Annotated in this window: 223 protein-coding genes and 1 tRNA gene (2 of these 224 only partly in view); 127 read left to right on the top strand and 97 right to left on the bottom strand. The window is 70.1% G+C overall.

Going from position 1 to position 225,065, the window contains the following annotated elements; genetic code table 11:
- The 11 genes from H4696_RS34350 (at window position 1) to H4696_RS34400 (ending at window position 10,633) form a co-directional block, all read left to right on the top strand.
- Window positions 1-480, top strand: a complete 480-nt coding sequence (locus H4696_RS34350; RefSeq protein WP_086856521.1) for a YqeB family protein — start codon at window positions 1-3, stop codon at window positions 478-480.
- On the top strand, window positions 477-1,091 hold the full coding sequence (locus tag H4696_RS34355) for a TetR/AcrR family transcriptional regulator (protein ID WP_086856522.1): 615 nt from the start codon (window positions 477-479) through the stop codon (window positions 1,089-1,091). The genes H4696_RS34350 and H4696_RS34355 overlap by 4 nt, the downstream gene beginning before the upstream one ends.
- An 18-nt stretch (window positions 1,092-1,109) precedes the next feature.
- Window positions 1,110-1,499 carry a nucleotide exchange factor GrpE gene (locus H4696_RS34360; RefSeq protein ID WP_169734823.1) on the top strand — a complete coding sequence of 130 codons (390 nt, stop codon included), beginning with the start codon at window positions 1,110-1,112 and terminating at the stop codon, window positions 1,497-1,499.
- Window positions 1,496-3,334: a dynamin family protein gene (locus H4696_RS34365; protein WP_086856524.1), complete on the top strand. Its 1,839-nt coding sequence runs from the start codon at window positions 1,496-1,498 to the stop codon at window positions 3,332-3,334. The genes H4696_RS34360 and H4696_RS34365 overlap by 4 nt, the downstream gene beginning before the upstream one ends.
- Before the next feature lie 103 nt (window positions 3,335-3,437).
- Window positions 3,438-4,139 (top strand): hypothetical protein, encoded by a 702-nt coding sequence (locus H4696_RS34370; RefSeq protein ID WP_086856525.1) that lies wholly within the window; start codon window positions 3,438-3,440, stop codon window positions 4,137-4,139.
- Window positions 4,140-4,487: 348 nt separating this feature from the next.
- On the top strand, window positions 4,488-6,308 hold the full coding sequence (locus tag H4696_RS34375; RefSeq protein WP_086856526.1) for a phosphoenolpyruvate carboxykinase (GTP): 1,821 nt from the start codon (window positions 4,488-4,490) through the stop codon (window positions 6,306-6,308).
- Window positions 6,309-6,388: 80 nt separating this feature from the next.
- On the top strand, window positions 6,389-7,258 hold the full coding sequence (locus H4696_RS34380) for a TIGR03621 family F420-dependent LLM class oxidoreductase (protein WP_086856527.1): 870 nt from the start codon (window positions 6,389-6,391) through the stop codon (window positions 7,256-7,258).
- 13 nt (window positions 7,259-7,271) lie between these two features.
- Entirely contained in the window at window positions 7,272-8,147 is an 876-nt protein-coding gene (locus H4696_RS34385; RefSeq protein WP_192782684.1) for an LLM class F420-dependent oxidoreductase, read from the top strand.
- The gene (locus H4696_RS34390) at window positions 8,144-8,749 is read left to right on the top strand and encodes an ABC transporter ATP-binding protein (RefSeq protein WP_086861378.1); all 606 of its coding nucleotides are present in this window, start codon (window positions 8,144-8,146) and stop codon (window positions 8,747-8,749) included. The genes H4696_RS34385 and H4696_RS34390 overlap by 4 nt, the downstream gene beginning before the upstream one ends.
- Complete coding sequence (locus tag H4696_RS34395; protein ID WP_086861377.1) at window positions 8,743-10,023, top strand: hypothetical protein; 1,281 nt, start codon at window positions 8,743-8,745, stop codon at window positions 10,021-10,023. The genes H4696_RS34390 and H4696_RS34395 overlap by 7 nt, the downstream gene beginning before the upstream one ends.
- Before the next feature lie 31 nt (window positions 10,024-10,054).
- On the top strand, window positions 10,055-10,633 hold the full coding sequence (locus H4696_RS34400; RefSeq protein WP_086861376.1) for an EndoU domain-containing protein: 579 nt from the start codon (window positions 10,055-10,057) through the stop codon (window positions 10,631-10,633).
- Here H4696_RS34400 and H4696_RS34405 read toward each other — a convergent pair.
- Both H4696_RS34405 and H4696_RS34410 read right to left on the bottom strand, forming a co-directional pair.
- Window positions 10,630-10,902 carry a helix-turn-helix domain-containing protein gene (locus H4696_RS34405; protein WP_086861375.1) on the bottom strand — a complete coding sequence of 91 codons (273 nt, stop codon included), beginning with the start codon at window positions 10,900-10,902 and terminating at the stop codon, window positions 10,630-10,632. The two genes, H4696_RS34400 and H4696_RS34405, sit on opposite strands and share 4 nt — an antisense overlap.
- Window positions 10,903-11,018: 116 nt before the next feature.
- Window positions 11,019-12,638 (bottom strand): alpha/beta hydrolase, encoded by a 1,620-nt coding sequence (locus H4696_RS34410; protein WP_086861374.1) that lies wholly within the window; start codon window positions 12,636-12,638, stop codon window positions 11,019-11,021.
- A gap of 188 nt (window positions 12,639-12,826) precedes the next feature.
- On the opposite strand from H4696_RS34410, the gene H4696_RS34415 reads away from it, so the two are divergent.
- Both H4696_RS34415 and mctP read left to right on the top strand, forming a co-directional pair.
- Window positions 12,827-13,105: a DUF3311 domain-containing protein gene (locus H4696_RS34415; RefSeq protein ID WP_086861373.1), complete on the top strand. Its 279-nt coding sequence runs from the start codon at window positions 12,827-12,829 to the stop codon at window positions 13,103-13,105.
- Window positions 13,102-14,745 carry a monocarboxylate uptake permease MctP gene (gene mctP, locus H4696_RS34420; RefSeq protein ID WP_086861372.1) on the top strand — a complete coding sequence of 548 codons (1,644 nt, stop codon included), beginning with the start codon at window positions 13,102-13,104 and terminating at the stop codon, window positions 14,743-14,745. Before H4696_RS34415 ends, mctP begins: the two co-directional genes overlap by 4 nt.
- Here the strand turns inward: mctP and H4696_RS34425 are convergent.
- On the bottom strand, window positions 14,742-15,344 hold the full coding sequence (locus H4696_RS34425) for a hypothetical protein (protein WP_086861380.1): 603 nt from the start codon (window positions 15,342-15,344) through the stop codon (window positions 14,742-14,744). The genes mctP and H4696_RS34425 overlap by 4 nt on opposite strands.
- Before the next feature lie 32 nt (window positions 15,345-15,376).
- Here H4696_RS34425 and H4696_RS34430 point away from each other — a divergent pair, with 32 nt between their 5' ends.
- Entirely contained in the window at window positions 15,377-15,949 is a 573-nt protein-coding gene (locus H4696_RS34430; RefSeq protein ID WP_086861371.1) for a peroxidase-related enzyme, read from the top strand.
- On the opposite strand, the gene H4696_RS34435 is transcribed toward H4696_RS34430, so the two are convergent.
- From H4696_RS34435 to H4696_RS34450, 4 genes are all read right to left on the bottom strand, one after another.
- Window positions 15,946-16,863, bottom strand: a complete 918-nt coding sequence (locus tag H4696_RS34435) for a bifunctional helix-turn-helix transcriptional regulator/GNAT family N-acetyltransferase (RefSeq protein ID WP_086861370.1) — start codon at window positions 16,861-16,863, stop codon at window positions 15,946-15,948. The genes H4696_RS34430 and H4696_RS34435 overlap by 4 nt on opposite strands.
- Window positions 16,864-17,053: 190 nt before the next feature.
- On the bottom strand, window positions 17,054-17,203 hold the full coding sequence (locus tag H4696_RS34440; RefSeq protein ID WP_163046719.1) for a hypothetical protein: 150 nt from the start codon (window positions 17,201-17,203) through the stop codon (window positions 17,054-17,056).
- A 237-nt stretch (window positions 17,204-17,440) separates the two neighbouring features.
- Window positions 17,441-18,631: an ATP-binding protein gene (locus H4696_RS34445; RefSeq protein WP_086861369.1), complete on the bottom strand. Its 1,191-nt coding sequence runs from the start codon at window positions 18,629-18,631 to the stop codon at window positions 17,441-17,443.
- Window positions 18,632-18,787: 156 nt separating this feature from the next.
- Window positions 18,788-19,522, bottom strand: a complete 735-nt coding sequence (locus H4696_RS34450) for a MerR family transcriptional regulator (protein ID WP_086861368.1) — start codon at window positions 19,520-19,522, stop codon at window positions 18,788-18,790.
- A 170-nt stretch (window positions 19,523-19,692) separates the two neighbouring features.
- On the opposite strand from H4696_RS34450, the gene H4696_RS34455 reads away from it, so the two are divergent.
- Complete coding sequence (locus tag H4696_RS34455) at window positions 19,693-20,238, top strand: DoxX family membrane protein (protein WP_086861367.1); 546 nt, start codon at window positions 19,693-19,695, stop codon at window positions 20,236-20,238.
- 59 nt (window positions 20,239-20,297) lie between these two features.
- Here H4696_RS34455 and H4696_RS34460 read toward each other — a convergent pair whose 3' ends face one another.
- The gene (locus H4696_RS34460; protein ID WP_086861366.1) at window positions 20,298-21,602 is read right to left on the bottom strand and encodes an acetyl-CoA C-acetyltransferase; all 1,305 of its coding nucleotides are present in this window, start codon (window positions 21,600-21,602) and stop codon (window positions 20,298-20,300) included.
- Window positions 21,603-21,694: 92 nt separating this feature from the next.
- Between H4696_RS34460 and H4696_RS34465 the strand changes: the two genes are divergently transcribed.
- Together H4696_RS34465 and H4696_RS34470 are read left to right on the top strand one after the other, a co-directional pair.
- Window positions 21,695-23,029 carry a 3-oxoacyl-ACP reductase gene (locus H4696_RS34465; RefSeq protein ID WP_192782685.1) on the top strand — a complete coding sequence of 445 codons (1,335 nt, stop codon included), beginning with the start codon at window positions 21,695-21,697 and terminating at the stop codon, window positions 23,027-23,029.
- Window position 23,030: 1 nt separating this feature from the next.
- Window positions 23,031-23,873 (top strand): MaoC family dehydratase, encoded by an 843-nt coding sequence (locus H4696_RS34470; protein ID WP_086856901.1) that lies wholly within the window; start codon window positions 23,031-23,033, stop codon window positions 23,871-23,873.
- On the opposite strand, the gene H4696_RS34475 is transcribed toward H4696_RS34470, so the two are convergent.
- Window positions 23,865-24,413, bottom strand: a complete 549-nt coding sequence (locus H4696_RS34475; protein WP_086856900.1) for a plasmid pRiA4b ORF-3 family protein — start codon at window positions 24,411-24,413, stop codon at window positions 23,865-23,867. The two genes, H4696_RS34470 and H4696_RS34475, sit on opposite strands and share 9 nt — an antisense overlap.
- A gap of 3 nt (window positions 24,414-24,416) precedes the next feature.
- Complete coding sequence (locus H4696_RS34480) at window positions 24,417-25,073, bottom strand: TetR/AcrR family transcriptional regulator (protein ID WP_086670992.1); 657 nt, start codon at window positions 25,071-25,073, stop codon at window positions 24,417-24,419.
- 127 nt (window positions 25,074-25,200) lie between these two features.
- Between H4696_RS34480 and H4696_RS34485 the strand changes: the two genes are divergently transcribed.
- Window positions 25,201-25,863: an SCP2 sterol-binding domain-containing protein gene (locus tag H4696_RS34485; RefSeq protein WP_192782686.1), complete on the top strand. Its 663-nt coding sequence runs from the start codon at window positions 25,201-25,203 to the stop codon at window positions 25,861-25,863.
- 69 nt (window positions 25,864-25,932) lie between these two features.
- Window positions 25,933-26,484: an SCP2 sterol-binding domain-containing protein gene (locus H4696_RS34490; protein WP_086856905.1), complete on the top strand. Its 552-nt coding sequence runs from the start codon at window positions 25,933-25,935 to the stop codon at window positions 26,482-26,484.
- Between the two features lie 60 nt (window positions 26,485-26,544).
- Here H4696_RS34490 and drmB read toward each other — a convergent pair whose 3' ends face one another.
- From drmB to H4696_RS34510, 4 genes are read right to left on the bottom strand one after another with little or no spacing between them, the layout of a single operon-like run.
- The gene (gene drmB / locus H4696_RS34495) at window positions 26,545-28,353 is read right to left on the bottom strand and encodes a DUF1998 domain-containing protein (protein ID WP_086856898.1); all 1,809 of its coding nucleotides are present in this window, start codon (window positions 28,351-28,353) and stop codon (window positions 26,545-26,547) included.
- Window positions 28,334-31,462: a helicase-related protein gene (locus tag H4696_RS34500; protein ID WP_211299612.1), complete on the bottom strand. Its 3,129-nt coding sequence runs from the start codon at window positions 31,460-31,462 to the stop codon at window positions 28,334-28,336. The genes drmB and H4696_RS34500 overlap by 20 nt, the downstream gene beginning before the upstream one ends.
- Window positions 31,463-31,503: 41 nt before the next feature.
- Window positions 31,504-33,024, bottom strand: a complete 1,521-nt coding sequence (locus tag H4696_RS34505) for a nuclease-related domain-containing DEAD/DEAH box helicase (RefSeq protein ID WP_086856896.1) — start codon at window positions 33,022-33,024, stop codon at window positions 31,504-31,506.
- Window positions 33,021-37,724 carry a DEAD/DEAH box helicase gene (locus H4696_RS34510; protein WP_086856904.1) on the bottom strand — a complete coding sequence of 1,568 codons (4,704 nt, stop codon included), beginning with the start codon at window positions 37,722-37,724 and terminating at the stop codon, window positions 33,021-33,023. Before H4696_RS34510 ends, H4696_RS34505 begins: the two co-directional genes overlap by 4 nt.
- A gap of 610 nt (window positions 37,725-38,334) precedes the next feature.
- Between H4696_RS34510 and H4696_RS34515 the strand changes: the two genes are divergently transcribed.
- Window positions 38,335-39,462 (top strand): DNA cytosine methyltransferase, encoded by a 1,128-nt coding sequence (locus H4696_RS34515; RefSeq protein WP_086856895.1) that lies wholly within the window; start codon window positions 38,335-38,337, stop codon window positions 39,460-39,462.
- A gap of 3 nt (window positions 39,463-39,465) precedes the next feature.
- Here the strand turns inward: H4696_RS34515 and H4696_RS34520 are convergent, their stop codons facing one another.
- Both H4696_RS34520 and H4696_RS34525 read right to left on the bottom strand, forming a co-directional pair.
- Window positions 39,466-39,840: a very short patch repair endonuclease gene (locus H4696_RS34520; protein WP_192783102.1), complete on the bottom strand. Its 375-nt coding sequence runs from the start codon at window positions 39,838-39,840 to the stop codon at window positions 39,466-39,468.
- 95 nt (window positions 39,841-39,935) lie between these two features.
- Window positions 39,936-40,400 (bottom strand): FxsA family protein, encoded by a 465-nt coding sequence (locus tag H4696_RS34525; RefSeq protein ID WP_086856893.1) that lies wholly within the window; start codon window positions 40,398-40,400, stop codon window positions 39,936-39,938.
- 68 nt (window positions 40,401-40,468) lie between these two features.
- Here H4696_RS34525 and H4696_RS34530 point away from each other — a divergent pair, with 68 nt between their 5' ends.
- Window positions 40,469-41,800 (top strand): pentapeptide repeat-containing protein, encoded by a 1,332-nt coding sequence (locus H4696_RS34530; protein WP_086856892.1) that lies wholly within the window; start codon window positions 40,469-40,471, stop codon window positions 41,798-41,800.
- Here H4696_RS34530 and H4696_RS34535 read toward each other — a convergent pair.
- The 5 genes from H4696_RS34535 to pdhA all read right to left on the bottom strand — a co-directional run bounded on the left by H4696_RS34535 (window position 41,757) and on the right by pdhA (window position 47,983).
- The gene (locus tag H4696_RS34535) at window positions 41,757-43,703 is read right to left on the bottom strand and encodes an ABC transporter ATP-binding protein (RefSeq protein ID WP_086856891.1); all 1,947 of its coding nucleotides are present in this window, start codon (window positions 43,701-43,703) and stop codon (window positions 41,757-41,759) included. The genes H4696_RS34530 and H4696_RS34535 overlap by 44 nt on opposite strands.
- A 20-nt stretch (window positions 43,704-43,723) precedes the next feature.
- Window positions 43,724-44,311, bottom strand: a complete 588-nt coding sequence (locus H4696_RS34540) for a TetR/AcrR family transcriptional regulator (RefSeq protein ID WP_086856890.1) — start codon at window positions 44,309-44,311, stop codon at window positions 43,724-43,726.
- A 123-nt stretch (window positions 44,312-44,434) separates the two neighbouring features.
- A complete protein-coding gene (locus H4696_RS34545; RefSeq protein ID WP_086856889.1) occupies window positions 44,435-45,769 on the bottom strand; it encodes a dihydrolipoamide acetyltransferase family protein in 1,335 nt (444 codons plus the stop codon).
- Window positions 45,770-45,785: 16 nt separating this feature from the next.
- Window positions 45,786-46,778, bottom strand: coding sequence for an alpha-ketoacid dehydrogenase subunit beta (locus H4696_RS34550; protein ID WP_086856888.1), 993 nt, complete (start codon window positions 46,776-46,778; stop codon window positions 45,786-45,788).
- Window positions 46,778-47,983: a pyruvate dehydrogenase (acetyl-transferring) E1 component subunit alpha gene (pdhA, locus tag H4696_RS34555; RefSeq protein ID WP_086856887.1), complete on the bottom strand. Its 1,206-nt coding sequence runs from the start codon at window positions 47,981-47,983 to the stop codon at window positions 46,778-46,780. Before pdhA ends, H4696_RS34550 begins: the two co-directional genes overlap by 1 nt.
- A 368-nt stretch (window positions 47,984-48,351) precedes the next feature.
- Here pdhA and H4696_RS34560 point away from each other — a divergent pair, with 368 nt between their 5' ends.
- A complete protein-coding gene (locus H4696_RS34560) occupies window positions 48,352-49,773 on the top strand; it encodes a M20/M25/M40 family metallo-hydrolase (protein WP_169734840.1) in 1,422 nt (473 codons plus the stop codon).
- Here H4696_RS34560 and H4696_RS34565 read toward each other — a convergent pair.
- Complete coding sequence (locus tag H4696_RS34565) at window positions 49,770-50,330, bottom strand: TetR/AcrR family transcriptional regulator (protein WP_086856885.1); 561 nt, start codon at window positions 50,328-50,330, stop codon at window positions 49,770-49,772. The genes H4696_RS34560 and H4696_RS34565 overlap by 4 nt on opposite strands.
- Before the next feature lie 85 nt (window positions 50,331-50,415).
- Here H4696_RS34565 and H4696_RS34570 point away from each other — a divergent pair, with 85 nt between their 5' ends.
- From H4696_RS34570 to H4696_RS34580, 3 genes are all read left to right on the top strand, one after another.
- Complete coding sequence (locus H4696_RS34570) at window positions 50,416-51,453, top strand: saccharopine dehydrogenase family protein (RefSeq protein ID WP_086856884.1); 1,038 nt, start codon at window positions 50,416-50,418, stop codon at window positions 51,451-51,453.
- A 68-nt stretch (window positions 51,454-51,521) separates the two neighbouring features.
- On the top strand, window positions 51,522-51,785 hold the full coding sequence (locus tag H4696_RS34575; RefSeq protein WP_086856883.1) for a hypothetical protein: 264 nt from the start codon (window positions 51,522-51,524) through the stop codon (window positions 51,783-51,785).
- Window positions 51,785-52,105 (top strand): hypothetical protein, encoded by a 321-nt coding sequence (locus H4696_RS34580; RefSeq protein ID WP_086856882.1) that lies wholly within the window; start codon window positions 51,785-51,787, stop codon window positions 52,103-52,105. The genes H4696_RS34575 and H4696_RS34580 overlap by 1 nt, the downstream gene beginning before the upstream one ends.
- Window positions 52,106-52,108: 3 nt before the next feature.
- Here H4696_RS34580 and H4696_RS34585 read toward each other — a convergent pair whose 3' ends face one another.
- Genes H4696_RS34585 through H4696_RS34595 form a run of 3 tightly spaced genes read right to left on the bottom strand, consistent with a single transcriptional unit; the run spans window position 52,109 to window position 55,564 of the window.
- Window positions 52,109-52,951, bottom strand: coding sequence for a transglutaminase family protein (locus H4696_RS34585; RefSeq protein ID WP_086856881.1), 843 nt, complete (start codon window positions 52,949-52,951; stop codon window positions 52,109-52,111).
- A complete protein-coding gene (locus tag H4696_RS34590; RefSeq protein ID WP_086856880.1) occupies window positions 52,948-53,895 on the bottom strand; it encodes an alpha-E domain-containing protein in 948 nt (315 codons plus the stop codon). The genes H4696_RS34585 and H4696_RS34590 overlap by 4 nt, the downstream gene beginning before the upstream one ends.
- 10 nt (window positions 53,896-53,905) lie before the next feature.
- Complete coding sequence (locus tag H4696_RS34595) at window positions 53,906-55,564, bottom strand: circularly permuted type 2 ATP-grasp protein (protein WP_086856879.1); 1,659 nt, start codon at window positions 55,562-55,564, stop codon at window positions 53,906-53,908.
- A gap of 148 nt (window positions 55,565-55,712) precedes the next feature.
- Between H4696_RS34595 and H4696_RS34600 the strand changes: the two genes are divergently transcribed.
- The 5 genes from H4696_RS34600 to H4696_RS34620 all read left to right on the top strand — a co-directional run bounded on the left by H4696_RS34600 (window position 55,713) and on the right by H4696_RS34620 (window position 61,470).
- On the top strand, window positions 55,713-56,645 hold the full coding sequence (locus H4696_RS34600; RefSeq protein WP_192782687.1) for an ABC transporter substrate-binding protein: 933 nt from the start codon (window positions 55,713-55,715) through the stop codon (window positions 56,643-56,645).
- 16 nt (window positions 56,646-56,661) lie between these two features.
- Window positions 56,662-57,615 carry an amino acid ABC transporter permease gene (locus H4696_RS34605; RefSeq protein WP_086856878.1) on the top strand — a complete coding sequence of 318 codons (954 nt, stop codon included), beginning with the start codon at window positions 56,662-56,664 and terminating at the stop codon, window positions 57,613-57,615.
- The gene (locus H4696_RS34610; RefSeq protein ID WP_086856877.1) at window positions 57,615-58,388 is read left to right on the top strand and encodes an amino acid ABC transporter ATP-binding protein; all 774 of its coding nucleotides are present in this window, start codon (window positions 57,615-57,617) and stop codon (window positions 58,386-58,388) included. The genes H4696_RS34605 and H4696_RS34610 overlap by 1 nt, the downstream gene beginning before the upstream one ends.
- A gap of 54 nt (window positions 58,389-58,442) precedes the next feature.
- A complete protein-coding gene (locus H4696_RS34615) occupies window positions 58,443-60,758 on the top strand; it encodes a translocation/assembly module TamB domain-containing protein (RefSeq protein WP_086856876.1) in 2,316 nt (771 codons plus the stop codon).
- A 241-nt stretch (window positions 60,759-60,999) separates the two neighbouring features.
- Window positions 61,000-61,470, top strand: coding sequence for an SRPBCC family protein (locus H4696_RS34620; RefSeq protein WP_225955877.1), 471 nt, complete (start codon window positions 61,000-61,002; stop codon window positions 61,468-61,470).
- On the opposite strand, the gene H4696_RS34625 is transcribed toward H4696_RS34620, so the two are convergent.
- Window positions 61,460-62,035 (bottom strand): hypothetical protein, encoded by a 576-nt coding sequence (locus H4696_RS34625; protein ID WP_086856874.1) that lies wholly within the window; start codon window positions 62,033-62,035, stop codon window positions 61,460-61,462. The two genes, H4696_RS34620 and H4696_RS34625, sit on opposite strands and share 11 nt — an antisense overlap.
- Before the next feature lie 163 nt (window positions 62,036-62,198).
- On the opposite strand from H4696_RS34625, the gene H4696_RS34630 reads away from it, so the two are divergent.
- The 3 genes from H4696_RS34630 to H4696_RS34640 are packed head-to-tail and all read left to right on the top strand — an operon-like array spanning window position 62,199 to window position 66,646.
- On the top strand, window positions 62,199-64,016 hold the full coding sequence (locus tag H4696_RS34630; RefSeq protein ID WP_086856873.1) for an NHL domain-containing thioredoxin family protein: 1,818 nt from the start codon (window positions 62,199-62,201) through the stop codon (window positions 64,014-64,016).
- A 1-nt stretch (window position 64,017) separates the two neighbouring features.
- Complete coding sequence (locus tag H4696_RS34635) at window positions 64,018-64,350, top strand: GroES family chaperonin (protein WP_086856872.1); 333 nt, start codon at window positions 64,018-64,020, stop codon at window positions 64,348-64,350.
- 43 nt (window positions 64,351-64,393) lie between these two features.
- Window positions 64,394-66,646 carry a VanW family protein gene (locus tag H4696_RS34640; protein WP_420831522.1) on the top strand — a complete coding sequence of 751 codons (2,253 nt, stop codon included), beginning with the start codon at window positions 64,394-64,396 and terminating at the stop codon, window positions 66,644-66,646.
- A 4-nt stretch (window positions 66,647-66,650) separates the two neighbouring features.
- On the opposite strand, the gene H4696_RS34645 is transcribed toward H4696_RS34640, so the two are convergent.
- Window positions 66,651-67,358 carry a leucine-rich repeat domain-containing protein gene (locus tag H4696_RS34645; RefSeq protein ID WP_086865545.1) on the bottom strand — a complete coding sequence of 236 codons (708 nt, stop codon included), beginning with the start codon at window positions 67,356-67,358 and terminating at the stop codon, window positions 66,651-66,653.
- On the bottom strand, window positions 67,355-68,194 hold the full coding sequence (locus H4696_RS34650; RefSeq protein WP_192782688.1) for a helix-turn-helix transcriptional regulator: 840 nt from the start codon (window positions 68,192-68,194) through the stop codon (window positions 67,355-67,357). Before H4696_RS34650 ends, H4696_RS34645 begins: the two co-directional genes overlap by 4 nt.
- Window positions 68,195-68,305: 111 nt before the next feature.
- Here H4696_RS34650 and H4696_RS34655 point away from each other — a divergent pair, with 111 nt between their 5' ends.
- Window positions 68,306-69,685: an MFS transporter gene (locus H4696_RS34655; protein WP_086864129.1), complete on the top strand. Its 1,380-nt coding sequence runs from the start codon at window positions 68,306-68,308 to the stop codon at window positions 69,683-69,685.
- Here H4696_RS34655 and H4696_RS34660 read toward each other — a convergent pair.
- From H4696_RS34660 to mug, 5 genes are all read right to left on the bottom strand, one after another.
- Complete coding sequence (locus H4696_RS34660; RefSeq protein ID WP_086864128.1) at window positions 69,675-69,968, bottom strand: GlsB/YeaQ/YmgE family stress response membrane protein; 294 nt, start codon at window positions 69,966-69,968, stop codon at window positions 69,675-69,677. The genes H4696_RS34655 and H4696_RS34660 overlap by 11 nt on opposite strands.
- A gap of 147 nt (window positions 69,969-70,115) precedes the next feature.
- Window positions 70,116-70,391 carry a GlsB/YeaQ/YmgE family stress response membrane protein gene (locus tag H4696_RS34665; RefSeq protein ID WP_086864127.1) on the bottom strand — a complete coding sequence of 92 codons (276 nt, stop codon included), beginning with the start codon at window positions 70,389-70,391 and terminating at the stop codon, window positions 70,116-70,118.
- Between the two features lie 127 nt (window positions 70,392-70,518).
- Window positions 70,519-72,354 carry an acyl-CoA dehydrogenase gene (locus H4696_RS34670; RefSeq protein WP_086864126.1) on the bottom strand — a complete coding sequence of 612 codons (1,836 nt, stop codon included), beginning with the start codon at window positions 72,352-72,354 and terminating at the stop codon, window positions 70,519-70,521.
- Window positions 72,355-72,512: 158 nt separating this feature from the next.
- Window positions 72,513-73,298: a response regulator transcription factor gene (locus tag H4696_RS34675; RefSeq protein ID WP_086864125.1), complete on the bottom strand. Its 786-nt coding sequence runs from the start codon at window positions 73,296-73,298 to the stop codon at window positions 72,513-72,515.
- Between the two features lie 263 nt (window positions 73,299-73,561).
- On the bottom strand, window positions 73,562-74,122 hold the full coding sequence (mug, locus tag H4696_RS34680; RefSeq protein WP_086864124.1) for a G/U mismatch-specific DNA glycosylase: 561 nt from the start codon (window positions 74,120-74,122) through the stop codon (window positions 73,562-73,564).
- 27 nt (window positions 74,123-74,149) lie between these two features.
- Between mug and H4696_RS34685 the strand changes: the two genes are divergently transcribed.
- Window positions 74,150-74,794, top strand: coding sequence for a class I SAM-dependent methyltransferase (locus H4696_RS34685; protein ID WP_086864123.1), 645 nt, complete (start codon window positions 74,150-74,152; stop codon window positions 74,792-74,794).
- 66 nt (window positions 74,795-74,860) lie between these two features.
- Window positions 74,861-75,037 (top strand): hypothetical protein, encoded by a 177-nt coding sequence (locus H4696_RS34690; RefSeq protein WP_166640279.1) that lies wholly within the window; start codon window positions 74,861-74,863, stop codon window positions 75,035-75,037.
- Here the strand turns inward: H4696_RS34690 and H4696_RS34695 are convergent.
- Entirely contained in the window at window positions 74,978-75,622 is a 645-nt protein-coding gene (locus H4696_RS34695; protein WP_086864131.1) for a VanZ family protein, read from the bottom strand. The genes H4696_RS34690 and H4696_RS34695 overlap by 60 nt on opposite strands.
- A 223-nt stretch (window positions 75,623-75,845) precedes the next feature.
- Here H4696_RS34695 and H4696_RS34700 point away from each other — a divergent pair, with 223 nt between their 5' ends.
- The 4 genes from H4696_RS34700 to H4696_RS34715 all read left to right on the top strand — a co-directional run bounded on the left by H4696_RS34700 (window position 75,846) and on the right by H4696_RS34715 (window position 79,938).
- Window positions 75,846-76,925 carry a Gfo/Idh/MocA family protein gene (locus H4696_RS34700; RefSeq protein ID WP_086864122.1) on the top strand — a complete coding sequence of 360 codons (1,080 nt, stop codon included), beginning with the start codon at window positions 75,846-75,848 and terminating at the stop codon, window positions 76,923-76,925.
- A 51-nt stretch (window positions 76,926-76,976) separates the two neighbouring features.
- Entirely contained in the window at window positions 76,977-77,756 is a 780-nt protein-coding gene (locus H4696_RS34705) for an alpha/beta fold hydrolase (protein ID WP_086864121.1), read from the top strand.
- Window positions 77,757-77,872: 116 nt separating this feature from the next.
- Entirely contained in the window at window positions 77,873-79,564 is a 1,692-nt protein-coding gene (locus H4696_RS34710) for a bifunctional metallophosphatase/5'-nucleotidase (RefSeq protein WP_192782689.1), read from the top strand.
- Window positions 79,565-79,602: 38 nt separating this feature from the next.
- On the top strand, window positions 79,603-79,938 hold the full coding sequence (locus H4696_RS34715; protein ID WP_086863921.1) for an MmcQ/YjbR family DNA-binding protein: 336 nt from the start codon (window positions 79,603-79,605) through the stop codon (window positions 79,936-79,938).
- On the opposite strand, the gene H4696_RS34720 is transcribed toward H4696_RS34715, so the two are convergent.
- Both H4696_RS34720 and H4696_RS34725 read right to left on the bottom strand, forming a co-directional pair.
- Window positions 79,919-80,443, bottom strand: coding sequence for a GNAT family N-acetyltransferase (locus H4696_RS34720; protein WP_086863920.1), 525 nt, complete (start codon window positions 80,441-80,443; stop codon window positions 79,919-79,921). The genes H4696_RS34715 and H4696_RS34720 overlap by 20 nt on opposite strands.
- 8 nt (window positions 80,444-80,451) lie before the next feature.
- Entirely contained in the window at window positions 80,452-80,829 is a 378-nt protein-coding gene (locus H4696_RS34725) for a nitroreductase family deazaflavin-dependent oxidoreductase (RefSeq protein ID WP_086863919.1), read from the bottom strand.
- Between the two features lie 106 nt (window positions 80,830-80,935).
- Here H4696_RS34725 and H4696_RS34730 point away from each other — a divergent pair, with 106 nt between their 5' ends.
- From H4696_RS34730 to H4696_RS50945, 3 genes are all read left to right on the top strand, one after another.
- A complete protein-coding gene (locus tag H4696_RS34730) occupies window positions 80,936-81,586 on the top strand; it encodes a hypothetical protein (RefSeq protein ID WP_086863922.1) in 651 nt (216 codons plus the stop codon).
- Between the two features lie 82 nt (window positions 81,587-81,668).
- Window positions 81,669-82,019, top strand: coding sequence for a YciI family protein (locus tag H4696_RS34735; protein WP_086863918.1), 351 nt, complete (start codon window positions 81,669-81,671; stop codon window positions 82,017-82,019).
- Window positions 82,016-83,245 (top strand): sigma-70 family RNA polymerase sigma factor, encoded by a 1,230-nt coding sequence (locus H4696_RS50945; RefSeq protein ID WP_192782690.1) that lies wholly within the window; start codon window positions 82,016-82,018, stop codon window positions 83,243-83,245. Before H4696_RS34735 ends, H4696_RS50945 begins: the two co-directional genes overlap by 4 nt.
- On the opposite strand, the gene H4696_RS34745 is transcribed toward H4696_RS50945, so the two are convergent.
- A tRNA-Gly gene (locus H4696_RS34745) sits at window positions 83,237-83,307 on the bottom strand. The genes H4696_RS50945 and H4696_RS34745 overlap by 9 nt on opposite strands.
- Window positions 83,308-83,413: 106 nt before the next feature.
- Here H4696_RS34745 and H4696_RS34750 point away from each other — a divergent pair.
- Together H4696_RS34750 and dcd are read left to right on the top strand one after the other, a co-directional pair.
- Window positions 83,414-84,607 carry an oxygenase MpaB family protein gene (locus tag H4696_RS34750; protein ID WP_086865669.1) on the top strand — a complete coding sequence of 398 codons (1,194 nt, stop codon included), beginning with the start codon at window positions 83,414-83,416 and terminating at the stop codon, window positions 84,605-84,607.
- Window positions 84,608-84,630: 23 nt separating this feature from the next.
- Complete coding sequence (dcd, locus tag H4696_RS34755) at window positions 84,631-85,212, top strand: dCTP deaminase (protein ID WP_086865668.1); 582 nt, start codon at window positions 84,631-84,633, stop codon at window positions 85,210-85,212.
- Here dcd and H4696_RS34760 read toward each other — a convergent pair.
- A complete protein-coding gene (locus H4696_RS34760; protein ID WP_086865667.1) occupies window positions 85,209-86,402 on the bottom strand; it encodes an FAD-dependent oxidoreductase in 1,194 nt (397 codons plus the stop codon). The two genes, dcd and H4696_RS34760, sit on opposite strands and share 4 nt — an antisense overlap.
- 73 nt (window positions 86,403-86,475) lie before the next feature.
- On the opposite strand from H4696_RS34760, the gene H4696_RS34765 reads away from it, so the two are divergent.
- From H4696_RS34765 to H4696_RS34775, 3 genes are all read left to right on the top strand, one after another.
- Window positions 86,476-86,946 (top strand): MarR family winged helix-turn-helix transcriptional regulator, encoded by a 471-nt coding sequence (locus tag H4696_RS34765; protein WP_086865666.1) that lies wholly within the window; start codon window positions 86,476-86,478, stop codon window positions 86,944-86,946.
- A gap of 69 nt (window positions 86,947-87,015) precedes the next feature.
- Window positions 87,016-91,419, top strand: a complete 4,404-nt coding sequence (locus H4696_RS34770) for a DUF7507 domain-containing protein (protein WP_338078708.1) — start codon at window positions 87,016-87,018, stop codon at window positions 91,417-91,419.
- A 155-nt stretch (window positions 91,420-91,574) separates the two neighbouring features.
- Entirely contained in the window at window positions 91,575-92,267 is a 693-nt protein-coding gene (locus tag H4696_RS34775; RefSeq protein WP_192782691.1) for a CAP domain-containing protein, read from the top strand.
- Between the two features lie 4 nt (window positions 92,268-92,271).
- Here H4696_RS34775 and H4696_RS34780 read toward each other — a convergent pair whose 3' ends face one another.
- The 3 genes from H4696_RS34780 to H4696_RS34790 all read right to left on the bottom strand — a co-directional run bounded on the left by H4696_RS34780 (window position 92,272) and on the right by H4696_RS34790 (window position 96,257).
- Window positions 92,272-93,279 (bottom strand): cation diffusion facilitator family transporter, encoded by a 1,008-nt coding sequence (locus H4696_RS34780; protein WP_086864343.1) that lies wholly within the window; start codon window positions 93,277-93,279, stop codon window positions 92,272-92,274.
- A 16-nt stretch (window positions 93,280-93,295) separates the two neighbouring features.
- Window positions 93,296-93,742 (bottom strand): DUF742 domain-containing protein, encoded by a 447-nt coding sequence (locus H4696_RS34785; protein ID WP_086864342.1) that lies wholly within the window; start codon window positions 93,740-93,742, stop codon window positions 93,296-93,298.
- Between the two features lie 301 nt (window positions 93,743-94,043).
- A complete protein-coding gene (locus H4696_RS34790; RefSeq protein WP_086864341.1) occupies window positions 94,044-96,257 on the bottom strand; it encodes a (Fe-S)-binding protein in 2,214 nt (737 codons plus the stop codon).
- A 154-nt stretch (window positions 96,258-96,411) separates the two neighbouring features.
- Here H4696_RS34790 and H4696_RS34795 point away from each other — a divergent pair, with 154 nt between their 5' ends.
- Genes H4696_RS34795 through H4696_RS34805 form a run of 3 tightly spaced genes read left to right on the top strand, consistent with a single transcriptional unit; the run spans window position 96,412 to window position 97,754 of the window.
- Window positions 96,412-96,741, top strand: coding sequence for a DMT family transporter (locus tag H4696_RS34795; RefSeq protein ID WP_086864340.1), 330 nt, complete (start codon window positions 96,412-96,414; stop codon window positions 96,739-96,741).
- Window positions 96,738-97,298 (top strand): TetR/AcrR family transcriptional regulator, encoded by a 561-nt coding sequence (locus tag H4696_RS34800; protein ID WP_086864339.1) that lies wholly within the window; start codon window positions 96,738-96,740, stop codon window positions 97,296-97,298. The genes H4696_RS34795 and H4696_RS34800 overlap by 4 nt, the downstream gene beginning before the upstream one ends.
- A gap of 21 nt (window positions 97,299-97,319) precedes the next feature.
- Window positions 97,320-97,754, top strand: a complete 435-nt coding sequence (locus H4696_RS34805; RefSeq protein ID WP_086864338.1) for a GNAT family N-acetyltransferase — start codon at window positions 97,320-97,322, stop codon at window positions 97,752-97,754.
- Between the two features lie 32 nt (window positions 97,755-97,786).
- Here H4696_RS34805 and H4696_RS34810 read toward each other — a convergent pair whose 3' ends face one another.
- Window positions 97,787-98,320, bottom strand: a complete 534-nt coding sequence (locus tag H4696_RS34810; protein ID WP_192782692.1) for a YbhB/YbcL family Raf kinase inhibitor-like protein — start codon at window positions 98,318-98,320, stop codon at window positions 97,787-97,789.
- A 173-nt stretch (window positions 98,321-98,493) separates the two neighbouring features.
- Between H4696_RS34810 and H4696_RS34815 the strand changes: the two genes are divergently transcribed.
- From H4696_RS34815 to H4696_RS34845, 7 genes are all read left to right on the top strand, one after another.
- Window positions 98,494-99,264, top strand: coding sequence for a DUF4097 family beta strand repeat-containing protein (locus H4696_RS34815; protein WP_086861919.1), 771 nt, complete (start codon window positions 98,494-98,496; stop codon window positions 99,262-99,264).
- A 28-nt stretch (window positions 99,265-99,292) separates the two neighbouring features.
- Window positions 99,293-99,526, top strand: coding sequence for a hypothetical protein (locus H4696_RS34820; protein ID WP_086861920.1), 234 nt, complete (start codon window positions 99,293-99,295; stop codon window positions 99,524-99,526).
- Between the two features lie 68 nt (window positions 99,527-99,594).
- Window positions 99,595-101,034, top strand: a complete 1,440-nt coding sequence (locus H4696_RS34825) for an alpha/beta hydrolase (RefSeq protein WP_086861921.1) — start codon at window positions 99,595-99,597, stop codon at window positions 101,032-101,034.
- A gap of 178 nt (window positions 101,035-101,212) precedes the next feature.
- Window positions 101,213-103,081: a molecular chaperone DnaK gene (gene dnaK / locus H4696_RS34830; RefSeq protein WP_086861922.1), complete on the top strand. Its 1,869-nt coding sequence runs from the start codon at window positions 101,213-101,215 to the stop codon at window positions 103,079-103,081.
- On the top strand, window positions 103,078-103,785 hold the full coding sequence (grpE, locus tag H4696_RS34835) for a nucleotide exchange factor GrpE (protein WP_086861923.1): 708 nt from the start codon (window positions 103,078-103,080) through the stop codon (window positions 103,783-103,785). The genes dnaK and grpE overlap by 4 nt, the downstream gene beginning before the upstream one ends.
- 36 nt (window positions 103,786-103,821) lie before the next feature.
- Complete coding sequence (gene dnaJ, locus H4696_RS34840) at window positions 103,822-104,991, top strand: molecular chaperone DnaJ (protein ID WP_086861924.1); 1,170 nt, start codon at window positions 103,822-103,824, stop codon at window positions 104,989-104,991.
- A gap of 5 nt (window positions 104,992-104,996) precedes the next feature.
- Entirely contained in the window at window positions 104,997-105,422 is a 426-nt protein-coding gene (locus H4696_RS34845; protein WP_086861925.1) for a heat shock protein transcriptional repressor HspR, read from the top strand.
- A gap of 50 nt (window positions 105,423-105,472) precedes the next feature.
- Here H4696_RS34845 and H4696_RS34850 read toward each other — a convergent pair whose 3' ends face one another.
- From H4696_RS34850 to H4696_RS34875, 6 genes are all read right to left on the bottom strand, one after another.
- Window positions 105,473-107,047: an ABC-F family ATP-binding cassette domain-containing protein gene (locus H4696_RS34850; RefSeq protein WP_086861926.1), complete on the bottom strand. Its 1,575-nt coding sequence runs from the start codon at window positions 107,045-107,047 to the stop codon at window positions 105,473-105,475.
- Window positions 107,048-107,281: 234 nt separating this feature from the next.
- The gene (locus tag H4696_RS34855) at window positions 107,282-107,821 is read right to left on the bottom strand and encodes a DUF305 domain-containing protein (RefSeq protein ID WP_249027060.1); all 540 of its coding nucleotides are present in this window, start codon (window positions 107,819-107,821) and stop codon (window positions 107,282-107,284) included.
- Window positions 107,818-108,576: a lytic polysaccharide monooxygenase gene (locus H4696_RS34860; protein WP_192782693.1), complete on the bottom strand. Its 759-nt coding sequence runs from the start codon at window positions 108,574-108,576 to the stop codon at window positions 107,818-107,820. Before H4696_RS34860 ends, H4696_RS34855 begins: the two co-directional genes overlap by 4 nt.
- Window positions 108,577-108,721: 145 nt before the next feature.
- Window positions 108,722-109,438: a dienelactone hydrolase family protein gene (locus tag H4696_RS34865; protein ID WP_086862913.1), complete on the bottom strand. Its 717-nt coding sequence runs from the start codon at window positions 109,436-109,438 to the stop codon at window positions 108,722-108,724.
- Window positions 109,439-109,457: 19 nt separating this feature from the next.
- On the bottom strand, window positions 109,458-110,633 hold the full coding sequence (locus tag H4696_RS34870; protein ID WP_420831523.1) for a globin domain-containing protein: 1,176 nt from the start codon (window positions 110,631-110,633) through the stop codon (window positions 109,458-109,460).
- A gap of 247 nt (window positions 110,634-110,880) precedes the next feature.
- Window positions 110,881-112,056: a globin domain-containing protein gene (locus H4696_RS34875; protein ID WP_192782694.1), complete on the bottom strand. Its 1,176-nt coding sequence runs from the start codon at window positions 112,054-112,056 to the stop codon at window positions 110,881-110,883.
- A gap of 254 nt (window positions 112,057-112,310) precedes the next feature.
- Here H4696_RS34875 and H4696_RS34880 point away from each other — a divergent pair, with 254 nt between their 5' ends.
- From H4696_RS34880 to H4696_RS34895, 4 genes are all read left to right on the top strand, one after another.
- Window positions 112,311-112,796 (top strand): MarR family winged helix-turn-helix transcriptional regulator, encoded by a 486-nt coding sequence (locus H4696_RS34880; protein WP_086862912.1) that lies wholly within the window; start codon window positions 112,311-112,313, stop codon window positions 112,794-112,796.
- 100 nt (window positions 112,797-112,896) lie between these two features.
- The gene (locus H4696_RS34885; RefSeq protein ID WP_086862911.1) at window positions 112,897-114,084 is read left to right on the top strand and encodes an MFS transporter; all 1,188 of its coding nucleotides are present in this window, start codon (window positions 112,897-112,899) and stop codon (window positions 114,082-114,084) included.
- A 97-nt stretch (window positions 114,085-114,181) separates the two neighbouring features.
- A complete protein-coding gene (gene clpB, locus H4696_RS34890) occupies window positions 114,182-116,776 on the top strand; it encodes an ATP-dependent chaperone ClpB (protein WP_192782695.1) in 2,595 nt (864 codons plus the stop codon).
- Window positions 116,777-116,953: 177 nt separating this feature from the next.
- The gene (locus H4696_RS34895; protein ID WP_086856472.1) at window positions 116,954-117,709 is read left to right on the top strand and encodes a type III secretion system chaperone family protein; all 756 of its coding nucleotides are present in this window, start codon (window positions 116,954-116,956) and stop codon (window positions 117,707-117,709) included.
- Window positions 117,710-117,713: 4 nt separating this feature from the next.
- Here H4696_RS34895 and H4696_RS34900 read toward each other — a convergent pair whose 3' ends face one another.
- Window positions 117,714-118,535 (bottom strand): hypothetical protein, encoded by an 822-nt coding sequence (locus H4696_RS34900; RefSeq protein WP_086856473.1) that lies wholly within the window; start codon window positions 118,533-118,535, stop codon window positions 117,714-117,716.
- A gap of 70 nt (window positions 118,536-118,605) precedes the next feature.
- Between H4696_RS34900 and H4696_RS34905 the strand changes: the two genes are divergently transcribed.
- The 4 genes from H4696_RS34905 (at window position 118,606) to pyrE (ending at window position 123,212) form a co-directional block, all read left to right on the top strand.
- Window positions 118,606-119,364, top strand: coding sequence for an SDR family NAD(P)-dependent oxidoreductase (locus H4696_RS34905; RefSeq protein ID WP_086856474.1), 759 nt, complete (start codon window positions 118,606-118,608; stop codon window positions 119,362-119,364).
- Between the two features lie 75 nt (window positions 119,365-119,439).
- Window positions 119,440-120,174 (top strand): ABC transporter ATP-binding protein, encoded by a 735-nt coding sequence (locus H4696_RS34910; RefSeq protein ID WP_169734817.1) that lies wholly within the window; start codon window positions 119,440-119,442, stop codon window positions 120,172-120,174.
- Window positions 120,174-122,621: an ABC transporter permease gene (locus H4696_RS34915; RefSeq protein ID WP_086856486.1), complete on the top strand. Its 2,448-nt coding sequence runs from the start codon at window positions 120,174-120,176 to the stop codon at window positions 122,619-122,621. Before H4696_RS34910 ends, H4696_RS34915 begins: the two co-directional genes overlap by 1 nt.
- A 27-nt stretch (window positions 122,622-122,648) precedes the next feature.
- The gene (gene pyrE / locus H4696_RS34920; RefSeq protein ID WP_086856475.1) at window positions 122,649-123,212 is read left to right on the top strand and encodes an orotate phosphoribosyltransferase; all 564 of its coding nucleotides are present in this window, start codon (window positions 122,649-122,651) and stop codon (window positions 123,210-123,212) included.
- Between the two features lie 42 nt (window positions 123,213-123,254).
- On the opposite strand, the gene H4696_RS34925 is transcribed toward pyrE, so the two are convergent.
- Window positions 123,255-123,440 (bottom strand): CsbD family protein, encoded by a 186-nt coding sequence (locus H4696_RS34925; RefSeq protein ID WP_086856476.1) that lies wholly within the window; start codon window positions 123,438-123,440, stop codon window positions 123,255-123,257.
- Window positions 123,441-123,600: 160 nt separating this feature from the next.
- Between H4696_RS34925 and H4696_RS34930 the strand changes: the two genes are divergently transcribed.
- The 11 genes from H4696_RS34930 (at window position 123,601) to H4696_RS34980 (ending at window position 129,003) form a co-directional block, all read left to right on the top strand.
- Window positions 123,601-124,167: an RNA polymerase sigma factor gene (locus tag H4696_RS34930; protein ID WP_086856477.1), complete on the top strand. Its 567-nt coding sequence runs from the start codon at window positions 123,601-123,603 to the stop codon at window positions 124,165-124,167.
- Window positions 124,158-124,745 carry a hypothetical protein gene (locus H4696_RS34935; protein ID WP_086856478.1) on the top strand — a complete coding sequence of 196 codons (588 nt, stop codon included), beginning with the start codon at window positions 124,158-124,160 and terminating at the stop codon, window positions 124,743-124,745. The genes H4696_RS34930 and H4696_RS34935 overlap by 10 nt, the downstream gene beginning before the upstream one ends.
- Complete coding sequence (locus tag H4696_RS34940; protein ID WP_086856479.1) at window positions 124,742-125,104, top strand: Asp23/Gls24 family envelope stress response protein; 363 nt, start codon at window positions 124,742-124,744, stop codon at window positions 125,102-125,104. Before H4696_RS34935 ends, H4696_RS34940 begins: the two co-directional genes overlap by 4 nt.
- Entirely contained in the window at window positions 125,101-125,421 is a 321-nt protein-coding gene (locus tag H4696_RS34945) for a hypothetical protein (protein WP_086856480.1), read from the top strand. Before H4696_RS34940 ends, H4696_RS34945 begins: the two co-directional genes overlap by 4 nt.
- An 81-nt stretch (window positions 125,422-125,502) precedes the next feature.
- Window positions 125,503-125,946 (top strand): Asp23/Gls24 family envelope stress response protein, encoded by a 444-nt coding sequence (locus tag H4696_RS34950; protein ID WP_086856481.1) that lies wholly within the window; start codon window positions 125,503-125,505, stop codon window positions 125,944-125,946.
- Between the two features lie 2 nt (window positions 125,947-125,948).
- A complete protein-coding gene (locus tag H4696_RS34955) occupies window positions 125,949-126,131 on the top strand; it encodes a hypothetical protein (protein ID WP_086856482.1) in 183 nt (60 codons plus the stop codon).
- A gap of 2 nt (window positions 126,132-126,133) precedes the next feature.
- On the top strand, window positions 126,134-126,433 hold the full coding sequence (locus H4696_RS34960; RefSeq protein ID WP_169734818.1) for an Asp23/Gls24 family envelope stress response protein: 300 nt from the start codon (window positions 126,134-126,136) through the stop codon (window positions 126,431-126,433).
- A 26-nt stretch (window positions 126,434-126,459) separates the two neighbouring features.
- Window positions 126,460-126,954, top strand: a complete 495-nt coding sequence (locus H4696_RS34965; RefSeq protein WP_249026846.1) for a DUF6286 domain-containing protein — start codon at window positions 126,460-126,462, stop codon at window positions 126,952-126,954.
- 142 nt (window positions 126,955-127,096) lie between these two features.
- Window positions 127,097-127,654: an alkaline shock response membrane anchor protein AmaP gene (locus H4696_RS34970; protein WP_086862393.1), complete on the top strand. Its 558-nt coding sequence runs from the start codon at window positions 127,097-127,099 to the stop codon at window positions 127,652-127,654.
- 285 nt (window positions 127,655-127,939) lie between these two features.
- On the top strand, window positions 127,940-128,332 hold the full coding sequence (locus H4696_RS34975; protein WP_086862394.1) for a DUF2784 domain-containing protein: 393 nt from the start codon (window positions 127,940-127,942) through the stop codon (window positions 128,330-128,332).
- 14 nt (window positions 128,333-128,346) lie between these two features.
- Window positions 128,347-129,003, top strand: coding sequence for a TrmH family RNA methyltransferase (locus tag H4696_RS34980; RefSeq protein WP_086862395.1), 657 nt, complete (start codon window positions 128,347-128,349; stop codon window positions 129,001-129,003).
- On the opposite strand, the gene H4696_RS34985 is transcribed toward H4696_RS34980, so the two are convergent.
- Together H4696_RS34985 and H4696_RS34990 are read right to left on the bottom strand one after the other, a co-directional pair.
- Window positions 129,004-129,972 carry a cellulase family glycosylhydrolase gene (locus tag H4696_RS34985; protein ID WP_225955880.1) on the bottom strand — a complete coding sequence of 323 codons (969 nt, stop codon included), beginning with the start codon at window positions 129,970-129,972 and terminating at the stop codon, window positions 129,004-129,006.
- Between the two features lie 68 nt (window positions 129,973-130,040).
- On the bottom strand, window positions 130,041-132,179 hold the full coding sequence (locus H4696_RS34990) for a molybdopterin-dependent oxidoreductase (RefSeq protein WP_169735065.1): 2,139 nt from the start codon (window positions 132,177-132,179) through the stop codon (window positions 130,041-130,043).
- Between the two features lie 51 nt (window positions 132,180-132,230).
- Between H4696_RS34990 and H4696_RS34995 the strand changes: the two genes are divergently transcribed.
- Window positions 132,231-133,229: a glycoside hydrolase family 76 protein gene (locus H4696_RS34995; protein ID WP_086862397.1), complete on the top strand. Its 999-nt coding sequence runs from the start codon at window positions 132,231-132,233 to the stop codon at window positions 133,227-133,229.
- Between the two features lie 6 nt (window positions 133,230-133,235).
- Here H4696_RS34995 and H4696_RS35000 read toward each other — a convergent pair whose 3' ends face one another.
- Window positions 133,236-134,102 (bottom strand): LacI family DNA-binding transcriptional regulator, encoded by an 867-nt coding sequence (locus H4696_RS35000; RefSeq protein WP_086862398.1) that lies wholly within the window; start codon window positions 134,100-134,102, stop codon window positions 133,236-133,238.
- A 69-nt stretch (window positions 134,103-134,171) separates the two neighbouring features.
- Window positions 134,172-135,209 (bottom strand): LacI family DNA-binding transcriptional regulator, encoded by a 1,038-nt coding sequence (locus H4696_RS35005; RefSeq protein WP_086862399.1) that lies wholly within the window; start codon window positions 135,207-135,209, stop codon window positions 134,172-134,174.
- A 108-nt stretch (window positions 135,210-135,317) separates the two neighbouring features.
- Here H4696_RS35005 and H4696_RS35010 point away from each other — a divergent pair, with 108 nt between their 5' ends.
- The 7 genes from H4696_RS35010 to H4696_RS35040 all read left to right on the top strand — a co-directional run bounded on the left by H4696_RS35010 (window position 135,318) and on the right by H4696_RS35040 (window position 140,920).
- Window positions 135,318-136,334 carry a substrate-binding domain-containing protein gene (locus H4696_RS35010; protein WP_086862400.1) on the top strand — a complete coding sequence of 339 codons (1,017 nt, stop codon included), beginning with the start codon at window positions 135,318-135,320 and terminating at the stop codon, window positions 136,332-136,334.
- The gene (locus H4696_RS35015) at window positions 136,331-137,326 is read left to right on the top strand and encodes an ABC transporter permease (protein WP_192782696.1); all 996 of its coding nucleotides are present in this window, start codon (window positions 136,331-136,333) and stop codon (window positions 137,324-137,326) included. The genes H4696_RS35010 and H4696_RS35015 overlap by 4 nt, the downstream gene beginning before the upstream one ends.
- On the top strand, window positions 137,323-138,132 hold the full coding sequence (locus tag H4696_RS35020) for an ATP-binding cassette domain-containing protein (protein ID WP_086862401.1): 810 nt from the start codon (window positions 137,323-137,325) through the stop codon (window positions 138,130-138,132). The genes H4696_RS35015 and H4696_RS35020 overlap by 4 nt, the downstream gene beginning before the upstream one ends.
- A gap of 2 nt (window positions 138,133-138,134) precedes the next feature.
- Window positions 138,135-138,962 (top strand): PfkB family carbohydrate kinase, encoded by an 828-nt coding sequence (locus tag H4696_RS35025; protein WP_086862418.1) that lies wholly within the window; start codon window positions 138,135-138,137, stop codon window positions 138,960-138,962.
- On the top strand, window positions 138,959-139,594 hold the full coding sequence (locus tag H4696_RS35030) for a nucleoside/nucleotide kinase family protein (RefSeq protein WP_086862402.1): 636 nt from the start codon (window positions 138,959-138,961) through the stop codon (window positions 139,592-139,594). The genes H4696_RS35025 and H4696_RS35030 overlap by 4 nt, the downstream gene beginning before the upstream one ends.
- A complete protein-coding gene (locus H4696_RS35035) occupies window positions 139,591-140,331 on the top strand; it encodes an SDR family oxidoreductase (RefSeq protein ID WP_086862403.1) in 741 nt (246 codons plus the stop codon). Before H4696_RS35030 ends, H4696_RS35035 begins: the two co-directional genes overlap by 4 nt.
- Window positions 140,332-140,506: 175 nt before the next feature.
- Window positions 140,507-140,920: a VOC family protein gene (locus H4696_RS35040; protein ID WP_086862404.1), complete on the top strand. Its 414-nt coding sequence runs from the start codon at window positions 140,507-140,509 to the stop codon at window positions 140,918-140,920.
- Window positions 140,921-140,924: 4 nt separating this feature from the next.
- Here the strand turns inward: H4696_RS35040 and H4696_RS35045 are convergent, their stop codons facing one another.
- From H4696_RS35045 to H4696_RS35060, 4 genes are all read right to left on the bottom strand, one after another.
- On the bottom strand, window positions 140,925-141,593 hold the full coding sequence (locus tag H4696_RS35045; protein ID WP_086862405.1) for a DedA family protein: 669 nt from the start codon (window positions 141,591-141,593) through the stop codon (window positions 140,925-140,927).
- Window positions 141,594-141,759: 166 nt separating this feature from the next.
- On the bottom strand, window positions 141,760-142,581 hold the full coding sequence (locus H4696_RS35050) for a YceI family protein (protein ID WP_086862406.1): 822 nt from the start codon (window positions 142,579-142,581) through the stop codon (window positions 141,760-141,762).
- Window positions 142,578-145,163 (bottom strand): MFS transporter, encoded by a 2,586-nt coding sequence (locus H4696_RS35055; RefSeq protein WP_086862407.1) that lies wholly within the window; start codon window positions 145,161-145,163, stop codon window positions 142,578-142,580. Before H4696_RS35055 ends, H4696_RS35050 begins: the two co-directional genes overlap by 4 nt.
- Window positions 145,160-145,693 (bottom strand): MarR family winged helix-turn-helix transcriptional regulator, encoded by a 534-nt coding sequence (locus H4696_RS35060; RefSeq protein WP_086862408.1) that lies wholly within the window; start codon window positions 145,691-145,693, stop codon window positions 145,160-145,162. Before H4696_RS35060 ends, H4696_RS35055 begins: the two co-directional genes overlap by 4 nt.
- Before the next feature lie 187 nt (window positions 145,694-145,880).
- Here H4696_RS35060 and H4696_RS35065 point away from each other — a divergent pair, with 187 nt between their 5' ends.
- Entirely contained in the window at window positions 145,881-146,306 is a 426-nt protein-coding gene (locus H4696_RS35065; protein ID WP_086862409.1) for a PPOX class F420-dependent oxidoreductase, read from the top strand.
- 70 nt (window positions 146,307-146,376) lie between these two features.
- Window positions 146,377-147,768, top strand: a complete 1,392-nt coding sequence (locus tag H4696_RS35070; RefSeq protein ID WP_169735067.1) for an FAD-binding oxidoreductase — start codon at window positions 146,377-146,379, stop codon at window positions 147,766-147,768.
- Between the two features lie 238 nt (window positions 147,769-148,006).
- Here H4696_RS35070 and H4696_RS35075 read toward each other — a convergent pair whose 3' ends face one another.
- From H4696_RS35075 to H4696_RS35090, 4 genes are all read right to left on the bottom strand, one after another.
- Entirely contained in the window at window positions 148,007-148,711 is a 705-nt protein-coding gene (locus tag H4696_RS35075; protein WP_086862411.1) for a DedA family protein, read from the bottom strand.
- Between the two features lie 44 nt (window positions 148,712-148,755).
- Window positions 148,756-149,106 carry a hypothetical protein gene (locus H4696_RS35080; protein WP_086862412.1) on the bottom strand — a complete coding sequence of 117 codons (351 nt, stop codon included), beginning with the start codon at window positions 149,104-149,106 and terminating at the stop codon, window positions 148,756-148,758.
- A gap of 25 nt (window positions 149,107-149,131) precedes the next feature.
- A complete protein-coding gene (gene nagA / locus H4696_RS35085; RefSeq protein ID WP_086862413.1) occupies window positions 149,132-150,283 on the bottom strand; it encodes an N-acetylglucosamine-6-phosphate deacetylase in 1,152 nt (383 codons plus the stop codon).
- 91 nt (window positions 150,284-150,374) lie between these two features.
- Window positions 150,375-150,947, bottom strand: coding sequence for an RNA polymerase sigma factor (locus tag H4696_RS35090; protein ID WP_169735068.1), 573 nt, complete (start codon window positions 150,945-150,947; stop codon window positions 150,375-150,377).
- Window positions 150,948-151,148: 201 nt separating this feature from the next.
- On the opposite strand from H4696_RS35090, the gene H4696_RS35095 reads away from it, so the two are divergent.
- On the top strand, window positions 151,149-151,433 hold the full coding sequence (locus H4696_RS35095; protein ID WP_086862415.1) for a YciI family protein: 285 nt from the start codon (window positions 151,149-151,151) through the stop codon (window positions 151,431-151,433).
- Here H4696_RS35095 and H4696_RS35100 read toward each other — a convergent pair.
- From H4696_RS35100 to H4696_RS35125, 6 genes are all read right to left on the bottom strand, one after another.
- A complete protein-coding gene (locus H4696_RS35100) occupies window positions 151,428-152,393 on the bottom strand; it encodes a PDR/VanB family oxidoreductase (protein WP_143265212.1) in 966 nt (321 codons plus the stop codon). The genes H4696_RS35095 and H4696_RS35100 overlap by 6 nt on opposite strands.
- Window positions 152,394-152,497: 104 nt before the next feature.
- Window positions 152,498-153,355, bottom strand: a complete 858-nt coding sequence (locus H4696_RS35105; RefSeq protein WP_086857582.1) for a metal-dependent hydrolase — start codon at window positions 153,353-153,355, stop codon at window positions 152,498-152,500.
- On the bottom strand, window positions 153,352-154,824 hold the full coding sequence (locus tag H4696_RS35110; protein ID WP_086857581.1) for a flavin-containing monooxygenase: 1,473 nt from the start codon (window positions 154,822-154,824) through the stop codon (window positions 153,352-153,354). The genes H4696_RS35105 and H4696_RS35110 overlap by 4 nt, the downstream gene beginning before the upstream one ends.
- Before the next feature lie 81 nt (window positions 154,825-154,905).
- Complete coding sequence (locus tag H4696_RS35115; RefSeq protein WP_086857580.1) at window positions 154,906-155,379, bottom strand: pyridoxamine 5'-phosphate oxidase family protein; 474 nt, start codon at window positions 155,377-155,379, stop codon at window positions 154,906-154,908.
- A 2-nt stretch (window positions 155,380-155,381) separates the two neighbouring features.
- Window positions 155,382-156,293 carry an SDR family oxidoreductase gene (locus tag H4696_RS35120; protein ID WP_086857579.1) on the bottom strand — a complete coding sequence of 304 codons (912 nt, stop codon included), beginning with the start codon at window positions 156,291-156,293 and terminating at the stop codon, window positions 155,382-155,384.
- An 81-nt stretch (window positions 156,294-156,374) separates the two neighbouring features.
- Window positions 156,375-157,277, bottom strand: coding sequence for an aldo/keto reductase (locus H4696_RS35125; RefSeq protein WP_086857578.1), 903 nt, complete (start codon window positions 157,275-157,277; stop codon window positions 156,375-156,377).
- 63 nt (window positions 157,278-157,340) lie between these two features.
- Between H4696_RS35125 and H4696_RS35130 the strand changes: the two genes are divergently transcribed.
- The 3 genes from H4696_RS35130 to fbaA all read left to right on the top strand — a co-directional run bounded on the left by H4696_RS35130 (window position 157,341) and on the right by fbaA (window position 159,850).
- Window positions 157,341-158,162 (top strand): LLM class F420-dependent oxidoreductase, encoded by an 822-nt coding sequence (locus H4696_RS35130; protein ID WP_086857577.1) that lies wholly within the window; start codon window positions 157,341-157,343, stop codon window positions 158,160-158,162.
- A gap of 102 nt (window positions 158,163-158,264) precedes the next feature.
- The gene (locus H4696_RS35135; RefSeq protein WP_086857576.1) at window positions 158,265-158,459 is read left to right on the top strand and encodes a hypothetical protein; all 195 of its coding nucleotides are present in this window, start codon (window positions 158,265-158,267) and stop codon (window positions 158,457-158,459) included.
- A 359-nt stretch (window positions 158,460-158,818) separates the two neighbouring features.
- On the top strand, window positions 158,819-159,850 hold the full coding sequence (gene fbaA, locus H4696_RS35140) for a class II fructose-bisphosphate aldolase (RefSeq protein ID WP_086857575.1): 1,032 nt from the start codon (window positions 158,819-158,821) through the stop codon (window positions 159,848-159,850).
- Between the two features lie 54 nt (window positions 159,851-159,904).
- On the opposite strand, the gene H4696_RS35145 is transcribed toward fbaA, so the two are convergent.
- The 3 genes from H4696_RS35145 to H4696_RS35155 are packed head-to-tail and all read right to left on the bottom strand — an operon-like array spanning window position 159,905 to window position 161,775.
- Window positions 159,905-160,309 (bottom strand): type II toxin-antitoxin system VapC family toxin, encoded by a 405-nt coding sequence (locus H4696_RS35145; RefSeq protein WP_086857574.1) that lies wholly within the window; start codon window positions 160,307-160,309, stop codon window positions 159,905-159,907.
- Entirely contained in the window at window positions 160,302-160,580 is a 279-nt protein-coding gene (locus tag H4696_RS35150) for a type II toxin-antitoxin system Phd/YefM family antitoxin (RefSeq protein ID WP_086857573.1), read from the bottom strand. The genes H4696_RS35145 and H4696_RS35150 overlap by 8 nt, the downstream gene beginning before the upstream one ends.
- A 22-nt stretch (window positions 160,581-160,602) precedes the next feature.
- The gene (locus H4696_RS35155) at window positions 160,603-161,775 is read right to left on the bottom strand and encodes a hypothetical protein (RefSeq protein WP_192782697.1); all 1,173 of its coding nucleotides are present in this window, start codon (window positions 161,773-161,775) and stop codon (window positions 160,603-160,605) included.
- A 220-nt stretch (window positions 161,776-161,995) separates the two neighbouring features.
- Between H4696_RS35155 and H4696_RS35160 the strand changes: the two genes are divergently transcribed.
- Entirely contained in the window at window positions 161,996-162,406 is a 411-nt protein-coding gene (locus tag H4696_RS35160; protein ID WP_086857585.1) for a DUF3151 domain-containing protein, read from the top strand.
- A 69-nt stretch (window positions 162,407-162,475) separates the two neighbouring features.
- Here the strand turns inward: H4696_RS35160 and H4696_RS35165 are convergent, their stop codons facing one another.
- A complete protein-coding gene (locus H4696_RS35165) occupies window positions 162,476-163,690 on the bottom strand; it encodes a lipase family protein (protein ID WP_086857571.1) in 1,215 nt (404 codons plus the stop codon).
- Between the two features lie 88 nt (window positions 163,691-163,778).
- On the opposite strand from H4696_RS35165, the gene H4696_RS35170 reads away from it, so the two are divergent.
- Window positions 163,779-164,423, top strand: coding sequence for a TetR/AcrR family transcriptional regulator (locus H4696_RS35170; protein ID WP_086857570.1), 645 nt, complete (start codon window positions 163,779-163,781; stop codon window positions 164,421-164,423).
- A gap of 12 nt (window positions 164,424-164,435) precedes the next feature.
- Here H4696_RS35170 and H4696_RS35175 read toward each other — a convergent pair whose 3' ends face one another.
- From H4696_RS35175 to H4696_RS35190, 4 genes are all read right to left on the bottom strand, one after another.
- A complete protein-coding gene (locus tag H4696_RS35175; RefSeq protein WP_086857584.1) occupies window positions 164,436-165,602 on the bottom strand; it encodes a GGDEF domain-containing protein in 1,167 nt (388 codons plus the stop codon).
- 321 nt (window positions 165,603-165,923) lie between these two features.
- Window positions 165,924-167,183, bottom strand: a complete 1,260-nt coding sequence (locus H4696_RS35180; RefSeq protein ID WP_086857569.1) for an MFS transporter — start codon at window positions 167,181-167,183, stop codon at window positions 165,924-165,926.
- 320 nt (window positions 167,184-167,503) lie between these two features.
- Window positions 167,504-168,649 (bottom strand): LLM class flavin-dependent oxidoreductase, encoded by a 1,146-nt coding sequence (locus tag H4696_RS35185; protein ID WP_086857568.1) that lies wholly within the window; start codon window positions 168,647-168,649, stop codon window positions 167,504-167,506.
- A gap of 85 nt (window positions 168,650-168,734) precedes the next feature.
- A complete protein-coding gene (locus tag H4696_RS35190; RefSeq protein WP_086857567.1) occupies window positions 168,735-169,016 on the bottom strand; it encodes a hypothetical protein in 282 nt (93 codons plus the stop codon).
- A 170-nt stretch (window positions 169,017-169,186) separates the two neighbouring features.
- Here H4696_RS35190 and H4696_RS35195 point away from each other — a divergent pair, with 170 nt between their 5' ends.
- Complete coding sequence (locus tag H4696_RS35195) at window positions 169,187-171,073, top strand: FAD/NAD(P)-binding protein (protein WP_086857566.1); 1,887 nt, start codon at window positions 169,187-169,189, stop codon at window positions 171,071-171,073.
- On the opposite strand, the gene H4696_RS35200 is transcribed toward H4696_RS35195, so the two are convergent.
- From H4696_RS35200 to H4696_RS35235, 8 genes are all read right to left on the bottom strand, one after another.
- Window positions 171,057-172,163, bottom strand: coding sequence for a glycosyltransferase (locus H4696_RS35200; protein WP_086857565.1), 1,107 nt, complete (start codon window positions 172,161-172,163; stop codon window positions 171,057-171,059). The two genes, H4696_RS35195 and H4696_RS35200, sit on opposite strands and share 17 nt — an antisense overlap.
- Before the next feature lie 17 nt (window positions 172,164-172,180).
- Window positions 172,181-173,074, bottom strand: a complete 894-nt coding sequence (locus H4696_RS35205) for a glycosyl hydrolase family 18 protein (protein ID WP_086857583.1) — start codon at window positions 173,072-173,074, stop codon at window positions 172,181-172,183.
- A 69-nt stretch (window positions 173,075-173,143) separates the two neighbouring features.
- Entirely contained in the window at window positions 173,144-174,694 is a 1,551-nt protein-coding gene (locus H4696_RS35210; RefSeq protein ID WP_192782698.1) for a dipeptide ABC transporter ATP-binding protein, read from the bottom strand.
- Entirely contained in the window at window positions 174,691-175,485 is a 795-nt protein-coding gene (locus H4696_RS35215; RefSeq protein ID WP_086860270.1) for an ABC transporter permease, read from the bottom strand. Before H4696_RS35215 ends, H4696_RS35210 begins: the two co-directional genes overlap by 4 nt.
- 28 nt (window positions 175,486-175,513) lie before the next feature.
- Window positions 175,514-176,470, bottom strand: coding sequence for an ABC transporter permease (locus H4696_RS35220; RefSeq protein ID WP_086860268.1), 957 nt, complete (start codon window positions 176,468-176,470; stop codon window positions 175,514-175,516).
- Window positions 176,467-178,074, bottom strand: a complete 1,608-nt coding sequence (locus tag H4696_RS35225; protein ID WP_249026998.1) for an ABC transporter substrate-binding protein — start codon at window positions 178,072-178,074, stop codon at window positions 176,467-176,469. Before H4696_RS35225 ends, H4696_RS35220 begins: the two co-directional genes overlap by 4 nt.
- A 126-nt stretch (window positions 178,075-178,200) precedes the next feature.
- Window positions 178,201-178,839: an HNH endonuclease family protein gene (locus H4696_RS35230; RefSeq protein ID WP_192782700.1), complete on the bottom strand. Its 639-nt coding sequence runs from the start codon at window positions 178,837-178,839 to the stop codon at window positions 178,201-178,203.
- Between the two features lie 140 nt (window positions 178,840-178,979).
- A complete protein-coding gene (locus H4696_RS35235) occupies window positions 178,980-179,624 on the bottom strand; it encodes a hypothetical protein (RefSeq protein ID WP_086860276.1) in 645 nt (214 codons plus the stop codon).
- Between the two features lie 112 nt (window positions 179,625-179,736).
- Here H4696_RS35235 and H4696_RS35240 point away from each other — a divergent pair, with 112 nt between their 5' ends.
- The gene (locus tag H4696_RS35240; RefSeq protein ID WP_086860266.1) at window positions 179,737-181,023 is read left to right on the top strand and encodes an adenylosuccinate synthase; all 1,287 of its coding nucleotides are present in this window, start codon (window positions 179,737-179,739) and stop codon (window positions 181,021-181,023) included.
- On the opposite strand, the gene H4696_RS35245 is transcribed toward H4696_RS35240, so the two are convergent.
- Complete coding sequence (locus H4696_RS35245; RefSeq protein WP_086860264.1) at window positions 181,020-181,517, bottom strand: OsmC family protein; 498 nt, start codon at window positions 181,515-181,517, stop codon at window positions 181,020-181,022. The two genes, H4696_RS35240 and H4696_RS35245, sit on opposite strands and share 4 nt — an antisense overlap.
- A 119-nt stretch (window positions 181,518-181,636) precedes the next feature.
- On the opposite strand from H4696_RS35245, the gene H4696_RS35250 reads away from it, so the two are divergent.
- A complete protein-coding gene (locus H4696_RS35250; protein WP_086860263.1) occupies window positions 181,637-182,539 on the top strand; it encodes a TIGR03564 family F420-dependent LLM class oxidoreductase in 903 nt (300 codons plus the stop codon).
- Here H4696_RS35250 and H4696_RS35255 read toward each other — a convergent pair.
- Entirely contained in the window at window positions 182,520-184,154 is a 1,635-nt protein-coding gene (locus H4696_RS35255; RefSeq protein WP_086860261.1) for a Na+/H+ antiporter, read from the bottom strand. The two genes, H4696_RS35250 and H4696_RS35255, sit on opposite strands and share 20 nt — an antisense overlap.
- 150 nt (window positions 184,155-184,304) lie before the next feature.
- On the opposite strand from H4696_RS35255, the gene H4696_RS35260 reads away from it, so the two are divergent.
- Complete coding sequence (locus tag H4696_RS35260) at window positions 184,305-185,534, top strand: MFS transporter (protein ID WP_086860259.1); 1,230 nt, start codon at window positions 184,305-184,307, stop codon at window positions 185,532-185,534.
- Here the strand turns inward: H4696_RS35260 and H4696_RS35265 are convergent.
- The 3 genes from H4696_RS35265 to H4696_RS35275 form a co-directional block, all read right to left on the bottom strand.
- Window positions 185,518-187,062, bottom strand: coding sequence for an amino acid permease (locus H4696_RS35265; RefSeq protein WP_086860257.1), 1,545 nt, complete (start codon window positions 187,060-187,062; stop codon window positions 185,518-185,520). The genes H4696_RS35260 and H4696_RS35265 overlap by 17 nt on opposite strands.
- 70 nt (window positions 187,063-187,132) lie before the next feature.
- Window positions 187,133-188,056: a serine hydrolase domain-containing protein gene (locus tag H4696_RS35270; RefSeq protein WP_086860255.1), complete on the bottom strand. Its 924-nt coding sequence runs from the start codon at window positions 188,054-188,056 to the stop codon at window positions 187,133-187,135.
- Between the two features lie 40 nt (window positions 188,057-188,096).
- The gene (locus H4696_RS35275) at window positions 188,097-189,248 is read right to left on the bottom strand and encodes a glycerophosphodiester phosphodiesterase (protein WP_086860254.1); all 1,152 of its coding nucleotides are present in this window, start codon (window positions 189,246-189,248) and stop codon (window positions 188,097-188,099) included.
- Window positions 189,249-189,657: 409 nt separating this feature from the next.
- Between H4696_RS35275 and purD the strand changes: the two genes are divergently transcribed.
- The 9 genes from purD (at window position 189,658) to H4696_RS35320 (ending at window position 197,466) form a co-directional block, all read left to right on the top strand.
- Window positions 189,658-190,932 carry a phosphoribosylamine--glycine ligase gene (gene purD / locus H4696_RS35280; protein ID WP_086860253.1) on the top strand — a complete coding sequence of 425 codons (1,275 nt, stop codon included), beginning with the start codon at window positions 189,658-189,660 and terminating at the stop codon, window positions 190,930-190,932.
- A gap of 124 nt (window positions 190,933-191,056) precedes the next feature.
- Window positions 191,057-191,437, top strand: coding sequence for a hypothetical protein (locus H4696_RS35285; RefSeq protein WP_192782701.1), 381 nt, complete (start codon window positions 191,057-191,059; stop codon window positions 191,435-191,437).
- On the top strand, window positions 191,412-192,029 hold the full coding sequence (locus H4696_RS35290; protein WP_249026997.1) for a DUF3558 domain-containing protein: 618 nt from the start codon (window positions 191,412-191,414) through the stop codon (window positions 192,027-192,029). The genes H4696_RS35285 and H4696_RS35290 overlap by 26 nt, the downstream gene beginning before the upstream one ends.
- A 9-nt stretch (window positions 192,030-192,038) precedes the next feature.
- Window positions 192,039-193,613, top strand: coding sequence for a hypothetical protein (locus tag H4696_RS35295; protein ID WP_086860252.1), 1,575 nt, complete (start codon window positions 192,039-192,041; stop codon window positions 193,611-193,613).
- A 2-nt stretch (window positions 193,614-193,615) separates the two neighbouring features.
- Window positions 193,616-194,374, top strand: coding sequence for an ESX secretion-associated protein EspG (locus H4696_RS35300; RefSeq protein ID WP_086860250.1), 759 nt, complete (start codon window positions 193,616-193,618; stop codon window positions 194,372-194,374).
- Between the two features lie 134 nt (window positions 194,375-194,508).
- Window positions 194,509-194,820 carry a hypothetical protein gene (locus H4696_RS35305; protein ID WP_192782702.1) on the top strand — a complete coding sequence of 104 codons (312 nt, stop codon included), beginning with the start codon at window positions 194,509-194,511 and terminating at the stop codon, window positions 194,818-194,820.
- Window positions 194,821-194,840: 20 nt separating this feature from the next.
- A complete protein-coding gene (locus H4696_RS35310; protein WP_192782703.1) occupies window positions 194,841-195,983 on the top strand; it encodes a transglycosylase SLT domain-containing protein in 1,143 nt (380 codons plus the stop codon).
- Window positions 195,984-195,998: 15 nt separating this feature from the next.
- On the top strand, window positions 195,999-197,177 hold the full coding sequence (locus tag H4696_RS35315; protein WP_192782704.1) for a pyridoxal phosphate-dependent aminotransferase: 1,179 nt from the start codon (window positions 195,999-196,001) through the stop codon (window positions 197,175-197,177).
- 100 nt (window positions 197,178-197,277) lie between these two features.
- A complete protein-coding gene (locus tag H4696_RS35320) occupies window positions 197,278-197,466 on the top strand; it encodes a hypothetical protein (RefSeq protein WP_086856441.1) in 189 nt (62 codons plus the stop codon).
- 4 nt (window positions 197,467-197,470) lie between these two features.
- Here H4696_RS35320 and H4696_RS35325 read toward each other — a convergent pair whose 3' ends face one another.
- The 3 genes from H4696_RS35325 to H4696_RS35335 all read right to left on the bottom strand — a co-directional run bounded on the left by H4696_RS35325 (window position 197,471) and on the right by H4696_RS35335 (window position 199,997).
- The gene (locus H4696_RS35325; protein WP_086856442.1) at window positions 197,471-198,286 is read right to left on the bottom strand and encodes an SAM-dependent methyltransferase; all 816 of its coding nucleotides are present in this window, start codon (window positions 198,284-198,286) and stop codon (window positions 197,471-197,473) included.
- Between the two features lie 94 nt (window positions 198,287-198,380).
- Window positions 198,381-198,959, bottom strand: coding sequence for an HAD-IA family hydrolase (locus H4696_RS35330; protein ID WP_086856443.1), 579 nt, complete (start codon window positions 198,957-198,959; stop codon window positions 198,381-198,383).
- A gap of 15 nt (window positions 198,960-198,974) precedes the next feature.
- A complete protein-coding gene (locus H4696_RS35335) occupies window positions 198,975-199,997 on the bottom strand; it encodes a threonine aldolase family protein (protein ID WP_086856444.1) in 1,023 nt (340 codons plus the stop codon).
- A 136-nt stretch (window positions 199,998-200,133) separates the two neighbouring features.
- On the opposite strand from H4696_RS35335, the gene H4696_RS35340 reads away from it, so the two are divergent.
- Genes H4696_RS35340 through H4696_RS35350 form a run of 3 tightly spaced genes read left to right on the top strand, consistent with a single transcriptional unit; the run spans window position 200,134 to window position 201,977 of the window.
- A complete protein-coding gene (locus H4696_RS35340; RefSeq protein ID WP_086856445.1) occupies window positions 200,134-200,643 on the top strand; it encodes a SigE family RNA polymerase sigma factor in 510 nt (169 codons plus the stop codon).
- On the top strand, window positions 200,636-201,352 hold the full coding sequence (locus tag H4696_RS35345; protein WP_086856446.1) for a hypothetical protein: 717 nt from the start codon (window positions 200,636-200,638) through the stop codon (window positions 201,350-201,352). The genes H4696_RS35340 and H4696_RS35345 overlap by 8 nt, the downstream gene beginning before the upstream one ends.
- A gap of 34 nt (window positions 201,353-201,386) precedes the next feature.
- Complete coding sequence (locus H4696_RS35350) at window positions 201,387-201,977, top strand: TetR/AcrR family transcriptional regulator (RefSeq protein ID WP_086856447.1); 591 nt, start codon at window positions 201,387-201,389, stop codon at window positions 201,975-201,977.
- Window positions 201,978-201,981: 4 nt separating this feature from the next.
- Here H4696_RS35350 and H4696_RS35355 read toward each other — a convergent pair whose 3' ends face one another.
- Entirely contained in the window at window positions 201,982-202,683 is a 702-nt protein-coding gene (locus H4696_RS35355; protein ID WP_086856448.1) for a FadR/GntR family transcriptional regulator, read from the bottom strand.
- 147 nt (window positions 202,684-202,830) lie between these two features.
- Here H4696_RS35355 and H4696_RS35360 point away from each other — a divergent pair, with 147 nt between their 5' ends.
- Genes H4696_RS35360 through H4696_RS35375 form a run of 4 tightly spaced genes read left to right on the top strand, consistent with a single transcriptional unit; the run spans window position 202,831 to window position 207,929 of the window.
- Window positions 202,831-204,129: an ABC transporter substrate-binding protein gene (locus tag H4696_RS35360; protein ID WP_086856449.1), complete on the top strand. Its 1,299-nt coding sequence runs from the start codon at window positions 202,831-202,833 to the stop codon at window positions 204,127-204,129.
- Window position 204,130: 1 nt separating this feature from the next.
- On the top strand, window positions 204,131-205,048 hold the full coding sequence (locus tag H4696_RS35365) for a carbohydrate ABC transporter permease (RefSeq protein ID WP_086856450.1): 918 nt from the start codon (window positions 204,131-204,133) through the stop codon (window positions 205,046-205,048).
- Window positions 205,045-205,863, top strand: a complete 819-nt coding sequence (locus H4696_RS35370; protein ID WP_086856451.1) for a carbohydrate ABC transporter permease — start codon at window positions 205,045-205,047, stop codon at window positions 205,861-205,863. The genes H4696_RS35365 and H4696_RS35370 overlap by 4 nt, the downstream gene beginning before the upstream one ends.
- 14 nt (window positions 205,864-205,877) lie before the next feature.
- Window positions 205,878-207,929, top strand: coding sequence for an alpha-galactosidase (locus H4696_RS35375; protein ID WP_086856469.1), 2,052 nt, complete (start codon window positions 205,878-205,880; stop codon window positions 207,927-207,929).
- On the opposite strand, the gene H4696_RS35380 is transcribed toward H4696_RS35375, so the two are convergent.
- Entirely contained in the window at window positions 207,881-208,882 is a 1,002-nt protein-coding gene (locus tag H4696_RS35380) for a lactonase family protein (RefSeq protein ID WP_086856452.1), read from the bottom strand. The two genes, H4696_RS35375 and H4696_RS35380, sit on opposite strands and share 49 nt — an antisense overlap.
- Complete coding sequence (locus H4696_RS35385) at window positions 208,875-209,492, bottom strand: bifunctional 4-hydroxy-2-oxoglutarate aldolase/2-dehydro-3-deoxy-phosphogluconate aldolase (RefSeq protein ID WP_086856453.1); 618 nt, start codon at window positions 209,490-209,492, stop codon at window positions 208,875-208,877. Before H4696_RS35385 ends, H4696_RS35380 begins: the two co-directional genes overlap by 8 nt.
- Before the next feature lie 112 nt (window positions 209,493-209,604).
- Here H4696_RS35385 and H4696_RS35390 point away from each other — a divergent pair, with 112 nt between their 5' ends.
- The 11 genes from H4696_RS35390 to H4696_RS35440 all read left to right on the top strand — a co-directional run bounded on the left by H4696_RS35390 (window position 209,605) and on the right by H4696_RS35440 (window position 221,126).
- Window positions 209,605-211,644 carry a DUF8189 domain-containing protein gene (locus H4696_RS35390; protein ID WP_086856454.1) on the top strand — a complete coding sequence of 680 codons (2,040 nt, stop codon included), beginning with the start codon at window positions 209,605-209,607 and terminating at the stop codon, window positions 211,642-211,644.
- A gap of 15 nt (window positions 211,645-211,659) precedes the next feature.
- Window positions 211,660-212,343, top strand: coding sequence for an SDR family NAD(P)-dependent oxidoreductase (locus H4696_RS35395; RefSeq protein WP_086856455.1), 684 nt, complete (start codon window positions 211,660-211,662; stop codon window positions 212,341-212,343).
- 13 nt (window positions 212,344-212,356) lie between these two features.
- Complete coding sequence (gene dgoD / locus H4696_RS35400; RefSeq protein ID WP_086856456.1) at window positions 212,357-213,502, top strand: galactonate dehydratase; 1,146 nt, start codon at window positions 212,357-212,359, stop codon at window positions 213,500-213,502.
- Window positions 213,496-214,347 (top strand): DUF4380 domain-containing protein, encoded by an 852-nt coding sequence (locus tag H4696_RS35405; RefSeq protein WP_086856457.1) that lies wholly within the window; start codon window positions 213,496-213,498, stop codon window positions 214,345-214,347. The genes dgoD and H4696_RS35405 overlap by 7 nt, the downstream gene beginning before the upstream one ends.
- Window positions 214,344-215,675 (top strand): N-acetylmuramoyl-L-alanine amidase, encoded by a 1,332-nt coding sequence (locus tag H4696_RS35410; RefSeq protein WP_249026843.1) that lies wholly within the window; start codon window positions 214,344-214,346, stop codon window positions 215,673-215,675. Before H4696_RS35405 ends, H4696_RS35410 begins: the two co-directional genes overlap by 4 nt.
- A 22-nt stretch (window positions 215,676-215,697) precedes the next feature.
- Window positions 215,698-217,125, top strand: a complete 1,428-nt coding sequence (gene purB, locus H4696_RS35415) for an adenylosuccinate lyase (RefSeq protein ID WP_086856458.1) — start codon at window positions 215,698-215,700, stop codon at window positions 217,123-217,125.
- A gap of 115 nt (window positions 217,126-217,240) precedes the next feature.
- On the top strand, window positions 217,241-218,059 hold the full coding sequence (locus H4696_RS35420; protein ID WP_086856471.1) for a substrate-binding periplasmic protein: 819 nt from the start codon (window positions 217,241-217,243) through the stop codon (window positions 218,057-218,059).
- Window position 218,060: 1 nt separating this feature from the next.
- The gene (locus H4696_RS35425; RefSeq protein ID WP_086856459.1) at window positions 218,061-218,828 is read left to right on the top strand and encodes an ABC transporter substrate-binding protein; all 768 of its coding nucleotides are present in this window, start codon (window positions 218,061-218,063) and stop codon (window positions 218,826-218,828) included.
- 7 nt (window positions 218,829-218,835) lie between these two features.
- Window positions 218,836-219,615: an ABC transporter substrate-binding protein gene (locus H4696_RS35430; protein ID WP_086856460.1), complete on the top strand. Its 780-nt coding sequence runs from the start codon at window positions 218,836-218,838 to the stop codon at window positions 219,613-219,615.
- A gap of 6 nt (window positions 219,616-219,621) precedes the next feature.
- Window positions 219,622-220,389 carry an amino acid ABC transporter permease gene (locus H4696_RS35435; protein ID WP_086856461.1) on the top strand — a complete coding sequence of 256 codons (768 nt, stop codon included), beginning with the start codon at window positions 219,622-219,624 and terminating at the stop codon, window positions 220,387-220,389.
- Window positions 220,386-221,126 (top strand): amino acid ABC transporter ATP-binding protein, encoded by a 741-nt coding sequence (locus H4696_RS35440; protein ID WP_169734816.1) that lies wholly within the window; start codon window positions 220,386-220,388, stop codon window positions 221,124-221,126. The genes H4696_RS35435 and H4696_RS35440 overlap by 4 nt, the downstream gene beginning before the upstream one ends.
- Window positions 221,127-221,136: 10 nt before the next feature.
- On the opposite strand, the gene H4696_RS35445 is transcribed toward H4696_RS35440, so the two are convergent.
- Window positions 221,137-222,330, bottom strand: coding sequence for a glycosyltransferase (locus H4696_RS35445; RefSeq protein ID WP_249026844.1), 1,194 nt, complete (start codon window positions 222,328-222,330; stop codon window positions 221,137-221,139).
- A gap of 150 nt (window positions 222,331-222,480) precedes the next feature.
- Here H4696_RS35445 and H4696_RS35450 point away from each other — a divergent pair, with 150 nt between their 5' ends.
- The gene (locus H4696_RS35450; RefSeq protein WP_192782705.1) at window positions 222,481-223,362 is read left to right on the top strand and encodes an MOSC domain-containing protein; all 882 of its coding nucleotides are present in this window, start codon (window positions 222,481-222,483) and stop codon (window positions 223,360-223,362) included.
- Here H4696_RS35450 and H4696_RS35455 read toward each other — a convergent pair.
- Window positions 223,245-224,051 (bottom strand): SAM hydrolase/SAM-dependent halogenase family protein, encoded by an 807-nt coding sequence (locus tag H4696_RS35455; protein ID WP_086856464.1) that lies wholly within the window; start codon window positions 224,049-224,051, stop codon window positions 223,245-223,247. The genes H4696_RS35450 and H4696_RS35455 overlap by 118 nt on opposite strands.
- 47 nt (window positions 224,052-224,098) lie before the next feature.
- Between H4696_RS35455 and H4696_RS35460 the strand changes: the two genes are divergently transcribed.
- A protein-coding gene (locus tag H4696_RS35460; RefSeq protein WP_086856465.1) for a phosphoribosylaminoimidazolesuccinocarboxamide synthase crosses the window boundary here: on the top strand, window positions 224,099-225,065 show its 5' portion. The gene runs 29 nt beyond the window's last position; the window shows 967 of its 996 coding nt (coding positions 1-967); its start codon is at window positions 224,099-224,101; the stop codon falls past the right edge of the window.
- Window positions 225,015-225,065 carry the 5' end (the start) of an NADPH-dependent FMN reductase gene (locus H4696_RS35465; protein WP_086856466.1) on the top strand. The gene runs 414 nt beyond the window's last position, so only the first 51 of its 465 coding nucleotides appear in the window; it begins with the start codon at window positions 225,015-225,017; the stop codon falls past the right edge of the window. The genes H4696_RS35460 and H4696_RS35465 overlap by 80 nt, the downstream gene beginning before the upstream one ends.

The following is a 225,065-nucleotide window of genomic DNA, read 5'->3' on the forward strand; positions in this document are numbered from 1 at the left end:
ATGGAGACGACCGTCGACGAGCCGTCGTGGCTGCGCACCGGGTCCTGGGTCGGCTGCCCGCTGCTCGGGGCCGCGCTCGGTGTGGGCGGGTGGGCCGTCGCCGCCTGGGTCAGCGAGCTGCCCGCGTTCCCGTTCCAAGGCGTGTTCAAGGTGCTCACGAAGCTGCCGCAGCCGTGGGCGACGCTGGCCGCGGTCGCCGGCGGGCTGGTGCTCGGCCTGGTGTTCGCCGTCGTCTGGGCCCGCGATCGCCTGGTCGTCACGGTCTCGCCGACCCGTGTCACGCTGGTCCGTGACGACAAGACCCGCCGCATCGAGGCCGACCTCGACGCCGTCTACCTCGACGGCAAGGAGCTCGTCCTGCGCACCACCGACGGCCGGGAGATCGCGCGGGAGAAGACCGACCTCTCGGGGCGCGAGCTGGCCCCCGCCTTCGCCGAACACGGCTACCCCTGGCGCGACGACCCGCCGGTCGAGCGATGAGGACTGTCGACCCGGCCAAGCACGCGGCCAAGCGCCGCGCGATCGTCGACGCCGCGGCCGGCTGCTTCGCCGAGAAGGGCTTCGAGCGGACGACGACCGCGGACATCTGCCGCGCGGCGGGCATCAGCTCCGGCAGCCTCTTCCACTACTTCCCCAGCAAGCGCGCGGTGTTCACGGCGATCTTCACCGACGACGCCGTCGAGACGGCCGAACGCCTCGAGGTCGCGGCGAGTGCGGACGACCCGTGGACCGCGCTGCTCGACGTCGTCGCGGAGCTGGCCGGGCAGCTCGCGCACCCCGCGGTCGGCCGGCTGGTCCTGGAGGCCGCCGCGCAGGCCGCCCGCGACGACGAGTTCGCCGAGCTGATCCACCGCAACGACAGCGCCCTGCGTGACGGGCTGGCCGTCCTGGTCGACCGGGCGGTCGACGCCGGCCTGATCGACCCCGGCCTCCCTTCGCACGCGGCCGCGGGGTGGGTCGCGGGGCTGCTCGACGCCGTCATTTCGCGGGCGAGCCTGGACCCGGACCTCGATCTGGCCGCCGAACAAGCCATCCTCCGGACGATCCTGATCCGGTTCCTTCGCCCGGTTCCGCCCCCGGCCGGTGGCTGAATCCGCCAGACTGTGGTCATGGCGTGGTTTCGCAAGGACGGAACCGACCGCGGTTCCGTCGCGTCGGACACCGATGTGCACCCCTTGCAGCAGCAAGTAAGCGATCTCGAGCGCGCGCTCGCCGATCGCCAGGCACTGATCCAGATGTGCCTGTACGCCCTGGACCGCGCCCGCAGCGGCGGCGTCGTCGAACGCCTCGAAGAAGGGCTGGCCGCGATCGGCGTCCAAGCGCTTCGGCCCGATGGCGAGCGCTTCGACCCGGCTCGCCACGAAGCCGGCGGCGCGGTCCCGACCGAGGACCCGGCGCTCGAGGGTCTCGTCGCGGAAACCGAGGTCACCGGGTTCGCCGACCACGACCGCCTGCTGCGTGCCCCGATCGTCACCGTCTACGCGAAGAAGACCCCGTGAGCGCACCCACCGCGCCGAGCCTGCCCACGCAGGTCGCGGCGGCGCGAGACCAGCTGCTGACCGTCGTCCGCGACGCCGACCCGGCCGCCGCCAAGTGGGTCGAGGACATCCGGAAGGCCCGGCCGAAGAAGCCGGCCGTCGTGGTCGTCGGCGAGACCAACCGCGGCAAGAGCTCGCTGGTCAACGCGCTGCTCGCGCGGCCGGGACTGTCCCCTGTGGACGCCGACGTCGCCACCGCGACCTACCTGGTGTTCGACCACGCCGACGCGTGGGGCGCGCAGGCCTGCTACCCCGGCCAGCTCGCGCCGGTGCCGATCGACCTCGGCCAGCTGATCCACTGGGTCTCCGCCGCGCACGAGCTGCCGCCGGGCCAGATCCCGCCGCGGTACGTCGAGGTCACCGGGCCGGTGCCACTGCTCGAACGGCTTTCGCTGGTCGACACCCCGGGCGTCGGCGGGCTCGACTCGCTGCACGGCGAACTCGCCAAGGAAGCCGCCGCGGGCGCGACCGCGCTGCTGTTCGTCGTGGACGCCTCGGCGCCGTTCACCTCGACCGAGCTGCAGTTCCTGCGCGACGTCGGCGAGCGCGTCGAGACCGTCGTGTTCGCGCTGACCAAGGTGGACATGTTCCGCGGCTGGCGCGAGGTCATGGAGGCCGACCGGCAGCTGCTGCGCGAGCACGCGCCCCGGTTCGCCGACGCGGTGTTCCACCCGGTGTCGGCGCGGATGTTCGAGACGGCGGCGAAGGCGCCCAACGAGCAGATGGCCGCGATGCTGCGGGAGAAGTCCGGCGTCGCCGCGATCCAGACGGCGTTGCAGGAACTGCTCGTCGGCCGCTCGGCGATGCTCGGCGAGGCCAACACGCTGCGCGCGCTCTCCAGCGCGCTGGGTGAGCTCAAGGCGAAGCTGCAGGCCGAGAGCCGCGCGCTGTCCGCCGGCGAAGCCGAGGCCGAGCAGCTGCGCGAACGCCGTGACCAGCTGCAGGCCGAGCGCCGGTCGTCGACCCGCGGCTGGCAGCTCAAGCTGCGTGGCGAGGTGCAGCGCACCCGCGTCGAGGTCGGGCACGAGAGCAGCAGGCAGATGCGGGACGCGCAGACCCACTTCCGCCAGCTGATCGACGCGGCCAAGCGCGACGAGCTGGCCGCGCTGCCGCAGCAGGTCGACATCGCGCTGCAGACGACGTCGCAGCGCATTTCGATGCTGCTCTCCCAGCGCCTCAACCAGGTCACCAACGTCTCGCTGTCGGAGCTGTTCTCGCCCGAAGAGCTCGACGTCATCCGCGCCCAGTTCGCCCGGGCCGGCGGCCCGCCGGTGGTGCTGCGGCCGCCGGACAAGAAGCCGCCGACGGCCGAGGACAAGCTGCTCGTCTTCATGGGCATCTCCGGTGGCGTCGGGGCCGGCAAGGTGGCCGCGCTGCCGCTGGCCGGCGTCGCGATCCTCAACCCCGTCGTGCTGCCCGCGACGATCATCATCGGCCTCGGCGCCGGCTGGTGGATGGCCCGCACGCGCAAGCACGCGGCCGACAAGCAGCACATGAAGCAGTGGCTGGTCGAGGCCATCGCGGACGCCCGCTCGACGCTCGATCAGCTGGTCGCCGAGCAGCTCATCGAGGCCGAGCAGCAGCTGTCGATGGCGTTGGACGAGGCGCTGGGCCGGCGCATCGACGCGATCGAGGCCGAGCTGAAGGAAGTCGACAAGACGATCAAGATGGGTGCCCAGGAGCGCGCCAAGAAGATCGCGATCGTGTCGAAGCGCCTCAAAGAGGTCAGCGACGGCCGTGAGCGCGCCGAAGCCTTCCTGACGAGGATCCGGGCCCTGCGGGACAAGACCGCTTGACGTCCGTCCGGTTGTGGAGCGGAACCGAACCGGCATACGGTGAGTCATACCCTCGGACAGCAGGTCAGAGACGGCGTTACCCGGTTAAAAGGGGGAAGTTCCCATGTGGGTCGACGAGAGTGGCGGCAGCGACACCGACGCCTCCAGCCCGGACGCGATGACCGTTCACGTCGACGGCCAGGAGTACCAGGCCGAGGTCAACTACGACGTGAACGAGGACGGCGTCAACGACACCGCGATCATCGAGCACGACGACGGCACCTCGCAGGCCTTCATCGACACGAACCACGACGGTGAAGCCGACCAGTACGCCGTGCTGGACGAAACCGGGCACGTCGTCGAGCAGGCCGTCTACGACGAGGCCAGCGGCGAGTGGGTGGAGTCGCACGGCGGCGGCCACGACGACTCCGACACCGGCGGCCGCGACGACAGCTCCGGCGGCCACATCCACGCCGACATGCCGGACGGCGAGGTCGACGCGGGGGTCGCGACCATCGACACCGACCACGACGGCCACAACGACACCGCCATCGTCGAGACGAAGAGCGGCGGCACCATCGCCTTCACCGACAAGGACGGCGACGGCGAAGCGGACATCGCGGTGCAGACCGACGCCGACGGCACGACCACGACGTTCGAGCACTCCGGCCCCGGCCAGTGGACCGAAGTCTCGAGTGGACTGATGGACTCCGGCAGCGACGGCGACCTGGCTTCCGACGCCGCCTGGGGCGAGGCCGGCACGCAGACGCTGGAAGGCGTCGCGCGCATCGACTCCGGCACGGGGCAGTGGATTTCCCCCAACTGAAGTGACCCAAGTCATAGTTTGAAAGCCCGGGGCTTCCACCCCGGGCTTTTTTCATGTCTTCAATGAAAACGACCAGGTCACGGGCGTGTCCCGGGTCACCGCAAGATTTACGCCGAATACACCGATCAAGTGACGTCTGAATCGATTCCCTTATCGTTCTTGTGAGAGAACCTACACGTCAGCTCTCGGTTACTTGCCGGTCATGCGGCTACTCTCGGGGAATCCCAAATCACGCACACCGGTTCGCCAGCCGGTGTGCGAAGCCATTCGGTCGCCGGCAATGACGCCCGCACCGGGACAGCGTCGTTCCGGTGCGGGCTTGTTTGTCGTCGGAAGTCAGGAGTAGAGATGACCGCAGTCGCCATCCCCGGACTGGACACCGCGCCGACGACGCACAGTGGCGTGCTGTCCTTCGTCCGGGAGGTCGCCGAGCTGACCACCCCGGACCGCGTGGTGTGGGTCGACGGGTCTGACGAAGAAGCCGCCCGGATCAACCAGGAGCTGGTCGACGCCGGCACGTTCGTGCAGCTCAAGTCGAAGCCGAACTCCTTCTGGGCCACTTCCGACCCGAACGACGTCGCCCGCGTCGAAGACCGGACCTTCATCTGTTCGCAGCGTCCCGAGGACGCCGGTCCGACCAACAACTGGATGGACCCGGCCGAGATGAAGGCCACCATGACCGAGCTGTTCCGTGGCTCGATGCGCGGCCGCACGATGTACGTCATCCCCTTCTGCATGGGTCCCCTCGCCGACGAGAATCCCAAGCTGGGTATCGAAATCACCGATTTCGCCTACGTTGTCGCTTCGATGCGCGTGATGACCCGCGCGGGCAAGGCGGCGCTCGAGAAGTTCGTCGCGCCGGATGGCAGCGAGCGCGAATTCGTGCCGGCTCTCCACTCCGTCGGTGCGCCGCTCGAGCCGGGCCAGAAGGACGTTTCCTGGCCCTGCAACGAAACGAAGTACATTTCGCACTTCCCCGAAGAGCGCGCGATCTGGAGCTACGGCTCCGGCTACGGCGGCAACTCGCTGCTGGGCAAGAAGTGCTACTCGCTGCGCATCGCTTCGGTGATGGCCCGCGACGAGGGCTGGCTCGCCGAGCACATGCTGATCCTTAAGCTGATCTCGCCCGAGGACAAGGTCCACTACGTCGCGGCGGCGTTCCCGAGCGCCTGCGGCAAGACCAACCTCGCCATGCTGCAGCCGACCATCCCGGGCTGGCGCGCCGAGACCCTCGGCGACGACATCGCGTGGATGCGCTTCGGCGAAGACGGCCGCCTGTACGCGGTCAACCCGGAGTTCGGCTTCTTCGGCGTCGCGCCGGGCACCGACTGGCACACCAACCCGAACGCCATGCGCACGATCGAGAAGGGCAACACGGTCTTCACGAACGTCGCCCTGACCGACGACGGCGACATCTGGTGGGAGGGCATGGAGAACAAGCCCGAGCACGCCACGTCGTGGAAGAGGCAGGACTGGACGCCCGACTCGGACGAGAAGGCCGCCCACCCGAACTCGCGCTACTGCACGCCGATGTCGCAGTGCCCGATCCTCGCGCCGGAGTGGGACGACCCGAAGGGCGTGCCGATCTCGGCGATCCTGTTCGGCGGCCGCCGCAAGACGACGGTGCCGCTGGTGAACGAGGCCCGCGACTGGCAGCACGGCGTCTTCATGGGCGCCACGATGTCGTCGGAGACCACGGCGGCCGCGGCCGGCGCGGTCGGCAACGTGCGCCGCGACCCGATGGCGATGCTGCCGTTCCTCGGCTACCACGCCGGTGACTACTTCAAGCACTGGCTGACCCTCGGCAAGAACGCCGACGCGAACAAGCTGCCGAAGATCTTCTACGTCAACTGGTTCCGCCGCGGCGACGACGGCCGCTTCCTGTGGCCGGGCTTCGGCGAGAACTCGCGGATCCTCAAGTGGGTCATCGAGCGCGTCGAGGGTCGCGGCAACGCCGTCGAGACGCCGGTCGGCTTCGTGCCGCGGGCCGAGGACCTCGACACCGAGGGCCTCACCGAGCCGCTCGAGGACATCCAGGCCGCCCTCGAGGTCAAGCCCGAGGAGTGGCGCGAGGAGCTGCCGCTGATCGAGGAGTGGTTCGAGAAGATCGGCGAGGTGCCCACCTCGCTGCGTGACGAGCTCGACGCTTTGGTCCAGCGCCTGAGCTGAACACCCTGAACGAGAAGGGGACGCCTCCCGGCCGCATCCGGGAGGCGTCCCCTTCTTCCTTTCCCGGTAGTTTCGCGACCATGAGACCGTTCCGGTTCGGCGTGGATCTGGTGGTGCCCGGCTCGCGGGCCGAGTGGGTGGCGAAGTGCCGGAAGGCCGAGGACCTCGGCTACGACGTCGTCGGCGCGGCCGACCACGTCGGGATGGCACCGCCGTTCCCCGCGCTCGTGCTCGCGGCCGAAGCGACCGAGCGGGTCCGGCTCAACACGTTCGTCATCAACGCCTGCTTCCACAACCCCGTGCTGCTCGCGCGGGACGTCACGGGCACCGACCAGTTCACCGACGGGCGCCTGGAGCTGGGCATCGGCGCGGGGTACGTCGAGGCGGAGTTCCACGCGGCCGGCATCGAGTGGGGCACGCCCGGGCAGCGGTTCGCGCGGCTCGAACGCGCGGTGCTGGAGCTGAAGCGGCTTTACGCGGACCCGTCGCACAAGCCGGAACCGGTGCAGAAACCCGGGCCGCCGCTGCTGCTCGGCGGCCGCGGCGACCGCGTGCTGAAGCTGGCCGCGAAGCACGCCGACATCGTCGGGTTCACCGGCACCGCCGCGACGAAGGTCGAAGGGCGGATGTCGCTGGCCGGGCTCGGCGAGCTCACCGAACGCGTCGAGTTCGCGCGCGCGGCGCTCGACGGCCGGGACGCCGAGCTGAACCTGCTGGTGCACGCCACCCGCGTGACCGACGACCGGCGCAGCACGCTGGAAGCCGTCCACCGGCGGGTGCCCGATCTGTCCGTCGACGAGCTGGGCGAGCTGCCGACCGTCCTGGTGGGATCCGCCGGCGCGGTCGCCGAGCAGCTCCTGCGCACCCGCGAGACGCTGGGGATCAGCTACTTCACGGTGATCGAAGACGACCTCGCGCGGCTGGCCCCGGTGATCGAAAAGCTCCGCTGAGTACCTTGTCGGTATGACTGGGGATTTCCGTTTCGGCGTCAACATGATCGTGCCCGACAGCCGCGCCGCGTGGGTCGAGAAGTGCCGCAAGGTCGAGGACCTGGGCTACGACGTCCTTTCGGCGGCCGACCACCTGGGCATGGCCCCGCCGTTCCCGGCGCTGGTGCTGGCCGGTGAGGTCACTTCGCGCGTCAAGCTGAACACCTTCGTGCTCAACACGCCGTTCTACAACCCGGTGCTGCTCGCCCGGGACGTCACGGGCACCGACCAGTTCACCGACGGACGCCTCGAGCTGGGGCTCGGCGCCGGGTACGTGAAGGCGGAGTTCGAGGCCGCCGGGATGCCGTTCCCGTCCGCTCGCGAGCGCGTCGACCACCTCGAACGGTCCATCCTCGAACTCAAGCGGCTGTACGCCGACCCGGAACACAAACCCGCGCCGACGCGGCCGGAAGGACCGCCGCTGCTGCTCGCCGGCCGCGGCGACCGGATCCTGACCCTCGCCGCCGAGCACGCCGACATCATCGGCTTCACCGGCACCGCCAAGACGCCGGACGGCACCGCGCCGGCCCCGGCGAGCGCCGAGGACATCGAGGAGCGCATCGAGTTCGTCCGGGCGAAGCTCGGCGGTCGTGCGGCCGAGTTCAACCTGCTCTGCCACTTCGTGAACATCACCGAAGACCGCGCCGGCGCGCTCGAGGAGCTGGCGAAGCGCACGCAGGGTGCCTTGAGCGCCGACCAGCTCGCCGAAGTCCCGACCGCGCTGATCGGCTCGCCCGCCCAGGTCGCGGAGCAGCTCCACGCGCACCGCGAGCGGTTCGGGCTGACCTACTACACCGTCCTGGAGCACAACCTGGAGCAGTTCGCCCCGGTGCTCGAAGCGCTCCGATGATCGACGCGACGGCGCTCGGCGTCCGGGCCGGCGAGCACTGGCTGTTCGACGACCTGGACTTCTCCGTCGACCCCGGCGAGTGCGCCGCGATCGTCGGGCCGAACGGAGTCGGCAAGTCGACCCTGATGCGGTGCCTCTACGGGATGCAGCAGCCGCAGCGGGGCCGCGTGCTGGTCGACCGCAAGGTGCCGGACGAGCGGGACGTCGAGTTCCGGCGCAAGGTGTCGGTGCTCTTCGACGACTCCGACTTCTTCGCGGAGCTGACGCCGTTGCAGCACCTCGAGCTCCAGGCCGGCTCGTTCGGCGCCGACCTCGGCGACCACGAGGAGCTGCTGCGCGACGCGGGGCTCGGGGAACGCATGCGCGTCACGGCCGGGCACTTCTCCGCGGGCCAGCGCCGTCGCCTGCTGCTGCTCGGCGTCACCGCGCGCCCGCACCGCGTGCTGCTGCTCGACGAGCCGGAACGCGCGCTGGACGCGGCGGGCAAGGACTGGCTGGTCGAGGTGATCGCCCGCTCGACGGCGGCCGGCGCCGCGGTCGTGGTGGCGACCCACCACCCGCCGCTGCTCGAAGCCGCGGACAGCGTCCTCGAACTGTGGTGACACTGGCACCCCGCCGGATGCGGATCCCGGGCCGCAAGCGGTTCGGCGGGATCTTCAGCGGCGACACCGCGAGCTTCGTCTTCCTGTTCGGCTTCGGGTTCCTGTTCACCGCGTTCTTCCACGTCGACGGCTGGCGCCCGGCGCTCTACGGCTCGTCCCACGTGGACTTCCCGGCCGTGCTCGGCCTGCTCACGCTCTGCTGCGCGGTCGGCTGGCGCGGCCTGCTGCGCCGCGGCTTCGCCTGGGTCGAGCCGGCGGAGCTGACCTGGCTCGACTTCGCCCCGGTGGACCGCGGCCGCGTCGTCACGCTGCGGCTGCTCGGCGCGTGGACCGGCGTGCTGGCAGTCACCGGTTACCTGGCCGCGCTGCTGCTCGCCGTCGGCGGGGCCGGGCTCGACCAGTGGCGCGCGGCCGTCGCGGTGGTCGTCGCGACCGCCGTCGCTGCGTTCGCTTCCGCCCGCCGGACGTCGCTGCGGCTGGACGCGCTGGGCCCGCTGGCCCTCGCCGTCGCCGGGCTGCTCATCGCCGCGCTGAGGCTCGGCCCGGTGATCGTGCAGTTCGTCGCCTCGGCCGTGCTGGTCGCGGCGCTGCCGCTGGCGTTCGGCGGCGAGCCGGTGAATCGCGCGGGCCGGGCGGCGCTGCTGGCCGGGTGGGACGGCCGGGTGCTGCGCTCGGTCGCCGTCACCTTCCTCGACCCGATGATGCTGCTGCCGCCGGCGACGCCGGTCGGGCGCTTCTCGCTGCGCCGCCCGACCGCGCTCCGGCTGGCCTTCGCGGGCACGCTCGGCCGCTCCCGGTACGCGGGCGCGGCGGCCCTGCTCGGCTTCGCGGTCGTCGTCGCCCACATCGCCCTGCCGACCGTGCCGGGCGCGGTCCTCGTCGGCATCGGCGCGTACGTCGCGCTGACGCCGTTCGCCGGCGGGCTCGGCGAGCTCTGGCGCAACCCGGGCCGCCGCCGGTGGCTCGGCTCCTCGAACCGCGAGCTCGTGCTGACCCACGGACTGGCGCTGGCGGGCGCCGGGATCTGCTGGGCGGCGCTGCTCGCCGTGGTCACCCTCGCGGGTGGGACGTCGTTCGGCCCGGGCGCCTGGCTCGCGGTGCCGCTGTCGGTGCTTTCGATCTTGCGCACGGTCACCCGGACCGCCGTCGACTACGGCAATCCGGCGTTCGTCGACACCCCGATGGGCCCGATGCCGGCCAACCTCGTCCGCCAGCTCTTCCGCGGTCTCGACCTCCAGCTCGTCGGGATCGTGCTGCTCGCCGCCGCCGTTTGACCTACGCTCGCTCCGACGAAGGGAGCAGCCAGTGGGCGGCGGACACGCACCGGGCGTCGGGCGGCGGGCGACCAGCGAGTTCCCGGCCGGCTGGAGCGACGAGCAGATCATCTCGGTCGTCAAGGACGTCGCGAACGACCCCAGCGAGGCCCGGCGGCGGCAGCAGAACGGCCGGTGGCGCTGTGCCGGGGAGCGGTTCAACGTCCACCTGATCGTCCTGGTCGAAGAGAACGGGCACGTGCACACCGCCTACCCGGTGGCAGGCCCCGGCGTGATCCGCAACCCGGACGCGGCCCGCGACCCGGCGAACCCGACGGTCGCCGACCTGCAGGGCAACCGCATCAGCTTCTTCTCCGACAGCATCCTGACCAGCCTCGCCGACCGGCTCTCCCCCGAGGACTACACGCACTACCGGACGCTGCTGTGGTCCGGCGAGTGGGAGGAACTGGCGGACGTGCTGGCCGCGCACGCGGTCAAGCTGGGCTTCGGCTTCTCGGCGGACGAGTTCTCCGACTTCGAGAAGCTGCTCAACAGCTACGACCTGCCGGTGGCGGGCTGCGCGTTCCTCAACGACCGCGAGCACATCCTGAACCAGCTGCGCCCGGTCTAACTCGCCTGGCTGAGCGACGGCGACCCGGCTGGTTCGACCGCCGCGCGCAGCTCGTCCAGCGGCAGGCCCACGGCGTCGGCGATGGCCGTGACCGTGAAGAACGCCGGCGTGGGGATCCGCCCGGTTTCGATCTTCCTGAGCGTCTCGACCGAGATCCCGGCTTCGGCGGCGACGTCCACCATGCTCCGGCCGGCCCGCGCCGTCCGCAGCGCCTGGCCGAGGCGTTCGCCCCGTTCGCGCTCGTCGTTTGTCAGCGGTACTCGAACCATGTCGCCAATACTAATACCACCCGAGTTGTCCACCGCCTGTGGACAACTCTGTGCACAGGTGTGGAAAAGCCCCGCCGAACCTCCGTTCGGCGGGGCTTCCACTACACCTTGTGGTGTCAGGCGCCCGCGGGCACCGGAAGTGGCATGCCGGGCAGGCTCTGGTCGTTCGGCACGACGCCGTCGACCAGGTAGGCCTCCACGACCTTGTCCACACCCGCGTTGCCGCCGGCGTAGATGCCGTGGTCACCCTCGCCGGTGATCGTCAGCATCCGCGAACCCTCGAACGCCTTGTGCGCGCGCCGCGCGCCTTCGATCGGCGTCGCCGGGTCGTGCTCCGACTCGACGATCAGCACCGGCGGGACACCCTTGCCGTCCAGCACCGGGAGCGGCGCCGGCGGCTTCTTCCAGAACAGGCACGGCTGGATGAACCAGCCGGCGCCCAGGAGCGGCAGCTGCTTGTCGATCAGCCGCTGCGAGTCCTTGATGGCGCTGTTGACCGTGCCGGTCCACGGGCCCTCGTTGCACGGGATGGTCCAGAAGCTGGCGTCGTAGGCGTCGCCGTCGGTCGGGACCATCAGCGGCTGGGCGCCGGAGGTGTCGGTGCTCTTGTCGGCGGCCTTGACCTTCTGCGCGGCCGACGTCTTGGCCTGCGCCGACGCGGTGCCCTGGGTCAGCGTGCGGACGCTGACCAGGTAGTCGGCCAGGCCCGGGAAGGACCGCTTCGAGTAGATGCTCGACGCGATGAAGGAGTCCAGTCCGTTGGCCGAGACGGTCGAGCCGTCGGGCAGGGTGACCGCGCCCTGGGTCAGGGCGTAGCGGACCTGCTCGTAGGTCTGGCGGGCGGCCTCGCCGGTGGTGCCGAAGTGGTAGAGCTTGTCGTACTTCGCCATCCACGGGAGGAAGTCCTGCCGCCAGCGGCGCTCGAAGCCGAGCGGCTGCCAGTCGAACGACTTCTGCCAGGTCGTGGTGAACTCCGTCGAGGAGTCGAGGACGAACCGGCCGGTGCGCGTCGGGTAGGCCTGCGCGTAGTGCGCGCCCATCCAGGTGCCCGCCGAGTAGCCGACCCAGTTGATCTTGTCGCGGCCGAGCAGCACGCGCAGCAGGTCGATGTCCTTGACCGTCTGGTCGGTGTTGATCAGCGGGCCCAGCTCGCCGGACTTCTGCTGGCAGGACAGCGCCGCGTACTTCGTCGCCGCGACGATCAGGTTCAGGTTCTGCCGGTCGCGGTCACGCGGGTCGAGGTCCGAGCCGGTGCCGATGGCGCCACCGCACGTGATGTTCGTGCTCTTGCCGGTGCCGCGCGGGTCGAACCCGACGATCTCCTGGTGCTCGCGCAGCTTCGGCTGGTTGCGCAGGCGGGCCGGGAAGTTCCGGCCGGGCGCGCCCGGGCCGCCGGGGTTGGTGACGACGCTGGCGGTCGCGTCCTTGGTCGCCTTCAGACGGCTGACGGCGATCGTCAGGTCGATCTGGGCGTTGGCCTGGTACCAGTTGCGCGGCGTCTTGTAGGTCGCGCACTCCATGTCCTCGGCGCCGGCGGGCGGGGCCGTCGGCAGCTCGGCGGGAACGGCGCACTTGTGCCAGTCGAGCTTCTGGTTCGCGTACTGCGGCGGGATGTTCGTGGAGTTCAGCGGCTGCTTGCCGGCCGCGGCCTCCTGGCCCGCGAAGGCCGGCGTGAACCCGGCCAGCAGGGTGCCGGCGATCGCCGGGATCACCACCGCGTAGCGGAGTCGTGTCATACGGTTGCCCCTTTTTGACTTTTCGCGTGCGGAGTCCGGCTATTGATATAGGGCTCACCGGAACGGGGCAACCGACGTTGGTCGGCAACGGGCACCGCGGCGATCAAATCGATATCGGACAGACGTGACTCGCTGTCACCCAGGTTCTAAGGTCAGGCGGTCGGTTACGGGAGTGTTAGGTGAGGTCGATGTCGACTGTGAAGCACGACGGAAAGGTGCGTGGGTCGCGGTTCAACCCGTGGCACCTGCTCCTGATCGTCCCGCTGCTCGTCCTGGTCACGCCACTGTTCAACGTGGACGGTCCGCGGCTGTTCGGGATGCCGTTCTTCTACTGGTTCCAGTTCCTGATGGTCGCGGTCGGGGTGCTGTCCACCTGGATCGTCTACCTGATGACGCGGGACAAGCCCACCACGGACGCCCCGGACCGGCTGAGCGTCGACGACCTGGACGAGGGGGACGCTCGATGAGCAACCTGCAGTGGCCCGAGCTGATCATCTTCACGGTCCTGTTCGCACTGGTCACCGTCCTGGGCTTCATGGCTTCGCGCTGGCAACGCGGCGGCGCGCTGGACCACCTCGACGAATGGGGTCTCGGCGGCCGCAAGTTCGGCTCGTGGATCACGTGGTTCCTGCTCGGCGGTGACCTCTACACGGCCTACACGTTCGTCGCGGTGCCCGCGCTGGTGTTCAGCGCCGGCGCGCTCGGCCTCTACGCGCTGCCGTACACGATCGTCGTCTACCCGATCGTGCTGCTGCCGGCGCTGCGGATGTGGTCGGTTTCGCGCGTCCGCGGCTACGTGACCCCGGCCGACTTCGTGCGCGGCCGCTTCGGCTCGCCGATCCTCGCGCTGCTGGTGGCGATCACCGGCATCGTCGCGACCATGCCGTACATCGCGCTGCAGCTGGTCGGCCTCGAAGCCGTGCTGCGGACGATGGGCATCAACGGCTCCGGCATCGTCGGCCACCTGCCGCTGCTGGTCGCCTTCGTGATCCTGGCCTTCTACACCTACCAGTCCGGCCTGCGGGCGCCCGCGCTGATCGCGTTCGTCAAGGACATCCTGATCTACATCGTGATCCTGGTGGCGATCATCTACCTGCCCTCGAAGCTGGGCGGCTGGTCGCACATCTTCGACACCGCGGTGGCGAAGTTCGACAAGACCCCGTCGAAGGCCGACGGCGTCCTGCTGAACGCCAACAACCAGCTCCAGTACGCGACGCTGGCACTGGGTTCGGCGCTGGCGCTGTTCCTCTACCCGCACTCGCTGACCAGCGTGCTGGCCTCGCGCGGCCGCAGCGTGATCAAGCGGAACATGGTCGCGCTCCCGGCGTACTCGCTGGTGCTCGGCCTGCTGGCGCTGCTGGGTTATGTGGCGATCACGGCGGGCGTCAAGCCGCTGACGAATGCGGCGACCGGCAAGGCGGACGGCAACACGATCGTCCCGGTGCTGTTCGACAGCACCTTCGCGTCCTGGTTCGCCGGCATCGCGTTCGCCGCGATCGGCATCGGCGCACTGGTGCCCGCCGCGATCATGTCGATCGCCGCGGCCAACCTGTGGACCCGCAACATCTACAAGGAGTACATCCGCAAGAACGCGACCCCGGCGGAGGAAGCGAAGCAGGCCAAGCTGGCTTCGCTGGTCGTCAAGCTCGGCGCGGTGGCCGTGATCATCCTGATCGACCCGCAGTTCTCGATCGACCTCCAGCTCATCGGCGGCGTGCTGATCCTGCAGACGCTCCCCGCCGTGGCGCTCGCGCTGTACACGCGCTGGTTCCACCGCTGGGGCCTGATCGCGGGCTGGGTCGTCGGCATCGGCTGGGGCCTGATCATGCTGTACGGCATCCCCAACCCGGCCAACGGCAAGCTCCACTTCGGCGGGTCGGCGCTGCCGCTGGGCAACATGTCGATCTTCGGCTGGCACCCGTTCTCGGGTTCCCAGGTCCAGATCTACGTCGGCTTCGTGGCCCTGATCGCCAACCTGGTGGTCGCGGCGATCGTCACGGTGGTCGCCCGGCGGGCGAAGGTGTTCAACGGCACGGACGACACCAACCCCGAGGACTACCTCGCCGACGAGCACGACAAGGACCTGCGCCCGATCGGCGTCCACTAAGTCCATTGAGGACGGATGGCCGCCCGTGAAACGAGGTAGAGCACCACGCCGTTGAGCAGGTGCCAGAGGAAGTGCGTGCCGGCCGGGACGTAGTCGCAGACGTCCCGGTCGAGCGCGCGCAAGCTCAGCGAGAGCGCGAAAACCGCGCCTGCGACGGCGAAGTGCGTCCAGGCGGTGTCGCGCTGGATGGCGAGCACCACGGCGAAGACGCCGAGTCCGATCAGGGCGGAGAGGTAAAGCCCGCCGCCCAGCAGCGCCGTGACCACGGTGAGCGCGAGGAACCCCGGCACGGCAACCCAGGCCCACCGCCGGCTCCAGCGCTCCCGCACGAACACCACGGCGTAAACCAGCACGAAGACGAGAATGGCTCCCGAGTCCGCGACGGCCGCCCAGCGCGTGGCGACCAAGTGGAACACCGTGCTGGCCACGAACACGAGCCCGATCAACGCGGCGAGCAGCCGCCCGGTCCGGTCCCCCTTGGCCAGCCGCCACACGAGCACCGCGGCGACGAGGAACGCCAGGTTGCTGAGACTGTTGAGCGGTTCTCCCCAGAGCCCGGGCGCGACGCGTTCGCAGTACCCGTCGACGTAGTCCGTCACGAGCACAGCCAACCACGGCTAGCGTGAAGCCCATGAGCGACGTGAGCCGGTTTCCGGTGGTGGAACTCGAAGACCTACCCGACGACCTGCGCGAGCGCGTCGGCGCGATCGCGGAGAAGTCGGGCTTCGTGCCCAACATCTTCCGCGCCCTCGGCCACCGCCCCGCCGAGCTGCGCGCGTTCCTCGACTACCACGACGCCCTGATGGAACGCTCCGACGGACTCACCAAGGCCGAGCGCGAACTGGTCGTCGTCGCCACCTCCGGCGCCAACCACTGCACGTACTGCGTCGTCGCCCACGGCGCCATCCTGCGCATCCGCGCGAAGGACCCCGAGCTGGCCGACCGCGTGTCGAGCAACCCCTGGCAGGTCGAACTCGACGAACGCGGCCGCGCGATCGTCGACCTGGCGCTGGCGCTCGCCCAGGACTCCGCGCTGTTCGGCGAAGGCGACCTCGAAGCAGCGCGCAACGCGGGCCTGACCGACGACGAGATCTGGGACGTCGGCGCGATCACGGCGTTGTTCGCGATGTCGAACCGCCTCGCCCACCTGACCGCGCTGCGCCCGAACCCCGAGTTCTTCCTGCTGGGCCGCGTGCCCCGCTAAAACTTCAGGCGCCAGGTCTCGTCGGTCAGCTTCGGGCCCCAGTCGTCGAAGTCTGCTTCGGCCACGAGTTCGAAGCCCGCCGCGCGGTAGATCGAGCGAGCCGCCGTCAGGATCGACACCGTGGACAGCTCCATCGCCCGGTAGCCGTGCGACCGCGCGAACTCGACGCACTCGGTGACCAGCCGCTTGCCGACGCCGTGGCCGCGGGCCGACGGCTCGAGCAGCAGCAGACGCAGCTTCGCCGTGTCCGCGTCCGCGCCGCGGGTGCACGCGATCCCGCCGACCCGCTGGCCGTCGAGCTCGGCGATCCAGTACGCCTGCCGCGGGTCGTCGCGGTTGTCCACGAAGTCCGCGACGATGCGGGCGACGAGTCCCTCGAACCGGTCGTCGAAGCCGTACTCCCGGCCGTAGAGCGCGCCGTGACGTTCCACCACCCAGCCGAGGTCACCCGGTCGTGGTGGACGCAGGACGAGCACCGGGTCCCGGCGGCGGTCGCCGACCAGGTCGCCGATCGTGCGCATCGCGGCCAGCAGGCGTTCCTGGTCTTCGTCGGCGAACCGGCGGAGCAGGCCGCCGATCTGCTCGGTGGACCGGCGGTTGAGGACGGCGTACGCGTCGCGGCCCGCCGCCGTCGGGCGCACGAGCTGGCGGCGGGCGTCCTCCGCGGAGCGTTCCCGCGCGATCAGCCCGCGCGACTCGAGGCGGGCGAGCAGCCTGCTCGCGTAGCCGGCGTCGAGGTCGAGCCGTTTCCGCAGGTCGGTGACCGGCATCGGGTCCTGGTGGGCGAGCTCGAAGAGCACCCGGGCCTCCGGCAGCGAGTACTCGGCGTCGGCCGGACCTTCGTCGAGCACGCCGATGACTCCGGTGTAGAGCCGGTTGAAGGCGCGGACCGCGGCCACTCGATCGTCGTTCATTGACCACCTCAACAAGTTCGTTGACGAAGTCAAAGATTACCGCAATGGGAAACCCCGCGATGCTGCCAGGTCGGGGGTCCGCCAGCATCACGGGGTCGTAGTGGGTATCGACGGCACTTAGCGCGTCGTTACACGTTGAGCACTATGTGGCATAGGTCACTCGAATGGGCGACCGCCACGGGGTGAGAGATCAGCGCATGTAGCCGGAGCGCGCCTGCGCGATCGCGATGAGTTCCTGACGGACCGTCGCGGTCGCGGCGGTGTCGATCGCCCGGTTCAGCGCCCGGCGAGTGCGAGTCTCGGCGCGACGGGCACGGAGCTTGGCGGCGATGTTGTTCATCGGTTTCTGCATCCCCTTCGGAGGGTCTCGGTGGTTGTGCCTCCAGTATGCGCCTTTTTTCACAAGGAAGCCAATGAATATCCGGTGATGTGGCGCACTTGCCGATGAATCATCGGCGAAGTTGGGTATGGGCCGGAGAGATCGAGGGTGGCCGCCGTCACGGCGAAGTAACCCGATACATGTCTCTAAAGCTCTCTAGCCCATGGCCTAGAAAGCTTGAGAAACGCGGATAGCGGGTCAGTCGCGCCCGAGGAGGTAGTGGCCGAAGTGCGGCACGGTGAAGGCGATCTGGCCCCGCTCGGCGGAGTAGACCAGGCCTTTCTTCATCAGGCTGTCGCGCGCGGGCGACAGTGAGGACGGCTTCCGCCCCAGGAAGACGGCGACGTCGGCGGTACCGGCCGGCTCGTCGCGCCCCTGCGTCAGTTCGGCCATCGCCTGCAGGTACTCCCGCTCGGCGGGCGTCGCGCGCTCGTAGCGCGAACCGAAGAAGCCGACCGCCAGCTCCGACTCGGCCTCGGGCGCCGCGACCTGGACGTCCTTGACGGTGATCGGGTCGGACGGCGCCGCGTCCCAGGCCGCCTTGCCGTAGGCCTGGATGAAGTAGGGGTAGCCGCCGGACGCGTCGAAGAGCGCGTCGAGCGCTTCCGGCTCGATGCCGGCGTCCTCGCGCTCGATCGGCGCCATCACGGCGAAGTCGGCGTCCTCGCGGCTGAGCCGGTCGATGCGGGCGTACCGGAAGAGGCGTTCGGAGTAGGACTTCGACGCGGACAGCACCGCGGGCACGTGCGGCAGCCCGGCGCCGACGACCACGAGCGGCGCCCCGGACTGCGAAAGCTCGTGGCAGGCCGCGCACAACGCCGAGACGTCGTCGGGCTGCAGGTCCTGGATCTCGTCGATGAGCAGCGCGACGCCGGTGCCGACGTCCGCGGCCAGCTCGGCGACGTCGGTGAACAGCTCGACGAGGTCGATCTCGATGTCCCCGGAGTCGGCTCGCCCCTGCGCGGCGGGCACGTCGATCCCCGGCTGCCACCGGTCGCGCAGCTTCGCGTCGGCCTTGTTGGCCCGCAAGGCGAACGCCTTGAGCACCCCGAGCACCTCTTCGACCCGATCCGGCGCCCGGTGCCGCACGGCGAGGTCCCGGATGGCCCGGTGCAAGGCGGCGGAAAGCGGCCGCCGCAGCTCGGCGTCCGGCCGCGCCTCGATCTTCCCGGCGCCCCACTTGTGCCGGACGGCCATCGCGCGCAACTCCCCGAGCAGCACGGTCTTGCCGACGCCCCGCAACCCGGTGAGCACCAGACTGCGTTCGGGTCTCCCCCGCGCGACGCGCTCCAGTACCACTTCGAACGCCTTGAGCTCACGCTCACGCCCGGCCAGCTCAGGCGGCCGCTGCCCGGCGCCCGGCGCGAAGGGGTTGCGGATGGGGTCCACTCTGCCAAGTTATCGGCGTATCTAGCGCGAGCCCGATATTCCGCCATAGACGGCTAGCGCGTGTCGCCGATGTTCGACCGGATGGCCGTACATAGAGACGAACAGGGTCTGCAGCCCCTGCTCGTCCCTACCCCCAGCGCGCACTACGACGTAGCGCTAGTCGCTGAGGTTCCGCTCCGCGTAGATCTTCATCGCGTCCCGGACGAACTCCGCCGTCGCGCCTTCCAGCCCGTACCGCGGGTCGTCCACGTACAGCTGCCCCAGGCCCGCGAAGTAGCCCGCGGACACCGACGAAACCGCCGGTCGCAGCCACGCGTGCAGCTGGCCCGTGATCGCCTGGACGTCGTCGGCGTCCGGCGCGAGCCCGGCTTCCCCGGCCGCGCCGAACGCGGTCCAGATGTCGCGCTGCTCCTGCTGGTGGGCCTGCTTCTCCGCCTCGGACAACGAACTCCACCACTGGTCGCCGCGGCGGTAGGCGTCGGCGCCCCAGCGGCGCGTGACCTCTTCCTCGTACTTCGTGTGGTCGAAGCCGTCGAAAACTTCTTCCGCCATCAGTCGTTCACCTCCCTTCAGTTTCCGGAGCGTCGTGCGGACGGACTCGATCTGCCGTCCGATCCGCCGCTGCTCCTGTTCGAGCAGGTCCAGGTGCGTCTCGAGCGCGGCCGCGCTGTCCCGCTGCCCGTCGAGCACTTCGGCGATGGCCGGCAGCCCGAGGCCGAGTTCGCGCAGCAACAGGATCCGCTGCAGCCGGACGAGCGCCTGCTCGTCGTAGTAGCGGTAGCCGTTGCTGCCGATCCGGCTGGGCGCCAGCAGGCCGGCCGCGCCGTAGTGGCGCAGCGTCCGGCTCGTCGTCCCTGCCGAGCGGGCGACGTCCTGGATCGACCACTCCATGGCTCGACGATAAAAGTTGACGCAGCGTCAAAGTCAAACCATCGGAGTCTCTAATGCTCTATAGCGTCAGACCGATACTTCCCCAGAAAGCCCGATGAGGATTCGAGCACGGGCCGAGCGGGCACCCACGCGGTAGGTTCGACCAGGCAGCGGCCCGTACGAGGAAGGCAATGACCGTGATACTCCGTCGAGTGGCTCGTCCCCTGCTCGCCACGATCTTCGTGACGGGCGGGATCAATGCGCTGAGGCAGGCCGAGGGCCACGCCAAGGCGGCGGAACCGTTCCTCGACAACGCCTTGGGCAAGTTCGGCGATGTCCTCCCGGAACAGATCCCGCGCGACCCGGTGACGCTCGTCCGCATCGACGCCGCCGTGAAGATCGGCGCCGGTCTCGCGCTCGCGTCCGGGAAGGCGCCGCGGCTCGCGGCCGGGCTGCTGCTCGGCAGCCTGGTGCCGACGACGCTCGCGACGCACAGCTTCTGGGCCATCAAGGACCCGGGTGAGCGCCAGCAGCAGCAGATCCAGTTCTTCAAGAACGCGAGCCTGGCCGGCGGCCTGCTGCTCGCGGTCGGCGACACACACGGCAAGCCGTCGGCGGCCTGGCGCGCGCGTCACGCCGCGAAGGACGTCGGCGCCGCGGCCGGGAAGCTGAGCCGCAAGGCCGAGAAGCGCGCCAACAAGCTCGCCAAGCGGGCCCAGAAGGCGCTCCCCAACTGACACTTTCACGTGAAAGTGCCGCCCCCGAACCTCCGGGGGCGGCACTTTCCCTATGAAAGCTACTTCTCCAGGATCGCGGTGACGCCCTGGCCGCCGGCCGCGCAGATCGAGATCAGGCCGCGGCCCGACCCCTTCTCGTGCAGCAGCTTCGCCAGCGTCGCGACGATCCGGCCGCCGGTCGCGGCGAACGGGTGCCCGGCCGCCAGCGACGAGCCGTTGACGTTCAGCTTCGCCCGGTCGATCGCGCCCAGCGGCGCGTCCAGGTCCAGCTTCTCCTTGGCGAACGCCGGGTCCTCCCACGCCTTGAGCGTGGTCAGCACCTGCGACGCGAACGCCTCGTGGATCTCGTAGAAGTCGAAGTCCTGCAGCGAAAGCCCGGCACGAGCGAGCATCCGCGGCACGGCGTACGCGGGCGCCATCAGCAGGCCCTCTTCGCCGTGGACGTAGTCGACGGCCGCGGTCTGCGAGAACGTCAGGTACGCCTGCACCGGCAGGTTGTGCGCCTTCGCCCACTCCTCGGTGGCGAGCAGGACCGTCGACGCGCCGTCGGTCAGCGGCGTCGAGTTGCCCGCCGTCATGGTGCCGTCCGGGCCGCCGAACGCCGGCTTGAGCTTGGCCAGCTTCTCCGCGGTCGAGTCCGGGCGCAGGTTCTGGTCGCGCGCGAGCTTGAGGAACGGCGTCACGAGGTCGTCGAAGAACCCGCGGTCGTAGGCCGCGGCGAGGTGCTGGTGGCTGGCCGCGGCCAGTTCGTCCTGCGCCTCGCGGGTGATCTCCCAGATCTTCGCGGTCAGGGCCGCGTGCTCGCCCATCGAGAGGCCGGTGCGCGGTTCGGAGTTGCGCGGGATGGCCGGGACGATGTGCCCGGGCCGGATCTTCGCGACGAGCTTGAGGCGGTCGCCGAGCGTCTTGGCGCTGTTGAGCTGGATGAGGATCTGCCGGAGGTCCTCGTTGACGGCCAGCGGCGCGTCGCTCGTGGTGTCGACGCCGCCCGCGATGGCCGAGTCGATCTGGCCGAGCGCGATCTTGTTGGCGACGTTGATGATCGCCTGCAGCCCGGTGCCGCACGCCATCTGGACGTCGGCGGCGGGCGTCGCGGGCGAAAGCTTGCTGCCCAGCACGCTCTCGCGGGCCAGGTTGAAGTCCTTCGAGTGCTTGAGTACCGCGCCCGCCGCGACCTCGCCGATCACCTCGCCCTGCAGGGAGAAGCGGCTGACCAGACCGTCGATGGCGGCGGTGAGCATGTCCTGGTTCGACGCCTTCGCGTACGGGCCGTTCGACCTCGCGAAGGGGATCCGGTTGCCCCCGATGATCGCGACCTTGCGCACGGCAGGCGCCTGCTTTGGTTGCTTCGGCTTCGGCGGCATGAACTCACCTCTCTGGTCGTGTCTCTCACACTGTAACCTACTGGGGAGTAGGTTAGACTGCGACGTGACGCAGACTGCACGGGAGGCAACCGATGGCTGACAGGTACCAGCAGTTCACGAAAACCCCGTTGGGGAAGTTCGTGGTGCCGAAGCTCGGCCTGCCCAACCCCGCCACGCTGCGCCGGTACAAGCCCGGGCAACCCGCCCTCGAGGGTCCCGCACTTCTCGGCGCCGCGCCCGGTGGACGGCTGGAGAAGACCCTGCGCGACCAGCTCGCCGACGCGGGCATCGAGGTCATCACGTCGGCGGCCGACCGGCACGCGGCGCTCGTCTTCGACGCCACCGGCGTCACCGAGCCTGCTCGCCTGCGCGAGGTCTACGACTTCTTCCACCCGGTGATCCGCAGCGTCGGACCGTCCGGCCGGGTCGTCGTCCTGGGCACGCCGCCGGAGCAGGTCGAAGGCCGCGAGCGGATCGCGCAGCGCGCGCTGGAAGGCTTCGTGCGCTCGGTCGGCAAGGAGCTGAAGCGCGGCGCGACCGCCCAGCTCGTGTACGTCGCGGAAGGCGCCGAAGAGGCGACGGAGTCGACGCTGCGCTTCCTGCTCTCGGCGAAGTCCGCGTTCGTCGACGCGCAGGTCATCCGGATCGGCGTCGAGGGCAAGACCGCCACCGCGCCGGCGAACTGGGAGAAGCCCCTCGACGGCAAGGTCGCGCTGGTCACGGGTGCGTCCCGTGGCATCGGCGCGGCGATCGCCGAGGTACTGGCCCGCGACGGCGCGCACGTCGTCGCGCTCGACATCCCCGCGCAGGGCAGCGACCTGTCGAAGGTCGCGAACAAGGTCGGCGGGTCGGCGCTGCAGCTCGACATCACCTCGCCGAGCGCGCCCGCGAAGCTCGCGGAGTACCTGAAGGAGCGCCACGGCGGTGTCGACATCGTCGTGCACAACGCGGGCATCACGCGCGACAAGACGCTCGGCAACATGAGCGAGAGCGCGTGGGACTCGGTGATCGCGGTGAACCTGGCCTCGCAGCTGGCGGTGAACGACAAGCTGCTCGCCGACAAGGTGCTGCGCGAGAACGGCCGCATCATCGGCGTCTCGTCGATCGCGGGCATCGCCGGCAACGTCGGCCAGACCAACTACGCGACGTCGAAGGCCGGCGTGATCGGCATGGTCAACGTCGGCGCGCCGCAGCTCGCGGCGTACGGCGGCACGATCAACGCCGTCGCGCCCGGCTTCATCGAGACCAAGATGACGGCCGCGGTGCCGCTGTTCATCCGCGAGGCCGGCCGCCGCCTGTCCAGCCTCGGCCAGGGCGGGCTCCCGGTCGACGTCGCCGAGACGATCGCCTGGTACGCCAACCCGGCGTCGGCCGCGGTGAACGGCAACGTGGTCCGCGTCTGCGGCCAGGCGCTGCTGGGGGCCTGACGTGGTGATCCGCGAACTCGACAGCACGCCGAGCCTGGCCACGCTCTACCCGAAGGCGCTGCTCGGCGGCGTCCTGCACAAGCCGTCCGGCGGCGACCTGCCGGACACGGAGCTGGTGCGGACGGGCATCGTCGTCGACCCGGCGCACCTCGCCGCGTACAACACGGTGTGCGGGTTCCGGCTGAGCGACGAGCTGCCGGCGACGTACCCGCACATGCTGGCGTTCCCGCTGCAGATGGCGCTGATGACCGAGCCGGGCTTCCCGTTCCCGCTGCTCGGCATGGTGCACGTGGCGAACCGGATCACCCAGCACCGCGCGCTGCGGCTGAGCGAGCCGCTGACCGTGCGCGTCCGGGCGGAGAACCTGCGCCCGCACGAGCGCGGCCGTCAGTTCGACGTCGTCAGCGAGGCCTGGGCCGGGGGCGACCTGGTCTGGACCGACGTCAGCACGTACCTGCGCCGCGGTTCGGGCTCCGGTTCCGGTGGCCGCCGGGAGCAGCTGGTGCCGCCGACCCCGGACGCGATCTGGCGGGTGCCGGGCGACATCGGCCGCCGCTACGCGGAGGTCTCGGGCGACCGCAACCCGATCCACCTGCACCCGCTGACGGCACGCCTGTTCGGCTTCCCGAAGGCGATCGCCCACGGGATGTGGACCAAGGCCCACGCGCTGGCGGCGTTCGAGGGCCGGTTGCCGTCGGCGTTCACGATCGACGTCCGCTTCAAGCAACCGGTGCTGCTGCCGGCCAAGGCGGGCTTCACGTCGTGGGCCACCCCGGAGGGCTGGGCGTTCGAGCTGTGGAGCAAGTCGAAGCCGCACCTGGACGGCACGATCACTTCACTCTGACGGGAAGCGGCCGGCGAGCGTCCGGTTGACCGCGGCGATGTCGAACGCCGCCGGGTCGAACTCGCCGGCCGCTTCCAGTCCGAGCCATTCCAGAGTTTCTTCGTGGTCCTCGTGGCCGGGGTCGGCGAGGACGTCGAGCAGCTCTTCGTATCCGCCGATGCCGCCGCAGTCCTCCGGCGGTCCGGCCCGGCGTCCGTCGATGCAGCGGGGACGGCCGCGCACTGGTTCACGGGCTTCGAGCGTCACTTCGTGCAGCCAGTCGTCCCCGAAGTCGTACTGGTAGCTCAGTGTGTCGGCGGGAGCGCGGAGCACTTCGCCGATTCGCTTGGACCGGGCATCGGCGTGGCCGAGTTCGGGATCCGGAAGCCCGCACGCGCCGTCCGCCGTCTCGAACACCCACAGGTGACTGCGCTCCCAGCCGAAGACGTCCTGGATCAGCTCGTGCACGTCGGCCAGTGAGAAGTCGTCGGGAACGGCCACTCGCCGCCAGATCGCCGGCTTGCTGCCGGCCAGGGTTATTTTCAGTGTGAGTGTGGCCATGCGTTACTCCGAAGGTTTCCAGACTTCGCCTTCGATGAGGTCGTTGAAGCCGAGCCAGACGAGGTTCATCAGCCACGACGCCAGGACGCCGTCGGAGATGTCGGGGTGGTCGAGGGCCCAGTCGGCCAGCGACTCGGCCGCCCCGACCAAGGCCGCGGACAGGCCCTCGCCGGAGAACTCGGCCTGCTCGCCGACGCCCTTGCGGGTGCCGGCGGACACGACGAGAGCGGCGACCAGCTGGATCGCGCGCGCCCGCATGTCGGTGATCTCGGCGGCGAAGGCCCCACCGACGGTCAGCGCCTGGCGGTGCAGGACCGTCCACGACTCGCGGTACTCGGCGACGAAGCGGTAGAAGGACCGAAGGCCGTGCCAGAGCTGCATGTCCGGCGGCAGGTCGGGCTGGACGCCGGCCTGGATGGCCTCGAGCAGCCGCGTCGCCTCGCGGCGGATGCACGCGCCGAAGAGGTCCTCTTTGGAGCCGAGGTAGGTGTAGATCATCGGCTTCGAGACACCGGCGACGTCGGAGATCTCGTCCATCGACGCCGCGTGGTAGCCGTGGCGCGAGAAGACCTGGACGGCCGCGTCCAGGATCTGCCGCTCGCGCACGGCACGCGGCAGCCGCCTGGCCCGTTCGGGCGGACGCTGATCATCCTCTGACACGCTGGACCTCCTCGTTGCTGCCCGGAGACGGTACCGGTCGTGACCACGGGAGGGTGATTTCGGCACGCTTGCCCGCCTACCTACTGGCGGGTAGCCTTACGCTTGGGTAACCGGAGAGGGAGTGACCATGGCCGACAACGCCGGGATGACCAGCGCCGATCGCGTCGCGGCCCTCCGTGGGGCACCGCTGCTCGACGCGCTGGAGCGCCTCGACCCGCTGAGCCCCGAGGCGCACGCCCTCGACGTCAACGCCCTGGCGGAGGCGGTCAACCCGCGCGATCTCGGCCGCGACGACTTCCGAAGACTCCTGAACGCGCTGCTTCGCCTGGCGGAGCGCGCCCCCGCGTTCGACCTGAGCAAGGTCGAGCCGGCGCGCTTCGCGACGTTGGTGTCGTCGGCGTCCCGCGCCCAGCTCGAAAGCGTGGTGGCGGAGCGTCCTCTGCGAGAGCGCGTGCTGGCGGAGATCTTCGCGCGCATGGGCTCCCACATCAGGCCGGAGCGCGCCCGCGACCTGCACGCGGTGGTCCACTGGCGCCTGTCGGGAGGCGTCGGCGAAGGCGGCTACGATCGCTACGAGACGGTGATTTCCCATGGCTCGTGCACGGTCAGCCGCCAGATGCGCGAGACCCCCCGCGTGACCATCTCGATCGCCCCGGCGGACTTCTTCCGGCTGATCACCCACCAGGCCACCCCGGCGGTGTTGTTCGTCACGGGAAGAATCAAGGTCAAGGGTGATTTGGCCTTCGCGGCGGGCCTCATCGGATTCTTCGATCTGCCACATCCCGTATAGTTCGCTTCCGTGCCCAGAAAAGCGAAGTGGCGCCTTTCCCGGCCCCGTGCCATCCGCGGCAGTCACGTGGTGAACGCGTTCGCGGAGAAGCTGGTCCTGGGCAACCTGACGGCTCCGCAGTTCGTCCAGGTCCTGGAAACCCTGCACATGCTGGGCGAAGCGGGAGCGGGCATCGAGCTGAGCTCCCTGTCGACGGACGTCCTGGTCGACGTCGTCCGCCGCGCCTCCAAAGACCAGCTGAAGGCGATCGCGGAACACCCCGAGCTGCGCCCGGTGTTTCTCGACGAGATATTCCGCCGGATGTCGGAGCATTTCTTGCCGCAGAAGGCACGCCACGTGGATTTCGTGGTTTCCTGGCGCTTTTCGGAGGGCGCCGGCGAGGATGGCTACGACCGCTTCCAGACGGTGATCGAGGACGGCGTGTGCGTCTCGTCGACGGACCTGTCCCGCTCCCCGGACACGACGATCACACTGTCGGTGGACGACTTCATCCGGATGGCGACCGGCAACGCCGCTGTAGCGGCGATGTTCGTGACGGGGAGGGTGAAGGTGAAGGGCGAGTACGCCCCGGCGGTGCGGTTCTCGAGTTACTTCGACATCCCCAAGCCGACGGTGGACTAGCCGGTATCCGCCGCTAGACGTCTTCATATCGGGAACCTGGCGGCGGATTCCGGCCCGTGGTTACCTTCCCACTGTGCTTCGCACCTCGTCGAGCAAGTGATCTAACAGCCCTGGCACGGTTCCCCCGCCGAGAACCAGTTGGCGATCGAGGAGACGATTTCCGGTCTCACACGAGGTCTCGCTGACGAGGGTGCAGCCGTGACAGGCGGACAGGTTGAGATGCGACGATCCTTGGTTATCACTCTCGATGCACACTGGATCGTTCGAGCACACGTCTGCGTCTCCCAAGGCGGCGAGCAGCAGTGGGACCAGTTTCTCGGGATGGCCGAGACGTACCAGTCCGCCGAGTGTTCCCTGCGCGTCGCCAGCCGCCGTGTAAATGAAGATACCGGCGGTGCGGTCAGGTCGGTCGGAGTGCGCGTAGATGCGCTCCTGAAGCGACGCCGACGAGTAGCCGCTCGCAAAGGCAAGACGGCGGATGAGCAGATGGGAAATAGTGTGCAAGGCGACAAAGCGTGGCTCGGGAACAGGTAAACGGTGGGCCCACGGGGTGGAATTTCTGCTTTTGAGCAGGATCTCGGCTCGCTTGCGAACTTCGGCAGTTTCCTCCCATGCGGAGATCTCAGCCTCGTCGAATCGAAGGAAAATCCCCTCGCCAAACAATTCAAGGGCGGGGTAAATCGGCTTTCGTTTGCTGTCGAGACCGAGATCGACCATGACATATTCTGCATCGGCGTTGTGTCGTTGAAACCTGCGAAGTGCCCGAACCTCGCGAACTCGGCGGACTTGCCCTACGCCTACCAATCTACTCGTCAGTGTCGATGGCCATGTAGCCTCGGCTGAAATGGAGAATCCGTCGACTACGAAGTCGCCATTGCTGTGGTCTCGACCACCGTCGAGCTTATTGACAAAAGCTGACCATTCGCCATCTTTGAGATCGAGAAGCGGGGTTTCTTCGGCGTCTTCGGCGCCGGAGGCAAGGGCAAGAACGTCTGCTGCCGTCGTCCCGAGTTCATCCGCGATCCAGCCGGCCACCATCTCAGCTTGTGGGCCGCCATTGTCGGTGACCACTTTCTCGAAGTAAACATGACTGCGGACCTTGTCCGCTATCTCGGCCGAATGTGAGATCTCTTCAGGAATATCGAGTGCGGACAGGCGATCGGCGATGTAGTTTCCGGTTGCGCCTCGTTGGACAGCATTGAGGCGGTGTTCGCAAATCCTCCCGCTCTCCGGTTCCTGCCAAGGCTGAATGCCGTCGCATCGGATCCCATCGCGATGAAGCGAATCTGTGCTGGTGAGTTCGGAAAGCGGGCGAGACCGCTTGCATCCTGTGCAGTGAACACTGAGCGAAGCAAGACCCTCGCCGCGTCGAGAAGAGCGGACGAATCGTAGTTCCTTGTAGGCGCGACAGAAGCGTACCGCGTCGGTGATGTCCGCACCGTTTCCGCGGTGGGCCCATTTGAACCATGGTATGTCTTGGATATGACTACCTTTTTCGCAAGTCGCGACATATCGCATCGGTACCAGTCCTCCGCCGCACTCGCACCTATTGGTCCATCGACCCTTGTTCTTTCCGGTAAGCTGGGAAAGCTTGGTGCATCGTTCGCAGAAGCGCCAGGCGGGAAAGCGCCAGTAAAGCAAATGGGGGGTTTCCTTGGCGGCCCGGCCTGCATGTGCAGGAGCTTGTCGAAGAATGCCAGGACCCAGCCTTGCGAGAAGACGATCACAAATGATTTCAGGTGCATACTTTCGATCCCACCACGAGGTGTCCGCAGCTATCAGGGACTCGCCCAGAATGTCAACAATGGCGCCTACTCCAAAAGGGGTTACTGTCTCGGAAAGTCGCAGGTCATGCACGATTCTTTCCACCGATGCCTCCTTCCAGTGGCTCGCGGACGTGAACAGCGACGTTCGGTTCGACGGACCTCATGGAATCGGCGACGAGCCATCCCTCGCCACTCTGGCCAAAACGCTTGAGTAATGCGTCGTTGTCGCTCTGTCGACGGTCGTAAACCAGTGCGGATCCGGCATCGCGAGCGAGCCTCGCGCGACGATCCCAGTTGCGTAGCAACGACCAAACCTCGTCCTCGGTTTCCTCGGATTCGATATTGTCGGAGCGGCTGACCAAATCCGAGAAACGTGCCACGAGTTTCTCAACTGCTTTCGACATGTGCTCGTTTTCGAGATCGAGACGTGAGGCGAAGTCGTTCGCGGCAAGGACAGGCAACGAGTGCCGCAGTAACGCTACGAGCGCCCCGCCCAAGGAACGGTTGCGTGACGACAACGACCACGGTGTCACGCTCGTCGGCTCGACGTTGCGGTAGAGAGCTTCGTGATACGAACGGAAGCTCTCGAAATGTGAACGATCACGTGCTCGATTCGACCTGAACAGCGTGGTCACGACCCCGTTGTTCAGGCCGCGCCCGACCCTGCTCGTCGCTTGGATGTATTCGGCGGTCGTCTTGGGTTGACCCACCATCAGCATCAGAGCGAGACGTGGTATGTCGATTCCGACTGACAACATGTTCGAGGAGAGCACCACATCGATGGCATCCGACGATTCATCGATGCTTCGACTCAGTTCGCGAAGGTCGTTGGGCAGTTCGTCCGGTCCGCGGCGGCTGGTGAGCTCCAGGACGTGTTCAGCCGTGACCTGCCGGAGAGGTAGGCCCAGTCTCTCCGATCGTGGTTCGAGCCGACCGTTGACGTCATCGATCACCAAAGTTCCGGTGCGGCCAAGCTCACGGAGGCTGTTGTGGTACATCACCAGCGTCCAATACGAGTCTCGCGACGTGTCCGGCCCCGAGCTCCCGGCGAGCACTTCCGGTACTTCGAGTAGGGGAGCCGTGGCAGCGATGACTGCTGACACCTGAGAGACCGACTGTGGCATCAGGCCGACGTAGAGGCGACCTTCGCCGCTCTTCACCGGACGGGAGAAGAAGGTCTGATCGCCGTCGAGTCCGGCCGGCGGGTATAACGCGACAGACCTGCCGTACAAGCCTCGGACCTGTTCGTCCGAGGCGCGGATCGTGGCTGTCGAGGCAACGATCTTGGGGATCGCGCCGTTGTGACTCAGGAGTAGTTGGATGACTGCGTCGAACACGGCGACTGTCGTACCGAGTGGGCCGGACAAGAGATGCAGCTCGTCTTGTATGAGCAGTGACGGCTGGCGGAACGGTGTGCCGAGGCCGAGCAGCTTGCCCGCTTCGGGCAGGAACTGCAGGCGGGCGAACTTGTCGACTGTCGCAAGGAGGATCGTCGGCGGCTCGTCGTAAAGGATGTCGTCGATCACGGAGACCGGCAGCTCATCGTGGAATTCGCAGGCCGTCCGGGTGCAGTGGATGACCACGTCGCGACCCACCTCGCGGAACCCGTAGCGGCTCCAGTCCTCGTATCTCATATCCGGCAGGAGCGCAGTACCACACCACGGACAGCTCTCGATCTGGAACTGGTTCGCTTCTTCGGGGCGGGCGGCCTTACGCAGGCGATCAAGTCCTGCCTTTGCCTCCTGGCGTGATCGAGGCGTGACCTCGTTCCCCACCCACAGGCCGATGGAGAACGGCGCCATTCGATTAGCTCGCGCGTCCTCGTTGCGAAGCAGGGTCATCGCGCAAATGAGCGAGGCGGCTCGCTGGAATTGCTGTGAGGTCAGCAGTCGGAGTGTGTACCGCGTGATCACGGCGGTTCCTCCGCCAGCGGTGCCGTGAACTATGCGTCGGTGGAAGATCTCCACGGCGGCCAGACCCAGGTAAGCTTCGGTCTTGCCGCCACCGGTCGGGAACCAGATCAGGTCGACCAGTTCTCGATCATCGTGTGTCCCGTCGATCGTCGATGCCAGGGCGACCAGTAGGAAGCCGAGTTGGAACGGGCGCCAGCGCGGCTCTTCGACGCGGGATGGTTCCGTACCATTTTTGATTGCGGTTTGGCGAATTTGGAGTCGCATCGCAGTCATGCCGAGGGCAAACGCGGTTCTCAGCGACCCTCGTTCTGGCTCGCGCAAGAGGTCAACGCCGGCTCGCATGCGGTCCAGAGCGGAGCGCGCCCGATCGGTGATGGCTTGCGCGACCGGTGTGTCGGCTCCGAAGCTTTCGACACGGCCGCTCTGTTCGGAGACCCAATGGGAATAGACATCGACAAACGCATCGAGGGTCGATATCACGCGTTCTGTGTCTGTGTCGATCCGCGATAGGTTGTGGAGCAGAAGTGCTCGGGCCTCGACGGAGTCGGAGTCGAGGCCCGTCGTTTCGATGGCAGGCACTACAAAGGCGGGCACCGGATCGAGGAAGACGCGCGTACAGACGCCGTCGATGAGGTTCCAGTCCGCCGCCGTACCGTGGCCGACCGCGTAGATCGTTTTGCTTCGGTAACGGAGCCGCAGCTCAGCGGCTTCGGGGTCGGAGTCGAACGCATTGGACCTGTCGTACTCTAGAAACCGACCGTCGAGCGCTGGGGTTACGCTGAGAGCTACTTGGAAGAGTGTTCGATCGATGTCGCTTCGGTCGTCGCCAGTCGACTTGGAGGACACACGCGCGTGCACGGTCACGAGGTGGGCGTCCCCGTAGGCCCGCCAGCGCGATCCGATCTCGATCGGCACTTCGCCTGCAGTGAGCACGTGTGGCGGACGGCCTCGCGTGAGTTCGAGACCCTCGAACCGGAACGGAGAACGCTGCCATCGTGGCGGCCCATCGTCTTTGATCGACCGGTAGGTACCCCCGGAGAAGTCGCACGAGACGCTCGGCCGATCGGTGACGAAGGAGATCGCGACCGAAGAGGGACGCCAGTCTTCGGCGATCGGGACGCTCGCGCCGGCCTCCTCGATCTCACCCGTGAGTACCTCCGCTTCGATGTGCTCGCTTTCCTCGGAGGATTCCGGCGGGGGCTCAGACATCGCGGGGAACAGCATGCCGACGGCATATTGGCGGTCAGGCAGGTTGAGGAGGGTCTCCGTGTCACCGCCATCGGGACCCACGTAAGCCATCCGAAGGTGGTGTAGCGCTACTTTCTGTGAGTGAGTGAGCGTCAATTCTTCTCCAACTGTCGTCGAACCAGTTGTTGGATCCGTCGCTTTTCCTTGTGGGAGAGCACGATGTCCAAGGAGACTCGTGCACGAGTGGTGGCGACATAGAAGGCGGCGATGCCGGCTTCATCGAAGGTCTCGGGGAGTTCACAGACGATCACGTGCTCTGCTTCCAAACCCTTGGCATACCTCGGGCTCGTTATGGTAATACCACGTTTCGACTTCTCTGGTGGAACATTCGTTGCGGCGCGAATAATCCAAATGTGTTCGGTGTTTACGCCGTCAGCGACCAGTTCCTCCGCGATGGATTCGGCCTCGGTAAAAGTGGATTCGGCGGCGGTCGTGGTCCAGCGAACGTTTTCGCCATTGACGATTCCTGGATCTCCTAGGTCTGCTCCGAGATATTCCTGGACCGTGTGAACGATTGCTCGAGTGTTGCGAACATTAAGACTCAGGTCGACCGAAGAGGCCTCCGCGGTGATGAGTTGCAAGACGTCCTGGTCGAAGTGTCCGTCGACGTGTGCTTGATTATTATGGTCGAGAAACATTCGCCAATTTCCGGCACTCCTTCCGCCGGTGATCACACCGTCGATCCGATCCATTCCTTCTGCCGTCATCAGATCTTGTGCCTCGTCGACGAATACAACGTCGTACGTTTTGGCGGAATCAAGTCGGTCGAATGAGAGCAGGTCGATGGCGCGATCAACCACGTATGGTTCGAAGAACTTCCTCAGGGCAGGCGAACGGAACGTGATCAGAACGGACCGTCCTTGGTCGGCCTCTTGCTTTGCTGCCTCTGCGAGTACCAAGGATTTTCCCGTGCCTGCCCCGCCGGATACCAGTACTCGGGGATTTCGTGCCAGTGATGCGAGAAACCTGGCCTGGTCGGCTGTGGCACGGTTCTGTTCCTCGATCACCGCGCCCCGCAGTGCATCGATAACCGGCATGCGGGCGAAGTGTCCGAACAGGCGTGTCCGCAATTCATCGATCCTTGCACGTTTTCGCCCTGCGGGAGGTTCCTGGGCGTTCGCTGCGACGGTGTCGAGCGCCCGCGTCAGCTCCGCAATGCTCATATCAGTCCGCGCCAGCCAGTGAGTCGGATGCCATTCGACCGAGTGTGGCGGGGTATCGATGTCTGGCGTCACCACAATGGCCTCTTGTGCGAACCAGCCGACCCCCTCTTTTCGGAGGATGTTGCGCAATGCGTACATTGCCGATTGTGCCTGTTCCATTGGTGACGTGGCAAGCTTGTGCCAGTCGCCCCGTCGGTCGATGCTGTACCAAACGCCGTCGTGTTTCTTGATGCCGCCACCTTTGGCTTCGACGACGATCAGGACTTTCTTCCATAATATGAGGAAGTCCGCTTCGGCTTGCTGCTTGTATGCATGTGACCGAAGTTTTACCGAATGAAAAGCTACCGCGTCGACGTCGCCTTCGACATCTCGTAGCAGACGGGCGATTCTGCGTTCCGCGTCACTGGTCGCGGTCTCTTCTATGTCAGCCAGGGTTGGTACAAGAATCATGCACGCTGCTCCTGCCAAAGGTCTTCGTACTCGCGGTACCCGAGCCACTCATTGAAGGCTCCGAAGTTGTCCGCCATATCCACGATCAGACACTCTTCCTTCCCGCCGTTTCTGGGGCCGCGGAGACCGCGACCGGCCATTTGGATATAGGCGTTCGGGCTGAAGGTGGGGCGAGCGATGTACAGGGCGCGGACACCGGGGGCGTCGAAACCCTGTGCCAGTAGATCGCAGTTTGCGAGTACGCGGATCTCATTTCGCTTGAACCGCTCGATGCTGTCGCGACGTTCTTGCCTTCCCGTCTGGCCGCTGACCGCTGCCGCTTCGACATCGCGATACCGCAGCGTTGCGGCGAGCACCTGAGCTGACAGGACGTTCGGTGTGAACACCAGCACTGGCCAGCTGTTGTCCAGGCCCATGATGTGGTCGACGAGGATTGACATGCGGGCCTGATCTGCGCCGACGCGATCCATCACCCGTGCGGGAACTCGGCGCTGCTGTTCGGCTTCGGCCTTCTCGTCCGGATCGAGGGTGACTTCGATGCCCGGGAGCACTTCGTGTTGTACCTTTGCCAGCACTCCGAGCTCGGCGAGCGGACGGTAGGCGTCGAGTGTGTCGAAGACGTCCAGCTTCCGATTGCCGAACCGGCTGGCGAGCGCGGCTGTTGCTGATGCCGACGTGCCCTTGAATGGGGTTGCGGTCAACCCGACGAGAGGTCGCTCCCAGCCGCGGCCCGCGACCCCCAACCAGTTCAAGATCCGCGTGTACCGCTCGGAACCACCGGCGCGGTGTCCTTCGTCGACGATCACTGCTGTCGAACTGGCCAGCCAGCTGTACTCGGGGTTCTCGAGGAGGGTGTCGAGCTTGGCGTCGGTTGCGACGACAACGGAGAAATCCGTGTCCGGTTCGTGGACGATGTTGTTCTCCCACAAGCGGCCGATCGTCAGGGAGCGCTCGTCGCCGAGGCCACGCCAAACAGTGCTCCAGGTTTGCACGGCCTGCTCGCAGAGTTCCTGAGACTGGGCGATCCACAGGACAGGTCCCCGAAGGTTCCCGTCGATGAAGAGTCGGAGCACGGTCTCGGCCGCAACTCGTGTCTTGCCTGCGCCAGTCGGCAACTCCACCATCGCCTTGAGGTGACGCCCGTTTGCCTCGCGGAGAGTGAGCACGTCCCTGAGCTGCCGGCTGATCTTCTGCTGGAACGAGTGAAGTGGATTGAGTTTCACAGCCCCGGGAATGACGAACTCGTCTTCCTGGTGTTGAGTGCGCCGCCCGGCGTATTCGCTGCCGAACCCCATCTTTCTCAGCCACGAGATGGTCGCCGCACCACCCGCCCACGTTGTCGGTACATCGACGAAACCGTCGTTCCGGAAGGGGTCTGCAAGCTGTTTGATCGAGTCGGATCCGTATACCTTGAGGACAAGGTCGGCGACCGACGTGGAGGCATTGACGAGGCCTTGTGCCTCGAGGGCTCGCCAAAGGCCTTTCGGCAACGCGTCGCGTAGATCGTCGGGACCGAAGTAGACGTCGAGTCGCTCGGCGTCGGTGGGGGCACGCTTGGCTTCTTGGCGAAGTGCCTGTAGCCGCTGATCGAGGCCGGCCTTGAGTACGCCCTCGAGTTCAGCGTTGGTGAGTCCCAGGGAAAAGGCTTCGTTCACGACACCGAGGAGGCGGCGCTCGTCCGTGTCGCTGCGTACCACCAGACTCAGCCCGTCGAGATGCCATTCGAGCGTTTGGTCTTCGACGCCGTCTTCGGTGCTCACCCGCTTGACCACGCGGAGTGCCCTCGCAACCGTCGCAGTCGTCAGCGTGTCTCCGACGGGAGTGCTTCGGAGTCCGCTGAAGATGTCGACGATACGCTCGCTCTCCTGTCGCCCTTCGATCTCCATGGAGAACGCGAAGCTGTCCTCGAACCGGCGGCAGCCCACCAAGGTCTCGAGTTCGGCTACCTGGTCGTCTGTCACCCGAAGGTACGGGCGCTGACGTGACGAGAGGAACTCCTCTTCCTCGTCCGTGGTAGCGAGATAGACCGAGTCCGGAGGTCGGGCCTCGATCGCTCGACCCACCTTCGCCGGAACTGTGGCGGGGCGGCCGTCGGCGTGGGCGATACGGCAGGCCGCGGTGATGAACTCGACGAGCACGGAGTTGTCGAGGGCAGAGGGGAAGAGCTTGGCCGAAAGCGCCTCGCGGAGTACGGAGGCTGGCACAGCGTCCAATTCGTCCGGGAGGCTCAGGGCCTCAGCGACCTGGCCGGGCCCTCGGAACAACGGCAGAAGGTTCTTGTACTTGAGCATCGACGGAGCGACGATCTCGCCAGGCGGGCGGTAGCCTCGATCGGATTCCAGGAGTCCGGCACGGTCCACTGCCCAACGAACGGGTGACTGCACGCTGTAGGACGTTCCGGTGTCCAAGTCTTCGCACGTCCACTCCGAGTCGCCGGTTCGAAGCAAGCCGGCGGTCCAGTTCGCGCGTAGTCGCTCGCTTGCTTCGGCGTCCCGAAGGAGGAACAGCATCGAGAATGGCCCGGGACCCTTGCCCGGGTAGAGGTCCACATGTTCAATCGCGCGTTCTCCCGGGCCCCGTCGGGAGTCGAGAGTAGCCAGAACCCATTCGCGATACTGCGGGAGAAGGGGTTCGTCCTCCGCTGAATAACTGCCGACAGGGCTGTGCACCACGCCGATCCGGTGCGCCACCTCAGGCATGCATCGTCGGCGGTCCAGCATCTTGGCCGCGAGGTGGTCACCCAGCGGCTCGGCGAGGTCGAAGACTTGCGTAGGCCATGCCCACCCACCGTCTTGTGTCGGCACCTTGACCGTGGAATTGTGGTCAGTCAGTGCTTTCACTGCCACGTGCACGGAGACTTCGAGGACTGCTTCCCAGAGCTTCTCCAGTTGATCATCATTCGGTACTGGCGAAAGCTTCGCGAGTCTGGCGTTGAGGATCGCTAGTGGGTCCAAGTCGCGGAAGCCGAACTCCCGTAAAACTTTATCGACGTTCGGCTGTGCAAGAAAATCGGGCTCGACGAAAATTGCGTGCTCGATCTCGACGTCATCTTCCTGGTTTAGAAAGATGATCTTCCTGTCGTGAAGGGATCGCATTCCGTCAGTCGTCGGAATGACTTTGGCTCGAAGAATGTCAGGAAGGTTGCGATGAGTCTGGATAAACTTCAGTGCGTCTGCGGAGGACGGGGGATGGTTTCCTTCGGACCACTCCCTGAGCCAGGAGAGAAGCCCGCGTTTGGGAACGGATTCCAGGGCGCGCTTGCCATCTCGGTCATTGTCGAGAAGATCTTTGGATGCCGTGGCTGCGAATAGTTGGCGAAGGCGGGTTATTCGCTGCTGAGATGTGTAGCAGCGCCAGTGTGGAGCATCGATTCCGGTGTTCGGGGAAGTGCTCCAGATGCGGTGGTCGCCAGAATCGACATTCTGGATCATGAAGTCCAGTGGGCGTAGTTCAGTGGCGCGCGTCAATGTGCCTTTCGCGTCGGGTACCAGGTCGAAATCCGTCGATATCCGGGGCACATGCGCACAGAGCAACTCGTCGCCGAAGGACAGAGGTTCTCGTCCTCGTGCGGGCATGTAGTCGAGGTGTGCTGCTGGATCGTCGCTGGTGCTCACCTTTGGCAACAAGCGTACGAACATCTCTGAGAGACTCTTGAGTATCTCGCGGTTGTAGTCGTTCTTGAGTAGTGTGGTCCGATCGTCGTTCACGCTCCAGGGAGCGTTGAACAATGCCGATGCCGAGGTCTGGTCCTGCAGGGGAAAGTACGACCAGAACTGCCCGATTTTCTGCTTTGCCTGGCGTTTCGGAACCGCGACGGTGATCTTGACCTCGTTGCGCGAGACGGCTTCGCCGACCTGTCGTCGCGCCTCGGTCGACGGAGCGTGCATCCGATTGCTGACGAGCCATTCGTCGCCGCTGCCGTCGGGACGCTCGATCTTGAGTGTCCCATCGCCGAAATCGCGAGATACGTGGGTCGTCTCGAACCGGTCGTTGCCGAGAACTCTGAGTCTGATTTCACGGACGTCGCCGACGAACAGCAGGAACTCTGAGGGGAACTGAATGATCTCACTGCGGAGCCGCGCGAGGCCCATCGCGCGGGGGAGCTTGACGATGGTGGTCGCCCACTCGGCAAGTTCGGCGAGGATGGGATCCTCGTCAAAGGCGGTCATGGCATCGATGACTGTTGCGGTGCGTAGTATCGGAAGACGCTTCGCGGTTGGCTTAATTTGATCTATGGCAGTGCGTGCGATGGGTGAGTTGAACTCGAACGAGACTGACCGGCTGAAAACCTGGGGGGCAGCTGAAACTGCCAGCACGGATTTGAAGCCGAGTCCGAAGCGTCCGATCTCGTCGCCGCGTTTGTCGCTGAGATGCGCGTGCATGATCGTCGTGAGTCCGGTCCGCGAGAACGGGCGCCCGGTATTGGCACAGTAGAGCGTTTGGCTCTCGGTGTCGAGCACGATTTCGACTCGGCCCACGCTGATCTCTTCATGCTCGGTGCCGGACATGGCGTCGGCGCCGTTCTGAACAAGTTCGAGCAGTGTTCGGTTCGAATACCCGCCGACGCGGATCGATTCCTCGTGGTTCGCGTGCTCTGAGATGAGGTGCTGGTTCGTCTTGTAAACGGCGACTGCGACGTCGAATTGGTCCTCGACGTCTCGAACCAAGCGGTCGTCCGGAGTCCAGGACGGCAGGTTCATCACCACTGGCACCTGCTCCCGTGGCTAGACCACATGTCTCGGATGCAGCTCGAGATTGCCAGATCCATCCGGTCCTGCGGTCGCGGCGCCTCGTCCAACTGCAGGCAGGCGCTCGCTCGTCGGAGGCATGCTTCGGAGCCTGCTTCTCCGACTCTCATCCGATCTTGCAACACAACTCCATGGTCGACATTCGTGCGAGTACGCGGGAGTGTTCTTCTCTATCACGTGAAACGCGTGCTGTGTGTGATTCTTGACGAAATGGGCTGATGGAGTGAACATTCGTCGCGACAGGTCGCCCGGAGTCGTCGGGAAGGAGGAAGGTCTCTGTGAGGTACCGCATGAGAGCAGAGTGACGGTGTTCCTCTGTTCCAGCGCTACCGACGGTCAGCTGCTATCTCGGTCGACGTTGCCCGGCCCCGCTCTCCTTCATCTGTGGTACGACGTGCTCGATGCACTTCGTGATCAAACACGTCGTCGAAGTGTCGGTCTTTGTTACTCGCGTGGTCACGAACATGTCACGCCCGAGAAAGCAGCAGGTAGAGCCCCTGGTCGGCGTGTCGAGTTCGGCAGGAGGCAGTTCCGCCGAGTCTGCCTTATAGACTCCTGTCCCATGACCGACGGACAGCCGCTCTCCCCTCTGCCTGGGCAGGTCGAGATGGTGGACCTCTTCGCCGGTCCGGGTGGACTCGACGTCGCCGCCCACTGGCTTGGTGTGTCCGTCGCCGGGATCGAATGGGATGAAGACGCTTGCCGTACCCGCATGAATGCCGGTCTGCAGACCAAACATGGTGACGTCCGCTTTTCCAAGCCTGCCGACTACCCCGAGGCTCGCATCCTGAGCGGAGGTCCGCCGTGTCAGACATTCACAGTCGCGGGACATGGCGCAGGCAGGCGAGCCTTGGACAAGGTGCTCTCGTTCGTCGATGTCATCGCTCCCGGTGATGAGGTCGGTGCAGGCGAGCAAAAGCCTGGCAGCGCGGAGATCGTCGAGGAACTGGCGCTACTCGATGACGAGCGCACTGGTTTGGTCCTGGAGCCTCTGCGATGGGCTGTCGATGCCGGCGTTCCGTACGACGCGATCGTCTTGGAGCAGGTTCCCGCTGTACTGCCGGTATGGGAGGCGTTTGCGGTAGCACTCGAGAAGCGCGGTTACAGTGTCGACTGTGGAATCCTCCACACCGAGGAATTCGGTGTTCCGCAGACGCGGCGTCGGGCTATTCTGATCGCCCGACGCGGTGGTGAGGCGAACCTTCCGAAACCCACTCATCGGCGGTATTATAAGGGCAAAGAACGCGGAGAAGGCGATCCCGACCTGCTGCCGTGGAAGACGATGGGGGAAGCGCTCGGCTTGTCGGAACGGTTCACCGTGGTGTCCAACTACGGCACCGGTGGCGATCCGAAGGCGCGTGGAGAGCGGCTCTCGACACAGCCCGCGTTCACCGTCACCGGCAAGGTTTCGCGCAACCGTCTGGTCGGGCGGCCCAAGGGGATGCCCGATCGCTTCACCGACTACGAGGCGGGCAAGTTGCAGACCTTCCCGCCCGACTACCCCTGGTCGGGGCGGGGCATTGCCCAGCAGATCGGGAATGCGATCCCGCCGCGGTTGGCTGCACACGTTCTCGCCGCGGCTTTGGGCAAGGAGCTCGACGTTGTTGCTCTGGACAAGTGCGTCGAGCAACGCTGGAAGGACACCCGCAACGGGGTCGATGGACTGTTGAAGGATGCAGCCAAGAGCTGAAGCTCACCGGCGTTCGCGGACCGCCTTGATGACTCGCGCTGCGGCGACGTCCACGGTTTCGTGCTCCCAAATGCGAACGGCCAGCCAGCCGGCCTCGTGAAGCCGCGTGTCAGTATCGACATCCCGTCTGCGGTTGGTTTCGATCTTGTCTCGCCAGAACTCGGCGTTGTTCTTGGGCCAAGTCGCGTGCTCGGGGCAGCCATGCCAGAAGCAGCCGTCCACGAAGACTGCGACGCGGGCCGGGCCGAACACCAGGTCAGCCTCGCGTCGTACGCCTCTGACCGGTCTGCGGTGTACCCGGTAGCGAAAGCCGGCTCGGTGCAGAGCCCTGCGCAACGCCATCTCGATCCCGGTATCCCGGGACTTCTGCTTGCTCATTCGGATGCGCACCGCGGATGTGGTCTTCAGAGGCTCCACCCGTACATTGTGGCAAGGCCACCCAGTTCTCGGCGAACCCGCGGCGAACGGGTGAATCAACCGTCGATGATTCGGCCTTCGATCACCGGGTGGTCGTCGCGCTTGTGAGGCTCGTTCACCACTTCGCTGTCCACCACCATCACCGGTCCCCGGCGCTGGTTCGCGAACCGCACAGCCCGCTTCTCCATCCGCTTCAACCACAACCGCCGGGCCACCGCGCGCGAAGGCGGCAGGATCAACAACAGACCGAGCACGTCGCTCACGAACCCCGGCACCAGGATCAGCACCCCGCCGAGCCCCACGAGCATCCCGTCGGTCAGCTCCTTCTCCGAAGGACGCCCGGCCCGGGCCGATTCGACGAACGCCCGCATCGCCTTCGCGCCCTCGCGGCGGGCGAGCCAGGAGCCGACGAAGGCGCCGGCCAGCAGGAGGCCCAGCGTGCCGAGCACGCCGACGGCCGAGCCCACCGCCCAGATCGCGGCGATCTCGGCGAAGACGTAGAGCAGGAACGCGACAGCCATATCGGGACAACGAACAACCTGTCCGTTTTGCTCCCGCGGCCGAAACCCACCGGCTAGTCTCACCCTTCGTGCCCGACTGGTTCCGCTGGCTCCTGATCGCGCTCGCGGTGCTCGGCGGCGTAGCGCTGGCCGGGCGTCGACGGCTGAAACTTCCGGCGTTTCCGCAGGTGAGAGCCGGGATCGCCGCGTCCGTGCTCGTCTGGTTGGCGATCGCGTTGATCGTCGCCAGCGGAACCGGGGGTGGGCTGCTCTGGTTCCTCGGCTGGCCGCGGCTGCCCACCACCGCCGCCTTCGACGTCACCCAGTTGCTCGACCTGCTGAAGATCGCCCTGTCCGTGGTCGCGGGGCTGGGCGGGGTGGTGCTGCTCGCCGTCAACTACCGGAAGCAGCGGGTCACCGAGAACGAGCACGCCCTCGCCGTCGAGAAGGCCGAGCGCGAGACCGTTCAAGGGTTCAACGAACGCCTGGGTGCCGCCGCCGAGCAGCTGGCCCACGACAGTCCCGCGGTGCGGTTGACCGGCGTCTACGCCCTCGCCGGGCTCGCCGACGACTGGGTGGACAAGCGCCAGGTCTGCGTCGACGTCCTCTGCGGCTACCTGCGGCTCCAGCCCGAAACCATGACGCCCGGCGAGTCCGCGGTGCGCGAGGCGATCCTCCGGATGTTCCGCGACCGGCTGTCCGGGAACCTGTGGTGGCGGCAGCCGGTCGACTTCGACTTCACCGAGGTCGTGTTCGAAAACGCCGACTTCTCCGGGCTCCGGTTCCGTGGCCGGCTGATCCTCGACCGGGCGGAGTTCACCGGGGAGCTGGCCTCGTTCGACCGCGCGCGCTTCAGCGGTGGCCTCAGCTGCCACGGCACCCGCTTCGCCGCCGAGCGCACCACCTTCGGCAGCACGACCTTCGACGGCGGCATCGAGTTCGTCGGCGCCGAGTTCGCCGGGCGGGAGCTCGGCTGGTCCGGTGCGACCGTCCGAGGGGGCGCGACCGACTTCTACCGCTGCCGGGTCGCGTGCGAACGCCTGGACTTCACGCACCTGAGCATCGAAGCCGGCGAAGTCCGCTTCGAGCAGATGCAACTGGCGGACACCGAGGTGGACTTCGAGAACCTCGACGCCGGCTGGCTCGGGTCCGAAGGCGGCTTCCCGCGGCTGGTCTTCGAAGACGTGCGGTTCGCCCGCGGCCGGTTGCGGCTCGAGCTGTGGAGCGACCGCGAGCGGATGATCTGGCTCCGGGACTGCGTGCTCGACACCGTGGCCGTCGAGATGCGCGGGCTCGACGACGCTGAACCCTGGCTGAACCTGCGGAACGTCGAACTCCGCGGGGACAGCGAAATCCCCGCGAAGTTCATCCGACGCCCTAGCTCGGAACCTCGTCCAAGTACGCCCGTGCCTGAAGCGTGAACAGCTCCGAGTACCCGGCCTTCGCCGCCATCAGCTCCTCGTGCGTGCCGTACTCCGCCACCTTCCCCCGGTCCAGCAGCAGGATCCGCTCCGCCTGCCGGACCGTCGAGAACCGGTGCGAGATGTACAACGTCGTCCGCCCCTCGGACAGCTGACGCAGCCGCGAGAACAAATCGTGCTCGGCCTGTGCGTCCAACGCCGACGTCGGCTCGTCCAGGATCAACAACGGCGCCTCCCGCTGGAACGCCCGGGCCAGCGCGATCTTCTGCCACTCGCCACCGGACAGCGAGACGCCCTGGTCGAACCACCGGCCCAGTGGGCTGTCGTAGCCGGATGGCAGGCGCTCGATGCGCTCGTCCGCGCCCGCCCGGCGGGCCGAAGCCTCGATGTGCGGCCGGTCCTCCAGCCGCGAGAGATCACCCAAGCCGATGTTCTCCGCCGCGGTTCCCTGGTACGTCACGTAGTCCTGGAACATCGCGCTGATCCGCGTGCGCAGCTCGACCGGGTCGTACTCGCGGATGTCCACGCCGTCCAGGAGGATCCGGCCGGCGGTCGGGTCGTACAACCGGCACAGGAGCTTGAACAGCGTCGACTTGCCCGCGCCGTTGCGGCCCACCACCGCCACCGTCTCGCCCGGCCGGATCTCGAAGCTGACGTCCTCCAAGGCCGGTTCCTCCGAGCCCGGGTAGGCGAACGTCACCGAGTCGAACTCGATGTGTCCGTCCACAGTGGACGGCATCGGGCGCGGCGCGGGAGGCGCCGTGATCTCCGGTTTCGTGTCCAGGAAGCGGTACAGCGTGTCCAGGTAGAGATTGTTCTCGTACATCCCCGAAAACGCCGTGAACAGCCCGGACACCGACGCCTGCACGGACGTCGCCGCCGCCGTGTACAGCGCGAGGTCGCCCAGGGTCAGCCGGCCGCCGACCGCCTCCAGTGCGATGTACAGCGCGATCGCCGAGCCCGCGAACGTGCTCAGCAGGCCCCAGGACGTCGAGCTGATGTTGCGGTTGATCGTCAGCTTGCGCTGCCGCTCGTACGACACGAGGCCGAGTCGGCGGAAGCGGTCGACGAAGTACGGGCCGAGGCCGAACAGCTTCGTCTCCTTGGCGTACGTGTCCGTCGTGACCAGCGAAGACAGGTAGTCCATCCGCCGCTTGATCGGCGACATCAGGAACGTCAGCCAGAACGCGCGCGAGCCGTACTTGGACTGCGAGATGAACGCCGGGATCGGCGCCAGCAGCGCCACCAGCGCCAGCAGCGGGCTGATCGAGACGAGCAGCGCGACCATGCTGCCGAACGTGATCAGCGTCCGGACGAGGCCCAGCGCGGAGTTCATCATCGACAGCGGGCGCGTCGGGGCTTCCTGCGCCGCCTGGCGAAGCATGTCGTAGGACGTCGAACCCTCGAAGTACGCCAGGTGCAGCTCGCTCGCGTGCGCCATCACCTGGTGGCGGATGGTCAGCGTCATGCGCTCCTGCAGCAGGGCCTGCGCGATCGACGTCATTGCGCTGCTGAGCGCCGTCGCGGCGAGCACCGCGAACTGGAACAGCGCGACGTTGACGATGTCGCCCGTGGTGCCCTTGCCCTGGATCGCCGCGACGACGGAGTCGAGCAGCAGCTTCGCGACGTACGCCGTCACCGTCGGCAGGAGGCCCGACAGCAGCGTGATCAGCGCCAGCACGATCGTCAGGGGCGGGCTCGCCTGCCACGTCAGCTTCGCGACCTTCGGCAGGCCGCGGACCGTGCCCGCCACGGACGTCTTCGCGCGTTTCAGCCGCGAGCGCAGGTCCTTGGGCTGGTCTTCCGGTTTCGGTTCCGGGATGTCGACCGGGCCCGTGAGCCCGCTCTCCGGCACGGTCGTCGCGTGCCGTCGACGGCCGCGGCGGGCCATCATGAACTCCATCCCGCCCCCACCGCCCGGGATCACTTGGCCTCCACGGCGCCGTGCAGGAAGACGTCGACCACCTGGCGCGTGGTGGCGGGGTCGTCGACCGGGGCCATCCGCCTGCCGCCGAACAGCAGCGTCAGGAACAACGCGGCCAGCTGTTCGGGGGACAGCCGTAGCCGGTCCTTCTCGGGTTCGAACAGTTCGGTGATCGCGCCGCGCATGGCGGCCATGGACTCGCTGCGGCCGCCCTTCAGCGTGCGGCGGTCCTTGAGGCGCTGCTCGGGATCGCGGTGCCGGACGCGGCCGGACGCGTGCAGGGCGCCCATCAGCGCGCCCATCCGCTCGAGGTGCGCGCCGAGCGCGTCGGCGGCCTCGACGAGCCGGTCTTCAAGGGGCTGGCCGACGGGGATCTCGGCGATCGCGTCGAGGACGTGGTCCGGCTTGAGCGCCTCCTCGGTGCAGGCGTCGAACAGCTCGTCCTTGTCCTTGAACGCGCGGAAGATGGTGCCTTCGCCGATGCCGGCGGCACGGGCGATCTGGCTGGTCGTGACGCCGGCGCCGTGCTCGATGAGGAGCGGCAGCACCGCGTGCACGATCATGGCGCGCCGGTCTTCGACGCTCATGCCCGGCGCTCTCCGCCGGGTTTCGGGTGCTGGTGTCATGGCACCAGTGTGCGGAGTGAGTACTCACTCCGTCAAATGAGTAAGAGTGAAGGCCGCCCGAAAGCGGCCTTCACCTGGGAAAACTCAGTACGTCATCGCCATCGCCGGGTCGGCCAGCAGCGCGCCGACGTCGGCCAGGAACTCCGAGCCCTGCTGGCCGTCGACCACGCGGTGGTCGAAGCTCAGCGACAGCTGGAGCACCTTGCGGACCTTGATCTCGCCGTCCACCACCCACGGCTGGTCCTTGATCGCGCCGAGGCACAGGATCGCGGACTCGCCCGGGTTGATGATCGGCGTGCCGGTGTCGACGCCGAACACACCAACGTTGGTGATCGTGATCGTGCCGTTCGCCATGTCCGCCGGCGACGTCTTGCCCTCGCGGGCGACCTCGGTCAACGTCGTGAGCGCCTGCGCCAGCTCCTTGAGCGACAGCGAGTCGGCGTCCCGGACCTTCGGCACGATCAGGCCGCGCGGCGTGGCGGCCGCGACGCCCAGGTGCACGTAGTCCTTGTAGACGATCTCCTGCGCCGCCTCGTCCCAGACCGCGTTGATGTCCGGGGTGCGCTTCGCCGCCAGGCACACGGCCTTCGCGGCGAACGTCAGCGGTGTGACCTTGACCCCGGCGAACTCCCGCGACTTCTTCAGCTTCTCGCGGAACTCCATCATCGGCGTGACGTCGATGGTCAGGAACTCCGTGACGTGCGGAGCGGTGTACGCGCTCTGCACCATCGCCGCCGCGGTCATCTTGCGGACGCCCTTGACCGGCACGCGCCGCTCGCGGGTGGCCGGGTCGTAGCCGGTGTCCACAGTGGACGCCACCGGGGCGGCCGCCGAGCCGTTGGCCGCGCGCTGGACGTCCTCGCGGGTGATCACGCCGCCGGACGCGGTGCCGGTCAGCGCGTGCAGGTCGACGCCGAGGTCCTTCGCCAGCTTCCGCACCGGGGGCTTCGCGAGCGGGACGTACCCGCCGCGCGGAGCGGCCGGAGCCACGGGAGCGGGTGCCGGCGGAGCCGCGACGGCGACCGGGGCGGCAGCCGGAGCGGGAGCTGCGCCCTTGCGGGCCCGCCGCTGCGTGACCACGGCCTTGGAGCCGTAGCCGACCAGCGGCTTCATCTCCTCTTCCTCGACCGGAGCCGCCCCGGCGGCCGCCGGGGCGGGGGCGGCGGCGCCACCGGGGTCGACGTCGATGGTGAGGATCGGCGTGCCGACCTCCACCGTCTGGCCCGGCTCGACGTGCAGCTGGGTGACGACGCCGGCCCACGGGATCGGCAGTTCCACGGCGGCCTTCGCGGTCTCGATCTCGACCACGATCTGGTTGACGGTCACCGTGTCGCCCGGCTTCACGTGCCAGTTCAGGATGTCGGCTTCGGTCAGCCCCTCGGCGGTGTCCGCCAAGGGGAACTCTTTGTACGTAGGCATTGCGCGGAGGTCCCCCTTACCAGGCGAGCGAGCGGTCGACGGCGTGCAGCACCCGGTCCAGGTCGGGGAGGTAGTGCTCCTCGAGCTTGGCCGGCGGGTACGGCGTGTCGAACCCGGTCACCCGGAGGACCGGCGCTTCCAGCGAGTAGAAGCACTCCTGCTGGACGCGCGCCGCGATCTCCGAGGTCAGCGACGACTCGGACGGCGCTTCCGACAGCGCGATCAGCCGTCCGGTCTTGCGCACCGACTCGAACACCGGGCCGAGGTCCAGCGGCGAGAGCGTGCGCAGGTCGATGACCTCGAGCGAGTGGCCTTCGTCCTCCGCCGCGGCGGCCGCGTCGAGGGCGACCTTCACCGAAGGGCCGTACGCGACGACCGTCGCGGTCGTGCCTTCGCGCACCACCTGCGAGGTGAACGCCGGGACCGGCGTGCCCGCGGTGTCGATCTCCGCGCGCAGCGCACCCGAGTGGTACAGCCGCTTGGGCTCGAAGAACAGGATCGGGTCGTCCGACTTGATCGCCTGCTGGATGCCCCAGTAGGCGTCGACGGCGTTCGAAATGGACACGACCTTGAGGCCCGGGATGTGCGCGAACAGCGACTCCGGCGACTCCGAGTGGTGCTCGACCGCGCCGATCCCGCCGCCGAAGGGCACCCGGATCACGACGGGCATCTTGACCTTGCCCTGCGTCCGGTAGTGCAGCTTCGCCAGCTGTGAGGAGATCTGGTCGAAGCCGGGGAAGATGAAGCCCTCGAACTGGATCTCGCACACCGGCCGGAACCCGCGCACGGCCAGGCCGACCGCGGTGCCGATGATGCCGGACTCCGCGAGCGGCGTGTCCAGCACGCGCTGCTCGCCGAAGTCCTTCTGCAGGCCGTCGGTGATCCGGAAGACGCCGCCGAGCTTGCCGACGTCCTCGCCCATGATCAGGACCTTGGGGTCTTCTTCCATCGCGCGGCGCAGGCCGAGGTTGAGCGCCTTGCCGATGGTGAGTTTCTGGAGGTCGGTCATCAGTGCTCACCCGCCGAGGCGAAACCGTCGAGGTAGGACAGGAACTCTTCGCGCTGCGCCTCCAGCACCGGGTTGCCCTCGGCGTAGACGTTGCTGAAGATCCGGTCCGGCGGCGGTTCCGGCATGTTGAACGTGTAGTCGCGCAGGTCGGCCGCGAACGCGTCGGCTTCGGCCTGGACCTCGTCGAAGAACGCCTGGTCGGCGCCGCCACCGCGGGCGAGGAACGCCCGGACGCGCTCGATCGGGTCCTTCAGCTTCCACTCCTCCAGCTCGTCGGAGAGCCGGTAGCGGGTCGGGTCGTCGGTCGTGGTGTGCGCGTCCATGCGGTAGGTGAACGCCTCGATCAGCACCGGGCCGTTGCCGTGGCGGCACTCGTCGAGCGCCCAGCGCGACACCGCGAGGCAGGCCAGGACGTCGTTGCCGTCGACGCGGATGCCGGGGAAGCCGTAGCCGCGGGCGCGCTGGTACAGCGGCAGGCGCGACTGGCGCTCGGTCGGCTCGGAGATCGCCCACTGGTTGTTCTGGCAGAAGAACACCAGCGGCGCGTCGTAGACCGCGGCCCAGACGAATCCTTCGTGGACGTCGCCCTGCGAGGTCGCGCCGTCTCCGAAGTAGACGATCGTCGCTTCGCCGTCGTCGTCGCCGACCTTGCCCTCGAACTTCTGGCCCATCGCGTAACCGGCGGCGTTGAGCACCTGGTTGCCGATCACGATCGTGTAAGGGTGGAAGCCGTGGCGCTGGTAGTCCCAGCCACTGTGGTCGGTGCACCGGAAGATGCCGAGCAGGTCCTTCATGTCGACCCCGCGCGCGAACGCGACGCCGTGCTCGCGGTAGCTGGGGAAGGCCATGTCGTTCGCCCGCAGGGCGCGGCCGGAGCCGATCTGCGCGGCTTCCTGGCCGAGCAGCGGGACCCAGATGCCGAGCTGGCCCTGGCGCTGCATGGCGTTGGCCTCGCGGTCGGCCCGCCGCACCAGCACCATGTCGCGGTACAGGCCGCGCAGGGCTTCGGCGTCGATGTCGTCGACGTACTTGTCGAACTGGGGCGAGGGCACCCGTTCGCCTTCGGGGGTGAGCAGCTGAGTCAGCTCAGCGCCACCTTCGCTGGTTGCTCGCAATCCGGCGATTACCTGCTCCGGGGAGGGCTGGGCCGCCACGGCGGCGGGCCCGTCCCCGGGTTCCGGGTGCGTCCACTGTTCGGACGGCATGCGCAGTACTCCTCGTGTCGGTGCCTCTGGCGGCCGCTTGTGGCGACCACAGCGACTGCACCGGCGGGGACCAGCGCATCGGGTCCGAAGCGCTCGGTCGCCGTCGGCGTTGACGGTTCACGCGGACATCCTGGCACGATGGTCCGCCCTTTGGTGAGTCACGGATACTTATTTGTTGCTGAGAAATAGGCGCTGAACAGGGCAAACGTTAGGAAGCCCGAGCATCGGACCTGCGAGAGTCGGGCATCGGTCCGGGCGTTCACCTGGGACGGCCGGGTGATCACTGCGCCGTCGGTGAGCGCTCCCGCACGGCCGGTGGCGACCTTGTGATGTGCCGCACGCCGGTAGCCCCGTGGCACGATGGCGGCGTGGAGCAGAAATCCGTTCGTGAATCCGTCGTGTCCGCTTGGACCGGCGAAGTCGTGCCCAGTTTGTCCGGGCTCGTGGCGATCCCCGCGCTGTCCCCGGCGTTCGACGCCGACTGGGCGAAGAGCGGCCACCTCGCCGCCGCCGTCGAGCACGTCCGCGCGTGGATCGCCGGGCGCGGCCTGCCCGGCGCCACCCTCGAGGTCGTGCAGCTCGAAGACCGCACGCCCCTGCTGCTCGTCGACGTCCCGGCGACCCCGGGCGCGACGGACAAGGGCACCGTCCTGATGTACGGCCACCTCGACAAGCAGCCCCCGGTCGGCGGCTGGTCCGAGGGCCTCGGCCCGTGGACACCGGTGATCCGCGACGGCCGGCTGTACGGCCGCGGGTCCGTCGACGACGGCTACTCCGGCTACGCGGCGACGACGGCGCTCGAAGCCGTGCACGCGGCCGGCGGCGAGCACGCCCGCACGGTCGTGCTGCTGGAGACCGGCGAGGAGTCCGGCAGCCCGGACCTGCCCGCCTACGTCGAGCACCTGGCGGAGCGGATCGGCGACGTCTCGCTGGTCGTCTGCCTGGACGCCGGCGGCAGCGACTACGAGCGGTTGTGGCTGGTCACGAGCCTGCGCGGGATGCTGCACCTCGACGTCACCGTGCAGCTGCTGGCCTCGGCGCAGCACTCCGGCGTCGCTTCGGGCGTGGTCGCCAGCTCGTTCCGGGTGCTGCGGCGCCTGATCGAGCGGCTCGAGGACAGCGAGACCGGCGAGCTGCTGCTCGACGAGCTCAAGGTCGACGTCCCGGCGGACCGGCTGGCCGAGCTCGAAGCCGTCTCGAAGGACTTCCCGGACGCGCTGGCGAAGGCGTTCCCGCTGGTCGAAGGCGGGCGCGTGATCACGGAAGACGCGCTGGAGCTGATGCTCAACAACGCGTGGCGCCCGACGCTGTCGGTGATCGGCGCCGACGGCTTCCCGAAGCCGGCCGACGCGGGGAACGTCCTGCGCGAGAGCACCACGCTCACCCTGAGCTTCCGGCTGCCGCCGACGGCCGACGCCGAGAAGGCGCTCGAAGCCGTGAAGCACGCCCTGACCACCGACGTCCCGTACGGCGCGAAGGTCACCTTCGGCGACAACCCGCAGTCCGAGAACGGCTGGAACGCCCCGAGCGAGGCGCCGTGGCTGACGGCGGCCCTGCGGACGGTCAGCGACGAGGTCTTCGGCCGCCCGCACCGCGCGACCGGCATGGGCGGGTCGATCCCGTTCATGGGCCTGCTCTCGCGGAAGTACCCGGAGGCGCAGTTCCTGGTCACCGGCGCCTGCGGGTCGGACTCGAACATCCACGTCCCGGACGAGTGGCTGCACCTGGACTACGCGCAGCAGGTCACCGAGGCCGTCGCGCACATCCTGGACGCACACGCGCGCGGCTAGCGGCAGGCTTCGCGCAAGGTCGCGGCGGCCGTCTCCAGGTACGCCGGGAAGTCCCGCTCCCCGGCCGCGTCGATCCACCGGTCGAACGCGTCACCGAAGACGATCGTCGCGACCTGCGCCGCCGCTTTCGCCTGGTCGGGCGGGGTACCCCGGCGTTCGAGGGCTTCGCGGAGCGCGGCGGTGATCGCGGCCCCCTTGGTCCGCTCGCGCTCCTGGAGCTCCGCGGTGGCCGCGATGACGGCCCGGCGCTCGGGTGACGGGTCGACCAGCCGCGTGACCTGCGTGCCGACGTCGGCGAGCGCCGCGAGAGCCGTGCGCAGCGGTGACCCGGCGTCCTCGGCGGCCAGGACGGCTTCGGCGATGGCGGGCGGAAGCTGCTCCGAGCCGGCGAAGAGGACTTCGCGCTTGTCGGGGAAGTAGCGGAAGTACGAGCGGCGGGTGATCCCGGCGCGCTCCGCGATCTGCGTGACGGTCACGGCGTCGTACCCGTGCTCGGCGTACAGCTCCAGCGCGGCTTTCCGCAGCCGGTCCGCGGTCCCGGGATCCCATCTGGCCACGAGCGCAGTCTAACTGGTGATGTCTCAGTGTGTCGTCACGTGCTAGCGTCAGTGATGACACACTGAGACATCACTGGAGGACGTCATGGAGATCTGGGTGCTCGGGGCCATGGGCCGGACCGGCCGCGGGATCACCGCCGAGCTGGCGGCCCGGGGACTGCCGGCGGTGCTGGTAGGGCGCGACCGCGAACGCCTGGCGGCGACCGGCGCGAAGTTCGTCGTCGCCGACGGCGTCGAGGCCATCGCGGCCGAGATCCGGCGGCAGCGGCCGGCGGTCGTGGTCAACACGATCGGCGGGTACGCCGCCACGGCCGGGACGATCGCGCGAGCCTGCCTGCCCGGCGGCCACTACGTCGACTTGGCCGCGGACCTGGTCGCCGTCCCGCGGCTGCTCGACCTGCACGAAGAGGCGCTCGCCGGCGGGAGCACCTTCGTGACCGGCGCCGGCTTCGGCGTCCTGGCCACGGAAGCCGTCGTCGCGAAGCTCTGCGAAGGGCGCCCGACGCCGAGCGCGGTGCGGGTCGACGCGGTGGCGTCGGTCGCCATCGAAGCAGGGGCGCTGGGTGTCGCGCTGGCCGCCAGCATCGTCGACGCGCTGACCACCGGCGCCCGCGAGTACCGGGGTGGCCGGTTGGTCCCCTCGCGGCTCGGCGCGAACGCGCAGACGCTCACGTTCCCGGACGGGGAGACGGCAAAGTCGGCGAGCGGCCCCTCGGGCGAGCTGGTGGCCGCCCAGCGGGCGAGTGGGGCACCGTCGGTCACCGCCACGTCGGGTCTCGTGCCCTCGTCACCGGTGGTCCGCGCGGTGCTCCCCCTGCTCGGCCGGGTGCTGTCGATCCCGGCCCTGCGCCGGTTCGCGATCCGGCGGCTCGCCGGCGTCCAGGCGAAGGCCGCCCCGCGACCGCGCACGCACTCGTGGGGCCACGCGATCGTCACCTGGCCCGACGGCACGACCCGCGAAGGCTGGCTCCGCGCCGGCGAGGGCATGGACTTCACGACGGCGGTGGTGGCCGAGGTCGCGGCCCGCCTGGCCCGCGGCGAGGGCAAGCCGGGCGCGCACACCCCGGCGTCGGCGCTGGGCGCGGAGGTGGCCGAAGCGGCGGGCGGGACCTTCGTGCTGTGAGCCGTGCGGCCACCGCGACGGTATTGCCTCGATCGGGAGGTCGTATTACGCTGTAATACGTTGGCGTCGTGGAAGGCGAGATCTACGACGGGATACCGCTCGAGCGCCTGCCGTTGGAGGAGGTGCACGTACCCGATGAGCTGCATCTCCGGCGGTCGCTGCGCTATCGAGGTGCGCTCGACATCGAGCCGGAGCACGCGGTGGAAGCGGTGTTCGACCCGCGACGGCTGATCGGCCGGGATCCGCCCGACGGGGTCTGGCACGTCGCGACTGCCTGGCCGGCTGACAAGCGGGTTCGACAGGCCTACCGAGGACTGCGGGGAGTGCGATGATGGCGGACAGGGAAATCGACAGCCGGATCGCGGCGGCGGCCGAAGCCGATCCCGATGCCGAGGTCGACTGGGTGCCGCACCGCGAGCCGTCGAAGCGGCCGAGCGCGGTCTACAGCGTTCGCATCCCGGTCGACCGGATCGAAGAGTTGCGTAGCCTCGCCGTCGAGCGGGGTGTGCAGCCGACCGCGTTGATCCGGACGTGGGTGCTCGCCCAGCTCGACGCCGCGCGGGGCGACGGCGAAACACGGCGATGGGAGAACGATGTCCGCGCCACCATCGACCACCTGAAGAGCCTGCTCGACGAGCGGACCGCGAGCTGAGCCCTACGCGAGCCGCGTCAGGTGGACTGACACGTCCAAAGTGGACTGCCCACCCCCGGTGAAGATGCCCTTCAACGGCGCCACATCCGCGTAGTCCCGCCCCATCGCCACCCAGACGTGCCGCGGTCCGACCGGGATCGCGTTCGTCGGGTCGTACGCCCACCACCCGCCGGTCCAGACGTCGACCCAGGCGTGGGACTCGCCTTCCACCACCTCGCCGAGCTTCGCGTCCGGTTTCGTGTGCAGGTACCCCGACACGTACCGGGCCGGGATGCCGATCGCGCGCAGCATCACCAGCGTCACGTGCGCGAAGTCCTGGCAGACGCCTTCGCGCGCCTGCCAGGCGTCGGTCGCCGTCGAGTGGACGCCCGTCGTGCCCGGCTGGTACTTGAGCTGCTTGTTCACCCACTCGCACACCGCCAGCACCGCGTCCGCCGGATCCAGCCCCGTCCGGAGCGCGCGGGCTTCGCGGGCCAGCGTGACGTCGCGCGGGGTGTAGTCGGTCGGCGTCAGGTACTCGGTGCGGTGGTCGACGACCGTGTCGGAACGCAGGTCCTTCCACGTCGCCGAGCGGATCGGCTCGGCCTCGTCCGCGGTCTCGACCACCGACGTCGCGAGGACTGTGAACTCGGTGTGCGGCGCGTGGAGGTCGAACGACGTCACGACCGTGCCCCAGTAGTCCGTGTACCGGTAGGCGCGGGTCGCCGGCGTGGTCTCGATGCGCGTCGCGACCGTCGTCTGGCGGCGGTCCGAACGCGGGGTGAGCCGGGCCTCGTTGTAGGACTGCGTCGCCGGGGTCGCGTACCGGTAGCCGGTCCGGTGCGCCACGCGCAGCTGCCACGTCACAGCGAAACCTCCGCACCGCTCCACGCCACCCACGGCGACGTGCTGAAGTACTGCAACGACACGGCTTCCCCGATCTCCCGGATCGACGTCTGCAACGCCCCGAGCCGCCGCGGCAGGTCGGTCAGCAGGTCCGATGGGCGGAGGAACTCCAGCTCACTGCGGGCCCGGCCGAGTTCGCGCAGTGCCTCGGACTTCTCGTTGCTGCGCGCGCCGCCGCCCGGGTCGAGCCGCCGGAGGCAGTCCTCGGCCTGGCGCAGCGCGTGGAACACCGAGCGCGGGAACAGCGTGTCCCGCAACAGGAACTGCACGACGCGGCCGGCGTCCAGCGCGCCCCGGTACGTCCGCAGGTACGTGTCCTGCGCGCCGGCCGAGCGGAGCACCGTGATCCAGCCCGGCGAGGACGCGCGGTCCGCGACCCGGGACAGCAGCAGTCGCACGACCATGTCGGCGCGTTCGATCGAGCGGCCGAGCACCATGAACAGCCAGCCGTCGTCGCGCGACATCGTCGAGTCGGCGAGGCCGGCGAACATCGCCGCGCGTTCCTCCACGAAGGACAGGAACGCGTGCGGCCCGGCGCGACGCGCGTAGCGCTGCCGGTCCGGCACCGCGTTCCACGTCGCGTTCAGGCATTCCCACAGCTCGGTCGAGACGACTTCGCGCGCGCCGCGGGTGTTCTCCCGCGCCGAGTTGATCGAGCCGACGATCGACGCGGGGTTGTCCTTCGCGTACGCCACCAGCTCGGTCAGCTTCCAGACGTCGAGGGCTTCCCCGTTCGGGGTGTCGATGCCCAGGACGGCCAGGAGCTGGCGGCTCGCGTGGTCCGGGTCGACGGTCGCGTCCTCCAGCAGCTGGTGGACCGAGACGTTGAGGATGCGGGAGGTGTCGTCGGCGCGTTCGACGTACCGGCCGATCCAGTACAGCGACTCCGCGTTGCGTGCCAGCATTCGAACCTCCCTAGCTCTGTTGCTGCTGTTGCTGTTGCTGGGACGAGGTCAGCTCCGGCCCCTGTTCGGCGACCATGCCGTCCACAGTGGACATCGCGCCGAGCGCGGGCTGCTCCAGCTCCCGCTCGGCCGTCGACGCGCGGGAGGCCAGCACCCACGTGTCCTTCGAGCCGCCGCCCTGGGAGGAGTTGACGACCAGGCTCCCCTCCGGCAGCGCCACCCGGGTCAGCCCGCCGGGCAGCACGAAGATCTCCTTGCCGTCGTTGACCGCGAACGGCCGCAGGTCGACGTGCCGCGGCGCGAGCCGGTCGTCCACCTTGGCCGGCACCGTCGAAAGCTGGACCACCGGCTGCGCGATCCAGCCGCGCCGGTGCGCGCGGACCTTGCGCCGCAGGGTGTCCAGTTCCTTTTTCGTCGCCTCCGGCCCGAACACGATCCCGTAGCCGCCGGAGCCCTCGACCGGCTTGACCACCAGTTCGTCGAGGTGCGCCATGACGTGGTCGAACTCGTCCGGCAGCCAGCACCGGAAGGTGTCCACGTTGGGCAGCAGCGGCTTCTCGTTCAGGTAGTACTTCACCATCTCCGGCACGTAGGTGTAGACGAGCTTGTCGTCGCCGACGCCGTTGCCGATGGCGTTCGCGACCACGACGTTGCCCGCGCGCGCCGCGTTCTGGATCCCGGCGACGCCGAGCACGGAGTCCGGCCGGTAGTGCACCGGATCGAGGAACTCGTCGTCGATCCGCCGGTAGATGACGTCGACCTGGCGCTCGCCCTCGGTGGTCCGCAGGTAGACGACGTTGTCACGGCAGAACATGTCCCGGCCTTCGACCAGCTCGACACCCATCAGCCGGGCCAGCAGCGAGTGCTCGAAGTACGCCGAGTTGTGCACGCCGGGGGTGAGCACGACGACCATCGGGTCGGCCACGTTCGCCGCGGACGCCGCGCGCAGCGCCCGCAGCAGGTGTGACGCGTAGTCACCGACCGGGCGCACCCGGTGCTGCGCGAACAGGTCCGGGAAGACCCGGGCCATCGTGCGCCGGTTCTCCATCACGTACGACACCCCGGACGGGTTGCGGAGGTTGTCCTCCAGCACCCGGAACGTGCCCTCTTCGTCGCGCACCAGGTCCACTCCGGACACGTGGATGCGCACGCCGTTCGGCGGGGTGATGCCGTAGGCCTCCCGGCGGAAGTGCTCGCACGACGTGATCAGCCGCCGCGGCAGCACGCCGTCCCGCAGGATCTGCCGGTCGCCGTAGACGTCGGCGAGGAACGCCTCGAGCGCGCGGACGCGCTGGGCCACGCCGCGCTCGAGCTTCGTCCACTCGGCGGCCTGGATCACCCGCGGCACCAGGTCCAGCGGGAACGGCCGCTCCTGCCCGGACAGCGAAAAGGTGATGCCCTGGTCGACCATCGCCCGGTCCAGCGCGGCCGAGCGAGAGTTCAGGTCGTGCGCGTCGAGCGCCGCGATCGACTCGTACAGCGCGCGGTACGGACCGCGGACCGTGCCGTCGCCGGCGAACATCTCGTCGTAGGCGCCGGCATGCGGCCGTTCCGGGCTGAGATAGCCCTCGAACCGTGCTCCCGGCCGGGTGATCCGGCTGGTCGCCGCCTTCCTCGCGCGTCGACCGGACGGGGGCAGCCGGGGCGGGGTGGCGTTCATGAACGACATCCTGACGCACGTGCCCCTTCGTGCGCGACACTCGCACAGCGGTGGGCGCGGTGCGAAACGTCGCTGTAACTCGACAGTGCTGTGCTTTGGTATGGATGAGTGGCAATATGCGTGCTCTCACGAACTGAGAACTACGAGGAGTGACGACGTGGCCCGAGGAACCCAACTCAAGGCGCTCGCCCTGTTGCCTGCGTTCGCCCTGGTCGGCCTGACCGTGGCCTGCGGTGCCGGTGGCAGCGGTGCGGGTGGCGTCGCGTCCAGCAGCGCGGCGCCCGGTGCTTCGTCGGGTGACACCGGCGCCGTCGCGAAGGACGACGCGCTCGCCGCGCTGGTGCCCGCCGCCGTGAAGAGCGACGGCAAGATCGTGGTCGGCCAGGACCAGAGCTACCCGCCGAACGAGTTCCAGGACGGCGGCAAGGCGACCGGCTTCGACGTCGACCTCGGCACCGCCATCGGCCAGGTGCTCGGGGTGCAGATGGAGTTCCAGAACTCCTCGTTCGACGGCATCATCCCCGGCATCAGCGCCAAGAAGTACGAGATGGGGATGTCGTCGTTCAGCATCAACGCCGACCGGCTGCAGTCGGTCGACATGATCTCGTACTACAGCGCGGGCACCTCGCTGGCCGTGCTGAAGGGCAACCCCGACGGCCTCAAGGTGGACGACCTCTGCGGCAAGAAGATCGCCGTCCAGAAGGGCACCACGCAGGTCGAGGACCTCGACAAGAAGAACGCCGCCTGCACCGGCGGCGGGAAGCCGGCCATCGAGGTCACGCAGCTGCAGGCCCAGACCGACGTGAACCTGGCCCTCACCGCCAAGCGCGTCCAGGGTGAGCTCGCCGACTCCCCGGTGATCGACTACGCGGTCAAGCAGACCAACGGCCAGCTCGAGTCGGTCGGCGCGCCCTACGACACGGCGCCGTACGGCATCGTGCTGCCGAAGGGCAGCGGCGACTACGGCAAGGCCGTCCAGGGCGCGATCCAGAAGCTGATCGACAACGGCACGTACAAGAAGATCCTGGACAAGTGGGGTCTGAACGCGACCGGCGCGGTCACCAAGTCGGAGATCAACCCGGCTTCCTGAGTTAAGGACTGAGTTCGTGAGCTCCTCCGAAGCGCCTCTCCCCGAGGCGCCGATCGACGCCGAGCCCATCAAGGCGGTCCCGGTGCGCCGCTACGGGCGCTGGGTGGCCGGCGTGATCATCCTGTTCGTGGCGTTCATCGTGGTCCGCAGCGTGATCACGAACGACGCGCTGCAGTGGCCGGTCGTCGGGGACTACCTCTTCGACGACCGGATCCTGCGCGGTCTGCAGAACACGTTGATCCTGACGGTGATCTCGATGCTGATCGGGATCGTCGGCGGCATCCTGCTGGCCGTCATGCGGCTTTCGCCGAACCCGCTGACCTCGGGCGCGGCGGCGGTGTACATCTGGCTGTTCCGCGGAACCCCGCTGATCACGCAGCTGATCATCTGGAACTTCCTAGCCCTGGCCTATCCCAGGCTCGGGCTCGGGGTGCCGTTCGGGCCCGAGTTCGTCAGCTGGGACACCAACCAGCTGATCACGCAGTTCACCGCGTCGCTGCTCGGCCTCGGACTCAACGAAGCCGCGTACATGGCGGAGATCGTGCGAGGCGGCATCCAGTCGGTCGACGACGGTCAGCTGGAAGCGGCGAGCGCGCTCGGCATGAGCCGGACGAAGACGCTCCGGCGGATCATCCTCCCGCAGGCCATGCGGGTGATCATCCCGCCGACCGGCAACGAGACGATCTCCATGCTGAAGACGACGGCGCTGGTCGTCGTCATCGGGTACTACGAACTGATGGTCGCGGTGCAGACGATCTACGCGCAGAACTACAAGACCGTGCCCCTGCTGCTCACCGCCGGGGCCTGGTACCTGTTCATGACGTCGGTGCTGACGCTGATCCAGATCCAGATCGAGAAGCGGTTCGCGCGCGGTACCTCGCGGGGTGAGGCGAACAAGACCAGGTGGGCGGGCCGGATGCTGGGCTTCCGGTTCGGCTCCGGGGCCAGCGGCGGAGGGGGGAAGGTCTGATGACTCCGGTCGTTTCCGCGCAGAAGATCTGCAAGAGCTTCGGCAGCGTCGACGTCCTCAAGGGCATCGACCTCGAGGTGCACGAGCGCGAGGTGCTCTGCCTGATCGGGCCGTCCGGCTCGGGCAAGTCGACGCTCCTGCGCTGCATCAACCACCTCGAGAAGATCGACGCCGGCCGGCTCTACGTCGACGGTGTGCTCGTCGGCTACCGGCAGCGCGGCGACAAGCTGCACGAGCTGCGGGAGAAGGAAGTCGCGTTCCAGCGCAAGGACATCGGCATGGTGTTCCAGCGCTTCAACCTCTTCCCGCACATGACGGCGCTCGAGAACATCATGGAGGCGCCGATCCAGGTTCGGCGCGAGCCGAAGGCCCAGGTGCGCCAGCGCGCGCTGGAGCTGCTGGACCGCGTAGGTCTCGGCGACAAGGCGAAAAACTACCCGGCACAGCTGTCCGGCGGGCAGCAGCAGCGCGTCGCGATCGCCCGGGCGCTGGCGATGCAGCCGAAGCTGATGCTGTTCGACGAGCCGACGTCCGCGCTGGACCCGGAGCTCGTCGGCGACGTCCTCGGCGTGATGAAGCAGCTCGCCAAGGACGGCATGACCATGGTCGTCGTCACGCACGAGATGCAGTTCGCGCGCGAGGTGGCGGACAAGGTCCTGTTCATGGACGGCGGCGTCGTCGTCGAAGAGGGCCCGCCCGACCAGGTCATCGGGAGTCCGCGCGAGGAGCGGACCAAATCGTTCCTCGCCCGGGTGCTCAACCCGAACGCCTGACTGAACCGTCCGGATTCGCTATTTTGAAAGCGGGTGACAGAGGGGGCTGCCATTTTGACGACCGAAAGCGCGCTGCCCCCTCTCGACCCGTTCGCCGGTATTCCCGATCGCCGCTATGAGGTCAAGGCCGCCGATCTACTGAAACCCGGCAACGCGGGCCTGATGCGGTGGCGGCGTCAGGCCACGAACGCGCCGATCGTCTACGTCGAGGACGCCTACATCACCGGCACGCTCGACCTGCGCGCCGCGGACCTCAAGTACCTCTTCCGGTTCGAGCGCTGCCGGTTCGAGCACCCGCCGGACGTGCGTGAAGCCAATTTGCTCGGGCTGGTGTTCCGCAAGTGCTGGCTGCCCGGGCTCAAGGCCCGCAACATGCGCAGCCGCAACGACGTCCGGCTGATCCGCAGCGTCGTCCAGGTCGACGGCGCCGACCGCGAGATCGAGGAGACGACCGTCCAGCGCGGCGACGACCGCGAACGCGGGATGCCGAACGCCGCCGTCAACTTCACCGACGCGGTGATCGAGGGGTCGATGGTGCTCACCCGCACCGTCATCTCGCACCCGCACGGGAAGGCGATCCACGCCGACCGGCTCGTGCTGACCGGCGCGCTGCTTGCGTACCGGATGGTCGCGAACGGCGAAGTCCGGCTCCCCGGCCTGCGGACCGGCGGTAACGTCAACTTTTCCGGCGCCACGCTGAACAACCCGGACGGCTTCGCGCTCAACGGCAACGGCCTGCACATCGGCGGCAGCCTGCTGTGCGAAGTCGACAACTACGGGCCCGCCAGCCAGCGCAAGCGCTTCTCCGCGACGGGGATCGTGTACCTGCCGAGCGCCACCGTCGACAGCGACATCGTCATGCGTGAAGCGAAGCTGACGGTGTCCCAGCACGGGCCGATCGCCGTCGACGCGTGGAAGTCGAACGACCCGTACCTGGACCCGCGGCCCGCGCTGGTCGCCGACCGCCTGCGCGTCGACGGCAACGTCGAGCTTTCGGACGGTCTTCAGGCGCTGGGGACGTTGCGCATGGTCAACGCCCGCATCGGCGGCTCGCTGCGGCTGGCCGGCGCCGAGGTGCGGGTCGAGCGCGGCAAGTCGCAGCCGTACTACGACCGCGCGCTGCACCTGGACGGCACCGAGATCGGCGGCGACATCGAGGCGACCAGCCTTCGGGTGCCCGCGGGGCAGCTGCGGCTGGCGGACGTCACGGTCGGCGGCAACTTCCTGGCGTGGAACTCGATGTTCCGCCACCCGGGCCGGGACGTGTTCTCGGCCCGCCGGTCCAAGATCGCGGGCAACTTCCAGCTGACGGACGCCACGATCCACGGCACCCTGCGCCTGCAAGGCGTCGAGGTCGGCGGTTCGATCAACCTGGCAGGCACGCGCCTGACGGAGCCGGGCCTGCGCGCGACCAGCAGTTTTTCGCTCGACGTCCGCACCGGCCGGATCGGCCGCGACCTGACGCTCCGCGACAACAACGGCCGCCCGTTCACCGCCGAGGGCGGCGTCAACCTGGACGGCGCCCAGGTCGCGCGGCGCTTGGACCTGCGGGGTTCGGAGCTGCGCTCGCTGCCGCCGTTCCACGTGGCCCTCGACGCGGGCGACGTCGCGGCGGACGAGTTCACGCTGACGCCCAACTTGCCGCCGGAAGGCCGGATCGTGCTGCGCCGCGCGCACTGCGGAACGCTGACCGACAACGACGAGTTCTGGGCCGCGTCCAGCGGCATCGAGCTGGAGGACTTCCGCTACGACGCGCTGGCCCGCGGCATCCCCCTCGACGACGACAAGGCCCTCGACCACCGCATCGAGCTGTTGCGCAAAGCGATGCGCGGTTACCGGCCGGGCCCGTACGACCAGCTGGCCCACATGCTGCGCGCGGCGGGCAACGAAGAGCACGCGTCGACGGTCGCCCTGCGCAAGCAGCAGTTCCGGTACGAGGCCCTGGCCCGCGGCTTCAAGTTCTTCGGCCCGGGCGTCCGGCTGTGGAGCTGGCTGCAGCGCTCGATGGTCGGCTACGGCTACCGCCCGGTCCGCGCCCTCGGCTGGCTGCTGATGCTGCTGGTGCTGGGCAGCCTGTGGTTCGGCTTGGGCACGGACGACTGCATCCACTGGGTGAACTCGGACCCGGCCCACCAGATCATCGCGAACGGCCGCCGCTGCGTGGTGAACCAGCAGGACACGGGCCTGCAGTGGAACCCGGTGATCTACACGGCGGACCTGCTGGTCCCGATCGTGGACTTCGGCAACAAGTCGAGGTGGTACATGCACGGCCCGGACAACTGGGTGGCGGCGGGCTTCACGGCGTCGGGCTGGATCCTGGCAACCACGGTGGCGGCGGGCGTGAGCCGCATGCTGCGGCGGGACAACTGAGGGAACCCAGCCCGACCCCGAGCAGCCCCCACCCTCTCCGGGGGGCGTCCCCAGTCCAGTCTATCGGCGGTGGACGACGATGCCGGTCGATCCGGGCGTTCCGGCCGAAGCCATCCACATCACCCGTTCGGCATCCACAGGCCCGCGACCGACGCCGGGCACCGACCGGCGAGCCCCATGGGAGTTCCCTAACACCGGTCGCTGACATACCCTCGGTATGTCCCTCAGCGCGGAGGTCCCCTTGAACGCACCCGACGCCACCGGCCGGATCGAGATCGGCGCGGCGCCCGAAACCGTGTACGACCTGGTCAGTGACCCCGGGAAGCTGGCGGAGGTCGCCGAGGAGTACGCCGGGCACCGGTGGGTCGGCGGCTCCTCCGAGCCCGCCGTCGGCGCGAAGTTCCGCGGGCGCAACCGGCGGGGCTTCCGGCGCTGGAGCACGCTCTCGACCATCACCGACGCCGAGCCCGGGCGGCGGTTCGGGTTCGAGGTGACCTCGGTCGCCGGGTTGCCCGTCGCGCGGTGGCAGTACGACTTCGAAGCCACGGACGACGGCTGCGTCGTCGTCGAAAGCATGTGGGAGCGGCGGCCGGCGTGGTTCAAGGTGCCGACGTCGACCGTCACCGGGGTGTGGCACCGCGGCGAGGCCAACGCGGCCAACATCGCCACCACCCTGGCCCGGCTGAAGCGGGCCGCCGAAGCTAGTCGATGAAGCGGGACCAGAACGGGATGTAGCGGGGGCCGTCCGGCGGTGCCGTCGAGATGCCGCCCGTCGCGAACTCGCGGTTCAGGTAATCACGCAGGTCGCTGCCGTAGACGATGATGTCCGTCTGGTACACCGACAGCACCGGATAACCGACCGTGCCCGCCAGGCCGGGCAAGTAGCGGTGCCCGCACACCGGCACCAGCTGCGGCACGTCGGCCAGGCGCCGCCGGGCTTCGCGGACCGCGTCCTCCGGGCCGACCGGGCGGGTGCCCCAGTCGGGGAGCCAGAAGCCGTTGTGCTCGACGTCGTACAGCACGCCGTCGACCGGCCATGCCAAACGTTTGCGCAGCTGCTCGGGGTTGCCGCAGCGCCAGTCGGGCCAGCGGTCGCCGATGGGGACGCCGGCGGACAGGAACGTGCGGTGGTCCGCGGCGAAGCGGAAGCCGAACCGGCGCTCGACGTCGTCGAGTTCGGCTTCGCTCAGCCCCGGGCGCACCGGTTCCCGGAGGTTCTCCTGCAGGTGCCGTGCCTCCTCGGGGGTGAGGGCGCCGGCCGGCTGGACGGGGGTCATGAGCCGAGCCTAAGCGGCGGCTCACCGGCTCGCGCGTCCTTTTTCGACCGGCCTGGGTGACCTCGGAGGGGTGAGTTTGTTCTCTCATCGGCCCGACCGTGGAACACAGCGTGAGCGCGTGTAGTTCACTCATGCCGTGACTTCCCCACGACCGCAGAGCCGCGTGCGTGCCCCCGAGCTGCGCGGCGACGTCTGGCTGAACACCGGCGGCCGCGCGCTGACCCTCGCCGAGCTGCGCGGGCGCATCGTGCTGCTGGACTTCTGGACCAGCGGCTGCATCAACTGCCTCCACGTGCTCGACGAGCTGCGCCCGCTCGAGGCCGAGTTCGCGGACGTGCTGGTCACGATCGGTGTCCACTCCCCGAAGTTCCTGCACGAGGGCGAGCGCGCGTCGATCGAAGCCGCCGTCCGGCGCTACGACGTGCACCACCCCGTGGTCAACGACCCGAAGATGGAGCTGTGGTCGCAGTACGCGGTCCGCGCGTGGCCGACGCTCGCGGTCGTCGACCCCGAGGGTTACGTCGTGCACGTCGCCGCCGGCGAAGGACACGAAGAAGCGCTGCGCCGGGTGATCACCGACCTCGTCGCGAAGCACGAAGCGAAGGGGACGCTCCGCCGCGGCGGCAGCCCGTACGTCCCGGTCGAAGAGCAGGTCAGCGAGCTGCGGTTCCCGAGCAAGGCCGTCGCCACCGCCGAGGGGCGGATCCTCGTCGCGGACACCGGGCACCACGCGATCGTCGAGTTCGCCTCGGACGGCGAGACCGTCATCCGCCGCTTCGGCAGCGGCGCCCGCGGCGGCCAGGACGGCCCGTTCGACGTCGCGACCTTCGCCGAGCCGTCGGGCATCGCGCTCCTGCCGTACGACGTCGCCGAGCGCGTCGGCTACCACGCCGTCGTCGCGGACACCGCCGGCCACCGGCTGCGCGGCCTCGACCTCATCACCGGCGAGGTGACGACCGTCGCCGGCACCGGCGCCCAGTGGCGCAGCGGGCCGGACTCGGGCAAGGGCACCACGGTCGATCTCACGAGTCCCTGGGACGTCGCCTGGTGGGGCCCGGCGGGCGGGGTCGTCGTCGCGATGGCGGGCAACCACACGCTGGGCGTGTTCGACCCGGTGTCGGGCACGATCCGCCGCTTCGCCGGGACGACCGTCGAAGGGATGCGAGACGGCGACGTCGGCGAAGCGTTCTTCGCACAGACGTCCGGCCTGGCCGTGGAGGGCGACAAGCTGTGGCTCGTCGACGCGGAGACGTCGGCGCTGCGCTGGATCGAGCCCGACGGCGAGTCCTTCACCGTCCACACGGCGATCGGCATCGACCTCTTCTCCTTCGGCCACACCGACGGCCCGGCCGACAAGGCGCTGCTGCAGCACCCCCTGGGCCTCGCCGTGCTGCCCGGCGACAAGATCGCGATCGCCGACACTTACAACGGCGCGGTCCGCGCCTTCGACGTCTTCACCCGCCAGGTGACCACGATCGCGACCGGCCTCGCCGAGCCGCAGGGGCTGCTGTCGCACGAGGGCGAGCTGCTGGTCGTCGAGTCCGCGGGCAACCGCGTAGGCCGGCTGCCGGCGAGCGAGCCGACGGTCGTGGCCGGCGACGCGCACGCCGTGCGCCGTCCGCCGACGGTGCTCGCGCCGGGCGAGATCGACTTTTCGGTGGTGTTCACGGCCCCGCCCGGCGAGAAGCTGGACGACCGCTTCGGGCCGTCGACGCGCCTGGAGATCAGCGCGTCGCCGCCCGAGCTGCTGGCCGACGGCGTCGGCACCGGCACGGACCTGACCCGCAAGATCCGCCTGGCCGACGGCGTCACCGAGGGTGTTCTGCAGGTCGTGGCTCAAGCCGCGAGCTGCGACGACGGCGGCGAGCACCCGGCGTGCCGGATCACGAGGCAGGACTGGGGCGTCCCGATCCGGCTCGAAAAGGGCGGGGCGAACGAGCTCAGCCTGGTCATGGCCGGTGCACCGCGCACCGACGGGTAACATGCACGCCGTGTCTGACGGGGCGAAACTCGAGATCCAGATGCTGCACGACCGCGTCCTCGTGCGGCTGTCCCCCGAGGAAGGCGAGCGCCGCAGCAGCGGCGGCATCGTGATCCCCGCTACGGCGCAGGTCGCACGCCGGCTCGCCTGGGGTGATGTACTGGGCGTGGGCAACAGCGTGCGGAACGTCAAGACCGGCGACCGCGTGCTCTTCAACCCGGAGGACCAGCTCGAGGTCGAAATCCAGGGCGAAGGGCACCTGGTGATGCGCGAACGCGACATCCACGCGGTCGCCACGGAGCGAACCGAGCACGGCACGGGGCTCTACCTGTAGGCGGTGAGCCGCAGGCGAGTCGGGTCCCGCGGAGGGCGAGGGCGTGGCAGACGAAGAGGTGACCGAGCGCGCGGAAACGCTCGACCCCGAGCGCGCGACGCCGCCTGCCGAGCCTGCCGAGCCTGCCGAGCCTGCCGAGCCTGCCGAGCCTGCCGAGCCTGCCGAGCCTGCCGAGCCTGCCGAGCCTGCCGAGCCTGCCGGGGTCGAACGCGCCGAACTGGCCACCGAGGTGGCGCCGGTCGCGGAGGCGGCGCACGAATCCGAGCCGGTCGAGCCTGCAGCGGTGGCCGAGGTCGAGCCCGCCGAGCACGCGTGGCCTGCCGCTGAGGTGCCATCCGCCGAGCCTGGAGCGGGGGCCGGGGACGAGCCTGCCGAGCCGGTCGCCGAGGTGGCACCGGTTGCGGAGGCCGTGCACGAATCCGAGCCGGTCGAGCGCGCGGAGCCCACCGAGTCCGAGCCGGTCGAGGGCGGCGGGTCGGTGCCGGAAGCGGCTGACCCTGCCGCCGTCACCACCGACCTCTTCGCCGATGATCTCCTCGGCGAACTCCTCGAAACCCCCGTCCTCCCGCCCCCGCCCGAGACTCCCGCGCGGAAGCTGCGCAAGGGGGTCGCGCGCACCATGATGGCCATCGGGCTCGCGCTCGGGCTGTTCGTCATCCTCTACGCGGTCGACCTGATCGTCAGCGCCGGGGACGTTCCGCGCGGGGTGACCGTCGCCGGGATCGACGTCGGGGGGCTGAGTCATGCCGATGCCGAAGCCAAGCTGCGCCGGGAACTCGAGCCACGGCTGATCCGGCCCGTTGTCGTGCACGGGGGCGATGTGCAAGCCGAGCTCGTGCCGTCGCGGTCGGGGCTGGGGCTCGACTGGCCGAACACCCTCGGGCTCGCCGGGCACCAGCCGCTCAGTCCGATCACGCGGATCATGTCCTTCTTCACCAGCCGCGAGGTCGGGGTCGCCACGCGCACCGATGAACGGCAGATCACCGAGGCCGTGCGGCAGCTCGCCCAGGGCAGGCTTGACCACCCGGCCACCGAAGGGTCGGTCGGGTTCCTGCCGATCCCGGGCAGCGACGGCGGCGTCAACCCCTACCCCGTCCTGCCGCGGCAGGGGCAGCAGCTGCTCGACCTGGCCGGCGCCGTGCACGCCGTCACCGATCACTGGCTCGACCCCGGTGGGGTCCGGCTGGCCATGGCGATCACGCCGGTCAAGGCGACCGCGGCCGGGGTGCAGGCGGCTTACCAGCAGATCGTCGTGCCCGCCGTCGCGAAACCCGTTGTCGTGCACGGGCAGGGCAAGGACGTGCCGCTCAAGCCCGACGCCATCGCCGCGTCGTTCCAGTTCGCCGCCGTCGAGGGCGGGGCCGTCGAGGTGCGCATCGACCAGGGCAAGCTGCAGGGCGCGCTCAAGGACCCCCTCGCGAGCACCGAGACCGACGGCAAGGACGCGCAGATCGTCTTCACCGGCGACCAGCCGGCCGTCGAGCCGTCCGAGGACGCCCGGAAGGTCAACTGGGAGAAGACCTTCCTGCCGCTCATCGACGTGCTCAAGAAGACCGACGGGCGCGACCTCCCCGTCGTCTACAGCGCGTCGAAGCCCGGCGTGACCACCGACGCCGCCAGTGCGCTCGGCATCAAGGAGGTCATCGGCGAGTTCACCACCGGTGGCCTCGCCGGGCCGGCTGCGACCAACAACCGGACGCTCGCCGATCGCGTTTCCGGCGCCATCGTCAAGCCCGGTGAGACGTTCAGCCTCGGCGGCCGCTCCGGCCCGCGCACCGCGGACAACGGCTACGTGCCCGCGCCGGTCGGCGAGGACGGCACCGGCGCCACCGTCGTCGGTGGTGGCGTTTCCCAGCTGGCGTCCACTTTGTACAACGCGGGCTACCTCGCCGGCCTGACCGACGCCGGTCACCTCGAGCACGACCAGTACCTCGACCGCTACCCCGCCGGCCGCGACGCCAAGGCCGTCAACGCCGACGGCAGTCCCGTCGAGCTCAAGCTGACCAACGACGCGCCCACCGGGATCGCCATCCAGGCCGTCGTTTCCGGCGACTCGGTGACCGTCCGGATCTGGGGCACCCGGCACTACCGCGTCGAAGGCCAGACCGGCGCGCAAACCCCGGGTGCTCCCCCTCCGGTGCAGTTCGGGGGCACCGAGCCTTGCGTACCGTCGATCGGCTCACCCGGCTTCAGCGTCACCGACACCCGCGTGCTCTACGACGCCGCGAGCGGAGCCGAAGTCCGCCGGACGTCGCACACGGCGACCTACGGTCCGCGTCCGACCGTTCTCTGTTGAGTTGTCAGCGAAGGACCATGCACCCCGCCTCCTCGAAGTCGCGCAACCAGGCCGGCTCCCGGAAGTGCTTGTTCCACCGCAGATCCAGCTTGTCCAATTTGGACAATTGAGCGACCGACGCCGGGAGGGAGACCAGCGCGTTCTCCCGCAGGTCGAGCTGACGCAGCTCGCTCAGCAAACCGATCGACGACGGCAACGCGGTCAGCCGGTTGCCCCGCAGGTGCAGCTCCCGCAACGCCTTGAGCGCACCGATCGACTCCGGCAACGCGGTCAGCTCGTTGCGGTACAGCCGGAGTTCGCGCAGGGACGCAAATCCCGACAGATCGGCGGGCAGCGCCGTGAGCCGGTTGTCCGTGCAGCCCAGGTACCGCAACCGGCCCAGCCGGCACCACGCCGCCGGGAACGCCGTGAGCCGGTTGTCGCTGACGTACAGGTACTCGGTGAGCCCGGCCAGGTCGCCCAGCTCGTCCGGCAGCGAGTCGAACGAGTTGTGCGCCAGGTCGAGCGTGTGCACCGACTCGAGCGCCGAGATCCCCGGCGGCAGCGCGGAAATCCGGTTCGCCGCCAGGTTCAGCACGCGAAGCCCGGTCTGGGACCACAGCGACGCGGGAACCTCCGTGAGCGCGTTCTTGTACAGGTCGAGCCGGGTCAGGCCGGGTGGCAGCGCGGGCACCGACGTCAGCCCCCGGTCGCTCAGGTCGAGGGCCGTCACGGCGACCGCCTGGTCCGGGGCAGCAGCGCCCACGTCGCCGCGTCGTCCGGAGTGGACACCTGGACCCGCAGCCCCGGCGCCTCGGACACCGCAAGCTCGGTCAGCCGGAGGTTCATCCGCCCGGCCCGCGGGTGGTCCAGCCGCCGCAGCCGCGCCCGCGGTTCGGCCACCTCGTGCCGCGCCCACAGCTCGACGAACTCCGGGCTCAGCGCCGACAGCCGGCGGATGTCCTCCTCCCAGGACGGATCGCCGACGTGCCTGCCGTACTCGGCGCGCATCCGCGCGACCATGTGGGGCACCTCCTCGTCGTAGTTCAGCAGGAACCGCCGCGCGTTCGGCTCGGTCACGCAGCACCACAGCAGGTTCTTGTGCAGGCACGGCATGCTGTGCCACTCCCAGAACAGCTCCTCCTGCGCCGCGTTCGACTCCAGGACGTCGAACCGGCCGTTGACGACCGTGGCGGGCAGCGGGTCCAGCGCGCGCAGCACCTCGCGCACCGCGTCCGGCACCACCTCGGCCGGCGACGGCAGCCGCGCCGGGGTCAGCTCCGCGAGCCGGTACAGGTGCTCCCGCTCGGGGTGGTCCAGCCGCAGCGTGCGCGCCACCGCGTCGAGGACCTGCCAGCTCGCGTTGATCGGCCGCCCCTGTTCGAGCCACGTGTACCAGGTGACGCCGACGCCGGCGAGCAGCGCCACCTCCTCGCGGCGCAACCCGCTGAGCCGGCGGCGCGGGCCGGGCTCGAGGCCGACCTCCGCCGGGCCGATCCGCGCCCGGCACGCCTTGAGGAACTGGCCGAGTTCCTCCCGGCGGTTCGCGTGGACCTGCGTCTGGGTCATGCGGGACATGGTGCCCGAGGGGTACGACAGTTTCGGTCGAAGCAGGTACTCACAGCACCAGCACCAGCAGGCTCTCTCCGAGGGCAGCCGCCGGAACGCAGGCTCGGAGCCATGACTCTGACCACCCCTGCCCCGGCCACGGACCGGGCCGCCCGGCCGGACCGGCGGCCGTGGTTCATGCTGGCCGTCCTGCTGCTCGGCCAGTTCATGGCGCTGCTCGACGTCACCGTCGTGAACGTCGCCATGACCGACATCCGCACCGACCTCGGCGCGTCCGGCGCCGCACTGCAGCTCGTCGTTTCCGGTTACACCGTCGGCTACGCGATGCTGCTGATCACCGGCGCCCGCCTCGGCGAGCTGTACGGGCGACGACGGCTGTTCGTCACCGGCACGATCGCCTTCACCGTCTGCTCGCTGCTGTGCGGCCTCGCGCCCGGCCCGGCGACGCTGATCGTCGCGCGGATCGCGCAGGGCGCGGGCGCCGCGCTGATGATGCCGCAGGTCATCAGCCTCATCCAGGCGCGGTTCACCGGCGCCGCGCGGGCCAAGGCGCTCAGCGCGTACACCGCGGTCATCTCGGTCGCCTTCGTGGCCGGTCAGGTGCTCGGCGGGGTGCTCGTCGGCGCGGACCTGTTCGGTGCCGGCTGGCGGCCGATCTTCCTGGTGAACGTGCCGATCGGCGTGCTCGTGGCCGTGCTCGCCGGCAAAGTGGTGCCGGGCGGCGGCGCGAAGGCGGGCCGACGGCTCGATCTCGCCGGGCTCGCGATCGCCGTGCCGTCGGTGGTGCTCGTCGTGCTGCCGCTGGTGCTCGGCCACGAAACCGGCTGGCCCGCCTGGACGTACGGCTCGATCGCCGCAGGCGTGCTGCTGGCCGTGCTGTTCGTGGTCGTGGAACGCCGCGTGCGCGACCCGCTCGTCGACCTGGCCGTGCTCAAGATCCGTGGTGTCGCACCGGGACTCGCCACGCTGGCTGCGGGCGTCGCGTCCTACGGCGGCTTCCTCTTCTGCGTGTCACTGCACCTGCAGTCGGGCCTCGGCAAGACGGCGATGGCCGCCGGCCTGGCGATGGCACCCGGCGGCGTCGTCTTCGGCCTGTGCGGGTTCTTCTGGAACCGGCTGCCACCGCGCGTGCACGCCTGGCTGACCCCGGCCGGCTACGTGGGATCAGCGGCCGCCTACGCGCTGCTGGGGCTGGGCCGCGACGGCGGGACGCTGTTCTTCGTGGCCCTGCTGCTGTTCGGGCTGTCGATGGGGCCCGCGTTCGGCGCCCTGATGGTGAACGCGCTGACGCACGTCCCGCTCGCCCGCGCGGCGGACGTCAGCGGCCTGCTGACCACCACGCTGCAGCTGGGTCAGGTCGTCGGCGTGGCCACGTTCGGCAGCCTGTTCCTGACCCTCGCCGTGACGTCGTCCGCGACCGCGCTCACCACCGCGATGACCTGCGCCGCCGCGCTGCTGCTCGCCGGCGCAGGCCTGGCGCTCAAGCGGTAGTGCGGCTGCCGCCCTTGACCTTCGCGTAGATCGCCGAAGCCGCGATGACGCCGACGACGGCGGCCACGATCTGGAAGATGTGCCGGATCCAGTCGATGCCGGCGGTGTCGCGGACGCCGAACACGCCGGCGAGCCAGTTGCCGATGAACGCGGCCACGATGCCGACGACGATGGTCAGCCAGATCGGGATCTTCTGGTCGCCCGGCGCGAACAAGCGGCCGAGCACGCCCAGGATCAGGCCCACGATGATCGTCGAGATGATGCCCCAAAGTCCGCCCAGCACAGCTGCCTCCTCGGGTAGGCGATGAGCGCCACGGTCGCACCGATCCCGGCGCGTCGCCCCCGGAGACCCCCGATGGGGTGAGCACGAAAAAGATCCGGCCCGGTTCGCCCCCGACGGCGAACCGGGCCGGATCGGCCTGGGACGGGGTTACCTGGTGACGCCTCGGCGGCCGTACGCGCCGGCGGCGATGCTCACACCGATGGCGGCGAGGACGACCTGGGTCAGGATTTCCAGCCAGTCGATGCCGTTGGTGTCGGCGTACCCGAGACCGCGCGCGATGGCCGTGCCGATGAAGGCGGCGACGATACCGATCACGATGGTCAGCCAGATCGGGATGCTCTGCTTGCCGGGAGCGACGAGACGGCCCAGCACACCGATGATCAGCCCGACGATGAGTGCGCTGACGATGCCGGCGACAGTCATCACTTTCTCCTCTCAAGGATCCGCGGACCAGGTGTCCATCGGACTCGGTGAGCGGAGTGCCCGCCCCGCGCGGCCCTGAAACGCGAAAAGGGCCCTCCCCACGCGGGGAGAGCCCTTTTCGTGACCATCAGAACGCGGCTTCGTCCAGCTCCATCAGCGCGTTGTCGGCGGCCTCCACGATGGCGCGGCGGGCGGTCAGCTCCGGCAGCACCTGCTTCGCGAAGAACGACGCCACGGCGATCTTGCCCTCGTAGAACGGGACGTCCTTGGCGGACGCGCCCGCGTCGAGCTTGCCGATGGCGACCTCGGCGTGCTTGAGCAGCTGCCAGCCGATGAGCAGGTCGCCGACCGACATCAGCAGCCGGACCGTGTGCTGGCCGACCTTGTTGATGCTCTGCGGGTCTTCCTGCGACGCGGTCAGGTAGCCGATCAGCGAGCCCAGCATGCCCTGGGTGTCCTCGAGGGCCTGCTTGAGCAGCGCGCGCTCGTTCTTGAGCCGGCCGTTGCCCGCCTCGGACTCGATGAACTTCGTGATCTCGCCGGCGACGAAGGCCAGGGACGCGCCCTTGTCGCGGACGATCTTGCGGAAGAAGAAGTCCAGCGACTGGATCGCCGTGGTGCCCTCGTACAGCGAGTCGATCTTGGCGTCGCGGATGTACTGCTCGATCGGGTAGTCCTGCAGGAAGCCGGACCCGCCCAGGGTCTGCAGCGACTGCACGAGCTGCTCGGTGGCGCGCTCGGAGCCGACGCCCTTGACGATCGGCAGCAGCAGGTCGTTGACGCCGTGCGCGACCTTCTGGTCACCCTCGCCGGTCCACAGCTGGTCCTGGAACGACGCGGTGTACAGGTAGACCGCGCGGAGACCCTCGGCGTACGCCTTCTGGAGCATCAGCGAGCGGCGGACGTCGGGGTGGTGCGTGATGGTGACGCGCGGCGCGGTCTTGTTCAGCATGTTCGGCAGGTCGGCGCCCTGGACGCGCTCCTTGGCGTACTCGAGCGCGTTGAGGTAACCGGTCGACAGCGTCGCGATGGCCTTGGTGCCGACCATCATGCGGGCGTACTCGATGACCTGGAACATCTGCGCGATGCCGTCGTGGACCTCGCCGAGCAGCCAGCCCTTGGCCGGGGTGCCGTGCTGGCCGAAGGTCAGCTCGCAGGTCGTCGAGGCCTTGATGCCCATCTTGTGCTCGACGTTGGTGACGAAGGCGCCGTTGCGCTCGCCCAGCTCACCGGTCTTGGAGTCGAAGTGGAACTTCGGCACGAGGAACAGCGACAGGCCCTTGGTGCCCGGCTTGGTCTCGATGCCGGGACCCTCGGGGCGCGCCAGCACGAGGTGCATGATGTTTTCGCTCATGTCGTGCTCGGCCGAGGTGATGAACCGCTTCACGCCGTCGATGTGCCAGGAGCCGTCCTCCTGCTTGGTGGCCTTGGTGCGGCCCGCGCCGACGTCGGAACCGGCGTCCGGCTCGGTCAGCACCATCGTCGCGCCCCAGGCGCGGTCGATCATCAGCTGCGCCCAGTGCTTCTGCTCTTCGGTGCCGTTCTTGTCCACGATCATCGCGAAGTTCGGGCCCGCCATGTACATGAACAGCGGGGCGTTCGCGCCGAGGATGAGCTCGGAAGCGGCCCACTGCACGGTCGGGGGCAGACCGAAGCCGCCGAGGTCGTTGGTCAGGCCGAGGCGCCACCACTCGCCCTCGATGAGCTGCTGGTAGCTCTTCTTGAACGACTCCGGGATCTTCACGCTGAACGTCTTCGGGTCGTACACCGGCGGGTTGCGGTCCGCGTCGGCGAACGACTCGGCGAGCGGGCCGGTGGCGAGCTTGTTCAGCTCGGCCAGCACCCCGCGTGCGGTCTCTTCGTCGGACTCGGCGAGCACGCCCTTGCCCAGGCGCTCCTGCACGCCGAGTACCTCGAAGAGGTTGAACTCCAGGTCTCGGACGTTGCTCTTGTAGTGGCCCATTTCGTCACTCCAATGTGTTCGGCTCCCCGGCCGGGCACATACTCGCCTTACTCGCCGGTAACTTCAGGATATTACCTGCGGGTAACTGGAGCAAGCAGATCCGCACTACCGAGTATCGGAAATCCACACAAAAGTGGCGTTGTGCCTGGGGAAGGGCCTCAGCGGTGCCCGGGGATCGCCGTTGTGTCGGCCGTCACCGGCACGTGGCCGTCCTCGGTCCGGGCGATGAGGATCCCGCCGCGGAAGGCGATGGTGACCGCGTGTGTCCGGTCCCGCGCGGACAGCTTGCGCAGGATGCTTTTCACGTGCGTCCGGACCGTCTCGACGGAGAGGAACAGCAGCTTCGCGATCGCCGAGTTCTCGAGACCTTCGGCGACGAGCTGGAGGACCTGGTATTCGCGCCTGGACAGCGGCATCGCGCCGCGCCCGGCGGGCGGGCTGTCGTGGGCGAGGTCGCCCTTGGGCACGGTCGACCGCTTCGGCCGGGCGGTCAGCGCGGCCAGCGCCGGGTCGATGTACCGGCGTTCGGTGTGGGCGCGCCGGATCGCTTCGGCGAGCCGCCGTGAATCGATCGACCGCGGCACTATCGCGTGCGCGCCCGCGGCGATCGCGGCCGCCAGGTACTGCTGGGTGCGATTCGCGTCACGGATGAGCGTGACGAGGATCAGCGCCGGGTCGCCGGCGTTGAGCAGCTTGGTCAGGTGGCAGTTCGGATCGAGCGCCGAATCGAGCACGACGACGTCCGGCTTGACCTGCTCACACAGCTGCAGCGCGGCGTGGTGGCTGGCCGCCTGCCCCGCCCAGTGCAGCCCCTGGCTGCGGTGGACGAGCGCGGCGAGACCGTCCCGGTAGATCGGGACGGGATCGACGACCGCCACGCCGAGACTGCGCCCGCCTGGTCCGATCGGCCCCGTGGGCCTGCGGGTGGGCTCGATGCCGTGCATCGTGGGCCTCCGTCTCCTGCGCCGTCGCTCCTGGGGCGCCTCCCGGCGCCGTCCGGTCTCCCCTGCCGGGACCGGCCAAAAGTGACTCCTCCTGCTTGGTACGAGTCGCGATTGCGCAGCTCATGACGCCAATTCCCCCTCATGGCCCAACCGTCCGGTCACAGCAAACTCTCGGTAGAAAACGGTGCGAGCGGGTTCGTGCGGTGGGGCTGGGGAGAACCTGATGGGGGTGTCGTTGCTACTGAGGGTGGCCCGCAGGTCGTTCAACGATTTCGACAGTCGCGGGATGCGGCTCGCAGCCGCCCGAACTCCGCTCCGAGCCCGGCCGGCGTCCAGTGCGCGTTGAGCCCGCTCGGGTTCGGGAGCACCCACACGTGGGTGTCGCCGATCACGTGTTCCTGCGGGCCCACGCCCGCCTTGGGGAAGCCGAACGCGGTGCGGTACGCGGTGATCCCGACGACGGCGAGCCACGCCGGCCGGTACTCCAGGACCTTCGCGACGAGGATCTTGCCGCCTTCGCGCAGTTCGTCGGCGGTGAGTTCGTCCGCACGGGCGGTGGTCCGGGCGACGACGTTCGTGATGCCGAGGCGGAGGTCGAGGAGCTGGTCCTGCTCGCTGGGCAGGTAGAGGCGCGGGGTGAACCCGCCGGCGTGGAGGGCGGGCCAGAAGCGGTTGCCCGGGCGGGCGAAGTGCTGCTTGAGCACGCCGGAGTAGAGGCCGGGGTTGATGCCGCAGAAGAGGACGTCGAGGTCCGGGGCGATGACGTCGGGGATCGTCGTGTTGTGGGCGGCGGCGAGTTGGTCCTTGGTAGGTCGGGTGCTCACGCGTCCAGTTTCCGGCACGCTCGGGGGATGGATGTCACCGCGGACGGCTGCTCGGTCGAGGTCTACCTGCTGCTCTCGCCCCGCGGCGAACCGGAGATCGTGCACGCGGCGATCCGGCCGAGCGCGTCGATCCTCGAGCTGGGCAGCGGTCCGGGCCGGGTCACCCATCCCTTGCTCGAGCTGGGCCACGAGGTCGTGGCGGTGGACGACTCGCCCGCGATGCTGGAGCACGTCCGGGCGGAAACGGTGTGCTCGCGGATCGCCGACCTCGACCTCGGCCGCACGTTCGACGCCGTTCTGCTGGCCAGCCACCTGATCAACACCGCCCGCGACCAGGACCGGCAGGCGATGCTCCTCGCGGCCCGGCGCCACCTCGCCCCGGACGGGCGGCTGATCGTCGAATGGCACCCGCCGGAGTGGTTCGACACGGCCGCGTCCGGCCAGGGCGGGCCGATCGGCGAAGTGGCCGTCGAGCTGGCCGACGTGGTCCGCGACGGCGATCTGCTGTCCGCGACCGTGCGGTACTCGGCGCGAGGACGACGGTGGCGGCAAGAGTTCACCTGCCGCCGGTTCGCCCTCGAAGAGGCGCTGACCTCGGCCGATCTGATCTTCGACGGGTGGCTGACGGCCGACCGGACGTGGTTCGCCGCCCGGCCTGGTCGCGAGGGGTAGCGGAGCACGCACGGACCTGCGTACCCTTTGTGATCTCCCGCACAGCGTCGTACCGAGGAGGATCACGTGCAGCTTCCGCTCATCCTCGGGCTCGTCGCGCTCGTGCTGGCCGTCGCCGCGCTCGTCGTCGTCCTCGAGGACCGGCGGGCCGCCAAGCGGGCGGCCCTGCAGCGGAAGGCGCGGTTAGCGCGTCTGGGCGAGGTGGACCCGCTCGCGCCGAGCCGGCTGCACGCCGACCGTTGAACGCCGGCCGCGCAGCAGCGTGAGCAGGAGCGCTCCGAAGACCCAGCCGACGCCGGCGCCGAACGCGTTGTTCATGAGGTCGTCGACGTCGAAGATGCGATAGACGAACGGTGCGGTGCCGAAGTTCGCCGTGAGCTGCGTGATCTCGATGAGCAGTGACGCGGCGAAGCCGATCAAGGTCGTGCCGACCAGGCCGCGGCGCCACAGGATGCGGGCGAACACGCCCAGCGGGACGAACAGCAGCACGTTCAGGCACGCCTGCTGGAACGTCTGCGTCGCGAACCACTGCGACAGCGGCTCCCCGTGCTTGAGCAGTTCGGAGTGGATGTCGGTCAGCCACTGGAACGGGTGCAGCTGCACCGTCTGCGTCAGCCGGCGGGCGCCGGGGCCGGGCAGGGGAAGGAAGACGACCGCCAGCGTCATGCACGCGTAGAGCAGCACCGCCGCGGTGGTGGCGATGCCGCGCAGGCGCAGGCCGCCGTACCGGGCGAGCTGGGTGAGCAGCTGCGGCACCAGGATGACGGTCCACAGCGCGAGAAAGCCGATGAAGCCGTACTGCAGGGCCGTGACCTGTGCGTTCGTCATGCCGACGACGTTATGGATCTTGACCCGGGTGCCGCTTCGGTCGATGAGCCGGACGGTCCGGACGCCCATCGGCCACTTGGCCGACCTCGCCACGGGCCGATCGGTCAGGGGCGGAGCGTGGCCGAAGTCATCCAGGGATAACCGGATGCGCCTTGCGCGGACCCGGGAATGACTACGACGCTTCGCACGTCGGAGTGTTGTACAGGCAACGAAAGGAACGCTCATGGCACCGGTCCGGGTCGGCATCGTCGGGCTCAGCGCGAACGGCGGCTGGGCCGCCACCGCGCACGTGCCCGCGCTGGCCGCGGTGGAGGGCTACGAGCTCCGCGCACTGAGCGGGAGCAGCGCCGAGACGGCGCGGGTGGCCGGGGAGAAGTACGGCGTGCCGCTGACCTTCGGCGACGCCGGGGAGCTGGCCCGGCACCCGGAGGTCGACCTGGTCGTCGTCGCGGTGAAGGTGTCCGAGCACCGGGCGCTCATCGAGCCCGCGCTGGCCGCGGGCAAGCAGGTGCTGAGCGAGTGGCCGCTGGGCGTCAGCCTGGCCGAAACGCGGGCGCTCGCCGAAGCCGCGAAGACCGGGCAGACCGCCGTCGGCCTGCAGGGACGGTCCGCGCCGGCGTTGCGCTACCTGCGTGACCTCATCAAGGACGGCTACGTCGGCCGCGTGCTTTCGACGTCGCTGATCGCGTCGGGGGCGAACTGGGGGCCGAGCGTCCGCGCCGGGCGGGACTACCAGCTGCACCCCGAGGGCGGGGCCACGATGCTGACCATCCCGTTCGCGCACACCGTCGACGCCGTCGACATGGTGCTCGGCGGCTTCACCGAGCTGTCGGCGACGATGGCGACCGTCCGGCCGCGCGTGCGCGACGAGGTCACCGGCGACTCGGTCGCGATGACCGCGCCGGACCAGATCGCCGTCACGGGGGTGCTGGCCGGCGGCGCGGTCGCGTCGATGCACCTGCGCGGCGGGACGTCGCCCGCCACGGACTTCCACTGGGAGGTCAACGGCACCGAGGGCACGCTGGTCGTCGAGGCCGCCGACCCGCTGTTCTGGATCGCGAAGCTGACGCTGCGGGGCAGCCGGACCGGCTCGCTGGAGAAGCTGACCGTGCCCGCGCGCTACGAGCTCCCGCAGCTGGCCGGGCGCAGCGCCGAGCCGTCGTACAACGTCGCGCACGCCTACGCGCGGCACCTGAAGGGCGATCTGCCGGACTTCGCGCACGCCGTGCGGGTGCACCGGGTGCTCGACGCCGTCCAGCGGTCGGCCGACACCGGCACGCGGATTCACCCGGACGCAGAGTAACTGTTACCGACGGTTGTAGCTTTTCCGCGAACCCCGACTTACTCTCGGGTAATGGACGACGTCGTCTACGACCGCGTGGGCACCGGCGAACCCCTGGTGCTGATCCACGGCATCGGCCACCGCCGTCAGGCGTGGGCACCGGTGGTGCCGCTGCTCACGCCGCATCGCGAGGTCATCGCCGTGGACCTGCCGGGCTTCGGCGAGTCGCCCGAGCCGTCGAACGGGTACGGCATCGAGCCCGCGCTGGTGCTGTTCAAGCAGCTGTTCACCGACCTCGGGATCGACCGGCCGCACGTCGCGGGCAACTCGCTCGGCGGGCTGCTGTCGCTGGCGCTCGGCCAGGCCGGGCTCGTCCGCAGCGTCACGGCGTTGTCGCCGGCCGGGCTGTGGAACCGCACGCAGAAGATGTACGCGATCGCCACCCTCAAGGCCCACCGCGCGCTCGCCCAGCGCACGCCGCCGCACGTCGTGCGCCGCATCGCCGCGACCGCGGCCGGGCGCAAGGCGCTGACCGGGATGATCGTCGGGAAGCCGGCGCTGCTGACCCCGGACGCCGTCGTCGAGGACGCCCACGCGCTCGCGACCGCACCCGGCTTCGAGCCGACTGCCGCCCAGTCCCGCGGGGACTTCCGCTTCACCGGCCCGGTCACCGGCGTCCCGGTCACCATCGCGTGGGCCGCGCACGACCGGATCCTCGCCCGGCCGCGCGTCGCCGACCTGCGGAAGATCGCTCCGGACGGGACGTTCCGGCTGCTGCCGGGCTGCGGGCACGTGCCGATGAACGACGACCCGGAGCTCGTCGCCGAGGTGCTGCTTCAGGGAAGCCGTTAGGTGACATTCGCTTTACGTCCGTCTTTTGACCCTGGTAGCTGACTGCTCCGCGAGGCAGAATCCTCCGCCGTGCGCCCGTTCGGGGACCTTGGGCGCGAATCGGAGGAAGAACACTCATGAGGCTTTCAACCCGGCTCGCGGTGTGCGCCGCGGCCGCGCTGGCGACGACGGCGGTGACCACCGCGCCCGCGTTCGCCGGTCAGCGCCCGGACCCCACCACCGACGTCCGGATCATCGGGTTCAACGACCTGCACGGCAACCTCGAGCCGCCGTCCGGCTCCAGCGGCCGGGTCGTGCAGTCGGACGGGACCACAGTGGACGCCGGTGGCGCGGCTTACCTGGCCACGCACGTGAAGCAGCTCCGCTCGCAGGTGCGCAACTCGTTCGTCGTGTCCGCCGGGGACAACATCGGCGCGTCGCCGCTGACCTCGGCGCTGTTCCACGACGAGCCGACCATCGACTTCCTGAACATGCTGGGCGTGAACGCGTCCGTCGTCGGGAACCACGAGTTCGATGAGGGCTACAAGGAACTGCAGCGCATGCAGTTCGGCGGCTGCCACCCCACGGACGGTTGCCAGTTCCAGCCGACCTTCGACGGTGCGAAGTTCCCGTTCCTCGGGTCCAATGTGTACTTCACCAACGGCCTGCCCGCGCTGTTGCCGTTCACCGTCAAGTTCGAAGGCGGCGTGCCGGTCGGCGTCATCGGCGCCACGCTGAAGGACCTGCCGTCCGTCGTCACGCCGGAGGCGATCAAGGGCCTGAAGTTCGGCGACGAGGTCGAGGCGATCAACCGCACCGCGAACCTGCTCGACTACTTCGGCGTCAAGGCCCAGGTCGTGCTCATGCACCAGGGTGACGGCACCGAGGTCGAGGGCCCGAACGACTGCAAGCTGCGCCCCGGTCCGGCCGCCGCGATCGCGGCCGCGGTGACGCCGAAGGTCGACGCGTTCTTCACCGGGCACAGCCACCAGCAGTACAACTGCGTGATCAACGACCCGGCGGGCCAGCCGCGGCCGGTCATCCAGGGCTCGTCGTTCGGCAGGCTGCTTTCGGTGGTGGACCTGAAGATCAGCCTGAAGACGCGGGACGTCGTGCGCTCGCAGACCAAGGCGTTCAACGAGATCGTCACCCGGACCGTCACGCCGGACCCGGCCGTGGCCGCGCTGGTCGCCGACGCCAAGGCGAAGTCCGGCCCGATCGCGAACAAGCAGGTCGGCACCATCACCGCGGACCTGCCGGCGGCGGGCAACGCGGCCGGCGAGTCGCCGCTCGGCGACGTCATCGCCGACGCGCAGCTCGCGGGCACGGCGTCGAACAACGCGGTCGTCGCGATCACCAACCCGGGCGGCATCCGCGCCGATCTGACGTACAAGTCGTCCGCGAACGGCGAGGGCGACGGCGTGGTGACCTACGGCGAGGCGTTCACCGTCCAGCCGTTCTCGAACATCATGCAGACGATCACGCTGACCGGCGCGAACCTGAAGAACGTGCTGGAACAGCAGTGGTCCGCGAGCGGCACGAAGATCCTGCAGATCTCGAGCTCGCTGCACTACTCGTACTCGGCGGGCGCGCCGATCGGCTCGCGGGTCTCGGACATCACGGTCAACGGCACGCCGGTCGACCCGGCGGCGACGTTCCGCGTGTCGGTGAACAACTTCCTCGCCGCCGGCGGGGACGGCTTCACCGAGTTCACCAAGGGCACGAACCTGGCCGGCGGACCGGTGGACCTGGACGCGTTGATCGCGTACCTCGGCGCCCACCCGAACCTGGCCCCGCCCGCGGCGGACCGGATCACCCGCCTGCCGTAGCTCCGCTATTTCCAAGACGCCGGGTCGACAATGGACCCATGACGACCTGGGAAGACGTCGTGCGCCTGGCCTCGGGACTGCCCGAGGTCGAGGCGTCGACCTGGTACCGCACGCCCGCGCTGAAGGTGGCGGGCAAGGGGTTCGCGCGGCTGCGCACCGAGGCCGAGGGCGGCCTGGTCGTGCTGTGCGGACTCGACGAGAAGGCCGCGTTGCTGGATTCCGGCGACGCGGCCTTCTTCACGACTCCGCACTACGACGGCCACGGCATGGTCATCGTCGACCTGGAGAAGGTCGACGTCGATCAGCTGCGCGAGCTGCTCGAAGAGGCGTGGCGGCTGCGGGCGCCCACGCGACTCACTTCAGCTCGCCCTTGAGCATGCTCATCAGGATCATGTCGTGGCGCCGGCCGTCGGCCGCGACGAACGCCTCGCGGTGGCGGCCGTCCTCGGAGAACCCGACCTTGCGGTAGACGTGCCGCGCGCGCTCGTTCTCGGCGACCACCCAGAGCGTGATCATGTGCAGCCGCATGGAGTTGAAGCCGTAGTTGCACATCAGGCGCAGGGCTTCGGTGCCGTAACCGCCGCCGTTGCGGTACCCGGCGTCGCCGATGTAGATGTCCAGCTCGGCGTTGCCGACCTCGGGCACGGCGTCGCGGAGGTCGACGATGCCGATCAGCTTGCCGTCGGCTTCGATGCCGAGGACGACGAGTTCGTAGCTGTTGACCGGGCGCTCCGCGGCGTGCTTGCGGAGCTGCGCGAGCGACCGCGGGTAGCCGGTGTTCATCCACCGGCCGACCTCGGGGTCGGAGCCCCACGGATGGATCCGGTCGGCGTCTTCCGGCTCGAGCGCGCGCAGCCGGACGAGTTCGCCTTCGAGCACTTCTCCCCCTAGTCCCGCTTCAGCAGCAGGAAGTCGTGGACGTCCAGCAGGCCGAGCACCTGCCGGATCGGCACCGGCATGGCCTGCCGCGACTCATCATGCACGAGCTCGGCGCCGTGCACGGCCACCTTTTTCCGCCGGAAGACCAGCGTGCAGCGGCCGGCGGCGAGCACGTTCTTGACCCAGTCGGCGTCGGGCCCGTAGGTCAGCGCGACGACGAAGCCGTCCTTCGTGCGGAAGACGTTGACCGGCGTGCGGAACTCGCGGCCGGACTTCCGTCCCTTGTGGACGACGAGGGCGAAGCCGGGCGCCCAGCCGGCAACGTGCTTGAGGACCTGGTTGGTCGCGACGCGGTTGAAGCGGGCGACCCGCTTGGAGAGCACCATGGCCCCATGGTGATCCGGCGAGGGCAAATTATCAACAGCCGATGAATTAGCCGATCGGGTGACCCCGGCTCCTCGGCCGCACCGCGCCGATGGTGGGATGTTGCGCATGTCGACCGCATGGCCGCTGCGCCAGGACCCGGAAGCGCCGGTGATCATCGCACTGGCTCTGGTCAACGACCCGGACGCGCTGGGCTTCGTCGTCCTGGACGACGAGGACGACTTCTTCATCAGCGACGGCACCGAGCTGTCCGATGACGTGGTGGTCAACCGCGAGAGCTTCGGGAAGCTGTCGCTGCGCGAAGCCGTCGAACTGCTGCCGCAGCTGGGCGCGCTCGCGAGCGTGCCGACGGGCATGGCCGCCGACTGGGACCCCGAGCGCCGCACGTGGCTGCTGTCGTCGGTGACCGGTTCCGACGACGAAGACGAGGACATCCGGCTGCTGGCCCAGCGCCGCGCGGCCTGGAAGTTCGAAGGCTCGCCGGACGACGAAGCCCAGATCAGCAGCGGCTTGACGGAGATCCCGACGGGTCCGCAGCAGCCGCTGCGCGCGGTCCGCCAGGTCGTCCGCGAGCAGGACGGCACGTGGCTGTTCGTCGGCTTCGAGGTCCCGGAAGCGGAGGACTTCGAGGTCGAGGGCCTGGAGCTGGAGCACGTCGCGAACCTGTACCCGGACGTCCGCACGGTGCTGAAGGCCGCGCCCGGCCAGGTCTACGACCGCGCCACCCCGGACGGCGATTGGGAACTCGTCGAGGGCTGAGTGTCCAGGGGACGCCAGTCCCGTTCGTCCTTACAGTGAGAGCCGGCGATCGGCGCCGGTCAGGATCCTGTGAGGAGCAGCCATGCCCCAGTACGCCGCGATCATCTACGCCTCCGACGTCGACCCGACCAAGCCCGAGGCCGCGGACATGATGAAGGACTACAACGAGTTCCACGACGGCGCCCAGGCCGTCATCCGCGGCGGCGCGGCGCTGTACCCGACGGCCACCGCGACGACGGTGCGCGTCACCGGCGGCAAGGGCGGCGACATCGTCACGAGCGACGGCCCGTACGCGGAGACGAAGGAAGCCCTGACCGGCTTCTACCTGCTCGAATGCGCCGACCTCGACGAAGCCGTGAAGCGCGCGGCGCAGATCCCGGGCGCCTGGGACGGCGCGATCGAAGTCCGGCCGGTCGTCGACTTCGGCAAGTGACCGACGCCGGGGACGCGGTCGCGCGGCTGGTCCGGGACGAGGGGACCCGGGTACTGGCCACGCTGGTTCGCGTCACCGGCAGCGTCGACCTGGCCGAAGACGCGGTGCAGGACGCCGTCGTGCGCGCGCTCGAGACGTGGCCGCGCGACGGCGTCCCCGGTAACCCCCGCGGCTGGCTCCTGGTGGCGGCCCGCCGCCGCGCGGTCGACGTCGTCCGCCGCGAAGCCAAGCGCCTCGGGAAGGAGGCGGACGCGATGCCGGCCATCGACCCGACCCCCGACCCGGTTTCGGTCCGCGACGACCTCCTGCGGCTGGTGTTCACGTGCTGCCACCCGGCGCTGTCGCTGGACGCCCAGGTGGCTTTGGCGCTCCGGACATTGGGCGGTTTGTCGACCGCGGAGGTGGCCCGCGGGCTGCTGGTCCCCGAAGCGACGATGGCGAAGCGCCTGACGCGCGCGAAGCAGAAGATCGCCCAGGCACGCATCCCGTACCGCGTGCCGGCCGCTTCGGAGCTGCCGCTGCGCCTGTCCGGCGTGGCGTCGACGGTGTACTTGATCTTCAACGAGGGCTACACGGGCCGCGTTTCGCTGCTCGACGAAGCCGTCCGGCTGGCTCGGCTGCTGGCGTCACTGATGCCGGACGAGCCGACGGCGCTGGGTCTGCTGGCGCTCGTGCTGCTGCAGGACGCCCGCCGCCCGGCCCGCTTTTCGGCGACGGGGACGCCGGTGCTGCTGGCCGACCAGGACCGTTCGGCGTGGAACGCCGAGCTGATCAAGGAGGGCGTCGAGCTGGTCGGCGTGGGCCTGCGCCGCACCCCGTCGATCCCGAACCCGTACGTGGTCCAGGCGGCGATCGCGGCCTGCCACGACCTGGCCCCGTCGTACGCGGAGACGAACTGGAACGCGGTGATTTCCTGGTACGACGTGCTGTTGTCGATCCAGGACACCCCGGTGGTCCGCCTCAATCGCGCGGCGGCGGTGGCGGAACGCGACGGGCCGTCGGCGGCGTTGGCTTTGGTGGACGCGTTGCCGGATTTGGCGGATTACCCGTGGTGGCACGCGTCGCGCGCGGAGTTGTTGCACCGCTTGGGTTCGCCGTCGGCTTTCGAGGCGTGGGAACGGGCGGTGGAAACGGGATTGCCCGACGCGCACGCGGTTGAATTGCGGGCGCGGCTGGAAAGCGAAAACCCCGGGCGGAATGCCCGGGGTTTCGGTGAGAGCGGATGACGGGAATCGAACCCGCGTATTCAGCTTGGGAAGCTGATGTTCTACCATTGAACTACATCCGCAGTGTGTCGCCAGCATACACGGCGGCGTGATCCCCTTGTCCAGACCCCTCCTCCTTGACGTCGGCGCGTCAAGTGACAACACTTGTTGTCGACCTCGGAGGTGAGCATGGAGGATCCCGAGCTGTTCCGCCAGGGCGGGTTCCGGCTCGCGTCGCGGCTGTTCATCGACGGGGACATCCGGGGTGACGAGCGGCAGGTGGCCCGGCTGCGGGAGTTCGCGCAGGTGCAGGACCGGCTCGCGGACGACGTCGTCGCCTGGATGGCGCGGCAGCCGAAGGGGCAGGGGCGGCGGCTCTTCGAGGACGCGCTCCGGGGCGGGCCGGTGGCGTCCGGGCCGCTCAAGGAGTTCTTCGAGCAGGTCGACGCCAAGCCTTACTGGGTCGACGACGAGCGGCTCGAGCGCGGGGCGCGCGCCATCACTCGGGCCGGGTTGCTGGGGCTCTTCCCGCTCGGGGACATGTCGCTGATGGGCGGCTACCTCGCGTCCCGGGCGACGAAAGCGCTGGTCGGGACCGGGGAAATCGAGTACCAGGCCACGCGGCGGCTCGTCGAGACCGCCACCTGGTGGATCGACGTCACCACGCCCGGCTCGCTCAAGCACGGTGAGAAGGGGTACGCCTCCGCCCTGCGGATCCGGCTCGTGCACGCCCACGTGCGCGCCGCCATGAACGGGCGGGACGACTGGGACTACGAGGCCTGGGACCGGCCCGTCAACCAGGTGCAGACCGCCGGGACGCTGCTGCTCTTCTCGCTCGTCTACGTCTTCGGTACGCAGCTGCTCGGCCTCCGGTACTCCGCGCGCGAACGCGGCGACATCCTGCACCTCTGGCGCTACATCGGCTGGCTCATGGGCGTCGACGACGAGCTGCTGCCCACGTCCGAAGAAGACGCCTGGCGCCTGTTGTGGCTGCTCGCCGCCACCGAGTTCATCCCGGACGACGACTCCAAGCGGCTCGCCAAGGCGCTCGTCGAGGCCAACGCCGCCGTCGGGGAGGGGCGCGGGGCCGTCGGGAAGGTCTTGTCGCACGTCTCCGTCGCCGTGCACTCCTCGATCAGCAGGCTCGTGCTCGGGAAGACCAACGCGGACTTCCTCGAGCTGCCGAACGATCCCGTGGCGCAGGCCGCGATCGTCGCCGTGGCCGGGGTCAACTTCGCCGCCGAGACCGTGCGGCGGTTCATCCCCGGCGCAACGGCGCTGCAGGAACGGATCGGGCGGGCCGGGCGCCGCGGGTATGTGAAGCGGCTCGAGAAGATCTTCGCGCCCGATACGTCCTACGCGCAGCACATGCGGGTCGCCTGAGCCCACCGGATAGGCTGCCGGGCGTGCTGCTCAGTGACCGTGACCTCCGCAAAGAGCTCGACGCCGGCCGGCTCGGCATCGACCCCTTCGATGCCGGCATGGTCCAGCCGTCGAGCATCGACGTCCGGCTCGACCGGTTCTTCCGCGTCTTCGACAACAGCAAGTACACCCACATCGACCCGCAGCTGCAGCAGGACGAGCTGACCTCGCTGGTCGAGAAGGAGGGCGACGAGCCCTTCGTGCTGCACCCGGGCGAGTTCGTGCTCGGGTCGACGTACGAACTCGTCACGCTGGCCGACGACCTTGCCGGCCGCCTCGAGGGCAAGTCCTCGCTCGGCCGCCTCGGGCTGCTCACGCACTCGACCGCCGGGTTCATCGACCCCGGGTTCTCCGGGCACATCACGCTCGAGCTGTCGAACGTCGCCAACCTGCCGATCACGCTGTGGCCGGGCATGAAGATCGGCCAGCTCTGCATCTTCCGCCTGTCGAGCGCGGCCGAGCACCCGTACGGCTCCACCGAGGCCGGGTCCCGCTACCAGGGGCAGCGTGGCCCGACCCCGAGCCGGGCGTACAAGAACTTCCACCGCGTCGACACCTGGCGCTAGGCCGCGATCTTCTCGTTCCAGTCGATGCGGTGCTCCCACATGAAGGCGTTCGGGTCCTCGTCGAACGGCTTCGAGAACACCCGCTTGATGAAGAAGTCGCGGACGACGCGCCCGACCGGGCCGATCACCTTCTGCTCGCCGTTGCGCTTGCCGGCCGCGACGACCGCTTCGACGCGCTCGCGCCGCAGGCCCTCGTAGGTGGCGAGGGCCCGCGGAACCTCCGGCACGTCGCGGAGGCACTTGGCCAGGGTGACGGCGTCTTCGATGGCCATCGACGCGCCCTGGCCCGCCGCCGGTGACGTCGCGTGCGCCGCGTCGCCGATGATCACCATGCGGCCGCGGTGCCAGACCGGGACCGACGGGAAGTCGTACGTCGGCCACGCCGGGTAGACCTCCCGCGTGGCGCGGATGATCCCGGTGGCGGGCGTCCGGTCGCGGGACACCAGGTCCAGCAGCTCTTTCCGCAGCTTGTCCCTGGCGAGCGCGGCCAGTTCGGACGCGGTCGGCTCGGTCTTGCGGGCCGGGTTCGCGAACCACCAGACACGGCCGTCCGGGCTGACGACGTGGCAGAAGAAGACCCGCTTGCCGAACACCATGTTCAGCACCCCGGGCTCGTCCGGCAGCGTGAGACCTTCGGCGATCCCGCCGGTGTTGAGCAGCGGGACGTACCGCGGCGGCGGCGCGTCCGGGTCAATGATCGTGCGGACCCGCGAGCGGAGGCCGTCGGCGCCGATCAGGAGTTCGCCGTCGGTGTGCGAGCCGTCCGAGAAGTCGGCTCTGACGTGCGTGTCCGTCTGGCTCGCGCCGATCAGCCGCTTGCCGTACTCGGCGAGGATGCCGCGCCGCGCGGCTTCGTCGCGCAGGGCGACGTAAAGCTCGGAGCGCAGGACGGTCTGGCTCACGGTGCCGTCCGGGAGTGCGCCGCCGAGGGGGAAATCGGTCAGCCGGGTGCCGTCGCCGAGCCCGATCGACATCCGCGGCGAGTCGAAGCCCGTGCGCCGGACGACGTCCTTCAGGCCGAGCGGGAGCAGCGCGTCCAGGCCGTTCACCGCCAGGGTCAGGAACGCGCCGACGCCCTCCGCGCCGCGGTCGTACGCCTCGAACAGCACCGGTTCGTGCCCGGCTTCGTGCAGGGCGATGGCCGTGATCGTGCCCGCGATGCCGCCCCCGATGATCAGCGCCTTGGTCATGTCGTTCGTCCCCTCGAATCTCTTAGTAACTAATTCGTTCTGTCGAACTAAAGAGTGCGCTAGGCTGGCGGCCGTGTCAAGCGAACGTGCGCGGCTGGTCGAAGAGGTCCTGTTCAGGTCGCGGGAGCTGTCGACCGAGACGGTCATGTTCCACACCGCGATCGCCGAGACGCGCGGGCTCTCGGCGGTCGACGCCAAGGTCCTGGACTACCTCGCGCGGTTCGGGCCGCAGACGCCGAAGGACCTCGCGCGCCTGTCCGGGCTCGCGCCCGCGTCGGTGACGGCGATGATCGACCGGCTGGAGCGCAAGGGCATCGTCGGCCGCCGCCCGCACCCCGACGACCGCCGCCGGGTGCTGATCGCGCTGGACGAGCAGGCCATCGCGAGCGGCGTGCACCTGTGGGACCACCTGGTCAAGGGCATGTACGAGCTCTGCGACCGCTACACCGACGACGAACTCCGGACGGTCATCGGGTTCGTCGAGGCGGCGACGACCCTCACCCACGAGTCGACGGCGAAGCTGACCGGATCCACGAACGAGTGAGTTCGAAGGCGTAACCCCGGCGCTCGTGCCAGGCTCCCAAGGTCGTCTCGGCCCCGGAGGTGGCGAGGAGTGCCGTTGCCCGAAAGACCGCTTCGCCTGGTTGTGGTGCTGGCACTGGTCTTCCTGGCCTCGGCCGTCGTGCCGTCGGCGAGCGCGACCGCCGCCCCGCCGTTCGCGGTGGGCTACGACGCCGTCGTCTACGGAGACTTCCTGTACGCGGGCAACGGCGTCCTGCGCTGCCCGGTCGACGCCGACCACGCGCCGGTTTCCGGCCCGGTCGCCACGCCCGCCGCCTGCGCGAACACCGCGGACCGCAAGGACACCCTCGCCAACGACGACTTCTTCCTGCAGTGGGCCGACATCGACGCCGACCCGGGCACCTTCGACTCGGCCAGCGCGTCGGTCAGCATCCCGCCGGGCGCGAAGATCGCGTTCGCCCGGCTGAACTGGGCCGGCAGCACGACGTGCCGGAGCGCTGTTCTCCCGCCGGGTACGCCCGCGAAGCAGAACGTCCGGCTTTCGGTCGGCAGCGCGAAGTCCGTCGACCTCACGCCTTCCGGGTACGCCGAAGACGCGGGCTACTACTCGGCGCACGCCGACGTGACCGACCGGTTCGCGAACGCCCCGACCGGGACGGCGCTCGGCCTGACGGTCGGGAACGTCTGGGCCGCCAAGGGTTTCGACTGCGTCGGCGGGTGGTCGATCGCCCTCGTCTACGCCTACCCGGAGCGCAACGCGGACTTCGCGCCGAACAAGCGCAAGGTCGTCGTCTACGACGGGCACGTCCACCAGAGCGCCGGCGCCCCGGCCGCGGAGACGACGATCACCGGCTTCCGCGCCGCGGCCGCCGACGCGCACCTCGGCGTCACCGCCTACGACGGCGACTGGGGTGCCTCCGGCGACCAGTTCCTCGTCGACGGCACCCCGGCCGCCGAGCCCGCGACCGGCGGAACGTCCAACTTCTTCGTCGCGAACGCCGACAACGCGGCCGGCCCGGCCGTGAAGAACAACTTCAGCGTCGACGCGAAGGCGTTCAACGTCGACCGCGTCGCCGCCGGCGCGACCAGCGCGAAGCTCGGCTTCGTCACCACCGGCGACGCCTACCTCGCGCAGAACCTCGCGTTCTCGGTGCCGGTGCCCGAACTCCAGCTCGCCCTGCGCGCGACCCAGCCCAAGGCGCACGCCGGCGAGCCGGTCACGTTCGCCGTCGCCGTCACCAACCCGGGCGGGGTCCCGGCGACCGGGGTGCAGGTGACGGCCGACGCCTTCCCGCCGTGCGCGAAGCCGCTCGGCACGCTCGCCCCGGGCCAGACGGTCGGCTACACCTGCACCGGACCCGCCCCGGCCGACGACTCGACGATCGAAGCCAAGGCGACCGGCACGAGTGCGCTCGGCGACCCCCTCGACGGCGTCGCCGCCGCCCACGTCGACGTCCTGCACCCGGCGCTCGGCCTCACGAAGACCGCCGACCGGCCCGCCTACCGCGCCGGCGACACCGCGACGTTCACGGTCAAGGCCGTGAACACCGGCGACACCGGGCTCAGCGGCCTCCGGGTCACCGACCCGAAGACGCCTTCGTGCGAGCAGTCGCCGCCCGGCACGCTCGCCCCCGGCGAAAGCCGGACGTGGGAGTGCACGGCAAAGGCTCCGATCGCCGACGGCGTCACCACCGCGACCGCCACGGCCACCGACGAGCTCGGCAAGCAGGTCACGGCCACCGCCGACGCACCCGCGCCGACGATCGCGCCCGCCGTCGAGCTCACCAAGACCGCGAACCCGCCGGTGATCCACGCCGGCGACCCCGTCACCTGGACCGTCACCGTGCACAACACCGGCGACAGCCCCCTGGCGCCGGTCACCGTCACCGACGACACGACGACGTCGTGCTCGCGCACCTTCCCCGGCGGCCTGGCCGCGGGCGCGACGCAGACGTACACGTGCACGGCGAACCCGTCCCGCACGACGACGTCCCACGCGACCGCCACCGGCACCGACCGCAGCGGTCAGCCGGTGACCGCCACGGCGTCGGCCACCGTCACGGTGATCACCCCGGCGCTGACGCTCGCAAAGGACGCCGCCCCCGCCATCGCCCGCGTCGGCGACCCGGTGACCTTCACGATCACCGTGGCCAACGCCGGTGACACGCCGCTGACCGACGTCGCCGTCGCCGACGACCGGACCCCGGCCTGCGCCAAGGCGATCGGCGCTTTGGCACCGCAGGGCAAGCAGACGTACACCTGCACCGCGCCCGCGCCGGCCGACGACTTCACCAACACGGCCACCGCGACCGCCAAGGACCAGCTCGGCGGCCCGGTGAAGGTGACCGACGACGCCGTCGTCGACGTCATCCACCCCGCCGTCGCGCTCGCCGCGAAGGCCGCGCCCGCGCAGGTCCGCGAAGGCGACACGGTGACCTGGACGATCACCGCCACCAACACCGGCGACGTGCCGCTCACCGGTGTCGCGGTCGCGGACGACCAGGTCGCCGCGTGCGCGAAGCCCCTCGGCACGCTCCAGCCGCAGGCGACACAGTCGTACTCGTGCACGACCGTCGCGGCCGCCACCGGCTTCACGAACAAGCCGGTGGTGACCGGCACCGATCCGACCGCCCGGTCGGTCACGTCCACCGCCGAGGCCGCGTTCGCCGTGCAGCACCCCGCCGTCGCGATCACCGCGGACGTCACGGGCGGCCCGTTCCGCGAGGGCGACACCGTGCCGTTCCGGATCACCGTGCGCAACACCGGCGACGTGCCGCTGACCGGCCTCCACGTCACGGACGAGCAGGCCGCGCGAACCACCGGCTGCAACCAGGTGATCGACGGCGCGCTCGAGCCCGGCGGCACCCGCGAGTTCGGCTGCACCGCGACCGCGCCGGCCGACGACGTCACCCGCACCGTGCGGGTGAGCGCCACCCCGCCGGCCGGCCCGGACGTCACCGCCTCCGCCGTCGCCACCGTGGACGTCGTCCACCCGGGCATCGCGATCACCAGGACGGCCGACCCCAAACTGGTCCGCCGAGGCGACACCGTCACGTCGACGATCACCGTCACGAACACCGGCGACAGCTTGCTGCGGGAAGTTTCGGTGGCCGACGAGCTCGCCCCGGACTGCACCAAGTCCTTGGGGCCGCTCGAGCCACAGGCGAAGCAGGCTTACAGCTGCACCGAGGTCGCCGGCGACGCCGACTTCGCCGCCACCGCGAAAGCGACCGGTACCGACGCCACGAACCGTCCGGTGACCGCCACCGCCGAGGTCCCGGTCAAGGTCATCCACCCCGCGGTCACGATCACGAACGACGCGGCGCCCGCGCAGGTCAGGCAAGGCGACACCGTGACGTTCACCCTCGTCGTCGCGAACACCGGTGACGTGCCACTGACCGACGTGTCCGTTGTGGACAGTCGCACTCCGGCGTGCGCTCAGTCCATCGGCACCCTCCCTCCCGGCGCCTCCCAGCGCCACTCCTGCAAGGTAGCCGCCGGCACCGACAATTTCGTGAGTTCCGCCACCTCGACGGGAACCGATCCGACGAACCGCCAGGTCAGCGCCACCGACGACGCGGCCTACACCGTGCTGCACCCCGGACTGGCGATCGCCCAGGACGTCCACGGCGGCCCCTTCCGCGCAGGCGACCCCGTGACCTCGACGATCACCGTCACCAACACCGGCGACGGGCCGCTGACCGCGGTGCGGGTCGACGCGTCCTGCGCGAAGGCGTTCGACCGGCTGGAGAAGGGCGCCGCGCAGAAGTTCGACTGCACCACGACCGCCCCGGCCGACGACGTCGTCACCACCGCCAAAGCGACGGCGAACGCCCCCGTCGGCCCGCCGGTCGCCGCGGCGGACAGCGACGAGATCGACGTCATCCACCCGGCGCTGAAGCTGACGAAGGACGCGAAGCCCGCGACGGTGCGCGCTGGCGACGAGGTCACGTTCACCGTCGTCGTGCGCAACACTGGCGACGTCGCACTGACCGGGGTGTCCGTTGTGGACGATCAGCCGTGCGCGAAGGCGTTCGACGCCCTGCCCGCCGGTGCGACACAGACTTACACCTGCACCCGGAAAGCGTCGGACGACGATTTCACCGACGCCGCGGAAGTGACCGGATCGGATCCGACCGGTCGCTCCGTGCAATCGTCGGGTGAAGCAAAAGTCGACGTCGTCCACCCTGAAATCGCGGTGATGAAGGACGCGACGCCGTACGAAGTCGCGGAAGGCGGCACCGTCACGTTTTCCGTCTTGGTCAAGAACACCGGTGACGTGCCGCTGACCGCCGTGTCCGTCGTCGACGACCACACGCCGTCGTGCGCGCATACCGTGCCCGAACTGGCCGCGGACGCCGAAATCACCTACACCTGCACCACCGTCGCGGGGAAACAGGGGTTCACGGGCAAGGCGACGGCGACCGGGCAGGACCCGACCGGGCGCCCGGTGACGGCGTCCGGCGACGCCACGTTCGTCGTGCGGCACGGCTGAATGGAGTAACGCGGGAGCGTCCGATTGCCGCGAAATTCCTGCCCGTCGGCGACGAGTGCGACCGAAGAAATGTGATCAGTGCGTTAGCAGGTTCTCGTCGTAATCGTCCCGTGATACGTTCCTGCGCCGTGTCCCCCCTTGGTGAACGTGCTCGCGTGGTGATGGTGTCACTCAGTGTGCTGCTCGGCGTTTTTTCCGCCGCGGCCGGCACTTGGATGGCCTCCGCGGAAGGAAACACCGCCGAGCTCGGCGCCGCGGCGCTGGTACTGCCGAACGCGCCCGCCGGCTCCGGTGGCGGCAGCGGCACCGACCTCGCCGGTGGCAAGACCCGGCCGAGCACGCCGGCCGGGCCCGCGCCCACCGACCCCGCTCCGACGACGTCCAGCGCGGCGCCCACCCCGACCGAGACCTCCGCGGCCCCGCAGCCGACGACGTCGGCGGCGCCGCCCCCGACCACCAAGGCCGCGGCCCGCGTCGCGGCCACGGCCACCGGCCAGGTCCTCTCGCTGGTCAACGACGAGCGCGCGAAGGCGGGCTGCGACCCGCTGACCGAGGAATCGCACCTGACCGAGGCCGCGCAGGACTACAGCGACCAGATGTCGGCCGGCGACTTCTTCTCGCACACCAGCCCCGACGGCACCACGTTCGACCAGCGCATCAAGATCGCCGGCTACTCGAAGCCGGGCGCGGAGAACATCGCGAAGGGCCAGACGTCCGCGGCCCAGGTCATGGACGCCTGGATGAACTCCGAGGGCCACCGCGCGAACATCCTGAACTGCAGCCTCAAGAAGCTCGGCGTCGGCTTCACCAAGGCGGGCAACTACTGGGTCCAGGACTTCGGGTACTGAGGGCTCACTGGTTCGGGGTGTTCCAGCGCTCCGCGATGTCGCCGTAGCGCGCCAGCACCGTCGCGCGCAGCTCGGGATCCGTCCGCGGCACCGGCTCGATGAACACCTCGGTGACGTCGTTGAACGACCCGGTCAGCTCGCTCGCGAGCCGGACGCACGCGCGTTCGAGGTCGCCGGCGCTCAGGGAGTCGTCGAAGTCGACGCGGGTGCAGACGAGGACCTGGTCGGTGCCCATCAGCATGGTCTGCAGGTCCACGACCGCTTCGATCTCCGGCGCGGCCGAGAGGTGGTCGCGGACGCCGCGGACGATCTCCGGGTTGGCCTGGCGGCCGATGAGCAGGCCGCGGTTCGTCCGCCCGAGCAGGTAGGCGACGAAGGCGAGCAGCACGCCGATGACGATCGATGCGACGCCGTCCCAGACCTCCGAGCCGGTGAGCTGGTGCAGCCCGATGCCGGCGAACGCGACCAGCAGGCCGATCAGCGCGGCGGAGTCCTCGAACAGCACGGTCTTCGGCGTCGGGTCGTCGATCAGGCGGAGGTACGTCCAGAACGACCGGTTTTCGGCCTTGGACTCTCGCACGGTCTGGCGCACCGCCTGCACCCACGACGTGCCCTCGAGCAGGAACGCCACCGCCAGCACGAGGTAACTGAGGATCGAGGTGCTCTGCGCTTCGCCGTGGCCGAGCAGTGTCGACACGCCCTCGTAGAGCGCGAACATCGAGCCCGACGCGAAGATCGACACCGCCGCGAGCAGCGACCAGAAGTAGCGCTCCTTGCCGTAGCCGAAGGGGTGCACGCGGTCGGCCGGGCGGTCGGAACGTTTCAACGCGGTCAGCAGCAGGACTTCGGTGAACGTGTCGGCCACCGAGTGGGCCGCTTCGGAGAGCATCGCGCCCGAGCCGGTGATGATGCCCGCGATCAGCTTCATGACGGCGATCGCCAGGTTCACCCCGCCGGCGAGCAGGACGGTCAGAGTGCTTTCGCCACCGGAGTTCTCGGATTCCTCGGTCACCCGGTGAGCGTAATGCTCAGAGGCTGCGCAAGCCGTGCAGAACGCGCTCCATCAGCGCCACCGCCGGGCGGCCCTCGGCGTTGACCCGGTTGTCGTGGATGGTGACCAGGCCCTGCTCGGCCATGTCGTCCAGCAGCACGCGGACGACGCCGAGGGGCACGCTCAGCGTGGCCGCGACCTCGGCGACCGAGCGCGGGCGGGAGCAGAGCGTGCGGACCGAGCGGAGCTCGCCGGTCAGCCGGGCACCGTTCCAGTGGGCGCCGGCGCGCGTCGAGACGAGCGCTTCGATCGCCAGGTGCCGGCGCGACTGCGTGCGGCCGCGGGTCAGGACGTACGGGCGTACGAGCGTCCGCTGGGCGGGCACGGGGTCCTGGGCACCGGCGCCGGGGAAGCGGACGTCCATGTCGTCGATGTAGGTGCGGAGAGCGTGTCGCCCGGTCGTCGTGCTCCGGTCCTCGCTCATGCCTGGCCGCCCCCTGATTCCGTGATCGTCGAAAGGAAGCCTTCGCTGGCAACGACGGCGGCGAAGGAAACGTCAGGATACGCCCGTTGTCCAGGGTTCAGGTCTTCGTTTGTCCTTTACCTGATGGGCCATTTCGGTGAATTTCATGAACAACTTTCAAGAAAACGATTACACCGGCCAAAATCCCAGCTAGTGGACGTGTGACATCGCGTAGCGCAATGGCTACATCAATGCGAATTGCGCAATGTAAACGGCCCCGACCAGGAAGTTCCTGGCCGGGGCCGCTGCATGAAATGTCGTGTCACTCTTTTGCGAGCGAAGGCGCTCCGGTGGGTAGCGGCTTCGTCGCCGGCTTGCGCTTGACCGACTCGAGCAGCATCTGCGCGACGTCGACGATCTCGACCTTCTCGCTCGCGCTGCCGTCGCTTTGGCGGGCGGTCAGGCCGTCGTTCAGCATCACCTTGCAGAACGGGCAGCCGGTGGCGATCTTCGACGGCGCGGTCCCGAGGGCCTCGTCGACGCGCTCGACGTTGATCCGCTTGCCGATCTTCTCTTCCATCCACATCCGCGCGCCGCCGGCACCGCAGCACATCGACTTGTCGCCGTGCCGCGGCATCTCGCGCAGCCGCGCCCCGGTCGCGCCGACCAGCTCGCGCGGCGCCTCGTACACCTTGTTGTGGCGGCCGAGGTAGCACGGGTCGTGGTAGGTGACGTCCTCGGCGACCGGCGCCACCGGCACCAGCTGCTTCTCCCGCACCAGGCGGTTCAGCAGCTGCGTGTGGTGCACGACGTCGAACTGGCCGCCCAGCTCCGGGTACTCGTTGGCGAGGGTGTTGAAGCAGTGCGCACAGGTCACGACGACCTTGCGCGCCTTCCGCTCACGTCCCTCGAACACCGAGTTCAGGATCTCGACGTTCTGCTGCGCGAGCATCTGGAACAGGAACTCGTTGCCCGCGCGGCGGGCCGGGTCGCCGGTGCAGGACTCCTCCGAGCCCAGCACCTTGTACTTCACGTCGGCCATGTGCAGCAGCTCGGCGACCGCGCGCGTCGTCTTCTTGGCGCGGTCCTCGAACGCGCCGGCGCAGCCGACCCAGAACAGGTACTCGGCGTCGCCGAGGTCGCCGTCGAACACCGGCACCTCGAAGTCGAGGTCCTCGGTCCAGGCCAGCCGGTCCTTGGCGTTCTGGCCCCACGGGTTGCCCTTGTTCTCCAGGTTCTTGAACATGCCGTTCAGCTCGCTGGGGAACGACGACTCGATCATCACCTGGTAGCGGCGCATGTCGACGATGTGGTCGACGTGCTCGATGTCGACCGGGCACTGCTCGACGCAGGCACCGCAGCTGGTGCAGGACCACAGGACGTCGGGGTCGATGACGCCGCCGTCGTCGCCGATCAGGGCCTTCTGGGACTCGGCGATCGCGAGGACGTCGATGCCCGCGTACATGTTGTCGCCGGACAGGCCGACCTCGTCGCCCGCCATGTCGCGCTTGCCGCCGGCCAGCAGGTACGGCGCCTTCGCGTAGGCGTGGTCACGCAGCTGCGTGATGACCAGCTTCGGCGACAGCGGCTTGCCCGTGTTCCACGCGGGGCACTGCTCCTGGCAGCGGCCGCACTCGGTGCACGTCGAGAAGTCCAGCCAGCCCTTCCAGCTGAAGTCCTCGATCTTGCCGACGCCGAAGGTGTCCTCGTCCGGGTCGGCTTCCTCGAGGTCGAGGACCTTGCCGCCGCTCATCATCGGCTTGAGCGCGCCGAGGGCGACGCCGCCGTCGGCCTCGCGCTTGAAGTAGATGTTGAAGAACGCGCTGAAGCGGTGCCACGCGACGCCCATGGTCATCGTGCGCGCGACCACGATCAGCCAGACCGTGGCGCTCATCAGCTTGACGAACGCGAACACCGTGACCAGGTTCGGGCTGGCCGGCAGCAGCTCACCGAGCGGGTTCGAGACGAAGGCCGCCCAGGTCGGCGTCTCGTGCGCGCCGAGCGCGGCCTTCGCGGCGCGGACGCCGATGATGCCGATGCCCTCGATCAGGACGACGGCCTCGATGAAGTACGCCCACTTGAAGTTGGAGCCGGCGAAGCGGCTCTGGCGGTCGGCGCGGCGCGGGTGGTTGCGCTGGCGGATCGCCATCAGCACCAGGATGCCGACGATCGTGCCGAGCCCGAGCAGCTCCATGAGCAGCTGGAACGGCGGGAAGTCGTCGAGGATCGGCCAGCCCCAGCTCGGGACGAAGACCTCGCCGTAGGCCTCGAACAGCGCGAGCGAGCCGAGCAGGAAGCCCCACATCACGAGCCAGTGCGCCGGCCCGACGCTGCGCTTGCGGTTCATCCGCGTGTGCGCGGCGAACTCCTTGATCAGCGTCTTCATGCGGGGCATGAAGGGGCCGTTGCGCGTCGAGTCGGGCTGCCCGAGACGGATGACGCGCACGAAGCGCGCGATCGTCGCGGCGAACATTCCCCAGGCGACGACGCCGAGCAGGACCGAGATCCCGCCGAGCGTCAGTTGCAGAGCGCCCATCGTTCGGGTGCCTTTCGTCCGGTTCAAAACTGTGGTGGTGCCGGGAGACTAACCTTCCTTACTGATGAGTAACCCGTTGAGTGGGCCTAAGTCCCACCGATGTGGTGTACGTCGCTCTTTGTTTTGGGACGATCGTTCAGGTAGTTTTCACCCTATGGGTGCGTACCTTCTCCTCGCGCTGGCGATCGCCGCCGAGGTCTCCGCGACGATCTCGCTGAAGCTCTCCGAGGGCTTCTCGAAGCTCGGCCCGTCGATCGTCGTGGTGCTCGGGTACGCCGTCGCGTTCGTCGCCCTGTCGTACGTGCTCAAGATGGGGCTGCCGATCGGCGTCGCCTACGCGATCTGGGCCGCGGCCGGCGTCGCGCTGGTCGCGATCGCCGGCGTCGTGTTCCTCAAGGAGCCCGTCAACGCGGCCATGATCGCCGGGCTGGCGCTGGTCATCGGCGGTGTCGTGCTGATCGAACTCGGGAGTGCTTCGACGTGAAACTGCAGGTCGACGGCCGCAAGGCGCGGGGAGAGAAGCGGCGCGCGGAGATCATCGAGGCCACGCTGCGGATCATCGAGCGCGACGGCGTCGCGGGCGTGACCCACCGGACCGTCGCGGCCGAGGCCGGCGTGCCGACGACGTCCACGACGTACCACTTCTCGTCGCTGGACGACCTGCTGATCGCGACCCTCATCTCGTGCGCCCGCGACATGGCGACCGAGGTCTACTGGATGATCGACCGGGCCCGGTCCCGCGGTTCGCGCGGCGCCGAGGAGGTCGCAGGCCTGCTCGCCGAGGCGCTGGGCCCGCGGCGCGGGCGCACGATGGCCGAGTACGAGCTGTACCTGCTGGCCGCGCGGAAGCCGGAGCTGCGCCCGGCCGCGCGGCGCTGGCTCGACGTGCTGACGTCGATGGTCCGCCACGACGACGAAGTGGCCTTCCGGGTGTTCCTCGCGGGCATCGACGGGCTGCTGATCCAGGGCCTGATCGACGACGAGCCGCCGTCCGCGGACGAGCTGCGTCCCGTCGTGGACTACCTGCTGAAACCGCGTTGACGCCGGGCTTAGTTTCGGATCATGCGGACCTTCGGTGAGTACGAGCTGGACGACGACCGGGCACGGCTGGACCTCGACGTGGTGTGGAAGTTCCTCTCCACCGAGGCCTACTGGGGTCGCTGGCGCACCCGCTCGCAGGTCGAGGCCGCCATCGCCGGCTCGTGGCGGATCGTCGCCGCCTACCGCGGAGATGAGCAGGTCGGCTTCGCGCGGGCCTTTTCCGACGGCGTCGGCTCGGCGTACCTGGCCGACGTCTTCGTGGTCGACTCCGCGCGGGGCACCGGGCTCGGCAAGGAACTCGTCCGGGAGATGATCGACAACGGGCCTGGCGCCGGCTTCCGCTGGATGCTGCACACCGCCGACGCGCACGGGCTGTACCGCCAGTTCGGCTTCGGCGAGCACACGAAGGGCCGTTACCTGGAACGCGAAGGCGTCAACCGGGAAGCCCTGCGCTGACCCGGCGCCGATCGGCGCCGGGCCCGCTCACCTCAGCCCTTGTTCTCGTACACAGCCGTGAGGACCGCGCGCGCCAGGGTGTGGCCGAACATGTTGAAGCCCAGGAACGCCGGCGTCGCGTCCTCCGGCACGTCGAGCTTGTCGACGTCGAGCGCGTGCACCGCGAAGTAGTACCGGTGCGGGCCGTGCCCGGGCGGCGGTGCGGCGCCGAGGAACTGCTTGACCCCGCCGTCGCCCTTCAGCGTCACCGCGCCTTCGGGGAGGCCCGAGCCGTCGCCGGCGCCGGACGCCAGCTCCGTCACCGACGCCGGGACGTTGAACACGGCCCAGTGCCAGAAGCCGCTGCCGGTCGGGGCGTCCGGGTCGTAGCAGGTGATCGCGAAGCTCTTCGTCTCCGCCGGGAAGCCCTCCCACGCCAGGTGCGGCGAACGGTCCTCGCCGCCGGCGCCGAAGATGCCGGACAAGTGGGGCGTGGCCAGGGTTTCGCCGTGGGCGACGTCGGTGCTGCGGAGGGTGAACGACGGCACGTCGGGCAGGGATTCGTACGGGCCGGGTGCTTGCGGCATGGATCCTCCTGATCATGGAACTGGAGTCTTGCGCCAGGTTAGGCCCCCGGTACCGCCCCCGCGTGTCAGGGACGGATCTCAGGGTTCTTCGGGGGGTTACCCCCATGTACTGGGTCCCGTACCGGCCATAACGTTCTTCACGCAGAGGAAACAACACTGAGGGGACCACGACCATGGCGCGCCCGCTATTGGCTCTGGGTGGCATCGTCCTGATCGGCGTCGGGCTGGCGACCGCGTTCGGCTGGGGCTGGGGATCGGACTTCGAGAACAGCAACACCCTGTCGCAGACGATCCGCAGCGTGAAGCTGGAAGGCGACTCGGGCGCGGTGAAGATCCGCACCGGCTCGGGGCCGTCGACCGTGCACCAGTCGGTGAACTACCACTGGCGGGGCAAGCCGGGCGACACGTTCTACCGCGTCGACGGCGACCAGCTCGTGCTCACCGACTGCGGCAACAACTGCTCGGTCGACTTCGAAGTCGTCGTGCCGGAAGGCGTGCCGGTCAGCGGCAGGCTGGACTCCGGCGGGCTGGACGTCCGCGGGGTGGCCAGTGTGGACGTTCAGGCCGACTCCGGGCACGCCAAGGTCGAAGACGTGCCGGGCCTGGTGAAGCTGCGGCTGGAAAGCGGCGGGATCGACCTGGAAAACGTCGGCGAGGTCCAGGTGCACGCCAGTTCCGGCAGCATCGAGGGCAAGGGCGTGCGCGGCCCGGTCGACGTGACGTCCGAGAGCGGCAGCGTCGAGTTTTCGCTGGAGCAGGCGAACAACGTGAAGGTGAAGGCCGAGAGCGGCAGCGTCGAGGTCACCGTGCCGGGCGGGCCGTACCGCGTGGTCGGCACCAGCGACAGCGGGCACCGCGACATCGACGTCCCGACCGACGGATCCGCGTCGCACACGCTCGACCTCACGACCGAAAGCGGCAGCGTCACGGTCCGCGCGGCCTGACTTTTCCTTACTACGGGGGATATTTCCGATGGGCAAGATCGAACGGCGCGTGCTGGCTGCCGCGCTGCTGGGCGCGGTCGCGATGTTCGGCGTCGTCGGCTTCGCGCGTGGTGAATCCGCGGCGACGCCGGCGCAGGGGGTGCCGGTCACCGTGGATTCCCACTATCGAGTGACTTCGTGGGTGGGTACGCCCGCGGAAGTCGTTGCGCGGCAAGGAAATTCCGATTTCTTCTTCTCTTCCTGGACCACGCGCCGCTCCTGATCCTGTCGGGGGTCGCTGTTAGGAATGGGGTGCGCCGAAGGACGGCGTGCAGGGGAGGAAACGCAAACATGGACGTGCGCCGGATCTTGGTGGCCGTCGCGGTGGTCGTGCTCGTGGCGGCGGTACCGGCCGTCGCCGAAGCTTCTTCGCTGTCGTGGAAACCTTGTGCCACACAGCAAGAGGCGACGGCGGAATGCGCGTCGGTCGACGTGCCGATCGACCGCGCGCAACCCGCGCTGGGGTCGGCGCGGCTCGCGCTGACCCGGTTGCCCGCGCTCGACCCGGCCCACCGGATCGGCTCGCTGCTGGTGAACCCGGGCGGGCCGGGCGGCTCGGGGGTCGGGTTCGTGCAGTTCGGCGGCTTGGCCTCGCCGGACCTCGCCCGGCTGCGGCAGCGGTTCGACATCGTGGGCTTCGACCCGCGGGGAGACTGGTTCAGCACGCCGCGCATCACGTGTGATCCGTCGTTGTGGGATCCGGCGCTGAACCGGTTCCCGGCGTCCCGATCGGCGTTCGACGCGTTGGTGGCGCACAACCGCAAGGCGGGCGAGGACTGCCTGGCCCGCACCGGGCCGTTGCTGGCGAACGCGGACACGCAAAGCGCGGCCGAAGACATCGAGACGATCCGCGTCGCACTGGGCGAGCCGAAGATCTCGTGGCTCGGTCTCTCGTACGGCACCGAGCTGGGCGCGGTCTACGCGTCGAAGCACCCGGACCGCGTGCGGGCGATGGTGCTCGACGGCGCCGTCGACCACGCCCGCCCGTTGCGTCAGGCGATCCTCGAAGAGGCCGCGGCGACCGAGGACGCGCTGGTCCGGTTCGCGGACTGGTGCCGCGGCTCGGCCGAGTGCGCCCTGCGTGGGCGGGACGTCCTCGGGTTCTACGACGACGTCGTGGCCCGGGCGGCGCGGGGCGCGATCTGGTCGAGCGACCTGGGCGGGAAGGCGACGGCCGACGAGATCTCGGCGGGGGTCTACAACCACCTCTACGTCCGGGACGAATGGCCCGCGCTGGGCCGGGCGCTGGCCGCCGCCGGCGGGGAGTTCCCCGACGCCAAGGGGCTGACCGAGCGGAACCAGTTCCGGTCCCCGATCTACGGGGCGTACCGGGCGATCGGCTGCCACGACTTCCCGTCGCCGTTCACCGGGCCGGCGGACATGGCCGCGATGGCCGGGCTGCTCCGCGTGGTGGCCCCGCACAGCTGGCGGTACTCCGAGTACTGGGACTTCACGAGCGGCTGCACCGGCTGGCCGGTCCCGCCGAAGAACCCGCCGCAACCGCACCCGGTCCACGGCGCCCCGCCGATCCTGGTGGTCGGCGGCGCCCACGACCCGGCGACCCCGCTGTCCTGGGCCCGCGGCCTGGCGGCGAGCATCGACGGTTCGGCCCTGCTCACCCGCACCGACGACGGCCACACGGGCCTGCTCAACTCGGCCTGTGCCCGGGCGGCCGAGGTGGACTACCTGGTGAGCGGGCTCACACGGGGTTCTCGCCAACTCTGCCGCTGAACCCGGGAACAAGAACCGGGGCCGCCTCGTTAGGCTGGGTACGAAGGTTGAGTGCAGTCGACTCAAGTCCGGCTTGACGAGGCTCGCGAAGACCAGACTAAACTTGCCAGGGACCCGCTCAAGGCGGGGACGAACGTGCAGGTCACGAACATAGCAGGCTTACACAGGAGGAAGCACCATGGCGCGAGCGGTCGGCATCGACCTCGGCACGACCAACTCGGTCGTCGCCGTCCTTGAGGGCGGCGAGCCGACGGTCATCGCCAACTCGGAAGGCTCCCGGACCACCCCCTCGATCGTCGCCTTCGCCAAGAACGGCGAAGTGCTGACCGGTCAGCCGGCGAAGAACCAGGCCGTGACGAACGTCGACCGGACGATCCGGTCCGTGAAGCGGCACATCGGCACCGACTGGAAGACCGAGATCGACGGGAAGAATTACACGTCGCAGGAGATCAGCGCCCGGGTGCTGATGAAGCTCAAGCGCGACGCCGAGGCGTACCTGGGCGAGACCATCACCGACGCGGTGATCACCGTCCCGGCGTACTTCGAGGACGCGCAGCGGCAGGCCACCAAGGAGGCCGGGCAGATCGCCGGCCTGAACGTGCTCCGCATCGTCAACGAGCCGACCGCCGCCGCGCTGGCGTACGGCCTGGACAAGGGCGAGAAGGAACAGACCATCCTGGTCTTCGACCTCGGTGGCGGCACGTTCGACGTCTCGCTGCTGGAGATCGGCGAGGGCGTCGTCGAGGTCCGCGCGACCTCCGGCGACAACCACCTCGGTGGTGACGACTGGGACGAGCGCATCGTCAAGTGGCTGGTCGACAAGTTCAAGGCCACGAACGGCATCGACCTGACCAAGGACAAGATGGCGCTGCAGCGCATCCGCGAGGCGGCGGAGAAGGCGAAGATCGAGCTGTCCAGCTCGAACTCGGCCAGCATCAACCTGCCCTACATCACGGTCGACGCGGACAAGAACCCGCTGTTCCTCGACGAGACGCTGTCGCGCGCCGAGTTCCAGAAGATCACCTCGGACCTGCTCGAGCGCACCCGGAACCCGTTCAACAACGTGATCCGGGACGCGGGCATCGCCGTCGGCGACATCGACCACGTCGTGCTCGTCGGTGGTTCCACCCGCATGCCGGCGGTGTCCGAGCTGGTCAAGGAGCTGACCGGTGGCCGCGAGCCGAACAAGGGCGTGAACCCGGACGAGGTCGTCGCGGTCGGCGCGGCGCTGCAGGCCGGTGTGCTCAAGGGTGAGGTCAAGGACGTCCTGCTGCTGGACGTGACCCCGCTGTCGCTGGGCATCGAGACCAAGGGTGGCGTGTTCACCAAGCTCATCGAGCGCAACACCACGATCCCGACCAAGCGCTCGGAGATCTTCTCCACCGCGGACGACAACCAGCCGTCGGTGCAGATCCAGGTGTTCCAGGGTGAGCGCGAGATCGCCGCGCACAACAAGAAGCTCGGCATGTTCGAGCTGACCGGTCTCCCGCCGGCCCCGCGTGGCGTCCCGCAGATCGAGGTCACCTTCGACATCGACGCGAACGGCATCGTGCACGTCCTGGCCAAGGACCTCGGCACGAACAAGGAGCAGTCGATGACGATCACCGGTGGCTCCGCGCTGCCGAAGGACGACATCGAGCGCATGGTCCGGGACGCCGAGGCGCACGCCGAGGAAGACAAGGCTCGTCGCGAAGAGGCCGAGACCCGCAACCAGGCCGAGACGCTGGTCTACCAGACCGAGAAGTTCCTCAAGGACAACGACGACAAGCTGCCCGACGACCTCAAGGGCAAGGTCAAGTCCGCGATCGACGAGGCCAACGAGGCCTTGAAGGGCACGGACTCGACCAAGATCCGCGAGGCGATCGAGAAGCTGAACACCGCTTCGCAGGAGCTGGGCAGCGCCCTGTACGCCAACGCGAACGCCGACGCCGCCGCGGGTGCGGCCGGTGCTTCGGGCGCGGCCGGGGACGCCGGTGCGGCCGGCGGCCAGGCCAAGGCCGATGACGTGGTGGACGCCGAGATCGTCGAAGAGGACGAGAAGAAGTGACCCATAGCTACGACGAATCCGAGAGCCAGGGCCGCGGCCCCGAGGAGCCGGTGGTCGTGCGGGATCGGCGTCGGGTGGACCCCCAGACCGGGCAGGTCCGCCCGCCCGGTCCGGCCCACGCCGCGCCGGAGCCGGAAGAGGAGCCCGTGGAGCACGCGGGCCCCTCGCTCGGCGAGTCCATTGTGGACGATTCGGTGTCGGTGGTCTCCGACGTGGAGAAGGAGCTGGCCGAGCGCACCGCCGACCTCCAGCGCCTGCAGGCGGAGTACGCCAACTACCGCAAGCGGGTCGAGCGCGACCGCGAGGCGGTCGTCCTCGGCGCGAAGGCGTCCGTGGTGAACGACCTGCTGCCGCTGCTCGACGACCTCGAGCGGGCCGAGCAGCACGGTGACCTCACCGGGGCGTTCAAGTCGGTCGGCGACAAGCTGATCAGCGGGCTGCAGCGCGCGGGCCTGGAGTCGTTCGGTGCCGAGGGCGAGCCCTTCGACCCGAGCGTGCACGAGGCCGTGCAGCACAACACCTCGCCGGACGTGGCGGGCCCGACGGTCACCGTGGTCATGCGCCGCGGTTACCGCTTCGGGGACCGCGTACTGCGGGCGGCGCTGGTCGGCGTGACCGACCACGAGCCCGGTGCGGTCCCGGTGGACCCGCCCGTCGGTGGCGAGCTGCCACTCGACGGCGGAGTCGATGAACAGCAGCGATAAGCGGTATCCGGTTCAAGTGGGAGGAGGAGACGCCCGATGAGCGCACGGGAATGGATCGGTAAGGACTTCTACCGTGAGCTGGGCGTCTCTTCCGACGCCACCTCGGACGAGATCAAGAAGGCCTACCGGAAGCTGGCCAAGGAGAACCACCCGGACGCGAACTCCGGCAACGCGGAGGCGGAGCAGAAGTTCAAGGCGGTCTCCGAGGCGTACGGCGTGCTCTCCGACGCGAGCAAGCGCAAGGAGTACGACGAAGCTCGGCGCCTGTTCGGCGGCGGGGGCGGGTTCAACTTTCCCGGCGGCGGTGGCACCGGCAGCTTCGACGTCGGGGACATCTTCGGCCAGGCCGGCGCCAACCAGCAGGGCGGCTTCGGCGGGCTCGGGGACATCCTCGGCGGGCTGTTCGGCCGTGGCCGCGCTTCGGCGGGTGCGACGGCGAACCGGCCGCAGCGCGGTGCCGACGTCGAGACGGACGTCCGGATCGACTTCACCGAGGCGGTCAAGGGCGCGACCCTGCCGCTGCGGCTGTCGAGCCCGGCGACCTGCTCGACGTGCGGTGGCAACGGTGCGAAGCCGGGTACGTCGCCGCGGACCTGCCCGACCTGTTCCGGTTCGGGGCTGGTCAGCCGCAGCCAGGGTGCCTTCGCGTTCTCGGAGCCGTGCCGCGACTGCCGCGGCCGCGGGACGATCATCGACGACCCGTGCCCCGAGTGCGGCGGCGAAGGCGTCAGCACGCGGACCCGCACGCTGACCGTCCGGATCCCGCCGGGCGTCGACGACGACCAGCGGATCCGGCTGGCCGGTCAGGGCGAGCCGGGCCGGGGCGGCGCGCAGGCGGGCGACCTGTACGTCCGGGTGCACGTGGCTCCGCACGCGCTGTTCGGGCGCAAGGGGCTCGACCTGACGATCTCCGTGCCGGTGGACTTCACGGAACTGACGCTGGGCACCACGATCACGGTGCCGACGCTCGAGGGCAAGGTCTCGCTCAAGGTGCCGCCGGGCACGGCGAGCGGCCGGGTGCTGCGTGTGCGCGGCAAGGGCATCGCCAAGCGCGATGGTTCGCAAGGTGATCTGCTCGTCACCCTCCAGGCGGCGATTCCCGCCAAACTGGACGACAAGGCGCGCGAAGCTCTGCAGGCGTACGCCGAGGCGATGGCCGGGCACGACCCCCGGCCCGAGATCACTGAGCTGCTCGAAGGCAGGTGAGTGGGATGTTCGGCGGGATCCCCCAGGAAGGCGACGAAGAGACCCCGGTGTTCGTCATCTCGGTGGCGGCCCAGCTCGCCGGGATGCACGCGCAGACGTTGCGCACCTACGACCGGCAGGGCCTGGTTTCGCCGGGCCGCACCTCCGGTGGCGGGCGGCGCTACTCGATGCGGGACATCGCGCTGCTGCGCGAAGTCCAGCGCCTGTCGCAGGAGGACGGCGTCAACCTGGCCGGCATCAAGCGCATCATCGAGCTGGAAAACCAGGTCGACGCGCTGCGGGCCCGGATCACCGAGCTGACCGAAGAACTGGCCGCGGCGTATCGCGCGGGCGAACAGGCCGCGGCGGCGGCACACGCGTCCTACCGCCGGGACCTCGTGCCGCTCAACCAGCAGACGGCGATGGTGGTGTGGCGGCCCAAGCGCCGTTGAACAAGTGAACCGCGAAGGCCTCCCCGGGTGACCGGGGAGGCCTTCTTGCGTCAGAGCTCCAGCCGCGGCCAGGCCGCGAGGTCCGCCAGCATCCGGCGGTCGTGCGTCGCGACGACCACCGCGGCCGGGGTGTCCATTAGGGCCTCGGTCAGCTCCTCGACGAGCACCGCCGACAGGTGGTTGGTCGGCTCGTCGAAGACGAGCACGTCCGGCCGCCCGGCCAATCGCAGCGCGAGGTCGAGCCGGCGTTGCTGCCCCTGCGACATCCGCCCGACGGGAGTGCGCAGCGCTTCAGTGTCGAGGAGACCCATCGCCGAAAACGGGACGCCGGCACGTTCGTAGAGCCGACGGGCGGTGAGATCTTCCGGCCAGGCCGGGACTTCCTGGCCGATCAACGCCACGCGCGCGCCGGCCAGGTGCCGCACCGAGCCGGTGGTCGGCGTGAGCTCGCCGGCGATGGCCGACAGCAGCGTCGACTTGCCGGCGCCGTTGCCGCCGGTGACGAGCAGCCGGCCGCCGTGGTCGAGGGTCAGCGTGACCGGGCCGTCGAGGCGGCCTTCGACGCTGACGCCCGCCACCCGGACCAGGGACCCGCGGGTGGTGGCGCCGAGATCCGGCCACCGCAACGACAACGGCGGTTCGGGCACGGTGACGCGGTGGGCTTCCAGCGCGGCCCGTTCCCGGTTCAGCGCCTGGACGACGCCGGGCGCGCGGGTCTGCCGCTGGTGCCGTCCGGTGCCCTTGTCCGGGCGCCAGCCGGTGCTGAGCCGGTCGCGGGCCTGCGCCACCGCGGCGGTGAGCTGCCGGCGCGCGTCCTGCTGGTCCTCGTGCTCCTGCACCCACCGCTCACGGTCGCGGCGGCGCCCGTCCTGCCAGGCGTCGTAGCCGCCGGCGTACCGGCGCGGACGGCCGTCCTGGCTGGGGTCGAGGTCGAGGAACTCGGTCGCGACGTCCGCCAGCAGCGCCCGGTCGTGGCTGACCAGCGCGACCCCGCCGTCGTGCCCGCGCAGGCGGGCGGTGAGGAACGCCAGTCCGGCGGCGTCGAGGTGGTTGCCGGGCTCGTCGAGCAGCAGGAAGTCGTACCGCGCCCCGAGCAGGCAGGCCAGCCGCACGCGGTAGCGCTGCCCCACCGAGAGCGTGCTCAGCTCGCGGCCGCGGTCGGCGCAGGCGTCGAGGGCTTCGAGTGCGACGTCGACGCGGCGCTCGGCGTCCCACGCGTCGAGGCGCGTGGCCGCGTCCAGCGCGACGGCGTAGCGCTCTTCGGCGCCTTCGGCCGACCGCGCGAGATCTTCGGTGGCGGCGTCGAGCGCGCGCAGGGCGTCGTGGACGTCCCGCAACGCCTCGGTGGTCAGCGTCCCGACGGTCTCACCGGACCGGAACGGCAGTGCCTGCCGGGCGACCCCGACGGTGCCGGTCCGGTGGACGGCACCGTGGTCGGGCGCGCGAAGCCCGGCGAGGACGTGCAGCAGCGTGGTCTTGCCACGCCCGTTCTCGCCGACGATCGCCAGCCGCGACCGGGCGGAAACGGTGACGCTCACGTCGTGCAGCACCCGGCGCGAGCCGAGCGTGACGCCGACGCTTTCCGCGCGCAGGTGGACGGGCTGGGTGGAAAAAGGGGATGACAAAGGTGGCTCCGCGGCTCAGGAGGGAGCCGGGCAGCACGGGAGCGGCCGCCCGGCAAGGACCGGAACGGCGGGCAAAAGGTGGGTGCGCCGCCGTCAGCGGCGGGTCCGCAACCTCATGAAGACGGGACAGGAGTACATGATCGCGAGGCTAACCGCGCGGCCGGGCGGGGCCAAGTGAATAACCGGGCAACCGCGAGCAGCCCCTCCCGGCTGCCCGCGGTTCCGCGCCGCGGGTCAGGTCTTGAAGTTCAGCAGTTGCTGCACTTCGGCCGTCCGCGACTCGATCACCCGGCGGGCCAGGTCGCGGGCCTCGGCGTTCACGCCGCCGGAAGTTCCGTTCTCCGTCCGGGCGAGCTCGACCGCGCCTTGCTGCTGGCCCGTCAGCACGTCCAGGAACTTGCGGGTGAACTCCGGGGCCGGTGCGGACTTCAGCGCGCCCACCAGGTCCGGGGCCGTCATCCTCATGCCACCGTGGCCGGCGTGGGCCTGGGGGTTCGCGTCCATCGCTTCGGGCTCGTTCCAGGCTCGGAGCCAGCCCTTCATCTGGTCGACCTCGGTCCGCTGCGTCACCTCGATCGCCGCCGCGAGCTCCTTCAGGGACGCCGGTACCGGCCGGTTGGCGGCCAAGCGGACGATCTCGATGCCCTGCTCGTTCTGGGGGATCAGCATCTGCAGGAACATCACGTCGGCCGCGTTGTGGGACGGGGCGGCCGGGGTCGCGCCGCTGCCGCATCCGGCCAGCAGCAGCGCGACGACGGCCAAGACCACTCTCACTGGCGTTGCCAGAGGGCCGGGGTGTTCGGCGGCTCCCAGCCCGCGATCGCCGTGTGCGGCTGGAGGCAGCGGTAGCTCACGCCGTTGTACGTCACGACGTCGCCCGCCTTGTACGCCGTGCCCGCCGACCAGGTGCCGGTCGACGGCGGGGTCGTCGTCGGGGGCGGGGTCGTGGTGGGCGGCGGGGTCGTGGTCGGGGGCGGCGTGGTGGTGGGCGGCGGCGTGGTGCCACCGCCGCCGACCTGCAGGTCGACGCAGCTGTAGAACGCGTTGGCGGTGTCCGCGATGTTCCAGATGGCCAGCACCTTGATCCGGCCCGAGTACCCGGCCAGGTTCACCGTGTGCGACAGCGTCGGCGGCGGCTGCTGGTTGTTGCCGTTGAAGACCGCGACGCGCGTGTTGCCGACGTAGTACTCGTAGTTCGACGTCGAGTGGCGGGCGGTGAACACCCAGTTGAACGTCACCGTGCTGCCGACGGACTTCGCGGGCCACGGCTTCGATTCGTCGTTCAGCTCGGCGAACTGCGACAGCCCGCCGTTGCAGCTGCGCAGCCCCTTCGGGCCTTCGACGCTCTGCGGTTCGTAGATGATCTCGCCGCAGTTCGGGACCTTCCCCGCCGCGCAGTTGGCCTGGCGGCTGGGCGGGTCGGAGATGTACCCGTGGGCACTCGCGGTGGCGGCGGGGAGGACGACGACCAGCACCGGTGCGAGCAGGGCACCGGCGGCGGCCGCGAAGAGCTTGCGTTTCCAGGTCATTTCGGCTCCTCGAGGGGGAACAGCTCTGTTCCGGAGGGAGGACGAACGAGCACATCCGGGGAAGATGTGGTCTAGACCATAAGGCGATTCGGGCACAACGGTCAACGAACTACCGCCGTTCGACGAATTCGCTGCTCCGCTCGGCTCAGTGCGAAGGTCGCGCCGGTTGCTGCAGGTGTTCGCCGAAGAAAGACGTCACCCGGCGCCACGCGTCTTCCGACGCCTCGTGGTGGTAGGTGAACCCGACGACCTTGAGCAGCAGGTTCAGCGGCAGCGCGACGTCGATCTTGTTCGCGAACCCGTGGCTCGCGCCCGGGTACTCCTTGACGTCGTGCGGGATCTCGCGCTCGGTCAGCGCCGTCTCGAGCTTGGCCGCCGCGCCGCGCAGGGAGAAGTCCTTCTTGCCGAAGCTGGCGACGACCGGGCAGGCGTCGTCGAGCACCGACAGGTTCTTCGGGAGCTGCCCGTAGTAGGGCGCCGACGCCTCGAAGCCACGAGACGCCGCGACCAGGGCGAAGCCGCCGCCCATGCAGAAGCCGGCGATGCCGATCCGGCCCGTGCAGTCCGGGCGGGCGGCGAGCAGTGCGCGGGCCGCTTCGATGTCGTCGAAGCTTCGTCCCTGGTTGGCGAACATGTCCGAAAACACCCGGCGCACACAGCGGCGCATGCCCCCGCGCGAATACATGTCCGGGCTGAGCGCCAAGAACCCCTCGGCGGCGAAGCGGTCGGTGATGTTCTTCGTGTCCTGGCTCAACCCGAACGCGTCGTGGATGAGCACCACGCCCGGGTGTGGCCCTTCGCCGGCGGGCTCCGCCAGGTAACCGCCGATGGTGCCGTCCGAAACCGGAATCGTCGTCTCCATATCGGCGACGATAGCGCGATCAGTCCAGCGTGAACGGATCGTACGAGATCCGGTCCAGGTCGATCCCCTTGGCGAGCAGCTCGGCGATGGTGGATTGGATCATCGACGGCGAGCCGGAAACGAGGACGTCGTGGTTCCGCCACGAATCTCGCTGGGTCACCGCGTGCGCGAGCGTGCCGCGGTCGCCGCCGGCCACCGCGCCTTCTTCGGTGACCGGCGTGACCGTCAACCACTTGGACGTCGCCGCCATCCGGCGCAGATCGTCCAAAGCGTACAAATCTTCCGGTCTTCGGCCCCCGAAGAACAGGTGCACCGGCGGGTTCCGCTGCCACCGGGAAAGGTCGTCGAGGATCGCCAGCAACGGCGTGATCCCGGTGCCGCCGCCGATCATCAGCAGCCGCTGCTTGGTGGTGGTCGGCCGCACGTCGAGCGCGCCCATCGACGGCCCGAGGCGCCAGACGTCGCCCGGTCTCGTGTGGTTGACGATGCTGCCGCTGACCCAGCCGCCGGGCACCGCGCGCACGTGGAACGTGAGCAGGCCGTCGCCGCGGGGTGCGTTCGCCGGGGACAGGTACCGCCAGAACCGCGGCCGCTGCGGCACCTCCACGCTGACGTACCCGCCGGCGCGGTACGGCAGGAGACCCTCGGTGCGCACCTTCACGAGCGCGACGTCGCGGGCGAGTTTCCGGTGCTCCAGCACGGTCGCCGACCACGCCGCCGGCCCGGTCTCCGCCTGGGCCGCCTCGCGCATGGTCTTGGCGATGAGCCCGTACGCGGCGGTCCACGCCGACGCGACCTCGGGCGTCCACTTCTCCCTGAGGAACCGCTTGAGCGTCGAGATCAACGCGAGCCCGACGGCGTCATAGTGGCGGGAGACGACGGCGAACTTGCGGTGGTCGCGGCCCAGCTGCCCGAGGAAGGTGGCCAGCTCGTCGGGGCGGTCGACCATCTGCACGACGTACACGAGCGCGCGCAGCAGCCTGCTCCGCTGGGTCGTCATCGTCGCCGGGAACAAGTCGCGGCAACCGGGGTCGATCACGAACAACGCGCCGTAGAAGTACTGCGCCAGTTCGTCGGCTCTCGGCTCGACGGCCGCAAAACTTTCACGAATCAATCGAGCGAGCTCGCGACCTTCCACGGCCGAAACGGGAAGTGTTTCGGGCAGCGCGGAGATCTTCACGGATTCAGCATTCATCGGGAACGGTAATCTCCAGTCGTGCACAGGTAAAACGCCGTCCATGCGGCGTCGCTGTCGCGGTGCCGCCCCCGAGGGTTCCCGACTCTAGGCGTATTCCCGTGCAGATGCGCGTGATTGCGCGCGGTCCCGCTCGAACGGACCAATTTGGCCACAAGCGGTCAACTCGATCTGGCGGTGCGTAAAAACGATCACTCAAGTGAAATGTTCACCGGACAGGGGTATTGCCTTTCCGGTGTTACGGGAATCAGTCGATCGTGAACGGATCGTATTGAATCTGGTCCAGTGCGCTGCCCGCCACGAGCATGCGCGACACCGTCGCCCGGATCATCGACGGCGAGCCGGACACGAGGATGTCGTGGCCGGCCCAGGCGCCGTAGCGCGTGACGGCCTCGGCCAGCGTCCCCTGCTCGAACCCGGGGACGTCGCCGCCGCGCTCCACCACCGGCGAGACGGTGAGCCACGGGTTGGTGGCCGCGAGCGCGCGCAGTTCTTCGAGGTCGTAGAGGTCCTCGCGGGCCGGTCCGCCGTAGAAGAGGTGCGTCTTGGGGTTCTCGCCCCACAGCGCGAGGTGGTCGAGGATCGCGCGCAGCGGCGCGACGCCGGTCCCGCCGGCGATCATCAGCACTCCCCGTGACGCTTCGCGGTCGACCGTCAGCCTGCCGAGTGGCGGGCCGAGCCGCCAGACGTCGCCGGGCTGGGTGTGGCTGACGATGGCGCGGGAGACCCAGCCGCCGTCGACCGCGCGGACGTGGAACTCGATGCCGCCGTCCTCACGCGGCGCGTTCGCCGGGGAGAGGTAGCGCCACAGCCGTGGCCGCTGCGGCACCTCGACGCTGATGTACTGGCCGGGGTGGTAGGGCACCGGCCGCTCGGGCAGCAGCCGGACGAGGGCGAGGTCCCAGGTCAGCCGCCGGTGCTCGACCACGGTGGCCTGCCACGACGGCGGGTTCTGGTCGGCCGCGGCCGCGTCCTGCATGGCGCGCGCGGCGATCGTGAAGGCTTCGGCCCACGCCCGTTCGACCTCGGGCGTCCACTCCCGGCCGAGGTGGTTCTTGAGCGACGCCAGCAGCGCCGTCCCGACCGCTTCGTAGTGCCGCGGCACCACGCCGAACTTGCGGTGGTCGCGGCCGAGCTGGCGCAGGAACGGCGCCAGGTCGTCGGGCCGGTCCACCATCTGCACGATGTGCACCAGCGCGCGCACCAGCCTGCCGCGCTGGATCTCCATGTTGATCGGGAAGAAGTCACGCGTGGTCGGCGCGAGGGTGAACAGCATCCCGTAGAAGAACTGCGAGATGTCCGCGATGTACGGCTCGGACTTGGCCCAGCTGTCCCGGATGAGCTTGACCATCGCGGCGACCGCGGCGGGAGCTTCGCGCGAGGTCGACGACCGCGGGAGCGGGCTGACGGAATCGGCTGTCATGCGCGGGTGTTCACGGGTCGGGGACCGCCTCCCGGGTCCATCGCCACTGCTGCCACCTCGTCACTCAACGTCACCCGAACGCGCCGCGCGCTCGGCCCGTCCGCAGGGTAGCCGCCGGGCGGCCTTTTGCCCGCATTGTTGCTCCGACCGGGTGTATTTCCCCCGGTCGCGCGTGGGCGACCTCACCGGCCGGATGGTTGCCCAGAGCAAGCGTCCGGCAATAAACTTGTATTGCACAACTATAGGAGGTTCCGATGGGCTTCGACGACATCGACGACGACGTCCGGGTCGAGCTCATGCGCGAGCTGAAGACCGCTTCCCAGCTCCAGCACGCCTGGATCATGCAAGCCTGGCAGAGCGAGCCCGGGCTGCACCCGGCGGCCGCGATGCTGCTCTCGGACCTGGCGAAGAACGGCGAGGCCAGGCCGTCCGAACTGGCGAAGCGCCGGTTCGTCGACCTGTCCGTGGTGAGCAGGCAGATCGCCCAGCTTTCCGCCGCCGGGCTGATCGACCGCCGTCCCGCGCCCGAAGACGGCCGGGCGTCATTGGTGAGCGTGTCGGAAAAGGGCCGGGCCGAGCTCGCCCGCTGGCGCGCCAACTACCTCGAATTCATGGAGAAAGCGCTCGGTGGCTGGGACGACGAGCGCGTCACCGAGCTCACCGAGCGGCTCGCGGGGATGAACGCGGACCTCCGCCGCGCCCTCGGCAGCGACGAATGTCAGGCCGCCTCGGTCAAGTGACGCGGCGCCTTCGGAGAGCCACCCGCAGTGGACTTTCGCGGGCCGGAAAGTCTCCGTTCGGGCCTGACCGGCCGGCGATTTCCGGGGTTACCTTCGGTGGGTGACGCATAGCCGGGTCGCACTGCTGTGCGCGCTGGGGATCGACAACTTCGGTTCGGGTCTGTTCCTCCCGCTGGCCCTGGTCTACGTGACCCGGGTGGTCGGGGTGCCCCTCGTCGTGGCGGGCACGGCGGTCACCTTCGGCACCATCGGCGGCCTCGTCGTGCCGCCGCTCGCCGGACGGCTCGTCGACCGCGTCGGGCCGCGCACGGTGGTGATCGGCGCCCAGCTGCTCCAGGCGGCGGGGGCGGGCGCGTACCTCGTCGCCGACGGCCCGGGCCCGGTGGTGGTCGCGGCGGTGCTGCTCGCGACCGGGCAGCAGTTGTTCTACAGCTCCCTGTTCGTGCTCATCGCCGACGTCGCGGGCGACGTCCCGAAAGATCGGCCGTTCGCCGAAGTGGGGATGGTGCGGGCCGGCTGCTTCGGCCTCGGTGGTCTCACGGCGGGTGCGCTGCTGACGTGGGCCGGCATGTCGGGGTACCGCATCGCGGTCGCACTGGACGCGCTGACGTTCTGCGTGGCGGCTGTGATCCTGCTGTTCTTCGTCCGGCTGGCGCGCCCGGCCAAGGGGCACGCCGAGCGGCCGGTCCGGGTGCTCCGGAACCGGCCGTACCTCGCGCTGATCCTCTTCAGCGGGCTCTTCGGGCTGTCGCTCGACTTCTTCCTGATCGGCATGCCGGTGTTCGTGCTCGACCGGCTGCACGGCCCGGCCTGGCTGCCCGGCGCGATCCTCGCCCTGCTGACCGTGCTGACCAGCGTCGGCGGCACGACCGCGCTGCGCCTCACCTCGCGGCTGACGCGGATCGCGGCGATGCGCGTGGGTTCGGCGCTGTTCGCCGCGTGGTGCCTGGTCAGCCTCGGCGTGCTGCTGGTGCCCGCCGGCTGGCAGGTGATCTACCTGCTGGCGTCGACGCTGGTGTTCGCCGCCGGCGACCTGGTCTTCGGGCCGCGCTCGGGGGCGCTGGCCGAGGCGGCGGCACCTCCGGTGGCCCGCGGCCGTTATCTGGCTGCCTACCAGTACGCGTTCACCGTGGCGCAGGTGATCGCGCCGGTCGTGGTGGCGTTGTTTTCGGTGGCCGACTGGTTACCCTGGGTGCTGGTCGGGACGTGCGCCGGGCTCGCCGTGGCCGGGCTCGGAACGTTGGGTTCGCGGCTGCCGGCGAGCGCCGTGGCACCGGGTCAGAGTTGAGCGGAACAGACTCAAGTTTTCGTGCGTTAGAGATAGTGACGGGTCATGGTCAGGCCGGTCACCAGGACTTTTCGAGTTATCGAGCATGAGGTGAGGGATGGACGCTTTCAACCCGACCACGAAGACCCAGCAGGCGATCTCGTCGGCGGCGCAGGCGGCCACGATGGCGGGCAACCCGCACGTGTCGGCCGCGCACCTGCTGGGCGCCCTGCTGGCGCAGGGTGAGGGGCTCACCGCACCGCTGCTGACCGCGGTCGGGGCCGACCCGGAGGTGGTGCACAAGGAGCTGGAGCCGCTCATCGCGGCGCTGCCTTCGGCGACCGGCGCGACCGTGTCCAGCCCGCAGTTCGACACCCACGCCGTCAAGTCGCTGACCCGCGCCCAGAAGCTCGCCACCGAGCTGGGCGACGAGTACGTCTCGACCGAGCACCTGCTCGTCGGGCTCGCGACCGAGGGCGGCCAGGTCGCCGACCTGCTCAAGCGCCACGGCGCCACGCCGGACGCGCTGCAGGAGGCGTTCGTCAAGGTCCGCGGCTCCGCCCGGATCACCAGCGAAGACCCGGAGAGCACGTTCAAGGCGCTCGAGAAGTACGGCGTCGACCTGACCGCGCGCGCCCGCAACGGCGAGCTCGACCCGGTCATCGGCCGCGACACCGAGATCCGCCGCGTGGTGCAGGTGCTGTCGCGGCGCACCAAGAACAACCCGGTGCTGATCGGCGAGCCGGGCGTCGGCAAGACGGCCATCGTCGAAGGGCTGGCCCAGCGCATCGTCGCCGGGGACGTGCCGGAATCGCTGCGCGGCAAGCGCGTCGTCGCCCTCGACCTCGGGTCGATGGTGGCCGGCGCGAAGTTCCGCGGTGAGTTCGAGGAGCGGCTGAAGGCCGTGCTCAAGGAGATCACCGACTCCGCGGGCGAGGTCGTCACCTTCATCGACGAGCTGCACACCATCGTCGGCGCCGGTGCCACCGGCGAGGGCGCGATGGACGCGGGCAACATGATCAAGCCGATGCTCGCCCGCGGCGAGCTGCGGATGGTCGGCGCGACCACGCTCGACGAGTACCGCCAGCACATCGAGAAGGACGCCGCCCTGGAGCGGCGCTTCCAGCAGGTGCTCGTCGGCGAGCCGTCGCCGGAGGACACCATCGCGATCCTGCGCGGGCTGAAGGAGCGCTACGAGGTGCACCACGGTGTCCGGATCACCGACGCCGCGCTGGTCGCCGCCGCGACGCTGTCCGACCGCTACATCACCGCGCGCTTCCTGCCGGACAAGGCGATCGACCTGGTCGACGAAGCCGCGTCCAAGCTGCGCATGGAGATCGACTCGCGGCCGGTGGAGATCGACGAGGTCGAGCGCGCCGTGCGCCGCATGGAGATCGAGGAGATGGCGCTGGGCAAGGAGGAGGACTCCGCCTCCAAGGAGCGCCTGGCCGCCCTGCGCAGCGAACTGGCCGAGAAGCGCGAAACGCTGACGGCGCTGACCGCGCGCTGGCAGAACGAGAAGGGCTCCATCGAGCGCGTCCGCGAGCTCAAGGAGCAGCTCGAACAGCTGCGCGGCGAGTCCGAACGCGCCGAGCGCGACGGCGACCTCGGCAAGGCCGCCGAGCTGCGCTACGGCCGGATCCCGGCGCTGGAGAAGGAGTTCGAAGCGGCCACCGCGGCGAACGAGGCCAGCCAGCAGAACGTCATGCTCAAGGAAGAGGTCGGCGCGGACGACGTCGCGGACGTGGTCAGCGCGTGGACCGGCATCCCGGCGGGACGGCTGCTGGAGGGCGAGACCGGCAAGCTGCTCCGGATGGAGGACGAGCTGGGCCGGCGGGTCATCGGGCAGAAGGAGGCCGTGCAGGTCGTCTCGGACGCGGTGCGCCGCAGCCGGGCCGGCGTCGCCGACCCCGACCGCCCGACCGGCTCGTTCCTGTTCCTCGGCCCGACCGGCGTCGGCAAGACCGAGCTGGCGAAGGCGCTGGCGGAGTTCCTGTTCGACGACGAACGCGCGATGCAGCGCATCGACATGAGCGAGTACGCCGAGAAGCACTCGGTGGCGCGCCTGGTCGGTGCCCCGCCGGGCTACGTCGGGTACGACCAGGGCGGCCAGCTGACCGAGGCCGTCCGGCGCCGGCCGTACTCGGTGGTGCTGCTGGACGAGGTGGAGAAGGCCCACCCGGACGTCTTCGACGTGCTGCTGCAGGTCCTCGACGACGGGCGGCTGACCGACGGCCAGGGCCGGACGGTGGACTTCCGGAACACCATCCTGATCCTGACGTCGAACCTCGGCTCGCAGGCCATCGCCGACCCGTCGCTCGACGAGCGGCAGCGCAACGACGCGGTGCTCTCGGTGGTGCAGCGGCAGTTCAAGCCGGAGTTCCTCAACCGGCTCGACGACATCGTCGTGTTCCACTCGCTCGGCACCGAGCAGCTGACGTCCATTGTGGACATCCAGGTGGCGCGGCTCGCCAAGCGGCTGGCCCAGCGGCGGCTGCACCTGGAGGTCACCGACGGCGCCCGCGAGTGGCTCGCGCTCAACGGCTTCGACCCGATCTACGGCGCCCGCCCGCTCCGGCGGCTGGTCCAGTCGGCGATCGGCGACAAGCTGGCGAAGGAGCTGCTGTCGGGCGAGGTCCGCGACGGCGACACGGTGCGCGTCGACATCCCGGAGCTGGAAGCCGGTGACTCGCTGACCGTCACCCGCGTCTGAAATCCGTGAAGGCCTCCTTACCGGCTTTTTTGCCCGGGAAGGAGGCCTTCACGGCGTTTCGCGGGCGTCCACAGTAGAGACTTGTCGACTTGTGGAGGGGGAATTGGTCCGAACGGGCCCGGCGACACGGGTACCGGCCCTCAGCTCTTCGGCCTAGCAGGCGATACCCTGCACGTCGTGGGTATTCCGGCGTGGATCTGGTTCGTCATCGCGGCCGTCGCCCTGGTGGCGGGCCTCGGGCTGCTCGCGGCCGACCGGGCGAAGGAGGGCTCGCGCAACCGCGAGCGCATGCGCTGGGCGCAGTTGCGCGGCTGGCAGTTCGTCGAGGAGGACGAACGGCTGCCGCAGCAGTGGTCCGGCGGCGCGATCGGCTACTTCGGCGCGGACGCCGCCGTCAACGTGGTCGCGGGCTCGACCTTCACCTCCGACGGCCGCCGCCCGGTGTTCATCTTCGACATCGAGTCCGAGGGGCAGATCCCCGCGGTCGTCGTCGCCGTGCGCTGCAACAAGAAGCACCGGATCCCGATCGAGATGTGGCTGTCCAGTGTGCCCTTCCAGCGCGCCGACATGCCGGAGATGCTCGGCCCGATCGGCTCGCGCTACGCCTTCGCGGACGACGCCGACGGCGCCCGCGTCGTGATCACCCAGGAGCTCGTCGACGCCGCGGACCAGCTCGGCGGCGACGTCGGCGTGGCGTGGCTGGAGAACGAGTGGGTGCTCGCCAGCGTCGTCCCGACCGCCGGGCCCTCGCGGCTCGAGCGGCTGCTGCGCGACCTCGGCGAGATCGCGGACATCGTCGACCCGTTCGACGAGGACTACGACGCGGGCCGCCACCAGGCGAGCGCGCCGATCCCGTCCATCGGGGGCAACCCGCCCACCCCGGCCGCCGGGACGCCGGTCCAGCAGCCGCCCGCGGACCCGCCGCAGGACTAGGGGTTCAGAGCGGGCGGTCGAACAGGCTGCCCGAGAACGACGGGGTGAGGGTGCCGCGCACCGAGGCTGTTCCGCCCTGGACGCGAACGACGTGGTCGAGGCCGAGGTCGCCGCTGATCGAGCCGGACGAAAGGTCGTGGGACGCCTTCACCAGGCCCTCGGCCGGGCCGAGCTGACCACCCAGCTCGTGCTGCTGGCCGAGGTCCAGGTCGCCGGCGAACTGCCCGCTCGCGTGCTGCTCCGACGACGTCCCGACCGCGCCGAACCGGCCGAGGTCGACGGCCTGCCCGGAGGACCGGCGCACGGCGAGCCCGCCGGTGAGGTCGCCGGCGAACCGTCCCGTGGGGCTCAGCCCGCTGTCGACCTGCTCGGCGTGTTCGCTCAGCACGTCGACGCCGTTGCCCAGCCAGACGCCGTGGTGCGCGCTGTCGCCCGTGCCGAGCCGGGCGGGCGCGGTCGAGCCGGCCAGGCGCTGCTCGTCGCCGGCGATCGCGGTGACCTGGCCGACCCGCAGGTCCTGGCGGCCGGCCCGGCTCGCGAAGGCCCCGGACGGCGCGGCGCCCGCGGCCTCGCCGAGGTCGGTGAGGACCCGGGCTTCGCCGACCTGCTTGCCGAAGACGTCGCGGCGGGACGCGGTGAGGCCGTCTCCGTCGAGCCGGCCGGCGTGCTGGTGGTCGACGGGCAGTGAGGTGCCGTCCAGCGGGAGGGTGATGTCGGTGGGACTCGCCAGCGCCGCCGCGGGGGCCGCGAAGAGCAGTGCGACGGGCGCCGCACCGGCGGCGACCTTGGGCAGGTAGCCGCTTTTCCGCTTGCTGTGCTTACCCATGCGCCGGACGATACTTCGCCGTCGAATCGATCGCATCTCAGGCTCTGACCAGCGGGTATGGTTCACCCACATGACCACCACCGCCGTGATCACCGGAGCCACCGCGGGCATCGGCGCGCAGTTCGCGCGCACGCTCGCCGCCGAGAAGTACGACCTGGTGCTCGTCGCCCGCGATGCCGCGCGACTGGACGCGTATGCCGCCGAACTGCGGGAAAAGCACGGTGTCGCCGTCGAAGTGCTGCCCGCCGATCTGTCCGAAGTGGAGGGACGCACCGCGGTCGAGGAGCGGCTCGCCGCCGGGCCGGTCGACCTGCTGGTGAACAACGCCGGGTTCGGGCTGAACGGCGACTTCTGGACCATTCCGCCGGACGCGCTGCAGCGCCAGCTCGACGTCAACGTCACCGCCGTGCTGCGGCTCACGCGGGCGGTGCTGCCCGGCATGATCGAACGCGGCCACGGCGACATCATCCAGGTCAGCAGCGTGGCGGGGTTCTTCAGCGGCCGCGGTTCGACGTACACGGCCAGCAAGAACTGGGTCACGTCGTTCACCGAGGGCATCGCCGCTTCGCTGCCCAAGGGCATCCGGATGATGGCGCTCTGCCCCGGGTTCACGGCGACCGAGTTCCACGAGCGGGCCGGCATCGGCAAGCCCGGGCCGAAGATCGCCTGGCTGGGTGTCGAACAAGTGGTCGGCGAAGCGCTCGCGGACCTGCGTCGCGGCAAGGTGATCTCGGTGCCGAGCCTGCAGTACAAGGCCGTCGTCGCGATCGGCGGCCTGCTGCCGCGCGCGGTGCTGCGCCGGATCAGCGGCGGCCGCGGCCGAACCTGAGTAGGGCTGTCCCCACCTCGAAGAGGCGCGTGCGCACCAGGGTGGTCCGGGGGCTGCCTCAATAGCGTTTTCCCCATGACGACTGAGGCGGTTCGGCTCGAGGCCGTGCGCAAGGAGTACCGCGGCGTGGCCGCGCTGGACGGGGTCTCGATCTCCTTCCCGCGCGGCGGTTTCACGGCGGTGATGGGCCCGTCCGGTTCGGGCAAGAGCACGTTCCTGCACTGCGCGGCGGGCCTCGACCGGCCGACGTCGGGCCGCGTCGTGCTCGACGGCCAGGACCTCGACGGCAAGAGCGAGACCTACCTGACGAAGCTCCGGCGCGACCGCGTCGGGTTCGTCTTCCAGGCGTTCAACCTGCTGCCGGCGCTGACGGTCGAGCAGAACGTCGTGCTGCCGCTGCAGCTGGCCGGGAAACGCCCGGACAAGCGGCTGGTGGCGCGGATCCTCGCGCACGTCGGGCTGGACGGCCGCCGCAAGCACCTGCCGGGTCAGCTCTCCGGCGGGCAGCAGCAGCGCGTCGCGATCGCGCGCGCCCTGGTCGCCGACCCGGCCGTGCTGTTCGCCGACGAGCCGACCGGCGCGCTCGACACCCGGACCGCCGCCGACGTCCTCGGCCTGCTGCGCGACTCCGTCTCCTCGTCCGGCCAGACGGTGATCATGGTGACGCACGACCCGGTCGCCGCGTCCTACGCCGACGAGGTCGTGTTCCTGGCCGACGGCCGGATCGCCGGACGCCTCGCGCGGCCGACCGCGGAAGCCGTCGCCGAGCGGATGACCCACCTCGGCGCGTGGGGCCGGGTGGCGGCGTGATGTTCTCCCTCGCGATGCGGACGCTGCGCCTGCGCAAGGGCGGCTTCCTGGCGACGTTCGTCGCCGTGTTCTTCGGCGCGCTGATCGTTTCGGCGTGCGGTGGCCTGATGGAGTCGGGCATCCGGTCGGAGACGCCGGTGCAGCGGCTGGCCGCCGCGCCGATCATCGTCGGCGGGCAGCAGACGCTCAAGCTGCCGAAGGACGACCCGGCGACCCTCGACGCGGATGACAAGCACAAGTTCGAGAACGCGACCCTGCCCGAGCGCGTCCGGCTCGACGCGGCGCTGGCCGGGCGCCTGCGCGCGGTCCCCGGCGTCACCGACGTCGTCGGCGAGGTCAGCTTCCCGGCGCAGATCGGCGCGGCGAGCGCGCTGGGCCACGCCTGGGATTCCGCCGTGCTGACGCCGTACACGCTGAAGGGCGACGCGCCGAAGCCGGGCGAAGTCGTCGTCGACGCCGGGCTGGGGCTCGCCGCCGGGGACACGCTGCCGATCGCGGCGCACGGGACCGTCGGCCAGTACCGCGTCTCCGGGATCGCCGAGGCACCGCAGGCCATGCGCGACTCCGCGGTGTTCTTCGCGCCTTCGGACGCGGACCGGCTCTCCGGCCACCCTGGGCGCTTCGACACCATCGGTGTCTTCGGCGGCGACGTCGCCGCGGTGACCGCGGCCGTCGGGGACGCCGGGGTCGTGACGACCGGCGTCGACCGCGGTGTGCTGGAGTTCCCCGAGGTCGGCAAGAGCGGCGAGGACCTGATCGTGCTGGCCGCGGTGTCGGGCGGGCTGTCCGCGATGGTCATGGTGTTCGTCGTCGCGGGCACGCTCACGCTGTCGACCCAGCAGCGCCAGCGCGAACTCGCGTTGCTGCGCGCGATCGGCACGACCCCGCGCCAGCTGCGGCGGATGGTGCTCGGCGAGGCGCTCGTCGTCGGCCTGCTCGCGGTGGCCGCCGCGGTCGTGCTCGGCCCGGTGCTCGGGAACTGGCTGTTCGGCCGGCTCGCGGACAACCACGTCGTGCCGGACGTGCTGCGGTTCGAGCAGGGCTGGATCCCGGCGATCGTCGCGGCGGGCGCGTCGCTGCTGGCCGTCGTGGCCGCGGCCGTCGTGGCCGGACGGCGGGCGTCGAAGGTCCGCCCGACCGAAGCGCTCGCCGAAGCCGCCGTCGAGCGGCGCTGGCTGACGCCGATCCGGCTGGTCACCGCGCTCCTCTGCTTCGCCGGCGGGACGGCGCTGGCCATCGTCACGGTCGCCGTGATGACCGGCCCGGTCGCGGCCAGCACGGCGGGCCCGGCGGTGATGCTGTGGGCGTTCGGCCTGGCGGCGATCAGCCCCGGCGTGACGAAGCTGATGGCGTCCCTGCTGCGCTGGCCGGTGCGGGTGATCACCGGGGTCAACGGCCGGGTCGCGCTGCTGAACACCCGCGTCGGCGCGGTGCGCACGGCGGGCGCGGTCACCCCGATCATGCTCGCGGTCGGCATCGCGACCGCCAACATCTACCTGCAGACCACCCAGGAAGCCGTCTCGAACCAGGCGTACACCGAGGACCTGCGCGCGGACGCGGTCGTCGCCGCGCCGAGCGGGCTCGACCCGTCGGTGCTGGGCCGGGTGCGCTCGACGCCGGGGGTCGCGAGCGCGTCGGAGTACGTCACGAGCACGGTGTTCATCGAGAAGCCGTTCGACTCCGGTCAGGGCGACGACGGCTGGCCCGTGCTCGGCGTCAGCGAGCTGACCGGGAACGCCGTCGAGGTGCCTGCGACGCTCGGCCGCCAGGTCGGCGACACGCTGTCGCTGCGGCTCGGCGACGGCGCGCCGGTGGACGTGCGGGTGGCCGCGGTCGTGAGCCAGCGCGCCGGGTTCGAGAAGCTCGTGCTGCCCGCCGGGCTGCTGGCTCCGCACACGACGATCGGGCTCGCGCCCCAGCTGCTGGTCCGCGCCGCCGACGGTGTCGACCCGGCGACGCTGACCGCACGCCTTCGCGAAGCGACCGCCGGGTCACCGGTGTTCGTCGGCGACCGGGCGACCCTGATCGCGGCGCACGCGAAGGGCAACGAGGTCGGTGCCTGGGTCAACTACCTGCTCGTCGGCATGATCATCGCGTACACGGTCATTTCGGTGGTGAACACGCTGGTGATGGCGACTTCGCGCCGGCGGCGTGAGTTCGGGCTGCAGCGGCTGAGCGGGTTCACCCGCGGCCAGGTGCTGCGCATGGCCGGCATCGAAGGCGGGCTGATCGCCACCATCGCCGTGCTGCTGGGGACGGCGACCGCGGCCGGCGCGATCGTGCCGTTCTGCCTCGTGGTGAGCGGCTCGGTGCTGCCGACCGGACCGCTCGCGGTCTACCTGGTGGTGCTCGCGATCGCCGTGGTGCTCTCGCTCGTCGCGATCCTCGTCCCGGCCTGGGCGGCGACGCGCGGGCGTGCGGTCGACGCCACATCGATCGGGGAGTGAGAACGGGCGTGTGTAAGACTCTCGGCCGTGGCGAACCCCGGGTTGGATCAAGCGGCGAAACTCGAACTGGCCAGGCTGGTCACCGATCTTTCCGTGGTGCACGGAAAAGTGACCCTGGCGTCCGGCAAGGAAGCCGACTACTACATCGATCTCCGGCGGGCGACGCTGCACCACGCGGCCGCGCCGCTGATCGGCAAGCTCCTGCGCCAGCTGACGGCGGACTGGGACTACGTGGCGGCCGGCGGCCTCACCCTCGGCGCCGACCCGGTCGCGCTGGCGATGCTGCACTCGGCGGCCACCGACGGCGTCGTGCTGGACGCCTTCGTGGTCCGCAAGTCGGTCAAGGAACACGGCATGCAGCGCCGCATCGAGGGCATGGAGGTCCGCGGCCAGCGCGTGCTGGCGGTCGAGGACACCTCCACCACCGGCGGCAGCGTGCTCGAAGCCGTCGCGGCCCTGCGTGAGGCGGGCGCGACCGTGATCGGCGTGGTGACGGTGGTCGACCGCGACACCGGCGCGCGCGAGGCCATCGAGAAGGAAGGCCTCGAGTACCGGTACATCCTCGGGCTGGACGACCTCGGGCTGAACTGACGCCCGGGACCGGGGACCGCTGAGGTCCCCGGTCCGCGTGGCTCACTTCTTGAACAGGTCCTTCGCGGCGTCCTTCACGTTCTCGACGGCGCCCTTGAGCCCGGCCTTCGCCTGGTCGGCCTGGCCCTCGGCCTGCAGCTGCTCGTCACCGGTGGCGTTGCCGGCCGCCTCCTTGGCCTTGCCGCCCAGTTCCTCGGCCTTGTTGCTGATCTTGTCGCCCAGCGACATGGGGCACCTCCCGTTCCGACGGCGCCCCGGCGGGGCACCCTGTTAGCGGAAGGACCACCACGACGCGTGATCGTCACGGACTCGCCCCGGTGACCACCGTCACCCACAATCGGTGCGTGACGATTTCCGCGCACCGGTGTCCTCCCTGCGAGGAGGTGCCGTGACGACGACCAGCGCGGAGCCCGGTACGCCGCTCGACGACGCGACCCTCGTGGGACGCGCGCGGGACGGCGACGTCCGGGCGTACGAGCAGCTCGTGCTGCGCTACCAGGGCCCGATGTTCCGGCTCGCCGTGAAGATGCTCGCGAACCGCGGCGACGCCGAAGACGTCGTGCAGGAGGTGTTCCTCAACGCCTGGCGCAAGCTCGCCCAGCTCGGCGAGGACGCGGCGTTCGTCGGCTGGCTCTACCGGGCCACCACGAACCGCTGCCTCAACGCGATCCGCGCGCGCCGGCCCCAGGCCGACGTCGACCTGGACGCCGCCGAGTCGCCGCGGGGCGATCTGCAGCCGGAGCGGGCCGCCCAGGTGAGCGGGCAGCTCGCGGCGTTGAACGCGGCGCTGGGGGAACTGACGCCCGAGCAGAGAGCGTGCTGGCTGTTGCGTGAGGTGCACGGCCGGTCCTACGAAGAGATCGGCGAAGTCGTCGGCGCGAACGCGACCGCGGTCCGCGGCCGGATCGCGCGGGCCAGGGCCCAGCTGGCGGAGGTGATGAAGCCATGGCGATGACGGAGTACGAGCTGCCCTGCGAACGCGATGTGGAGCAGGTGTGGGACCGGCTCGACGCGGTCGGCGCCGGGCTGGCCGACGAACACGAACTGACCTGCCCGCACTGCCGGGCCGCGCGCGAGAGCCTGCTGGCGCTGCGCGAGGCGACGACGGAGCTGGTGGCCGAGGACGACGTGCCGTCGCCGGACCTGTTCGGCCGGATCATGTCGGCCGTGCGGGCCGAGGTGCGGCGCGACCGGATGGTGCGGCTGCCGACCCCGGAGCCCGGGTTCGTCGAGATCAGCGAACAGGCGGTGGCGGCGGTGCTGCGGTACGCGGCCGACACGGTCGACGGCATCCGGGCGCGTCGCTGCCGCGTGCGCACCGGCGCCGACGGGGTCGTCGAAGTCGAGCTCACCCTCGCGGTGAGCCTGCGGAACGCCACGGGCGGTGAGGCGTTGGCGAAGGTGCGGGAGCGGGTGACCGCGGCGGCCGCGGCCCGGGTGGGCCTGACGCTGGCGAAGCTCGACCTGCTCGTGGACGACGTCTTCGAGGAAAACACTGTCGGGGAAGACACTCCGGGGGAGCCAGGGGAATGAGCGTCGACTACGTGGTCGCCGACCCGGTGATCGCCAGCGTGGCGGCACGGGCGGCGATCGGCACACCGGGCGTCGTGCGCCTCGAACCGGGCCTGCGCGGCCTGGTCACGTCGTGGACGCGCGCGGCCCGCCAGCGCTGGAAGGGGCTCGACCCGGCGCCGGCGGACGGCGTCCGGGTCCGCACCGCGGACGGCCGCGTGACCGTCCACGTCGACCTGGTGACGGCGGCGGCCGACCAGTCTGCGGCGGTCGGCCGCGCGGTCCAGCGCGCGGTGACCCGGTTCGTCACCGAGCAGACCGGGCTGGTCGTCGACGAGGTGTCGGTGTCCATCATGGACATCGAGCCGGCGGCCCGGTGACCGCGGCCGAAGCCGTCGGCAAGATCGTCGGCGCACTGAAGGAGATCGACGGCCTCCGCCCGGCGACGCCGGTTTCGCCGGAGACGACGTGGCTGCCGGTGGACTGGGAGGGCATGGCCGTCGACCTGTCGGCCGAGCTCGTCCAGGTCCGCCTGATCGCGACCCGGCTGCCGATCCCGCCGTTGCTGGACCGGGCGGCGGAACTCGTGCGCCCGGTGCTGGTGGGTACGGAATGGGAGAAGGCGCGCCTGCGGCTGGTCGTCACCGACCTCGACGGCGCCGCGTTCGCCGGAGACCCACGTCACACGAAAGGGTAAGTGACGATCTCCCCTCCGCTGGGTCCTTACCTACGAACGAGGCGAAAAGCCTTGAGGCAACGGACATCCAGGGAGGACCCCATGACCGCGACGGCCGAGAAGAACACCGTGGCCACCACGACCGAGAGCGCCCTCGTCACCAAGCAGGGCACCACCACCATCGCCGACACCGTGGTCCAGAAGATCGCCGGGCTCGCCGCCCGCGAGGTCAACGGCGTCCACGACCTCGGCGGCGGCGCGGCCCGCGCGCTGAGCGCCATCCGCGACCGCATCCCGGGCGCGTCCGCCAGCGTCGGCCAGGGCGTCTCCGTCGAGGTCGGTGAGAAGCAGGCGGCGGTCGACCTGCAGATCCTGGTCGAGTACGGCGTTCCCATCGCCGACCTCGCGCGGGCGGTGCGCCGCAACGTGATCACCGCGATCGAGCAGATGACCGGGCTGGAGGTCGTCGAGGTGAACATCAACGTCAACGACGTCCACCTCCCCGGTGACGACGACGAGACCGCCGCTTCGGACCGGGTGCAGTGACGATGAACGCGACACTGCTCGGCCTGTTGTACGGACTGGCGCTGGGTTTCGCCGCCGCGTTCGGCGGGTTCGGCGCGTTCGTGGCGGTGTTCGTGCTCGGCGGGCTCGGCCTGCTGGCCGGACGCTGGCTCGACGGCAAGCTCGACCTGTCCGCCCTCGTGGGCGCCGCACGCGATCGGAGGTAGCCGTGGAACGCGGAGTGACGACCGTGGCCCCGCGGGCGGTGCGGCGCATCGCCGCGCACGCCGCCCGCGAGGTCGGCGACGTCGGTGGCGACGTCACCGCCGAGGCCACTGTGGACGGTGAATCGACCACTTTGGACATCCGGCTGCCGGTGGCGTACCCGGCCCCGATCGCGGCGACGGTCGAGCGGGTCCGGGAGCACCTGCTCGGCCGGACGACGGAACTGACCGGGCTGAGCGCGACGCGCGTGGACATCACGGTCGCGCTGTCCCGGCCCGAAACGCCGAAGCGGCGAGTCCGGTGAGGCGCCCCCGGCGGAGCGTGCCGGCGGTGCTGACGGCGCTGGTCGTGCTCGCCGCGTGCGTGCTGGTCGTGACGGCGCTGGTGCAACGCCTGCTCGGCGAGCCACCGGTGCTGTCGTTCGAGGCGGTCGCCGCCCGGGTGCACGAGACGACGTGGAACGAACTGCCCGTGCTCGTCGGGGGCGGGGCAGCGGTTCTGGCGGGTCTCGTGCTCCTGGCGGCGGCGCTCCTGCGAGGCCGCCCGGTGGTGCTGGCGCTCGCGCCGGCCGCGGGGGTCGAGGCGGGCACGTCCCGCCACGGCCTGCGCACGTCGGTGCGTTCGACGGCGGCCGGCGTCGACGGGGTGGCGACGGCCGCGGTGAAGCTGCGGCGCCGGAAGGTGAGGGTGAAGGTGCGGACGAACCGGACGAACACGGAAGGCCTGGCGGACGCGGTGGAGACGGCGGTCTCGCGGCGGCTGGCGCAGGTGGGACTGGCGGAGCCGCCGAAGGTGCGGGTCCGGGTACGAGGAGGAGCACGATGAACCGGCCCAAGCGCCCCAATGTGGCGTTGGTTGCGTCCAACGCACCGAACGCCACATTGGGTGCGCTGGACGCACCGAACGCCACATTGGGGCGCTCTCGACCGGGTGCGGCGGTGCGAGTTCACGAGCGGGGAGGGGTGCGATGAACCGGCCGGCCGGGCTCAACCGCAGCCTCCTCGCCCTCCTCGGGCTCCTGCTCCTCGCCGGCGGCGGGTTCGCCGTCGCCACCCACTTCGGGCGTCTCCGCCTGCTCGACCCGGCGGCGCCGCTCGTGCCCGGCGCCGCCGCGCCTCCCACCTGGGTGTTCTGGGTCGCGATCGCCGTCGCCACGCTCCTCGGCCTGCTCTGCCTCCGCTGGCTGGCCGCGCAGGCGTTCCGGCGGCCGAAGAGCGTCGCCTGGCGGAACGAGCGGGACACCGGTGCCACCGTCCTCGACTCGAGCACGGCCGCCGCGCCCGTGGCCGCCGACGTCGAGGGCTACGACGGTGTCAGGAGCGCTTCGGCCTGGCTGTCCGGGCCGCGGGACGCGCCGGAGCTCTTCCTGGTCGTCACCACCGACCGCGACGCCGATGCCACGGCGATCCGGGCGAGCATCACCGGCCACGCCGTGCCGCGGCTGAAGCAGGCCCTCGAAGTCGAGGACCTGCCCGTGCGGCTGGAAATTCGGCTGACGGCGAAATCCGGGGCCCGGGCGCACTGACCCGGGCGTACCGTCGGGCCCATGGAGGAGGACGACCCGCCGCCGCAGCCGGACTGGACCAAGCCCGATCGGGAGAAGCCGAACCAGTACCCGCGCGAAGAACCGACGCAGTACCCCGCGAAGCGCCCGCCGGAATTCCCACCGGGTGTGACGCCTCCGTCACCACCCAGGTGAACGGGTTGCTCCGGTGGGTTAAACATCACACAGCGGGGCACTCTTCAGGGCGGCCGGATCCGATCAGCGGAGTAAAGTCGCTGGTAGGGGGTTCGGTAAAGGGGGCGGGTGATGGCGAAGTTCCTGGCCGACGTGACGGTCGCGGTACACCTGCTCGCCTTGGTGCTCATCGGTTTCGGCGGCTTCGTCGCCTGGCGCTGGCCGAAGCTCATCTTCGTCCACCTGCTCGGCGTGGCCTGGGGCGTCCTGGTGAACGTCGCGCCGGTGCCGTGCCCGTTCACCGCGCTCGAGAACTACTTCCGCCACCAGCAGGGCCTCGGTGACCTGCCCGGCGGGTTCAACGCCTACTACCTGTACGACACCGTGTTCCCGCGGTCCTGGCTGCCGGCGATCGGCATCGTCGCGATCGCGGTGGTCGTCTACTCCTACGTCGGTGTCTACCACCGCTGGCGCCACCGCGAGCACGCCGACGGCCACCACGCGCGCCCGGTCCACCTCGGCTGAGCGACAATCGGGGGGTGACCACTTCCCCCGACGCCGGACCCACCGAGTGGGTGAGCCGCGAAGAGGTCGGCGTCGGCCCGTGGCCCGGCGACTGGCCCACCGGCGAGCAGTACGACCCGGAACTGCTGCGTGAAGGCGACCGCCGCAACGTCGTCGACGCCTACCGGTACTGGCGCCGCGAGGCCATCGTGTCCGATGTGGACCGGCGGCGGCACCCGTTCCACGTCGCCATCGAGAACTTCCAGCACGACCACAACATCGGCACCGTGGTGCGCACGGCCAACGCGTTCGCCGCGGCCGAGGTGCACATCGTCGGACGGCGCCGCTGGAACCGGCGCGGCGCCATGGTGACCGACCGCTACCAGCACCTCCGCCACCACGACGACGTCTCCGGGCTCGTGACCTACGCGGCCGAGCGCGGGCTCGCCGTCGTCGCGGTCGACAACACGCCCGGGTCGCAGCCGGTCGAGACAGCCGACCTCCCGCGCGAGTGCGTGCTCCTCTTCGGCCAGGAAGGCCCCGGGCTGTCCGAGCCGGCGCAGGAGGCCGCGGCGCTGGTCGTGTCGATCGCCCAGTTCGGCACCACCCGGTCGATCAACGCGGGGGTCGCGGCCGGGATCGTCATGCACGCCTGGGTCCGGCAGCACGCCGACCTGTCGACGGCCTGGTAGCTACAGCCCCCAGCCCCACCGCAGCTGCACGACACCGGACGCGTTGTTCGTCGCCAGGCCGCTGCCGCTCTGCCGGGTGATCGAATACGTGTCGCCCGAGCGCAGGCCGGGCCAGTAGACGACACCCATCTGCCGCGACCGCGCCAGGTCCGTGGTGGCGGCGAAGTACGCGGTGAAGTTGTTGCCGTCCTGGTGGCCCGCCGAGTAGTCGAGCCCGGTCGTCATCGGCGCGCCGGCTTCGTCGATCACGGTCCGGGACGAGTAAGCGCCCAGCCGGTTGCTGAGGTTGGCCGTCCACGCCGAGCGGGTCGTGTCCGACGCCCAGAAGCCGTAGAAGTGCAGCGACAGCAGCGTTCCGTCCAACGCGCTCGCCGCGCCGACTCCGGTGACGTTGTCGTTGTAGCCGGTCCCGCTGATCAGGACCCGGCCGCGGGGGACGGTCGAATGCCGGGACAGCCAGGTCGAACACAGCGAAACCCAGGCGCTCAGGCTGTAGCCGAACGGCTCGTTCATCGGCTCGAAGTAGACGGCGCTGTTGCCGCCGTAATCGGCGGTGACCTTGTCCCACATGGTGTTCCACGCGGTCACGTCGTCGACGAAACCGTCCTTGTTCGCTTCCCAGTAGCCGAAAACGACCTTCATGCCGTGCGCCAGCGCGGAATCGGCGGCGCCCTTGTACCGCGCCCACCAGTCCGAGTTCACGCTCTGCGGGTTGATCGGCAGCCGCACGGTGTTCGCGCCGAGCTGCTGCTGGAAGCCGGTGAGGATGCCGTCCGCCTTGGTGCGGACGGTGTCGTAGCCGTCCCCGGCGGTGAGGCCGGTCGGGATGACCCAGCCGTCGACGTAGTTGTCGCGGGCGTCGGCCCAGTTCACGCCGCGGAAGGCGTTCGTGGCGGCGGCAGCCGGGGAAACCGTGAGCAGGGCGGCGGCGAGGATCGCGATCATGACGACGTGCCGGCAGCGGGTCATGCGAACTCCGATGTTCACGTAAACATGCGACGCTGAGGATGCACTCGGCTCCGCACCGCTGTCAAGCGTCAGGCCGGCGCGACCTCCACCGGGATGCCGTTCAGCACCGACGTCCCCGACGGCACGTCGAGCAGCGTTTCGTCGGCGACCAGGTTCGAGTTGACGCCGGGGTTCGCGCGCGCCACCCGCGTCCGCGCGCCGTCGACGTCGTGACCCCAGCCGTGCGGGATGCTGATCACGCCCTGGCGGATCTCGTCCGTGACCTCCACCGGCGCTTCGAGCTTGCCGGCTCGGGAGGTCACCGCCGCGAGACCGCCGTCGGTGAGGCCGAGGCGGGCCGCGTCGGCGGGGTGGACCTGCACCGTGCAGCGGTTGCCGCCGCGGACCAGCGGCGCCAGGTTGTGCATCCACGAGTTGTTGGAGCTCAAGTGCCGCCGGCCGATCAGCACGAGGCCGTCGTCCACCGGCTTCGCCAGCTCGTCACGCAGGCGCGGGACGTCGGCGACGACCGGCTCCGGCGCCAGTTCGATCCGGCCGGACGCGGTGCACAGCACCTCTGGGATCCGCGGCTTCAGCGGCCCGAAGTCCAGCCCGTGCGGCGCCGCTTCGAGGTCGGCCAGCGTGACGTCGTACGGACCGGCGCGCAGCATCAGGTCGACCAGCCGGGCGGGCCCGGTGCGCTCGTGGGTGACCTCGAGCCCGGCGCGGCGGGCGACATCGGCGGCGACGAAGTCGTCGAGCGCGGCGACGTCCGCCTCGGGCCCCTGACCGGCGACGATGCCGGTGAGGCGCAGCATCGTCTCCCACTCCTGGGGCAGCGCCGAGGGCAGCGTCGCCGGCGTCCAGTTGGCGACGTTGCGCACCGACAGCTGGTAGAAGGCCAGGTCGAAGTGCGGGCGTTCGAGCGGCGACGGGCCGGGCAGGACGACGTCGGCCCGGCGCGAGGTCTCGTTGAGGTAGACGTCGACCGAGATCATGAAGTCGAGGTTTTCGAGCGCACTGGCGAGCCGCCCGGCGTTCGGCGTGCTCAGGCACGGGTTGCCGCTGACCGTGATCAGCGCGCGGACCTGGCCTTCGCCGGGGGTTTCGATCTCGTCGGCGAGCGTCGCGACCGGCAGTTCCCCGACGACCTCGGGGTACCCGCGCACGCGGCTGCGCCAGCGCCCGACCGCGAACGGCCGCCGGTTCCCGGTCGGCTGGCAGGCGGCCAGCGGGAACATCGCGCCGCCCGGCTCGTCGAGGTTGCCGGTGAGCACGTTGAGGACGTCGACCAGCCAGCTCGCGACGGTCCCGAAGGTCTGGGTCGTGGTCCCGATCCGGCCGTAGACCACGGCGTTTTCGGCGTCGGCCAGCTCGAGGGCCATGCGGCGGATCTCGGCCGCGTCGATGCCGGTGCGCGGCGCGACGGCTTCGGGCGTGAACGGCCGGGCCAGCTCGCGGACGTCGTCGAGGCCGTTGAGGTGCTCGGCGAGGCGTCCCGGTGCGACGCGGTTCTCCGCGAACAGGACGTTGACCAGCGCGAAGAGCAGGAAAGCGTCGGTGCCGGGGCGGATGGGGTGGTGCTCGTCGGCGAACGCGGCGGTGCGCGTGCGCCGCGGGTCGACGACGACGATCTTGCCGCCGCGCGCCCGGATCCCGCGCAGCCGCCCGCGGATGTCCGGCGCCGTCATCAGGCTGCCGTTGGAGACGAGCGGGTTGGCCCCCAGCACGAGCAGGTGCTTCGTGCGGTCGAGGTCGGGCACGGGGATGGCGAGCGGGTCGCCGAACATGGTGCCGGACGAGTAGTGCTTCGGCATCTGGTCGACGGAGGTCGCGCTGTAGAAGTTCTTGGTGCCCAGCGCTTTGTAGAGCACGCGGCCGTAGAGCGTCAGCGCGATGTTGTGCACGCCGGGGTTGCCCGCGTACACGGCGACGGCGTCCCGGCCGTGCTCCTCGAGGATCGGCGGCAGGCGGCGTGCGATCTCGTCGTAGGCCTCCTGCCAGCTGACCTCGACGAACTCGCCGTCGCGCTTGAGCAGCGGCGCGGTCAGCCGGTCGGGGTCGTGGTGCAGCGCGCCGAGCGACGCGCCCTTCGGGCAGAGGTAGCCCTTCGAGAAGACGTCCTGATCGTCCCCCCGCACGCGGGTGACCTGCTGGTTGTCGTCGAGTGTGACCTCGAGGCCGCAGGTGGCCTCGCACAGCGGGCAGGTGACGTGAGCGGTCGTCATGGCCACTGAACATACCGAGCGGTATGTCGAGGGGCAAGGCACGATTGCGACATGGACGTCTCGGCCGCCGAACGCGCGGTGACCGCCCGCCACCTGCGCCGGGTGTGGGGCCTGCCCTCGACGGCGCTCGGCCGCAGCGGCTGGCCGGCCACGGCGGGCCAGCGCGTGCACTGGCATTGGAACTACTGGTGGCAGGCGCACCTGCTGGACACCCTGGTCGACGCCCAGCTGCGTGCGCCTTCTCCCGCGCGGTTGGCGGTGATCCGCTCGTTCGTCCGTTCGGTGCGGCTGCGCAACTTCGGCCGCTGGACGAACGACTACTACGACGACATCGCGTGGCTCGGCTTGGCCCTGCAACGGGTTTCCGCGCTGGGCATCGACGTCGGCCCGGCGCTGGCGGCGATCGACACGCAGCTGCTGTCGGGCTGGACAGCCGCGGCGGGCGGCGGGATCTGGTGGCGCCGCGGCGACGACTTCAAGAACGCCCCGGCGAACGGCCCGGCGGCGATCTTCCACGCCCGGTCGGGGAATCTCTCCCGGGCCCAGGCGATGCTCGACTGGCTTTCGTCCACTTTGGTCGATCCCGAGTCCGGCTTGGTGTGGGACGGGATCCGGGCGGACACGGGTGAGCTGGTGAAGCACATCTTCACATACTGCCAAGGGGTCTACCTCGGCGCTTGCCTGGAACTGTCCTCAGTGGACGCGGCGGCCCGGACGGTCCGCGCGGTGGCTTCCCATTGCGCCCCCGGCGGCGTGATCCGCGGCCAGGGCGGCGGCGACGGCGGGTTGTTCGCGGCGATCCTGGCGCGGTACTTGGCTTTGGCGGCCCGGTCGTTGCCGGGACCCGAGGCCGCGACGGCTCGTGCGCTGGTGCTGACGTCGGCGGAGGCCTGCTGGTCCGGCGCGCTCGACGCGCCGGAGGGCCCACTGTTCAGCGCGTACTGGGACCGCTCGGCCCCGCCGTTGCCGCTGCCGGACGACGCCCCCGAGCGAGACCTGTCGGTCCAGGTGGGCGGCTGGATGCTCCTGGAGGCGGCGGCCACGCTCTGACCGGCTTCAGCACCCGCAGGAAGCGCCGTGCAGGAACTTGGGGGTCAGCCACACCGATTCCGGGGGCCGGTCCGGGTCCGCCATCCTCGACATCAGCAGCTGCACCGCCCGCCGGCCCATCTCGGCCACCGGCTGGGCCAGCGTGGTCACCGCCGGGCTCACGCGGCGGGCCCAGTCCATGTCGCCGTAACCCACCACCGCGAGCTCCGAGCCGATGCGGATGCCGCGGCGGTGGGCCTCGTACTGGACGCCCACCAGCATCGACTCGTCCGCCACCACCAGCGCCGTCGGGGACGGCCAGCCGTCGAGGAGCTTCGCCGTCGCGCGGGCCGCGCCGCCGGAGGACGACAAGCCGCTTTCGACCAGCTCGCGGTTGTAGCGCAGCCCCGACTGCTCGAGGCCCAGCCGGTAGCCGCGGACGCGCTCGCGGCTGACTTCCTGCCCGTCGTCGCCCGAGATCAAGCCGATCTTGCGGTGCCGTCCCGACGTCAGGTGGCGGACCAGCGACGCCACCGCGTGCACGTTCTCCGTCCCTACCTGGTCCACGTCGTTGCGCGCGGCCACCCGGTCCACCAGCACCGTCGGCACGCCCATCCGGACCAGCCCGTTGATCACCGCTTCGTCGCCCGAGGAGGGGACCAGCAGCACGCCGTCCACCAGGTCGGCCCGCAACGCGCGGACGAGCGCCGCTTCTTCGCCGACCATGTCGTCGGTGTCCGCCAGCACGACGTCGCAGCCGGCGTGTGCGGCGGCTGCCCTGATGGCGCGCAGCAGCTCACCCGAGTAGGGGTTCGCGTGCACACCCATCGCGACGCCGATCCGGTAGGTGACCGGGGGGTCCCACAACCGGAGCTCCGGCGAAAGTGCGGTCATAAGCCCTCGCAGACGCTCAGCCGAAAGGTATCCGCTGAAAGCCTCCGAGATGACGGCAAAACTCCAGAATCACTGATGTGAGTGAACCGGTGGGCAGCCGCACGACTCACGGTGACGCAGGGTGGGTGCCAGCCGGACCGTCTCGGCCTTGCGCGCCGGGTCGTTGATGCGGGCCAGCAGGAGCCGGACCGCCTGGCGGCCGATCTCCTCGATCGGCTGCGCCATCGTCGTGAGCGGCGGGTCGACCAGGTCCGCCCACTCGACGTCGTCGTAGACCACGACCGGCAGGTCGCGCCCGATCCGCAGCCCGCGCCGCCGGGCCTCGTGCAGCACCCCGACCATCATGCTGTCGTTCGCGACGACCAGCGCGGTCGGCGGCTCGGGCAGCGCCAGCAGCGTGCTCAACGCCAGCGCGCCGCCTTCGCGCGACGAGTTCCCGCAGGCCACGAGGTCGGACGACCACGTCAGCCCGGACCGGCCCAGCCCCAGCCGGTAGCCCAGCACCCGCTCCTCGCTCGTCGACAGCCCGGGCGCGCCGCTGATCATCCCGACCCGCCGGTGCCCGAGCGTCGCCAGGTGCGCGGTCAGCGCCGACGTCGCCTGGATGTTCTCCGAGCCCACCTGGTCGACGTCGGTGCGGGTGGCCAGCCGGTCGATGAGCACCGTCGGCACGTCGAGCGAAACGAGCTCGCCGATCACCGGCCCGTCGCCGGGGGCCGGGGTGATGAGCAGGCCGTCGACGCGCCGGGAACGCAGGGCACGCACGGTGTCACGCTCGGTGTCCGCCGTGTCGTGCGTGTCGGCCAGCAGGACGGTGTACCCGTGCTCGGACGCCTCCCGCTCGATCGCCTGCATCAGCGTCGCGAAGTACGGGTTGGCGACCAGCGAGATCGCCATCCCGATCGACCGCGTACCCCCGGTGACCAGGGAACGCGCGATCGCGTCGCCGGTGTAGCCGGTCGTCTCGATCGCCCGCAGCACGGCCGCTTTGGTGTCCTCGGCGACCGCCCGCGTCCCGTTCACCACGTGTGAGACGGTGGTGATCGAAACGCCGGCGAGCTCGGCGATGTCGCGCTGGGTCGGCCGCGACGACCTCGGCTGGGGCATGCCAATCCTTTCCGGCAAGCGTTTGCGCAAACGCTTGCGTCCACGGAGCAGTCTGTCTACCTTCCCGTCCATCGGCAAGCCTCGAACCCAGACAAAGGGTGGGAACCCATGAGACAGCGAAGTCTCACCGCGGTGGTGCTGGCCGCCGTCCTCGCCGCGACGACCGGGTGCACGGTCGAACGGCACTGGGGCGGCAACACCAACACCGGCGGGAGCGGCAAGGCCAAGGTCGGCCTGGTCACCAAGACCGACACCAACCCGTACTTCGTGGAACTGCGCAACGCCGCGAGAGCGGCCGCCCAGGCCAACGGCGCCGACTTCAGCGCGCTCGCCGGCCAGTTCGACGGTGACAACGACGGCCAGGTCCGCGCGATCGAGAACCTGGTGCAGCAGGGCGCGAACACCATCCTCATCACGCCCAGCTCGTCCACCGGCGTGCTCAAGGCGATCAAGGACGCGCGCGACGCCGGCGTCCTGGTGATCGCCCTCGACACCGCCACCGAACCGGCCGACGCCGTCGACGCCACGTTCGCCACCGACAACTTCGCGGCGGGCGAGCAGCAGGGCGCCTACGTGAAGGCGTCGCTCAAGGGCGTCCCGCCGAAGCTGCTCATGGTCGACGGCACGGCCGGCAGCACGGTCGACACCCAGCGCCACGGCGGCTTCCTCAAGGGCATCGGGCTGACCGACGGCTCGCCGGAGATCAAGGGCCACACCGCGGCCAACGGCGACCAGAGCCTCGCCCAGCAGGGCATGGAGAACCTGCTCCAGCGCAGCACCGACATCAACGCCGTCTACTCGATGAACGAGCCGATGGGCCGCGGCGCGTACGCGGCGCTGAAGGCGCGTGGGCTCACCGGGCAGATCGTGATGGGCTCCATCGACGGCGGCTGCGAAGGCGTCCGGAACGTCAAGAACGGGCAGTTCGCCGCCACCGTCATGCAGTTCCCGAAGAAGATGGCCGAGCAGGGCGTGCTCGCCGCCGTCGAATACGCCAAGACCGGCAAGAAGCCGGCCGGCTTCGTGAACACCGGGTCCGCCGTGATCACCGACAAGCCGCTGCCCGGGATCGAAAGCCACGATTCCGCGTGGGGCCTGCAGAACTGCTGGGGAGGCGCGCAGTGACGACCGCGACCGCAGTGTCCACAAAAGAACGTGAGTCCCTCGGCGAATTCCTCCTCCGCGCTCCCGCGGTCGGCCCGGCGCTCGCGCTGATCGTCGCGATCGTGGTGTTCTCGCTCGCCACGGACACGTTCTTCGACCTCGACAACCTGTCCACGGTGGTCCAGCAGTCGCTGGTCGTCGGGACGCTCGCGCTGGGGCAGACGCTCGTCATCCTCATCTCGGGCATCGACCTGTCCAACGCGGCTTCGATGGTCGTCGCGACGCTGATCATGGCGAAGCTCGCCGCGGCCGGGACCAACGGCTTCGTCGCGCTGCTCGCCGGCGTCGTGCTGACGATCATCGTCGGCATCTTCATCGGCGGCCTCGCCACGCGGATCAAGCTGCCGGCGTTCATCATCACGCTCGGCACGTTCACCATGCTGACCGCGGTGTCGAAGCTGATCGCGGGCGGCCAGGCCGTGCCGGTGACCGACGGGCTGCTGCAGTGGCTCGGCACCAAGCGCTACCTCTTCGGCGGCATCCCGATCACCTACGGCATGACGCTGGCGCTGCTGATGTACCTCGGCGTCTGGTACGCGCTGACGAAAACCGCGTGGGGCAAGCACGTCTACGCGGTCGGCAACGCGCCGGAGTCCGCGCGGCTGTCCGGCATCAAGGTCAACCGCACGGTGCTCTCGGTGTACATCGTGGCCGGGCTGACCTTCGGCATCGCGGCCTGGCAGGCGCTCGGCCGGACGCCGAACGCCGACCCGAACCAGTTCCAGCTCGGCAACCTCGACTCGATCACCGCCGTCGTCCTCGGCGGCACGAGCCTCTTCGGCGGCCGCGGCTCGGTGCTCGGGACGCTGATGGGCGCGCTGGTCGTGGCGGTGCTGCGATCGGGGCTGACGCAGATGAACGTCGACGGCAACTACCAGGACCTCGCCACCGGCGCCCTGCTCATCGCCGCCGTCGTGGTGGACCGGATCGCGCGGAGGCAGCAGCAGTCATGAGTGAACCCATCCTCCAGGCCCGCGGACTCGTCAAGCGCTATGGCCGGGTGACCGCGATCGACGGTGCCGACTTCGACCTTTTGCCCGGCGAGGTGCTCGCCGTGGTCGGCGACAACGGCGCCGGGAAGTCGTCGCTGATCAAAGCCTTGTCCGGCGCGGTGATCCCCGACGAGGGCGAGATCAAAGTGGACGGCAAGACCGTCCACTTCAAGTCTCCTTTGGACGCTCGCCACTACGGGATCGAGACGGTGTACCAGGACCTCGCCGTCGCGCCCGCGCTCGACATCGCGTCGAACATGTTCCTGGGCCGGGAAAAGCGGCTCAAGGGACCGTTCGGGCTGTTCCGCAAGCTCGACACCGGCACGATGCGGTCCGAGGCACAGCGGATCCTCGACGAGCTGGGCATCAACATCAAGTCGATCACCCAGCCCGTCGAAACGCTTTCCGGTGGTCAGCGCCAAGGTGTCGCCGTCGCGCGGGCCGCGGCGTTCGGCACCAAGGCCGTGATCATGGACGAGCCCACCGCCGCGCTCGGCGTCGCCGAGTCCGGCAAGGTGCTCGACCTGATCGGCCGGATCCGCGACCGCGGCCTGCCTGTGGTGCTGATCAGCCACAACATGCCGCACGTGTTCGACATCGCCGACCGCATCCACGTGCACCGCCTCGGCAAGCGCGTCGCGGTCGTCTCGCCGAAGACGCACTCGATGAACCAGGTCGTCGGCCTGCTCACCGGTGCGCTGCGGCTCAACGAGAACGGCGAAGTCGAAGAAGCCGCCGCCGCTACCCACGTGGCCGGCTTGAAGTGAAGGTGCTGCTGGCGGGACTGTGCACCGTGGACGTCGTCCAGCGGGTCGACGAGCTCCCGGCGCCGGGCGAGAAGGTGCAGTCGCTGCGGGTGGACGTCGCGGCCGGGGGGCCCGCGACGAACGCCGCGGTGACCGCCGCCGCGCTCGGCGCCGAGGCGACCCTGCTGACCGTCCTCGGCGCACACCCGCTGGCGGCCCTCGCCCGCGCCGACCTCGAGGCGCACGGCGTCCGGCTGATTGACCTCGCCCCTTCGCTCACGGAACCGCCCCCGGTCAGCGCGGTGGCCGTCCGCGACCGCGACGGCGAGCGCACGGTCGTCTCCCGCAACGCCGCCGAGCGGCACTTTCACGTGAAAGTGCCGCTTTTGGCAGCTGATGTCGTTTTGCTTGATGGGCATTATCCGGAACTCGCGCTGGCCGTCGCGAGGGGAACCGAGGCGCCGGTCGTGCTCGACGCGGGCAGCTGGAAGCCCGTGCTCGACGAGCTGCTGCCCCTGGTCGACGTCGCCGCGTGCTCCGCGCACTTCACCGCGCCGGAACCCGGCCTCCACGAGCGTGGCGTCCCCACCGTCATCACCACCGCCGGGCCCGGCCCGGTGCGGTGGTCCACAGCGGACGGCGGCTCGGGTGAGGTGCCTGTCGCGAGCGTGGCGGCGCGGGACACACTAGGTGCGGGCGACGTCTGGCACGGCGCGCTCGCCGTGGCCGTGGCACGCGAAGCGACGGTGCCGGACCGGATCCGCTTCGCCAACGAGGTGGCCGCCGAACGGGTGCGGCAGGTGGGACCGCGGTCGTGGACGACCGCGATCGCAGGAAGGAACAGGACATGACGGCGTTCGACGACCTGCTGGCCAGGGCCGAGGGCTTGACCGTGCGCGGGCAGCGCAACGTGCTGGGCATCATCGGCGCGCCCGCGTCCGGCAAGACCACGCTCGCGTGGGCGCTGGCCAACGCGCTCGGCTCGCGCGCCGCGGTGGTCGGCATGGACGGCTTCCACCTCGCGCAGGTCGAGCTGCGCCGGCTGGAGCGCACCGAGCGCAAGGGCGCCCCGGACACGTTCGACGCGGCCGGCTACTTCCACATGATCAAGCGGCTGGCCGAGGGCCGCGAGACGGTCTACGCGCCGGAGTTCCGCCGCGAGATCGAGGAGCCGATCGCCGGCGCGGTCGCCGTGCCGCCGGAGGTCCAGCTGGTGATCACGGAGGGCAACTACCTGCTGCTGCCGGACGACCCGTGGAGCGGGATCCGGCCGCTGCTCACCGAGGCCTGGTTCCTCGCGCCGGACGAGCCCGAGCGGATCGAACGGCTGGTCTCGCGCCACCGCCGCTACGGCCGTTCGCTGGTCGAGGCCCGCCGCCGCGCGCTCGGCTCGGACCAGCGCAACGCCGACCTGATCTCGCAGACGCGCGACCGGGCCGACCTGGTGCTGGAGAACCTGCCGCTGGCGAACTTCGCGATTTGACGCTCATCGTCACGGGCGGCAGCCGCGGGATCGGCGCCGCCACCTGCCTGCTCGCGGCTCAGCGCGGCCACGACGTCGTGGTCAACTACTCGGGCGATCCCGCGCCCGCGCTCGCCGTGGCCGACGAGGTGCGTTCGCTCGGCCGTCAGGCGCAGGCGGTGCGCGCGGACGTCTCGGTGGAGGGCGACGTCGTCGCGCTGTTCGACGCGGCCGCCGAGCTGGGGCCGGTGACCGCGCTGGTCAACAACGCGGCGATCACCGGCAACACCCCCGGCCGGCTCGACTCCTACGCCGTGGACGTCGTCCGGCGGACTCTGGACGTCAACGTGACCGGGGTGTTCCTGTGCTGCCGCGAGGCGGTCCGCCGCATGTCGACGCGCCACGGCGGCCACGGCGGCGCGATCGTCAACATCTCCTCGACGGCGGCGCGCACCGGCTCGGCCGGGGAGTGGGTGCACTACGCGGCGTCGAAGGCCGCCGTGGACACGCTGACGTTCGGGCTGGCCCAGGAGGTCGGCGGCGAAGGCGTCCGGGTCAACGCGGTCCGCCCGGGCATGATCCGGACCGGCCTGCACGACGCGGCCGGCCTCCCGGACCGCCTCGACCGGCTGGCACCGCAGATCCCGATGGGGCGGCCGGGTGAGCCGGCGGAGATCGCCGAAGCGGTGCTGTTCCTGCTGTCGCCGGCGTCGTCGTTCACTACCGGGGCGATCCTGGAGGTCGGTGGCGGCCGGTGACCGGTCGAGCACTCTCCGATAGACGTGAATGACCTTCGGTCACCGGCGTCCGCCTGCTGGGACGGCCGGAGACGGCGAGATCACGATCGGACGCGGACTTGGTCACCTCGGTTTCGCCGGGCGAACGCTGTGCAACTCTGGGAAGCCGCCACGCGAAAGGACGGCTTCGGAAGCCATGGCCAAACTCATGTCCGTGCACCACCTCGCGCTCACCGTGACCGACGTGGACCGCAGCGTGCCGTGGTACGCCCGCGTCCTCGACCTCGAGGAGGTCTTCCGGCGCGAAGAGCCGGACACGGGGCTGCGGAAGGTCGTGCTCCGCTCCGCCGGTGACGAGTTCTCCGTGGTGCTGGTGCAGCACGCCGACACCGGTAGACGCGGCTTCGACGAACACCGCGCCGGCCTCGAGCACGTGGCGTTCCGCGTGAGCTCGACGGCGGAACTGGCCGAGTGGGAGCAGCGCCTGGCGGAGTTCGGCGTCTCCTACCTGCCGACGGCGCCGTCGCGCACGTTCGAGGGTTCGAAGGTGGTCGTGTTCCGCGATCCGGACGGCATCCAGCTCGAGATCTGGGCCGACCCGGAGCTCTGACGCCTCAGGCTCGCGCGTCGTCCGGCTCTTCCACCGGACGCCGCATCTCCTGGCGGTAGCGCAGCACGCCGTACCCGGTGCCGACCACGAAGAACGCGATGCTGATCCACAGCGCCGCCGTCTTGACCCACGGCAGGGCGTCCAGCAGGCCCGCGCCGTAGTAACCGAGCAGGACCAGCGTCGGCACCCACAGCAGGCCGCCGAGCGCCGTCGCCGCCATGAAGCGGCGCGGGTCCATCCGGGCGGCGCCCGCGATCAGCGGGGCCAGCGTGCGGATCCACGGGATCCACCGGGCCGCCACGATCGCGAAGAAGCCCTTGCGGTCCAGGAACCGCTGCGCGCGTTCCAGCGCCTGGCGGTTCAGCACCTTGCCGTCGCGCCTCGCGATCAGCTTGGTGCCGCTGGTGCGCCCGATGTAGTAGCCGATCTGGTTGCCGAGCACGGCGACGATCAGCGCGGCTCCCGACAGGAACCACGCGTTCGCGTCCGAACCGTGCTGGGCGAGCACCACGCCGGCCCCGAACAGCAGTGAGTCACCGGGCAGGAACAGCCCGATGATCAGCGCGCATTCGACCAGCACGAAGCTCAGCACGATCACCCAGACGAGCAGCGGACCGGCGGTGTCCAGCCAGCTCACGCCGACGCCCGCGGCCTCGATGCTCACGACGTTCACACTGGAAGCCTACGTGGCCCAGGTGAACACCCCGCGGCGAACGGTCGAATCGAGCTGTGCGAGATATTCAGGTTCGACATGCCGTGAAGGCCCCCTTACCGGCTGTAGAAACCGTGAAGGCCTCCTTCCCGGTCATAAAAGCCGGGAAGGAGGCCTTCACGGAACTTCAGAACTGCGGCAGCGACTCGCCCTGGACCGCTTCGACGTCCAGCTCGATCTTCACCGTCGTGCCGACCGCAGCGACCCCGGCCCGGACCATCGCGCTGTAGTTGATCGCGAAGTCGTTCCGGTGCAGCGTCGTCTCCGCGTGGAACGCCGCGCGCACGCCGCCCCACGGGTCCGGGCCCCAGCCGCCGTAGGTCAGCTCGAGCTCGATCTCGCGGCGCTCGCCGTGCAGCGTCAGCTCGCCCAGCAGCGTCCACGAGTCGGCGCCGCGCTGGCGCAGGCCGGTGCTCGTGAACGTGATGACCGGGTGCACGTCGACGTCGAGGAAGTCCGGCGAACGCAGGTGGTCGTCGCGCATCTTGATGCCGGTTTCGATGCTCGCCGCCTTGATCTCGGCGTGCACCGACGACCGCTCGGCCGGGCGGCCGATCTCGATCCGGCCGGACACGTCCGGGAACCGCGCCTTGATGCTCGCGATGCCCAGGTGCCGCGCGGTCGCCATGACCGACGAGTGCATCGGGTCGATCACCCACGGCCCGGCGGGCGGCAGGTCGATCGCCTCGGCGACCGGCGCCAGCACGACGTCGCCGAGCGAGCCGGAGCCGTCCGAGGCGATCTGCGCCGTCCGGGCGACCGGGGTGTACCCAGCCGCCGTGACGACGGCCGTGTACATCCCCACCGGGAGGGCGTCGGTGACGACCTCCCCGCGGACGTCGGCCGCCTGCCGGGCGACCTGCCGGCCGGCCGGGTCCGTGACGGTGAGCACCGCGTGCTCCACCGCCCAGCCCTCGGCCGTCCGGAAGGTCGCGCGCAAGCCGGTCATGACCGGTCGACCAGCTCGTCGAAGGCCTGGTCGTAGCTCAGCCGGACGTCGTGGTCCGCTTCGCCGCCGGTCAGCTCCACCTGGCTGGTCGCCGGCGGGTAGCCGCTCGCGACCACGGTGTACGCGCCCGCGGGCAGGTCGCTCACCACGTACCGGCCTTCGCCGTCGGTCCGCGCGACCGCCGCCACGTTGCCCTCGGCGTCGAGCACGGTGATCCGCGCGTCCGGCACGACCCGGTCGCCCTCGGTCCGCGCGGTGCCGCCGAGCAGCACCGAGCTGGCGAGCTCGACGTCGTGGCGCAGCACGCCGCTGTCCGGCACGGTCAGCGTGAGCGCGACGGGCCGGTAGCCCGCGCCGCTGGCGACCAGGGTGTACGCCCCGGCGCCGACCCCGACGAAGGCGTAGGTGCCGTCCGCGGTCGTGATGAACGCGCCGTTCACCTCGCCGCGGCTGTCGGTCAGCGTCACCGTGACGTTCGCCAGCGGGGAGCCGGTGGCGGCCGCTCGCACGGTGCCGGTCAGCTCGCCGGACCCGGTGAGCGTGACGTCGACCGTCGCGGGGCCGTTGCTGATCACGACGCTGGAGGCCTGCGGCTGGTGGCCGTGGGCCGACACGATGAGGACGTACGCGCCCGGGCCCTGGCTGGGCACCGAGTAGCTGCCGTCCGCCGCGCCGGTGGCCCGCGCGACCTGGCGGCCGCGCTGGTCGATCAGCGTCAGCGCGGCACCCGGGACGTGGCTGCCGTCCTGCCGCCGCACGTGCCCGATCACCGGCACGCCGCCCGCGCCGACCGGGGTGTCGACGTCGGCGTCCGCGACGGAGTTCGTGACCGGCATCGGCAGCGCGCCCGACACGGCCTGGTAGTCGCCGTGGCCGTTCGTGCTCAGCGCGTGCTTCCCGCCGCCGACCAGTGCCGGCTCGCGGTCGGCCGGCTTGACCGGCTCGACGATCTCGGTCGGCGCGTCCGCGAAGCCGTCTTCCTCGAGCAGCGCCTCGCCGCCCTCCATGGCCGCCGCGGCCGGGGCCGCGTTGGTCAGCGGGATCTCCTTCATGAACAGCAGCACCACCGTGGCCAGCAGGGCCACCGCGCCGGCGATGTAGAACACCGTGGTGATCGACTCGGTGAAGCCGATCAGCACCGGGGTCTTGATCGCCTCGGGCAGGTTCTGGATGCCGCTGGTGTTCTCCGACAGGTTGCCGATGCCCGCGCCGGCGCCGGCCGGCAGATGCCCGCCGAACGCCTTGGTGATGTTGGGCAGCAGCGTGTTGAACAGGACCGTCAGGAAGATCGCGACACCGGCGGTACCACCGATCTGGCGGAAGAACGTCGCCGACGCGGTCGAGACGCCCATATCGCTGCGCGGGCCGGCGTTCTGCACCGCGATGATCAGCGTCTGCATGCACTGGCCGAGGCCGAGGCCGATGATGGCGGCCGCGACCAGCGGGTGCCACAGCGGCGAGTCGTACTTCACCTGCGCGAAGAAGAACGCGCCGCCGGCGATCAGGATGGTGCCGACGATCGGGAAGATCTTGTAGCGCCCGGTCTTCCCGGTGAGCCGGCCCGACACGATCGAGCTGATCATGATGCCCGCCATCAGCGGCAGCATCAGCAGCCCGGACTCGGTCGGCGTGTAGCCCTGCACGACCTGCATGAACTGCGGGATCATCGTGATCGCGCCGAACATCGCGACACCGACGATGACACCGCCGATGATCGCCACGGTGAACGTCGAGTTCTTGAACAGGCGCAGCGGGATGAGCGCGGCGTCCTTCATCAGCTTCTCGACCACGATGAAGGCGATGACGCCGACGCCGCCGATGACGTAGCAGAGGATGGACTTCTGGTCGCCCCAGCCCCACTTCTGGCCCTGCTCGGCGACGATCAGGAACGGCACGACCGCGACGACCAGCGTCAGCGCGCCCCACCAGTCGATCTTGTGCTTGTGCGGCGTGTGCGGCACGTTCAGGACCTTCGCCACGACGAACAGCGCGAGCACGCCGATCGGAACGTTGATCAGGAAGACCCAGCGCCAGCCGGAGATGCCGGCCAGGGTGTCGAAGCCGGCGAACAGGCCGCCCAGCACCGGGCCGAGCACGGTCGAGAGACCGAACACGGCGAGGATGTACCCCTGGTACTTCGCGCGTTCACGCGGCGGCACGATGTCGCCGAGGATGGTCATGGCCAGCGACATCAGACCGCCGGCGCCGAGGCCCTGCACCGCGCGGAACGCGGCGAGCTCGTACATCGACTGCGAGAACGTCGAGGCCAGCGAACCGGCGACGAAGATCGTGATCGCGGCCAGGTAGAACGGCTTGCGGCCGTAGATGTCGGACAGCTTGCCGTAGATCGGCGTGACGATCGTCGAGGTGATCAGGTACGCCGTGGTCGCCCACGCCTGCAGGTCGAAGCCGTGCAGGTCGTTGGCGATCTTGACGATCGACGTACCGACGATCGTCTGGTCCAGCGCGGCGAGGAACATGCCGCACATCAAGCCGCTCAGGATCGTGACGATCTGGCGGTGGCTCAGCCGGGGTGGTTGCCCCACCTCGGGCTGGGCGACTGCTTCGGTGGTGGAACTCATGCGTTGGCCCCCTTGGCCGGAGCACCGGCGGACGCGTGCGCGTCGGCCAGCTGTGGAGAGTGGTTCTCGATACCTGTGTTGAGCCGGCCGAAGAGGCGGTTCAGGGTCTGGATTTCCCCGTCCGTCCAGTCCCCGAGCACTTCGGCCAGCCACTGGTTGCGCTGCTTGCGGTTCTCTTCGAACACCCGCATGCCCTCGGAGGTCGGCGCGAGCAGGCACGCCCGGCCGTCTTCGGGGTCGGCCTGGCGTTCGACCAGGCCGTGCTGCACGAGGGAGCTCGACTGCCTGCTGATCGTGGAGATCTCGGAGTGGAGCGACTCCGCGAGCCGGCTGGTGCGCTGCGGGCCCTCGTGGATGAGGGTGAAGAGGATCGCGTACGCCGCCCGCTCGATGCCGTCCGGGCCCTGCTTGGAGACCTGCGACTTCGCCTTGTTGATCAAGCGGACCAGGCGCACGAGCTCGTGGCCGAGCTGGTCGGCGAGGTCGAGTTCGGCCGTGGGCCGGGTGGCGGCGGAGCTGTTCGGTGCCATGAGGGATCCTTCAACGGCGTTGGTTGGCGGCTGCAACTAGTTGCCTCAGGCAAGGATGTGCCTTCACCACCGGTTATGCAAGCGGACGGGCGCTCGGTGTGTCCGAACACACTTTAGTTGCCGTATGCAAGCAGATTTCCTCCGGGCTGCTCCGGAACAACAGCGGCCCCCGCCGGTTGGAGAAGGTATGACCGACGACACAGCGCTGAAGGACTTCCTCGCCGCCCACCGCCACGGCGTCCTCGCCACCATCCGGCGCGACGGGCGGCCCCAGCTGTCCACCATCACGTACCTGTACGACCCGGAAGCGGCGACGGTGATCGCGTCGATCACCGAGACCAGGGCGAAGGCGAAGAACATGCGCCGCGACCCGCGGGTGACGTTCCACGTCGGCAGCGAGGACGGCTGGAGCTACGTGGTCGCGGAGGGGCAGGCGTCGCTCACGGCGCCGGCGGCCGCACCGGACGACTCGACGGCCGACGCGCTGGTCGACTACTACCGGCGCGCGGCGGGCGAACACCCCGACTGGGCCGAGTACCGCGCGGCCATGGTCACCGACCAGCGGGTCCTGCTCACGATCCACGTCGAGAAGCTGATCGGCCTGGTCCGCTGAGGCTGCTCCGGGCGGCTGGTTTTGAAATTTTGGTTCCGCAGTGCGGAGTCTCCGGGCTTACGATGAGGCCATGAGCAACGAAGCCCTGGTCACCAAGCTCCGCGACCTGCTCGGCAAGAGCGCCGTGCTCACCGACTCCGACGTCACCGCGTCCTACGCCCGCGACATGATGCCGCTGGCGCCCTCCGGCAAGCCGTTGGCGGTGGTGCTGCCGGCGAACACCGAGCAGGTGCAGGCGGTGGTCAAGGCCTGCGCCGAAGCCGGCGTGCCGATCGTGCCGCGCGGCGCGGGCAGCGGCCTGTCCGGCGCCGCGAACGCGATCGACGGCTGCGTGACGCTGTCGCTGACCAAGCTGAACGAGATCGTCGAGATCGACCCGGGCAACCGGCTGGCCGTGGTGCAGCCCGGCGTCGTCAACCTGGACTTCCGCACCGCCGTGGAGAAGCACGGGCTGTTCTACCCGCCGGACCCGTCCAGCTACGACTGGTGCACGATCGGCGGCAACCTGTCGACCAACGCGGGCGGGCTCTGCTGCGTGAAGTACGGCGTGACGACCGACTCGGTGCTCGGCCTCGAGGTCGTCCTGGCGGACGGGTCGCTGCTGAAGACGGGCCGCCGGACGGTCAAGGGCGTGGCGGGCTACGACCTGGCCCGGCTTTTCGTCGGCAGCGAGGGCACGCTCGGCGTCATCACGCAGGCGACGGTCCAGCTCAAGCCGTTGCCCCAGGCACCGGCCACGCTGGTGGCGGGCTTTTCGACGACCGAAGCGGCCGGGGAGGCCGTGGCGCGGGTGGTGCGCGAAGGGCTCGTGCCGTCGTTGCTGGAGATCATGGACGCGTCGTCGATCAAGGCGTCCGAGACGTACCTGAAGACGGACCTCGGCGCGGGTTCGGACTGCCAGGCGCTGTTGCTGGGCCAGTCCGACGCGGGCGGCGAGGTCGCCCGCCGCGAGCTGGCGGCGCTGGAGCAGATCTGCGTCGACTGCGGCGCCGACCTGGCGTACACGACCGAGGACATCGAAGAGGGCCGGATGCTGCTGCAGGCCCGTCGGGTGGTGCTGACCGCGCTGGAGACGTACGGGCTGTGGCTCACCGACGACGTCTGCGTCCCGCGGACGCGCATCGCCGAGCTGATCCGCGGGTGCGAGAAGATCAGCTCCGAGGTGGGGCTGCGGATCGCGGTGGTCGGGCACGCCGGCGACGGCAACATGCACCCGACGATCGTCTACCAGCCGGACGACCCGGACGAGTTCGCTCGGGCTCAGCGCGCGTTCGACGAGATCCTCGAGGTCGGCCTGTCCCTGGGCGGCACGGTGACCGGCGAGCACGGGGTCGGGAAGATCAAGCGCGAGTGGCTGGAGCGGGAGATCGGGCCGGTCGGGATGCGGGTGCACCGGCAGATCAAGGCGGCTTTGGACCCGGGGAACCTGTTCAACCCGGGGTCGATGTTCTCGATGACCTGAGCCGCGCCGGCAGGGGCCCCGCCCGGGGGACCCCTGCTTTCACGTTACCGCCGGGGTCCGACAGCTTCGGGCGGCTCGGTCTTGGTGGTGTGCTCGAGGTGCTCGCCAGAGGTCTTGAATGAGTCATTCAGGACCTCCGACGCCCTGAATGACTCATTCAAGACACTCCAGCCGAACCTGAGCCGGAGACGAAAAGGGCCCCACCGCCGACCGGTGGGGCCCAGATTTCGCCAAGACTTCAGTCCTTGATCCGCGGGATCCGCTGCGTGACCTCCGGGTCCGCCGAAGACAGCGCCGCCTTCTTCTCGCGCCGCGCCTTCAGGTACTCCAGCACGATCGGGACCACCGACACCAGCACGATCAGCACGAAGATCGCGTCGACGTTGTTCGCGATGAACGACACCCCGCCGAGCAGCGAGCCGAGCACCGTGATGCCCGCGGCCCACAGGATGCCGCCGATGACCGTGTACGTGAAGTAGCGCTTCGGGTCCATGCGGCCGATGCCCGCGATCCACGTGATGAACGTCCGCACGAACGGCACGAACCGGGCCAGTACCACCGCCTTGGGGCCGTGCTTCTCCAGGAACTCGTGCGTCTTGTCGACGTACTCCTTCTTGAAGAACTTCGAGTCCGGCCGGTTGAACAGCTTCGGCCCGACGAAGTAGCCGATGTAGTACCCGACCACGTTGCCGAGCAGGGCCGCGACCGTCACCAGGACGCAGACCAGCCACAACGGCGCGTCGAGGGTCCCGTTCGCGATGAACAGGCCGGCCGTGAACAGCAGGGAGTCACCGGGCAGCACCGGGAAGATGCTGCTCTCGATGAAGATGATCAGGCACAGCACCGCGATGACCGGCGTCGTCAGGCCGCTCAGCAGGTGCTGCGGGTCCAGCCATGACGGCAGCAGCGACATCGTGTTGACCGTGCTCTGGGCGAGAATCACCTCAAAAACGGTACAGGGTCACCCTGAGTCGTTACTGAGGCCCGTCAGACGAGCGTCAGCAAGCCCACCACGGACCCCGCCGCGAGGCCCAGCAGGACCGCCAGCAGCAAGATCCAGTACGCGGGCAGCTGCGCCGACGACCGGGGCAGCGGGGGCGGGGTGTACGCCGTCGGCGCTTCGGACGCCGCGTCCAGTGCCGCGCGCTCGCGCTCCAGTGAGTCCGCGCTCGCGCCCGAGAGCAGGCCGTACGCCGAGGGCAGCTCGTTGATCGCGCTGGTCGGGACGGCGTCGGTCGCCGGTTCCGGGTCGCGGGCGGGCGACGCCGAAGGGGCGAAGACGGCTTGCGCGCGAAGGGCGTCCGCCAGCAGTTGCTCGGGGTCCTTCGGCTCGCTCATCTCCGCCCGTCCTCGTTCCGAAACCTCAGGTGCTCAACGTAGCCGTACCCACTTCGGCGACCCATTCACCCCGGCGCAGCACCTTCGACGGCCGCAGGTCCTGGTCGAGGACCACGAGGTCGGCCTGGTGGCCGGTGCACAGCATGCCGGTGCGGTCGGCGATGCCGAGCAGCTCCGCGGGCCGTTGCGACGTCGCGTGCACCGCGTCCAGGATGCCGAGTTTCGCACCCCGGACCAGGTTACGGAAGGCGGTGTCCATCGTCAGGGTGCTGCCGGCCAGCGAGCCGTTGTCGGCGAGGGTCGCGACGCCGTCGTGGACGTCGACCTCGAGGCGGCCCAGCGTGTAGCGGCCGTCGGCCGCGTCGGTGGCCGACATCGCGTCGGTGATGAGGACCGTGCGGTCGCGGCCCGCGTGCTTCGCGGCCAGCCGGACCACCGTCGGGTGCAGGTGGACCAGGTCGCAGATGAGCTCGATCGTGATGCGCTCGTCATCGAGCAGTGCCCCGATCGGGCCGGGCTCGCGGTGGTGGAGCGGGCGCATGCCGTTGAACAGGTGCGTCGCCACCGAAGCGCCCGCGTCGATGGCGGGCAGCAACTGCTCCTCGATGCCGTCGGTGTGGCCGATGGCGGCGATGACGCCGGACTCGGCCAGCTGCCGGACGGCCTTCACGCCGCCGTGCAGCTCGGGGGCGATGGTGACCATCCGGATCGCGCCCTGGCCCGCGCGCAGGAGCTTCTCGACCGTGCCGGTGTCCGGCTCGAGGAGCGTCTCGGGGTCGTGGGCGCCGCAGCGGGCCTTCGAGATGAAAGGCCCTTCCAGGTGGATGCCCGCGACCTCGCCGTCCTGGACGATCTCACGCAGCGCGGCCACCTGCTCACGCAGGATGTCGACCGGGTCGGAGACCAGGCTGGCCAGCATGGTCGTGGTGCCGTGACGGCGGTGCGCTCGCACCGCCGTCAGGAGTTCCTCCGGATCGAGGGAGGTGAACGAAGCACCTCCCCCGCCGTGGCAGTGGGTGTCGATGAACCCGGGGACGACCAGCGCCCCTCCGACGTCCACGTGCTCGCCGGACGGCGGGGTCCCGGAACCCACGCCGGCGATCCGCCCGTCGGAGACGGCTACCCAGCCGTCGTCGAGTACACGGTCCGGGGCGGCGACCCGGCCGCCCATGATCACGAAATCTCCGGCGCCTCTCACGCACCCCAGCATATATTGGTCTGGACCAAGCATGGTGATACGACTCAGTGATCGGAGTGGTCCACCCGGGTCACCGTGGGGCTTGCATGGCCTTCTGGAGTGCCTCGAGCGCCCGGCTGGCGGTCGATTTAACGGTACCCTTGGAAATGCCTGCCGCCTCAGAGATTTCGGCTTCGCTCAGCCCACCGTAGTAACGCAGCACCAGCACTTCGCGCTGGCGGGGCGGCAACTTGGACAAGGCGGACACGACGGCCTGGTGCTCGCTGGAGAGCATCGCGAGGCTCTCGGCGGACCGCGCGTTGACCGCGTGCGGCGGCACGTACTCGCGGGCGGTCTTGCGCCGGCGCAGCACGCTGCGCGACCCGTTGACCACCGCGGTGCGCAGGTAGCCGACCGCCGCCGCCGCGTCCCGGAGCCTGCCCCAGTTGCGGTGCAGGCCGGTGAAGGCCTCCTGGACGACGTCTTCCGCCGTCGCGGGCTCGTCGACCAGCAGAATCGCCAGCCGGACCAACCTCATGCGGTGCTGGCGGTAGAGGTCTTCGAGGGTCAGCGGCGCGGCTGTCTGCGCCGGGGCCGGACCGTCCATGACCCGCAGGTGGCCGAGGGTTGCCTCGACGCTGCGTTCCGCATTGCCCTCGAGCATGAACCCCTGCCTGTCTCCGACCCCGGTTTGCACGGTGTGTCGCGTCAGCAGGTTCACGGTATTCACAGCGCTCACACAGGTACTGACGCACGCCCAGCCTATCGGGTTGGCCTCCGGTGGCCACCGATCGGATGCTGGGACACGGCGGCGACCCGGGTAGCGTTGGTCCCGACCCGCCCCCGCCCGACCCCGGAGATCCACATGGCCTGGTACCTCGTCGAAATCACCTACGTCCAGGAGAAGCTCCAGGAGGTGCGGCCGCGCCACCGCGAGTTCCTGGGCAAGCTGGCCGAGCAGGGCCGCGTCGCGGTCGCCGGCCCGCTCGGCGACGGCACCGGCGGCGTCACGCTCTACCAGGCCGACGACGAGGCGCACCTCAAGGAGACGATCGACCAGGACCCGTACTTCCTGGAGGGGGTCATCGCCGAGCGCAGTGTCCGCGAGTTCAAGCCGGTGATCGGCGCCTGGCTGCCCCAGGAGTCATAGGTCGAGCACCGCGGGGCCGCGGTCGACGCAGATCCGCATCGATCCGCCGTCGGCCGTCGGCACCGCGCAGGTCCCGCAGAAACCCTGGCGGCACGAGTACGGCGTCCCGGGCCGCGCCGCCAGCAGGACGTCCAGGGCGCTGCGGTCGGCCGGGACGTCGAGCACCTGGCCCGACCTGCGCAGCGTCAGCCGGAACGGCGCCCCGGAGACGATCGGCGGCGGCGCGAACCGCTCGAAGTGCACCGCGCCCGCGGTCAGCGCCAGGTCCACCCGGACGCCGGTGATCATCGGCACCGGGCCGCAGCAGTACACCGCCGCGCCCGCCGGCCTGCCGTCGAGGAGCTCGGCGCCCGACGCCGGGACGCCGTACTCGGTGTCCGGGCGGATCCAGACGCGGTCGTCGCCGTCCAGCTCGCCGAGGAACGGCATCGAGGCGCGGCTGCGGCCGGTGTAGACCAGCCGCCAGTCCGCGCCGTGGGCCCGCGCGCGGCGGACCATCGGCAGGATCGGCGTGATCCCGATGCCGCCGGCGATGAACAGGAACGGCCCGGTGCCGACGAAGGGGAACGCGGTCCGCGGGCCGCGCACGATCACCCGCGCGCCCGGGCGCAGGGCGTGGACCTCGGCCGACGCGGCGCCGATCTTCCGCACGGCGATGCGGTAGTGGTCGGTTTCGGCCGGGTCGCCGCACAGCGAGTACTGCCGCACCAGCCCGGACGGCAGCACCAGGTCGATGTGCGCGCCCGGCCGCCAGCCCGGCAGCGGTGCGCCGTTCGCGAGCCGCAGGCTGACGACGTCCTCGGCTTCGGGCCGGACGGCCTCGACCACCAGCGGCAGGTTCCGGTCGACCGCGCGCACCGGCGGCCGCCGCTTCCCGCTGAACCCCGAAAGCCGGCGGTAGGCGCCCACGACACCGACCAAAGTGGACAGCAGGAGATCGGTCCGGTCGCTGCCGTCCAGCCGGGTGGGCCGGCCGAGAGCGGAGCTTTCACGTGAAAGCTCCGCGCCCAGGTCGCTGCTTTCACGTGAAAGCTCCGCGCCGAGGCGGGTGGGCCGGCCGAGGGTCACCCCGCCGCCCGGGCGGCCGGGGAACTCGCCAGGTAGGCCACGGCCTGCTCGGTGCTGCCGGTCTCCGTCGGGTGGTAGCCCTTCCGGAAGTACGGCCGGATCTCCCGCGCCAGCTGGCGTCCGGTCGGCAGCAGACCCCGCTTCGCCGCCCGGCGGTACGCGCGCAGCGTCGCGCGGCCGGGGCGGGTCGGGTCGTGGCGCATCAGGTACCGCGTGCCGCGCGAGAAGACCCACGCCAGCACCGGCGTCACCGCCGCCATGCTGCGGACCCGGCGGGTGTACCGGCCGTCGAGGTGCATGAACAGGTCGAACGCGACCGACCGGTGCTCGACCTCTTCGGCGCCGTGCCAGCGCAGCAGGTCGAGCATCACGGGGTCGGCGCCCGCCGCCTCGAGGGGCGCGTCGAGCACCCACTGGCCGAGGAACGCGGTGTAGTGCTCGATCGCGGCGATGATCCCCAGCCGTTCGACCAGCCACTCTTCGGCTGCTTTCCCGGTCAGGTCGCGGTCGCCGAGCAGCTTCCGGAACAGCCACTCCATCTGGGCGATGAACGGCCGCACCGGCACGCCGGCGGCTTCGAGGTGCGCCGCGGCGCCGTCGTGGGCCTGCGCGTGCACCGCCTCCTGGCCGATGAAGCCGAGGACGTCCGCCTTGAGCCGCTCGTCGCGGATCAGCGGGACCGCCTGCTTGAACACCTCCACGAACCAGCGCTCGCCTTCGGGCAGCGCCAGGTGCAGGACGTTGATGGTGTGCGTGGCCTGCGGTTCGCCGGGGATCCAGTGCATCGGCAGCGCCGCCCAGTCGAACTTGACGTCCCGGGCGTGCAGCACGAGCTGCTCGTCCGGCGAGGTCATGACGCCCGGCCGGACAGTTCGTAGTCCGCGGGGTCGACCTTGCGGGTCTCCAGCCAGTAGCGCCAGGTGAAGCCGGGCCAGATCGTCCGGTTCACGCCCTTGGCGTCGAGGTACCAGCTCTTGCAGCCGCCCTGCGTCCAGACGCCCTTGACCAGCTTGTCCTGGATCTCCTGCTGGAACTTGTCCTGCACGCCCGGCCGCACGTCGAGCGCGGCGGCGTCGCGGGAGTCGGCGAGCTTGATGGCGTCGACGACGTACTTCGACTGCGACTCGATCATGAACACGACGGAGTTGTGGCCCAGCGCGGTGTTCGGCCCGAGCAGGAAGAACAGGTTCGGGAAGCCGGACACGGTGATGCCCTTGTGCGTCCGCATGCCCTCGGCCGCCCACTCCTTGGCGAGGTCGCGGCCGTCGACGCCGGTGATGTCGAGGTACTCCAGCGCGTCGGTGACCTTGAAGCCGGTGCCGTAGATGATCGCGTCGACCTCGTGCTCGACGCCGGCGGCGTCGACGATCGAGTGCGCCTTGACCTCTTTGATCCCGGACGTGTTGACGTCGACGTTCGGCCGGTTCAGCGCCGGGTAGTAGTCGTTGGAGATCAGGACGCGCTTGCAGCCCATCGTGTAGTCGGGCGTGACCTTCTTGCGCAGCGCGGGGTCCTTGATGCCCTTCGCGATGTGCCGCTTCGCGATGAGCTCGCCGGCCTTCATGATCGCCGGGTGGCCGTTGAAGCCGATCGCGCGGACTTCGAGGAACCAGTACAGCGCGTTGCGGTAGGCCCGCTGGGTGCCCGGGACGCGCTTGAACAGCGTCTGCGCCCACGACGGCATCGCGTGGTCGGGCTTCGGCATGATCCACGGCGGCGTCCGCTGGAAGAGCGTCAGCTCGGCGACGTCCGGGGCGATCTTCGGGACGAACTGGACCGCGCTGGCGCCGGTGCCGACCACGGCGACCTTCTTGCCGCGCAGGTCGTACTCGTGGTTCCACTGCGCGGAGTGCCAGGTCTGGCCCTTGAACTTCCCGATCCCGGGCAGCTCGGGGACCTGGGGGATGTGCAGGCCGCCGACGCCGGAGACGAGGAACTGCGCGACGAACTCGCGGCCGTCCTTGGTCGTCGCCGTCCAGCGGCGCTCCCGCTCGTCCCAGTGCGCGCCGGTGAGCTCGACGCCGAAGCGGATCTTCTCGCGCAGCCGGTACTTGTCCGCGACGCCCTTGAGGTACTCGAAGATCTCCGGCTGCGGCGAGAACGACCGCGACCAGTCCGGGTTCTGCTCGTACGAGAACGAGTACATGTGCGACTGCACGTCGCACGCGCACCCGGGGTAGGAGTTGTCGCGCCAGGTGCCACCCACCTCGGTGGCCTTCTCCAGGATCACGTAGTCCCGGATGCCGGCCTTTTCGAGCTGGATCGCCTGCCCGAGCCCGGAAAACCCGGTGCCCACGATCACGACCTTGAACCGCTCGGTCATCTGTCGGCCTCCGCTGCTTCGAGGATGCTGCCCAGATGACGTTACCTCAAGTAACAGTTACTTGGAAGTACTCCCTACCGATCAGTACGTCCCACCGAGCTTGCCGTGGTTCCAGCTGGCGACCTTGGTCGGCCGGAAGATCAGCCCGACGCGCTTGGGGGCCTGACCTGCGATGAAGCCCCGCAGCTCGTCGGGCACCGGGTCGCCCGGCTTGGCGCCCGCGTACCGCTGCATGAGCTCGATCCCCATCCGGGTGACCTCGGCGGTGTCCTCGACGATCTCGACGTCGGCCTCGAAGGAGACGCCGCGCAGCTTCTCGTAGCTGTCGCCGTCCTCGACGAGCACGGTCGCCTCGGGGAGCCGCCGCAGGTTCTTCGCCTTCTGGGACGTGCCGTACGTCCAGGTCGCGACGCCGTCCTCGTGCGGGAAGTACCAGAGCGGCGCGAGGTGCGGCCGCCCGTTCGGGCCGACGCTGGCGACGTTGATGACCTTCTGGCCGGCGAGGTACTCGCGGACCTCGTCCTCGGTCATCCGGATCTGCTCACGACGGGACATGTTCACCCCTTGGTGGCGGCTCGCCCACCGTGGCCGGTGACCGCCGACTCGAACGCGCCGCGCGCCTCGATGTCGGCCAGCGCGGCCTTGTCCGCCGAAGGTACCCGGCTGCGGGAGCCGATTTCGATGATCGGCGGCAGGAACGCGCGGAGCAGCTTGAGCCCGCCGACCCAGCGCGGCACGTGGATGGTCCGGGCGCGCTTGAGGATGCCCGCTTCGAGGTCGTCCAGCGCGGTGTCGAGCGGGTAGGTCTTGCCGATCAGGCCCGGCATCGATGCGCGGAGTTTGCCGAACACGGGGTGCGCGTCGGCGCTCTCGACCAGGTCGGTGCGGATCCACGTCGGGTGCGCGACGCCGACCTTGACGCCCAGGTGGGCGACCTCGGCGCGGAGGCTGTTCGAGAACGCCTCGACACCGGCCTTGGCGGCGGCGTAGTTCGCCATGCCCGGCGCGTGCGTGATCGCGGCGAGGCTGGAGATGGCGAGCAGGTAGCCCTTGCGCTCGATGACGTGCGGGAGCGTGACGCGGAACGTCCGCCAGACGCCGAGCAGGTCGACCTCGATGACCTTCTCGAACGCGGCCTTGTCGACCGAGCGGACGAAGCCCGCGGTCGCGATGCCGGCGTTGGCGATGACGATGTCGATCCCGCCGAAGTGCTCGACGACGCCCTTCGTCGCTTTTTCGAGGGCGTCCCAGCTCGTGACGTCGGCTTCCCAGGCGTGCGCGTTCGGCCCGATCCGGTCGGCGACCTTCTTCTGCTCTTCGGCTTCGAGGCCGACGAGGGCGACCTTCGCGCCGCGCGCGGCGAGCCGTTCGGCCAGTCCGGCGCCGATGCCGCGGGCCGCGCCGGTGATCAGCACGACCTTCCCGTCGACCTTCTTGGTGCCGCTCAGCAGCGAAAACGGGTTGGCCACGGTGCCCTCCTTGATGTCACTTGAGGGCACCGTACCTCAACTTACCCGCAGTAAGCTACCCAAGAGTAGGCCTCACTTTCCCTACGAAAGTGACGCTACTTCGTCTGGAGTCAGGTCGAGGGTGACGGACGCGATCAGGTCGGTGAGCTGCTCCGGGGTCCGGGCGCTGGCGATCGGCGCGGCGACCGTCGGCTGCTGCCGCAGCCAGGCGAGCGCGACCGTGGCGACCGAGACGCCGTGCGCCTTCGCGACGTCGTCGAGCTTGGCCAGGACGCGCTCGCCGCCGTTGTCCAAATAGGACTCGGCGCGGGCCGCGCGCGGGCTGTCGGTCACGTCGCCCTTGGTGCGGTACTTGCCGGTCAGGAAGCCCTTCGCGAGGGAGAAGTACGGCAGCGTGGTCAGGCCTTCGCGCTCGACGAGCGGGGCCAGTTCGCGCTCGTAGTCCCGCTCGACGAGGTTGTAGTGCGGCTGCAGCACGGCGTACCGCGCGAGGCCATTCGCGTCCGAAATGGACAGTGCGTCTGCGAGCCTCCCGGCGCTGTAGTTGGACGCGCCGAGGTAGCGGACCTTGCCCGCGCGGACCAGGGCGTCGAACGCGCTCAGTGTCTCCTCGAGCGGGGTGTCCGGGTCGTCGACGTGGGCGTAGTAGAGGTCGATGCGGTCGGTCTTGAGGCGGCGCAGCGAGTCCTCTGCCGCGGCCTGGATGTTCTTCGCGGACAGGCCCGGGCGGCCCTGCCACATGCCGACCTTGGTCGCGACGACGACGTCGTCCCGGTTGCCGCGCGCGGCCAGCCAGTTGCCGAGGATCTCCTCGGAGCCGCCGCCCCCGCCGTAGAGGTCGGCGGTGTCCACGAAGTTGCCGCCGGCCGCGGTGTAGGCGTCGAGGACGGCGAAGGACTGGGGCTCGTCCGCCGTCCAGCCGAAGACGTTGCCGCCGAGGTTGAGCCCGTACACGTCGAGGTCGGTGTTGCCCAGCTTGGTCATGTCTTCGACAGTAATTCGCCGGACCCGGGAGGAAAATCGCCGCCCCGCGCGTTGGAGTGTTCCATGGCAATCGAACTCGGCAAGCTCGGTATCTGGCGGCACTACTCGGGCGTCGACGCGCAGTTCGCGGCGGAGGCGGAGAAGCTCGGCTACGGCGCGATCTGGCTGGGGGCGTCCCCGGGTGGCGACCTCGCTTACGTGGACGACCTGCTCGCGGCGACGGATAGCCTGGTCGTCGCGACCGGCATCGTGAACATCTGGCAGGACGAGCCCGCGGACATCGCCCGCGTGTACGAGCGGATCGCGGGCAAGTACCCGGACCGCTTCCTGCTCGGCGTCGGCGCGGGCCACCGCGAGGCGACCAAGGAGTACAAGAAGCCGTACGCGGCGCTGGTCGACTACCTGGACGGCCTGGACGCGGCCGGCGTGCCCGTCGAAGGCCGCGCGCTGGCGGCGCTCGGCCCGAAGGTCGTCAAGCTGGCCGGCGACCGCACCGCGGGCGCGCACCCGTACCTGACGACGCCGGAGCACACGCGTTCGACGCGCGAGATCCTGGGCGCGGGCAAGCTGCTGGCCCCGGAGCACAAGGTCGTCCTCGGCACCGACCCGGCCGAGACCCGGGCGATCGGCCGCAAGACCGTCAAGTTCTACCTCGGCCTCTCGAACTACGTCGCCAACCTGCGGAAACTCGGCTTCACGGACGAGGACCTCGAGGGCGAGGGCAGCGACCGCCTGGTCGACGCACTGGTCCTCCAGGGCGACGCCCCGACGGTGGCCCGCGGCGTGTCGGCCCACCTCGAGGCGGGTGCCGACCACGTGAACATCCAGGTGCTCAACGAAGACCCGTGGCCGGCGTACCGCGCGCTGGCGTCCGAGCTGCTGTGATCCGGCCGGCCCGTGAAGGCTGCCGAGGCGCAGCCTTCACGGGCCGACCTACTTCTGCGCCGGCCGGGCCCGTTGTCATCGGTGTAGATCGACAGTTCGCTCGTGCGGGTCGTGAGGGTGACCGCGCAGGACATGGCGCCCCGTGCGCCACGGGCGCGGACGGTCACGTCGAGGTCCGTCGTCGGCGCTGACCAGCTCACGTCGAGCGTGCCGATGTCCAAGGTCGACGTCGCAGGGCCGATGTTCAGTTTCCCCGGCGTGCGGAACACCTGCATGGTCGCTTCCGCTGTCGGCTGAGCTTCCTGCCGACTGACCTCGACGCTGCAGCCGGTCGTCACGCACGCGACGAGGACGACTAGGCCGAGTAGACGTTTCACGGGGGTTCTCCTGGCGAGTGACAGCGGTTTCCGACACGCTTAGTCGGCATTCGCCGAGTGATCGTTGCGGTGTGTAGCCAAGACGTGATCTCGCCCGTTTCGTGCCGGCATCCGAGCTGCTGTGATCCTCGTCCGGCCGCCGGTTCGCCCGGCGGCCGGACACCCTCCTTCTGAACCGATCCGACGTGCGGGAAAGTTTCTGCGCGGGGACCGGTGTGCGGCGGCGGTACACCTCGTACGATGCGGTCGGGACCCACCCTGTGCCAAGGAGGAGTAACGATGCCCATCGCCACCCCCGAGGTCTACGCGGAGATGCTCGACCGGGCCAAGGCGAACGAGTTCGCCTACCCGGCCATCAACGTGACCTCGTCCGAGACCGTGAACGCCGCCATCCGCGGCTTCGCCGAGGCGGAGAGCGACGGCATCATCCAGTTCTCCACCGGCGGCGCGGAGTTCGCGTCCGGCCAGAAGGTCAAGGACATGGTCACCGGCGCGACCGCGCTGGCCGAGTTCGCGCAGGTCGTCGCGGCGAAGTACGACGTCAACGTCGCGCTGCACACCGACCACTGCCCGAAGGACAAGCTCGACGGCTTCGTCCGCCCGCTGATCGAGATCTCGGCCGAGCGCGTCAAGAACGGCCAGAACCCGCTCTTCCAGTCCCACATGTGGGACGGCTCGGCGATCGACCTCGACGAGAACCTCGAGATCGCCACCGAGCTGCTGGCCAAGACCGCGGCGGCGAAGATCATCCTCGAGGTCGAGATCGGCGTCGTCGGCGGCGAAGAAGACGGCGTCGAAGCGGAGATCAACGAGAAGCTCTACACCGCCGAAGGCGACTTCCTCAAGACCATCGACGCCCTCGGCGCCGGCGAGAAGGGCCGCTACCTGCTCGCGGCGACCTTCGGCAACGTCCACGGCGTGTACAAGCCGGGCAACGTCAAGCTCCGCCCGGACGTGCTCAAGGGCGGCCAGGAAGCGGCGGCGAAGAAGCTCGGCCTCGACGCCGGCGCGAAGCCGTTCGAGCTGGTCTTCCACGGCGGTTCGGGTTCGCTGCCGGAGGAGATCCGCGAGGCGGTGTCCTACGGCGTGGTGAAGATGAACGTCGACACCGACACCCAGTACGCGTTCACCCGCCCGATCGTGGACCACTTCTTCAAGAACTACGACGGCGTGCTGAAGATCGACGGCGAGGTCGGCAACAAGAAGGTCTACGACCCGCGGTCGTACCTGAAGGCCGCTGAGGCCGGGATGGCTCAGCGCGTGGTGGAGGCCTGCCAGGCGCTCGGGTCCGCGGGGACGAAGCTCAAGTAGTCACGCGCGGAGGGGCGGCACTTTCACGGGGAAAGTGCCGCCCCTCCGCCGTGTTCAGACCTCGACGACTTCGAGCAGGCTTTCCAAGCCGCGGAAGTCTTTCGCGTTGCGGGTGTACAGCGGCAGGCCGCGCACGGAGGCGATCGCGGCGATCATCAGGTCCAGCCGGCGTGGTCGTGGTGACCGGCCCGCGGCGATCGTCAGCGCGACCAGCGTGCCGTACCGGGTGGCGGCCTCGTCGTCGAACGGCAATGGGGCGAATTCGACGATGGCCGCGCCCAGTTGCTCGTTCCGCAGCGCCTTCGTGGCCGGGTCCGTCGTCATGACGACGCCCTGGTGGAGTTCGGCCATGGTCACCGCGGTGATTTCCGGGAAGTCCGGGAGGGACTTCGGATCCAGGGTGCCGAGCTCGATGTAGGTGCAGGTGTCGAGCACGCCGGCGGCGTGCCGGTCAGCCACGCTTGCGCTCCCACGGGTTGTCGTCGTCGCCGAGGCGATCGTCGCCGAAGAATTCGTCGGCTTCACGCCGCAGCGCCGTCGCGTCGATCTTCGGCAGTCGCTTGTGCCGCTCGACCAGCTCCGCCGCGGTGAACCGCTTCCGGCGGGACACCGGCCGGAGTTCGGCGATCTCCACGCCGTTGCGGGTGACGTGATACGTCTCGCCGGCTTCGACCGCGTCCATGATCGCGGCGGAGTTGTTCCGGAACTCCCGCTGGCTGATGACGTTCACGCAGCGAGTGTAGCACCGTGTGCTACACGGTTACCCGCCTCGCGGACCGCCGCCGGGTCATCGGGCCGGCCGCCGCCCACAGGACGAACACGCCCGCCAGGACCACCGCCGCCGTCCAGTAGGCCGCTGGTGGGGCCGACTCCGTGTGCGCGTCGCCCAGTACCCACGGGCGGAACTGTGACTGCACCCACAGCGCGCCGTACCCGAACGCCGTCACCAGCAGTGCTCCCGCGCCGGCCCGGAGGAGACCCGCGCCCATCGCGAACGCCAGGTCCACCGCCAGACCCACGAACAGCAGGTAGAACGGCACCGTCGACACCGGGAACCCGAGCCCCAGCAGCAGCGGCCACATCACCGACCGGTACGCCACATAAGCGAGCGCGACCGAAGAAGCCGCCCAGCGGAAGCCCAGCGTGCGACGGGCCAGAACCAAGATCAACGCCATCACGCCGATGCCCCACAGCGGGTACACCCACTCCGGGATCGGCATCGTGAAGTGCAGCACCGCCGTCCGGTCGACCGGGTGGCCGATCTGGTTGGCCGCGAAGTCCAGCAGGGACTTCTCCGCCTCCGGCTCGCCGCGCTCCCACGCGCGCAAGCCGAGAATTCCGTACTCCTGCTGGCCGTTCGGGAAGAACGTGTTCTCCAGGAAGAACGCCCACAGCGCGAGCAGCACGCCGGTGCGGAAGCGCCCGGGCGGAGAAAAGCGAAGCCAGCCCAGCAGCACGCCCGCCTGCATGATGCCCGTGCCCAGGTACAGCATCATGTGCGACGGGCTCCACGCGGTCAGGTCCAGGCCGTTGACGCGGTGGTTGATGACGTCCAGCGGCGCCGCCACCAGGAACACCAGCAGGCCGATCTGCATCAGCCGCAGCGAACGCTTGTCGGCACCCAGGCCCGTGTAGCTGTGGATCGCCACCAGCACCACGATGATCACCGTGCCGACGGTGTTGATCAGGTGCGGGGGCGCCAGGTCGTCGCGCAGCCACATGAAGTGCCACGACATGTCCCACGACGAGCCGAGCAGCTTGAACGCGAACGCCGTCAGCCACATCCCGTAGCAGAAGCGGAGCACCCAGTCCGGCGTCGGCTGCCCGGGGGCGCCGCGGTGCCAGTGCCGCGTGAAGAACAGCCGCGTCTTGCCGATGGGGCTGCGCGGGATCACGTCCACCGGGACGTCGACTGCCTTGGCCATGCCCGACATCATGGCCGGTCATGGTCACGAGCGGGCTAAGACCGTCGAAAACCGGGGTTCACCCCTACGGGTGGCGAACTTGCTTCCACCCGGCGCGAGTTGGCATGGTGTGCCGCCATGATGCCGAAACGAGTTGTGGCCGCCGTCCTGATCGGCGCCTTGGTGCTGGCCGGTGGCGGGGTGCTCGGGGCCCTGTTCTTCTAGAGGCAGAATGGGCGGCATGACGCACAACCTGCTCGGCCCCGAGCCGACGCTGCTGCCCGAGCACACCGCCGCCCAGGCCGCGCTCGACGCCGGGAGCGACCCGGCCACCGTCGCGGCCGAACACCCCTACTACAGCGAGGCGTGGGCGTCGCTGGCCGAGAAGGCCTTCGAGGCGGGCGAGACCGTCGCCGCCTACGCGTACGCCCGGACCGGCTACCACCGCGGTCTCGACCAGCTGCGCCGCGCGGGCTGGAAGGGCTTCGGCCCGGTGCCGTGGGCGCACCGCCCCAACCAGGGCTTCCTGCGCGCCCTCGCCGTGCTGGGCAAGGCCGCCGGCAAGATCGGCGAGACCGAGGAGTACGACCGCTGCCGCACCTTCCTCGCCGACTCCGACCCCGCCGCCGCGGAAGCCACCGGCCTCAAGTGACCGAGGGCCGTGAATGCCACATTCACGGACACTAGGTCCCTCAATGTGGCATTCACGGCTTTCGCAGCGTCAGAACAGGCCGCAGTTGGAGAAGGCCGGGAGGCCGGCGAAGCGGCCTTCGAGCCACGCGAACGCCTCCGGGAACGCCCGCACCGCGGTGAGCACGTGCGTCGGCACCAGTGACGTGCTGAACTGCACCTTCACGCCCTTGCCGCACCACGTCCGGCCCAGGTCGCGGTCCTGGGCGTAGGGCACGATGTCGTCGAGCGCGCTGTGCACGATCAGCACCGGCACCGCCGGCTTCAGCGTCCCGATCTTCTGCTCCGCCACCCTGGACGCGTACGGCTCTTCACCGAGGTACGCGGTGAGCGAGCGGCCGTCTGTCGTCAACGTCGACGACTGCGTGAACGCGTGCGCGGCGATCGCCTCCACCGTGCACTCGGTCCGGACCTGCTCGAACAGCTGCTTGCCGCGCGCGTTGAGCAGCGCCGGGATGTTCAGCTCCGGGTACGCGTAGTTCATGCTCACCAGCGCGAAGCCGAGGAAGCCGACCGCGTAGTGGCCGTCGAGGTTCTTCGCCACCGAAGCCAGGTCCGCCGGCACCGCGCCCGCGTACGCGCCCTTCAGCTTCAGCTCGGGCGCGTAGCTCGGCTGCAGTTCCGCCGCCGCGGCCGACGCGCCGCCGCCCTGGGAGTAGCCCGCGATCGCGACCGGGCCGTCGTCCGGCAGCCCGGCCTCCGGCAGCCGCTGCGCCGCGCGGATGGCGTCGAGGACCGCGTGCGCCTCCGCCGCGCGGTTGACGTACGTGTGGTCGCCCGGCGTCCCGAGCCCTTCGTAGTCGGTGACGACGACGCCGTAGCCCCGCGTCAGGAGCCCGGCGATGAACGGGCCTTCGTACTCGAAGCCGGCGGCAAGCGCTTTCGACGGCGCGCAGTCGTCGCCCTCGCCCTGCGTGCCGACGGCGTAGGAGACGATCGGGCGCGCGCCGGTGCCGTGCCACGCCGACCGCGGCGTCAGCACCGTGCCGGTGACGGCGATCGGCGAGCCGTGCGTGTCGGTGCTGCGGTACATGATCCGCTGCACGTCCGCGTCGGCCTTGATCAGCTGGATCGGGTCGATGTAGAACGTCGACGCCTCGTGCCGGATGACGTCGCCGTTGCTGCCCGCCGGCAGCGGTGAAGGGGGATCGTAGAAGGACGCCGCGGAGGCGCCGGGTGCCACCAGCGCCAGCACCGAAACCGTGGCGACGGCCGCGGCGAGCGCGCGACGGGGGAAGATACGCATGCTTGCTCCTCGTTGAGCAGGACTAGTGCGCGGGGAACACCTTTTCAGACAGAGGTGTCGGAAAAAGAATCACGTGAGGTGGACCACCATGTCAAGCCCCGCTCCGCGCGGGCGGCCGCGCAAGCTCCCGGTCGGTGAGCAGCGCGCCCGCGTGCTGAGCGCGACGGCGCGGGTCGTCGCGCAGCACGGGATGCAGGGCGCGACGATCGAGCAGATCGCGCGCGAAGCCGGCGTCTCGCGGCAGGCCGTCTACGAGCAGTTCGGCGACCGCGCGACGCTGTTCGCCGAGGTCGTGGCGGCCACCGAGGAACGCGCCTTCGCCGCCATCGCGGGCCCTTCGGTGGCCGACGAGCAACCCGGCCTGCGGGCCTGGGCGCGGGCCAACTACGCCAACATGGTCACCTTCGTCGCCGACCACCCCGAGGGCTACGGCGTGCTCCGCGCGGCCGAGCGCGCGGGCGACCCCGCTCTCACCCGGTTGAGGGAGCGGCTGGCCGTCGTCTACGCCGAAGCCAGCCGCAAGCGGTGGGCCGCGCACGGCATCGACTCCGGCCGCGCCGACCGCGCGCTCGTCACGCTCTTCTTCGCGATGACCGAGTCACTGGTCCAGGCCACCTGGGACGGCGAACCGCCGGACCAGGACGCCTTGATCGACCTGCTGACCGAATTCACCGTCGGCGGCGTCGCCCGCCTCCAGACCAAGGCGAGCGACGTCATCGATCGGCTGCGCTGACCCGGAACTCAGCTAAGCGACGGCCATCTCCGGGAGCGCGACGGAGCCGACCACCCGGTTCCGCCCGCCGTGCTTGGCCGCGTAGACGGCCGCGTCGGCGGACGACATCACTTCCTCGATCGACGACCCGTCGAGCGGGTACGCGGCGACGCCGATGGACGCCGTCTGGCGTTCGATGTCGACCGCCGCGCCTTCGTTGGTCTTCGTGCTGATCACCAGCTCGCTGACCCGTTGCCGGATCCGCTCGGCGGTGACGATCGCGTCCTCTTTGGACGTCGCGGGCAGCAGCGCGACGAACTCCTCGCCGCCGAACCGCCCGACCAGGTCGTGCGCCCTGGTCTCCTGCTTGACCACGGCGGCGACCGCCTTGAGCACGTCGTCCCCCGCGAGGTGCCCGTAGGTGTCGTTGATCCGCTTGAAGTGGTCGAGGTCGATCATCATGGCGCCGAAGCTGCCGTTTTCCCGCTGCGCGCGCGAAATCTCGCGCTGCGCGCCGTCCTGCCAGGTGGTGGCGTTGAGCAGCTGGGTCTTCTGGTCGGTGGTGGCGAGCTCCTCGAGCCGCTTGATCAGCACGGACCGCTGCAGCACGTAGAGCGGCAGGATCACCAGCACCGACAGCAGCGGCTCGGTGGTCAAGACCATCACCAGCAGGCCGCCGACGCACAGGGTGGCCAGCTCCAGCAGGTTGTCGTCCATGTTGCCGAGGCAGCCTTCGACGGTCGCCTTCTCCGGCGCGGCCAGGTACAGCCCGAGCCCGGTGAGCGCGGTGTTGGTGGCGAAGAAGGCGGTGGCGGCGAGCGCCACGGCGGTCATCCCGTGCCCGTGCAGGGCTTCCGCGACGAAGCCGGCCGCGAACCCGGAGAGGATCATCGTGGTCGCGTTGGCCGCGACGCGGTGAAATTCACCCGGTCGGAAGCCGGACCAGCTACGGAACGCGAGGTAGACGTACAGGACCGTCCCCAGCACGGCCACGAGCTGCGGCGGCACGAGCAGTCCGGCGGGCAGCAGCCAGACCGAAGTCATGTTGATGTGCGGGCCGTTGCTCAGGATCCGGCGCTGGCGCTCGATGCCCCGGCTGACCTCGGTCTGGGTCACCGCCAGCGCGGTGAGCAGCGCGAACGTCCCCAAGTTCGCGAGCGTGACCGGAATCGTGAGCGTGGCCGCGGTGGTCCAGGCCAGCATGACGGTGATCGCGGTGAGTGTGACGGCGACCCAAGCCCGTGGTCGTGACCACAGTGCCCAGTCGGCAACACCACGAACCGAGGCTTGTCCAGACCGTTCCCCCGATGTGACCATTTTTCCCCCAGCCCCTTGCGCAGGTGATCAGTGACAATCTACTCACGGACAGTTTCAGACCGTTTGCCAGCTGTCCACAAGGGCTTTCGGTGTGTACTTTTTGGTTGACACCGGAACGAGAGGTGGCCAGCGATGCGCGGCAAAGATCAGTGACCGCACAGCGCACCGCAAGGTCGCGCAGGTCGAGCCCACGCGCGGAGCATGTCAAGCATGTTCGGCGCGTGCGGCTTCTTTGTCGTGCCACCGGCCGGGTTCGGCCGACAACGATCGCGCCCACAGCGCCGCCAGCGGCAGGGTGAGCACCACTCCCAGGATGCCGAAGATGCCGACCGTGCCGTGCGGGGTCAGCTGATCCGCGAGCACGCCGCCGATGAGCGGGCTGATGCCCATCATCGTGGTCAGCCCGGTGTTGGACAGGCCCATCACCTGCGCGCGTTGCTCGTCGGGCACGGCCAGGGTCAGCGACGCGGTCGCCTGCAGCAGGCAGACCGTGCCGAACCCGCCGGACACGATGAACAGGACGATCGAGGACACCGGGCCGGGGTTGAGGAAGCACAGCACCAGCGGGATCGCGCACAGCGCCGCCAGCGGGCCGATCAGCCGCGGCCGCAGCCGGGCGGGCACCCAGCGCGTGTAGGCGAAGGTCGCGATGACGCTGCCGATCGGGTCGGCCGCCAGCAGCAGGCCGATCGCTTCGGGCCCGCCGCCCGACGCCGAGACGTACGGCGCCGCGATGCCCTCGTAGACCGGCAGCAGTCCCATCAGCCAGGTGAAGAGCACGAGTGTCCGAAGTGGAGAGCTGGCGAACGCGGTCCGGCCCCCGCCACCCAGCGTCGCGAAGAAGGACTTGCGCTGCTCGCCGCTCGCCGCGGCCGGCCGGGCGCGGACGCCGAAGCGGACGAAGGCGGCCGAGAGCAGGAACGTGGCGGCGTCGATGACGAGCGCGACGTGCGGGTCGAGGGCGATCAGCAGCGCGCCGCCGCCGGCGAACCCGAGCAGCTGGGCGCTCTGCACGGTCATGCTGCGGATGCCCATCCCGACGACGAACCGGTCGCCTTCGAGCACCTGCGGCAGCAGCGCCAGCTGGGACGCCTTGAACGGCGGGTTGACCAGGGACACGCCGCCGACCAGCACGCACATCAGCCAGAACGGCATGCCGGGCAGCGCGACGAGCAGGATCAGCGCGGCGCGCAGCAGGTCGACGAGCACCATCACGGTGCGGCGGGGGAAGCGGTCGGCGAAGCCGGTCAGGAAGATGCCGCCGAGCAGCGACGGGGCGTAGGTTAAGGCGTACGTCAGGCCGGTCAGGGTCGCGGAGTTGGTGCCGGTGAAGACGAGGATCGACAGCGCGACTCTGGCCAGCTGGTCACCGGCGATCGACAGCAGTTCCCCGAACCACAGCGCCCGGAACTCGGCGATCCCGAACACCTCGCGGAACGTGACCCGATCCGGCGGTGCTGCCATGCGTTTTCTCCCGACCTCTTGTGCAGACCGCGTCAGGCCCATGACCGCCGGTGACGAGACGACCAGTCGGTCATGGGGCAGTCACGGTACGTGAGTTACCCCAGCCAGTGTCCCGTGACTGTTGGTAAATCTCTAGGTTCTTTCGCTGGTATCCAAGGTGTCACGGAGGTTTCCCGAACGGATCAGACGATAGCCCGCAGTGTCTGACCGGTGGCCCAGGAGTCACCAATGGATCATTCCGTACCCGATGGCCGGAGGACCAGAGGCAAAAGTAGCCACCTCGCGTTCGCGAGGTGGCCACCTGGGGGCGTAGGCGGCGGTCAGCCGTCGATGGTGAGGGCGTCGTCCCGCGGTGCGCGGGCCGCGATCGCCGCGCGGGCGACGTCGCGCTTGGCGACCTCCTCCCGCACGATCGGGATGACGTAGCGCCCGAAGTCGATCGTGTCGCCGAGCATGTCGTAGCCGCGGGCGGACAGGATCTCCACGCCGAGGTCGTAGTAGTCGAGCAGCGCCTGCGCGACCGTCTCCGGCGTCCCGACCAGCGCGTTCGAGTTGCCCGCGCCCCCGGTCGCGGCCGCCGTCGGGGTCCAGAGCGCGCGGTCGAAGCGCTCGCCCTTCGCCGCGATCTCCAGCAGCCGCTGCGATCCGGCGTTCTCGGGCTCGGTCAGCTTGTGCCGCCGGGTCAGGGGCTGACCGCCCTTGGTGCGGTCCTTGATCGCGCCCACCGTCGCGTACGCCTTTTCCCAGGCCAGCTCGTCGGTCGGCGCGATGATCGGCCGGAACGCGACCTGGATCCGCGGCACGTCGGTGCGGCCGGCGGCCAGCGCCGCGGCCTGGACCGACGAGATCTGCTCCGCGGTCCGGTCCAGCGGCTCGCCCCAGAGGCAGTAGATGTCCGCTTCGGCGCCACCGGCGGCGTACGCGGCCGGCGACGACCCGCCGAAGGACACGCCGGGCCGGGGCTGCTGGACCGGCTTGACGTCGCTGACGTAGTCCTCGAAGCGGTAGTACTGGCCCTCGAAGCCGAAGGGCTCGTCGGACGTCCACGCCTTCTTGATGATCTGGATGGCTTCGCGGGTGCGCCCGTAGCGCTCGTCCTTGCTCAGGTAGTCGCCTTCGCGCTGCTGCTCGTGGTCGTTGCCGCCGGTGATGAAGTGGACCGTGAGGCGCCCGTCGGAGATCTGGTCGAGCGTGGCGAACGTCTTCGCGGCGAACGTCGGGTACGAGACGTTCGCCCGGTGGGCGAGCAGGATCTGCAGCTTGTCGAGCTTCGTGGCGACGTACGCGGCCGCCTGCGCGGGGTCCGGCGAGCCGGAACCGTAGGCGAACAGCACCCGGTCCCAGCCGAAGTCCTCGTGCGCGCGGGCCAGGCGCAGCGTGTACTCCTTATCGAACGCCCCGCCCGTGCGGGCGTGCGTTTCGGACCCGTCGTGTGTGCCCCCGATGCCCAGGAATTCCACCGGCATGCGGCTCACCTTCTCTCGCGTCGCCTACTGCTAGGGCTACGCCGCGAAGGTGGGGAGCGGCAACGACGTCCGCAGGGTGGAACGTTCACCGGTGCCGCTCGATGACCTCGATCGACGCGCGGACCTGGGCGAAAGTGGGCGGTGCCGCCCGGTTGAACACGACCGTCAGGGACCGGCGCGGGATCACGACGAATTCGACGTCGACCCCGGCCGCCTCCGCGGCGGCCTCGACGACGTCCTGCCAGTGCTCGGGGTCGATCCCGTCGGCCCATTCGTGGGCGAGGATCGCCCAATTTCCCCGGAGGAGGGTGTCGACCACGTCCTGCGCGGTGTGGACGCGGTGCGGTGGACCTATTTCAGCGGCCACGTCTTCGCTGGTGGGGCGGTGCGGCTGAGGCCCGGGCGCCTGGGTGGACGAGGGACAACTCGGCTCCTTCCGTCGGCGTGCCGGGGGATTCGGAGCCGGTGGCCCGGGTGATTGGTTCCGCTCTGTGGGAAGGCCGTTTCCCGGCCCGACCCCGGCGTAGCTTCGGGTTCGTGGCCGATCTCGCGCCGTTCACCCTTGCCGTCGTGGGCGCCGGACCCCGCGGGGTCGGCGTCCTCGAACGGCTGGGCGCGAACGCGGGGGAACTGCTCGGCGGCCGGCGGCTCGAAGTGCACCTGATCGACCCCTTCCCGCCCGGCCCCGGCCGCGTGTGGCGCTACGACCAGTCACCGCTCCTGCGCATGAACTCCATGCCGGAGGACGTCACGATGTTCACCGACGACTCGGTGAAGATGACCGGCCCGGTCCGCCCGGGGCCGACGCTGCTCGACTGGGCCCGCCAGGTCCGCGACGGCGGCCTCGACGCCGAGGTCCCGCCCGACGTCGCCGCCGAGCTGAGCTCGCTCGACCCCTTCGACTTCCCCACCCGGCGCCTGCAGAGCGCCTACCTGACCTGGGTCTACCGCAAGATCGTCGAGGACCTCCCCGACGGCGTCGACGTCGTCGAGCACGCCGCGCGGGCGGTCGGGGTGGACGGGTACTCCGTCAGCCTGTCCGACGGGACGGCCGTGCGGGCGGACGCCGTCGTGTTCACCGTCGGGCACCTCGACGCGGAACCGGACGACCGCGAGCGCGAACTGGTGTCGTTCGCCGCGCGGCACGGGCTGGCCTACTACCCGGCCGGCTACACCGCCGACGTCGACTACACCGCCATCGCGCCCGGCGAAACGGTGCTGGTGCGGGGGTTCGGGCTGGCGTTCGTCGACCTGATGCTGCTGCTCACCGAGGGCCGCGGCGGCCGCTTCGAGGAGCTGGCCTGCGGCGGCCTCCGCTACCACCCGAGCGGCGCCGAGCCGGTCCTGCACGTCGGTTCGCGGCGCGGGGTCCCTTACCACGCGAAGATCGGCTACCGGCTGCGCGGGAAACCCGCGCGGCTGCCCAGGTTCTTCGACGCCTACGCGATCGACGCGCTCGCCGGCGCGCCCGGCGCGCTCGACTTCCGCACCGACGTCTGGCTGCTGATCGCGAAGGAACTGGCCTGGGGCTACTACACCGAGCTGTTCACCGGCCACCCGGACCGGGTGCGCCTGGACTTCGCGGTGTTCGCCGACGCTTTCGCCGACCTGGCCTGGGATTCGCCGGGCATGCGCGACCTCGTCGCGCGGGCGGTGCCCGACGAAGCGGACCGGCTCGACCTCGACCGCGTCGACCGCCCGATGGCGGGCCGCGTGTTCGGCACGGCGGAGGAGTTCGGCAAGGAGCTGCGCGAATACATCGAGGGCGACCTGGCGCGCCGCGCCGATCAGGAGTTCAGCGCCGACCTGGGTGCTTTCGCGGCGCTGCTGTCGGTGTACAGCCAGCTGCCCGCGCTGGTCCAAATAGGACGGCTGGACGCGGCTTCCCAAGTGTCCGATATGGACGGCTGGTTCCACGGGTTCTTCTCCTACTACGCCAGCGGTCCGCCGCCGCGCCGCCTGGAGGAGCTGCTGGCGCTGCACGACGCGGGGATCGTCTCCTTCGCGGGCGCGGAGCTGGCGGTGACGGCGGAGCGCGGCGCCTTCGTCGCTTCCAGCGGCAGTTTCCCGGGGACCGTCGAGGCCCGGACGCTCGTCGAAGCGCGGCTGCCGGGCCCGAGCGTGACCCGTGCGGCCGACGGCCTGCTGCGTCAGCTGCGTGACGCGGGGCAGCTGGCCGAGGAGACGGTGGCGGACCCGGTGACCGGCGCGCGCCTGCCGTCCGGTCGCATCCACACGCGTGTCTCGGATTCCCGCCTGCTCGACAGCACCGGACGGCCCCACCCGCACCGCTTCGCCGTCGGCCCGCACACGAGCGCCCGCTCGGCGGCGGCGTTCACGCGGCCGCGGACGAACGCCTTGTCCTTCCGCCAGAACGACGCCGTCGCGCGCGAAATCCTGGCGCTGGTCAACCCATCCAGCTGACCAGCTCGCCGAGAACCTGTTCGGGCGACGGCATTTCCCTGATCTCGGCCGCGATGCCCTCGGCGATCTCGCGCGGCTTCGGGTCCTCGAGCAGGGTCCGGGCCGCGGCTCCGATGGCGGGGACCCGGACCGCGTCGCCGATCAGCGCCTTCGCCACGCCGAGCGCTTCGAGGGTTTCGGCGTTGGCGAACTGGTCGGCGCCCTGGGGCAGCACCAGCTGCGGCAGGCCGGCGGCGAGCGTGGCGAGCACCGTGCCGCTGCCGCCGTGGTGGACGACCAGGCCGGCGTGGTCCAGTACCCGGGCCTGCGGCACGAACCCGGTGGCCCGCACCCGCGCCGGCAGCGGACCCAGCGCGGCCGGGTCGCCGGGCCCGAGCGCCACCAGCACGTCGACGTCGAGGCGGTCCAGTGCGCGGATCGCGCCGCGCAGCACGTCGGTCGCGCCGAAGACGACCGTGCCCAGCGTGAGGTAGACGAAGCCGTCGGCCGGGAGCGGCGGCAGCGGGACGTCCGGGTCGTACGGCGTCGGGCGCATCCGGAACACCTTCGGCACGCCCGCCGTGCCCGGGTCGCGGACGCGGTCGGGCCAGACGTCGACGCAGGCGTCGCCGAGCAGCGCGTCCGCGGGCAGCGTCCCCCAGAGCGGCCGCAGCCGTTCGGCGGCGACGGCCAGCACCTCCGGCGGCATGGACCGCCCGATCACGACCGAGACGGCGGGGATGCCCGCGCGCCGCGCGGCGATCGCGGTGCCCACGTCGCTCATCTCGTAGACCACGAGATCGGGCCGCAGGCGCGGGAGCAGCGGCGTCAGGTCGTCGAGCAGTGCTTTCGGCAGCAGCTCGCCGAACATCGTGATGCCGACGTCGAGGAAACCCGCGTCCTCGCCGTGCCGTTTTTTGGCCTCGGCTTCGGCTTCGCTGATGGCGATGCCCGCGCGGTGGGTGGTGAAGCCGAGGTCGCGCACCTTGGGCACGAACGCCTCGCCGGTGCCGAACACGACTTCGTGCCCGGCCTTCACTGCGGCGTTCGCGAGCGGCAGCAAGGGGAACAGGTGGCCGTACGCCGGGCGGCACGTGAAGAGGATCCGCACCCGCCCGAGCGTACCGCTCAGCCCTTGACCACCGGAGCGATTTGCTGCACCCACTGCTGCGGCGCCGACGTCCCGCCGGGCAGGGAGTTGAAGTACTCCCAGCCGTCGACCCCGCCGAAGTCCGCGTACTTGCCGATGAGGCTGCGCACGGTGGACTGGAGAGTCGACATGGCGACGTAACCACTGCAGTTCGCCGGATTGGTCACGGTCCCGGCGACGACCTTGCTCGCCGGCACCACGCCGCGGCGGATGATGTTGTCGTAGCCGGACGTGCTGCTCAGCGAGCCCCAGCCGCAGTAGAACTGCGCGTTGAACCACGAAATCTGCGCGCCGCGGTCGCGGTAGAGGGTGTCGTAGTTCAGCCCGGAGAGACCGCCCCCGCCGTTGAGCTCGGTCGCGACCGGCGCGAGCGTGACGAGGAACGAGCTGCCGAAGTCGGCCCGCAGCGCGTCGATGAGCTTGTTCAGCGCGGCGTTGGACATGTGCTCTTCGATGTCGAGGTCGATGCCGGAGAGCGAGTACGTCCGGATCAGGTTGCGCAGCAAGGGGTAGTAGGTGTCGAACTGCGTTTCGAGCCGCTGGAAGCTCCCCGCGGCGGCGCCGCCGACGAACGCGAGCACGTGCACGCCGCTGTTCTTGAGGGTGGCGAGGTCCTGCCACATCCTGGTGAACTTCGCGGCGTTCGGCGGGTCGTCGTTGAGGTGCACGACGCTGTTGGTGTCGAGGTGGATGGCGCCCACGATGACATCGGTGACACCGGTGCCCTGGAGGGTGAGCGGCGAGACGTAGGTGGAGCCGTTGTAGATGGTCTGGTAGTAGACGACAACCCTGCGCCCGGCGGCGGCCGAAGCCGGCACCGCACCCGAAATCATCAGCACCAAGGCCACGAAGGCCACGCCGATCCTCCGCATGGTCCAGACCATACGTCGCACTGGGTGGTTGGGGAAACACCCACCGTCGATCCTGTCCGGTTTCTTGTCTCAGCCCACCTCCTGGGCCGAGCGTCCCGGAATCGCGTCGAGCAGCTCCTTCGTGTACTCCGCCTCCGGATCCGTCAGCACCCGCGAAGCCGGCCCCAGTTCCACCAGCACGCCCTCCCGCATCACGCCCACCTGGTCCGCCAGCTGCCGGACCACCGCCAGGTCGTGCGAGATGAACAAGTACGACAACCCGAGTTCCGACTGCAGCTCCGCCAGCAGCGCCAGGATCTGGGCCTGCACCGACACGTCCAGCGCCGACACCGGTTCGTCGCACACCACCAGGTCCGGGCGCAGCGCCAACGCCCGCGCGATCGCCACCCGCTGGCGCTGGCCACCGGACAGCTCCGCCGGCTTGCGGCGTGCCACCGACGACGGCAGCGCCACCTGGTCGAGCAGCGACGGCACCGAAGTGCGCGGGAGGCCGAACGCCCGCAACGGCTCCGCGACGACGTCCTCGATCGAAAACTTCGGGTTCAGCGACGCGTACGGGTTCTGGTACACGATCTGCATCCGCCGCCGCAGCCGGCGCAGCTCGGGGCCCGCCAGCGAAGTGATGTCCCGGCCGTCGAACGAAACCGAGCCCGCGGACGGTGTTTCCAAGCGCAGCACCATGCGCGCCGTCGTCGACTTGCCGGAGCCGGACTCGCCGACCAGGGCCAGGGTCTGGCCGCGCGGGATGTCGAACGAGACGCCGTCGACCGCGCGGATGCCGCCGTCGAACGTCTTCGCGAGGTCGCGTACCGAGACCAGTGGCTCGGCGGGCGGGGCGGGCGGGCGCTGGGTGCCCGACAGGCTCGGCGCCGCCGCGATCAGCTGCCGCGTGTACGGGTGCGCCGGCGCGCTCACCACCGACGAACCCTCCTCCACGACCGAACCCTGGGACAGCACCACGATCCGCGCCGCGCGATCGGCCGCGACGCCGACGTCGTGCGTGATGAGCAGGATCGCCGTGCCCGTTTCACGAGCCAGCGACGTCAGGTGGTCGAGGATCCGGCGCTGCACCGTGACGTCCAGCGCCGACGTCGGCTCGTCCGCGATGATCAGCTTCGGGCGTCCGGCCAGCGCCGCCGCGATCAGCACGCGCTGCCGCAAGCCGCCCGACAGCTGGTGGGGGTACTGCTTCGCGCGCAACGACGGCTGGGGGACGCCTGCCCGCTCCAACAAGGAGACCGCCTCCAGGGACGCGGCTCGCCGGTCCGCGAGGCCGTGGATCTTCAGCACCTCCGCGACCTGGTCGCCGATGCGGTGCACCGGGTTCAGCGACACCGCCGGGTCCTGCGGCACCAGCGCGATCTCGCGCCCGCGCACCGAGCGCCACTGGCGGGACGACAGCGAGAGCAGGTCCCGGCCGTCGAAGGTGATCGAGCCGCCGTCGACGCGACCGCCGCGGGGCAGCAGGCCGATCGCCGCGTGCGCCGTGGTCGACTTGCCCGAGCCCGACTCGCCGACGACGGCGACCACTTCGCCGGCGTCGACGTGCAGGCCGACGTCCCGGACCGCCGGGACTCCGCCGTACGACACGGCCAGGTCCGAAATCCGCAGCAGGGTCATCGGTCTCCTCCGTCCAGCGCGCGGGACAGCCGGTTCGCGGCGAGGACCACCGCCGCCACCGTCAGCCCCGGGAACGTCGTCATCCACCAGGCCGTGGCCAGGAAACTGCGCCCGCCCGCGACCAGCGAGCCCCACTCCGGGGTCGGCGGGGTCGCGCCGAAGCCGAGGAAGCTCAGCGCCGACACCTCGAGCACCGCGGTGCCCAGCGTCAACGTCGCCAGCGCGAGCACCGGGCCCGCCGCGTTCGGCAGGACGTGCCGCAGCAGCACGCCCGACCAGCGCACGCCGGAAGCGCGCGCGGCTTCGACGAACACGCCGTTGCGCACGCGCAGCACCTCCGCGCGCATGACCCGCGCGAAGGCGGCCAGGTTCGCGATGCCGACGGCGATCGCGACGTTCGTCGTGCCGAAGCCGAGCGCCGTGACCAGCGCCAGCGACAGCAGGATCGGCGGGATGGCCAGGAAGACGTCGACCACCCGCATGATCACCGTGTCCGCCCAGCCGCCGCGGAACCCGGCCAGCAGGCCCAGCGCCGAACCGGCCGCCAGCGCCACGAGCACGGCGATCGCGGTGGCCCGCAACGAGAGCGACGCGCCGTGGACCACCCGCGCGTAGACGTCGCGGCCGGTCTCGTCGGTACCGAACAGGTGATGCAGCGACGGCCCTTGCAGCCGTTCGGCCGGGACGCCGGTGATCGGGTCGTAGCCGGTCAGCAGCCCCGGCACGAACGCCGCGAGCAGCACGAACGCCAGCACGACGACGGCCAGCACGAGCCCGGGCGGAGCTTTCACGTGAAAGCTCCGCCGAGGAAGGGCGAGATCAACCACGGGCCACCTCCGCGGGGGTGCGCGCGATGCGCGGGTCGAGCAGCGGGTAGAGCAGGTCGACGACCAGGTTGAGCACCACGAACACCAGCGCGGCCAGCACGATCACCGCCTGCACCACCGGGACGTCCTGCGCGGTGACGGCGGACGCGGTGACCCGGCCGACGCCGTCGCGCGAGAACACCGTCTCGGTGATCACCGAACCCGCGACGAGGTTGCCCGCGACAACCCCCGCCACAGTCAGCGTCGGCACGGCCGCGTTGCGCAGCAGGTGTCCGAAGTGGACGCGCCAGCGGCTGGCGCCCTTCGCGGCCGCGATCTCCGCGTACGGCTGTTCCTGCTGCGTCGCCAGGCTCTTGGCCAGCACCTGCCCGATGATCGCGCCGGTCGGCAGGGCCAGGGTGATCGCGGGCAGGATCACCGCGGCGAAGCCCTGCGTGCCGAGCGCGGGCAGCAGCCGCAGCCGGAACGAGAAGAACTGGATCAGCAGCAGCCCGACCCAGAACGGCGGCAGCGAGATCGCCAGCGACGGCAGGGACAGCAGCGCCTGCCGCAGCCAGCGGAACCGGGTGAACGTGCCGAGGAACGCCGAGCCGCCGCCGAACACGACCGCGAACACCAGCGCCAGCCCGGTCACCGCGAGCGTCGGCGGCAGCGCGGTGACGACCATGTGCGTGGCGTCGTCGCCGGTCGCGACACTGCGCCCGAAGTCGCCGTGCAGCGCCGAGACCAGCCGCTTCAGGTACTGCACCGGCAGCGGCGAGTCGAGGCCGTACTCCGCGCGGGCCGCGGCGACCTGCTCCGGCGTCATCGACGCCCCGGCCTCGCCGCCGGCGAGCTTCGCCGAAACGGCGTCGCCCGGCAGCAGGTAGAGGATCAGGAACGACAGCGTGAACGCCGCCCACAGCACGAACACCGCCTGCCCGGCGCGGCGGAGCAGATAGCGCTTCACGAGAGCCACGCGTCGAAGAGCTGCAGCCGCGACGACGCTTCGAAGTCGACGGCGTGCGCCTTCGAGCTCAGCGCGACGACCTGGGTCAGCTCGAACACCGGGACCGCGTAGGCGTGCTCGATGATCAGCTTCTGGGCCTCGTCGGCCGACGGCTTGCGCTTGGCCTTGTCCACAGTGGACGACTGGGCGTCCAGTGCCACGTCGAGGGGGTTGCCCGGGGTCAGCTTGCTGCGGTTGCCCGCCTTCGTCGAGAACTGGCCGCGCAGGATGTCCGGGTCGGCGCGGGTGACGTTGTACCAGAGGAAGTCGTAGTTCCCGGCCAGCTGGAGCTGCGTGGTCTCGGCGGTGGTGTGCTGCTCGATCTTCAGGTCGAAGCCGATCTTGCGCAGCTGCTGCTGGATCAGCTCCAGCACGCTGCGGTTCTGGTTGAACACCGGCGAGAACACGACGGCCGCGCCCAGCCGCTGCCCGTTCTTCGTCCGGATCCCGTCGGCGCCGGGCACCCAGCCGTCGCCGTCCAGGAGCGCCGCCGCGCCCTTCGGGTCGTACGCGAGCTGGGCGGACAGGTCGCTGACCAGCGGCGTCGCCGAGCCCAGGATGCTCGTGGCCGCCTTGTAGTTCGGCGTCAGCACGGTGTTCACGACCTCGGTGCGGTCGACGCCCTTGAGCACGGCCTGGCGCACCTTCTCGTCGGTGAGCACCCCGCGGGTGGTGTTGGCGTGCAGGTTGAACACGACGCCCGGGTTCGGCCGGATGTTCTCGCTGAAGCCGTTTCCGGTGAACTGCGGCTCGTCGACCGGCTGCACGTCGGTGATGGCGTCGAGCTGGCCGGACGCGAGGCTGCCGGTGCGGACGCCGGGCTCCGGCACGATCTTGTAGTCGATCTTGTCCAGGTAGGCCTCGCCCTGGTGCTTGAACAGCGACGAGCCCCAGGCGTAGCCCTTGCGCTTGGCCAGGACGATTTCCTGGTTCTGCTTCAGGCTCTCGAAGACGAAGGGGCCGGAGGCGATCAGGCCGTCGCCCTGGCAACGCTGTTCCGGCGTCTTCTTGAACGCCGCCGGCGCCAGGACGGCGAGCGAAACCGTCGAGCTGGCCTGCAGGAACTGGGCGCTGGGCGCGGAGAACTCGATCCGCGCGGTCCGCGGGTCGACGACGGTGGTGCCCCGGTACCCGGCGAGGTAGCCGTAGCCGAGGGTCGCCTTGGTGCCCAGCGCCTTGAGGCCGTCGAAGCTGGTCTTGACCGCGGCGGCGTCGACCGGGCTGCCGTCGGAGAAGGTCGCGCCGGCGCGCAGGTGGAAGGTGAACGCCGTGGAATCGGCGGTGCTCTCCCACTTCTCGGCCAGCCACGGCTTGATCTCGCCGGTCTTCGGGTCCTGGTCGGTGAGGGAGTCCGCCAGCTGGCGGGACACGTTGATCGAGGCGTTCGTCGACGTCTGCTGCGGGTCGACGCAGTCGGGCGCGGACGAGATGCCGAGCCGGAGCACGCCACCGGCTTTCGGCGGCCCGGAAGCGGCTTGTCCGGTGCCGGCGGCGGCGCAGGCGGTCAGGAGCACGGGCAGGACGAGCAGGGCCGCGGCGTTGCGGGCGCGAGGAAGCAGGGACACCGGACGGCCTCCAGCGGGAGTGGTTGCGTCTTCAACCGGCGACGCTAATCCCGCGCTGGAGGCCGTCCCAGCAGGCGAACGGCGGTCCCATTCACTGGCACCGCAAGGATTCGCCCTTGACAGCGATCAGCAGCGGCCGAGCATGTCCGTCAGCGCCGTCTTCTCCGCGGTGTTGATCGTCAGCTTGAACTTGTACTTCACCGCGACCCACATCTTCGCGTAGGTGCACCAGTACGAGGTGAGCGGCGGCTTCCACTGGTCGGGCGACTTGTCGCCCTTCTCCTGGTTGACGTTGTCCGTCACGGCGATCAGCTGCGGGTCGGTGAGGTCGTTCGCGTACGCCTGGCGCTGCGCGGTCGTCCACGAGGACGCGCCGGTGCGCCACGCGTCGGCCAGCGGCACGACGTGGTCGATGTCCACATCGGACGCCGCGGTCCAGGTTTCGCCGTCGTACGGGCTCTTCCAGCTGCCGGACGTCGCCGCGCAGCTGGAGTCGGTGACCACGTTCGTGCCGTCGCGCTTGAGCACCACTTCACGGGTGTTGCAGCCGCCACCCTGGTCGATCCAGTGCGGGAACTTGTCGCGGCTGTAACCGTCCTGCGAACCGTCGGCCTTGACGGTCAGGGACGCGAGCTCGGTCTTCGCCGTCGAAGCCGACGGGATGCCCGGCGGGGTGGCCTCGGCGACGCTGACCAGCGTCCCGGAGAGCACGGCGGTGGCCGCGAGAATGGTGAACGTATGACGAACAGCACGCCTGGTTGGCATTTTGCTGCCTCCGGTTCAGGTGTGGGGACAGCTAACCCTGATACACCGGAGTGGCGTGTGCAACACGTATAGGTGACATGTTGCTGTCCGTCGGTGAACGCGGCGTGGCCGAAGGCTCACTCGAACGTGAAAATAGCAGGTCAGACGGCTCCGCGGACCAGCCGAAGGTCTTCCGTGTGCCGGTACCAGGTCCACTTGTTCACCGCGCGCTCGTAGACGACGTCGTCGCGCACCGGCCGGGTCGGGATGCAGCCGATCTGGAAGGCCCGCGAGTACAGCGTCGCCGGCCGCTTGAAGATCGTGCCCTTGACCACGCGGACCGCCATGCCGGGGCCGTCCGGGTCCGGCGTCACCTCGATCGACGCGGCCGGCCCGCGCAGCGCCACCTGCTCGTCGGCGTAGGCCACCCCGCGGACCATGCGCAGCAGCCCGCGCCCGACGAGCACGCCGCCGACGTCGTCGCGGATCAGCGGGACCGGGTCGACTTCGCCGCGCAGCGCGAGCGCGAGGGCCTGCAGCGGTGTCTTCGGCAGCCCCCAAAGCGCGGCGACCGACGAATCCGGGGCCGAGGCCACGAAGCCGACCGACACGCCGGAGAGCGCCTCCTTCCGGAGCAGCCGCAGCACGACCGCCGCGAGGTCGGCGTCCGTGCCCGACACCACGAGGTGATCGTGTTCGCCCAGCAAGGGGTCGATTTCCGCCTTGCCGGGGAGGCTCGGGACGCGGATCGACTCGACGTCGTCGACCTCTTCGAAGCCGGCCGCGCCATCGCCACAGGCCACCACGATTCCGCGCACCCGCAGGTCCTCCGTTACAGTCATGCACCGGCATTTCGTCAGCGCCACCGGTGTCCGTCCGGGACACTTAACCTCAGTCGTCGAACAACTGGAGTGTCACATGCCGGCCATCGTGCTCATCGGTGCCCAATGGGGAGACGAAGGCAAGGGCAAGGCCACCGACCTGATGGGTGACCGCGTCCAGTGGGTCGTCCGCTACCAGGGTGGCAACAACGCCGGTCACACGGTCGTCCTGCCGAACGGCGAGAACTTCGCCCTGCACCTCATCCCGTCCGGCATCCTGACGCCGGGCGTGACCAACGTCATCGGCAACGGCGTGGTGGTCGACCCGGGTGTGCTGCTCGACGAGCTCTCCGGCCTCGAAGCGCGGGACGTGGACACGTCCAAGCTGCTGATTTCGGCCGACGCGCACCTGATCATGCCGTACCACGTGGCCATCGACAAAGTCACCGAGCGGTACCTGGGCAGCCGCAAGATCGGCACCACCGGCCGCGGCATCGGCCCGTGCTACCAGGACAAGATCGCCCGCGTCGGCGTCCGCGTGCAGGACCTGCTCGACGAGAAGATCTTCCGCCAGAAGGTCGAGGCGGCGCTGGAGTTCAAGAACCAGGTGCTGGTGAAGGTCTACAACCGCAAGGCGCTCGACGCCGACCAGGTCGCCGACGAGGTGCTCGCGGCGGGCGAGAAGTTCTCGCACCGCATCGCCGACACCCGCCTGCAGCTCAACCAGGCCCTCGAGCGCGGTGAAACCGTGCTGCTGGAGGGTTCGCAGGGCACGCTGCTCGACGTCGACCACGGCACCTACCCGTTCGTGACGTCGTCGAACCCGACGTCCGGCGGCGCGAGCGCGGGTTCGGGCATCGGCCCGGGCCGGATCACCACGGTGCTTGGCATCCTCAAGGCCTACACCACCCGCGTCGGCTCCGGCCCGTTCCCGACCGAGCTGCACGACGAGTCCGGCGAGTACCTGCGCAAGCAGGGCGGCGAGTTCGGCGTCACGACGGGCCGTTCGCGGCGCACCGGCTGGTTCGACGCGGTGATCGCGCGGTACGCGGTCCGCGTCAACGGCATCACCGACTACTTCCTCACGAAGCTGGACGTGCTGTCCGGCCTGGAGAAGGTGCCGGTGTGCGTCGGCTACGAGGTCGACGGCTTCCGCACGCAGGACATGCCGATGACGCAGACCGACGTGCACCACGCGATCCCGATCTACGAAGAGCTGCCGGGCTGGTTCGAGGACATCTCGGGCTGCCGCACGTTCGAGGAGCTCCCGGCGAACGCGCGCGCCTACGTCGAGCGCCTGGAAGAGCTTTCGGGCGCCCGGATCTCGGCGATCGGCGTCGGCCCGGGCCGCGACCAGACGATCGTCCGGCACCAGTTCGTCTAGGTCAGCTTCGTCGTCACCGGCGTCTCGTTGCGGAACAGGTCGAGCACCGGGCAGTGCTCGTCGACCTCGCGCTTGAGGTCTTCGTAGCGCTCCCGGCTCGCCGGGCCCTCCAGCTCGACGGACACCCGGACGTCCCCGAAACCGGGGCGGGTGTTGAAGGCGAACCCGAAGAAGCCGTGCAGGTCGAGGTCGCCGTCGACGGTAACCTTGATCGAGTCGAGCGGGATCCCGCGCTTCGCCGCCCAGAACTGGTAGGTGATGACCTGGCACGACCCGAGCGCGGCGAGCGCGTACTCGACGGGGTTGGCGGCCTGGTCCGTCCCGCCGAGCGCGGGCGGCTCGTCGACGGTGAAAGCGTGGTCCCGCACCTTGACCTCGACTTCGGTCCTGGTGCCGGGCTTGAGGGTGTGGTCGACGCTGAAGGAAACGGCGGCGTTGTGCGGATCGGCGTCGACGGCCTTGCGGGTGCCTTCGATGACTTCGGTCAGCGACATGGGCTCTCCTGAAGATCGTGAGGGATGTGCCACAGGGTGGGCGAATCCCGGCGGCCCCGCTCGGGTTCTCAATTCCTGAGAAGCCGGAAATCGGTGGCGGCGCTCGCTAGCTTGGGACCATGACCATCGGAGTCACGCTGCCGGCCGGCGACACCGGGACCGCGGCGAACCTCGTCGACGAGCTCATCGCCCAGACCCGCCAGGCCGCCGACGCCGGCCTGAAATCGGTCTGGTTTTCCCAGCTGCCGCTGAGCCAGGACGCCATCACCGTCGCCGCGCTCGCGGGCCGCGAAGTCCCGGGCATCGAGGTCGGGACCTCCGTCGTGCCGACCTACCCGCGGCACCCGCTGCTGGTCGCGAGTGCGGCGCAGACCGCGCAGGCCGCCACCGGGGGCCGGTTCACGCTCGGGATCGGGCTCGGGTCGAAGGGGTTCCTCGGGCCCGTCTACGGCGTCGAGTACCCGCCGCCGATCCGCCACCTGCGCGAGTACCTCACCGTCCTGCGGCAGGTCTTCGACGGCGAAACCGTCGACTTCCACGGCGAAACGCTCGAAGCGCACCCGCCCGGACCGTCCACTGTGGGCGGGGACGTGCGGATCATCGTCGCCGCGATGGGGCCGCAGGCGCTGCGCGTCACCGGTGAGCTCGCCGACGGGACGCTGCCGTACCTCGCCGGGCCGAGAGCGCTTTCCGAACAGATCGTCCCCCACCTGCCCGACGGCAAGCGGATCCTCGCGGCCGTGCCCGCGATCGTCACCGACGAACCCGACGCCGTGCGCGCGCTGGCCTTCGAGCAGATGGCCTTCTACGGCCAGATCCCGTCGTACCAGCGGATCCTGGCCGCGGAAGGGGTCGAGCACGCGGCCGAACTGGCGCTCATCGGCGACGAGAAGACTGTCCTGAACGGACTCCAGCGCTACTACGACGCCGGGGCGACCGACGTCCTCGTTTCGCAGACTGGCATCCGCTCCGCCGAGGAGCGGCTGCGGACGTGGGAGGTCGTCAGCTCATTCGGTTCGTGAGGGTCGCCGTCACCGACATCTCCTCCAGATCCAGCTCCCGCAGCACTTTCCGCAGGACCTCGTCGTCGAGCCGGCCGGCGCGGTTCTCCTCGATCATCGCCTTGCGCTGGGTGATCAGGAGCTCGCGCCGGGCCTTCGCGAACTGGGCCTGCGGGCTGCCGGTCCGGTCTTCGCCGGACAGCGTGATCGCGGCCTTGGCGAAGCGGTACCGCGTGTCGATCAGCCGCTGGAGCCGTTCCTTGAGCCGGTCGACCTTCTCCTGGGGCAGGTCCAGCGAAGCCAGCCGCTCGTGGCTGATCTCGCGCAGCCGTTCCTGAGCCGCCTTCTTCGCGACCTCGCGCGCGGCGAGTTCCTCGGCCTCGTCCCGTGACGCCTCCGCCGGGTCCTGCACCTTCAGCGCCCGGATCAGCGGCGGCAGCGTCAGCCCCTGGATCAGCACCGTCCCGATCGCCACGGTGAACGCGAACAGCTGGATCTCCTCGCGGCCCGGGGTCGTGGCCGGGACGCCGGCCGCGGCGGCGAGCGTGACCACGCCGCGCATGCCGGTCCACGACACCACCGCCAGCGTCCGCCACGACGGCGTCGCGCGGTCCCGCCCGAACAGCCGCACGGTTTGCGGCAGGTACGCGGAGACGAAGACCGCCGGGACCCGCACGAGCATCGTCACCCCGAGCACGACCACCGCGACCAGCGCGAGCGTCCCGTTGCCGCGGGCCGCGTGCTGCGCGCCTTCGAGGACGAACGGCAGCTGCAGCCCCATCAGCGCGAACACCAGCGCTTCCAGCAGGACGTCGATCGAGGCCCACACGGATCTGTCCTGCATGCGCGTCGCGGGGGACGCGTACAGCGCGCGATGCCCCAGGAGCAGGCCCGCCGCGACGACGGCGAGCACGCCGGAGCCGCTGAAGTCTTCGCTGAAGGGGTGCAGGTGCTCGGCGGTGACGTACGCGGCGAACGGCACGATGATGCCGAACGCCGACTCCATCAGCGGGTCGTCGAGCTGCCGGCGGATCAGCACTACGAGCGCGCCGATCGCCAGCCCGACCCCGATGCCCAGTACGGTCGCGACGCCGAACACCGCGAAGCCGTGCCCGGCCGAGCCCGCGGTGCCCGCGACCGCGGCGAGCGCGACCTTGTACAGCGTCAGCGCGGCGGCGTCGTTGACCAGGCTTTCCCCGGTCAGCACGGTCATCACCCGGCGCGGCAGGCCGAGCTTGCGGCCGATCGCCACCGCCGTCACCGCGTCCGGCGGCGCCACGACCGCGCCGAGGACCAGCGCCGACGCGAAGGGCACGTCCGGCAGCAGCAGGTGCACGACGACGGCGACGACCACGGCGGTCACCGCCACCAGCACCACGCCGAGCGCGACGATCGGCCGCAGCGCCCGCTTGAAGTGCGTCAGCGAGCTTTCCAGCGACGTCGAGTAGAGCAACGGCGGCAGGACGACGGTGAGGACCAGCTCCGGCTCGAGCTCGAACCGCGGCACACCGGGGATCAGCGCGACCCCGAGCGCGACGACCACCACCAGCAGCGGCGCGGACAGGTTGTAGCGCCGGGCCAGAGCGGTCAGCGCGAGCGAGCCGGCGAGCACGCCCATCAGCGTCAGGATCTCCACGCGGGTGATCTTCCCGCAGGTAGCGGGCTTGCGCCGGGCTTCCGCTCAATGGAAGTGACCTGGATTACGCCGGACCCCGTGTGCATACTTGTGCGCAATACGCACACCTGTGCGGATCACGTGCACCGACGCACATCCGGAGGTTCTCCCATGTCCCCTGGCACTCGCTCCTGGGTCGTGCCCCTGGCCTGGACCGCCGTCCTGCTCGACGGGTTCGACCTGGTCGTGCTCGGCACCGTGCTGCCCGTGCTGCTCCGTGACCACGTCTGGGGCCTGACTCCCGGCACGGCGTCGGTCGTGTCGACGGTCGGGCTGGCCGGGATGATGCTCGGCGGCCTGGCTATCGGCACGATCACCGACGTCATCGGGCGCCGGAAGTCCCTGATCATCTCCGTGGCGCTGTTCTCCCTCTGCACGCTGCTGTGCGCGTTCGCGCCCTCGACGTTCGTCTTCGGGCTGCTGCGCTTCGTCGCCGGCCTCGGCCTCGGCGGCTGCCTGCCGACGGCGATCACGCTGGTCACCGAGTACGCGCGCCACGGCAAGGCCGGCAGCGCGACGACCACCGTGATGACCGGCTACCACGTCGGCGCGGTGCTGACGGCGCTGCTCGGCATCGTGCTGATCTCGCCGCTGGGCTGGCGCGCGATGTTCGTCGCCGGGGCGATCCCGGCCGTGGTGCTGATCCCGCTGATGCTGAAGTTCCTGCCGGAGTCCGAGACGTTCCAGCGGGTCCGCGAGACCGAGCGGTCGGCCGGGCACGCCGTCGCCGGCCTGTTCCGCGGCGGGCTGCTGCGCGCGACGATCGCCTTCTGGGTCACGTCGTTCATGGGGCTGCTGCTGGTGTACGGGCTGAACACGTGGCTGCCGGAGATCATGCGCCAGGCCGGCTACCCGCTGGGCGCGGCGCTGAGCCTGCTGCTGACGCTGAACGTCGGCGGCATCGTCGGGCTGCTCGTCGCGGGCCGGGTCGCCGACCGCGTCGGCATCCGCCCGTCGGCCATCGTCTGGTTCTGCGCGGGCGCGGTGTTCCTCGCGCTGCTGAGCGTGAAGCTGCCCGCGGTCGGGCTGTACGCGGCGGTGTTCCTGACCGGCTGCTTCGTGTTCAGCGCCCAGGTGCTGGTGTACGCCTACATCGGCCGGATCTACCCGGACGCGATCCGCGCGACCGGCCTCGGCTGGTCCGCGGGCATCGGCCGCATCGGCGCGATCTCCGGCCCGCTCCTCGGCGGCGCGCTGCTGACGGCCGGGATCGCGTACCCGTGGGGCTTCTACGCGTTTGCGGGTGTCGGCGCACTGGGCGCGGCGGCCGTGACGGTGGTCCGTCCCGGCCGCCGCTCCCCGGCGACGGAAAGCGCGCCGGACGTCAGCCGAGTTCCTTGAGTTCCTGTTCCACGGCGGCGAGCTCGGCGGCCGAGCCCTGGACCTTCGGACCCTTGAACCACTTGCGGGCCGAGAGCACCCACCACAGGGCCGCGCCGCCGAGCACCACCAGGAACGCGATCGGCGTGTAGTTGAAGGAATCCACCGTCACCGGCGACACCTGCGGCAGCATGAACAGGAAGAAGATCAGCACCACCCAGATCGTCGCGACGATCCCGATCGGCTTGCCCCACTTGCCGAGCGTCCACGGCCCCGGCTCGAACGAGTCACCGCGCCGGACGCGCAGGAACACCGGGATCACGTACGCCACGTACAGGCCGACCACGGCGATCGACGTCACCGCCGCGTAGGCCGTCGCGCTCCAGAGGTACGGCAGGGCCAGGACCAGCGCGCCGCCCGCGGCGAGCCACACGGCGTTGGTCGGCGTCTGCGTGCGCTTGTTGATCTTGTGCCAGAAGCCGGACCCGGGGATCGCGCCGTCGCGGGCGAACGCGTAGATCATCCGCGAGTTCGCCGTCACCGACGCCATGCCGCAGAACAGCTGCGCGCCGATGCAGATCAGCAGCAGGAACTTGCCGGTGACCGCGCCGGTCGCGTCGATGAAGATCTGCGCGGGCGGGACGCCGGTGGCCGAGCCGACCGCGCCGTCGTAGTCCTGGATCGCGAACGTCAGGCCGATCAGCAGGATCCAGCCCGCGACGAGCGACACGACGATCGACATGACGATCCCGCGCGGCCCGGCCGTCGCGGCGCTCTTCGTCTCCTCGGTCATGTGCGCCGAGGCGTCGTACCCGGTCAGCGTGTACTGGGCCACCAGCAGACCCAGTGCGAACACGTAGAACGCCGAGCCCCAGCCCGTCTGGTTGACGAAGCTGCCGAAGACGAAGGACGCGTCCTGGTGCCTGGCCGGCACGAAGATCAGCACGCCGACGATCACCAGCACGCCGAGGAGGTGCCACCACACGCTGACGTTGTTGAGGATCGCGACGATCCGGACGCCGAAGGTGTTCAGCAGGCCGTGCACCACGAGGATGATCGCGAGCAGCAGGATCGTGTGCCCCGGCGTCGCGGCGTAGCCCCACTGCAGGTCGAGGAAGGCGTTGAGGAACAGCGCCGCGCCGAAGTCGATGCCCGCGGTGACGGCGATCTGCCCGATGAGGTTGAACCAGCCGGTGAACCAGGACCACGCGGGCCCGGACTTGCCCGGCGCCAGCTTCGCCGCCCAGTAGTAGAGGCCGCCCGCGGTCGGGTAGCTGGAGCAGACCTCCGCCATGCCGAGGCCGACCAGGATGACGAACACCCCGACCAGCGGCCACCCCCAGATCATCGCGGCCGGGCCGCCGGTCTTCATGCCGAAGCCGTAGAGCGTGAGGCAGCCGGAGAGGATCGAAATGATCGTGAAGGAGACGGCGAAGTTCGAGAACGCCGACATCGTCCGTTTGAGTTCCTGCGCGTACCCCAGCTGGTGCAGGCGGGCGCTGTCTTCGTCGGTGTGGTCGGGAGTGGTCTGCTGGTCGGAAACGTCCATCGGGCACCTCTTGAAAGGTATGCGGCCAGACCATTGAATTCGCCGAAGGTAGCCCCGCCACCAGGGGGTGTCAAGCCTTCGTCAAGAACTCGTCCAGCCGCTTGAGCAGGGGCCCGCCTCCTCGGTGGTCGTTCGAGATCAAGGTGGCCGTGACCCCGGACGACGGCGCGTGCGAACTCCAGAACGTGACGCCGGGGTCGCCGCCGTCCAGGTGCACCACGCCGGGCCGTGGCAGCCAGAAGCCGAGCCCGTAGCGGTCGGCGCGGGGCAGCCGGTCGACCCACCGCCGCGGCACGATCCGGCCGTCGAACAGGGCGGTCCAGAACTTCCGGATGTCCGGTGCGGTGCTGTAGATCCCGCCGTCGCCGTGGCCCACGACGGGGAGGCTGAACACGTTGGTGCGCCCGTCTTCCAGGTAGCCGGTGGCGGTGCGGGCGGGCAGCGCGTCCGAGCGGAGGAACTCCGTGTCGGTCATCCCGGCGGGCTCGGTGACCCGCGTCCACACGAGGTCGGCGAAAGGTATGCCCGCGATCCGTTCGGCGATCAGGCCGAGGACGACGAAGGCACTGTTGTTGTAGCGGAACTCCGCGCCGGGCGGGGAAACCTGCGGAAAGCCGTCGAGCGCGGCGAGGTAATCGGCCGACGTGGCGAGCAGCGGGTTCGGCGGCGGGTCCGCTTCCTCGTCGTAGTAGTCGCCGATGCCGGACGTGTGCGTCAGCAGGTGCTCGAGAGTCACGCGCTCGTCGATCAGCGGGAGGTCGTCGCCGAGGACGTCACGCGCTCTCGTCGACAGCTCGAGGTACCCGTCGGCGATCAGGCTGATGACGACCAGCGCCGTGAACCCCTTGGTACCGCTGGCGATCGCGAAGCGCGTGTCGACGGTGTTCTCCACGCCGTACGCGATGTGCGCGTACCCGCGGGCTTCGGCGACGAGCGTCTCCTCGCCGCGGGTCACCAGGACCACGCCGGAGAAATCCCTGAGGGGCACCTTCATGGACCAAGCGTCCACGAGGGTGCCCCTCATGACCAGCCGATTACCGGCCGAGGAACGCGTGCAGTGACTCGAGCGCGGTGTCCGGCTGGTCGGCGAAGAAGCCGTCGACGCCGGCCTTGAGGAACGCGGCCTCCTCCGTGAAGACGTCACCGTAGGCGTCCGGCTCGGCCGAGGACCGCAGGTTCGCCGGCAGGAACGGGTTCTCGTTCCGGAACGTGTACGGCTGCACCTTCAGGCCCGCCTGGTGCGCGTCGGCGACGAGCGCGGTCGGCGTGCCCAGGTTGTCGTTCTTGTCGCGCGGGATGACCTGCGCCTTGTCCGGCCCGAGGTACTTCGCGTACTTCGCGACGTCGCGCAGCCCCTGCGGCGTGACGAGGTCGGCGTACGTCCGCTTGTCGCCCTTCGCGACGAAGTCCGCCGGAGCGCCGGTGGCCGAGGTCAGCTGCAGCAGCGGCGTCCGGACCTGCTTGTGCAGCTCGATCAGGTTCGTCACCTCGAACGACTGGATGATCGCCGGCGCGTCCGGCCGGTCCAGGCCGTTGCGCTTGAGGATCGACACCAGCTTCGGCTCGGTCGGGTTGCCGATCGAGGAGAAGAACGTCGAGTGCTTGACCTCGGGGTAGGTGCCCAGCGTCCGGTGCAGCTCCCGGCCGAGCCGCTTGGTCAGGTCGAGCACCTCCTGGTAGCTCGCGATCTGGTAGCGGCCGTTGTAGAGCGTGTTGTGCGGCCGGTTCGCCGGGATCCGCTCGACCGCGCGCAGCGTCTTCAGCTCGGCCAGCGTGAAGTCCTGCGTGAACCAGCCGGTGGTGCTGACGCCGTCGAGCACGACGGTCTTCTTCCGGTTCGCGAACTCCGGGTGCTTGGCGACGTCGGTGGTGCCGCCGATCTCCGGCTCGTGCCGGGCGACGAGCTGGCCGTCCTTGGTGGGCACGAGGTCGACGTCGACCCAGTCGACGCCCATCCGGTACGCGAGCTCGTAGGAGGCGAGCGTGTGCTCCGGCCGGTACCCGGGCGCGCCGCGGTGTCCGATGATCACGGGGTCATCGTGGCCCCGCCCGTGCGCGGCCGCATCGGCGGACCCCCCGCTTTTGTCGGACACTGTGGCGGCGTTCGCCGACCCGATCGCGACACCGGTGACGCTCAGCAACGCCAGCCCGGCCAACGCCAGTACACCCACACGTTTGCGCTTCATCTGGTGACCTCTTTTCACACAGGGTGTGCCCTGACTACCCGCGTCACCTTCGATGCCGCAAGCGTCGTGCGGGGGTATCCGGGCGAACGCGGCGGTGAACGACGCGTGGACTCCTGCTCGCGTGGTTGTGTCGTCGGGGTGGCCACCCCGGCCCGGCGCGCCCCGGAGGTCTTGAATGAGTCATTCAGGACCTCCGAAGACCTGAATGACTCATTCAAGACGCCGCTACCCGCCCGAGGCGTGGACTCCTGCTCGCGCCGGTGTGGTCCCCGTGCCCCCTTTCCGGCGGTCGCGTCGATTCAGCGGCACCCGCGGCCACCGCCCGTCACGGACCGCGCGGCCGTCCTCACCCGCCGTGCGCGAGGGCGCGAGGTGCCCGGCGCGAACCCGGCCGGATACGCTGTGCCGCGTGCGCGTACTGGTAATCGGCTCCGGCGCTCGTGAGCACGCCCTCGTCCTCGCGGCTTCCGGCGACCCCGCCGTCACGGCGCTGGCCTGCGCCCCCGGCAACGCCGGCACCGCCTCGGTGGCCGAGCAGCTCGGTGTCGAAGCGGCCGACCCGGAGGCGGTGGCCGCGCTCGCGAAGAGCTGGCAGGCCGACCTCGTCGTGGTCGGGCCGGAGGTCCCGCTCGTCGCCGGCGTCGCCGACGCCGTGCGCAAGGTGGGCATCGCCTGCTTCGGCCCGTCGGCCGCGGCGGCCCGCATCGAAGGCTCGAAGGCGTTCGCGAAGGACGTCATGGCCGCGGCGAACGTGCCGACCGCGCGCAGCGAGGTGGTCGACAACCCGGCCCGCCTCGACGCCGCGCTCGCCCGCTTCGGCCCGACCTGGGTGGTCAAGGACGACGGGCTCGCCGCCGGCAAGGGCGTCGTCGTCACCACCGACTACGACGTCGCGCGCAAGCACGCGATCATGCTCCTCGACGGCGGCCACCCGGTGCTTCTGGAGTCCTTTTTGGACGGTCCGGAGGCGTCGCTGTTCTGCTTCGTCGACGGCAACACCGTCGTGCCGCTGCTGCCCGCGCAGGACTTCAAGCGCGTCGGCGATGGCGACGCCGGCCCGAACACCGGCGGCATGGGTGCGTACGCGCCGCTGCCCTGGGCGCCCGAAAACCTGGTCGACGACCTGGTCGAAAAGGTCGTCCAGCCGGTCGCGGACGAGCTGGTGAACCGCGGCGCGCCGTTCTCCGGCCTGCTCTACGCCGGGCTCGCGCTGACCTCCGAAGGCCCGCAGGTCATCGAGTTCAACTGCCGCTTCGGCGACCCGGAGACCCAGGTCGTGCTGGCGCTGCTGCGCACGCCGATCGCCGGGCTGATGCACGCCACCGCCACCGGCAAGCTCGCCGAGCACCCGCCGCTGGAGTGGGCAGGCGGCACCGCGGTCACCGTCGTGATCGCCGCCGACGGCTACCCGGGCAAGCCGCGCACCGGCGACGTCATCACCGGGGCCGAGCTGGAAGGCGTGCTGCACGCCGGCACGCGCCGCCGTGACGACGGCGCCGTCGTCTCCTCCGGCGGCCGCGTGCTGTCGGTCGTCGGCACCGGCAAGACGCTCAAGTCGGCGCGCAAGCACGCGTACGAAACCGTGGAGAGGGTGCACCTCGCGGGGTCGCACCACCGCACGGACATCGCGCTGAAGGCGGCGAACGGCGAGGTCGCCGCCCCGGCCGCGAAGCAGCGCGCCTGATTTCACGGATCGGGGGAACCGGCCGGGCGCGATGTTCGTCCAAACTTAGGCTGCCGCCACACCTCCGTTGGTAGCCTCGACGAGGAACCGGCCGGTCACTGTCCGTATGACGTCAGGGGAGAGCATGTCAGGACCCTCGTACGACCTGAGCCCGGCCGTCCCGGTGGCGCCGGCCGTGGCGGACGTCCTGGTCCGCCCGGACAAGCTCCTCGACGTCGCCCGGATCGTCGAAGAGCAGGCCAACGCCCTCGAGGACCAGCTGATCACCCGCCTGGACCAGCTGCGGGTCGACGCGCCTTCGGCGGACGTGATCAGCACCCAGTCGATCGAAGCGTGGAACTCCCTGATCGCCGACGGCGACCGGTCCTACGCCGGCCAGGTCCGCGAGTACGTCGCGGGCCTCAAGCGGCTGGTGTCGCAGCTGCGTGAAGCCGCGAAGGACTACAAGGTCAGCGACGAAGAAAAGGCGGCGGTGTTCGGTGACCGCGGCAAGCACGGTGCGTAACAGCGCGGTGCTGATCACCGGCGGCGTGCTCGCGACGGCGGCGCTCGCCGGCTGCTCGGCGGACAAGGACGGCACCCCGTACCCGATCGAGACGGCCGCCACCGCGGCCTCGCAGAGCGCGAAGGCCGCCCAGCTGCCCCAGCGCCCGGCCGACCTGCCGATGCAGGGCGTCGACCTCTGCGACCTGTTCCCGCAGGTGCAGCTCGACGCGATGAAGATCAGCAGCACCCCCCGGCAGGCCGACAGCGCGGACGGGCCGGTCTGCGTGCTCGACGCCGACCGCGAAGAGCCGTTCCACGGCTACCAGGTCGGCGCGGTGACCGCGGACCTCGACGAGTGGATCACCGGGGCCCGGCGCAAGAACAGCATGACCACCGAACCGAAGGCGATCGCCGGCTACCCGGCGCTGACCAGCTACCGCGCGGCCAGCGACCCGGCCGACTGCACCACGCTCGTCGGCGTCGCGAAGGGCCGGACGCTGACCATCCGGACGTTCCCCATCACCCGCGGCAAGCTCACCCAGCCGCAGCTGTGCGACATGTCGGCACACGCCGCCGACCTGGCGCTGCAGACCTTGAAAGCACGCAACTAGGGAGGGCGCGTGGAATTCTCCGAGCTCGCGGCCGGGATCCAGAACCACCGGTTCGACGGCTGGACCAACACCGCGATCGCCGACCAGATCACGCGGATCGTCAACGGCGACGGCACCGGCAGCATCGGTACCGCCGTCGACGCGCTGAAGGCCGTCGCGACCGCGCTCGCCCACACCGACCAGACACTGCGCGCGCAGCTGCTGAAGCTGGGCGTCGAGTGGCAGAGCCAGGCCGGGGGCGCGGCCGGCCAGGTGCTGACCGAGCAGGCCGGGTTCTCCCAGGACGCCACCACGAAGGTCGCGCACGCCGCGGAAATGGTCTTCGAGCAGGGCGAGTCCTTCAACCGCACCAAGTACAAGCTCCCGGACGCCGAAACGGTCCGGAAGGGCGCGGGCGGCTACACGCTGACCGACGGGCTGCTGCTGTCCCTCATCGGCTTCGAGACCGACCACGCCCGGCAGGTCGAGGCGGCGAACAACGCCAAGGCGCAGGCGCAGCAGGCGCTGAACGAGTACGCGCAGGAGAGCGGCACGAACCTGCTCTCGACACAGTCGCTGTCCGACCCCGAGTCGCTGAAGCTGGCCGCGCCGGGGGTCGCCCCGAGCGTGCTGGACGTCGCCGGCGCTGCGGTCGCAGTGACGCCGGACGGCGGCGTGCGGCCCGCTTCGGACAAGGTCCGGTCGGTGCACGTCGACCCGCCGGTGGTGCAGCCGGTCTCGCACCAGGTGCACGCCGACCCGCCGACCCCGGTCTACGGCGTCGCGGCGCAGCAGCCGCCGTCCCGGCCCGCGCCGCCGTCGCGCCAGACCGGCTCGGTGACCGCGCCCGCCGCGCAGCACACGACACCTTCGTCGACGACGCCGTCCAGCGCGAAGCCGCCGACGTCGACCTCGCCCGGCCCCGGCTGGGTCAACGCACCGGGCCGCGGCCCGGGCGCCGGCGACTCGACGAAGTTCACCCCGGGCCTGGCCGTCGGCGGCGGGGGCGAGCAGTTCGTCCCGCCGGGCGCCCCCGGTGCCCTGCCGCCCGGCTCGAGCCCGGCGACGGCCCCGATCAAGTCGCTCGGCGGCGGTGGCACGACCGGCGGCGGCACGGGCGGCGTCGACAGCTCGCTCAGCCGCGGCCCCGACGGGCTGCTGGCCAAGGGCCGCACGGTCGGCTCGATGCCGCAGGCCCCGCTCCCGCCGGGCCAGTACACGGCCGAGCGCGGCTTCGCGGTGAAGCCCGGCGTCTCCCCGGGTGAGATCGGCGCGGGCGCGGCGGCGGTCGGCGCGGGCGCCGCCGGTGGCGCGCTCAGCGGCGACAAGGAACGCCAGCGGCGGGAGAAGGGCCAGCCGAAGGGCCCGGTGCGGCCGCTGCCGGTCGGCGAGCTGCCCGAGGAGGAAGCCGTCGCGCTGCGGAAGTCCGAGCAGATCAGCCCGAAGCAGCAGCGCGGCGAGGCGAGGTTCCTGTCCGAGGCGGCCCCGCAGGAGGAGGACGCCGAGCACATCCGCCGCTTCGGCGTCGACGACCAGGACCTGTTCGCCGACCAGCGGATGGTTTCCCCCGACGTGATCGGCGACCACGGTTCGGACGGTCGCTGACCGTGTCCTTGGTGCTGTCGGCGTCGGAGTTCGACGTGCTCTGGGAGTCGTTCGAACTGCCGCGCCGGCACGTCGCGATCGACGTGCCGAGCGAGGGAACCACCCGCACCGAGCGGTCGGCGGTGGTGGAAGCGGCGTGGGCGTCGCTCGCCGAGCGGCGCCTGGCCCGCAACCGCCGTCCGTCCGGCGAGCTGACCGACCTGCTCCACCTGCTCGCCCGCCCCCAGTTCGGCGTCGACGTCTGGGTCTGGGCGGAACGGGAGATCCGCGGCCGCGCGGTCAGCCACCGCGGCCAGGCGGTACTGGCGGTGGTCGACAACGCGGAGGTCTGGCTGATCCCCGCGACGGAGGACGCCCTCGCGGAAGCGGCGGTCTCGGTGGCGGGCGACCTGGCCCCGGGCATCGGCCAGACGGTGAGCATCCCGTACGCGACCCTGAAGTCGGCCGACGCGGCCGCGAAGGGCGACCCGAAGGCGTTGGTGACGGCGCTGGAGGACCGCGGCGTGGCGCTGTTCCAGGCCCAGGAGCTGTCGGGAATGCTGCTGGGCCAGGAAGCCCGCGGCCAGTTCGGCGCCGAGCGCGTGGGCCGCGACGGCGTCGTGCACCGCGCGGGCCGGGTGGTCGCGTTCTTCGACACGGACTCCGGCCGCTACCTGTTCCAGGTGGAAACCGACCGGGAAGGACGCGAGTGGGCGACCGTGACCCCGGCGGACAACGCGCTGCTCGCGACGCGGATCCGGGAACTGATGGCGGAGGCGTGAGCCCCGCCGGGTGGAAGTTGGCCGGGAACCGCACGCGCACCGCTCGGGAAGTCATAAAGTAAGCGCGGGAACCGTCCTGGTCATGACGACGTCTGACCGGGCGGACACAAGTTTTCCGAAGGGGATGACGAACCGTGCCTGTCTACGACGCCGACTCGATGGCCATCGCGGCCGGCCAGGTGGAGAAGCTCAAGGACGAGTTCGAAAAGTCCAAGCAGAAGGTCACCGGCTTGGACCACGAGAAGGAAAGCCCCTTCGGCGGGATGGACGAAAAGGGTGACGCGCACGGCGCCGTCGGCAAGTTCAAGGACGGCGTGCACACCCAGTTCGACGCGGCGGGCAAGCACATGGAGGCACTGGGGTTCGCCATGCGCAAGGCCGCGGGGCTGATCGCCGAGACCGACCAGGTCGGGGCGAGCGACCTCAAGCTGCACGTCGACAAGTGAACTGAGCAGGGGGCACCAGAGTGGGATTGAACCCGGGCGGCGCCGGAACGCCGGACAACTGGGAAGCCTTCATGAAGAAGGTCGACCAGGTCGAAAAGGTCGATTTGGGAAAAATCACCGCGGCGGCGGCGCAGTTCCGCGAAGCGGGCAAGAACGCGGGTGACCACACCGCGTCGCTGAAGAATTCGACGGAAGCCCTCAACGGCGGCGTGTGGGCCGGCCCGGCGGCCGACGAATTCTTCAAGTACGTCCGCCAGGTCCGCGACGCCGGCACCAAGGTGCAGACCCACCTCGAAGACGTCGCCAAGGACCTCGACGACCTCGCCTCGACCCTCGAGCAGGTCAAGAAGAACGTCGGGGACAAGCAGCTCGCCGCGGAGAAAGCGGTCAACGAGCGCAACCAGCAGGCCCAGACCGCGATGGAAGCGGCGGACAAGGCGGCCGCGGCGCACGAACACGACAAGAACCAGCCCGCGCCCGCCCAGACCTCCGCGGAGATCAAGGCGAAGGCCGCGACCGACATCCACACCATCACGGCCGGCTTCGACGGCGACGTGACCGGCCTGCAGACCCAGGCCGACACCGCGATCAAGGCGTCGCAGAAGCTGATGTCCCAGCAGATCGAGGGCGGCTACGACCAGGTCCCGCTCCCAAGCAGCTCCGCCGCGCCCCCGCAGAGCACCGGCGGCATCCACAGCAACGGCTCCTCCCACCACGGCGGTGGCGGAGGCGGCGGTGGTGGTGGCGGCGGAGGCGGTGGTGGCGGCCTCGGCCCCAGCGGTGGCCCGCCCTCTTCCCCGCCCCCGGGCAACGTCCAGCAGTGGATCCAGGAAGCCATCAAGGCGCTGCAGGCCGCCGGGGTGCCGGTCACCGACGCCGACATCCCCAACATCTGGGCGATCATCCAGCACGAGTCGGGCGGGAATCCAAACGCAATAAATAATTGGGATTCCAATGCTGCCGCGGGGCACCCGTCCAAGGGGCTCATGCAGTGCATCGACTCGACCTTCAACGCGCACAAGCTGCCCGGCCACGACAACATCTACAACCCGGTCGACAACATCATCGCGGGTGTCCGGTACTCCTTCGACCGCTACGGCGGCCTCGACAACGTGCCGGGCATCAAGGCCATGGCCCACGGCGGTGCCTACCGGGGCTACTAGAACTAGCCTGGCCGCATGGTCGACCTCGGAGCCTTCGCCGGTCCCGCGCTGCGGGCCGGCGTGCCGCCCTTCCACGTCATGGACGTCCTTTCCGCGGCCGGTGCGCGGCAGCGCAGTCACGGTGACCTCGTGTCGCTCGCGGCCGGGCAGCCGTCCGCGCCCGCACCGAAGCCCGTGCTGGAAGCCGCCGCACGAGCACTGCAGGACAGCACCCTCGGCTACACCGAACAGCTCGGCATCCCCGAGCTGCGCGAGGCCGTCGCCGGGCACTACCGGCGGCGGTACGACGTCGACGTCCAGGCGCACGACGTCGTAATGACCACCGGGTCCTCCGGGGGTTTCCTGCTCGCCTTCCTCAGCGCCTTCGACCCCGGCGCGAAGGTCGCCATGGCGCGGCCCGGCTACCCGGCCTACCGCAACCTGCTCTCCGTCCTGGGCTGCGAGGTCGTCGAGTTCGCCACCACCGCCGAGACGAACTTCCAGCCGACGGTCGCCCTCCTCGACGAGCTCGGCCCGATCGACGGCCTGATCGTCGCCAGCCCGAGCAACCCCACCGGCACCGTGCTGCCGCCCGGCGAACTCGCCGCCATCACCGGCTGGTGCTCCTCGCACGGCGTGCAGCTGATCAGCGACGAGATCTACCACGGCATCTCCTACGGCGCCGAGCTCGACTGCGCGTGGCAGTACGGCCGCGAGCCGATCGTGCTCGGCAGCTTCTCGAAGTACTTCGCGATGACCGGCTGGCGGCTCGGCTGGATGCTCGCGCCGCAGCGCCTCCACCGCGCGATCGACGTGCTGACCGGCAACTTCACCATCTGCCCGCCCGCCGTCTCGCAGTACGCGGCGCTCGCCGCCTTCACGCCCGAGGCGTACGCGGAAGCCGACGCGCACGTCGAGCACTACCGCGCCAACCGCGACCGGCTCTTCGCCGGCCTGCGGCGCATCGGCCTGACCGAGCTGGCGCCCGCGGACGGCGCCTTCTACGCGTACGCCGACGTCAGCGCGTACACCGAGGACAGCCTGAGCTGGTGCCAGCGGCTGCTCGCCGACACCGGGCTCGCCATCACCCCCGGCGTCGACTTCGACCCGGTCGACGGCGGCAAGTACGTGCGGTTCTCCTTCGCCGGCAGCGCCGAGGACATCGACGAAGGTGTCCGGCGGCTCGGTGCCTGGCTCGGCCAGGGGGAACCCTGATTTAACCCCGAACGTTGTCCGAACAGAGGGAGTTTCACCGCCGGGGATGGCACATTGGAGTCACCGGGCCGGTGGGGCCACGGGGACACGCGGAGGAACCATGTTCTGGAAGATCGTCGGCGGCCTGATTGTCGCCTGGGTGGCGTTCATGGTGCTGGGCGCTGTGATCGGGTTCGTGTTCAAGGCGGTCCTGTGGATCGCCATCATCGGCGGCATCGCCTTCCTCGGCGCGGCCGGGTACAAGGCGATCACCGGGAACAAGGACCCCAAGCGCATCAACCGCTACTGAGTCTTTAGGGGATCCGCGCCACGCCGCCGAGCGCCGTCCGGTTGACCGGTGTCAGCGGCGCCAGGCGCGGCCCGTCCGGCCACCACAGGTGCGGCTCGACCAGGCCGGGTTCGAGCAGGTCGAGGCCGTCGAAGAACGACGCGATCTCGGCCTCCGCGCGGTAGCGGGTGACGAGCCCGGTGCGGCCGAACCGGTCCTCGAGCGCCGCCGCGACGGTGGCGGCCTCGGTGGCGTCGAGCGGGTTGTGGCGGTGCAGCAGGAGCAGGTACGAGCCCGGGGCCAGCGCGCCGGCGTAGGACTTGACCACCTGCTGCGCCTGCTGGAGGTCGGCGATGTGGTCGACGACCCCGCACAGCACGAGCCCGGCCGGGCGGTCGAGGTCGATGAACCGCGCCACCCCGGCGAGCGTCTCGCCGGGGTTCCGCGGGTCGGTGCCGCAGATGTGCGTGAAGTCGTTGTCGACGAGCAGGGCCCGGCCGTGCGCTTCCACCACCGGGTCGTCGTCGACGTAGACGACGTGCGCCTCCGGGTCGTACTTCTGCGCCACCTGGTGGGTGTTCTCCACCGTGGGGAAGCCCGAGCCGAGGTCGACGAACTGGTCGACGCCCAGCCGCTCGGTCAGGTAGCGGACGGCGCGGACGAGCCACTGCCGCATCTCGCGCGCCATCGCCGGGGCTTCCGGCGCGATGTCGAGGATCTGCCGCAGGACGGCGCGGTCGGGCTCGTAGTTGTTCTGCCCGCCCAGCAACGCGTCCGAGACGCGAGCGAAGCTCGGCCGGTCGAAGTCGACGCGGGCCGACGGTCGTTCGCTCGTCGCCATGGGTTTACCTACTGGGAAGTCGGTGGGGGAACGCGCACAGCCTAGGACATGCGGATCACGGCGGGTAGGCGGCCGTGCGGGGTGGGTGAGTTGTTCAGTCCAGCCAGGCGCGGGCCGCGTCGGCGCCGTTCCACAGCTCGGCCTTGAGCCCGACCGCCCGCGCGCCGTCCACATTGGACTGGCGGTCGTCGAAGAACAGGCAGTCCGCGGGTTCCGCGCCGAGCTCGTCGAGCAGCAGGCGGAAGATCTTCGCGTCCGGCTTGACGCACCGGACGTCGCCGGAGAACAGCGTCACGCGGAAGTGCCGCACCCAGTCCTGCGCGCGGACCCATTCGCCGAACACCGCGGGCGCGTTCGAGAGCAGCGCGAGCGCCGCGCCGGCTTCGGCGAGCGTCTCGAGCAGGGCTTCCGACGACGGCTCCAGGTGGCCCCAGCCTTCGACGTCGATGCGGGTCAGCTCGGCCGACAGCGCTTCGTCGACGGGTACGCCGAGCGCCTGGCCGACGTTCTGCCAGTACTCCAGCGGTGTGCTGCCGGCGTCGTACGGGACCCGCAGGTCCCAGTACGCCTTTTCGAACTCCGGCAGTGGCGCGCCCATCGCCGCGGCCAGGTCGGGGCGGGCGGCGCTCGGCTTGCTCAGCACGTCGCCGTAGTCGAACACGATCCAGTTCACGGGTCCCCCAGTGCGTCAGGCGCCGGTCTTGATCCGGCGCAGGGCTTCTTCGACGTCGGTCGCGCTGAGGTCCCGGTGGGTGACGAACCGGACCTTGCCCGCCATCGGCACCGCGCGAATCCCGAGCGAGTCGAGCCAGCTCAGCGAGGTCGGGATGTCGGGCACCTCGGCGAGGACGATGTTGGTGTCCGGCACGTTCGTCGGCCAGCCGTACTCGCGCAGGCCGTCGGCGAGACGTGCGGCGTTCTCGTGCGAGTCGGCCAGGTCGGGGACGCGGTCCAGCGCGACCAGGCAGGCCGCGGCCAGGACGCCGCCTTGCCGGACGCCGCCGCCGAGCATCTGGCGCATCCGGCGGGCGCGTTCGACGAACGTCTTGCTGCCCGCGACGACCGAGCCGACCGGCGCGCCGAGGCCCTTGCTGAAGCAGGCGGACACGGTGTCGACGCCGACGGTCAGCGCGGCGGGCGGCACTTCCAGCGCCACCGCGGCCTGCCAGAGCCGGGCGCCGTCGAGGTGCACGGCCAGGCCGGCTTCCTTCGCGACGGACAGCAGCTGGGCGTGCTCGTCCGGCGGGGTCACGGCGCCGCCGGCCGCGTTGTGGGTGTTCTCCAGGCAGAGCAGCGCTGTCCGTAATGTGAAGTACGGCCCGGGTTGTCCGATCGCGGCCGCGAGGGCGTCGGGAGAGGGGCGGCCCGGGCCGCCGTCGTGTTCGAGGATGTCCGGCATGCCGCCGGCCAGCCACGCGGCCGAGCCCAGCTCGTTGGTCAGCACGTGCGCGCCGCGCGTGGCCAGGAACCGGTCGCCGCGCTGCAGGTGCAGGCTCAGCGCGATCAGGTTGGCCATCGTCCCGCTCGGCACCCAGAGCGCGGCCGCCATGCCCAGGACGTGCGCGGCTCGCTCCTCCAGGGCGGCGACCGTCGGATCGTGCTCGAGGACGTTGTCGCCGACCTCGGCCGACGCCATCGCCGCACGCATCGTTTCATCCGGACGGGTGACGGTGTCGGAGCGGAAATCCAACGGCGGCAGCGTAAAGGTCACAGAGCGATCACATCACACCCACCGCGCGGGGATCAATCAGCCCTCGGGTGGTCGAACCCACCGGGTCCATGCAACCGTGGACGCCCCTGATTCCGTCCTCACGGGCGAACGACAACAGAGCGGAGCACGACTGCGCGTGGACCAGCGCGACGAGGAGGAGTTCGCGGAGTACTTCGCCGCCAGGCGGGACGCCGTGCGCCGGACCGCGTACATGCTCTGCGGTGACTGGCACCGGGCGGACGACCTCGCGCAGACGGCGTTCGTCGCACTGCACCGGAGGTGGAAGAAGATCAGGGATCGCGCGGCGACCGACGCGTACGTCCGCACGACGCTCGTGCGGGCGTCGATCGACGAATCGCGGCGGCCGTGGCGGCGGGAGTGGCAGACCGAGACGCTGCCGGAGCCCGCCGACGACACGCCCGGCCTCGACGAGCTCGTCGCGACCAGGGAAGACCTGCTCGCGGCGCTGAAGGAAGTGCCGCCCAAGCAGCGGGCGGTGCTGGTCATGCGGTACTTCGAAGGGCTCGACGTGACCAGTGCGGCGAAGGCGCTGGGCTGCAGCGAAGGCAACGTGAAGAGCCAGACCGCGCGCGGGCTGGCGAACCTCAAGCAGGTGCTGGAACGGGAGGTGGAGACCAATGGATGAGCAGGAGCTGCGCTCGTTGTTCTCCGCCGCGCCGCCGGAGGCACCCGCACCCACCTTCTCCCAGGACGACGTCGTCCGCGAATCCCGCCGCCAGACCGTCCGCCGCCGCAACCGGATCACCGCGGGCGTGAGCGCCGCCGCGCTGGTCGTCGTCGGATTCGGCGCGTACGGGGTGCTCTCCGCGGGTACCCCGAAGGAGATGACCGCGGCGAACGGCAACGCCGTGTCGGCGCAATCGGACGCCGGCTCCGCGCAACCCGGGGACGGCTCGATGCGTCCTCAAGTCGGTGGGGAGTCACCGAACTTCCCGGCCCAGCCACCTCAGCAGGGGGGTGACGGGGGCGGGAAGACCGGCCAGCTGGCCGAAGGCGCCTCCGGGTGCGAACAGGTGGACGGGGAGCTCGCCACCGCCCTCGCTGGCGAGCTCCCCGTCCCCGTCGCCGTTTCCCAGGCGTCCCCGGGCGGCGCCTGTTCGACGGCGGCGCGGTCCGCCGGGTTCCAGGTGCCGGGTGGCGAAGTCGCAGCGGCGGTGTACCCGAAGGGCATCCCGGTGGTCTTCAAGTCCCAGCCCGCCGGCACGGTCACGGCCCGCGTCACGACGGCGTCCGGTGGCTCGTTGGTGCTGATCAGCGTGCCTTCCAGCGGGGCGGCCGCGCCGTACGCGGGACAGGTGGACCAGTTCGCGCGCGCACTCGCGCCCCGCTACTGAGCCCGGGTTCGCCCGGTTGGCAGAATGACCGGTCATGACCGGAGCGACCACCCCGAAGGGGGAGCGACGCCGCGCCGCGCTCGTCGAGGCCGCCGCGAAGCTGCTCGTCGAGGGCGGGTTCGACGCCGTCCGGCACCGGGCGGTCGCCGAACGGGCCGGCCTGCCGCTCGCGTCGACGACGTACTACTTCGACTCGCTCGAGGACCTGGTCACGGCGGCCGTCGAGCACCACTCGAACGCCGAGCTGGAGACGGGCCGGCGGCGGCTCGAGGAGCTCGCGACCCGCAACCGCGGTGTCCAGGCGACGGTCGAGCTGGTGCTGGAGATGCTGCTCGGCCCGGAGAGCGGTGACCCGGAGGCCGACGCCGAAGCGGTCCTCCTGCGCTACGAGCGCCTGGTCGCGACCGGCCGCCGCCCGTACCTGCGGCCGTTGATGCGGACGCTGTCGGCCCAGCTCAACGAGCTGCTGGCGGAGATCTTCGCCCGCTCGGGCACGCCGGTCTCCGCCACCGACCTCGAGCGCCTGATCGCGCTGGTCGACGGCGCCGTCGTCAACGCGCTGATCGAGATCGACCCGGAACCCCGCGCCGCGGCGGCCCGCATGCTCCAGGCCGCGCTGGCCTGAGCGGTCACGACTCGCGCTGAGCCCTTTCGAGGTCGTCGCGGGACTTCGTGACCAGGGCCAGCATGGCCTGTTCGGCGGCCGCGGGGTCGCCGGAGACGATCGCGTCGAACACCTTCCGGTGGCTCGGCACCGGGTCCTCCGCCGACGACCCCCCGTGCACCAGCTTGTCGCGCTCGGCCAGCCCGATCGCGATCACCCGTTCCATCCGCATCAGGAAGTTGTTGTGGGTGGCGGTCATCAGCCGCCGGTGGAAGGCGAGGTCGGCCTGGACGCTCGCCTCCGCGTCGCCGGCCGCCGCGGCCATGTCGGCGAGCGCTTCCCGCAGCCCCTCGATGTCCTCCTCCGACGCCCGCCCGGCCGCGATCCGCGCCGCGGCCGGCTCGACGACCGCGCGGACCTCGGTGAGCTCGTCGAGCAGGCCCGGGTCGTCGGCGGCCGCGGTCTGCCAGCGCATGACGTCGGCGTCGAGCATGTTCCACTTCTCGCGCGGCTGGACGAACGTGCCGCGCTTCTGCCGGGCGTCGATCATGCCCTTCGCGGCCAGCACTTTGAGCGCTTCACGCAGGGCGGTCAGGCTGATGTCGAGCTCTTCGCGCAGTGCCGGCAGGTCGAGGACGGTGCCCTCGCCCCACTCGTCGGAGAGGATCCGGCTGGCCAGTGCCTCCACGGTCTGGCCGTGCAACCCGCGTGGCCGGTGTTCGGTCAATGGATGGGCCTCTCAGCTGGCGGACTGACGGAACGTCATCCTACGCTGCCTGCGAAGTCGTCATAAATTATGAATACATCTTGACAGCGGGCACGCCCGGTTGCACTCTTTGGCAGCAGTCACGCGCCAAGACAAAGGGGTCACGACATGACGAGTGCCGGCCTGTCCCGCCGTCGTTTCCTGCGCAACGCGAGCCTCGCCGGGCTGGGGGCCGTCGGCTCGGGCAGCTTCCTCGCCGCCTGCGCCACTTCCGCCTCCGGCGGCCCGGTCAAGCAGGCCGCCGGCGCGGTCACCGTCCAGTCGAACCTGTCCTCGCCCGAGGCGAAGAAAGCGATCGAGGCGCTGGCCAAGGCCTTCGGCGACAAGGGCGGCGCGACGGCGACCGTGAACACCGTGGCGTCGGAAACCTTCCGCACCCAGCTGCCCAGCTACCTCACCGCGGCCAACCCGCCCGACACGTTCACGTGGTACCCGGGCTCGCTGCTGTCCGGCTACGCGCGCAAGGGCCTGCTCCTCGACGTCGGCGACGTCTGGCAGACCATGGGCGATTACAGCGCGGCCTTCCGCGCGCTCTCCGGCGACGGCGCCGGCCACCAGGTCTTCATCCCGACGTCCTACTACTGGTGGGGCTTCTTCTACCGGAAGTCCAACTTCGCGAAGTGGGGCGTGCGGCCGCCGACGAACTGGACCGAGTTCCTCGCGCTGTGCGAAACCCTGAAGGGCAAGGGAATCGCGCCGATCGGGCTGGGTGCGGGCGGCAACACGCCGTGGACCGCGTCGGCCTGGTTCGACTACCTGAACATCCGGATCAACGGCGCGCCCTTCCACCGCGAGCTGCTCGCCGGCAAGCAGCGCTTCGACGACCCGCGCGTCAAGAAGATCTTCGACCCGTGGCGCCAGGCCCTGCCGTACTTCGACCCGAACGGCACGGCGATCGCGTTCCAGGACGCCACCACGGTGCTGCTGCAGGGCCGCACCGGCATGGTGCTGACCGGCACGTTCTTCGCCGACGCCGCCCCGAAGGACGCGCTCGGCGACCTCGACTTCTTCCAGTTCCCGATCCTCGACCCCGCGGTGCCGGTGGCCGAAGAGGGCCCGACCGACGGTTTCTTCGCCAGCGCACGCACGCCGCACGTCGCCGAGGTCAAGGAGTGGTTCAAGTACGTGGCCACGGCCGAAGCGCAGGAGCTCTACATCAAGAACTCGTCCGGCACCGTGCTGCCGACCAACCCGTCGGCGAAGGACACCGGGACGCCGTTGGTCCAAAAGGGACGGAAGATGCTGGCGGACGCCAAGGAGATCACGCAGTTCTTCAACCGCGACTCCTCCGACGCGCTGCAGCCGACCGCCGACGCCGCGCTGATCCGGTTCATCCAGAAGCCGAACGAGCTGGACTCGATCCTGGCCGACTGGCAGACCGCCGCGCAGAAGGTCTGGCAGTCCTGACATGGCGGTGCTGACCGCCGACCGGCCGAAGACCGCGGCGCGGGCCCCGAAACGCCGCCGCCGGGTCTCGCCGGTGCTGCTGGCGTTCGTCCTGGTGCCCCTCGTGGTCGAGGGGTTCTGGGTGTTCTGGCCCGCGCTGCAGGGGTTCTACCTGGCGCTGACGAACTGGGACGGCGTCTCGGCGCCGGCGTTCGTCGGTTTCGGGAACTTCGCCGAGATGTTCTCCGACGACATCTTCAAGACCGCCGCGCTCGACACGGTGCTCTGGCTGGTGCTCTTCGGCGGCCTCTCGGCGGCCGGCGGGCTCGCGCTGGCGACGTTGCTGCAGCGCGAACGCCGGGGCGTCGGGTTCTACCGGGCCGCCCTGTTCACGCCGGTGGTGTTCTCGCTGGTCGCGACGTCGCTGATCTGGCAGGTGATCTACCAGCCGGACGGCGTCTTCAACAAGGTGCTCGGCGCGGTCGGGCTGGAGAGCTGGCAGCACTCGTGGCTGGCCGACCCGAAGACCGCGCTGTACGCGGTGCTCGTGCCGGCGCTGTGGCGCCAGCTCGGGTACGTGATGGTGCTGTACCTGGCCGGGCTCAAGGGCATCGACCCGGCGCTGTACGAAGCGGCCAAATTGGACGGTGCCACCGCGTGGCAGCAGTTCCGCAACGTGACGTGGCCGCAGCTGCGCAGCGTCAACTCGGTGGTCCTGTCGGTGATCATCATCGACTCCCTGCGCTCCTTCGACGTCGTGTGGTCGATGACGAAGGGCGGGCCGTACCACTCGTCCGAGCTGCTCAGCACGTACATGTACGCGACGGCGTTCCAGTCGCTGCGGCTCGGCTACGCGTCCGCGCTGGCCGTGGTGATCTTCGTGCTGGCGTTCGGCGTGATCGTGACCTACCTCGTGCGTGCCTTCCGGGAGGACTCGTGAAAGCGCGGACCTTCGGCTTCCACCTGGTCGCGGGCGGCCTCGCGGTGCTGTGGCTGCTGCCGATCCTGCTCGTGCTGACCACCAGCGTCCGGTCCTTTTCGGACATCGCGTCGAACGGGCTGGGCGCGCTGCCGGCGTCGTTCTCGCTGGACGGTTTCGGGCAGGCGTGGGGCGAGGGCGGCGGCGGGCACGCGATGCTGAACAGCCTGCTGGTGACCGTCCCGACGGTGCTGCTCGCGCTGTTGCTGAGCTCGGCGGCGGCGTTCGCGCTGAGCCGGTACGCGATCCCGTTCCGCCGCACGCTGATCCTGGTGATGCTGTCCGGCAACCTGCTGCCGCCGCAGATCCTCCTGGTGCCGGTGGCGAAGCTCGCCGAGCTGCTCGGCATCTACGACACGCTGACCGCGCTGATCGTCGTCCAGGTCGGCTTCGGGCTGGGGTTCTACACCTTCGTGCTGCAGGGCTTCATGCGGTCCATCCCGGACGAGGTCCAGCAGGCCGCGCTGATCGACGGCGCCGGCGTCGGCCAGATCTTCTGGCGGATCATCCTGCCGATGACCCGCCCGGCGCTGGCCGCGCTCGGCGCGCTGGCGTTCACCTGGACGTTCAACGACCTGCTGTGGTCGATCACCGTGCTGCGCACCGGTTCGGTGATGCCGGTGACGCCGGCGCTGCTCGGCCTGCAGGGGCAGTACGTGTCCAACTGGAACGTGATCGCGGCGGGCTCGGTCATCGCGGCCGTCCCGACCGTGGCCGTGTTCCTGCGGTTCCAGAAGCACTTCATTTCCGGGCTCGCGATCGGGGCGATCAAGTGACGTGGACCGTGTCGATGGCGACGACTTCCTACACGGTGGCGCTGGATCCTTCGTCCCGGTGGGCCGAACTCGTCGCGTGGGGTCCGGCCGGGATCGAAGCCGGGCCGTCGGTGTTCGCCAACCGCGGTGAGGTGCACTTCATCACCGAAGCCGACGCGGCCCCGGTCGAGTACGCCCCGCTGGGCCTGCGCCCGTTCTCCGGCGCGGACGTCTCGGTGCGCGGCGGTTCCTGGTGGCGCTTCGACTCGGCTTCGTCGGACCCCGACTTGCGGCTGACCTTCGTGGACGAGGTTTCCGGGTTGCGCGCGGTGCTCTGCTACCGCGCGGTCCCGGAGACCGACGTGCTCACCCGCTGGGTCGAGTTCGAGAACTCCGGTTCGTCCACTTTGGAATTCGACCGGCTCGGCTCGGCGGGCGTCTGCGTGCCGACGACGTCCGGTGCCCGCTTGACGTACTTGACCGGCCAGTGGTCGCAGGAGTTCACCCGCCGGTCGGTGGAACTGTCCGCGGGCGGCTTCCGGATGGAGAGCCGCTTCGGCGTCCCTGGCCACGCGCACGTGCCGTGGCTGGCGGTGCAGGACGCTTCCGGCGGCGCTGCTTACGGCGTCTCCCTGGAGTGGCCGGGTTCGTGGTCCATCGAGGCGGACGTCGAGCCGTCGGGCCTGACGCGCGTCCGGGCCGGTCGGCTACCCTCGCCCGGTCCCGTTCTGCTCGAGCCGGGTGCTTCGCTGGCCACGCCGCCGGTGGCGCTGGCGTCCAGTGTGGACGGTCTCGCCGAGCTGGCGTCGGTGTGGCACGACTACGACCGCGTCCTGGCGGGTTCGCGGTGGCAGCGCCCGCGTCCGGTGCTCTACAACTCGTGGGAGGCGACCGGCTTCGACGTCCGCGGCGCGCACCAGCTGGAGCTGGCGAAGCGGGCGGCGGACCTCGGCGTCGAGCTGTTCGTGGTGGACGACGGCTGGTTCACCGGCCGCGACGACGACACCGGTGGCCTCGGCGACTGGACACCGGCGGAGCCCACGTTCGGCGCGTTCGTCGACGCGGTGCGGGAGCTGGGCCTGGAGTTCGGGCTGTGGGTCGAGCCGGAGGCGGTCAGCCCGAAGTCGCGGCTGTACGCGGAGCACCCGGACTGGGTGTACCGGATCGACGGCCGCCCGCTGACGTTGATCCGCAACCAGCTGCTGCTGGACCTGGGGCTTCCCGCGGTGGTGGACTTCGTGAAGTCCATTCTGGACGCACTGCTGACGACGTATCCGATTTCGTACCTGAAGTGGGACATGAACCGCCCCCCGACCGAACGCGGCCGTCCCGGCTCGCCCACCGCGGACCTGGACGCCGAGCACGTGGCCGGGTACCTGTCGGTGCTGGACCACCTGCGCGTGTGTCACCCGCACGTGACGGTGGAGGCGTGCGCGGGCGGCGGCGGCCGCACCGACCTGGCGACGGTCGCCCGCGCGGACGTGGTCTGGCCGAGCGACAACACCGGGCCGCTGGACCGGCTGGCGATCCAGGACGGGTTCCTGCTGATGCACGCCCCGCACCTGATGAGTTCCTGGGTGACGGATTCCCCGGGCGTGTTCGACCCGCGCCCGCGTTCGTTGCGCTTCCGCTTCGTGACGGCGATGGCGGGCGTGCTGGGGATCGGGGCGGACCTTTCGCGGTGGACGTCTTCGCAGAATGCGGAGGCGGCTGCGCTGATCGAGGTGTACAAGTCGATCCGCGACGTGATCCACCACGGGACGGCTCGGGTCCTCCACGGCCCCACCGAACCGACGGCGGCTACGCAGTACACGTCGGAGGACGGTGACACGGTGGTCGTGCTGGCTTGGAGCACGGGTCCCTTGACGGGCGCCCCGCTGACCCCGGGCCGGTCTTCACGGGTGCGGTTGGCGGTGTGGGCGGATTCGTCCTATGTGGACAGGGAGGGGGCCCGGTACTCCGGGGCGCACCTGAAGTACGCGGGCCTCCCGTTCGACTGGACCGCGGACCACGACGCCGACGTCGTGGTCCTGCGACGTCAGGGCAGGGAAACCGGCAGCACGAACGTCGGCGACCCCGTCGGGTAGTACCGCAGCTCCGCCTCCCCCGACGCGGTCAGCGTGAACGCGGTAATCGCGTCCTCCGACTGCGCCGCCACATAACAAGTCCCGTCCACCAGCGCGAAGTGCCGCGGGTTCGCCCCGCACGGCTGGTCCGCCACCGCGGCGGCCTCGTCGAGGGCGAACTCCGTCACGCAGTCCGGGCCGCGGTTCGACACGTACAGGCGCGAGTCGGCCAGCTCCAGGTGGGCCACCAGGTTCGGCCCCGACGGCGGAGACAACGTCGACGCGGTCGAAGCGACCACCGAAAACGCACCCGGGGACGTCTCCTGGACCGTCACCAGCGTCCCGGCCAGCTCCCCGACGACGTACGCCAGATCCGTGCCCGGCCGGCGGACCAGCTGGCGCGGGCCCGTGCCCGGCGGCAGCGCGGACACCGCCAGCGGCTCCAAACCACCGGACGGCGTCAACGTGTAGCTGCGGATTTCGTCCGTCCCGAGGTCGACCGCGCTCACGATCGAGGGGCCGGGGACCGCCATGTGGACGTGCGCCGCCTCCTGGCGGTCGGTGCGCGGTCCGCTGCCGGAGTGCCGCACCAGCGCGGTCCGGGACTCCAGGGCACCGGACGAGGACAGCGAGAACACCGCCAGGCTGCCGCCGGTGTAGTTGGCGCACAGCAGGAACCGGCCGTCCGGGGTCACCGCCAGGTGGCACGGGTGCGCGCCGCCCGTCTCCAAGGTGCCCAGCACGGACAACGTGCCCGAAGCGTCGAAAGACAGCGCCGTCACGGCACCGGTGTCGGTCTCGTTCACCGCGTACAGGACCGGCAACGACGGGTGCCGGACCAGCCACGAAGGACACTCCAGCGGCAGCGAAGCGATCTCGGTCAGCGACCCCGACGGAGACCGTGAGAACGTCGTGATCCCCGTACCGTTCCCCGCTTCACCGGTGTAGCACCCGACGAAGACCAGTTCAGCCATGCGCGCTCCTCAGCAACGTCTCGACCCGGACGGCGATCTCCGCGCCGGTCCCGCGGGTCAGCGCCGAGCCGATCCCGCAGGCCACCGCGCCCGCCGAGAGCCAGCCTGGCACGTCTTCCGGCGTGATGCCGCCGGTGGGCACCAGCGGCGCCTGCGGGAGCGCCGCCCGGACGTCGGAGATCCACGACGGCGACAGCGCGGACGCCGGGAACACCTTCACCGCGTCGGCGCCTTCCGCCAGCGCGCGCACGATTTCCGTCACCGAGCCGGCGCCCGGGAAAGCGGCCGCGCCGTACCGGTGCGCGGTGCGGATCACCGCCGCGTCCACCGACGGCGACACCAGGAACCGGGCTCCCGCGCGGATCGCCAGGACCGCCGAGGCCTCGTCGAGGACGGTGCCGGCGCCGATCGTCGCGTCCGGGTAGGCCGCCGAGAGCCCGGAGATCGCGTCGAGTGCGCCGGGGTTGGTCAGCGGCAGCTCCACCGAGCGCAGCCCCGCTTCCAGGACCGCGCGGGCCGCGGACACCGCCGATTCCGCGTCGTGCGTGCGCACGATCCCGACGACGCCTTGGCGCAGTGCGTTCGCAGTGATCTCCCAGCGATAGCTCATCGCCCGAGCATAGCGCTTGAAATCTTAATTTAGGATTTATTCTTGACGGCGGCCGAGGCGCCCCGGCATGCTGCTCCCGGCTCGCAGTTCACCGGAGAAAGGCGTCCGGCACATGCTCCTGAAGAGAACCCTCGCGGTGGTCGCCGCGGTCGCCGCCACGGTCACGGCGGTACCCGCGCAAGCGACCCCGGCCGCGGACCAAGGCGCTCCCGACTACTACGACAGCGGCGTCGCGAAGACCCCGTACATGGGCTGGAACACCTACTACGGCCTCGGCGCGCCCAGCGAGGCGTCGGTCGAGTCCGTCGCGGACTTCCTCGTCTCCAGCGGCCTGCGCGACGCCGGCTACCGCTACGTCTGGATCGACGGCGGCTGGACCGCGCCCGATCCCCGCGACGCGAGCGGCAACCTCCACGAGGACCCCGCGAAATTCCCCAGTGGACTGTCCACTTTGGTCAAGTACGTCCACGACCGGGGCCTGAAGGCCGGCATCTACACCGACGCGGGCGCCTCCGACGGCAAGAACTGCGCGGCCGGCTCCGGCGGCCACTACGAGCAGGACACCAAGCGCTTCGCGAGCTGGAAGTTCGACGCCGTCAAGGTCGACTTCCTCTGCGGCATCGCCCAGAACCTCAAGCCCGCCGACGCGTTCACGCAGTTCAGCCGGGCTCTGGCCAAGGCGGGGCGCCCGATGGTGCTCAACATCTGCAACCCGGTCACCGACGAATGGGGTGTCCCGCACGGCCCGGACCAGGTCGCCGGCATCGCCTACAGCTACGGCCCGCTCGTCGCCGACTCCTGGCGCACCAGCACCGACATCGCGTTCGGCACGCCGTACGAGGGCATCTGGAAAGACGTCCTGCGCAACATGGACGCCAACGCCGCGCACCCCGAGGCGAACGGGCCCGGGCACTACAACGACCCCGACTACCTCATCCCGATGCGCAAGACCGAGCAGGGCACCTACGAGCTGAACGAGGAGGAGTCGACCACCCAGTTCGTCATGTGGGCGGAGATGGCCTCCCCGCTGATCCTCGGCTCCGACCCGCGCACGCTGCCCGCGTCGATGCTGAAGACGTTGAAGAACCCGGAAATCATCGGCGTCAACCAGGACAGCCTCGGCATCCAGGGCGTCCGCGTCGCGACGACCGGCACCACGGACACCTACAGCAAGGTCCTCTCCCGCACCGGTGACCGCGCGGTCGTGCTGCTCAACCGCGGTGAGGCGCCGACGCGGATGACGCTGAAGTTCGCCGACGCCGGGCTCACCGGCCGGGTGGCCATTCGCGACCTCCGTGCCCGCGCCGATCGCGGCGCCGCCGTCGGCGAGTACTCGGTCACCGTGCCCGCGCACGGGACCGCGTTCCTCCGCCTGCACGGCACCGACCTCGTCCCCGGCGCCGACGTCGCCGGGCCCGCGTCGGCCAGTCCCTCGGTGGTCCGCAGCGGCGGGAAGACCGTCACGTTCTTCCGCGACCGCGCCGGGAACCTCCAGCAGACCGGCCTCGACGGGCCGCGCCAGGTCGGCGGCGGGTTCCTCGGCCAGCCCGCGGCGATCGCTTCCGGGGACCGGATCGACGTCTACGTCCGCGGCCTCGACAACGTCCTCTACCAGCGCAGTTACGCGAAGAACTGGGGTGACTGGAAGCGGCTCGGCGGCACGCTCACCGACTCGCCGTCCGTCACCAGCGACGGAACCGTCTTCGTGCGGGGTGCCGACGGCCAGGTCTGGCAGCGGACCAGCGCCGGTCGGTGGTCCGGTCTCGGTGCCCCGGGTGGCAAGCCGATCTACGGCCGCCCCGGCGCGGCGACGTCCACCAGCGGCACGGTCGTCGCGGTCCGGACCGCCGACGACAGCGTCTGGGCTCGCACGAACACCGGCGGCACCTGGTCGGACTGGACGTCGATCGGTGGCACGGTCAGCAGCAGCCCGACGCTGGTCGCCGTCGGCGCGAAGGTCGCGCTCACCGCGTCCGCGAGCGACTACTCGCTGTGGGCCAACGACTGGTCCGGCTCGTGGGCGGGCTGGTTCAAACGGCCGGAGTACCCGAGCGGGAGCATCGTGGGCACCCTGGGCGCGGCGTCCGACGGCGCGTCGCTGTGGTTCGCGGCGCGCGGTCCGGACGACCATGTCCACGTAGCCCGGTTCTAGGAACAGGAGAAGGCGATGTCCACGCGTACGGCGGTGGTTACGGGAGCGGCGTCCGGGATCGGCAAAGCGACCGCCCGGAAGCTCCTCGACGACGGCTACCGCGTGCTGGGCGTGGACATCGCCGAACTCCCGGACGGCATCACGCCGATCCGGGGCAGCGTCAGCAATGAGGCGACCTGGGCCGGTATCGGCGAGGTCGACGCGCTGGTCAGCAACGCCTACGTCCCCAGCACCGGGCCGCTGCACGAGATCGACCGCGCCGAGTGGGAACGCCAGCTCGACGTCAACCTCACCGGCACGTACCTCGCGCTGAAGGCCTGCCTGCCGTCCCTGCGCGAGCGGCGCGGCGCGGTCGTGCTGGTCTCGTCGGTGCACGCGCACTTCGGGCTGCCGGGCCACCCCGCGTACGCCGCGAGCAAGGGCGCGCTGGTCGCGCTGGCCCGGCAGCTTGCCGTCGAATACGCCCCCGACGTGCGCGTCAACTCCGTGCTGCCGGGGCCCGTGCTCACCGAAGCCTGGAACCGCATCTCGCCGGAGGACCGTGAGCGCAGCGCGCGGGCGACCCCGGCGGGCCGGCTCGGCGACCCGGCCGAAGTGGCGAACGCGATCGCCTTCCTGCTCTCGGACGCCGCGTCGTTCGTCACCGGAGCCGAGCTGACCGTCGACGGCGGCTGGTCCGCCGCCAAGGATTCCGCGTAGATGGGGGACACGGGTGAAGATCACCGGGGTTGAAACGTTTCTGGTCGCGCCGCGCTGGCTTTTCCTCAAGGTCAGCACGGACGAGGGCGTCTGCGGCTGGGGCGAGCCCGTGGTCGAGGGCCGCGCGGAGACCGTGCGCGCGGCCGTGCACGAGTTGTCCGACCTGCTGATCGGCCAGGACCCGCTGCGCATCGAGGACCACTGGCAGGTGCTGCGCCGCGGCGGCTTCTACCGCGGCGGCCCGGTGCTTTCCAGCGCGCTGGCCGGGTACGACCACGCCCTGTGGGACATCGCGGGCAAGGTCCGCGACGCGCCGGTGCACGAGCTGCTCGGCGGCCCGGTCCGCGACCGCGTCCGCGTCTACAGCTGGGTCGGCGGCGACCGGCCGTCCGGCATCCGCGAAGCCGTGTCCGCGCAGGTCGAGGCGGGCTTCACCGCGGTGAAGATGAACGTCGCCGGCCCGCTGACGGCGATCGCGTCGCCCGCCGAAGCCGACGCCGCGGTGGCGCGCGCGTGGGAAGCGCGAGAGGTGCTCGGCCCGCACCGCGACCTCGCGATCGACTTCCACGGCCGTGTCTCGCCCGCGATGGCCCGCCGGCTGGTCAAGCTCCTCGAAGACGTCCAGCCGATGTTCGTCGAGGAGCCGATCCTGCCGGAAACGCAGGGCGACGCGCTGCGCTCGATCGTCGAAGCGTCCACCGTGCCGATCGCGGTCGGCGAGCGGCTCTACTCGCGCTGGGAGTTCAAGCCGGTGCTCGACGCCGGTGTCGCGGTCGTCCAGCCGGACCCCTCGCACGCGGGCGGCATCTCCGAGCTGCGGCGGATCGGCGCGCTCGCGGAGGTGTACGGCGCTTCGCTCGCCCCGCACTGCCCGCTTGGCCCGATCTCCCTGGCGGCGTCGCTGCAGGTGGCGTTCGCGACGCCGAACTTCCTGATCCAGGAACAAAGCGTGGGCATGCACTACCACGAAGGCCGCGAACACCAGTACCTCGTGGACGCGTCGCTCTTCGCCTTCCAGGACGGCCACGCGGCCCGGCCGCTGAAGCCCGGGCTCGGCATCGAGGTCGACGAAGAAGCCGTCCGCCGGGCTGACGAAGCAGGGCACGCGTGGCGTTCGCCGGTGTGGCGCCACGACGACGGGAGCCTCGCCGAATGGTGACCTGGCTCGAGCGCGGCGACCTGCGCCTCGGCCTGGTCCCGGAGCTGGGCGGGCGGCTGCTTTCCGTTTCCCGCAAGGGCGTCGAACTGCTCTGGCGCAATCCGGCGCTGCTCGGCGACGGCCTGCGTGGCGACTACACGCCGAACTCCGGCCGGATGGGCGACTGGGTCAACTACGGCGGCGACAAGACGTGGCCCGCGCCGCAGGGCTGGGCCGGTCCGGACCAGTGGCCGGGCCCGCCCGACCCGGTCCTCGACTCCGGCCCGTACGCCCTGGCCCTGGACGGGGACACGGCGACCATGACCAGCGCGCCGGATCCGCGCACCGGACTGCGGTTCACGCGTGCGATCACGATCCTCGACAACGGCTACGAACTGCGGCTGCGCGCGCTCAACACCGCGGACCACCCGGTCCGGTGGGCACTGTGGAACGTGACCCAGCTGCCCGGCGGCGGGACGGTCGTCGCGGGGCTCCGGCGCCCCGACGTCGTCGCGCTGGTCGCGGGCACCGGCACGCCGGAGTACACAGTGGACGGTGACCGGCTGGTCGTGCCGCCGCAGGACGTCGTCGGCAAGCTCGGGGTCCCGGGCACGTCGGGCCGGGTTTCCTACGGCGCCCTGACGTTGAGCTTCGACGTCGACCCGCACGGCGAATACCCGGACGAGGGTTCGCCGCTGGAGATCTGGCTGGAGCACCCGCTCCCGGAACCCTTGGCGGAGCTGGGCGATCTGGACCCGCCGGCGCGGATCGTCGAGCTGGAAGTCCTCGGCCCGCTGACCACCCTGGCGCCCGGAGAAGAGACCCGGTTGTCGATCACTGCCGAAGTCCGGGAAGATGACGTGTGACCTTCACCGTCCGAAGCCTGACCGCCGCGGTGTTCGCGCTGGCCGTCACCGCCGCTCTCCCCGTCACGGCCCACGCGCAGGAAGCGCCGGAATGCCCGGCGAACCTCGACTGCCGGTTCGTGCCCGCCGCCTACGACTGGGCGAGCGCCGACCACGGCAACCCCAACAACTACGGGAACTACGACCCCGCGAACCGGCCGGCCGACGGCCAGGGGATCCAGTACATCGTCATCCACGACACCGAAAGCGTGCCCGGCAGCGGGGTCAGCCCGTACGACCAGGCGATCGCGACCTTCCAGAAGCCCGAAAGCGGGTCTAGCGCGCACTACGTGATCCGCTCATCCGACGGCCAGGTCACGCAGATGGTGCCGACCAAGGACGTCGCCTGGCACGCGGGCAACTGGACGATGAACGAGCACTCGATCGGCATCGAGCACGAGGGCATCGCGGCGCAGGGCGGCACCTGGTACACCGAAAAGATGTACCAGGCCTCGGCGAACCTGGTGAAGTTCCTGGCGGCGAAGTACCACATCCCGCTCGACCGGCAGCACATCATCGGCCACGAAGACATCTCCCGCGAGCGCACGGCGAACTTCGCTGCCGCGCACTGGGATCCGGGCCCGTACTGGGACTGGAACCACTACATGGAGCTGCTCGGCGCGCCGGCCGCGGCGACCGGTCCCGCGGACGCCCAGTCCGTCACGATCAACCCGGACTACGCCACCAACCAGCCCGAGCTGACCACGTGCAGCGGTGGCACCTGCACGCCGCTGCCCGCGCACGGCGCCAACTTCGTCTACCTGCACGCGGCGCCGGACGCGGCCTCGCCGCTGATCACCGACCCGGTGGTGCACCCCGACGGCTCGGCGGGCACGACCGCGATCGACGACTGGAGCGACAAGGCGGTCGCGGGCCGGACCTACGCGCTCGCCGGCGAGCAGGGCGACTGGACGGCGATCTGGTACGGCGGGCAGAAGGCGTGGTTCGCGAACCCCGGCCACAGTGTGACCTTGCCGGCGCGGGCCCAGCGCGTGACCGCGGCCACGTCGGCGCCGCTGTACGGCCGCGCCTTCCCCGAGCAGTCCGAGTACCCGGCCGAGATCCCGTTCGACCCGATCTGGACGGTCGGCGCCGTCCCGTGGACGCTGCCCGCGGGCCAGAGCTACGTCGTCACCGGGGAATTCCGCGCCGAGAACTACTACGCGCGCTTCGACCCGGCGGACGTGCCGGCCAACCACACGCTGGTCACGGGCGGGACGAAGTACCTCCAGCTCTCCTACAACCACCGGGTCGTCTACGTGAAGGCGTCCGACGTGCGACCCTGCTGACCTGCGCAGGTATCGTGAGGGCGTGACGGACAAGCCCCGCATTCCGAACGTGCTCGCCGCCCGCTACGCCTCGGCGGAGCTGGTCTCGCTCTGGTCGCCGGAGCAGAAGGTCGTGCTGGAGCGGCAGCTCTGGCTGGCCGTCCTCAAGGCGCAGAAGGACCTCGGCGTCGAGGTGCCGGACGGCGTCGTCGAGGCGTACGAGCGCGTCCTCGACGACGTGCGGCTGGACTCGATCGCGGAGCGCGAGCGCGTCACCCGGCACGACGTCAAGGCGCGGATCGAGGAGTTCAGCGCCCTCGCCGGGCAGGAGCACGTCCACAAGGGCATGACCTCGCGCGACCTCACCGAGAACGTCGAGCAGCTGCAGCTGCTCCGCTCGCTCGAGCTGGTCCGCACCCGCGTCGCCGCCGTGCTGGCGCGGCTGGCCGCGCTCGCCGTCGAGCACGCGGACACCGTCATGGCCGGGCGCTCGCACAACGTCGCCGCGCAGGCCACCACGCTCGGCAAGCGGTTCGCCACCGCGGCCGACGAGCTGCTGGTCGCCTTCGAGCGGCTCGACAACCTCATCGAGCGGTACCCGCTGCGCGGCATCAAGGGCCCGGTCGGCACCGCGCAGGACATGCTCGACCTGCTCGGCGACGAGTCCACTTTGGACCAGCTCGAAGACCGCGTGATGCAGCACCTCGGCTTCAACCGCCGGTTCACCAGCGTCGGCCAGGTGTACCCGCGCTCGCTCGACTTCGACGTGCTGTCCACTGTGGTCCAGCTCGCCGCGGCGCCGTCCAGCCTGGCCAAGACGATCCGGCTGATGGCGGGCCACGAGCTGGTCACCGAGGGCTTCAAGCCCGGCCAGGTCGGCTCGTCGGCCATGCCGCACAAGATGAACACCCGCTCGTGCGAGCGCGTGAACGGCCTCGCCGTCGTGCTGCGCGGCTACCTCTCGATGATCGGCGAGCTGGCCGGCGACCAGTGGAACGAGGGCGACGTCTCCGACTCGGTCGTCCGCCGGGTGGCGCTGCCGGACGCGTTCTTCGCGCTCGACGGCCTGCTGGAGACCTTCCTCACGGTGCTCACCGAATTCGGCGCGTTCCCGGCGGTGATCGAGCGTGAGCTGGATCGCTACCTGCCGTTCCTGACCACGACGAAGGTGCTCATGGCGTCGGTCCGCGGCGGCGTCGGGCGTGAGACGGCCCACGAAGCCATCAAGGAGCACGCCGTCGCCGTCGCGCTGGAAATGCGCGAAGGCCGCGCCGACAACGACCTCCTCGACCGCTTCGCCGCCGATGAGCGCATCCCGCTCGACCGCGGTGAGCTGGACAAACTCCTCGCCGACCGGATCTCGTTCACCGGGACGGCCGGGCGTCAGGTGGCGCAGGTGGCCGAGCGCGTCGCGCAGGTCCTCGAGCGGTTCCCCGAGGCGGCGGGATACGCGCCGCAGCCGATCCTGTGAGCTGACGCACCCGTCCACAGAATGGAACGAATCCACTCGAACGGGCGAAATCCCTAATCTCGATCGCTGACCCACGGAGCGCTGTCCGGCGCCAGTACCCACCATGGAAGAAGCGATGAGATCCACGCTGTCCAAGATCGCCGCCGCCCTCACCGCGGGCGCGCTGACGTTGACCCTCGCCGCCTGCGGTGGTTCCGACGCGGGGACGAAGACCCTCCGCGTCGGGACCCTGAGCGACGCCCCGCCGTCGATCTACCTGGAGAACGGCCGCTTCACGGGCTACGACAACGAGCTGCTGCGCGACATCGCCAAGCGTGAGGGCTTCGAGGTCGAGTTCGTCGGCACCGAGTTCTCCAGCCTGCTGGCCGGCGTCGCGACCGGCAAGTTCGACATCGGCAGCTCGACGATCTCGAGCACCGAGGCGCGCAAGAAGACGGTCGCGTTCTCCGACGGCTACAACACCGGCTTCACCACGGTCGTCACGGCGAAGGGCGCCAACCTCAAGGACGTCGCCGCGCTGTCGGGCAAGCGCCTCGGCGTGGTCCAGGGTTCGGTGCAGGACGAGCTGGCCGGCAAGACCGCCGGCGCCCAGGTCGTGCGCTTCCCGGACTACAACGCGGGTTTCGCGCAGCTGAAGAACGGCACGCTGGACGGCTGGGTCGTGCCGCAGGACATCGGGCAGAAGTACCTGGACCAGAACCCCGGTGTGCCGCTGGAACTCGGCTACACGGTCGAGGACAAGGACACCCCCTCGGCGTTCGCCGTGGCCAAGACGAACACCGATCTGCTGAACAAGCTCAACGACGGGCTGCGGAAAGCCGTCGCCGACGGTACGGTCGCCCGGATCTACGGGCAGTTCTACAAGAACACGCCGCTGTCGAAGGAACTTCAGCAGGGCGGCCCCGGTCTGCCGGTCAAGAACGTGGGTGCGTGACATGAAGAAGCTGATCGTCACCGTGCTGGCCGCCGCCCTCACGCTCACCGCGTGCGGCGGGGGTGCCGAGAGCGCTTCCTCGACGCTGCGCGTGGGGACGCTGAGCGACGCGCCGCCCAACATCTACTTGAAGGACGGCAACTACACCGGCTTCGACAACGAGCTGCTCAAGGCCATCGCGGCCAAGCAGAACCTGAAGCTGGAGTTCGCCGCGACCGACTTCTCCGCGCTGCTCGGACAGGTCGCCTCCGGCCGCTTCGACATCGCCAGCTCGGCGATCGCGCAGACCGACGAGCGCAAGAAGACGGTCGACTTCTCCGCGGCCTACGACTTCGAAACGATGAGCATCCAGGCCAAGCAGGGCACCCCGGTGACCGACGAGAAGGGCTTGGCGGGCAAGCGCGTCGCCGTCATCCAGGCGACCGTCGGCGACCACTGGCTGACCAGCACGGTGCCCGCCGCGCAGGCCGTGCGCTTCCCCGACTACGCCGCCGCGCTGACCGCGCTGAAGACCGGTGCCGTCGACGCGTACATCCTCGACCAGAGCATCGCCGAGAAGAACGTCACCGACAACCCGGACGCCAAGCTGGTCGTCGTGAAGAGCTTCGTCACCGACGTGCCGCACGGTTTCGCCGTGAAGAAGGGCAACGCCGAGCTGCTCAAGAAGGTCGACGACGGGCTCAAGCAGGTGATCTCCGACGGGACCTGGCTTAAGCTGCACCAGCAGTTCCTGCCGACCGCTCCGGTGCCGGCCGGGTTCCAGGGTTAGGAGAAGCATGAAGAAGACACTGGTCACGGCGCTCACCGCGACCTTGCTGGCGGCGCTCACGGCGTGCGGCGGCTCGGACGGCGGCGACGGCAAGACCCTGCGGGTCGGCACGCTGAGCGACTCGAAGCCGAACGCCTACCAGGAGAACGGCAACTACACCGGCTTCGACAACGAGCTGCTGAAGGCCATCGCAGCCAAGGAAGGCCTGAAGCTGGAGTTCGCCGCGACGGAGTTCTCGGCGCTGCTCGGCCAGGTCGCGAACGGCACGTTCGACATCGGCAGCTCGGCGATCTCCCAGACCGAGGCCCGCAAGAAGACCGTCGACTTCTCCGCGCCGTACAACTACCAGTCCCTCGGCATCGAGGCGAAGGAGACCGCCGGCATCACCGACGAGAACTCGTTGGCGGGCAAGCGGATCGGCGTCGTTCAGGGCACGGTCTCGGACACGTGGCTCGGCTCGAACGCGCCGACCGCGCAGGCCGTCCGCTTCCCGAACGACGCGGCCGCCCTCAACGCGCTCAAGACCGGCGCGATCGACGGCGCGGTGTTCGACCAGGCCACCGCCGAGGACTACGCGAAGAACAACGCCGACGCGAAGCTCAAGGTGACCAAGGCGATCACCACGACCATCCCGCACGGGTTCGCCTTCAAGAAGGGCAACAACGACCTGATCGGCAAGATCAACGACGGCCTCAAGAAGGTCATCGCGGACGGCACCTGGGTCAAGGTGCACGACCAGTTCGAGCCGACCGCGCCCGTGCCCGCGGAGTTCAAGGCGGGGCAGTAGTCCACAATGGACGATTTCATCAACACCTTTCTCGACTGGGACTACATTTCGCAGGTCCTGCCGGACCTCGCGAAGACGGGCCTGCTGAACACGCTGATCCTCGCGGTGACGTCCGCGCTGATCGGCACTGTGCTCGGCATGGTGCTGGCGGTGATGGGCCTCTCGACCAAGTGGTGGCTGCGCTGGCCGGCGCGGATCTACACCGACGTCTTCCGCGGGCTGCCGGCCATCCTGACGATCCTGCTGATCGGCCAGGGGCTCGGCACGCTCGCGCGGGACGTCGTCGGCACGAACCCGTACCCGATGGGCATCCTGGCGCTGTCGCTGATCGCCGCCGCCTACATCGGCGAGATCTTCCGGTCCGGCATCCAGAGCGTGGACAAGGGCCAGATGGAGGCCAGCCGGGCGCTCGGGATGAGCTACGCCAAGTCGATGCTGCTGGTGATCATCCCGCAGGGCGTCCGGCGCGTGCTGCCCGCGCTGGTGAACCAGTTCATCGCGCTGGTCAAGGACTCCAGCCTCGTCTACGTGCTCGGGCTGCTGTCCGGCCAGCGCGAGCTGTTCCGGATCGGCCAGGATCTCGCGGCCAACACCGGGAACCTCTCGCCGCTGGTCGCGGCCGGGGTGTTCTTCCTGGTGATCACCGTGCCGCTGACGCACCTGGTCAACTACATCGACAAGAAACTCCGGACCGGGCGCAAGGTGCGCGTGGACGAGCCGGACGACAGTGACCCGGTGGAGATCGGTCCCGGCGGGAGGGTGAGCACGTGGTGACGACGGCGGTGCGTTCGTCCAGTGTGGAGCTTCGCGACATCCACGTCAGTTTCGGCACCCTGGAGGTCCTGCGCGGCGTGGACCTCAAGGTCGAGAGCGGCAAGACGACCTGCGTCATCGGGCCGTCCGGCTCCGGTAAGTCGACGCTCCTGCGGTGCGTGAACCGCCTGCAGGAGCCCGGCTCCGGGGATCTGCTGCTCGACGGCGAGTCCGTGATCAGGTCCGACCCGGACGCGCTGCGCCAGCGCGTCGGCATGGTGTTCCAGCACTTCAACCTCTTCGGCCACCGGAGCGTGCTGGACAACATCGTGCTGCCCTTGCGCAGCGTGAAGAAGATCGGCAAGGAGGAAGCGGCGGAGATCGCCCGCGCCCGCCTCGCCGACGTCGGCCTCGCGGACAAGGCGCCGTACCGCCCGAGCGCGCTTTCGGGCGGTCAGCAGCAGCGCGTCGCGATCGCGCGGGCGCTGGCCATGGACCCCGAGGTGATGCTCTTCGACGAGGCCACCAGCGCGCTCGACCCCGAGCTGGTCAAGGGCGTGCTGAACCTGATGGCCGGGCTGGCTTCGCGGGGCTTGACGCTGATCGTGGTCACGCACGAGATGGGGTTCGCCAGGAGCGTGGCCGACGAGGTGGCGTTCATGGACGCGGGCAAGATCGTCGAGCAGGGCCCGCCGGCCCGCCTGTTCGACGAGCCGCAGAGCCCGCGCCTGCAGCGGTTCCTGTCCCAGGTGCTCTGAGCGCCCGCGCTCAGAAACCGGCCGGTACGCGCACCTCGCGGCCGACGCGGCGGGCTTCGGCGAGCAGTTCGTTCCGCCACCGGTCCCACAGCCCGGCCATCCGCGACGTGACGATCACCGCGTCGACGGACTGGTCGGGCATCGGCGTGCGCAGGCCCATGGTGTGGTGCCCGGTGTGCCGGCCCGACGCGGTCGCCTTCGCCAGCAGCGCGGCGTCGAAGTCCAGCAGGATCGCGGGTGGCACGGTGGCCGGGATCTCCCCGCCGGCGCCGAGAACGGCGATCTTCGCGCCCGGGGGAAGGCCCCGCACCGCCTCGGCCAGCTCGGCCGCCACGTCCGTGTCGCGGGCCTGCTCCTGCCACTCCACCAGGGCGCGGTAGTCCTCTTCGTAGCTGATGAAGAGGTGCTGGACGGCCAGCGCCCAGCCGATCTCGACGACCGGCTCCCGGTGCTGGGCCAGGAAGTGGAGCATGTTCTGGGCGAACTGCTCCCACAGGTCGAACTGCTCCCGTTCGTGGGGCAGGTCGACCACCCAGGCGTCCTCGGCGACCTCGAACCGCACGCCGTGGCGGGACAGCCGGAACCCGAGTTCCGTGTCCTCCCCGCCCCAGCCGTGGAACCGCTCGTCGAAGCCGCCGACCGCCCGGAAGTCGTCCAGGCGCAACGAACAGTTGATGGTCCAGAACAGCCGCCACGGCAGGAGATCGGTGCCGGCCTTGACGTCCATCAGCTGCTCGTGCCGGACGTCCCGGAAATCCGGGTCGTCGGCGTAGCGCGCGACGGTCTCTTCCGGCCCCAGCCGCTCGACGGCTTCGGTGACCCAGGACGTGTCCTTCTCCGGGCTGTACCCGTGCGCGTACCCGATGACCGCCCGGCGTTCGCTTTCGTCGCTGTGCGCGGCGAGGTGGCGGAGCAGGAGGTCGGTGCCGAACAGCGGCCCGGTGTCCAGGAAGAACAGGATGGATGCGGTGGCCAGCGCCGCGCCGGCGTTGCGCGCGGTGCCCGCCCGGAACCCGAGGTCCTCCTGGAAGTGGTACTTCACCCGCAGCCGATCCGCGAAGGACTCGACCACCTCCTTCGTCGCGTCGGACGACCCGTCGTCCGCGACGATCACCTCGAACTCACCGGGCGGCAGCTGCTGCCGAGTCAGGTGGTCGAGGGTGGTCCGCAGCATCTCGCAGCGGTTGTACGTGGGGATGACCACGGAGATCCGTGGGCGAGCTTGGTCCGAAGGCATGGTGACCGACCGATCCTCTCCTGACTCGCGCGACAAGAGCGTGGCACCGGCCACCGCGGCCGGGCGTCTCCGGAAATGCGGTCCGTCGCCCGGGCGGGCCCCGGGTAGCCTGCGGGCATGGCGAGGATCGCGCGGCTGACGTACTACCCGGTCAAGGGGTGTGCCGGCACTTCGGTGCCGTCCGCGGAGGTGGGGCCGGCCGGGCTGGCGCACGACCGGGTCTTCCAGGTCGTCGCGCCGGACGGCGATTTCCGCAGCCAGCGCCGGTACCCGGTGCTGGCGTCGGTCAGGCCGCGGGTGCTCGGCGACCGGCTCGCGCTGTCCGCGCCGGGCCACGGCGACCTCGAGCTCGACATCCGCCGCGACGGCCCCCGGCACCCGGGCTCGACGTTCTCCTGGCAGGGCGAAGGCGTCCACCAGGGGCAAGCCGCGGCCGAATGGTTCTCGGACCTGCTCGGCCTGCCGTCGGTGCTGATCGGGGTCGCACCGGACCACGAGCGCGTCACCGGCGGCGAAACCCCGGGCACGGCCGCGTTCGCCGACGGCCACGCGCTGCTCGTCGCGTCCGAGTCCTCTTTGGACGGACTGAACGCCCGCATCCTCGAACGCGGCGGCGAACCCGTGCCGATGGACCGCTTCCGCCCCAACGTCGTCGTCTCCGGCTGGCTCGAGCCGCACACCGAAGACGAAGTCCGCACGATGGCGGCGGGTACCGCGGAGTTCGGCTACGCCAAGCAGTGCGTGCGCTGCACGGTGCCGATGGTCGACCAGGAGACCGGCGAGAAGGCCGGCCCGGAGCCGATCCGCACGCTGGCGACCTACCGCCGCCACGCCGACGGCGGCGTGGTGTTCGGGATGAAGGCCGCGGTGCTGCGCCCGGGTCAGCTGGCGGTGGGCGACGAGGTGATCGTGCACTCCTGGGCCGGCCCGAGCCCCAGCACCGCGGCCGCCGAACCGCCGTTGACGGCGACCGCGAGCCGCCCGGCCGAGTCGGTGTAGAGGACGCTCGCGCCGGCGGGGACGTCCGCGAACGTCCGCCCGAGCACCGTCGTGACCGCGACCCGCTCGCTGTGCACGGAAACCGCGCCGGTCAGCCCGGACAGCTCGAGGTCGGCCGGCGTCGCGGCGAGCTGGACGTTGCCGAAGTGGTCGACCGTCAGCACCTCCGACACCAGCTTTCCGGGGAAGGCCGCGACGAACGGTTCCGGCATCGAGACCAGGTCGGTGACCGGGTCGCCGAACGCCGAAGGCGCGACACCCAGCGCGAGGTGCGCGGCGGCGGGGGCGAAGACGTCCCGCCCGTGGAACGTCGCCGACGTGACCGGCAGCCGCAGCGACGGCTCGGCCAGTTCGTACGCCGCCCGGACCCCGCCCAGCGCCTGCGCGGCCGGCAGCAGGAGGCCGTTGTCCGGCCCGACCAGCAGTCCGTCTTCGGCGACCACGACCACGCCGAGCCGGGCGGTGCCCACCCCCGGGTCGACGACGGCGACGTGCACCGACGCCGGCAGGAACGGTGCCGTCTGGGCCAGCGCCATGGCCCCGTGCCGGATGTCCTGGGGCGGTACTTCGTGCGTCACGTCGATCACCCGCACGGCGGGCGCGAGCCGGGCGATCACGCCGTGGCAGGCCGCCACGAAGCCGTCGCGCAGGCCGTAGTCGGTGGTCACCGAGATCCAGTCGTACGCCATGCCAGCATCATCCATGGTGGCGGAGGGTGCCCGTTAGGGTTCATTCCGTGACACCCCTCCCCATCGTCGCCACCGGCAAGGTCCGCGACCTCTACGCCGTGGGCGACGACCACCTGCTGGTCGTCGCGTCCGACCGCATTTCGGCCTTCGAGCGCGTGTTCCCCACCCCCGTCCCGGACAAGGGCCGGGTGCTCACCGCGATGAGCGCGTTCTGGTTCCGCGAGCTCGCCGACGTCCTGCCGAACCACCTGGTGGCCACGGACGGGCCGCTGGTCCCGGCGTCCTTCCGCGGCCGGGGCCTGCTGGTCGAGCGGCTCGACATGCTGCCGGTGGAGGCGGTCGTCCGCGGGTACCTGACCGGGCGCGGGTACGCGGACTACCGCCGGTCCGGCGAGGTCTGCGGGCTCGGGCTGCCGGCCGGGCTGCCCGAGTGCGCCCGGCTGCCGGAGCCGATCTTCACGCCGTCCACCAAGGCGCGGCCCGGCGAACCGGACGAGAACATCGACTTCGCCACGTTCGCGGCGATCCTCGGCCGCGCGCACGCCGAGGAGGTCCGCGAGGCGTCGCTGGAGCTGTACCGCCGGGGCGCCGCCCGGGCCGCTGAGCAGGGCCTGCTGCTCGCGGACACGAAGTTCGAGTTCGGCATCGGGGCCAACGGCGGGCTGGTGCTCGCGGACGAGCTGCTGACCCCGGATTCGGCGCGCTACTGGCTCGCCGGCGACCACCGGCCCGGCCGCCCGCGGCCGTCGTTCGACAAGCAGCACGTGCGCGATTGGCTGGTCGGGCCGTCCTCGGGCTGGGACTGCGGGTCCGCCCTGCCGCCGTTGCCGCCCGCGGTGGTGACCGCCACGCGCGACCGGTACATCGAGGCGTACCACCGCATCACCGGGCTTTCCCTGGCAGACTGGCCGCGTGATCCTGCTGATCTGCGGCAGCCTGCGAGCAGGCTCGGGCAATGCGGCGGTGCTGGGGACCGTCGCGACGCTCACCGCGAGCCAGACGTACACCGGCCTC

Origin of the sequence: Amycolatopsis lexingtonensis (assembly GCF_014873755.1) — a bacterium.
Lineage (GTDB): Bacteria > Actinomycetota > Actinomycetes > Mycobacteriales > Pseudonocardiaceae > Amycolatopsis > Amycolatopsis lexingtonensis.

Coding starts and splice junctions, on each gene's coding strand:
- H4696_RS34485 (WP_192782686.1), top strand. CDS start 25,201: ATGGCCGACAACGCCGGGATGACCAGCGCCGATCGCGTCGCGGCCCTC.
- H4696_RS34900 (WP_086856473.1), bottom strand. CDS start 118,535: ATGGGTAAGCACAGCAAGCGGAAAAGCGGCTACCTGCCCAAGGTCGCC.
- H4696_RS34925 (WP_086856476.1), bottom strand. CDS start 123,440: ATGTCGCTGGGCGACAAGATCAGCAACAAGGCCGAGGAACTGGGCGGC.
- H4696_RS35230 (WP_192782700.1), bottom strand. CDS start 178,839: ATGCCAACCAGGCGTGCTGTTCGTCATACGTTCACCATTCTCGCGGCC.
- H4696_RS34820 (WP_086861920.1), top strand. CDS start 99,293: ATGGGCAAGATCGAACGGCGCGTGCTGGCTGCCGCGCTGCTGGGCGCG.
- H4696_RS35020 (WP_086862401.1), top strand. CDS start 137,323: ATGAGTGAACCCATCCTCCAGGCCCGCGGACTCGTCAAGCGCTATGGC.
- H4696_RS35250 (WP_086860263.1), top strand. CDS start 181,637: ATGACCATCGGAGTCACGCTGCCGGCCGGCGACACCGGGACCGCGGCG.
- H4696_RS35430 (WP_086856460.1), top strand. CDS start 218,836: ATGAAGAAGACACTGGTCACGGCGCTCACCGCGACCTTGCTGGCGGCG.
- H4696_RS35380 (WP_086856452.1), bottom strand. CDS start 208,882: ATGGCTGAACTGGTCTTCGTCGGGTGCTACACCGGTGAAGCGGGGAAC.
- H4696_RS35320 (WP_086856441.1), top strand. CDS start 197,278: ATGTTCTGGAAGATCGTCGGCGGCCTGATTGTCGCCTGGGTGGCGTTC.
- H4696_RS34405 (WP_086861375.1), bottom strand. CDS start 10,902: ATGGTTCGAGTACCGCTGACAAACGACGAGCGCGAACGGGGCGAACGC.
- H4696_RS35390 (WP_086856454.1), top strand. CDS start 209,605: ATGCTCCTGAAGAGAACCCTCGCGGTGGTCGCCGCGGTCGCCGCCACG.
- H4696_RS34360 (WP_169734823.1), top strand. CDS start 1,110: ATGGCGTGGTTTCGCAAGGACGGAACCGACCGCGGTTCCGTCGCGTCG.
- H4696_RS35240 (WP_086860266.1), top strand. CDS start 179,737: ATGCCGGCCATCGTGCTCATCGGTGCCCAATGGGGAGACGAAGGCAAG.
- H4696_RS34460 (WP_086861366.1), bottom strand. CDS start 21,602: ATGCCGCCGAAGCCGAAGCAACCAAAGCAGGCGCCTGCCGTGCGCAAG.
- H4696_RS34735 (WP_086863918.1), top strand. CDS start 81,669: ATGCCCCAGTACGCCGCGATCATCTACGCCTCCGACGTCGACCCGACC.
- H4696_RS34695 (WP_086864131.1), bottom strand. CDS start 75,622: ATGACGAACGCACAGGTCACGGCCCTGCAGTACGGCTTCATCGGCTTT.
- H4696_RS35095 (WP_086862415.1), top strand. CDS start 151,149: ATGGCCTGGTACCTCGTCGAAATCACCTACGTCCAGGAGAAGCTCCAG.
- H4696_RS34455 (WP_086861367.1), top strand. CDS start 19,693: ATGACCGTGATACTCCGTCGAGTGGCTCGTCCCCTGCTCGCCACGATC.
- H4696_RS35065 (WP_086862409.1), top strand. CDS start 145,881: ATGACCGACGACACAGCGCTGAAGGACTTCCTCGCCGCCCACCGCCAC.
- H4696_RS34535 (WP_086856891.1), bottom strand. CDS start 43,703: ATGGAGTTCATGATGGCCCGCCGCGGCCGTCGACGGCACGCGACGACC.
- H4696_RS34655 (WP_086864129.1), top strand. CDS start 68,306: ATGACTCTGACCACCCCTGCCCCGGCCACGGACCGGGCCGCCCGGCCG.
- H4696_RS35315 (WP_192782704.1), top strand. CDS start 195,999: ATGGTCGACCTCGGAGCCTTCGCCGGTCCCGCGCTGCGGGCCGGCGTG.
- H4696_RS35365 (WP_086856450.1), top strand. CDS start 204,131: ATGGCGGTGCTGACCGCCGACCGGCCGAAGACCGCGGCGCGGGCCCCG.
- H4696_RS34475 (WP_086856900.1), bottom strand. CDS start 24,413: ATGGCCACACTCACACTGAAAATAACCCTGGCCGGCAGCAAGCCGGCG.
- H4696_RS34540 (WP_086856890.1), bottom strand. CDS start 44,311: ATGAGCGTCGAAGACCGGCGCGCCATGATCGTGCACGCGGTGCTGCCG.
- H4696_RS35155 (WP_192782697.1), bottom strand. CDS start 161,775: ATGGCCAAGGCAGTCGACGTCCCGGTGGACGTGATCCCGCGCAGCCCC.
- H4696_RS34580 (WP_086856882.1), top strand. CDS start 51,785: ATGGCGGACAGGGAAATCGACAGCCGGATCGCGGCGGCGGCCGAAGCC.
- H4696_RS35275 (WP_086860254.1), bottom strand. CDS start 189,248: ATGAAGCGCAAACGTGTGGGTGTACTGGCGTTGGCCGGGCTGGCGTTG.
- H4696_RS34805 (WP_086864338.1), top strand. CDS start 97,320: ATGCGGACCTTCGGTGAGTACGAGCTGGACGACGACCGGGCACGGCTG.
- H4696_RS35160 (WP_086857585.1), top strand. CDS start 161,996: ATGACGCACAACCTGCTCGGCCCCGAGCCGACGCTGCTGCCCGAGCAC.
- dnaJ (WP_086861924.1), top strand. CDS start 103,822: ATGAGCGCACGGGAATGGATCGGTAAGGACTTCTACCGTGAGCTGGGC.
- H4696_RS35180 (WP_086857569.1), bottom strand. CDS start 167,183: ATGGCAGCACCGCCGGATCGGGTCACGTTCCGCGAGGTGTTCGGGATC.
- H4696_RS34570 (WP_086856884.1), top strand. CDS start 50,416: ATGGAGATCTGGGTGCTCGGGGCCATGGGCCGGACCGGCCGCGGGATC.
- H4696_RS35455 (WP_086856464.1), bottom strand. CDS start 224,051: ATGGCGTACGACTGGATCTCGGTGACCACCGACTACGGCCTGCGCGAC.
- H4696_RS34675 (WP_086864125.1), bottom strand. CDS start 73,298: ATGCACGGCATCGAGCCCACCCGCAGGCCCACGGGGCCGATCGGACCA.
- H4696_RS35080 (WP_086862412.1), bottom strand. CDS start 149,106: ATGAGCGAGCCGAAGGACCCCGAGCAACTGCTGGCGGACGCCCTTCGC.
- H4696_RS34730 (WP_086863922.1), top strand. CDS start 80,936: ATGTCGACCGCATGGCCGCTGCGCCAGGACCCGGAAGCGCCGGTGATC.
- H4696_RS35375 (WP_086856469.1), top strand. CDS start 205,878: ATGGCGACGACTTCCTACACGGTGGCGCTGGATCCTTCGTCCCGGTGG.
- mctP (WP_086861372.1), top strand. CDS start 13,102: ATGAGCAACCTGCAGTGGCCCGAGCTGATCATCTTCACGGTCCTGTTC.
- H4696_RS34650 (WP_192782688.1), bottom strand. CDS start 68,194: ATGACCCAGACGCAGGTCCACGCGAACCGCCGGGAGGAACTCGGCCAG.
- H4696_RS35115 (WP_086857580.1), bottom strand. CDS start 155,379: ATGTCCCGTCGTGAGCAGATCCGGATGACCGAGGACGAGGTCCGCGAG.
- H4696_RS34410 (WP_086861374.1), bottom strand. CDS start 12,638: ATGACACGACTCCGCTACGCGGTGGTGATCCCGGCGATCGCCGGCACC.
- H4696_RS34785 (WP_086864342.1), bottom strand. CDS start 93,742: ATGAGCGAGGACCGGAGCACGACGACCGGGCGACACGCTCTCCGCACC.
- H4696_RS34610 (WP_086856877.1), top strand. CDS start 57,615: ATGACTCCGGTCGTTTCCGCGCAGAAGATCTGCAAGAGCTTCGGCAGC.
- H4696_RS34550 (WP_086856888.1), bottom strand. CDS start 46,778: ATGACCGACCTCCAGAAACTCACCATCGGCAAGGCGCTCAACCTCGGC.
- H4696_RS34725 (WP_086863919.1), bottom strand. CDS start 80,829: ATGGTGCTCTCCAAGCGGGTCGCCCGCTTCAACCGCGTCGCGACCAAC.
- H4696_RS35435 (WP_086856461.1), top strand. CDS start 219,622: ATGGACGATTTCATCAACACCTTTCTCGACTGGGACTACATTTCGCAG.
- H4696_RS35110 (WP_086857581.1), bottom strand. CDS start 154,824: ATGACCGAGCGGTTCAAGGTCGTGATCGTGGGCACCGGGTTTTCCGGG.
- H4696_RS35420 (WP_086856471.1), top strand. CDS start 217,241: ATGAGATCCACGCTGTCCAAGATCGCCGCCGCCCTCACCGCGGGCGCG.
- H4696_RS34625 (WP_086856874.1), bottom strand. CDS start 62,035: ATGACCCCCGTCCAGCCGGCCGGCGCCCTCACCCCCGAGGAGGCACGG.
- H4696_RS34665 (WP_086864127.1), bottom strand. CDS start 70,391: ATGACTGTCGCCGGCATCGTCAGCGCACTCATCGTCGGGCTGATCATC.
- H4696_RS35245 (WP_086860264.1), bottom strand. CDS start 181,517: ATGTCGCTGACCGAAGTCATCGAAGGCACCCGCAAGGCCGTCGACGCC.
- H4696_RS35125 (WP_086857578.1), bottom strand. CDS start 157,277: ATGACCAAGCTGGGCAACACCGACCTCGACGTGTACGGGCTCAACCTC.
- H4696_RS34465 (WP_192782685.1), top strand. CDS start 21,695: ATGGCTGACAGGTACCAGCAGTTCACGAAAACCCCGTTGGGGAAGTTC.
- H4696_RS35205 (WP_086857583.1), bottom strand. CDS start 173,074: ATGCGGAGGATCGGCGTGGCCTTCGTGGCCTTGGTGCTGATGATTTCG.
- H4696_RS34415 (WP_086861373.1), top strand. CDS start 12,827: ATGTCGACTGTGAAGCACGACGGAAAGGTGCGTGGGTCGCGGTTCAAC.
- H4696_RS35345 (WP_086856446.1), top strand. CDS start 200,636: ATGGATGAGCAGGAGCTGCGCTCGTTGTTCTCCGCCGCGCCGCCGGAG.
- H4696_RS34590 (WP_086856880.1), bottom strand. CDS start 53,895: ATGCTGGCACGCAACGCGGAGTCGCTGTACTGGATCGGCCGGTACGTC.
- H4696_RS35055 (WP_086862407.1), bottom strand. CDS start 145,163: ATGAGTTCCACCACCGAAGCAGTCGCCCAGCCCGAGGTGGGGCAACCA.
- H4696_RS34810 (WP_192782692.1), bottom strand. CDS start 98,320: ATGCCGCAAGCACCCGGCCCGTACGAATCCCTGCCCGACGTGCCGTCG.
- H4696_RS34795 (WP_086864340.1), top strand. CDS start 96,412: ATGGGTGCGTACCTTCTCCTCGCGCTGGCGATCGCCGCCGAGGTCTCC.
- H4696_RS34975 (WP_086862394.1), top strand. CDS start 127,940: ATGGCGAAGTTCCTGGCCGACGTGACGGTCGCGGTACACCTGCTCGCC.
- H4696_RS34385 (WP_192782684.1), top strand. CDS start 7,272: ATGACTGGGGATTTCCGTTTCGGCGTCAACATGATCGTGCCCGACAGC.
- H4696_RS35425 (WP_086856459.1), top strand. CDS start 218,061: ATGAAGAAGCTGATCGTCACCGTGCTGGCCGCCGCCCTCACGCTCACC.
- H4696_RS35270 (WP_086860255.1), bottom strand. CDS start 188,056: ATGAAGGTGCCCCTCAGGGATTTCTCCGGCGTGGTCCTGGTGACCCGC.
- H4696_RS34380 (WP_086856527.1), top strand. CDS start 6,389: ATGAGACCGTTCCGGTTCGGCGTGGATCTGGTGGTGCCCGGCTCGCGG.
- H4696_RS34910 (WP_169734817.1), top strand. CDS start 119,440: ATGACGACTGAGGCGGTTCGGCTCGAGGCCGTGCGCAAGGAGTACCGC.
- H4696_RS35285 (WP_192782701.1), top strand. CDS start 191,057: ATGTCAGGACCCTCGTACGACCTGAGCCCGGCCGTCCCGGTGGCGCCG.
- H4696_RS35360 (WP_086856449.1), top strand. CDS start 202,831: ATGACGAGTGCCGGCCTGTCCCGCCGTCGTTTCCTGCGCAACGCGAGC.
- H4696_RS34520 (WP_192783102.1), bottom strand. CDS start 39,840: ATGAGCAAGCAGAAGTCCCGGGATACCGGGATCGAGATGGCGTTGCGC.
- H4696_RS34635 (WP_086856872.1), top strand. CDS start 64,018: ATGCACGCCGTGTCTGACGGGGCGAAACTCGAGATCCAGATGCTGCAC.
- H4696_RS34935 (WP_086856478.1), top strand. CDS start 124,158: ATGGCGATGACGGAGTACGAGCTGCCCTGCGAACGCGATGTGGAGCAG.
- H4696_RS34430 (WP_086861371.1), top strand. CDS start 15,377: ATGAGCGACGTGAGCCGGTTTCCGGTGGTGGAACTCGAAGACCTACCC.
- H4696_RS35030 (WP_086862402.1), top strand. CDS start 138,959: ATGACGGCGTTCGACGACCTGCTGGCCAGGGCCGAGGGCTTGACCGTG.
- H4696_RS34985 (WP_225955880.1), bottom strand. CDS start 129,972: ATGACCCGCTGCCGGCACGTCGTCATGATCGCGATCCTCGCCGCCGCC.
- H4696_RS34505 (WP_086856896.1), bottom strand. CDS start 33,024: ATGATTCTTGTACCAACCCTGGCTGACATAGAAGAGACCGCGACCAGT.
- H4696_RS35350 (WP_086856447.1), top strand. CDS start 201,387: ATGACCGGAGCGACCACCCCGAAGGGGGAGCGACGCCGCGCCGCGCTC.
- H4696_RS35395 (WP_086856455.1), top strand. CDS start 211,660: ATGTCCACGCGTACGGCGGTGGTTACGGGAGCGGCGTCCGGGATCGGC.
- H4696_RS35040 (WP_086862404.1), top strand. CDS start 140,507: ATGGCCAAACTCATGTCCGTGCACCACCTCGCGCTCACCGTGACCGAC.
- H4696_RS34705 (WP_086864121.1), top strand. CDS start 76,977: ATGGACGACGTCGTCTACGACCGCGTGGGCACCGGCGAACCCCTGGTG.
- H4696_RS34370 (WP_086856525.1), top strand. CDS start 3,438: ATGTGGGTCGACGAGAGTGGCGGCAGCGACACCGACGCCTCCAGCCCG.
- H4696_RS35000 (WP_086862398.1), bottom strand. CDS start 134,102: ATGACCGCACTTTCGCCGGAGCTCCGGTTGTGGGACCCCCCGGTCACC.
- H4696_RS34760 (WP_086865667.1), bottom strand. CDS start 86,402: ATGACCAAGGCGCTGATCATCGGGGGCGGCATCGCGGGCACGATCACG.
- H4696_RS34875 (WP_192782694.1), bottom strand. CDS start 112,056: ATGACAGCCGATTCCGTCAGCCCGCTCCCGCGGTCGTCGACCTCGCGC.
- H4696_RS34500 (WP_211299612.1), bottom strand. CDS start 31,462: ATGGCTTACGTGGGTCCCGATGGCGGTGACACGGAGACCCTCCTCAAC.
- H4696_RS34510 (WP_086856904.1), bottom strand. CDS start 37,724: ATGAACCTGCCGTCCTGGACTCCGGACGACCGCTTGGTTCGAGACGTC.
- H4696_RS35050 (WP_086862406.1), bottom strand. CDS start 142,581: ATGACCGGCTTGCGCGCGACCTTCCGGACGGCCGAGGGCTGGGCGGTG.
- H4696_RS35090 (WP_169735068.1), bottom strand. CDS start 150,947: ATGCTCGAGGGCAATGCGGAACGCAGCGTCGAGGCAACCCTCGGCCAC.
- H4696_RS34915 (WP_086856486.1), top strand. CDS start 120,174: ATGTTCTCCCTCGCGATGCGGACGCTGCGCCTGCGCAAGGGCGGCTTC.
- H4696_RS34350 (WP_086856521.1), top strand. CDS start 1: ATGGAGACGACCGTCGACGAGCCGTCGTGGCTGCGCACCGGGTCCTGG.
- H4696_RS34750 (WP_086865669.1), top strand. CDS start 83,414: ATGGAGGATCCCGAGCTGTTCCGCCAGGGCGGGTTCCGGCTCGCGTCG.
- H4696_RS34950 (WP_086856481.1), top strand. CDS start 125,503: ATGACCGCGACGGCCGAGAAGAACACCGTGGCCACCACGACCGAGAGC.
- H4696_RS34905 (WP_086856474.1), top strand. CDS start 118,606: ATGACCACCACCGCCGTGATCACCGGAGCCACCGCGGGCATCGGCGCG.
- H4696_RS34865 (WP_086862913.1), bottom strand. CDS start 109,438: ATGGAGACGACGATTCCGGTTTCGGACGGCACCATCGGCGGTTACCTG.
- H4696_RS35170 (WP_086857570.1), top strand. CDS start 163,779: ATGTCAAGCCCCGCTCCGCGCGGGCGGCCGCGCAAGCTCCCGGTCGGT.
- H4696_RS34815 (WP_086861919.1), top strand. CDS start 98,494: ATGGCGCGCCCGCTATTGGCTCTGGGTGGCATCGTCCTGATCGGCGTC.
- H4696_RS34870 (WP_420831523.1), bottom strand. CDS start 110,633: ATGAATGCTGAATCCGTGAAGATCTCCGCGCTGCCCGAAACACTTCCC.
- H4696_RS34715 (WP_086863921.1), top strand. CDS start 79,603: ATGACGACCTGGGAAGACGTCGTGCGCCTGGCCTCGGGACTGCCCGAG.
- H4696_RS34845 (WP_086861925.1), top strand. CDS start 104,997: ATGTTCGGCGGGATCCCCCAGGAAGGCGACGAAGAGACCCCGGTGTTC.
- dnaK (WP_086861922.1), top strand. CDS start 101,213: ATGGCGCGAGCGGTCGGCATCGACCTCGGCACGACCAACTCGGTCGTC.
- H4696_RS34990 (WP_169735065.1), bottom strand. CDS start 132,179: ATGACGACCGCTCACGTCACCTGCCCGCTGTGCGAGGCCACCTGCGGC.
- H4696_RS35260 (WP_086860259.1), top strand. CDS start 184,305: ATGTCCCCTGGCACTCGCTCCTGGGTCGTGCCCCTGGCCTGGACCGCC.
- fbaA (WP_086857575.1), top strand. CDS start 158,819: ATGCCCATCGCCACCCCCGAGGTCTACGCGGAGATGCTCGACCGGGCC.
- H4696_RS35450 (WP_192782705.1), top strand. CDS start 222,481: ATGGCGAGGATCGCGCGGCTGACGTACTACCCGGTCAAGGGGTGTGCC.
- H4696_RS34525 (WP_086856893.1), bottom strand. CDS start 40,400: ATGGCTGTCGCGTTCCTGCTCTACGTCTTCGCCGAGATCGCCGCGATC.
- H4696_RS34790 (WP_086864341.1), bottom strand. CDS start 96,257: ATGGGCGCTCTGCAACTGACGCTCGGCGGGATCTCGGTCCTGCTCGGC.
- H4696_RS34450 (WP_086861368.1), bottom strand. CDS start 19,522: ATGGAGTGGTCGATCCAGGACGTCGCCCGCTCGGCAGGGACGACGAGC.
- H4696_RS35060 (WP_086862408.1), bottom strand. CDS start 145,693: ATGGCACCGAACAGCTCCGCCGCCACCCGGCCCACGGCCGAACTCGAC.
- H4696_RS34970 (WP_086862393.1), top strand. CDS start 127,097: ATGAACCGGCCGGCCGGGCTCAACCGCAGCCTCCTCGCCCTCCTCGGG.
- H4696_RS35005 (WP_086862399.1), bottom strand. CDS start 135,209: ATGCCCCAGCCGAGGTCGTCGCGGCCGACCCAGCGCGACATCGCCGAG.
- H4696_RS35130 (WP_086857577.1), top strand. CDS start 157,341: ATGGCAATCGAACTCGGCAAGCTCGGTATCTGGCGGCACTACTCGGGC.
- H4696_RS34995 (WP_086862397.1), top strand. CDS start 132,231: ATGGACGTCTCGGCCGCCGAACGCGCGGTGACCGCCCGCCACCTGCGC.
- H4696_RS35405 (WP_086856457.1), top strand. CDS start 213,496: ATGGTGACCTGGCTCGAGCGCGGCGACCTGCGCCTCGGCCTGGTCCCG.
- H4696_RS35325 (WP_086856442.1), bottom strand. CDS start 198,286: ATGGCGACGAGCGAACGACCGTCGGCCCGCGTCGACTTCGACCGGCCG.
- H4696_RS34860 (WP_192782693.1), bottom strand. CDS start 108,576: ATGACCTGGAAACGCAAGCTCTTCGCGGCCGCCGCCGGTGCCCTGCTC.
- H4696_RS34940 (WP_086856479.1), top strand. CDS start 124,742: ATGAGCGTCGACTACGTGGTCGCCGACCCGGTGATCGCCAGCGTGGCG.
- H4696_RS34355 (WP_086856522.1), top strand. CDS start 477: ATGAGGACTGTCGACCCGGCCAAGCACGCGGCCAAGCGCCGCGCGATC.
- H4696_RS35210 (WP_192782698.1), bottom strand. CDS start 174,694: ATGACCCTGCTGCGGATTTCGGACCTGGCCGTGTCGTACGGCGGAGTC.
- pdhA (WP_086856887.1), bottom strand. CDS start 47,983: ATGCCGTCCGAACAGTGGACGCACCCGGAACCCGGGGACGGGCCCGCC.
- H4696_RS34685 (WP_086864123.1), top strand. CDS start 74,150: ATGGATGTCACCGCGGACGGCTGCTCGGTCGAGGTCTACCTGCTGCTC.
- H4696_RS34710 (WP_192782689.1), top strand. CDS start 77,873: ATGAGGCTTTCAACCCGGCTCGCGGTGTGCGCCGCGGCCGCGCTGGCG.
- H4696_RS34880 (WP_086862912.1), top strand. CDS start 112,311: ATGGGCTTCGACGACATCGACGACGACGTCCGGGTCGAGCTCATGCGC.
- H4696_RS34700 (WP_086864122.1), top strand. CDS start 75,846: ATGGCACCGGTCCGGGTCGGCATCGTCGGGCTCAGCGCGAACGGCGGC.
- H4696_RS34435 (WP_086861370.1), bottom strand. CDS start 16,863: ATGAACGACGATCGAGTGGCCGCGGTCCGCGCCTTCAACCGGCTCTAC.
- H4696_RS34595 (WP_086856879.1), bottom strand. CDS start 55,564: ATGTCGTTCATGAACGCCACCCCGCCCCGGCTGCCCCCGTCCGGTCGA.
- clpB (WP_192782695.1), top strand. CDS start 114,182: ATGGACGCTTTCAACCCGACCACGAAGACCCAGCAGGCGATCTCGTCG.
- H4696_RS34825 (WP_086861921.1), top strand. CDS start 99,595: ATGGACGTGCGCCGGATCTTGGTGGCCGTCGCGGTGGTCGTGCTCGTG.
- H4696_RS35385 (WP_086856453.1), bottom strand. CDS start 209,492: ATGAGCTATCGCTGGGAGATCACTGCGAACGCACTGCGCCAAGGCGTC.
- H4696_RS35265 (WP_086860257.1), bottom strand. CDS start 187,062: ATGGACGTTTCCGACCAGCAGACCACTCCCGACCACACCGACGAAGAC.
- H4696_RS34515 (WP_086856895.1), top strand. CDS start 38,335: ATGACCGACGGACAGCCGCTCTCCCCTCTGCCTGGGCAGGTCGAGATG.
- H4696_RS35010 (WP_086862400.1), top strand. CDS start 135,318: ATGAGACAGCGAAGTCTCACCGCGGTGGTGCTGGCCGCCGTCCTCGCC.
- H4696_RS34955 (WP_086856482.1), top strand. CDS start 125,949: ATGAACGCGACACTGCTCGGCCTGTTGTACGGACTGGCGCTGGGTTTC.
- H4696_RS35070 (WP_169735067.1), top strand. CDS start 146,377: ATGAGCAACGAAGCCCTGGTCACCAAGCTCCGCGACCTGCTCGGCAAG.
- H4696_RS34390 (WP_086861378.1), top strand. CDS start 8,144: ATGATCGACGCGACGGCGCTCGGCGTCCGGGCCGGCGAGCACTGGCTG.
- H4696_RS34545 (WP_086856889.1), bottom strand. CDS start 45,769: ATGCCTACGTACAAAGAGTTCCCCTTGGCGGACACCGCCGAGGGGCTG.
- H4696_RS35185 (WP_086857568.1), bottom strand. CDS start 168,649: ATGCCGGTGGAATTCCTGGGCATCGGGGGCACACACGACGGGTCCGAA.
- H4696_RS34670 (WP_086864126.1), bottom strand. CDS start 72,354: ATGGGCCACTACAAGAGCAACGTCCGAGACCTGGAGTTCAACCTCTTC.
- H4696_RS34375 (WP_086856526.1), top strand. CDS start 4,488: ATGACCGCAGTCGCCATCCCCGGACTGGACACCGCGCCGACGACGCAC.
- H4696_RS35105 (WP_086857582.1), bottom strand. CDS start 153,355: ATGACCTCGCCGGACGAGCAGCTCGTGCTGCACGCCCGGGACGTCAAG.
- H4696_RS34440 (WP_163046719.1), bottom strand. CDS start 17,203: ATGAACAACATCGCCGCCAAGCTCCGTGCCCGTCGCGCCGAGACTCGC.
- H4696_RS35165 (WP_086857571.1), bottom strand. CDS start 163,690: ATGCGTATCTTCCCCCGTCGCGCGCTCGCCGCGGCCGTCGCCACGGTT.